General features: G+C 71.4%; 222 protein-coding genes, 6 tRNA genes and 2 pseudogenes (1 of these 230 only partly in view). 125 read left to right on the top strand and 105 right to left on the bottom strand.

Annotation, left to right across the window (positions count from 1 at the left end):
- From DEI85_RS08875 to DEI85_RS08865, 3 genes are all read right to left on the bottom strand, one after another.
- Positions 1–4,880, bottom strand: partial view of a DUF6531 domain-containing protein gene (locus DEI85_RS08875; RefSeq protein WP_146248969.1) — the 5' portion only. It extends 469 nt beyond the left edge of the window; only the first 4,880 of its 5,349 coding nucleotides appear in the window; its start codon is at positions 4,878–4,880; its stop codon lies beyond the left edge, outside the window.
- 147 nt (positions 4,881–5,027) lie between these two features.
- Positions 5,028–5,486 (bottom strand): SufE family protein, encoded by a 459-nt coding sequence (locus DEI85_RS08870; RefSeq protein WP_111090872.1) that lies wholly within the window; start codon positions 5,484–5,486, stop codon positions 5,028–5,030.
- Entirely contained in the window at positions 5,483–6,394 is a 912-nt protein-coding gene (locus tag DEI85_RS08865) for a sulfurtransferase (RefSeq protein WP_111123043.1), read from the bottom strand. Before DEI85_RS08865 ends, DEI85_RS08870 begins: the two co-directional genes overlap by 4 nt.
- Positions 6,395–6,534: 140 nt before the next feature.
- Between DEI85_RS08865 and zapE the strand changes: the two genes are divergently transcribed.
- The 12 genes and pseudogenes from zapE to DEI85_RS08805 form a co-directional block, all read left to right on the top strand.
- A complete protein-coding gene (zapE, locus tag DEI85_RS08860; protein ID WP_111090870.1) occupies positions 6,535–7,557 on the top strand; it encodes a cell division protein ZapE in 1,023 nt (340 codons plus the stop codon).
- Between the two features lie 210 nt (positions 7,558–7,767).
- Positions 7,768–9,042, top strand: a complete 1,275-nt coding sequence (locus tag DEI85_RS08855) for an ammonium transporter (protein ID WP_110859596.1) — start codon at positions 7,768–7,770, stop codon at positions 9,040–9,042.
- 97 nt (positions 9,043–9,139) lie between these two features.
- The gene (locus tag DEI85_RS08850) at positions 9,140–10,201 is read left to right on the top strand and encodes a DUF6177 family protein (RefSeq protein ID WP_111123042.1); all 1,062 of its coding nucleotides are present in this window, start codon (positions 9,140–9,142) and stop codon (positions 10,199–10,201) included.
- Positions 10,198–10,554, top strand: coding sequence for a hypothetical protein (locus DEI85_RS08845; RefSeq protein WP_110859598.1), 357 nt, complete (start codon positions 10,198–10,200; stop codon positions 10,552–10,554). Before DEI85_RS08850 ends, DEI85_RS08845 begins: the two co-directional genes overlap by 4 nt.
- Before the next feature lie 45 nt (positions 10,555–10,599).
- The gene (locus tag DEI85_RS08840; RefSeq protein ID WP_110859599.1) at positions 10,600–10,959 is read left to right on the top strand and encodes a DUF6507 family protein; all 360 of its coding nucleotides are present in this window, start codon (positions 10,600–10,602) and stop codon (positions 10,957–10,959) included.
- A complete protein-coding gene (locus DEI85_RS08835) occupies positions 10,956–12,956 on the top strand; it encodes a hypothetical protein (RefSeq protein WP_111090867.1) in 2,001 nt (666 codons plus the stop codon). Before DEI85_RS08840 ends, DEI85_RS08835 begins: the two co-directional genes overlap by 4 nt.
- 16 nt (positions 12,957–12,972) lie before the next feature.
- A complete protein-coding gene (locus tag DEI85_RS08830; protein WP_111090866.1) occupies positions 12,973–13,722 on the top strand; it encodes a hypothetical protein in 750 nt (249 codons plus the stop codon).
- Between the two features lie 500 nt (positions 13,723–14,222).
- Positions 14,223–15,062 carry a hypothetical protein gene (locus tag DEI85_RS08825; protein WP_146248968.1) on the top strand — a complete coding sequence of 280 codons (840 nt, stop codon included), beginning with the start codon at positions 14,223–14,225 and terminating at the stop codon, positions 15,060–15,062.
- A 333-nt stretch (positions 15,063–15,395) separates the two neighbouring features.
- Complete coding sequence (locus DEI85_RS08820; protein ID WP_146238513.1) at positions 15,396–15,653, top strand: hypothetical protein; 258 nt, start codon at positions 15,396–15,398, stop codon at positions 15,651–15,653.
- Positions 15,654–15,655: 2 nt separating this feature from the next.
- Positions 15,656–16,144, top strand: coding sequence for a hypothetical protein (locus tag DEI85_RS08815; protein WP_146248967.1), 489 nt, complete (start codon positions 15,656–15,658; stop codon positions 16,142–16,144).
- A gap of 221 nt (positions 16,145–16,365) precedes the next feature.
- On the top strand, positions 16,366–16,713 hold the full coding sequence (locus tag DEI85_RS08810; protein ID WP_146248966.1) for a hypothetical protein: 348 nt from the start codon (positions 16,366–16,368) through the stop codon (positions 16,711–16,713).
- Between the two features lie 137 nt (positions 16,714–16,850).
- A pseudogene (locus tag DEI85_RS08805) lies at positions 16,851–16,958 on the top strand (hypothetical protein); the annotation flags it as partial.
- A gap of 119 nt (positions 16,959–17,077) precedes the next feature.
- Here the strand turns inward: DEI85_RS08805 and DEI85_RS08800 are convergent.
- On the bottom strand, positions 17,078–18,049 hold the full coding sequence (locus tag DEI85_RS08800; RefSeq protein WP_111046145.1) for an aldo/keto reductase: 972 nt from the start codon (positions 18,047–18,049) through the stop codon (positions 17,078–17,080).
- 134 nt (positions 18,050–18,183) lie between these two features.
- Between DEI85_RS08800 and DEI85_RS08795 the strand changes: the two genes are divergently transcribed.
- Both DEI85_RS08795 and DEI85_RS08790 read left to right on the top strand, forming a co-directional pair.
- On the top strand, positions 18,184–18,576 hold the full coding sequence (locus tag DEI85_RS08795) for a ChaB family protein (RefSeq protein WP_111090864.1): 393 nt from the start codon (positions 18,184–18,186) through the stop codon (positions 18,574–18,576).
- Positions 18,577–18,645: 69 nt separating this feature from the next.
- Positions 18,646–19,614: a beta-ketoacyl-ACP synthase III gene (locus DEI85_RS08790; protein ID WP_027465501.1), complete on the top strand. Its 969-nt coding sequence runs from the start codon at positions 18,646–18,648 to the stop codon at positions 19,612–19,614.
- A gap of 92 nt (positions 19,615–19,706) precedes the next feature.
- On the opposite strand, the gene DEI85_RS08785 is transcribed toward DEI85_RS08790, so the two are convergent.
- Positions 19,707–20,579, bottom strand: coding sequence for a hypothetical protein (locus DEI85_RS08785; protein WP_181420033.1), 873 nt, complete (start codon positions 20,577–20,579; stop codon positions 19,707–19,709).
- A 38-nt stretch (positions 20,580–20,617) separates the two neighbouring features.
- Between DEI85_RS08785 and DEI85_RS08780 the strand changes: the two genes are divergently transcribed.
- A complete protein-coding gene (locus DEI85_RS08780) occupies positions 20,618–21,265 on the top strand; it encodes a hypothetical protein (protein ID WP_111123038.1) in 648 nt (215 codons plus the stop codon).
- A 17-nt stretch (positions 21,266–21,282) separates the two neighbouring features.
- Here the strand turns inward: DEI85_RS08780 and DEI85_RS08775 are convergent, their stop codons facing one another.
- The 5 genes from DEI85_RS08775 to DEI85_RS08755 all read right to left on the bottom strand — a co-directional run bounded on the left by DEI85_RS08775 (position 21,283) and on the right by DEI85_RS08755 (position 25,688).
- Entirely contained in the window at positions 21,283–22,203 is a 921-nt protein-coding gene (locus tag DEI85_RS08775) for a hypothetical protein (RefSeq protein WP_111123037.1), read from the bottom strand.
- A 324-nt stretch (positions 22,204–22,527) separates the two neighbouring features.
- Positions 22,528–22,896 (bottom strand): flagellar assembly protein FliW, encoded by a 369-nt coding sequence (fliW, locus tag DEI85_RS08770; protein WP_027465503.1) that lies wholly within the window; start codon positions 22,894–22,896, stop codon positions 22,528–22,530.
- Entirely contained in the window at positions 22,893–23,774 is an 882-nt protein-coding gene (locus DEI85_RS08765; protein ID WP_111123036.1) for a flagellin N-terminal helical domain-containing protein, read from the bottom strand. The genes fliW and DEI85_RS08765 overlap by 4 nt, the downstream gene beginning before the upstream one ends.
- Before the next feature lie 2 nt (positions 23,775–23,776).
- Positions 23,777–25,198: a flagellar hook-associated protein FlgK gene (flgK, locus tag DEI85_RS08760; RefSeq protein ID WP_111123035.1), complete on the bottom strand. Its 1,422-nt coding sequence runs from the start codon at positions 25,196–25,198 to the stop codon at positions 23,777–23,779.
- 4 nt (positions 25,199–25,202) lie between these two features.
- The gene (locus tag DEI85_RS08755) at positions 25,203–25,688 is read right to left on the bottom strand and encodes a flagellar protein FlgN (RefSeq protein WP_071403931.1); all 486 of its coding nucleotides are present in this window, start codon (positions 25,686–25,688) and stop codon (positions 25,203–25,205) included.
- A 443-nt stretch (positions 25,689–26,131) separates the two neighbouring features.
- On the opposite strand from DEI85_RS08755, the gene DEI85_RS08750 reads away from it, so the two are divergent.
- The 20 genes from DEI85_RS08750 to DEI85_RS08655 all read left to right on the top strand — a co-directional run bounded on the left by DEI85_RS08750 (position 26,132) and on the right by DEI85_RS08655 (position 41,902).
- Positions 26,132–26,947, top strand: a complete 816-nt coding sequence (locus tag DEI85_RS08750) for a sigma-70 family RNA polymerase sigma factor (protein ID WP_111090861.1) — start codon at positions 26,132–26,134, stop codon at positions 26,945–26,947.
- 118 nt (positions 26,948–27,065) lie between these two features.
- On the top strand, positions 27,066–27,905 hold the full coding sequence (locus tag DEI85_RS08745; RefSeq protein WP_181420034.1) for a flagellin N-terminal helical domain-containing protein: 840 nt from the start codon (positions 27,066–27,068) through the stop codon (positions 27,903–27,905).
- 108 nt (positions 27,906–28,013) lie between these two features.
- Positions 28,014–29,402 (top strand): flagellar filament capping protein FliD, encoded by a 1,389-nt coding sequence (fliD, locus tag DEI85_RS08740; protein WP_258376243.1) that lies wholly within the window; start codon positions 28,014–28,016, stop codon positions 29,400–29,402.
- A gap of 11 nt (positions 29,403–29,413) precedes the next feature.
- Complete coding sequence (fliS, locus tag DEI85_RS08735; RefSeq protein WP_110859827.1) at positions 29,414–29,887, top strand: flagellar export chaperone FliS; 474 nt, start codon at positions 29,414–29,416, stop codon at positions 29,885–29,887.
- Complete coding sequence (locus DEI85_RS08730; protein ID WP_110859829.1) at positions 29,877–30,179, top strand: hypothetical protein; 303 nt, start codon at positions 29,877–29,879, stop codon at positions 30,177–30,179. The genes fliS and DEI85_RS08730 overlap by 11 nt, the downstream gene beginning before the upstream one ends.
- Before the next feature lie 225 nt (positions 30,180–30,404).
- Positions 30,405–30,749, top strand: coding sequence for a flagellar basal body protein (locus DEI85_RS08725; RefSeq protein WP_017886135.1), 345 nt, complete (start codon positions 30,405–30,407; stop codon positions 30,747–30,749).
- The gene (locus tag DEI85_RS08720) at positions 30,746–31,141 is read left to right on the top strand and encodes a flagellar basal body rod protein FlgC (protein ID WP_071244596.1); all 396 of its coding nucleotides are present in this window, start codon (positions 30,746–30,748) and stop codon (positions 31,139–31,141) included. Before DEI85_RS08725 ends, DEI85_RS08720 begins: the two co-directional genes overlap by 4 nt.
- The gene (fliE, locus tag DEI85_RS08715) at positions 31,141–31,482 is read left to right on the top strand and encodes a flagellar hook-basal body complex protein FliE (protein WP_071244597.1); all 342 of its coding nucleotides are present in this window, start codon (positions 31,141–31,143) and stop codon (positions 31,480–31,482) included. The genes DEI85_RS08720 and fliE overlap by 1 nt, the downstream gene beginning before the upstream one ends.
- A complete protein-coding gene (fliF, locus tag DEI85_RS08710; protein ID WP_111123034.1) occupies positions 31,482–33,152 on the top strand; it encodes a flagellar basal-body MS-ring/collar protein FliF in 1,671 nt (556 codons plus the stop codon). Before fliE ends, fliF begins: the two co-directional genes overlap by 1 nt.
- Positions 33,149–34,201, top strand: a complete 1,053-nt coding sequence (fliG, locus tag DEI85_RS08705) for a flagellar motor switch protein FliG (RefSeq protein ID WP_111090858.1) — start codon at positions 33,149–33,151, stop codon at positions 34,199–34,201. Before fliF ends, fliG begins: the two co-directional genes overlap by 4 nt.
- The gene (locus DEI85_RS08700; RefSeq protein WP_111090857.1) at positions 34,194–34,868 is read left to right on the top strand and encodes a FliH/SctL family protein; all 675 of its coding nucleotides are present in this window, start codon (positions 34,194–34,196) and stop codon (positions 34,866–34,868) included. Before fliG ends, DEI85_RS08700 begins: the two co-directional genes overlap by 8 nt.
- Positions 34,865–36,208 carry a FliI/YscN family ATPase gene (locus DEI85_RS08695; RefSeq protein WP_111123032.1) on the top strand — a complete coding sequence of 448 codons (1,344 nt, stop codon included), beginning with the start codon at positions 34,865–34,867 and terminating at the stop codon, positions 36,206–36,208. The genes DEI85_RS08700 and DEI85_RS08695 overlap by 4 nt, the downstream gene beginning before the upstream one ends.
- Positions 36,208–36,639, top strand: coding sequence for a flagellar FliJ family protein (locus tag DEI85_RS08690; protein ID WP_071403924.1), 432 nt, complete (start codon positions 36,208–36,210; stop codon positions 36,637–36,639). Before DEI85_RS08695 ends, DEI85_RS08690 begins: the two co-directional genes overlap by 1 nt.
- Positions 36,636–37,373, top strand: a complete 738-nt coding sequence (locus tag DEI85_RS08685; RefSeq protein ID WP_111123031.1) for a C40 family peptidase — start codon at positions 36,636–36,638, stop codon at positions 37,371–37,373. The genes DEI85_RS08690 and DEI85_RS08685 overlap by 4 nt, the downstream gene beginning before the upstream one ends.
- The gene (locus tag DEI85_RS08680; protein ID WP_111123030.1) at positions 37,370–38,776 is read left to right on the top strand and encodes a flagellar hook-length control protein FliK; all 1,407 of its coding nucleotides are present in this window, start codon (positions 37,370–37,372) and stop codon (positions 38,774–38,776) included. Before DEI85_RS08685 ends, DEI85_RS08680 begins: the two co-directional genes overlap by 4 nt.
- Positions 38,777–38,801: 25 nt before the next feature.
- Positions 38,802–39,245, top strand: coding sequence for a flagellar hook assembly protein FlgD (locus DEI85_RS08675; protein WP_110859844.1), 444 nt, complete (start codon positions 38,802–38,804; stop codon positions 39,243–39,245).
- Positions 39,246–39,335: 90 nt separating this feature from the next.
- Positions 39,336–40,511: a flagellar hook protein FlgE gene (locus tag DEI85_RS08670; RefSeq protein WP_110859846.1), complete on the top strand. Its 1,176-nt coding sequence runs from the start codon at positions 39,336–39,338 to the stop codon at positions 40,509–40,511.
- A 185-nt stretch (positions 40,512–40,696) separates the two neighbouring features.
- On the top strand, positions 40,697–40,870 hold the full coding sequence (locus DEI85_RS08665) for a hypothetical protein (RefSeq protein WP_181420035.1): 174 nt from the start codon (positions 40,697–40,699) through the stop codon (positions 40,868–40,870).
- 19 nt (positions 40,871–40,889) lie between these two features.
- The gene (cmtR, locus tag DEI85_RS08660) at positions 40,890–41,231 is read left to right on the top strand and encodes a Cd(II)/Pb(II)-sensing metalloregulatory transcriptional regulator CmtR (protein WP_110859848.1); all 342 of its coding nucleotides are present in this window, start codon (positions 40,890–40,892) and stop codon (positions 41,229–41,231) included.
- Positions 41,228–41,902 carry a cation diffusion facilitator family transporter gene (locus DEI85_RS08655; protein ID WP_111123029.1) on the top strand — a complete coding sequence of 225 codons (675 nt, stop codon included), beginning with the start codon at positions 41,228–41,230 and terminating at the stop codon, positions 41,900–41,902. The genes cmtR and DEI85_RS08655 overlap by 4 nt, the downstream gene beginning before the upstream one ends.
- Positions 41,903–41,925: 23 nt before the next feature.
- Here DEI85_RS08655 and DEI85_RS08650 read toward each other — a convergent pair whose 3' ends face one another.
- The 3 genes from DEI85_RS08650 to DEI85_RS08640 form a co-directional block, all read right to left on the bottom strand.
- Complete coding sequence (locus DEI85_RS08650; RefSeq protein ID WP_110859852.1) at positions 41,926–42,216, bottom strand: ArsR/SmtB family transcription factor; 291 nt, start codon at positions 42,214–42,216, stop codon at positions 41,926–41,928.
- Positions 42,217–42,315: 99 nt separating this feature from the next.
- The gene (locus tag DEI85_RS08645; protein ID WP_110860088.1) at positions 42,316–42,471 is read right to left on the bottom strand and encodes a zinc transporter permease; all 156 of its coding nucleotides are present in this window, start codon (positions 42,469–42,471) and stop codon (positions 42,316–42,318) included.
- Positions 42,472–42,560: 89 nt separating this feature from the next.
- Positions 42,561–43,196 carry an isochorismatase family protein gene (locus tag DEI85_RS08640; protein ID WP_111123028.1) on the bottom strand — a complete coding sequence of 212 codons (636 nt, stop codon included), beginning with the start codon at positions 43,194–43,196 and terminating at the stop codon, positions 42,561–42,563.
- 115 nt (positions 43,197–43,311) lie between these two features.
- Here DEI85_RS08640 and DEI85_RS08635 point away from each other — a divergent pair, with 115 nt between their 5' ends.
- Complete coding sequence (locus DEI85_RS08635) at positions 43,312–44,259, top strand: GlxA family transcriptional regulator (protein WP_111123027.1); 948 nt, start codon at positions 43,312–43,314, stop codon at positions 44,257–44,259.
- 122 nt (positions 44,260–44,381) lie between these two features.
- Here the strand turns inward: DEI85_RS08635 and DEI85_RS08630 are convergent, their stop codons facing one another.
- From DEI85_RS08630 to DEI85_RS08600, 7 genes are all read right to left on the bottom strand, one after another.
- A complete protein-coding gene (locus DEI85_RS08630) occupies positions 44,382–45,983 on the bottom strand; it encodes a Na+/H+ antiporter (RefSeq protein WP_111123065.1) in 1,602 nt (533 codons plus the stop codon).
- Positions 45,984–46,142: 159 nt separating this feature from the next.
- Complete coding sequence (locus tag DEI85_RS08625; RefSeq protein WP_349815125.1) at positions 46,143–46,916, bottom strand: DUF475 domain-containing protein; 774 nt, start codon at positions 46,914–46,916, stop codon at positions 46,143–46,145.
- Positions 46,917–47,027: 111 nt separating this feature from the next.
- Positions 47,028–48,596 (bottom strand): helix-turn-helix domain-containing protein, encoded by a 1,569-nt coding sequence (locus DEI85_RS08620; protein ID WP_176708770.1) that lies wholly within the window; start codon positions 48,594–48,596, stop codon positions 47,028–47,030.
- Positions 48,597–48,706: 110 nt separating this feature from the next.
- Positions 48,707–49,510 carry an anti-sigma factor gene (locus DEI85_RS08615; RefSeq protein WP_111123025.1) on the bottom strand — a complete coding sequence of 268 codons (804 nt, stop codon included), beginning with the start codon at positions 49,508–49,510 and terminating at the stop codon, positions 48,707–48,709.
- Positions 49,507–50,052, bottom strand: a complete 546-nt coding sequence (locus DEI85_RS08610) for an RNA polymerase sigma factor (protein ID WP_111123024.1) — start codon at positions 50,050–50,052, stop codon at positions 49,507–49,509. The genes DEI85_RS08615 and DEI85_RS08610 overlap by 4 nt, the downstream gene beginning before the upstream one ends.
- A gap of 68 nt (positions 50,053–50,120) precedes the next feature.
- Entirely contained in the window at positions 50,121–50,753 is a 633-nt protein-coding gene (locus tag DEI85_RS08605; RefSeq protein WP_146248965.1) for a class F sortase, read from the bottom strand.
- A gap of 14 nt (positions 50,754–50,767) precedes the next feature.
- Entirely contained in the window at positions 50,768–51,607 is an 840-nt protein-coding gene (locus DEI85_RS08600; RefSeq protein WP_111123022.1) for a DUF4397 domain-containing protein, read from the bottom strand.
- A 241-nt stretch (positions 51,608–51,848) separates the two neighbouring features.
- On the opposite strand from DEI85_RS08600, the gene DEI85_RS08595 reads away from it, so the two are divergent.
- The 13 genes from DEI85_RS08595 (at position 51,849) to csrA (ending at position 62,498) form a co-directional block, all read left to right on the top strand.
- Entirely contained in the window at positions 51,849–52,151 is a 303-nt protein-coding gene (locus DEI85_RS08595; RefSeq protein ID WP_110859868.1) for a flagellar FlbD family protein, read from the top strand.
- A 1-nt stretch (position 52,152) separates the two neighbouring features.
- Entirely contained in the window at positions 52,153–52,977 is an 825-nt protein-coding gene (locus DEI85_RS08590; protein WP_111123021.1) for a motility protein A, read from the top strand.
- A gap of 2 nt (positions 52,978–52,979) precedes the next feature.
- The gene (locus tag DEI85_RS08585) at positions 52,980–53,909 is read left to right on the top strand and encodes an OmpA/MotB family protein (RefSeq protein ID WP_110859872.1); all 930 of its coding nucleotides are present in this window, start codon (positions 52,980–52,982) and stop codon (positions 53,907–53,909) included.
- Positions 53,910–54,017: 108 nt separating this feature from the next.
- Positions 54,018–54,896, top strand: coding sequence for a flagellar motor switch protein FliM (locus tag DEI85_RS08580; RefSeq protein WP_111123020.1), 879 nt, complete (start codon positions 54,018–54,020; stop codon positions 54,894–54,896).
- Positions 54,896–55,600, top strand: a complete 705-nt coding sequence (gene fliN, locus DEI85_RS08575; RefSeq protein ID WP_111123019.1) for a flagellar motor switch protein FliN — start codon at positions 54,896–54,898, stop codon at positions 55,598–55,600. Before DEI85_RS08580 ends, fliN begins: the two co-directional genes overlap by 1 nt.
- 7 nt (positions 55,601–55,607) lie before the next feature.
- Positions 55,608–56,168, top strand: a complete 561-nt coding sequence (locus DEI85_RS08570; protein WP_111123018.1) for a FliO/MopB family protein — start codon at positions 55,608–55,610, stop codon at positions 56,166–56,168.
- Positions 56,165–57,001, top strand: coding sequence for a flagellar type III secretion system pore protein FliP (gene fliP, locus DEI85_RS08565; RefSeq protein WP_027465540.1), 837 nt, complete (start codon positions 56,165–56,167; stop codon positions 56,999–57,001). The genes DEI85_RS08570 and fliP overlap by 4 nt, the downstream gene beginning before the upstream one ends.
- Positions 57,002–57,010: 9 nt before the next feature.
- The gene (locus tag DEI85_RS08560) at positions 57,011–57,286 is read left to right on the top strand and encodes a flagellar biosynthetic protein FliQ (RefSeq protein WP_017887433.1); all 276 of its coding nucleotides are present in this window, start codon (positions 57,011–57,013) and stop codon (positions 57,284–57,286) included.
- Positions 57,286–58,044, top strand: coding sequence for a flagellar biosynthetic protein FliR (locus DEI85_RS08555; protein WP_111123017.1), 759 nt, complete (start codon positions 57,286–57,288; stop codon positions 58,042–58,044). Before DEI85_RS08560 ends, DEI85_RS08555 begins: the two co-directional genes overlap by 1 nt.
- A 4-nt stretch (positions 58,045–58,048) precedes the next feature.
- Complete coding sequence (locus DEI85_RS08550; protein WP_111123016.1) at positions 58,049–59,242, top strand: EscU/YscU/HrcU family type III secretion system export apparatus switch protein; 1,194 nt, start codon at positions 58,049–58,051, stop codon at positions 59,240–59,242.
- Positions 59,239–61,293 carry a flagellar biosynthesis protein FlhA gene (locus tag DEI85_RS08545; RefSeq protein WP_111123015.1) on the top strand — a complete coding sequence of 685 codons (2,055 nt, stop codon included), beginning with the start codon at positions 59,239–59,241 and terminating at the stop codon, positions 61,291–61,293. The genes DEI85_RS08550 and DEI85_RS08545 overlap by 4 nt, the downstream gene beginning before the upstream one ends.
- Positions 61,268–62,233: a hypothetical protein gene (locus tag DEI85_RS08540; RefSeq protein ID WP_111123014.1), complete on the top strand. Its 966-nt coding sequence runs from the start codon at positions 61,268–61,270 to the stop codon at positions 62,231–62,233. The genes DEI85_RS08545 and DEI85_RS08540 overlap by 26 nt, the downstream gene beginning before the upstream one ends.
- A 4-nt stretch (positions 62,234–62,237) precedes the next feature.
- Complete coding sequence (gene csrA, locus DEI85_RS08535) at positions 62,238–62,498, top strand: carbon storage regulator CsrA (protein ID WP_111090852.1); 261 nt, start codon at positions 62,238–62,240, stop codon at positions 62,496–62,498.
- Between the two features lie 67 nt (positions 62,499–62,565).
- On the opposite strand, the gene DEI85_RS08530 is transcribed toward csrA, so the two are convergent.
- On the bottom strand, positions 62,566–64,704 hold the full coding sequence (locus DEI85_RS08530; RefSeq protein WP_111123013.1) for an acyl-CoA dehydrogenase family protein: 2,139 nt from the start codon (positions 64,702–64,704) through the stop codon (positions 62,566–62,568).
- A gap of 198 nt (positions 64,705–64,902) precedes the next feature.
- Between DEI85_RS08530 and DEI85_RS08525 the strand changes: the two genes are divergently transcribed.
- Positions 64,903–66,369, top strand: coding sequence for a peptide MFS transporter (locus DEI85_RS08525; RefSeq protein WP_181436295.1), 1,467 nt, complete (start codon positions 64,903–64,905; stop codon positions 66,367–66,369).
- A 166-nt stretch (positions 66,370–66,535) separates the two neighbouring features.
- Here the strand turns inward: DEI85_RS08525 and DEI85_RS08520 are convergent, their stop codons facing one another.
- The 5 genes from DEI85_RS08520 to DEI85_RS08500 all read right to left on the bottom strand — a co-directional run bounded on the left by DEI85_RS08520 (position 66,536) and on the right by DEI85_RS08500 (position 73,340).
- Positions 66,536–66,850 (bottom strand): hypothetical protein, encoded by a 315-nt coding sequence (locus DEI85_RS08520; protein WP_051596716.1) that lies wholly within the window; start codon positions 66,848–66,850, stop codon positions 66,536–66,538.
- A 598-nt stretch (positions 66,851–67,448) separates the two neighbouring features.
- On the bottom strand, positions 67,449–70,817 hold the full coding sequence (locus DEI85_RS08515; RefSeq protein ID WP_111123012.1) for an ATP-binding protein: 3,369 nt from the start codon (positions 70,815–70,817) through the stop codon (positions 67,449–67,451).
- The gene (locus tag DEI85_RS08510; protein ID WP_110859894.1) at positions 70,814–71,605 is read right to left on the bottom strand and encodes a DUF4194 domain-containing protein; all 792 of its coding nucleotides are present in this window, start codon (positions 71,603–71,605) and stop codon (positions 70,814–70,816) included. The genes DEI85_RS08515 and DEI85_RS08510 overlap by 4 nt, the downstream gene beginning before the upstream one ends.
- Positions 71,602–73,152: a DUF3375 family protein gene (locus DEI85_RS08505; RefSeq protein ID WP_111123011.1), complete on the bottom strand. Its 1,551-nt coding sequence runs from the start codon at positions 73,150–73,152 to the stop codon at positions 71,602–71,604. Before DEI85_RS08505 ends, DEI85_RS08510 begins: the two co-directional genes overlap by 4 nt.
- A gap of 115 nt (positions 73,153–73,267) precedes the next feature.
- A tRNA-Val gene (locus tag DEI85_RS08500) sits at positions 73,268–73,340 on the bottom strand.
- 215 nt (positions 73,341–73,555) lie between these two features.
- Here DEI85_RS08500 and DEI85_RS08495 point away from each other — a divergent pair.
- From DEI85_RS08495 to DEI85_RS08475, 5 genes are all read left to right on the top strand, one after another.
- Positions 73,556–73,627 (top strand) — tRNA-Gly (locus tag DEI85_RS08495).
- A gap of 82 nt (positions 73,628–73,709) precedes the next feature.
- A tRNA-Cys gene (locus DEI85_RS08490) sits at positions 73,710–73,783 on the top strand.
- A gap of 47 nt (positions 73,784–73,830) precedes the next feature.
- A tRNA-Val gene (locus tag DEI85_RS08485) sits at positions 73,831–73,905 on the top strand.
- Positions 73,906–74,032: 127 nt separating this feature from the next.
- The gene (locus DEI85_RS08480; RefSeq protein WP_110859898.1) at positions 74,033–74,947 is read left to right on the top strand and encodes a helix-turn-helix transcriptional regulator; all 915 of its coding nucleotides are present in this window, start codon (positions 74,033–74,035) and stop codon (positions 74,945–74,947) included.
- A gap of 83 nt (positions 74,948–75,030) precedes the next feature.
- Positions 75,031–76,215: an MFS transporter gene (locus DEI85_RS08475; protein ID WP_258376242.1), complete on the top strand. Its 1,185-nt coding sequence runs from the start codon at positions 75,031–75,033 to the stop codon at positions 76,213–76,215.
- Between the two features lie 10 nt (positions 76,216–76,225).
- Here the strand turns inward: DEI85_RS08475 and DEI85_RS08470 are convergent, their stop codons facing one another.
- Positions 76,226–76,408, bottom strand: a complete 183-nt coding sequence (locus DEI85_RS08470; RefSeq protein WP_111123009.1) for a helix-hairpin-helix domain-containing protein — start codon at positions 76,406–76,408, stop codon at positions 76,226–76,228.
- A 73-nt stretch (positions 76,409–76,481) separates the two neighbouring features.
- On the opposite strand from DEI85_RS08470, the gene DEI85_RS08465 reads away from it, so the two are divergent.
- The 3 genes from DEI85_RS08465 (at position 76,482) to DEI85_RS08455 (ending at position 78,496) form a co-directional block, all read left to right on the top strand.
- A complete protein-coding gene (locus DEI85_RS08465) occupies positions 76,482–76,628 on the top strand; it encodes a hypothetical protein (RefSeq protein WP_173033777.1) in 147 nt (48 codons plus the stop codon).
- A 76-nt stretch (positions 76,629–76,704) separates the two neighbouring features.
- Positions 76,705–77,199 carry a hypothetical protein gene (locus tag DEI85_RS08460; protein WP_181436293.1) on the top strand — a complete coding sequence of 165 codons (495 nt, stop codon included), beginning with the start codon at positions 76,705–76,707 and terminating at the stop codon, positions 77,197–77,199.
- 244 nt (positions 77,200–77,443) lie between these two features.
- A complete protein-coding gene (locus DEI85_RS08455) occupies positions 77,444–78,496 on the top strand; it encodes a BLUF domain-containing protein (RefSeq protein ID WP_181436291.1) in 1,053 nt (350 codons plus the stop codon).
- Between the two features lie 204 nt (positions 78,497–78,700).
- On the opposite strand, the gene DEI85_RS08450 is transcribed toward DEI85_RS08455, so the two are convergent.
- Positions 78,701–79,276, bottom strand: coding sequence for a TetR/AcrR family transcriptional regulator (locus DEI85_RS08450; protein ID WP_111123006.1), 576 nt, complete (start codon positions 79,274–79,276; stop codon positions 78,701–78,703).
- A 46-nt stretch (positions 79,277–79,322) separates the two neighbouring features.
- On the opposite strand from DEI85_RS08450, the gene DEI85_RS08445 reads away from it, so the two are divergent.
- Positions 79,323–80,381: an NAD(P)-dependent alcohol dehydrogenase gene (locus DEI85_RS08445; protein WP_111123005.1), complete on the top strand. Its 1,059-nt coding sequence runs from the start codon at positions 79,323–79,325 to the stop codon at positions 80,379–80,381.
- Positions 80,382–80,479: 98 nt separating this feature from the next.
- Here the strand turns inward: DEI85_RS08445 and DEI85_RS08440 are convergent, their stop codons facing one another.
- Both DEI85_RS08440 and DEI85_RS08435 read right to left on the bottom strand, forming a co-directional pair.
- Positions 80,480–82,135, bottom strand: coding sequence for a catalase (locus tag DEI85_RS08440; RefSeq protein WP_111123004.1), 1,656 nt, complete (start codon positions 82,133–82,135; stop codon positions 80,480–80,482).
- Between the two features lie 136 nt (positions 82,136–82,271).
- The gene (locus DEI85_RS08435) at positions 82,272–83,042 is read right to left on the bottom strand and encodes an HpcH/HpaI aldolase family protein (protein WP_111123003.1); all 771 of its coding nucleotides are present in this window, start codon (positions 83,040–83,042) and stop codon (positions 82,272–82,274) included.
- A 272-nt stretch (positions 83,043–83,314) separates the two neighbouring features.
- On the opposite strand from DEI85_RS08435, the gene DEI85_RS08430 reads away from it, so the two are divergent.
- The 3 genes from DEI85_RS08430 (at position 83,315) to DEI85_RS08420 (ending at position 85,649) form a co-directional block, all read left to right on the top strand.
- On the top strand, positions 83,315–83,911 hold the full coding sequence (locus DEI85_RS08430; protein WP_111123002.1) for an HdeD family acid-resistance protein: 597 nt from the start codon (positions 83,315–83,317) through the stop codon (positions 83,909–83,911).
- Positions 83,911–84,201: a hypothetical protein gene (locus DEI85_RS08425; RefSeq protein WP_111090845.1), complete on the top strand. Its 291-nt coding sequence runs from the start codon at positions 83,911–83,913 to the stop codon at positions 84,199–84,201. The genes DEI85_RS08430 and DEI85_RS08425 overlap by 1 nt, the downstream gene beginning before the upstream one ends.
- A gap of 65 nt (positions 84,202–84,266) precedes the next feature.
- The gene (locus DEI85_RS08420; protein WP_111123001.1) at positions 84,267–85,649 is read left to right on the top strand and encodes a hypothetical protein; all 1,383 of its coding nucleotides are present in this window, start codon (positions 84,267–84,269) and stop codon (positions 85,647–85,649) included.
- 54 nt (positions 85,650–85,703) lie between these two features.
- Here the strand turns inward: DEI85_RS08420 and DEI85_RS08415 are convergent, their stop codons facing one another.
- On the bottom strand, positions 85,704–85,910 hold the full coding sequence (locus tag DEI85_RS08415) for a hypothetical protein (protein ID WP_110859934.1): 207 nt from the start codon (positions 85,908–85,910) through the stop codon (positions 85,704–85,706).
- Between the two features lie 133 nt (positions 85,911–86,043).
- On the opposite strand from DEI85_RS08415, the gene DEI85_RS08410 reads away from it, so the two are divergent.
- A tRNA-Gly gene (locus tag DEI85_RS08410) sits at positions 86,044–86,115 on the top strand.
- 319 nt (positions 86,116–86,434) lie between these two features.
- Here DEI85_RS08410 and DEI85_RS08405 read toward each other — a convergent pair.
- The 3 genes from DEI85_RS08405 to DEI85_RS08395 are packed head-to-tail and all read right to left on the bottom strand — an operon-like array spanning position 86,435 to position 88,085.
- Positions 86,435–86,704, bottom strand: coding sequence for a DUF6510 family protein (locus DEI85_RS08405; RefSeq protein WP_110859936.1), 270 nt, complete (start codon positions 86,702–86,704; stop codon positions 86,435–86,437).
- On the bottom strand, positions 86,704–87,495 hold the full coding sequence (locus DEI85_RS08400; protein ID WP_111123000.1) for a ferredoxin reductase: 792 nt from the start codon (positions 87,493–87,495) through the stop codon (positions 86,704–86,706). Before DEI85_RS08400 ends, DEI85_RS08405 begins: the two co-directional genes overlap by 1 nt.
- Positions 87,492–88,085, bottom strand: a complete 594-nt coding sequence (locus DEI85_RS08395) for a molybdopterin-dependent oxidoreductase (protein WP_111122999.1) — start codon at positions 88,083–88,085, stop codon at positions 87,492–87,494. Before DEI85_RS08395 ends, DEI85_RS08400 begins: the two co-directional genes overlap by 4 nt.
- A gap of 235 nt (positions 88,086–88,320) precedes the next feature.
- Here DEI85_RS08395 and DEI85_RS08390 point away from each other — a divergent pair, with 235 nt between their 5' ends.
- The 8 genes from DEI85_RS08390 to DEI85_RS08355 all read left to right on the top strand — a co-directional run bounded on the left by DEI85_RS08390 (position 88,321) and on the right by DEI85_RS08355 (position 97,470).
- A complete protein-coding gene (locus DEI85_RS08390; RefSeq protein WP_111122998.1) occupies positions 88,321–89,922 on the top strand; it encodes an ABC transporter substrate-binding protein in 1,602 nt (533 codons plus the stop codon).
- Positions 89,919–90,947 carry an ABC transporter permease gene (locus DEI85_RS08385; protein WP_111122997.1) on the top strand — a complete coding sequence of 343 codons (1,029 nt, stop codon included), beginning with the start codon at positions 89,919–89,921 and terminating at the stop codon, positions 90,945–90,947. The genes DEI85_RS08390 and DEI85_RS08385 overlap by 4 nt, the downstream gene beginning before the upstream one ends.
- Positions 90,944–91,831 (top strand): ABC transporter permease, encoded by an 888-nt coding sequence (locus DEI85_RS08380; protein ID WP_110859946.1) that lies wholly within the window; start codon positions 90,944–90,946, stop codon positions 91,829–91,831. The genes DEI85_RS08385 and DEI85_RS08380 overlap by 4 nt, the downstream gene beginning before the upstream one ends.
- Positions 91,828–93,615: a dipeptide ABC transporter ATP-binding protein gene (locus DEI85_RS08375; RefSeq protein WP_111122996.1), complete on the top strand. Its 1,788-nt coding sequence runs from the start codon at positions 91,828–91,830 to the stop codon at positions 93,613–93,615. The genes DEI85_RS08380 and DEI85_RS08375 overlap by 4 nt, the downstream gene beginning before the upstream one ends.
- Entirely contained in the window at positions 93,612–95,708 is a 2,097-nt protein-coding gene (locus tag DEI85_RS08370) for a CocE/NonD family hydrolase (RefSeq protein ID WP_111122995.1), read from the top strand. The genes DEI85_RS08375 and DEI85_RS08370 overlap by 4 nt, the downstream gene beginning before the upstream one ends.
- Positions 95,705–96,391, top strand: coding sequence for a TetR/AcrR family transcriptional regulator (locus DEI85_RS08365; protein ID WP_110859952.1), 687 nt, complete (start codon positions 95,705–95,707; stop codon positions 96,389–96,391). The genes DEI85_RS08370 and DEI85_RS08365 overlap by 4 nt, the downstream gene beginning before the upstream one ends.
- Before the next feature lie 29 nt (positions 96,392–96,420).
- Positions 96,421–96,843, top strand: coding sequence for an SIP domain-containing protein (locus DEI85_RS08360; protein WP_111122994.1), 423 nt, complete (start codon positions 96,421–96,423; stop codon positions 96,841–96,843).
- A gap of 123 nt (positions 96,844–96,966) precedes the next feature.
- The gene (locus tag DEI85_RS08355) at positions 96,967–97,470 is read left to right on the top strand and encodes a Dps family protein (protein WP_071244661.1); all 504 of its coding nucleotides are present in this window, start codon (positions 96,967–96,969) and stop codon (positions 97,468–97,470) included.
- A gap of 86 nt (positions 97,471–97,556) precedes the next feature.
- Here the strand turns inward: DEI85_RS08355 and DEI85_RS08350 are convergent, their stop codons facing one another.
- The 6 genes from DEI85_RS08350 to DEI85_RS08325 all read right to left on the bottom strand — a co-directional run bounded on the left by DEI85_RS08350 (position 97,557) and on the right by DEI85_RS08325 (position 104,122).
- Positions 97,557–98,219, bottom strand: coding sequence for a response regulator (locus tag DEI85_RS08350; protein WP_111122993.1), 663 nt, complete (start codon positions 98,217–98,219; stop codon positions 97,557–97,559).
- Positions 98,216–99,454, bottom strand: coding sequence for a sensor histidine kinase (locus tag DEI85_RS08345; RefSeq protein WP_110859956.1), 1,239 nt, complete (start codon positions 99,452–99,454; stop codon positions 98,216–98,218). Before DEI85_RS08345 ends, DEI85_RS08350 begins: the two co-directional genes overlap by 4 nt.
- On the bottom strand, positions 99,451–100,179 hold the full coding sequence (locus DEI85_RS08340) for a DedA family protein (RefSeq protein ID WP_111123063.1): 729 nt from the start codon (positions 100,177–100,179) through the stop codon (positions 99,451–99,453). The genes DEI85_RS08345 and DEI85_RS08340 overlap by 4 nt, the downstream gene beginning before the upstream one ends.
- 93 nt (positions 100,180–100,272) lie before the next feature.
- The gene (locus DEI85_RS08335) at positions 100,273–101,157 is read right to left on the bottom strand and encodes a glycosyltransferase family 2 protein (RefSeq protein ID WP_111122992.1); all 885 of its coding nucleotides are present in this window, start codon (positions 101,155–101,157) and stop codon (positions 100,273–100,275) included.
- Positions 101,154–102,647: a D-glycero-beta-D-manno-heptose 1-phosphate adenylyltransferase gene (rfaE2, locus tag DEI85_RS08330; RefSeq protein WP_111122991.1), complete on the bottom strand. Its 1,494-nt coding sequence runs from the start codon at positions 102,645–102,647 to the stop codon at positions 101,154–101,156. The genes DEI85_RS08335 and rfaE2 overlap by 4 nt, the downstream gene beginning before the upstream one ends.
- A complete protein-coding gene (locus DEI85_RS08325) occupies positions 102,644–104,122 on the bottom strand; it encodes an aldehyde dehydrogenase family protein (protein WP_111122990.1) in 1,479 nt (492 codons plus the stop codon). Before DEI85_RS08325 ends, rfaE2 begins: the two co-directional genes overlap by 4 nt.
- Before the next feature lie 149 nt (positions 104,123–104,271).
- Here DEI85_RS08325 and DEI85_RS08320 point away from each other — a divergent pair, with 149 nt between their 5' ends.
- Positions 104,272–105,381: a glycosyltransferase family 9 protein gene (locus tag DEI85_RS08320; protein ID WP_258369857.1), complete on the top strand. Its 1,110-nt coding sequence runs from the start codon at positions 104,272–104,274 to the stop codon at positions 105,379–105,381.
- Between the two features lie 223 nt (positions 105,382–105,604).
- Here DEI85_RS08320 and DEI85_RS08315 read toward each other — a convergent pair whose 3' ends face one another.
- From DEI85_RS08315 to DEI85_RS08285, 7 genes are all read right to left on the bottom strand, one after another.
- Positions 105,605–106,309, bottom strand: a complete 705-nt coding sequence (locus DEI85_RS08315; protein ID WP_110859967.1) for an SDR family oxidoreductase — start codon at positions 106,307–106,309, stop codon at positions 105,605–105,607.
- Between the two features lie 62 nt (positions 106,310–106,371).
- Complete coding sequence (locus DEI85_RS08310) at positions 106,372–107,805, bottom strand: PfkB family carbohydrate kinase (protein WP_258376241.1); 1,434 nt, start codon at positions 107,803–107,805, stop codon at positions 106,372–106,374.
- A complete protein-coding gene (locus tag DEI85_RS08305) occupies positions 107,802–108,425 on the bottom strand; it encodes a D-sedoheptulose-7-phosphate isomerase (protein ID WP_110859969.1) in 624 nt (207 codons plus the stop codon). Before DEI85_RS08305 ends, DEI85_RS08310 begins: the two co-directional genes overlap by 4 nt.
- On the bottom strand, positions 108,422–109,750 hold the full coding sequence (locus tag DEI85_RS08300) for a glycosyltransferase (RefSeq protein WP_111122989.1): 1,329 nt from the start codon (positions 109,748–109,750) through the stop codon (positions 108,422–108,424). The genes DEI85_RS08305 and DEI85_RS08300 overlap by 4 nt, the downstream gene beginning before the upstream one ends.
- Positions 109,747–110,748 (bottom strand): glycosyltransferase, encoded by a 1,002-nt coding sequence (locus DEI85_RS08295; protein WP_110859974.1) that lies wholly within the window; start codon positions 110,746–110,748, stop codon positions 109,747–109,749. The genes DEI85_RS08300 and DEI85_RS08295 overlap by 4 nt, the downstream gene beginning before the upstream one ends.
- Positions 110,749–110,835: 87 nt before the next feature.
- Entirely contained in the window at positions 110,836–111,915 is a 1,080-nt protein-coding gene (locus tag DEI85_RS08290; RefSeq protein WP_110859976.1) for a glycosyltransferase family 9 protein, read from the bottom strand.
- Positions 111,912–112,469 (bottom strand): D-glycero-alpha-D-manno-heptose-1,7-bisphosphate 7-phosphatase, encoded by a 558-nt coding sequence (locus DEI85_RS08285; RefSeq protein ID WP_111122988.1) that lies wholly within the window; start codon positions 112,467–112,469, stop codon positions 111,912–111,914. Before DEI85_RS08285 ends, DEI85_RS08290 begins: the two co-directional genes overlap by 4 nt.
- A gap of 100 nt (positions 112,470–112,569) precedes the next feature.
- Here DEI85_RS08285 and DEI85_RS08280 point away from each other — a divergent pair, with 100 nt between their 5' ends.
- The 3 genes from DEI85_RS08280 (at position 112,570) to DEI85_RS08270 (ending at position 115,102) form a co-directional block, all read left to right on the top strand.
- Positions 112,570–113,553, top strand: a complete 984-nt coding sequence (locus DEI85_RS08280; protein ID WP_111122987.1) for a glycosyltransferase family 9 protein — start codon at positions 112,570–112,572, stop codon at positions 113,551–113,553.
- 50 nt (positions 113,554–113,603) lie between these two features.
- Positions 113,604–113,960 (top strand): PRC-barrel domain-containing protein, encoded by a 357-nt coding sequence (locus DEI85_RS08275; RefSeq protein WP_110859982.1) that lies wholly within the window; start codon positions 113,604–113,606, stop codon positions 113,958–113,960.
- A 134-nt stretch (positions 113,961–114,094) separates the two neighbouring features.
- On the top strand, positions 114,095–115,102 hold the full coding sequence (locus DEI85_RS08270; RefSeq protein WP_284183503.1) for an SGNH/GDSL hydrolase family protein: 1,008 nt from the start codon (positions 114,095–114,097) through the stop codon (positions 115,100–115,102).
- Here the strand turns inward: DEI85_RS08270 and DEI85_RS08265 are convergent.
- Complete coding sequence (locus DEI85_RS08265; RefSeq protein WP_111122985.1) at positions 115,059–115,928, bottom strand: universal stress protein; 870 nt, start codon at positions 115,926–115,928, stop codon at positions 115,059–115,061. The genes DEI85_RS08270 and DEI85_RS08265 overlap by 44 nt on opposite strands.
- Positions 115,929–116,104: 176 nt before the next feature.
- Here DEI85_RS08265 and DEI85_RS08260 point away from each other — a divergent pair, with 176 nt between their 5' ends.
- A complete protein-coding gene (locus DEI85_RS08260) occupies positions 116,105–116,584 on the top strand; it encodes an NUDIX hydrolase (protein WP_110859988.1) in 480 nt (159 codons plus the stop codon).
- A gap of 208 nt (positions 116,585–116,792) precedes the next feature.
- On the top strand, positions 116,793–118,874 hold the full coding sequence (locus tag DEI85_RS08255; protein ID WP_111122984.1) for an MSCRAMM family protein: 2,082 nt from the start codon (positions 116,793–116,795) through the stop codon (positions 118,872–118,874).
- A 648-nt stretch (positions 118,875–119,522) separates the two neighbouring features.
- Here DEI85_RS08255 and DEI85_RS08250 read toward each other — a convergent pair.
- Complete coding sequence (locus DEI85_RS08250; RefSeq protein WP_146248964.1) at positions 119,523–120,884, bottom strand: MFS transporter; 1,362 nt, start codon at positions 120,882–120,884, stop codon at positions 119,523–119,525.
- A 242-nt stretch (positions 120,885–121,126) separates the two neighbouring features.
- Positions 121,127–122,041, bottom strand: coding sequence for a hypothetical protein (locus tag DEI85_RS08245; RefSeq protein ID WP_111122982.1), 915 nt, complete (start codon positions 122,039–122,041; stop codon positions 121,127–121,129).
- Between the two features lie 93 nt (positions 122,042–122,134).
- On the opposite strand from DEI85_RS08245, the gene DEI85_RS08240 reads away from it, so the two are divergent.
- The gene (locus tag DEI85_RS08240) at positions 122,135–122,350 is read left to right on the top strand and encodes a hypothetical protein (protein ID WP_027465592.1); all 216 of its coding nucleotides are present in this window, start codon (positions 122,135–122,137) and stop codon (positions 122,348–122,350) included.
- Here DEI85_RS08240 and DEI85_RS08235 read toward each other — a convergent pair.
- A complete protein-coding gene (locus DEI85_RS08235; protein WP_111122981.1) occupies positions 122,347–123,084 on the bottom strand; it encodes a YidC/Oxa1 family membrane protein insertase in 738 nt (245 codons plus the stop codon). The two genes, DEI85_RS08240 and DEI85_RS08235, sit on opposite strands and share 4 nt — an antisense overlap.
- 61 nt (positions 123,085–123,145) lie before the next feature.
- Positions 123,146–123,439, bottom strand: a complete 294-nt coding sequence (locus DEI85_RS08230) for a hypothetical protein (protein ID WP_110859998.1) — start codon at positions 123,437–123,439, stop codon at positions 123,146–123,148.
- Between the two features lie 66 nt (positions 123,440–123,505).
- On the opposite strand from DEI85_RS08230, the gene ybaK reads away from it, so the two are divergent.
- From ybaK to DEI85_RS08145, 17 genes are all read left to right on the top strand, one after another.
- Positions 123,506–123,991 (top strand): Cys-tRNA(Pro) deacylase, encoded by a 486-nt coding sequence (gene ybaK / locus DEI85_RS08225; protein ID WP_110860000.1) that lies wholly within the window; start codon positions 123,506–123,508, stop codon positions 123,989–123,991.
- A 96-nt stretch (positions 123,992–124,087) separates the two neighbouring features.
- Complete coding sequence (locus tag DEI85_RS08220; RefSeq protein ID WP_111122980.1) at positions 124,088–126,694, top strand: ATP-dependent Clp protease ATP-binding subunit; 2,607 nt, start codon at positions 124,088–124,090, stop codon at positions 126,692–126,694.
- Positions 126,695–127,309: 615 nt separating this feature from the next.
- Complete coding sequence (locus DEI85_RS08215; RefSeq protein WP_146238520.1) at positions 127,310–127,543, top strand: hypothetical protein; 234 nt, start codon at positions 127,310–127,312, stop codon at positions 127,541–127,543.
- A gap of 176 nt (positions 127,544–127,719) precedes the next feature.
- Positions 127,720–128,262 carry an adenine phosphoribosyltransferase gene (locus DEI85_RS08210; protein WP_110860004.1) on the top strand — a complete coding sequence of 181 codons (543 nt, stop codon included), beginning with the start codon at positions 127,720–127,722 and terminating at the stop codon, positions 128,260–128,262.
- A gap of 94 nt (positions 128,263–128,356) precedes the next feature.
- On the top strand, positions 128,357–130,378 hold the full coding sequence (gene thrS, locus DEI85_RS08205) for a threonine--tRNA ligase (RefSeq protein ID WP_111122979.1): 2,022 nt from the start codon (positions 128,357–128,359) through the stop codon (positions 130,376–130,378).
- Positions 130,378–131,031: an HIT family protein gene (locus tag DEI85_RS08200; RefSeq protein ID WP_258376240.1), complete on the top strand. Its 654-nt coding sequence runs from the start codon at positions 130,378–130,380 to the stop codon at positions 131,029–131,031. The genes thrS and DEI85_RS08200 overlap by 1 nt, the downstream gene beginning before the upstream one ends.
- Positions 131,032–131,044: 13 nt before the next feature.
- Positions 131,045–131,965, top strand: a complete 921-nt coding sequence (gene pdxS, locus DEI85_RS08195; protein WP_027465600.1) for a pyridoxal 5'-phosphate synthase lyase subunit PdxS — start codon at positions 131,045–131,047, stop codon at positions 131,963–131,965.
- Positions 131,955–132,566 carry a pyridoxal 5'-phosphate synthase glutaminase subunit PdxT gene (pdxT, locus tag DEI85_RS08190; RefSeq protein ID WP_111122978.1) on the top strand — a complete coding sequence of 204 codons (612 nt, stop codon included), beginning with the start codon at positions 131,955–131,957 and terminating at the stop codon, positions 132,564–132,566. Before pdxS ends, pdxT begins: the two co-directional genes overlap by 11 nt.
- Before the next feature lie 119 nt (positions 132,567–132,685).
- Positions 132,686–133,453, top strand: a complete 768-nt coding sequence (locus DEI85_RS08185) for a YebC/PmpR family DNA-binding transcriptional regulator (protein ID WP_017887357.1) — start codon at positions 132,686–132,688, stop codon at positions 133,451–133,453.
- A 2-nt stretch (positions 133,454–133,455) separates the two neighbouring features.
- Positions 133,456–134,103, top strand: a complete 648-nt coding sequence (gene ruvC / locus DEI85_RS08180; protein WP_035808297.1) for a crossover junction endodeoxyribonuclease RuvC — start codon at positions 133,456–133,458, stop codon at positions 134,101–134,103.
- Entirely contained in the window at positions 134,100–134,720 is a 621-nt protein-coding gene (gene ruvA / locus DEI85_RS08175; RefSeq protein WP_027465602.1) for a Holliday junction branch migration protein RuvA, read from the top strand. The genes ruvC and ruvA overlap by 4 nt, the downstream gene beginning before the upstream one ends.
- The gene (gene ruvB / locus DEI85_RS08170) at positions 134,717–135,760 is read left to right on the top strand and encodes a Holliday junction branch migration DNA helicase RuvB (protein WP_111122977.1); all 1,044 of its coding nucleotides are present in this window, start codon (positions 134,717–134,719) and stop codon (positions 135,758–135,760) included. Before ruvA ends, ruvB begins: the two co-directional genes overlap by 4 nt.
- Positions 135,761–135,850: 90 nt before the next feature.
- Positions 135,851–136,252: a preprotein translocase subunit YajC gene (locus DEI85_RS08165; RefSeq protein ID WP_051596726.1), complete on the top strand. Its 402-nt coding sequence runs from the start codon at positions 135,851–135,853 to the stop codon at positions 136,250–136,252.
- A gap of 91 nt (positions 136,253–136,343) precedes the next feature.
- Positions 136,344–138,095 carry a protein translocase subunit SecD gene (secD, locus tag DEI85_RS08160; RefSeq protein WP_110860016.1) on the top strand — a complete coding sequence of 584 codons (1,752 nt, stop codon included), beginning with the start codon at positions 136,344–136,346 and terminating at the stop codon, positions 138,093–138,095.
- Positions 138,095–139,099 (top strand): protein translocase subunit SecF, encoded by a 1,005-nt coding sequence (gene secF, locus DEI85_RS08155; protein WP_110860018.1) that lies wholly within the window; start codon positions 138,095–138,097, stop codon positions 139,097–139,099. Before secD ends, secF begins: the two co-directional genes overlap by 1 nt.
- Positions 139,099–139,446, top strand: a complete 348-nt coding sequence (locus DEI85_RS08150) for a rhodanese-like domain-containing protein (RefSeq protein WP_071403840.1) — start codon at positions 139,099–139,101, stop codon at positions 139,444–139,446. The genes secF and DEI85_RS08150 overlap by 1 nt, the downstream gene beginning before the upstream one ends.
- 69 nt (positions 139,447–139,515) lie before the next feature.
- The gene (locus DEI85_RS08145; RefSeq protein WP_231495664.1) at positions 139,516–141,840 is read left to right on the top strand and encodes a RelA/SpoT family protein; all 2,325 of its coding nucleotides are present in this window, start codon (positions 139,516–139,518) and stop codon (positions 141,838–141,840) included.
- Positions 141,841–142,224: 384 nt separating this feature from the next.
- Here DEI85_RS08145 and DEI85_RS08140 read toward each other — a convergent pair whose 3' ends face one another.
- The 3 genes from DEI85_RS08140 to deoC form a co-directional block, all read right to left on the bottom strand.
- Complete coding sequence (locus DEI85_RS08140; protein ID WP_181420042.1) at positions 142,225–142,797, bottom strand: type IV toxin-antitoxin system AbiEi family antitoxin; 573 nt, start codon at positions 142,795–142,797, stop codon at positions 142,225–142,227.
- A 196-nt stretch (positions 142,798–142,993) separates the two neighbouring features.
- On the bottom strand, positions 142,994–143,947 hold the full coding sequence (locus DEI85_RS08135) for an ROK family protein (protein ID WP_110860105.1): 954 nt from the start codon (positions 143,945–143,947) through the stop codon (positions 142,994–142,996).
- A gap of 139 nt (positions 143,948–144,086) precedes the next feature.
- Positions 144,087–144,818, bottom strand: a complete 732-nt coding sequence (gene deoC / locus DEI85_RS08130; protein WP_083404120.1) for a deoxyribose-phosphate aldolase — start codon at positions 144,816–144,818, stop codon at positions 144,087–144,089.
- Between the two features lie 43 nt (positions 144,819–144,861).
- On the opposite strand from deoC, the gene DEI85_RS08125 reads away from it, so the two are divergent.
- The 4 genes from DEI85_RS08125 to DEI85_RS08110 are packed head-to-tail and all read left to right on the top strand — an operon-like array spanning position 144,862 to position 149,009.
- A complete protein-coding gene (locus tag DEI85_RS08125) occupies positions 144,862–146,394 on the top strand; it encodes an SDR family oxidoreductase (protein ID WP_258369860.1) in 1,533 nt (510 codons plus the stop codon).
- Positions 146,391–146,975 carry a GDSL-type esterase/lipase family protein gene (locus DEI85_RS08120; protein WP_071244688.1) on the top strand — a complete coding sequence of 195 codons (585 nt, stop codon included), beginning with the start codon at positions 146,391–146,393 and terminating at the stop codon, positions 146,973–146,975. The genes DEI85_RS08125 and DEI85_RS08120 overlap by 4 nt, the downstream gene beginning before the upstream one ends.
- Positions 146,975–147,406 (top strand): DUF6804 family protein, encoded by a 432-nt coding sequence (locus tag DEI85_RS08115; protein ID WP_110860026.1) that lies wholly within the window; start codon positions 146,975–146,977, stop codon positions 147,404–147,406. The genes DEI85_RS08120 and DEI85_RS08115 overlap by 1 nt, the downstream gene beginning before the upstream one ends.
- 49 nt (positions 147,407–147,455) lie before the next feature.
- On the top strand, positions 147,456–149,009 hold the full coding sequence (locus tag DEI85_RS08110; RefSeq protein ID WP_110860028.1) for a stealth family protein: 1,554 nt from the start codon (positions 147,456–147,458) through the stop codon (positions 149,007–149,009).
- A 709-nt stretch (positions 149,010–149,718) separates the two neighbouring features.
- On the opposite strand, the gene DEI85_RS08105 is transcribed toward DEI85_RS08110, so the two are convergent.
- From DEI85_RS08105 to ctaE, 5 genes are all read right to left on the bottom strand, one after another.
- Positions 149,719–150,678, bottom strand: a complete 960-nt coding sequence (locus tag DEI85_RS08105) for a phosphodiesterase (RefSeq protein ID WP_110860030.1) — start codon at positions 150,676–150,678, stop codon at positions 149,719–149,721.
- Between the two features lie 167 nt (positions 150,679–150,845).
- The gene (qcrB, locus tag DEI85_RS08100) at positions 150,846–152,534 is read right to left on the bottom strand and encodes a cytochrome bc1 complex cytochrome b subunit (RefSeq protein ID WP_110860032.1); all 1,689 of its coding nucleotides are present in this window, start codon (positions 152,532–152,534) and stop codon (positions 150,846–150,848) included.
- On the bottom strand, positions 152,534–153,598 hold the full coding sequence (gene qcrA, locus DEI85_RS08095; RefSeq protein WP_027465615.1) for a cytochrome bc1 complex Rieske iron-sulfur subunit: 1,065 nt from the start codon (positions 153,596–153,598) through the stop codon (positions 152,534–152,536). The genes qcrB and qcrA overlap by 1 nt, the downstream gene beginning before the upstream one ends.
- Before the next feature lie 33 nt (positions 153,599–153,631).
- Positions 153,632–154,441, bottom strand: a complete 810-nt coding sequence (qcrC, locus tag DEI85_RS08090; RefSeq protein ID WP_110860034.1) for a cytochrome bc1 complex diheme cytochrome c subunit — start codon at positions 154,439–154,441, stop codon at positions 153,632–153,634.
- Between the two features lie 21 nt (positions 154,442–154,462).
- A complete protein-coding gene (gene ctaE / locus DEI85_RS08085) occupies positions 154,463–155,101 on the bottom strand; it encodes an aa3-type cytochrome oxidase subunit III (protein ID WP_027465617.1) in 639 nt (212 codons plus the stop codon).
- A 70-nt stretch (positions 155,102–155,171) separates the two neighbouring features.
- Here ctaE and trpD point away from each other — a divergent pair, with 70 nt between their 5' ends.
- Complete coding sequence (gene trpD / locus DEI85_RS08080) at positions 155,172–156,236, top strand: anthranilate phosphoribosyltransferase (RefSeq protein WP_110860036.1); 1,065 nt, start codon at positions 155,172–155,174, stop codon at positions 156,234–156,236.
- A 119-nt stretch (positions 156,237–156,355) separates the two neighbouring features.
- On the opposite strand, the gene glpK is transcribed toward trpD, so the two are convergent.
- Complete coding sequence (gene glpK / locus DEI85_RS08075; RefSeq protein WP_110860038.1) at positions 156,356–157,867, bottom strand: glycerol kinase GlpK; 1,512 nt, start codon at positions 157,865–157,867, stop codon at positions 156,356–156,358.
- Positions 157,868–157,947: 80 nt separating this feature from the next.
- A complete protein-coding gene (locus DEI85_RS08070; protein WP_110860040.1) occupies positions 157,948–158,673 on the bottom strand; it encodes an MIP/aquaporin family protein in 726 nt (241 codons plus the stop codon).
- A gap of 315 nt (positions 158,674–158,988) precedes the next feature.
- On the opposite strand from DEI85_RS08070, the gene dhaK reads away from it, so the two are divergent.
- From dhaK to dhaM, 3 genes are all read left to right on the top strand, one after another.
- Complete coding sequence (gene dhaK, locus DEI85_RS08065) at positions 158,989–159,990, top strand: dihydroxyacetone kinase subunit DhaK (protein ID WP_110860042.1); 1,002 nt, start codon at positions 158,989–158,991, stop codon at positions 159,988–159,990.
- 75 nt (positions 159,991–160,065) lie between these two features.
- Complete coding sequence (dhaL, locus tag DEI85_RS08060; protein WP_110860044.1) at positions 160,066–160,692, top strand: dihydroxyacetone kinase subunit DhaL; 627 nt, start codon at positions 160,066–160,068, stop codon at positions 160,690–160,692.
- Entirely contained in the window at positions 160,689–161,423 is a 735-nt protein-coding gene (gene dhaM / locus DEI85_RS08055) for a dihydroxyacetone kinase phosphoryl donor subunit DhaM (protein ID WP_110860046.1), read from the top strand. Before dhaL ends, dhaM begins: the two co-directional genes overlap by 4 nt.
- A 42-nt stretch (positions 161,424–161,465) precedes the next feature.
- On the opposite strand, the gene DEI85_RS08050 is transcribed toward dhaM, so the two are convergent.
- Complete coding sequence (locus tag DEI85_RS08050; protein WP_111122976.1) at positions 161,466–162,044, bottom strand: TetR/AcrR family transcriptional regulator C-terminal domain-containing protein; 579 nt, start codon at positions 162,042–162,044, stop codon at positions 161,466–161,468.
- A 54-nt stretch (positions 162,045–162,098) separates the two neighbouring features.
- Here DEI85_RS08050 and DEI85_RS08045 point away from each other — a divergent pair, with 54 nt between their 5' ends.
- Complete coding sequence (locus DEI85_RS08045; protein WP_110860050.1) at positions 162,099–163,319, top strand: beta-ketoacyl-[acyl-carrier-protein] synthase family protein; 1,221 nt, start codon at positions 162,099–162,101, stop codon at positions 163,317–163,319.
- Here the strand turns inward: DEI85_RS08045 and DEI85_RS08040 are convergent.
- Positions 163,306–164,139: a helix-turn-helix domain-containing protein gene (locus DEI85_RS08040; protein WP_181420043.1), complete on the bottom strand. Its 834-nt coding sequence runs from the start codon at positions 164,137–164,139 to the stop codon at positions 163,306–163,308. The two genes, DEI85_RS08045 and DEI85_RS08040, sit on opposite strands and share 14 nt — an antisense overlap.
- Positions 164,140–164,241: 102 nt before the next feature.
- Between DEI85_RS08040 and DEI85_RS08035 the strand changes: the two genes are divergently transcribed.
- Positions 164,242–164,922 (top strand): SDR family NAD(P)-dependent oxidoreductase, encoded by a 681-nt coding sequence (locus tag DEI85_RS08035; RefSeq protein ID WP_110860054.1) that lies wholly within the window; start codon positions 164,242–164,244, stop codon positions 164,920–164,922.
- A 15-nt stretch (positions 164,923–164,937) separates the two neighbouring features.
- On the opposite strand, the gene DEI85_RS08030 is transcribed toward DEI85_RS08035, so the two are convergent.
- Positions 164,938–165,378, bottom strand: a complete 441-nt coding sequence (locus DEI85_RS08030; RefSeq protein WP_111122975.1) for a GNAT family N-acetyltransferase — start codon at positions 165,376–165,378, stop codon at positions 164,938–164,940.
- A gap of 210 nt (positions 165,379–165,588) precedes the next feature.
- Between DEI85_RS08030 and DEI85_RS08025 the strand changes: the two genes are divergently transcribed.
- On the top strand, positions 165,589–166,620 hold the full coding sequence (locus tag DEI85_RS08025; RefSeq protein WP_111122974.1) for an alcohol dehydrogenase catalytic domain-containing protein: 1,032 nt from the start codon (positions 165,589–165,591) through the stop codon (positions 166,618–166,620).
- Between the two features lie 16 nt (positions 166,621–166,636).
- Here the strand turns inward: DEI85_RS08025 and DEI85_RS08020 are convergent, their stop codons facing one another.
- From DEI85_RS08020 to DEI85_RS07995, 6 genes are all read right to left on the bottom strand, one after another.
- Positions 166,637–167,290: a copper resistance CopC family protein gene (locus tag DEI85_RS08020; protein ID WP_111122973.1), complete on the bottom strand. Its 654-nt coding sequence runs from the start codon at positions 167,288–167,290 to the stop codon at positions 166,637–166,639.
- Between the two features lie 186 nt (positions 167,291–167,476).
- Positions 167,477–167,632, bottom strand: coding sequence for a hypothetical protein (locus tag DEI85_RS08015; RefSeq protein WP_163343611.1), 156 nt, complete (start codon positions 167,630–167,632; stop codon positions 167,477–167,479).
- Positions 167,633–167,687: 55 nt separating this feature from the next.
- A complete protein-coding gene (locus DEI85_RS08010; protein WP_111122972.1) occupies positions 167,688–167,954 on the bottom strand; it encodes a hypothetical protein in 267 nt (88 codons plus the stop codon).
- Positions 167,955–168,077: 123 nt separating this feature from the next.
- A complete protein-coding gene (locus DEI85_RS08005; RefSeq protein ID WP_111122971.1) occupies positions 168,078–170,471 on the bottom strand; it encodes an ATP-binding cassette domain-containing protein in 2,394 nt (797 codons plus the stop codon).
- A gap of 91 nt (positions 170,472–170,562) precedes the next feature.
- Complete coding sequence (locus DEI85_RS08000; protein ID WP_111090825.1) at positions 170,563–171,015, bottom strand: NUDIX hydrolase; 453 nt, start codon at positions 171,013–171,015, stop codon at positions 170,563–170,565.
- 10 nt (positions 171,016–171,025) lie between these two features.
- Positions 171,026–171,787, bottom strand: coding sequence for an SDR family oxidoreductase (locus DEI85_RS07995; protein WP_110860066.1), 762 nt, complete (start codon positions 171,785–171,787; stop codon positions 171,026–171,028).
- A gap of 154 nt (positions 171,788–171,941) precedes the next feature.
- Between DEI85_RS07995 and DEI85_RS07990 the strand changes: the two genes are divergently transcribed.
- Positions 171,942–172,415 carry an NfeD family protein gene (locus DEI85_RS07990; protein ID WP_110860068.1) on the top strand — a complete coding sequence of 158 codons (474 nt, stop codon included), beginning with the start codon at positions 171,942–171,944 and terminating at the stop codon, positions 172,413–172,415.
- A gap of 20 nt (positions 172,416–172,435) precedes the next feature.
- Positions 172,436–173,317: pseudogene (locus DEI85_RS07985) on the top strand (SPFH domain-containing protein); the annotation flags it as partial.
- 372 nt (positions 173,318–173,689) lie between these two features.
- Here the strand turns inward: DEI85_RS07985 and DEI85_RS07980 are convergent.
- The 9 genes from DEI85_RS07980 to DEI85_RS07940 all read right to left on the bottom strand — a co-directional run bounded on the left by DEI85_RS07980 (position 173,690) and on the right by DEI85_RS07940 (position 184,638).
- Entirely contained in the window at positions 173,690–174,040 is a 351-nt protein-coding gene (locus tag DEI85_RS07980; RefSeq protein WP_027465636.1) for an RNA polymerase-binding protein RbpA, read from the bottom strand.
- 110 nt (positions 174,041–174,150) lie between these two features.
- The gene (gene lnt, locus DEI85_RS07975; protein ID WP_258369861.1) at positions 174,151–175,743 is read right to left on the bottom strand and encodes an apolipoprotein N-acyltransferase; all 1,593 of its coding nucleotides are present in this window, start codon (positions 175,741–175,743) and stop codon (positions 174,151–174,153) included.
- 11 nt (positions 175,744–175,754) lie between these two features.
- A complete protein-coding gene (locus DEI85_RS07970; RefSeq protein WP_110860074.1) occupies positions 175,755–178,193 on the bottom strand; it encodes a DEAD/DEAH box helicase in 2,439 nt (812 codons plus the stop codon).
- Entirely contained in the window at positions 178,190–178,942 is a 753-nt protein-coding gene (gene tatC / locus DEI85_RS07965) for a twin-arginine translocase subunit TatC (RefSeq protein WP_110860107.1), read from the bottom strand. Before tatC ends, DEI85_RS07970 begins: the two co-directional genes overlap by 4 nt.
- A gap of 717 nt (positions 178,943–179,659) precedes the next feature.
- Positions 179,660–180,631: a helix-turn-helix transcriptional regulator gene (locus tag DEI85_RS07960; RefSeq protein ID WP_110862793.1), complete on the bottom strand. Its 972-nt coding sequence runs from the start codon at positions 180,629–180,631 to the stop codon at positions 179,660–179,662.
- Positions 180,624–181,676, bottom strand: coding sequence for a helix-turn-helix transcriptional regulator (locus DEI85_RS07955; RefSeq protein ID WP_111122970.1), 1,053 nt, complete (start codon positions 181,674–181,676; stop codon positions 180,624–180,626). Before DEI85_RS07955 ends, DEI85_RS07960 begins: the two co-directional genes overlap by 8 nt.
- A 71-nt stretch (positions 181,677–181,747) precedes the next feature.
- Positions 181,748–182,668 carry an FKBP-type peptidyl-prolyl cis-trans isomerase gene (locus DEI85_RS07950; RefSeq protein WP_110862785.1) on the bottom strand — a complete coding sequence of 307 codons (921 nt, stop codon included), beginning with the start codon at positions 182,666–182,668 and terminating at the stop codon, positions 181,748–181,750.
- 42 nt (positions 182,669–182,710) lie between these two features.
- Positions 182,711–183,892, bottom strand: coding sequence for a tRNA (adenine-N1)-methyltransferase (locus DEI85_RS07945; protein WP_111122969.1), 1,182 nt, complete (start codon positions 183,890–183,892; stop codon positions 182,711–182,713).
- On the bottom strand, positions 183,889–184,638 hold the full coding sequence (locus DEI85_RS07940; RefSeq protein WP_258376239.1) for an HAD family hydrolase: 750 nt from the start codon (positions 184,636–184,638) through the stop codon (positions 183,889–183,891). Before DEI85_RS07940 ends, DEI85_RS07945 begins: the two co-directional genes overlap by 4 nt.
- Before the next feature lie 147 nt (positions 184,639–184,785).
- Here DEI85_RS07940 and DEI85_RS07935 point away from each other — a divergent pair, with 147 nt between their 5' ends.
- Positions 184,786–185,721, top strand: coding sequence for a proteasome assembly chaperone family protein (locus tag DEI85_RS07935; RefSeq protein WP_110862782.1), 936 nt, complete (start codon positions 184,786–184,788; stop codon positions 185,719–185,721).
- A 997-nt stretch (positions 185,722–186,718) separates the two neighbouring features.
- On the opposite strand, the gene mshC is transcribed toward DEI85_RS07935, so the two are convergent.
- The 3 genes from mshC to DEI85_RS07920 all read right to left on the bottom strand — a co-directional run bounded on the left by mshC (position 186,719) and on the right by DEI85_RS07920 (position 190,182).
- Positions 186,719–187,963, bottom strand: coding sequence for a cysteine--1-D-myo-inosityl 2-amino-2-deoxy-alpha-D-glucopyranoside ligase (gene mshC / locus DEI85_RS07930; RefSeq protein ID WP_111122967.1), 1,245 nt, complete (start codon positions 187,961–187,963; stop codon positions 186,719–186,721).
- Entirely contained in the window at positions 187,960–188,790 is an 831-nt protein-coding gene (locus DEI85_RS07925; protein ID WP_110862780.1) for an undecaprenyl-diphosphate phosphatase, read from the bottom strand. The genes mshC and DEI85_RS07925 overlap by 4 nt, the downstream gene beginning before the upstream one ends.
- Before the next feature lie 63 nt (positions 188,791–188,853).
- The gene (locus DEI85_RS07920; RefSeq protein ID WP_110862779.1) at positions 188,854–190,182 is read right to left on the bottom strand and encodes a M20/M25/M40 family metallo-hydrolase; all 1,329 of its coding nucleotides are present in this window, start codon (positions 190,180–190,182) and stop codon (positions 188,854–188,856) included.
- Between the two features lie 161 nt (positions 190,183–190,343).
- Here DEI85_RS07920 and DEI85_RS07915 point away from each other — a divergent pair.
- Positions 190,344–190,429: transfer RNA gene (locus DEI85_RS07915), tRNA-Leu, on the top strand.
- A 351-nt stretch (positions 190,430–190,780) separates the two neighbouring features.
- On the opposite strand, the gene DEI85_RS07910 is transcribed toward DEI85_RS07915, so the two are convergent.
- The 7 genes from DEI85_RS07910 to DEI85_RS07880 all read right to left on the bottom strand — a co-directional run bounded on the left by DEI85_RS07910 (position 190,781) and on the right by DEI85_RS07880 (position 198,893).
- A complete protein-coding gene (locus tag DEI85_RS07910) occupies positions 190,781–191,380 on the bottom strand; it encodes a hypothetical protein (RefSeq protein ID WP_258376238.1) in 600 nt (199 codons plus the stop codon).
- Positions 191,381–191,391: 11 nt separating this feature from the next.
- A complete protein-coding gene (locus DEI85_RS07905) occupies positions 191,392–192,531 on the bottom strand; it encodes a zinc-dependent alcohol dehydrogenase (protein WP_110862778.1) in 1,140 nt (379 codons plus the stop codon).
- Positions 192,532–192,739: 208 nt separating this feature from the next.
- Positions 192,740–194,068, bottom strand: a complete 1,329-nt coding sequence (locus tag DEI85_RS07900) for an NAD(P)/FAD-dependent oxidoreductase (protein WP_110891624.1) — start codon at positions 194,066–194,068, stop codon at positions 192,740–192,742.
- 32 nt (positions 194,069–194,100) lie between these two features.
- Positions 194,101–194,310, bottom strand: coding sequence for a hypothetical protein (locus tag DEI85_RS07895; RefSeq protein WP_017887301.1), 210 nt, complete (start codon positions 194,308–194,310; stop codon positions 194,101–194,103).
- Between the two features lie 7 nt (positions 194,311–194,317).
- Positions 194,318–196,108: a DEAD/DEAH box helicase gene (locus tag DEI85_RS07890; protein ID WP_110862791.1), complete on the bottom strand. Its 1,791-nt coding sequence runs from the start codon at positions 196,106–196,108 to the stop codon at positions 194,318–194,320.
- Between the two features lie 209 nt (positions 196,109–196,317).
- A complete protein-coding gene (dinB, locus tag DEI85_RS07885; RefSeq protein WP_111091512.1) occupies positions 196,318–197,562 on the bottom strand; it encodes a DNA polymerase IV in 1,245 nt (414 codons plus the stop codon).
- Positions 197,563–197,729: 167 nt separating this feature from the next.
- Entirely contained in the window at positions 197,730–198,893 is a 1,164-nt protein-coding gene (locus tag DEI85_RS07880; RefSeq protein WP_110862775.1) for an acyl-CoA dehydrogenase family protein, read from the bottom strand.
- A gap of 23 nt (positions 198,894–198,916) precedes the next feature.
- Between DEI85_RS07880 and DEI85_RS07875 the strand changes: the two genes are divergently transcribed.
- The gene (locus DEI85_RS07875; protein ID WP_110862774.1) at positions 198,917–199,711 is read left to right on the top strand and encodes an SGNH/GDSL hydrolase family protein; all 795 of its coding nucleotides are present in this window, start codon (positions 198,917–198,919) and stop codon (positions 199,709–199,711) included.
- A gap of 18 nt (positions 199,712–199,729) precedes the next feature.
- Here the strand turns inward: DEI85_RS07875 and DEI85_RS07870 are convergent, their stop codons facing one another.
- Both DEI85_RS07870 and DEI85_RS07865 read right to left on the bottom strand, forming a co-directional pair.
- A complete protein-coding gene (locus tag DEI85_RS07870) occupies positions 199,730–201,064 on the bottom strand; it encodes a serine hydrolase domain-containing protein (protein ID WP_181420192.1) in 1,335 nt (444 codons plus the stop codon).
- A gap of 42 nt (positions 201,065–201,106) precedes the next feature.
- Positions 201,107–202,339: a D-alanyl-D-alanine carboxypeptidase family protein gene (locus DEI85_RS07865; RefSeq protein WP_181420191.1), complete on the bottom strand. Its 1,233-nt coding sequence runs from the start codon at positions 202,337–202,339 to the stop codon at positions 201,107–201,109.
- A gap of 220 nt (positions 202,340–202,559) precedes the next feature.
- Here DEI85_RS07865 and DEI85_RS07860 point away from each other — a divergent pair, with 220 nt between their 5' ends.
- Both DEI85_RS07860 and DEI85_RS07855 read left to right on the top strand, forming a co-directional pair.
- Entirely contained in the window at positions 202,560–202,760 is a 201-nt protein-coding gene (locus DEI85_RS07860) for a hypothetical protein (protein WP_181420193.1), read from the top strand.
- The gene (locus DEI85_RS07855) at positions 202,757–204,361 is read left to right on the top strand and encodes an AtzH-like domain-containing protein (RefSeq protein WP_111122966.1); all 1,605 of its coding nucleotides are present in this window, start codon (positions 202,757–202,759) and stop codon (positions 204,359–204,361) included. The genes DEI85_RS07860 and DEI85_RS07855 overlap by 4 nt, the downstream gene beginning before the upstream one ends.
- On the opposite strand, the gene DEI85_RS07850 is transcribed toward DEI85_RS07855, so the two are convergent.
- Positions 204,358–205,176, bottom strand: coding sequence for a TrmH family RNA methyltransferase (locus tag DEI85_RS07850; RefSeq protein ID WP_111091507.1), 819 nt, complete (start codon positions 205,174–205,176; stop codon positions 204,358–204,360). The two genes, DEI85_RS07855 and DEI85_RS07850, sit on opposite strands and share 4 nt — an antisense overlap.
- A gap of 196 nt (positions 205,177–205,372) precedes the next feature.
- On the opposite strand from DEI85_RS07850, the gene DEI85_RS07845 reads away from it, so the two are divergent.
- The 3 genes from DEI85_RS07845 to DEI85_RS07835 are packed head-to-tail and all read left to right on the top strand — an operon-like array spanning position 205,373 to position 207,677.
- Positions 205,373–206,206 carry a Sir2 family NAD-dependent protein deacetylase gene (locus DEI85_RS07845; RefSeq protein WP_111091541.1) on the top strand — a complete coding sequence of 278 codons (834 nt, stop codon included), beginning with the start codon at positions 205,373–205,375 and terminating at the stop codon, positions 206,204–206,206.
- A gap of 52 nt (positions 206,207–206,258) precedes the next feature.
- Entirely contained in the window at positions 206,259–206,897 is a 639-nt protein-coding gene (locus tag DEI85_RS07840; RefSeq protein ID WP_110862769.1) for a histidine phosphatase family protein, read from the top strand.
- A 48-nt stretch (positions 206,898–206,945) separates the two neighbouring features.
- Entirely contained in the window at positions 206,946–207,677 is a 732-nt protein-coding gene (locus DEI85_RS07835; protein ID WP_110862768.1) for a hypothetical protein, read from the top strand.
- Positions 207,678–207,752: 75 nt separating this feature from the next.
- Here DEI85_RS07835 and DEI85_RS07830 read toward each other — a convergent pair whose 3' ends face one another.
- Together DEI85_RS07830 and DEI85_RS07825 are read right to left on the bottom strand one after the other, a co-directional pair.
- Positions 207,753–208,823, bottom strand: coding sequence for a glycosyltransferase family 4 protein (locus DEI85_RS07830; RefSeq protein WP_110862789.1), 1,071 nt, complete (start codon positions 208,821–208,823; stop codon positions 207,753–207,755).
- Between the two features lie 5 nt (positions 208,824–208,828).
- Entirely contained in the window at positions 208,829–209,821 is a 993-nt protein-coding gene (locus DEI85_RS07825; protein WP_258370027.1) for an alpha/beta fold hydrolase, read from the bottom strand.
- A gap of 114 nt (positions 209,822–209,935) precedes the next feature.
- On the opposite strand from DEI85_RS07825, the gene treS reads away from it, so the two are divergent.
- Both treS and DEI85_RS07815 read left to right on the top strand, forming a co-directional pair.
- Positions 209,936–211,645, top strand: a complete 1,710-nt coding sequence (gene treS, locus DEI85_RS07820) for a maltose alpha-D-glucosyltransferase (protein ID WP_110862788.1) — start codon at positions 209,936–209,938, stop codon at positions 211,643–211,645.
- A gap of 35 nt (positions 211,646–211,680) precedes the next feature.
- Entirely contained in the window at positions 211,681–212,427 is a 747-nt protein-coding gene (locus tag DEI85_RS07815) for a 3'-5' exonuclease (RefSeq protein ID WP_111223637.1), read from the top strand.
- Positions 212,428–212,606: 179 nt separating this feature from the next.
- Here the strand turns inward: DEI85_RS07815 and DEI85_RS07810 are convergent, their stop codons facing one another.
- The 3 genes from DEI85_RS07810 to glgA form a co-directional block, all read right to left on the bottom strand.
- A complete protein-coding gene (locus DEI85_RS07810) occupies positions 212,607–212,855 on the bottom strand; it encodes a type B 50S ribosomal protein L31 (protein WP_017887280.1) in 249 nt (82 codons plus the stop codon).
- Between the two features lie 102 nt (positions 212,856–212,957).
- Positions 212,958–213,740 carry an ABC transporter ATP-binding protein gene (locus tag DEI85_RS07805; RefSeq protein WP_110862767.1) on the bottom strand — a complete coding sequence of 261 codons (783 nt, stop codon included), beginning with the start codon at positions 213,738–213,740 and terminating at the stop codon, positions 212,958–212,960.
- Positions 213,741–213,749: 9 nt separating this feature from the next.
- Complete coding sequence (gene glgA, locus DEI85_RS07800) at positions 213,750–214,949, bottom strand: glycogen synthase (RefSeq protein ID WP_027465670.1); 1,200 nt, start codon at positions 214,947–214,949, stop codon at positions 213,750–213,752.
- A gap of 47 nt (positions 214,950–214,996) precedes the next feature.
- Between glgA and DEI85_RS07795 the strand changes: the two genes are divergently transcribed.
- Complete coding sequence (locus DEI85_RS07795) at positions 214,997–216,238, top strand: glucose-1-phosphate adenylyltransferase (RefSeq protein ID WP_027465671.1); 1,242 nt, start codon at positions 214,997–214,999, stop codon at positions 216,236–216,238.
- A 98-nt stretch (positions 216,239–216,336) separates the two neighbouring features.
- Positions 216,337–216,975, top strand: coding sequence for a phosphoserine phosphatase SerB (serB, locus tag DEI85_RS07790; RefSeq protein WP_111091540.1), 639 nt, complete (start codon positions 216,337–216,339; stop codon positions 216,973–216,975).
- 105 nt (positions 216,976–217,080) lie between these two features.
- Here serB and fabG read toward each other — a convergent pair whose 3' ends face one another.
- The gene (fabG, locus tag DEI85_RS07785; RefSeq protein WP_027465673.1) at positions 217,081–217,794 is read right to left on the bottom strand and encodes a 3-oxoacyl-ACP reductase FabG; all 714 of its coding nucleotides are present in this window, start codon (positions 217,792–217,794) and stop codon (positions 217,081–217,083) included.
- 165 nt (positions 217,795–217,959) lie between these two features.
- On the opposite strand from fabG, the gene DEI85_RS07780 reads away from it, so the two are divergent.
- From DEI85_RS07780 to DEI85_RS07770, 3 genes are read left to right on the top strand one after another with little or no spacing between them, the layout of a single operon-like run.
- Positions 217,960–218,382 (top strand): DUF3099 domain-containing protein, encoded by a 423-nt coding sequence (locus tag DEI85_RS07780; protein ID WP_051596733.1) that lies wholly within the window; start codon positions 217,960–217,962, stop codon positions 218,380–218,382.
- On the top strand, positions 218,382–218,690 hold the full coding sequence (locus DEI85_RS07775) for a hypothetical protein (protein WP_371830589.1): 309 nt from the start codon (positions 218,382–218,384) through the stop codon (positions 218,688–218,690). The genes DEI85_RS07780 and DEI85_RS07775 overlap by 1 nt, the downstream gene beginning before the upstream one ends.
- Positions 218,687–219,652, top strand: coding sequence for an SURF1 family cytochrome oxidase biogenesis protein (locus tag DEI85_RS07770; RefSeq protein WP_110862765.1), 966 nt, complete (start codon positions 218,687–218,689; stop codon positions 219,650–219,652). Before DEI85_RS07775 ends, DEI85_RS07770 begins: the two co-directional genes overlap by 4 nt.
- 400 nt (positions 219,653–220,052) lie before the next feature.
- Here DEI85_RS07770 and DEI85_RS07765 read toward each other — a convergent pair whose 3' ends face one another.
- Positions 220,053–221,651 carry an ABC-F family ATP-binding cassette domain-containing protein gene (locus DEI85_RS07765; RefSeq protein WP_027465675.1) on the bottom strand — a complete coding sequence of 533 codons (1,599 nt, stop codon included), beginning with the start codon at positions 221,649–221,651 and terminating at the stop codon, positions 220,053–220,055.
- Positions 221,652–221,766: 115 nt separating this feature from the next.
- Here DEI85_RS07765 and DEI85_RS07760 point away from each other — a divergent pair, with 115 nt between their 5' ends.
- On the top strand, positions 221,767–222,366 hold the full coding sequence (locus tag DEI85_RS07760) for a biotin transporter BioY (RefSeq protein WP_111123669.1): 600 nt from the start codon (positions 221,767–221,769) through the stop codon (positions 222,364–222,366).
- A 292-nt stretch (positions 222,367–222,658) separates the two neighbouring features.
- On the opposite strand, the gene DEI85_RS07755 is transcribed toward DEI85_RS07760, so the two are convergent.
- From DEI85_RS07755 to sufB, 5 genes are read right to left on the bottom strand one after another with little or no spacing between them, the layout of a single operon-like run.
- Complete coding sequence (locus DEI85_RS07755) at positions 222,659–222,988, bottom strand: metal-sulfur cluster assembly factor (protein ID WP_017887270.1); 330 nt, start codon at positions 222,986–222,988, stop codon at positions 222,659–222,661.
- Positions 222,985–223,761, bottom strand: a complete 777-nt coding sequence (gene sufC, locus DEI85_RS07750) for a Fe-S cluster assembly ATPase SufC (protein ID WP_111123668.1) — start codon at positions 223,759–223,761, stop codon at positions 222,985–222,987. Before sufC ends, DEI85_RS07755 begins: the two co-directional genes overlap by 4 nt.
- Before the next feature lie 58 nt (positions 223,762–223,819).
- Positions 223,820–224,146, bottom strand: coding sequence for a non-heme iron oxygenase ferredoxin subunit (locus tag DEI85_RS07745; RefSeq protein ID WP_017887268.1), 327 nt, complete (start codon positions 224,144–224,146; stop codon positions 223,820–223,822).
- Positions 224,146–225,447 (bottom strand): Fe-S cluster assembly protein SufD, encoded by a 1,302-nt coding sequence (gene sufD / locus DEI85_RS07740; protein WP_258376349.1) that lies wholly within the window; start codon positions 225,445–225,447, stop codon positions 224,146–224,148. Before sufD ends, DEI85_RS07745 begins: the two co-directional genes overlap by 1 nt.
- Entirely contained in the window at positions 225,448–226,866 is a 1,419-nt protein-coding gene (gene sufB / locus DEI85_RS07735; protein ID WP_027465678.1) for a Fe-S cluster assembly protein SufB, read from the bottom strand.
- 251 nt (positions 226,867–227,117) lie between these two features.
- On the opposite strand from sufB, the gene DEI85_RS07730 reads away from it, so the two are divergent.
- Complete coding sequence (locus DEI85_RS07730; RefSeq protein WP_111123667.1) at positions 227,118–228,092, top strand: COX15/CtaA family protein; 975 nt, start codon at positions 227,118–227,120, stop codon at positions 228,090–228,092.
- Positions 228,093–228,238 lie beyond the last annotated feature (146 nt).

Here is a 228,238-nt window from a genome sequence, read left to right as displayed (position 1 = left end):
TCGACCGCGCCCTCTGCGGCGTTGCCCAGCAGGTGCTTCCCGATCAGGGCACCGGCACCACCGCCGACCGCACCGAATGCCCCGCTGACGGCGACCTGGCCCCAGTTCACCTCGCCGGTCGTGGCCTTCTGGATGATGGTGTCGGCACCGGCGCTGATGAGCATCATGCCGACCGGACCGCCGACGCCGGTGGCGACGAGCACCCCGCCCGCGACGACCATGGCACCGCCGGCGACGTACTCCCAGTTGTTCGCGAACCAGTCACCGGTTGCGGCTGCGGCACGTGCGAGCGGCCCCTGCTGCGCCGCCGCGTAGGCCTCGAGCTCGGCGTCGGTGACCGGCGCGAGTCCGAGCGGGTCGATGGCGTGCAGGGGGTCGTTGCCGGCGAACGAGTACGGGTTGCCGGACCAGGCTGCTCCCGCGGGCGCGGTGACCTGGTCGAAGGACAGGAAGCCGCGCGACGACGAGTCGTAGGCGCGGGCTCCCATCCACTCCAGGCCGGCGACCTGCAGCGAACCGTCGGCGCCGAGTGCGATGCCGCCGGGCAGGCCGGAGCCGCCGAGGTCGACGAGCGTCTGCCACGGGTCGGCGTCGTCGGCTGCTCTCGTGGTGCGCCGACCGCTGGCGATCCAGCGGTCGTCTACCCCGATCAGACCGCCGGGAGCGCGGAGCACCGGCTCGTCACCGACGGCCAGGAGCGTCGGTGCGAACGCGGCGGTGTCCCAGTCGATCGGGACGCCGTCGACCTCGGCGAGTTCACCGAGGGCGTCGACGTGCAGGTCGGTTGTGGTGCTGCCTGCCGCGGTGGTCTCCACCACCCCGATGAGGCGACCCTGCGGGGTCCAGCGGTACGTGGTCGCGACGCCGTCCGTTCGGACCGTCTGGACCCGTCGACCTGCGCCGTCGTAGGCGTACTCCGCCTCGGGCGCCCCGTCCGGAGCGTCGACCCTGGTCAGCTGTCCGGCGGCGTCGTACGAGAACCGTCGGGCCCCGGAGTCCGTCCGTTCCTCGGCCAGACGACCAGCGACGTCGTAGACCCAGTCGGTGCGACGGGCTTCCTGGACGGACGACACCAGCTGCGCGGCATCGTCGTGCTCGTAGGTGGTGCTCCCACCGGGTCCGTCGACCCGGGTGATGCGCCCGTCGGCGTCGCGTTCGATCGTGCTGGCGTGCGTGCCGTCCGCGTCGATGCGCGTGTGCCGGACCACGTGTCCGTTCGCGTACTCCCAGGTCTGCAGCTGATCGCCGCCGCGGGCCTGCAGGAGCCGCCCCGCCGCGTCGTGCTCGTACCGGACCTCGCCGAATGCGGAGTGGTCGACGCGGACGACCCGTCCGGTGGCGTCGAGCTCGTACCGGGTCGTGGACCCGTCAGGGGACTGCACCGAGGTGCGGAGTCCGTCAGCATCGTGGGTCCACCGGGTCTCGCGCGCGCCGGTGGCACGGCGGACGAGCTGGCCCAGTCGGCTGAACTCGAGGACGTGGGTGGCGGGGGAGTCGGGACGGGTCTCGTCGGTGATCGTCACCGTGCGAGCACGCGCCTCGCGGTCGATGCGGCCGATCAACCGGTCACCGGCGTACTGCGCGGATTCACGCCCGGCCGCGTCGTACTCCCACCGCAGGACGCTGCCGTCCGGGTCCGTCTGGGTGAGCTGGCGCCCGGCCGCGTCGTAGGTCGCCGTCGTCGTGCGACCGAGCTGATCGGTGGACGAGGCCACCTTGTCGAGCTGCGTGTACGTGCGGAAAGTCACCCCACCCAGCGGATCGACGCTGCGGACGAGGCGCCCACGCTGGTCGTACTCGTACCGGGTGGTGCCGCCGAGCCCGTTCACCGCGGCGATGAGTTGTCCGGCGGCGTCGTAGCGGAAGGTCCGCTGGCCGAAACGGGTGTCGCGCGCCGACACGACCCGGCCCACGCGGTCGTACCGGTACCGGGCGGTGCCGACCCCGGGCACGTCTGCATGGACGACCCGACCCTGTCGGTCGTACTCGGTCCGGGCGACCTCGCCGGTCGGCAGGGTGCGCGCGACGACCCGTGAATCGGCGTCGTAGGTCAGCGTGGTGCGTGCGCCGGCGGGGTCGATCGCGCTGACCGGGCGGCCGCACGCGTCGTACTCGTACCGGGTGGTGCGGCCCGCCGGAGTGGTCACACCGACGACTCGTCCGGCCAGGTCACGCTCGATCCTGGTGAGTCCACCGTCCGCGTCGACGAGTTCGACCGGTCGGCCGCAGGCGTCGTACGTCGTGAGTTCGGCGGAGGCGTCTGTGTGCTCGAGCCGGGTCGGGCGCCCGAACTCGTCGGTCGTGACGGACACGGCATCGAAGGCGTCCCGGACCGTGGAGACGCCGTCAGCGCGCGAGCGCCCCACCTCGGTGCGGACACCGGTGGGGTCGACCGTCGCGCCGAGGGCTCCGACCGCGTCGTGCTCGCGTGTCCAGGTGCCGCCGGCCGGGTCGACCACGGCTTCGAGTCGGGAGAGCGCGTCGTGCACGAACGCCCACTCGGCACCGTCGGGCAGGGTCATCGACGAGACGTTGCCGAACGTGTCGAAGTCCTTCGTGACGACGCGACCGAGCGGGTCCGTGGTCGACACGACCTCACCGTGGGCACCGTGGGTGACCTCGGTGCGTGCGCCGGTGGGGTCGATCATCGCGGTGACCCGACCGCCGTCGCCGTGCTCGAACCGCCACAGTCCGCCGTCCGGGTCCTCGCGTGCGGTGAGCAGGCCGGCGCCGTCGTACCGGTAGCGCGTGCGGTGGCCGAGCGGTGTGACGGCCTCGACGATCCGGCCTCCGGCGTCGCGGATCAGCCGTGCGGTGTCACCGACGGCGTTCTCGACGCCGACGACCTCGCCGGAGGCGTCGTGGTGGAAGACGACGACGACGCCCCTCGGATCGGTGGTCCGGACCAACAGGCCGTCCCGCCACTCGAGCACGGTGCGACCGCCGACGGGGTCGACGATGATCGACGGGTTCCGGTCGTCGCCCGCGTACGAGTACTCGACGACCCCACCGTTCGGGGTGACCACCGTGGTCATGCGGTCCTGCTCGTCGTACCCGAAGGTCAGGTCGGCGCCCTCCGGTGTCACGGTCCGGACGCGCCGTCCCCGCTCGTCGTACCCGTGGACGGTCACCTGGCCGTCGCGCTCGGTCACCGAGACGAGGTTGCCGTGCGGGTCGTACGACATCGACTGACGCCGCCCGTCGGTGTCGATGATCCCGACGACCCGGCCCTTGCGGTCGGCGATCCACGTGTTGGTGTGGTCCCCGTCGACGTCGGAGACCGAGGTGACGCGGCCCGGCAGGTACGCGAACCGCACGCGCCGCCCGAACGGCGTGCGCTGCTCGACGACACGGCCCCGGGCGTCGTAGGTGTTCTCGCACTCGACCACACCCGTGGCAGCGGTCACGCGGTCGATCAGCCCGTCGTCGTTCCAGCGGTACCGACGGCTGCCGACGGCGTCCGTCGCACGGACGAGTCGACGAGCATCGTCGTAGTGGTACTCCACGCGGCGTCCGTCCGAGGCGGTCGTCGACGCCACGCGGTCGCCCGCGTACTCGACGTCGACAAACCGTCCGAACACGTGCGACAGGCGCGTGATCCGGTCCTGCTCGTCACGCCGCACGGCCACGGTGGTGCCGGCTCCGCGACCGCAGTTCGACCACCGTCCGGACCGCGTGAACTCCCAGCGACCGCCGGCGTTGTCCTGGACGACGAGGGCGTTCCCCTCGGCCCGGAGCCAGAGGTCTTCGCCGACCGCGCGGTCCCAGCCGTCGCCCTGCCGCGGGAAGTCGACCTGCCGGCCGTCGTCGAGCACGACCGACGCGGCGTCGTCGGTGATCTCCAGCCGGGTGTCGAGGATCGAGGACCACCCGAGTCCGAACTCCCCGACGCGGCCGTCGAGTGAGTTGTACATCCGGGTGAGCCGGAGCGACGCGGCCTGCCCCGCGAAGGACAGGTCGGTCTCGGGCTCGAGGAAGTTGCCCGTGGCGGTGTTGACCGGGTCGTCGGCGAACCCGTTGGTCGGGGGCGTCCCCATCGCCGAGAACGGTCCGATGGTGAAGTCGTCACGTCCGGCGTCGATCCCCGCCGCGGACAGGGCCGCCGCGATCGCCGCGTCCGACAGCGTCGCGGGCCCGGCACCACCACCGGCGGCTTCGAACTGCGCGGCGACGGTGCCCGCCCAGTCGGCGTCCTGCCCGTTCGCGGTGAGCCAGTCGTTGACGGCGGTCAGCAGCGACTGCGCGTTCAGCGTGCCCCAGCAGGGGTTGCACTCTGCCTCGTAGTCGCTCAGGGCGTTGCGGAACGTGGAGACGGCACCCGACAGGTCGGAGTCGAGCGTGCGGGTGTTCGCCTCGAAGGAGCGGAGGTCTTCGGGGACGGCCGACGACGTCCCACCGCTGGTCCCACCACCCGCGGGGATCTCCCGCCCCTTGACGCTGACCTCGTCCGCCTGCAGACGCGGTTCCGGTTCCGGTTCCGGGGGCTTCGGGTCGTCACCGCCGCCGAACCACGTCGAGATCTCGTGTCCGGCGCCGACGAAGAAGTTCTCTTCGCGTTCTCGCTTGCGGGCGTCCCACGCCTTCGCCTGCTTCCGCCGGTCGTCCTCGTCCTTCGCGGCGTCGCAGAGTTCCTGCACGAAGCCCGACAGGCTCTGCAACGACTCGACGAGCTTGGTCGCGCTGCGTGCGCCGATGTCGGCGTTGTCCGCGAAGACCTCGGAGAAGTACCCCCGGAACTCCGCACTCGCGGTCGTCACCGACGACGACCGCGATCCGGACTGGCCGCCGATCGACGACGCGAGCGCCGTCGACGCCGATCTGAGCGTGTCCGCCGCGCTGTACGAGTAGCCGGTCGGATCGTTCCCGTGGATCTTCGCCATCGTCAATTCCCCCCATGGTGCTGACCGGCCCATCCTGTCACGGCCAGCGACTGAAATGCCAGAGGACCGCATGCATCGGAAACGAGCAACGGACAGGAGGCGCGGTGCCAGCTGGCACCGCGCCTCCTGTCCGTCAACGGGTCGCGTCTACGCGACCGCCGCCTGCACCTGACGCTGGACGCGTCCGAGCATGCCCACCATGCCGCGGATCCGCAGCGGGCTGACCGCCTCGGACAGACCGATGGTCAGCGGGTAGTCCGTCGGGACGGCGAGCACCTGCTCGACGGTCAGGCCGGACAGTCCCTGCGCCAGGATCGAGGCGAAGCCGCGGGTGGTCGGCGCCTCGCGCGGGGCGGTGGCGTGCATCCGGACCACGTCCGGGGCGTCGCCGTCCTCGCCCACCGTCACGGTGATGAAGACGGGGGACTGGCACTCCTCGACGCGTTCGAGCTCGTCCTCGTGCCCCTGCAGGCGTTCGGGCAGCGCGGGCAGCTCGTTCGAGAACTCGAGCAGGAGCTGCAGGCGGTCCTTCTGGCCCAGGGCGAGGAAGTCGTCGCGGATCTCGGCGAGGGTGGCGGGGAGTGGTGCGTCGGTGCTGTCGTTCATCGGTTCGGAACAGTACCCGGCTCGGATCCCTGCACGATGGGGACGCGGACGGCGCTGCCCCACTCGGTCCACGAGCCGTCGTAGTTGCGGACGTTGTCGTAGCCGAGCAGGTGCTGCAGGACGAACCAGGTGTGGCTCGAGCGCTCACCGATGCGGCAGTATGCGATGACCTGGTCGGCGTCACCGATGCCGGCGCCGTCACGGTAGACGGCGTCGAGCTCGTCGCGTGACTTGAAGGTGCCGTCGGGGGCTGCGGCCGTCGCCCAGGGGATGTTCACGGCGGTGGGGACGTGGCCGCCGCGCAGCGCGCCCTCTTCCGGGTAGTCGGGCGCCGTCGTGCGCTCCCCGCTGTACTCCGGGGCGCTGCGGACGTCGATGAGCGGCTTGCCGAGGTGCGCGAGGACGTCGTCCTTGAAGGCGCGGACGGGCTCGTCGTGGCGCTCGACGACGGGGTACTCGACGGGCGTGACCGGGGTCTCGTCGGTGGTCAGGGCGCGGTCCTCGGCGATCCACTTGCCGCGACCGCCGTCGAGCAGGCGGACGTCCTCGTGGCCGAACAGGGTGAACACCCAGAGGGCGTACGCCGCCCACCAGTTGTTCTTGTCGCCGTAGATCACGACGGTGGTGCCGCGGCCGATGCCCTTGCCGCCGAGGAGCTCGGCGAAGGCGGCACCGTCGATGTAGTCGCGCTGCACCGGGTCGTTGAGGTCGGTGTGCCAGTCGATCTTCACGGCGCCCGGGATGTGCCCCGTCTCGTAGAGCAGGACGTCCTCGTCGGACTCGACGACCACCAGGTCGGGGGCGCCGGCCCCGGCGTCGAGTTGCTCCTGCAGCCACTCGGTGGAGACGAGGCGCTCCGGGTGCGCGTAGGCGGCGAACTTCTCGGACGGGTCGACCGGTGCGGTCATCGGGGGTACCTCCAGGGGGTGCGGGGGAGCGTGGTGCTGGGGAGCGTGCTGCTGGCGCCGGACTAGGATCGGGCGTCGGTGCCTGTGGGCAACGGTACGCGGACGTACCGTGCCCCTGACGCAACGTGACACCCCACGACATGCTTCCCGGAAGGGTTCCCCGATTGCCCGCTCACCTCGTCGACCGTGATCCCCAGGTGACCCCGCGGCAGATGGCCGCGGCGCTCGTGCCACCGCCCCAGTTCACGGACGCGTCGTTCGACTCGTACCGGCCGGACCCGGACTACGACTCGCAGGCCTCGGTCCGCGATGCCGTCGCCGCGTTCGTGGCCGCCGGTCCCGCGGAGGCCCCTCGGCGCGGGCTGTTCGGGCGCCGGAAGCAGTCGGCGGAGCCCTCGGCGAAGTCCGGCGTGTACCTGGACGGCGGGTTCGGTGTCGGCAAGACCCACCTGCTCGCAGCCGCCTACCACGCGGCCACCGGGCGGAAGACGTTCGGCACCTTCATCGAGTACACCGCGCTCGTGGGCGCCCTGGGGTTCCAGGGGACGGTCGACCTGCTCCGCGGCACCGCACTGGTGTGCATCGACGAGTTCGAGCTCGACGACCCGGGCGACACGATGGTGATGACGCGGCTCATCAAGGAACTGACCGAGACCGGCACCCGCTTCGCCGCGACGTCGAACACGCCCCCGGGAGCCCTGGGCGAGGGCCGCTTCGCCGCGCAGGACTTCCTGCGCGAGATCCAGGCGATGTCGGACCGGTTCGACACCATGCGCATCGACGGCCTGGACTACCGCCGACGGGCCGTGGACGAGTCGGCGCAGGTGGTGTCCGACGTGCCCGCCGCGCTGCCGTCCGGCACCGTGACGCTCGACGACTTCGGCGCGGTGGTCGCGCACCTGGGTTCCGTGCACCCGTCGAAGTACGTCGCGCTGGTCGAGGACCTCGACGCCGTCGGGCTCACCGACGTCCGGGCGTTCACCGACCAGACCGACGCGCTGCGCTGGGTCGCCCTGGTGGACCGGTTGTACGACGCGCAGGTGCGCATCGTCGCCTCGGGTACCCCGCTCGACCAGGTGTACCCCGACGTGATGCTCGAGGGCGGTTACCGCAAGAAGTACCTGCGCGCGGCGTCCCGCGTGGTGGCGCTCACCCGCGCCTGAGCGTCCCTCGCCGTCAGACCGATCTGTCCACGGCGGTCTCCTGCCCCTCGCGCAGGGGACATCGGGCCGGCGGAAACACGACGTTTACAAACGGCGCGGTCGCGTTACATCCGCGAAACAGTTCGTGCTCCCTCGTGAAACCTCGCCTCGCCAGACTCTGTGACACCCGAGGCGGTCCAAGAGCCGCTCGTGCAATCGAGAGGTGAGCAGATGCTTGATCAGGGCAACACGACGTTCGTGTTGGTGATGGCTGCGCTGGTGTTGTTCATGACACCCGGCCTGGCCTTCTTTTACGGCGGCTTGGTGAAGGCCAAGTCCGTCATCTCCATGATGATGATGTCGTTCGGTGCGATCGCGCTCGTGAGCGTGCTCTGGGTGGTCTACGGCTACGCGATCGCCTTCGCCAACCACGGCGACGGCACGGCGGTCTCCGGCGTGGTCGGGTTCTTCAGCATCGACTGGAACCAGATCGGCCTCGGCCAGGCCTTCGAGGAGGCGCAGTCCTCGAACATCCAGGCGGCGTACCCGTCGATGGCCTTCGTCGGGTTCCAGGCGACGTTCGCGATCATCACCGTCGCGCTCATCTCCGGCGCCATCGCCGACCGTGCCAAGTTCGGCGCGTGGATGGTCTTCGCCGGCGTCTGGGTCACGGTCGTCTACTTCCCGGTCGCCTCGTGGGTCTTCAACCTGACCTCCGGTTGGGCCGCCACGTGGGGCGTCATCGACTTCGCCGGTGGCACCGCGGTGCACATCAACGCCGGTGCCGCGGGGCTCGCCCTGGCGATCGTGCTCGGCAAGCGCGTCGGCTTCGCCAAGGGCGCGCACAAGCCGCACAACCCGCCCTTCGTCCTGCTCGGTGCCGCCATCCTCTGGTTCGGCTGGTTCGGCTTCAACGCCGGCTCCGAGGGTGCTGCTGACGGCATCGCCGCGATCGCCTGGGTGAACACCCTCGCCGCCCCGGCCGCCGCCATCCTCGGCTGGCTGCTCATCGAGAAGCTCAAGGACGGCAAGGCCACGTCCGTCGGTGCCGCTTCGGGAGCCGTAACCGGCCTCGTCGCGATCACCCCGGCATGTGCCGCGCTGACCCCGGGCTGGGGCATCCTGCTCGGGTTCCTCGCCGGCATCGTCTGCTGCTTCGCCATCGACTGGAAGTACCGCCTGGGCTTCGACGACTCGCTCGACGTGGTCGGCGTCCACCTGGTCGGCGGCATCTTCGGCACGCTGTTCCTCGGCTTCTTCGCCAACGACACCGGCCTGATCTACTCCGGCTCGTTCGAGCAGCTCGGCAAGCAGGCCGCAGCAGCCCTCGCCGTCGGCGTCTACTCGTTCGTGCTCGCCCTGGTCATCGGGTTCGCGATCGAGAAGACGATGGGCTTCCGCGTCAAGACCGAGGACGAGGTCGCCGGCATCGACACCGCCGTCCACGGCGAAGAGGGCTACGTCCTCTACGAGCAGACCGACGACAGCCCGGTCAGCGTCCGCTAGACACGCTCCAGCACCGCACGACGACGGGCCCCGCGCACACAGCAGCGCGGGGCCCGTCGTCGTGTGCCGGGCCGCGCCCGACCGGTAGGGTTCCGGCGTGGACGACGTCACCCTCGCGCACCCGCTCGTCGACGCCGTCGGGCCCGGCTTCGTCGTCTCCGAGACCGATGCCGCGGTCGTGTCGCTGTCGTCCGCCCGCATGGGCCTGGTGCTCGAGACACGGGCCGCCGACGTCGCGTGCGTGCTGCTCACGCCGCCCACCAGCCGCGTCACCCCGGCGATGCTCGCGATGCTCCGGCGGACGAGCAGCGCGTGGGTCGTCCGCGAGGGGGACCGCTACCGCGCCGCCGGCTCCGCCGAGGTCGTCGACGACGTCGCGACCGCGATGCTCGCTCCGCAGTCCTCGTCGCGCACCACCCGGCTCGGTGCCGACGAGGTCCCCTGGGTCGAGCTGATCGTGTCCGTCCACCACCCCGCCACCGGGCAGGCCGGCGTCGGCCGCACCGCCGAGCTCCTGCTCGAGGGAATCGCCGGCAGCGTGCCCACCGCCTGGGGCACGGTCGAACCGGCCACGCTCGCGTGGGGCGTCGACGCCGTCACGGACTTCGCCCGTGGGCGCGCGCCCCGTCCGACCCGGCTCGTCGCCGTCGCCCCGGTCGACGGTGGGTTCGCCGCGGTGCAGCTCCGCATCGAGCGGTCCGCGACGGGCGTCACCGAGGAGACACGGTTGGCACTGCCACGGCCGGGAGGCACGGTGCCGGTCCCCGGGAACGACTCGCCTCCGGTGGAGGGTCCGATCGTCGACGTCCTGGCCGACCTCGCGCGTCGACAGCGAGTGCTGCTCGCGACGGCGTGGCGGTCGGGCGGGCACGCAGACGCGACCCTCGCCGCTCGGCAGCGCGGCATGCCCGTCCCCCTCGGAGCGGTCGTCGGTGCCGCCGCCGTGCGGGACCTCGGCGTCGACACCGGTTCGTTGCCGGTGGGTGCCATGCCGGTCGGGACGCCGCGCGTGCCGTCGCTGCTGCTCGACTTCTCGCCGCCGACCGCAGGGCTGACCGGGGGCGCCGAGGTGGAGGCCCGCTGGCGGGGGCTCGCCGAGCTCGGCACCGTGCTCGGCCCCCGTGCCGTCGAACTGCTCGGGTTCGGGGCGGACCGATGAGCGCCGAGTGGACGATCCTCAGCGCCGAGCACGTGGATGCCGCTGCCGTGCTGACCGGGGCTGCTGCGGTCGACCCGACGCTCGGCATCCGCCAGCTCTGGCTGGGCGATGCGCTACAGCTCGTGTCGGACGACGGAGTGGTGCTCCTCACGCTCTTCCAGTCCCGCCGGCTCGACAGCGTCACCGACGCGGAGCGGCTGCTCGCCGGACCCTTGTCGGTGGCGGGTGATCGGCTATGGTGGACCGAGATCCACACGGCCGCGCAACCCCCGTTCCGGGGGACGGCCGAGCGGATCGTGCACAGCATCGCGGACGCCGCCGGGGGAACGGCTGCGTCCCGAGCCGTGCACTGACCACGCGATCGCTCTGACCGAGCGGGACGACGACCAGGGGGAGCCATGGGGAACGGCTGGCAGATCGAGCCCGCGGGCGTGCAGACGACGCTCACCGACACCGAGACCGCGGCGACGAACCTCTCGACCGCGTTCGACGGTCTCGCCGACGCGCACGCGGCGCTCACGACCGCCGTCGGCGACGACCAGGCGGTTGCCGGCGCCGTCGCGGCACTCATCGAGAGCCACTCGGCCCTCCTGACCCGCGTGGGCAACCACATCACCGCCGGTCTGGCCGGCGCTGCCACCGCGACCCTCGCCTACTACCACGGTGACGAGGAGATGGCCGCGACGGCGCAGACAAACGCGATCCGGGCCTCCAGTACCGGTGATTTGTCGGCCTTCGACCTGGGTGGTGACCAGTGAGCGGCCAGTGCCGCGCCGACGGCCTGATCGACCCGGACGCGATCCCCGGCGCGAACATCGACGCGGCGAAGGTCGAGACCGCCGGCACGGCGTTCTCGACGTCGGCCACCGACGTCGAGACGCGCGGCGGCGAGGTGAAGACCGCCTGGGCGAAGCTCGGCAGCAGCTACACCACGCCGGACTCCACCGAACTGCTCGCGGTCATGGACGGCGTCGAGACCGACACCGCCGCACTCGCCGCGACCCTGCAGAAGGCGTCGACGTTCATCGGCGACTACGCGACGGCGGTCGCGCCCATCGCGAAGCGGCTCGTCGAGCTGAAGGCCGAGGCCGAGAAGTTCGTCGAGAAGGCGCTGAAGGGCAAGACCGTCGGCCCGTGGGACCCGGAGCACCCCGCCAACCAGGGCATCGTCGGGCTCGTCCAGAACTTCGGCGAGGTGCTCGACGACGTGCACCTGCCGTGGGACCAGTACACGCCGTACGTCGACGAGAACAACGAGCTGCTCACCAAGGTCGCCGAGCAGGAGACCAAGCTCTCCGCGGCTTCCGCCGAGTGTGTCAACGCGATCAACGGGCTGCGCACCGACATGTGCCTGGCCCCGGTGCAGGCCGTCGACTACACGGCGGCCGTCAAGGCGAACGAACCGATGCCGTGGGGGAGCACCGGGCGCGGTGACCAGTCGTGCCAGGAATCGTTCGACTCCGGCGTGTACGACGCCGCGAAGGGCACGGTCGAGGGACTCGGCGGACTGATCGGGTACAACTCGCAGACCGGCGAGTGGGGCGACGGCGACTGGGCGGCGCAGTCCTGGAAGGGCTTCGCGGAGTCCCTCGGACTGATCGTCCTGTTGGGCAGCCCGCCGCTGCTGATCGCCGCGGCGCTCCCCAAGGGCGTCCTGCCGGATGTCGTCGGCGACACCGCGCGGAACATCATGGACCAGCAGAAGACCCTCGTCGAGGGCTTCGTCGGGTCGCCAGAGGACTGGCGGGACGACCCCGCACACGCCGCCGGTGGTGCCGCGTTCAACATCGGCACGCTGTTCATCCCCGGCGCGGGCGAGATCGGCGCGGGCGCGAAGATCGCGGCGCTCGGGTCGCGGCTCGCGGTGCTCGGGGCCGACGGCAGCAAGCTCGCGCTCATCGGGTCCAAGGTCGCTGCCGCCGGCACCACGATCGTGCGGGTCGGGGATGCGCTGTCGAGCCTGCCGGGCAAGGCGTTGTCGGGGGTCTCGGACCTGCTGGCGCGCGGGCGTGGCGGGTTCGCGGATGCGCTCCGGGGGCTCGGGGACAAGATCCCGACCGTGAAGGTCAGCGTCGAGCACGCCATGGCGACGCCGGACGGGTTCGGGGTGGGGCTCGGACGGCCGCACATCGAGGTGGGAAACCCGGGTTCGGGTGGGCACTGGTTGCACTCGGTGGCGGATCACGTTGAGCCGTCGGGGACACACAGGGGTGGACACGGTGATCAGGTGGTCGAACCAGCCGCGCCGCCTGCTCGTGACCCCCACACGGCGATCGCTCCGGGGGACCAGCCGGTCATCGGACGCGTGGAACTCCAGTCTGATCACGCGACTGCGACGTGGGAGCTGCTGAAGCGCAACAAGCCCGGAATGGCCGAGCAGCAGTACTTCACCGGGATTCACCAACCAGGTGACGGAACTGTGCCGGAACTCGTGATCCGGACCGATGACGGGAGAAAGGTAGCCCTGGACGGCTTCCGAGTGGAGGCCGGTGAACGCGTCTTCATGGACACGAAGGGCGATCACTCGTTCTGGTACACGTTCAAGAAGTGGACGCCCGAGCAGTTGTTCGCGAAGGACGGCGCTGAGATCGACAAGGTGGTGTCGAACATCCGCCGGCAGCTTCAAGCGATCGAGGACGTCGGTGGCGGCCGACTAGAATACATCGTGACGGACAGACGCTTCGGCGAACTCCTCGATGACACGCTCGTCGACCAACGGCTCGACGTCGATGTGATCATTCGGTCGATGCCATGACGACGGACGGAAAGAATTGACCTCGATCTGGACCACGCAGCAGCCTTCGATCCGGGTCCAGTGGGGAACCCGGTCGTTCGACGCAACTGGGGTGATTGCGGCGTTGCGAGAGTCATTGAAGGTGTTGGCGCTCTGCGGACCGCCATTCGCTGGCCCTTGGACCCTCCTCGACCCCTCCTCCCAAGACGCGGACGGCTCGCGTGTCGACGAGCTCGCCGACTCCGATGTCGAGCTCCTCATCGAACGAGGAGTTGCGCGTAACCATGATGGTCAGCCATTTCCTCAAGACGGTTACGGTGTGACGTTGGTGAGCATGCCGAGCGAGGGTGTCGGGGCCTCCTTGCGACTGCATGTCGGCGCGTCGGTGACTCGGCACATCGTGAACGAAGTTGCAGTGTCACTTCGGGCGCTCGAACCAGGAGCGTCAGTAGACCTCCGGGACTCCTTCGGAAAGCATCAGGCCGAAGTCGTCCGGAGACTCGTCGAACTCTGGCACGCCGATCTCGCGCAGGTCTCCGTGCGCGACGCCAACCGGAGTCAGAAACGATTTGCAACCCTCATCGGTCTGACCAACTTCTTCCGCGGAGACCACAGTCCCGTTTTGTCCGCGATCGACCTGCCGACGGCAGCCAAGACGACGGTCGCGGACGGGGGCACGTGGCTCATGATCGATGACGACTCCGACGACTTGGTGACAACAGTGGCGAGCATCGTGGCGACCGCCGATGTCATCGAGGATGCCGGCGGCCTCATCATCTCTTCTTGATCGCAGTCGTGGACTCGCATGACGGCGCGTAGCGGTGGCCAGACCATTCGGCAGATCGTGTTTCGAGGGACAACGGCCGGCGAGCCGCGGGCGATGATCACCCCGGACCCACGTGCCTGGAATGCGGCGACTCTCCGTCGCACATCCTCGTCGCTGGGCGGTCTGCTCACAGCAGCGTTCTACCCGTCGTGGGGATGAACTACGACGATGCGCCTGCCCCTCTGCGGGACGCACTCGAAGGCTTCTCGGAGGCTTCCGCGATCACAATCCGATCCGAAATCCGGAATATCCTCGATTCCGGTAGCAGCGCATGATCATCGGCGGGAAGATCCGAACACCTCGGTGTACCTGAGCCTGGAGATACAGCATGTTGGTCGCGCTGATCGTGGGTCGATATTCTTGATCCACTGGGGACGGGACGGTGTCGAGCACCTGCATCAAGTCCGCGTCACGAACCACGTCTCGCATGAGGCGGCAACAAGGGCCGGAGGCCTCGCCGATTGAGTTCTGTATCTGACGTCATCGACCAACAGAATGCGCTCGCGAGCCTCACGTTCGACCGGCTGGGATCAGGGTGGCAACGTTCGACGAGTGTCTTCGTCAGTCTCGGCGTGACCGCGCGGATCGAGCGGGCCGTCGACACTGGCGTTGCAGTCATTCACACCCCTCCCGCTGACCTCGCGGAATTCGAGGCGTGGAGTCGTCTGCGCGAAGTCATGGCCGAACCAGAACAGGGTGCCTGGTTCACAGGGCGGCTGCGCCTCGATTCAAGTGGTGCTTACCAGTTCGAGTTCTCCTGGGACGACGAGCCCCGATGGCCACTGCTGATCGACATCGATGGACAGCTCGTGGACTCATTGCCGGTGGAGAATTCGGAATTGCGAGAAGACATGGTGATGCATCCGCGGCCTGCGGCTACGACACCACCATGGCTCATCGAGCGTCTCGGCGCATCTCCGCTGCACTTCTCTGACAGGTGGGACGCGCGACTCGAGCCGCTCGGAAGCAGCCCGAACTGGTCGATTGTCCGGGAAATGGTCCGTGACACGATCCAGCTGCTCGGCGATGATCGAGATGCCCTACTGGAACGTGATGTGATCACCGAAGCGGTTTACAGTGAATTGCTGGCATCGACACGGGTGAGTCAGATGATGCGCTTACTCCGAGATGCGGCGGCAGCTGGTGTGGTCGACGAGCCGGCGCAGCTGAATTCGGACGAGGGTGGCCCGTCGCGAGACGCGATCAGCAACGACCAAGCGTTCCATCGCAACGTCGTCGTGCTGCTGTCGCTCATCGACCAGCTCGCGGACCAGGAGATCGCGAACGTCGTGAAGTCTTGAGAAGCGCTCCGGGACCACTCCTCCTGGTACGACTTCAGGAATTGGTCGCTTGAGAAACCTGCTGTCAAGGACCGCGGCGAGATCCTGAGCACTGTCAAGCAAAGACGTCGGCAAATCGAGGCCATCGATCAACTCGGAGGCGGTGAGCCTGACTGCATTGTGACGGACGAGCGCTTTGCCGCACTTCTCGACGATGCCGTCGATCATGCGAACCCCGACCCGGATGTAGGAGATCAAATCGCTGCCCGACGGGCGGATCCGCGAGTACGAGGTGCCGAATCAAGCACATCCGACTCACCCGCTGAAGCTCGATGACTTCAGCAATGTCGATGGGTGCCCGACTGCACCGAGGTGAAGGGCAACTACGGGTGGTTGCAAAGCCTGTCGCCGGCCCGGAAGGCAGAGATGATCGAGGGATGGGCCAAGTCGGCCATGGCCAAACTCACCGCGCTTGAGGACCCAAACGTGCAGTTGGGATGGGTATTCACTCGGGATCCGGATATCGCAGCAGCATTCGCCCACGCGATTCGACGACTGAGGAATGTATCGGTAGAATACATCGAGATGCCTCGCGATTTCAAGGGATGGTGAGCGTGCAGACCAATGTCACCGACTGGTACCTCGTGGCAGACTGGGATGCAAGGCCCGAGTCTGCGGACGTGATCGCCGCGCGTCTGGTTGAGACTTCCGCCGCGATCAAAGTTGCGCTGCGTGTGTTCGATGGAATATGGACGTTCCACGAACGGAACGTCGATAGTGCAGATGAGAGGTCATGGTCGGGACTCGTCGCTTCGTCGCCGTACAAAGTCGACGGCGTTGCGGAACCGGCGCGGGGATTCACGCTTTCATTGGCTTCAGCGATTCCGGGTGGGTCAATGCTGCATGCATCGGTAACGGCTGGTGCGGCGTTCCAGACCATCATCAACAAACCGAACGAGTTCGCCGTAAACTTTCGTGCTCGCCGCTTCGGTGAGGCGGCAGAAATCGATCTGCCGATCCCCGCGGACGAACGGTTCCGAGACCTTGGCTTGAGGATCAAAGACATCTGGGATGCCTCGGATCTCCGCGTCGAGTTCGACTGAAGTAGACGGTGCTGGGACGACTGCTCGTCCGCAGCCGACCACGTCGACGGGTTCAGCGCGGAACAGTTCAACCTGCGACGTTCCGGGATCCGATTGGCGGGTACTACCTTCATGTAGTCGTCGATAGCCACACGGTCACAGTGATCCTCAGACGCGACACCTCTGCACCGCAGGGCTTCTTCATCAAGACCGCATTCCCAACGCCTCCGGAGGTGTGATGCATGCCTGACATCGAAGATCTGGGTGCAGTAGAACTTCGTCGAACCTTTCCTGCGCTTTCGTCTCTTCTCCCTGCGATTTTCTACCCCACCTGGGAGATGGACTATCGTGATGCTTCTGAAGCATTCGATGATGCTCTTGAAGGATTTTCTGTGCAGTCCGCAACTGATGTACGAGCAGAGATCGACTCAGTACTCAGTACCGACATGGACGATGCGGCTGTGTCGGCTCTCATCCTCAAGCTGAACGCCAGCGTCGACCCGATGACCCACACCGGATTGAGTGGGCGGGCGTTCCTCGAGGAATTCGCGAACGCAGTCGTAACTCACGTGTTCCGGCCGTCGGCCTAGCGACATCCGCTTCAGCCGCGGTGACAACAACTGCTTGCGTTCACTCCCGGGGACCAGCCGGTCATCGGACACGTCGAACTGCAGTCTGACCACGCCACAGCTCTTGCCAGTCAAGAACTCCTCGATGCGCAGTCGATGATCTGATCATGACCACGGTCAGCGACCACGTCGAGCGTCGCTGGGGCTCGGTCGACGCGTACCTGCGCGCCTTCGGCCTGCAGGACGACGAGATCGCGCGCCTCTGATGGCGACGCTGGTCACGTTCTGGACGTGCCCACGGACTGGAGGCGCGGTGCGGGTCCGACCCGCACCGCGCCTCCAGGCAGATGGTCGCGTCAGCGACCCGCTGGTTCCGTCGGGGACGTCACCAGGCGTAGTCCTCCGGCGAGGTCTCGTGCCCCGGGAAGATCTCGTCGAGCCGGTCCAGCGCACGCTGGTCGAGGCGGATGTCGACGGCGCGGACCGCGGACTCCCACTGCTCCATCGTGCGCGGGCCCGTGATCGGCGCGGTGACGCCGGGCTGGTGCAGCAGCCAGGCGAGGGCCAGCTCGCCCGGCGTGTGGCCGAGCTCCTTCGCGAACGACTCGTACGACTGCAGCTGGTCGCGGTGCGCTTCGACGTACTCGGCGCTGCGGCCGGACAGCCGACGGGAGCCGTTCTCGGTCTTCTCGATGACGCCGCCGAGCAGGCCGCCCTGCAGCGGCGACCAGGGGATCACGCCGAGCCCGTACGCGCGGGCGGCCGGCAGGACCTCGCGCTCGACGTCGCGGACCACGAGGTTGTAGATCGACTGCTCGCTCACCAGGCCGAAGGTGTTCCGGCGCTTCGCGGCCTCCTGCGCCTGGGCGATGTGCCACCCGGCGAAGTTCGACGAGCCGACGTACAGGACCTTGCCCTGCTGCACGGCGACGTCGATCGCCTGCCAGATCTCGTCCCACGGCGTCGCGCGGTCGACGTGGTGGAACTGGTACAGGTCGATGTGGTCGGTCTGCAGTCGCTGCAGGCTCGCGTCGAGCGACTGCCGGATGTTCAGGGCACTGAGCTTGCCGCCGTTCGGCCAGTCGGTCATCTCGCCGTAGACCTTCGTGGCGAGGACCGTCTTCTCGCGGCGACCGCCACCCTTGGCGAACCACCGTCCGATGATCTCCTCGGTGGCACCCTTGCCCACCGAGCCGCCGTAGCCGTTGGCGGTGTCGAAGAAGTTGACGCCGAGCTCGTGCGCCCGGTCCATGATCGCGTGCGAGTCGTCCTCGCTGGTCTCCGGGCCGAAGTTCATCGTGCCGAGCACGGCGCGGGAGACGGACAGACCGGTGCGACCGAGGTGTGTGTAGTCCATGAGACGGGTCTACTCGTGACGCGCTGTCGGCGCCAGGCCCTGTGAGTACCGGTCGGGGCTCGGAGCTGGTTGGTGCTTGGCGCTCGTTGTGCTGGTCGGAGTAGTCAGGGGGGGACCACTCGAGAGGAGCAGCCATGCCAGCCAAGGACGAGGTCCCGAGCACCCTGCAGCGGTCTCCGGAGCACGCGCAGGAGATCTTCGAGAAGACTCTGGACTCGGCGAACGAGACGTACGGCCCGGGCGAGCGGGCGCACCGCACGGCCTTCGCCGCCGTGAAGCACGAGTACGAGAAGGTCGGCGACCACTGGGAGGAGAAGGAGTCCTCCGGGCCGTCCGACACCGGTGCCGCCGGCTCCCGCGGTTCCGGGAAGACCGAGGGCGGTGTCGACGCGAACGCCTCGAAGGCGCATCTGATGGACGTCGCGAAGCGGCTCGACGTCAGCGGCCGCTCGAAGATGACCAAGGACGAGCTGGTCGAGGCGATCGGCAAGGCGAACGACCGCGCTACTGCAGCGGCGCGGAAGTGACCGTGGGTGCGGTGCTCCCCATTCCCCGGTCGGCATGCGGCGGTGGAGTGAGGGGGTAACGTGCCGACGATGAACATCCCAGCACTCCGCGGCAGCCGGATCCTCGGATTCGGACACCACCAGCCCGAACGCGTCCTGACCAACGATGAGCTCTCGACGATGGTCGACACGAACGACGAGTGGATCCGCACCCGCACCGGGATCCAGACGCGTCGGATCGCCGGGCCCGACGACACCGTGACGTCGATGGCGATCGAGGCCGGACGTCGTGCCCTCGCCGACGCCGGGGTGTCACCCTCGGCCGTCGGACTCGTCATCGTCGCCTCCACCACCCACCAGGACCGCGCGCCGTACACGGCAGGGCGGGTCGCCGCCGCACTCGGCATGACGAACGGCCCGGCACCGATCGACATCAACACCGCGTGCAGCGGGTTCGAGTACGCGCTCGGGCTCGCCGACCAGTCCATCCGCACCGGTTCGGCCGACGTCGCGCTCGTCATCGGGTCCGAGGTGCTGTCCGGCATCGCCGACTGGACCGACCGGTCGACGTGCGTGCTCGTGGGCGACGGGGCCGGTGCCGCAGTGCTCGGGGTAGCCGAGACGCCCGAGATCGGCCCGGTGTCTTGGGGGAGCGTGCCGCACCTGCTCGACGCCGTCCGTGTCGAGGGGTCGCCGGGGCGCTTCAACCAGGAGGGTCGCTCGATCTACCGGTGGGCCATCACCGAGGCCGAGGGGCACGCCCGCAAGGTCGTCGAGGCCGCCGGGCTCTCGATGGACGACATCGAGGTGTTCGCGTTCCACCAGGCGAACCTGCGGATCATCGAGCCGCTCGTGACCGCGCTCGGCGGGGAGTCGAAGTTCGTCATCCGCGACGTCGTGGAGTCCGGGAACACCTCGGCCGCGAGTGTGCCGCTCGGGCTGTCGAAGGCGTGGGAGCGTGGCGACCTGCCGGAGGGGGTGCCGGCGCTGCTGTTCGGCTTCGGTGGTGGGTTCGCCCACGCCGGGCAGGTCGTGACGACGCCGGTGCGGTCCTTCTAGGGCAATTGCACGAACGGCCCGGGCCCGGCTGCTCAGTCTCCGTGCCCGGGCCCCTCTTCGTCGTCGTGCCGGGACCTTCTCGGTCGTCGCGGTCAGCGCTTCGAGCGGGGGTCGTCCTGTCCCGGCTCGGTCCAGAGGTCCTGGTCCTTGCCCGCGCCGCGCTTCCACGGCAGGGCGCGCCGGGTCTTCTCGGCAGGCGGCGTGACCGTCAACACGATCGGGAACTCCGCCGGCGGCATGCCGAACCCCGTCCGCGACGCCTGGATCACCTTGCGCCCCAGGGCGTGGTTCCCCAGACCGCCGACGGCCGCTCCGATGCCGAACGGGAGCGCGCGGCCGAGGACCGAACCACCCTGCCGGATCGCGAAGCGCTTGATGAACTGGTCACGCACCTGTCCGCCGATGCCGTTGACGACCTGCTTCGGCAGCGAGGATGTCACCATCTCGCCCCAGAACGCCGTCCGGGCCTGACCGCCGGCGGCCTGTCCGGCGAGCTGCTTGATGAGCTGCGTGCCCGGCGCGCCGAGGATCATCGCCATCACCAGCGTGCGGGCGCGCTCCGGGTCGTCCAGTGCGATGCCGTGCACCTCGGTCACCGACTGTGCGAACAGCGCGGTGGTCTCGAGGAACCCGACCGTCTCGGCGCCGCTCAGTCCGAGTGCAGCGGCCATCCCGACTCCGGGGATCACCGCACTCGCACCGACCGCGGCGCCACCGGTCGTGACGGCGGCCAGGTACTGCCGCTCGAGGATCTGGATCACCTCAGCGGGGGTCGCGTCGGGCTTGCGGCGACGGATCGCGTTGACGTGCGCGACCACGACGGGACGCTGCACACTGATGACCCGATCGAGCCACTTGGCCCAGCCCGTGGGCTGGACCTGCTGCGTTCGGGGGTCGGAAGAGGTGGGGGAGACCGGTGCGGTCGGCAGGGGCACGATCGACTGGTCCTTCGGGGCACGGGCCATGCGTTCACCGTACGCCGGGCACGTGAGAGGCTCGCTGGGTGGACACCGACCCCGCGCAGCGAGCACTCGACGACGCCCGTCGTGCGGCCGGGTTCCTGACCGTCCGGCAGGTGGCCGCCCTCGCGCCCGAGGTCCGGGTGCTCGATCCCGCGTCCGTCCTGATCGGGGTGGGCGTGTCGGTCCTGCCCGGGGTGGAGCTGTACCCGTCGACGACGCTCGAGACCCGTCACGGTGGGGTGATCACGCTGGCCGCCGGTGCCCGCCTGGGCCCCGGATCCGTGACCGTCGTCGCGTCGGCGGCGACCGTGCACATCGGCGAGGGTGCCGAACTCGGCCCGGGCCCGGTGACCATCGTGGCCGACGGGTCCGACGTCGTGATCGGTGGTCGGGCTCGCCTGATGGCCGGGTGTCTCGTCGAGGGGCCGGCGCGGATCGGCGCGGGCGCGCAGGTGCTCGGGCCGGTGTCCGTGCGCGACGTCGAGCTCGAGGCCGGCGGCGACCACCGCGAACCCGACCCGGACCACCGCGGCGGCGTGGTCAAGGGCACCGGGTCGGTCCGGGGCGTGCGCGTGGGACTCGGCGAGGTCGTTGTCGGTGGGTTGGTGCACGCCGGTGGACCGTCCGGTCGCCCGAGGATCGAGCGTCAGCGCATGTACCACCCGGATGCGCCGCGTCGTCCGCGCTGACTGTCGGCGACCCACGCTCAGCACGGGACACCGGCGCGCCGGAGGGCAGCCCGCACCCGGTCGGGCTGCATCAGGTCGGACCACGAGAGCCGGACGACCACACGGACCTCGGGGAACGACCGGATGAAGTCCTCGCGCCGCTTCTCGCGCCAGTGCGCGTCCGCGGTCGATCGCCCGTCGAGCAACACCGGGTCCTCGTACTTCGCACGGCCGTCGACCTCGACCACGACGCCCTGGTCGGGGAACCAGAAGTCCACGATCGCCGTGGCCGATCCGGCCCGGGCGAACACGTGCTGCTGCACCGGCTCCGGCACCCCGAGTTCGCGGAAGCGCACGCGGCACACCGACTCCGCCGGCGACCCCGACAGCGCCGACCCCATCCCCACGGCGATCCCCGCCTTGGTCCGGGCGAAGGCCAGCGATGCGTGTTCCGCGTCCAACGCTGCACGGTCGGCGAGCCGACGGGAGAGCACGGCATCGACGACGGGGAGTGCTTCGAGCAAGGAGCGTGTCGCAGCGACGTCGATGGCGGTCCTCGCGGCCGTCGTCGTGGGTGTCGCCTGCTGATCGACGAGGACTGCGGGCGGCCGCCCCTGTGCACCGTGCCGGACGAACCACGTCGTGACACGGGTGTGTGTCGTGGTCGGATCGGTGACGTGCACCTTGGGCAGTGCCGCCCCGATCAACGGGAGTCCGAGGACCGCGCACGCAGACTGGTGTGAAACGACATCGGTCGCTCGGAGTCGGTGCGCCGAGGCCCGGACGAGCACGTGGTGCTGCTCACCGGGATGCATCCCGTCGAGTGCGTCCGGGCGGACGAGGACGCCGGGGCGGAGGCGTGCGTACCGTCCGCGGTGGACATCGCGCTCGAGTGCGCGGCGTTCGGCGGAGGTCGTACCCGTCGTGCGGATCAGTTCGACGTCGTTCGCTCTGGACATGGCACCAGGCTCGCCGAACCTCGTGGTCCAGCTCGCGCCATCGCCCGATCTGTGGAGAGCCGGGCGGCGGCGACGACCTGTGCAGGACTGACCAGCTGCAATGCGTGTGCATCTTGCGACGATCCACGCGTCGAACGACTCGCGTCCTGTCGCTACATGCACGCGCAACCTCTGCGTGTACATCTTCCGACGATCCACGCCGGGAACGACTGGTGGAAGGTCGCAGAACCGGTGCGAAGCCGCCGCCGCGAAGCCGTCGCCGCGCCGCCGCGCCGCGCCGCGAAGCCGCGAAGCCGCGCCGCGAAGCCGCGCCGCGAAGCCCGCCTACACCCGCGCGAGCTCCGCCCGCAGCGGCAGGTCCTGCTCCTCGAGGATGACCTGCGCGCCCACGGCCGTCCGGGCGTTCACGACGATCGGCGCGAGCAGGTTGACCGTGGTGCCGGACGCCCCGGGGTTCGCGACCACGAGCAGCATCGCGTCGGCGGGGTCGGTCAGCCCGAGCCCGGCGGCCTGCTCGTCGGTGAGCTCCGGCGCGTACGACGGCAGGTGCACCGCGGCGTCGAGCAGGAACAGTCGTGCGTCGTCGCCGACGAGCGTGAACAGCCCTTCGGCGCCGTCGACCGGCGACAGCTCGAAGGCCGCGGCGGGGGCGAGCCCGAACGGCGGGACGGCGAAGGTCAGGGAGATGCTCATCGGAGGTAGTCCATCAGGGTCGGCTGCAGGACCTTCGCGGTGACGGCGAGGGCTGCCTGGTAGTTGGTCTGCTGCACCTGCAGGTCGAGGACGGCCTTCGCGAGGTCGACGTCCTCGATGCCGGCGCGGCGGCTCTCGAGCGAGACGGTCGCGGACTTCAGCGAGTCCTGCGCCGCGAGTGCGGCGGCGTGCCGGACGCCGACGTCGGCCTGGGTGCCGCGGACGGTCCCGAGCGCCGTGTCGACGTCCCCGATGCGAGCGTTCACGTTCACCCCGTTCTGCAGGTCACTGACGATGGAGTCGATCATGCCGAACACCGAGTCGTCGCCGGATCCGAAGACCGCGGTGCCGGAGGTGTCGACGCGGACGGTGGTGCCGTCGCCGACCCGCCGGGACACGTCGGTGCCCGAGGCCGCCCAGCCCGTGGCCGGGTCGTAGGCGACAGCGGCGGTCGACGATCCCGCGAACACCGAACGGCTGCCGTAGGTGGTGTTGGCCCGCGCCTCGAGGTCGGCCTTGAGCGACCGGAACTGCGTGACGAACGCGTCGCGGTCGGTGTCGCTCATGGTGCCCGAGTTCGCGGCGCGCACCGTGAGGTCGCGGACGTTGTTGAGCACCGAGTACACGCCGGACAGCGCGCTGTCGGTGGTCGCGAGCCACGCCGCGGCGTCGTTCGCGTTCCGCGAGTACTGCGCGGCTGCGGCCTGCTCCTTGCGCACCTGCATCGACGACGCGGTGCCGACCGGGTCGTCCGAGGGCTTCTGGATCGCACGCAGCGTCGTGGCCTGGTCGGTGAGCTCGGCGACCCTGGCGGCACCGGCCTGCAGCCGGGCCGACGCGGCCGCCATCGACATCTGGGTGGTCACACGGGTGATCACGATCAGCCCCTCCCGACGAGTCCGACGCGGTTGATGATGGTGTCGAGCATCTCGTCGACGGCGGTCAGGACGCGCGCCGCGCCCTGGTACGCGTGTTGGTAGCTCAGCAGGTTGACGTTCTCCTCGTCGAGGTCGACGCCGGCGCTCGACTGCTGCTGGTTGCGCGCGTTGGTGAGCGCGAGTCCGGTCATCGTCGATTCCGACGTCGCCGACCTGGAGGCGGTGCCCACCCCCGCCACGAACGTCGCCCAGACCTGGTCGGCACCGTCCGACGACGCCCCGAGTCGCGCGAGCGCGTCGGCGAACGAGTCGTCGAGTTCCCCCGCCGCGTTCCGCGTCGCCAGGCCGCCGGCGTCCGTGGGGACGACGCCGAGCGCCTGGGCGGCGGGGACGCCGGTGGCCAGGGAGAAGAACGGTGCGCCGGTGGTGCCGGCCGGGGTGGTCCCGGCGGCGTGCAGGGCGTTCACGGTGGTGGCGAGCCGCGTGGCCACGGCGTCGTAGGACGCGGAGGCCTCGGCGAGTGCGCCGCCCGTGCCGGTGCCGGACGCGGGTGCGAGGACCGCGAGGGCTCCACCGATCGACCCGCCGCTCAGCCCGACCGCCCCGGCCGTGCCGGTGGTCCAGGTCAGGGTGACCGCGGTTCCGTCGGAGAGACGCTCGCCGCCGCCGAGGGCGACCGCGCGGGCGTCGGTGCCCTGCACGAGCGGGTTGCCGCCGAGGAGCACGTCGACGGTGCCGTCGGCGTTCGTCCGGGTGGTGCCGCCGGCGAGCGTGGCGATCTGCTGCGTGAGCTGGTCGCGCTGGTCGAGCAGCTCGTTGGCGTTGCCGCCCGAGGCGAGCGCGGTGCGGATCCGGCCGTTCAGGTCGGCGACCTGCTCCGCGGCGCCGTTCAGCTGGGCGACCTGCCCGGTCAGGGTGCCACGCACCGAGGACCACTGCGCGTCGACGGCCTTCGAGCCGGCGGCCAGGGCGGCGACGACGGTGCCTGCGGCTCCGAGCACGGCGCTGGCGGCACCCGGGTCGTCGGGGTGGCTGGCGAGCTCGCTCCAGGACGACCAGAACGCGTCGAGCTTGGCGCTCAGGCCGTCCTTGCCGGGCTCGTGCAACCCGGTCTCGAGGGCGGAGAGTGCCGTGGCGCGGGCATCGGCGTAAGCCGACGAACCGGCGGCGACGCGGACACCGGCGTCGAGCGTCAGGGATGCCAGGCGGGCGATGCCGTCGACCGAGACGCCCTGGCCGGCGAGGGCCGCGGTGCCCCGCATGAAGCCCGTCTGGGTCGCGGGGATCGAGTTCTGCGTGACGCGCTGCCGCGTGTAGCCGGCGGTGCCGGCGTTCGCGATGTTCTGGCCGGTGACGTCGATGCCGGCACGGGCGGCTGCGAGGCCGGAGTAGGCGGTCGCGAGGGATCCGAAGGTGCTGACCACGGTGCTACAGCGTCCCCTCGAACAGGCGGGCGCCGTCCTGGCCTGCGCCGGACGTGCCACTGGCGTCGTAGGTGGCGGCACCGGTGACGGTCCCCGCCAGGGTCTCCTCGGTGGCCTGGGCGGCGGCACGCAGGAACCGGTCGTTCTCGTCGCGCAGGGCGCCGATCTGGGTGGTCAGCTCGACCATCGCGGTGAGGTGCGACGACAGGATCTCGCCCCACGGCCCGTTCGGTGCCGCGGCGACGACGTCCCGCAGGGGAGCGTCGGCGGGGACGCCCCACTCCTCGGCGACCTCGGCGCTCTGCGCGGCGCGCTCGAGACCGGTGCTGCGGAGCCGGTCGAGGACCTGCTCGACCTCGCGGCTGGCGTGCGACACCCATCGGGAGCGGCCCGCGGTGAGCAGCAGCTGCTCCTCCTCGAGCTTGAAGGTGAGCAGTTCGAGCAGCTCGCGTTCGCGCCAGAGCACGGCGGACAGGTCGTTCACGCTCATCAGCTCCTCCCAGGTGGTGGTTCGTCGGGGTGGTCCCCGGTCCGTCATCCTGCGGACACCGGGACCTATCGACTCGGTGACCGCGACCGTAAGCCCCGGCGGCCGAGTGCCGTCACCCGTACTCGTCGACGCTGTGACCCGATGACCCCCGTCGGGGGACAAGAACGACCGTTCCCGACCCCGAGTCCCCCCAAATGCCGACCGGAAACGGGGCCTGACACCCCCGCACTGGGGACGGTTGAGCACCTGTTCAGCGCATTGCCAGCCGATACATTCAGAACGCACCCCGGGGGACACCCGGAACCGCTCGGCAACGATGCGGGGTGCACCGCTCGGAGGGACCCGGGCGGGTCTTCGGCGTACGCACCGGCCATCCGAGGCCGGCGTCCGTCGCGCCCACGGACGGGTGAGCCGACACACGTCAGGTCGACCAGGGGAACAGCATGGACCGCACCGAACGCAACGCGATGATCGTGGAGCACCTCCCGCTCGTGGGCTACATCGTGGCCGACGTCCGCTCCCGGGCGACGCACCTGGACCGCGACGACCTCGCCGCCGTCGGATCGCTCGCACTCGTCGCAGCCGCCGAGGCCTTCGACCCCACCCTCGGCGTGCCGTTCGGCGCCTACGCACGCACCCGGGTCGCCGGTGCGCTGGCCGACGACATGCGCTCGGCCGACTGGGCCTCCCGCGGCACCCGGAAGCGGATCCGCGAGACCCTGGCCACGCAGGAGGCCCTGTCCGCACGCCTCGGCCGGAGCGTCGGTGCGCAGGAGATCGCCGATGCCATGGGCGTCGACAAGCAGACCGCCGTCGACGCGATGAGCGACGCCGCCCGAACCGTCGCGCCGCTCGACGAGACCGTGCACGACCTCGTCGCCGCGGACCTGCCGCTCCCCGGGGACGACCTGCTCGAGACCGAGAAGCGCCGGTACCTCCGCGCCGCGGTCGAGGCCCTGCCGGAACGGATGCGCTTCATCGTCGAGGCCGTGTACTTCGGCGACCGCTCGGTCACCGACGTCGCCGCCGAGCTCGGCATCACGCACTCGGCCGTCTCGCAGCAGCGCTCCGAGGCGATGCGCCTGCTCCACGACGGTCTCGCCGCCCACTACGGCGACGGCACGACCGTCGAGCCCGCGAGCCGCACCACCGCGGCCCGCCGCAGCGCCTACCTCGCCCGTGTCGCCACGAACGCCGCCGCCGGTGTCGCCCGTGCCGTGCACGACGCCGCGTCCGGCCCGGCCGTCGCGGCGAGTTGAGACGTCGGCGGAAACTTCTCCGCCGATCCCCTAACGACTCCCGGCAACCGGTCGAGAGTCATCCATGTCAGCCCACGGACGGGCCGACGCACGACCCACATTCACGGAGGAAACCACCATGGGTATGTCCATCAACACCAACCTCTCGGCACTCAACACGTACCGGAACCTCAACGCGACGCAGAACGACCTGTCGAAGTCCCTCGAGAAGCTCTCGTCGGGTCTCCGCATCAACCGTGCTGCCGACGACGCTGCCGGTCTGTCGATCTCCGAGGGGCTGAAGTCCCAGGTCGGTGGCCTCACGGTCGCCGCCCGCAACGCGCAGGACGGCATCTCCGTCGTGCAGACCGCTGAAGGTGGCCTCACCGAGACCCACTCGATCCTCCAGCGCATGCGCGACCTGGCAGTGCAGGCCGGCAACGACTCGAACAACGAGGACTCCCGCAAGGCGATCACCACCGAGGTCGGCGAGCTCACCAAGGAGCTCACCCGCATCTCGGAGTCGACCAACTTCAACGGCATCAACCTGCTCGACGGCTCCGCCGGCACCGCAGGCGTCCTGAAGTTCCAGGTCGGCGCGAACGGCGACGCGGCGAGCCAGATCGACGTGGACCTGTCGAAGTCGAACGTGGAGTCCGTGTCGACCGCGGTCGGCGCGCTCACCTTCGACTCGGCGACGAACGCTCAGGCCGCCATCACCGCGATCGACGAGCAGATCAAGTACGTCTCCTCGGCTCGTTCGAGCATCGGTGCCGTCCAGAACCGCTTCGACCACGCCATCAACGTGACGAACGTGGCCAAGGAGAACCTCACCGCTGCCTCCTCGCGCATCACCGACGTCGACATGGCGGAGGAGATGGTCAAGTACACGCGCGACAACATCCTCAGCCAGGCCGGCACCTCGATGCTCGCACAGGCGAACCAGAGCACCCAGGGCGTGCTCTCGCTCCTGCGCTAGCCATCACACGACGTCCGTCCTCCGGGCCCGATCGGGTGTCCCGGAGGACGGACGTCGCCATCCTGACCACCTCCACGACGCCAGGGAGTGTCGACGATGTCCTCGTCCGTGTCCTCGAGCACCAGCCTCGCGATCGACGGTCTGGTCAGCGGTCTCAAGACGACCGACCTCATCAACTCGCTGATGAGCGTCGAGGGGGTCCCGCAGACCCTGCTCAAGAACAAGCTCACCACCACCAACTCGTTCATCTCGTCACTGCAGACGCTCAACGGGTTGATCCAGGGGCTCGCCACGAAGGCCGCGGACGCCGCGAAGGCCTCGTCGCTCGACCTCTTCGCCGCGACGAGCACCGCGCCGAGTGTCACCGCCGTGACCGGTACCGGCGCGACCGCGGGCTCCATCAGCTTCACCGTCGGTTCGACCGCCTCGGCCCAGGTCGGGGTCACGGCCGCGATGTCGACGTGGGCGACCGGTGCGCAGCCGATCACGATCGTCGGCGCGGACGGCCGGTCCACCACCGTGACGCCGGCGTCCGGTTCGCTCGACGACGCCGTGTCCGCCCTGAACAAGTCCGGTGCGTATGTCACCGCGACGAAGGTCTCCGCCGGCACCGACGCCGACGGCAGCAAGCTCTACCGCCTGCAGCTCACGTCCGCCAAGACCGGGGCGGCCGGCGGCTTCCAGGTGTACCGGGGCGGCGCCGACGACGTGGCAGCGGGCACCGCGACGAACGTCCTCACCGAGACCGGTGCCGCCGTCGTCACCGCGGCGACCGACGCCAGCGTCACCCTCTGGGCCGGCACCGCCGCCGCGCAGACGGTCACGAGCGCCACGAACACCTTCACCGGGCTCGTCCCCGGGCTCGACGTCACCGTGTCGAAGGCCACCACCGAACCCGTCACGGTGACGGTCGCGCAGGACACCACGAAGGCCCAGTCCGTGGCCTCCGGGCTCGTCGACGCGATGAACGCGATCGCCGCCTACTACAAGACGAACACCGCGGTGTCGAGCTCGACCAGTGCGACGTCCGGCACCACGACGACGAAGGCCGGCGTCCTGCTCGGCGACGGTGCGTCCCGCGACGCCGTGCAGCGGCTCACGAGCACGATGTCCGCCCCCGTCGACGGCAGGTCGCCGTCGACGATCGGCATCGTGATCACGAAGGACGGCAGCTTCACCTTCGACCCCGAGGTCTTCCAGAAGGCACTCGCCGCGGACCCGAAGGCCACCCAGGCAATGCTCTCCGGGGTCGCCGCGAACGTCGGCGCCGCGGCCACCGCCGCGTCCGACAAGTACGACGGCTCGGTCACCACGTCCATCACCGGGCAGCAGGCCGTCGCCAAGGACCTCAACACCCAGATCGACAGCTGGACCGACCGTTTGACGATGCGCCGGGCCGCCCTGCAGACCCTCTACTCATCCCTCGAGACCAGCCTCAGCAAGCTCCAGTCGCAGTCGAGCTGGCTCGCCAGCCAGCTGGCCTCGACGTCGAGCTGACGGGAACGACCATGACCTTCGACTTCCAGGCAGCCGCCTTCCGCCAGGCCGCCCAGCCGCGCACCGTCACCGACCAGCGTCGTGCCCAGTACACGAACGAGGCGGTGCTGTCGGCGACGCCGGCCCAGCTCGTGACGATGCTCTACGACCGGCTGCTGCTCGACCTGCACCGTGCCGAGGCAGCGCAGGTCGCCGCCGACTGGGAGGCGGCCCGCGAGCAGCTCCTGCACGCCCAGGCGATCGTCGGCGAGCTCTCGAGCACCCTCCGGATCGACGTCTGGGACGGCGGCGAGGGCCTCCTCGCCGTCTACAACTACGCCTCTACCTCGCTCATCACGGCGAACGTGCACCGCGACGTGCAGGCCACCCGGGACTGCATCCGGATCCTCGAGCCGCTGCGTCAGTCGTGGCACGAGGCGGCCGCGTCGCTGCCCGCGACGCCCGCCGCGCAAGCGCCGACCGGGGGAGCCCTCGGTGTCGCCTGAGCAGACGGCGGAGCGGCTCGCCTGGGAGGCCCTGCTCACGTCCCTGGAGCACGACGCCGCCGGGCAGGCGGCCGACGCCACGGCCGTGGCGGGGTGGTCGGAGCCGACCGGGCTGGGACCGCTGCCGCGTGACCTGGTGGGACGGGCCTCCCGGCTGCTCGCCGCGCAGCGGGACCGCATGACGGTGCTCGAGGCGGACCGCCGCTCGACGCTGGAGCACCTCGGTGCCCTGCGCGCCGTCGACGCCACGCGCGAGCCCCGCGGCTCCGTGTACCTCGACGCTTCCGCCTGACCCACGCCCCAGCACCAGTTCTGCGACAGAGCACCCGTCGATCGACGGGTGCTCTGTCGCATCTCGGGCGCCCCGCCCCGCCCCCCGTTCGGGGCGACGCCTAACGTGCCGCACGACGGGCACCGATAGCGCCACTCGAGCACGGATCGCTCACCAGTTCGGCCAGGGATCGGCCACCACCGCACGGCGACGTCGCACCGACGACGCCTGACGAGGGGACCCTTCGTGTTCGATTCCGTGACGAGCGTCGCGCTGCAGAGCGCACTCGACGGTCTGTCGATGCGCCAGAAGGTGATCGCGAACAACATCGCGAACATCAACACGACGAACTACCACGCCGAGAAGGTCCAGTTCGAGGACGCCCTGGCGAAGTCGATCGTGGACGGCGACGGTGCCACCACCCCGACGATGGCGCGCAGCCTCGAGCCGACGAACACGAACGGCAACAACGTCAACCTCGACGAGGAGACGCTGTCGAACATCGACACCGTGCTGCGGTACCAGTTCGCCACGCAGGCGATGAACTCCGAGCTCACCAGTGTCCGTGCGGCGATGCGGACGAACTCGTGACGACCTTCGACGCGATCGGCATCGCGAGCACCGGCCTGACCGTGCACCGGAAGTGGCTCGACGCCGTCTCGGACAACATCGCCAACGCGAACACCGTGAAGTCGATGGACGACACCGCGTTCCAGGCGCGCTACGTCGAGGTGCAGGAGGGCAACGGCGTCTCCGGCGCCTACGTCAAGGGCGCAGCGTTCGGCAGCGCCGCCGGCCGTGTGACCTACGACCCGGACAACCCGCTCGCGAACGAGGAGGGCTACGTCCGCATGCCCGACATCGACCTCGGCACGCAGATGGCGGACCTCATCATGGCCCAGCGCGGCTACCAGGCGAACGCCGCCGTGGTCGACCGTGCCAAGACCGCCTACGAGGCGGCACTGCAGATCGGGAAGAACTGATGCCCATCGACGCCGTCAACGGTGTGACCACCAACGCGATGACGAACGCCCTGACGAGTGTGTCGGGGACGTCCAGCGACAGCACGAACGCGACCGCAGCCGCCGGCGCGACCACCGACGGCAGCGGGTTCGCCGCGAGCCTCGGCAACGCCGTCGACGGGCTGCAGTCGCTGCAGAGCGACTCGAAGACCCTCGCGCTCAAGGCCGTGACCGGCAACCTCGACGACATCCACGACGCCACGATCGCCGCCACCCGCGCGCAGGTCACGCTCGAGCTCGTCTCCGCCGTCCGCAACAAGGGCGTCGACGCCTTCAACGAGATCATGAGGATGCAGGCCTGATGCCCGTCGCCGTCAAGAACGTCTTCGCGCGCCTCAGCGCCTACGTGAAGGGCTTCTCCGCCGCTCAGCGCACCATCGCGATCCTGGCGATCGCGGCGCTCGTGCTCGGTGGGATCGCCCTCGCGTCCTGGCTCGGCAAGGCGTCCTACGCCCCGCTCTTCACCGGCCTCGCCGCGGCCGACGCGAGCTCCATCACGGACCAGCTGCAGACCGACGGCGTGCCGTTCCAGCTCACCGACGGCGGCGCGACCATCCTCGTGCCGCAGGCGCAGGTGTACTCGGAGCGGCTCAAGGCGGCGTCGAACGGCCTGCCGTCGTCGAACGAGGGCGGCTACTCGCTGCTCGACGAGATGGGCGTGACGAGCTCGGAGTTCCAGCAGGACGTCACCTACAAGCGCGCGATGGAGGGCGAGCTCGCCAAGACCATCGGCGCGATGGACGGCGTGCAGACCGCCACCGTGCAGCTCGCGATCCCGGAGAAGTCGGTGTTCGTCTCCGAGGAGAAGGACCCGACCGCGTCGGTGTTCATCGCGACCGACAACGGCACGCAGCTGAGCACCGACCAGGTGCAGGCCATCGTGCACCTGACGAGCGCCTCGGTCGAGGGCATGCAGCCCACCGACGTCTCGGTCGTCGACGCGAAGGGCCAGACCCTGTCCGCTGTCGGCACCGGTGCGACCGGGAGCGGCGCGGACCAGGCCGCCGACTACGACGCGGCGACGAGCAAGAAGATCCAGGACCTGCTCGACACCACGCTCGGTGTCGGCAACGCGACCGTCGTGGTCTCCGGGACGATGAACCAGGAGTCCGGCACCCGGACGTCCGAGAGCTACACGTCTCCCACGTCGGGCCCGGTCGCGCTGAACGAGTCGAGCACCACCGAGGAGTACGGCGCCGGCGCCGGTGCGGGGACCGGCGCGACCGGGGTCCTCGGTCCGGACAACATCGCCGTCCCCAACGGCACCACGACGAGCGGCACCGGCGACGACGGGTACAAGAACGAATCGGCGACGAAGAACAACGCCGTCGACCACACCACCGAGACCACGCAGATCCCCTCGGGCGGACTCGACCGGCAGACCATCTCGGTCGCGCTGAACTCCAAGGCCGACGCCGTCCAGAACGCGAACCTGCAGAGCATCAACGACCTGGTGTCCGCCGCCGCGGGTGTGGATCAGAACCGCGGCGACCAGGTCAAGGTCGCGATGATGGACTTCGACACGAGCGCTTCCGACCAGGCCGCCAAGGCCCTCGAAGCCCAGCAGAAGGCCGACCAGCAGGAAGCACTGTGGTCGTCGATCCGCACCGCCGGCATCGTGATCGGCATCGTCCTCGCCGTCATCGCGATCATGATCTTCGTCGCCCGTCGCAACCGGAAGCAGGAGCGCGAGGCCGTCGACCTCGGCGAGCTCGACGCCTTCGCCGGTGAGACGTTCCAGCTGCCGCTCGCGATGGACGGCGTCGACGACCGGGCGACGCTCGGTGCCGGTGACGCCCCGACCGCCGTCCTGTCGGCGATGCCCGGCGGCGACGCCCCCACCGAGGTGCTGACGACCGAGGAGATCACCGCCGAGCGCCGCCGTCAGGACATCTCCGCCCTGGCCGAGCGCGACCCGAAGCGCACCGCCGAGCTCCTGCGCGGGCTCCTCGACGACCGGGCACCGGTGTGAGCGCCCTGGTGCCGAGCCCCGGCGGTGGGACCGGTCCGAGCGACCGTGCGCTGACCGGCGCGCAGAAGGTCGCGCTCATCCTCATGCAGATGGAGACCGACCGCGCCGCCGAGGTGATGAAGCAGTTCACCGAGATGGAGGCCGAGGAGATCTCCGCCGAGATCGTCCGGATGCGCCGCGTCGAGGACACCGTCGTCGACCAGACGCTGTCGGAGTTCCACCGGATCACGATGAGCGGCCGGCTGCAGAAGCGCGGCGGCAAGGAGACCGCCCTCGGGCTGCTCGAGGCGTCGTTCGGCGCCGAGCGCGCCGCCGGCGTGATGGACCGTCTGGCCTCGAACCTCGCCGGCCAGTCGTTCGACTTCCTCGACGACGCCGAACCCGGCCAGGTCATCTCCCTGCTCGAGGGCGAGCTGCCGCAGACGATCGCCCTCGTGCTCGCCCACCTGGGCCCCGGGCAGGCCAGCGCCGTGCTCGCCGGGATCGACGAGCGGGTCCGCACCGACGTCGCCCAGGCCTTCGCCACCATGGGCAGCGCGACCCCCGAGGCCGTCGGCATCGTCGCCGGTGTGCTGCGCCAGCGCGCCGGGGCCGTCGTGTCGCCGCGCGAGAGCGTCGAGGTCGTCGGTGGCATCGCGCCCCTGGTCGACATCATCAACCGCTCGGACGTCGCGACCGAGAAGGCCGTGCTCGAGGGACTCGAGGCCCGCGACCCGGAGCTCGCCGAGGACATCCGCTCCCGCATGCTCACCTTCGAGGACATCGTGAAGCTCGAGTCCCGCGACATCCAGCAGGTGCTGCGCGGCATCGACTCGAAGATCCTCGCGACCGCCATGAAGGGCGCAGCCGGGCCGGTCGTCGAGACCATCCGCGCGAACGTGTCCGAGCGCAACCGTGAACTGCTCGACGACGAACTGCAGGCCATGGGCCCGGTCCGCGTCTCGCAGGTCGAGGAAGCCCGTGCCGAGGTCGTCCGCTCCGTTCGCGAGCTCGAGGCCCAGGGCGTCGTCACCGTGCACCGCGCCGAGGAGGACGAGCTCGTTGACTGACACCGTCGTGCACCGCGTCGCCTTCCCGGTGCTCGCCGACCCCGCCGGACGCGAGCGTGCGTCGAGCGCGGACGTCCGCGGGCACGCGGCCGGGTACACCGCCGGCCTGCGGGCCGCGCAGGCCGAGACCGACGCCCTGCGCGCCCGGCTGGAGACCGAGCACGCCGCGCGGATCGCCGCGCTGCAGGCCGACACGGCACGCCGGATCGCGGTCCTCGACGCCGCCACGAACGCCATGCTGTCCACGGTCGCACCCGTCCTGGCGGACGCCGAGGCGTCGGTCGCGAGCGCGGCGGTCGACCTGGCCGAGGCGATCGTCGGGAACGTGGTCCGCGCCTCCAGGCCCGCACACGACGCGACCGTCGTCGACGGTCCGGACGGACAGGGCAGCCGGGAGGCCCGGATCGCGTCCGGCGCCGAGGCCACCGTCCGGCGGGCGCTCGCGTCCGCCGACCGCACGGTCCCGGTGGCCGTCCGGCTGAGCCCGGCGGACGCCGCTCGCGTCGCCGGCCTCGACCTGCCGGTGCCGGTCGTCGCCGACGGCGCCCTGCGCGACGGCGACGCCGTCGTCGACCTGCCGGACGGCATGCTCGACGCGCGCATCGCCACGGCGCTCGACCGCGCCCGCACCGCTCTGGGTGTCGACGCGACGGGAGCCGACCGGTGACCGCCACGCTGCTCCGTCCCCGCGGTCTCGACGAGGCGCTGCTGCGCGCCGCACCCCAGCGGGTCGGTGTCGTCACGAGCGCCGTCGGCCTGGGGCTGACGGTCGCCGGGCTCGACGCCCGCGTCGGCGAGGTCGTCACGGTCGGCGCCGAGGACGGCGAACAGACCGCGGTCGAGGTCGTCGCCACCGATGCCTCTGGCGTCCGCTGCATGCCGCTCGGCCGCCTGACCGGCGTGACCGCGGGCACCCCGGCGCGCCCGACCGGCCGCCCGGTGCTCGTGCCGACCGGATCCGGTCTGTTCGGCCGCGTGCTCGACGGGCTCGGCCGACCGATCGACGACCGCGGTCCGCTCGAGGGCCCCGGCGGCGAACCGGTCACCTGGGTCCCGCTCGACCACGACACCCCGAGCGCGATGGCCCGGACCCGCATCGACACCCCGATGCAGCTCGGCGTCCGCGTGCTCGACACCCTGACCACCGTCGGCCGCGGGCAGCGCATGGGCCTGTTCGCCGGGTCCGGCGTGGGCAAGTCGTCACTCCTGTCGATGATCGCGCGCGGCAGCGACGCGGCCGTCAATGTCATCGCCCTGGTGGGGGAGCGCGGCCGTGAGGTGCGCGAGTTCCTGGAGGACGACCTCGGACCCGAGGGGCTCGCCCGCTCGATCGTCGTCGTGTCGACCTCCGACGAGCCCGCGCTCATGCGCCTGCGCGCCGCGTTCGTGGCCACCCGCATCGCCGAGTCGTTCCGCGACGCCGGCCAGGACGTCGTGCTCATGATGGACTCGCTCACCCGCGTCGCGATGGCGCAGCGTGAGATCGGTCTGTCGGTGGGGGAACCGCCGGCCACCCGGGGCTACCCGCCGTCGACGTTCTCGGTGCTCGCGGGACTGCTCGAGCGCGCCGGGACCGACCGGGTCGGCAGCATCACCGGCATGTACACCGTGCTGGTCGACGGGGACGACCACAACGAGCCGATCGCCGACGCGGCCCGCAGCATCCTCGACGGCCACGTCGTGCTCGACCGCAAGCTCGCGATCACCGGGCACTTCCCGTCGGTCGATGCCCTCGGCTCGGTGTCCCGCGTCGCTTCGAAGGTCACCCGACCCGAGCAGCGTGCCGCCGCCACCGTGCTGCGGAAGGTGATGGCCGCCCGTGCCGGTGCCCAGGACCTGCTCGACGTCGGCGCGTACCAGCGCGGGTCGAACCCGCTGGTCGACGCTGCCGTCGACCACCAGGGATCGATCGACGCGTTCCTGCGCCAGGGCATGGACGAGCGAGCGACCGCCGACGCGTCCTGGCAGCGCCTCGGTGGCCTCGTGCAGCAGCTGGGGGTGTCGTGATGGCCCGCCGTTTCCCGCTCGCCGGACTCCTGCGCCTGCGCCACACCGAACAGGACCGTGCCGCCGCCACGCTGGCCACCGCGAACGAGCGCGTCCGTGACGCCGCCGACGCCCGGATCGCGGCACGCCGGAGCCTCGCCGACAGCGAGGACGCCCAGCCGATCCAGGACGCCGCCACCCTGAGCGCCGTCGCCGCAGCACGTGCCGCGACCCGCGGGATGCTCGAGGAGCTCGACGCCGTGGTGCAGAACCGCCGTGCCGACGCCGACCGGGCACAGCAGGACTACACCGCGGCCCGTCGCGCCGCCGTCGGCCTCGAGAAGCTCGAGGGCAAGCACACCGAGCAGCAGGCGGCCGAGGAACTCCGGACCGAACAGAACGCCCTCGACGAGATCGCGGCACGACGCCGCACGGAAGGTGGTGCCCGATGAGCGTCGAAGCGGTGCTCTCCCGGATCTCGGAGATCCGGTCCCAGATCGACACGCTGCGCGGCGGGACGGCCACGGCTGCCCCGAGCGCGTCCACCACCAGCGGTGCCGCGGGGTCGGCGGCCTTCGCCGACGCCCTCGCCACCGCCGACGGCACGACCGGCGCGGCGACCGCTGCCGGTGCGACCGCCGCAGCGGCCCCGACGGCCACCCGTGCGCCCGGGACCTCGGTCGACGCCGGGGCCGGCACCCTCGCCACCGGCAGCGGTGCCACCGGGGCCGACGTCGTGGCCGACGCGAAGAAGTACCTCGGCGTGCCGTACGTGTTCGGCGGGGAGACGACCGCGGGCATGGACTGCTCGGGCCTGGTGCAGACGGTGTTCAAGGACCTCGGGGTCACCATGCCCCGGGTCGTGCCGGACCAGGCGAAGATGGGCGTCGAGGTCGGTTCCCTGAAGGACGCGCAGCCCGGCGACCTGATCATCCCGAAGGGCGAGGGCCACGTCGTCATCTACGTCGGCGACGGCAAGGTGCTGCACGCGCCACGCCCCGGCAAGGACGTCCGGATCGTCGACAACTGGTACTCCGACGCCGACATCGCGACCATCCGCCGGATCGTTCCCGCACACGCGGCACCGGCGGCCATCACCGCGCCGACCGCCTCGGCAGCGCATTCCGCGACCGACCTGCAGACCGCCGCGCTGCTGTCCATGATGCAGTCCGGGAGCGCCGCATGAGCCTGACCATCGCCACCCAGCCGTCCGTGCCCGCCGCACCGGGCCCCAGCCGGAGTGCGGCGTCCGACCCCGAGGCCGCCGGGTCCTTCGGCGCCGCACTGACCGCCGCCGTCGCGACCGAGCGACGCCCCGGAGACGGTGCCGCCGGGCGGGACGACGCCGACGGCCGCACGGCGGACGGCTCGGCCGCGACGCCGAGCACCGCCACGCCGGCTGCGTCCGTGTCCACGTCGGACCAGTCGGTGCCCGCGAACGATTCCCCGTCGGTCGACGCGCAGGCGCTGCTCGCCGGCGGACTCGTGGCCGTGGCCGCACCCGTCGCGCCGGCGGGCCTCGCGAGCAACACGGGGGACCAGTCGGCCAGCAGCGCTGCCGAGACACCCGCCGGCGACCCACACGTCGTCGTGGCCGCCGCAGGGGCGACCGTCGGAACGACCACGACTCCGCCGTCGGTGGAGGGGGACGCCTCCACGCCGGTCCCGTCGACCCCGGCGCCGACCACCGCCCCCGCCACGGCGACCCCGCAGCAGGCACCCGCGGCGAACGCGGCACGGGAGACCGCTGCCGCAGCGACGACGGGCCCGGCGACCACCGCCACGGCGACCCCCGCCGTGGCGCCCGTCGGCACCGCGTCTCCGGCCGCTGCCGCGACGACCGTCGCAGGCGCCACCCCCGCGACGACCGCTGCCGCGACCGACCCGGCGACGACCGCCGCGACGGCCGCTGCCGCGATCGCGGCCCCCGCCACCGGCCGCACCGCCGACGGTGACACCGCCACCGTGACCCCGGCCCAGGCGCCGGTCGTCGCGACCGTCGCTGCCCCGGCAGCCGGCACCGGCTCCCGAGCCGGCCAGGGGACGGAGCAGCAGGCGTCGACGCCGGGTGATCCGGGCCTCCCGGCCGTCGCCCCCAGCCGCGGTGGCGAGACGCCGTTCGTCATGTCGACGACGCCGACCACCGCGCCCGCCGCGGCGACCGCGCCGGCCCCGGCACCGCTCGCCCAGCAGCTGGCGCGACCGGTGTTCTCGCTCGCCCAGGCCGGGCCAGGCGAGCACGTCGTCACCGTGCAGGTCGTGCCGGACAGCCTCGGCCCGGTCACGGTCCGCGCGCACGTCACCGCGCACGGCATGCACGTCGAGCTGTTCGCCGCGTCGGACGCCGGCCGCGAGGCCGTCCGCCAGGTCCTGCCGGACCTGCGACGCGACGCGGCCGGCACCGGTGTGAGCACCACGCTCGACCTGTCCTCCCAGAACCAGCCGCACGACGCGCCGGGTCGCGACGAGCGTCCGGCCGCGCGTGCGCTGCCTGGCGACCCCGGCCTGGAGGCGCGGGTCACCCCGCGTACGCAGCTCCCCGCCCACACGTCCTCCATCCGCACCGCGGGACTCGACGTCCTCGCCTGATCCGGCTCACGAACAGGAACTCACCATGCCCATCGACGGCATCACCGGCAGCGTGGACCCGACCGCGCAGGCAGCGGCCCTGGCCGCCAACTCGACCGCCCAGAAGTCCCAGACGATGGACTCCGAGGTCTTCATGAAGCTGCTCGTCACGCAGTTGCGCAACCAGGACCCGTCCTCGCCGATGGACACCAACCAGATGATCAGCCAGCAGACGCAGCTCGCGATGATGGAGCAGATCACCAACCAGACCACGACGGGGAACGAGAACTTCTCGCTCCAGATGCGCATCGCCGCAGCGAACCTCGTCGGCAAGCAGGTCAGCTACACCGACGCCGACTCGGGCAAGTCCGTCACCGGGACCGCCTCGGCCGTGTCGTACGCGAACAGCGTCCCCACGGTCACCGTGAACGGGAAGGAGGTCGCTCTCGACGTGATCTCCGGCATCACCACCACCGCTCCGGCTCCCTGACGCCCAGGCCTGCCTTCCCCGTTCTTCCTCGCTCTTCCTCGTTCTTCCTCGTTCTTCCTCGCTCTTCCTGCCTCTCCGAAAGGACGCACCATGCTCCGCTCGCTCTACTCCGGGATCTCCGGCCTCCGCTCCCACCAGCAGATGCTCGACGTCACCGGCAACAACATCGCCAACGTCAACACCGTCGGCTTCAAGTCGTCGACCACCGTGTTCCAGGACACCCTGTCGCAGATGACCCAGGGTGCCGGCGGACCGCAGACCGGCATCGGCGGCACGAACCCGGCCCAGATCGGCCTCGGCGTGCAGGTCGCCGGGGTCTCCACGAACTTCTCCCAGGGCTCGGCGCAGGCCACCGGCAAGGCGACCGACCTGATGATCTCGGGCGACGGCTTCTTCGTCACCCGCCTGGGCAACGACACCGTCTACACCCGCGCCGGTGCGTTCGACTTCGACGCGGACGGCCGCCTGGTCACCGCCGACGGCAAGATCGTGCAGGGCTACCCGGCCACGAACGGCGTCGTCAACGAGAACGGCCAGCTGTCCGACATCACGCTGCCGCTCGACGCCGCGGCCCCGGCGGTCCGCACCACCGCCGCCACGGTCGCCGGAAACCTGCCGTCCGAGACCGCGGTCGGCCAGACCATCACGCGCGAGGCCACCGTGTACGACGCCTCGGGTGCCAAGCACACGATGTCGCTCGCCTACACGCGCACCGCCGACGGCTGGGACGTCACCGGGCGCAACGGCCAGGGCACCACGGCGACGACCTCGCTGACCTTCGGCACCGACGGCAAGCTGACCGCCGGCGGGACCCTCGCCGTCGGTGGGATCCGGGTCGACATGGGCGACCTGACCGGGTTCGCCTCGCTCAACACCGCGGCGATCGGTTCACAGAACGGCCGCGAGGCCGGCGCACTGCAGGGCTACTCGATCTCGAAGGACGGCACCGTCACCGGCACGTTCTCGAACGGCGCGTCGCTCGCGCTCGGCCGCATCGCCCTCGCCACGTTCGCCAACCCGGCCGGCCTCGAGAAGACCGGGGCGTCGGGCTACCGTGCCACCGCGAACTCGGGCGGTGCGACGGTCGGCGGTCCCGGCTCGGCGGGCGTCGGGTCGCTCGCGGCGGGGACGCTCGAGATGTCGAACGTCGACCTGTCGCAGGAGTTCACGAACCTGATCGTGGCGCAGCGCGGGTTCCAGGCGAACGCCCGCATCATCACCACCTCGGACGAGGTGCTGCAGGAGCTCACGAACCTGAAGCGCTAGCGGCGGGTTGCGCTCGCGTCGCGGGCGCTCGCATCGCTGGCGCTCGCGTCGTCGGGCGGTTGGTGAGCAGGATCGGTCGGGTGCTGAAGGGGGACTCGACCGTTCCTGCTCACCATCGTTCGTGGTGGAGGGAGTTCGGCGCCGGGTCGTGACGGAACGACGCGTCGTGACGTCTCATCGGTGCGATGTGCGAGAACCACGACACCGACCACCAGTCCGACCACCGCTGCCGCAGCGTCTTCGACCGCTGGTGGTGCGATCGACCACGCGGCCACGACGGCGTGCACGAGTCGCGTGGTCCCGGCGGCCGCACGAGCTGGAACGACGCGCTGACCGGGCGGCGGCTCGGGGACGTCTGAGCTCGGGTATGGTCAGTACATGCTGACCATTGCCTCGCGGCACGACGTGTTGAACCGCCTCGGGCGGGCGCTCTCCGACCCCACGCGTGCGCGGATCCTGCTCCGGCTGCTCGACGAACCCGGCTACCCGGCGCGGCTCGCCGAGGAACTCGAGCTGACGCGGACGAACGTGTCGAACCACCTGGCGTGCCTGCGCGGCTGCGGGATCGTCGTCGCCGTGCCCGAGGGGCGTCGGACCCGGTACGAGATCGCGGACCGCAACCTCACTCGCGCGCTCGAGTCCCTCGTCGACGTGGTGCTGGCGGTGGACGTCGCCGATGACGGCTGGGTCGCGGACGCCGGCTGTGAGGTCGAGCGGTGAGCACGGTATCGGTGTCGCTCGCACCGGTCCGTGTCGGCGTGCTCCGGCGACGGATCAGGTGGATCGTCGCGGCCACCATCGCCTACAACGTGATCGAGGCCGTCGTGGCGATCGCCGCCGGCTCGGTTGCTTCCTCCACCGCGCTGATCGGCTTCGGGCTCGACTCGATCGTCGAGGTCCTGTCGGCAGCGGCCGTCGCGTGGCAGTTCGCCGGGCGTGACCCGGAGGCCCGGGAGCGAACGGCACTGCGGGTGATCGCGGTCTCGTTCTTCGGGCTCGCCGTCGTGGTCAGTGTCGATGCCGTCCTGACCTTCACGGGTGTCCGGTCGCCGGAGCACAGTCCGGTCGGCATCGTCCTGGCCGCGGTGAGCCTGGCGGTCATGCCGTTCCTGAGCCTCGTCGAACGGCGGACCGGACGCGAACTCGGTTCGGCGTCGGCCATCGCCGACTCGAAGCAGACGCTGATCTGCAGCTACCTGTCGGCGGCGGTGCTGCTCGGCCTGCTGGCGAACAGCCTGTTCGGCTGGTGGTGGGCCGATCCGCTCGCCGGACTCGTCGTGGTGGTGTTCGCCGTACGCGAGGGACTCGAGGCCTGGCGCGGTGACGCGTGCAAGCAGCCGGTGTCGGCGCTGACGGGGGAGCGGGAAGGCGACGGCTGTGACTGCTGCTGACGTGTGTCAGGCGCAGTCGGTGATCAGCCGGCTTCGGCCTCGCGCACGTGGCTGACAGCATCGCCGACGATGTGCGCGATGTGCTCGTCGTGCAGCGAGTACACGGCGTTCCGCCCGATGCGTTCGACCTGCACGATGCCCGCGAGCCGCAGCGTGCGAAGGTGCTGGGACACCAGGGGCTGCGACAGTTCGGTCGCTTCGGCGAGGGAGCCGACGTCGGACGACCGGGAGATCAGCGCGGACAGGATCCGCAGTCGGGCGGGCGAGGACAGCGCCTTGAAGAGGTCCGCCGCTGCTTCGATCCCGTCTGACATGGACTCATGTAAGCGCACGCGCATACGTGCATGCAACACGACGGCCCCGACGCGGTGCGTCGGGGCCGTCGTGTCGGTGCTGGTGATCAGCGCTGTCGATCAGTGCTCGTCGTAGTGGTCGCCGTGCTGGGCGTGCTTGTGTCCGTCGTGGACGAAGTCGACGTGGTCGTCGTGCTGGACCGTCTCGTGGCCGCAGCCGTCCTGGTGTGCGTGCTCGGCGACGGTGTGCTCGGCGCTGTTCTCGTGCTCAGCCATGGTGACCTCCTGCTGATCGTCGGTTGGGATGCCCTCAGCGTAGGTCACACATGCAGAAGTTGCAATACATTTATAGATGAGAACCGATGTCAGCCCGGGAACCGCTGGGTCCCCGCGAGAGCCGACGTCGGCAGCGCGTCCCTGGGGATCGCGACTCCGGCGGTGAGTGCCGACGTCCACTCCGAGGTCGGTGCGACGGCGGCGAGGTTCGACTGCAACAACGCCATCAGCGTCCGGTGCACCGTCTCGGCGGACACGGCCCCGCCGGCGTTGACGATGTTGATCGCGCCCGTCGCGTCGGACAGCACCTCGACCGAGACGCCGAGCGCCTCCGCCTCGGCCGCCGAGGCGATGATGCAGTTGTTCGTCATGAAGCCGACCAGGGTGACCGTGTCGATCGACCGCTCCTGCAGCCAGGCGAGCAGGTCCGTGTGGGCGAAGACGGAGCTGAACTGCTTCGTGACCTGATGCCACTCGGGCGTCCGTCGCCGCTCGATCTCGGGGTGCAGGGCGAACGCCTCCGTCGTCGGGTTGAACACGGGAGCAGCATCGCCGGCGGTGTGCTGGACGACGACGATCGGCGTGTCGGCAGCCGTCGCGGCGTCGATCGCGGTCGTGATCTGCGCGAGCGCGTCGCGGACGGGCGGGAACCGGACCTCGAGTGGACCGCTGAAGTACTCCAGCTGGATGTCGACGAGGACGAGGGCGCGCTGGGGATCGGACACGGGAGCTCCTTGGGTCGGTGGGCGTACTCGACGATCCTCGTCCGTCGATGCCCCCGGGGCGATTGGCACGCGTGCATCGGTACGATGGATCCAGGCCAAACCGGAGGAGTCCCGCGTGCGGATCGCCATCTACGCCTTCGACGGCATCACGATGTTCCACCTGTCGGTCCCGCAGATGGTGTTCGACGAGGTCACTCGACTCGGGCTCGCCGACTGGGAGACCGTCGTCTTCTCCGACCGGCCCGGTTCGGTCCGGACCGCCGAGGGGCTGACGCTCGGTCCGGTTCAGGGGCTCGCCGCCGCGGCGGACGCCGACCTGGTCGTGGTGCCGTCCTGGACCGACGACGGCACCCGCCTGCCGACACCGACCGAGCGGGCGGTCGTCGAAGCGCACGCGCGTGGATCGGTCGTGGTCGGTCTGTGCCTCGGGTCGATCGCGGTCGCCGGTGCCGGGCTCCTCGCCGGACGCAGCGCTGTGACGCACTGGCGCGAGGTCGACCGGCTCGCCGCCGCGCACCCCGACGTCACCGTGGACCCCGACGTGCTCTACGTCGACCACGGTGACGTGCTGACGTCGGCGGGCACGGCGTCCGGGCTGGACGCGTGCCTGCACGTCGTGCGGACGCGGCTGGGCGCCGAGGCTGCGAACCGGGTCGCGCGGAGCCTGGTCGTCGCGCCGCACCGCGAAGGCGGCCAGGCCCAGTACATCGAGCGGCCGGTCGTGCAGCGTCGCGACGACGACCCGGTGGCGACGGCATCGGCCTGGGCGGTGGAGCACCTGGACGAGGAGCTCGGCGTCGACCGACTCGCTGCGGCGGCCCACATGAGCCGCCGCAGCTTCGTCCGGGCCTTCAGGGTGTCGACCGGCACCACCCCCGCGGCCTGGGTACGGAGTCGCCGTCTGGACGAGGCCCGTCGACTGCTCGAGACCACCGACCTGCCCGTCGACCGGATCGCCGCAGCGTGCGGGTTCGGCAACCCGGTCACGCTGCGGCAGAACTTCGCCGTGGCGTTCGGCAGCACACCCTCGAGCTACCGCCGACGGTTCGACGCGCGGCCCTGACCAGCCGGCCGGGCGAGTGCGTTCCTTCCCATGACGGCTGTGATGGGAACTGGAAACGGGCGTACCTGGTCAGAACGACAGACCGGGTACGCCCGATTCGACCAGGTGCGCCCGGAGCCGCCCTACGACGACGTGGGCGGTGACGCCACCGACTCCATGCCGTCCAGCCGCGCCTCTTCCGCGTCGTACCCGGCGCGGACCTGACGCAGCACCAGGTCGTCGATCTCGTCGGCGTCGCGCAGGCGCAACAGCGTGTTCGCCTTGTGCTGGACGAGCGCCAGCTCGAGGGCGACCGCGTTGTCGTGCCGCTGCAGCGCGGGATGGTCGTCGTCGTCCCCTTCCCGAGCATCGATCACGTCGAGGTGTGCCTCGTAGTCCTTCCGCAGGCGATCGACGGTGGCACGATCGGCTCCGGTCGACCGTGCGAGACGGGGGAGCGCATCGAGCGCCTCCTCGATCGCGGTGCGTTCGGCGTAGCGACGTTCCTCGCTGACGGACTCGTCCTCGGGCAGCGCGGCGCGACGCAGGACGGCCGGCAGTACGAGGGCCTGCCCGACGATCGTGACGATGACCACCCCGGCGGTGACGAAGACGATGAGGTCGCGCTCGGGGAAGTCGCCGCCGGACTCGAGGGTGCGCGGCACGGCGACGGCCATGGCGAGCGACACCGCGCCCCGGAACCCGGCGAACCCGCTGACGAGCCGGTCGCGGTGCCCCTCGCGCGGTTCCCCGCCGGTGCGTCGGGTGACGAGCCAGATGGTTCCGCCCGCGGCGTTCAGGAACGCGAACCGCACGATGACGAGCAGCACCGCGACCGCGAAGACGATCCCGGTCCCGCGCAGCAGGTCGGCGGGGTCGAGTGCGCGTGCGGCGACCATCGCCTCGATGCCGACCAGCACGAACAGTGCGCCGTTGAGCAGGAAGGTCAGGAACGACCAGAACGCACGCACCTGCTGGCGGGTCTCGGCGCGGTCGAGCTTGGGGCCGACCTGGCTGACGACGATGCCGGCCGCCACGACGGCGAGCACGCCGGAGGCGCCGATGGCCTCGGCGGCCAGGAAGGCCGCGAAGGGCACGAGCAGGGTGACGAGGTTCTCGAGCACGACGGTGTCCACGCGCCGCAGCACCATCGTCCCGATCCAGGCGGCGACGAGACCGGCGGCGACGCCGCCGATGTACGACAGGACGAGCATGCCCGACACACCCCAGAAGGTGAGCTCCTGCGTACCGACGGTGACGGCCACCGCGATGCCGTAGACCACCAGGGTGGTGCCGTCGTTCACCAGGCTCTCGGCGCGGAGCACCGTGACGTTCCGCCGCGGCAGCATCTTCGTGAGCACACCGACCGCGGTCGCGTCGGTCGGGGCGACCGCGGCGCCGAGCACCCAGGCCGGCCCCCACGGGATCCCGAGCAGGTGCAGCAGCACGGCGACGGCACCGGCGGTCACCACGACGAGCAAGGTCCCCATCAGGACGATGCCGCGCAGGTTCTTCCGGATCTCGCGGAGCGACGTCGTCAGACTCTCCCAGTAGAGCAGCGCCGGCAGGAACAGCAGCAGCACGGCCTCGGCGGGGAGCTCGACGTCCGCGAACTGGGGCACGAACGCCAGCAGCGCGCCGAAGACCAGGAGCAGCACGGGTGGAGCGATCCGGATCCGATCGGCCACGGCCGCCGTCAGTGCGATGGCGAGGCCGAGCACGACCACCAGTTCCGGTCCCAGCACGTGCACTCCGATCGTCGTCCGACCCGCCAGTCAACGCCGATCCACGGTGGATCCTTCCAGAACAGCCGAACGACGCGCCGCACCACGGCCGAACGACGCGCCGCACCACGGCCGAACGACGCGCCGCACCACACCGCACGACGCCTCACGAACCGCCGCTCACACCGCCCGCGGCCGCCGCACCACCCGCCGCCACCACGCACGCCACGGCAGGGAACCCATCAGCGCCGACCCGATCACGACGGTCCCGAAGCACCCCACGACGACGCCCGGGATCGGCACGAGCAGACTCGCCCACAGCAGCACCGACAGGCTGTACACGCCGTCGAGGATCTCGAAGAGCATGAACACCACGAGCCCCCGCTCGACCACGACGGTCGACGCGGAGAGGTGGATCCGCCAGGCACCGCGGCCGACCCCGATCGACGCCGTGTCCGAGGCGCCGCCTCCGGCACCCGGACCAAGTGCCCACGACGCGGTCCGCTTCGACACGAGGTACGCGGCGATGCCGGCCGCCCCGCCGAGCGCGACCGGCAGCAAGGCACCGGCGGCCCACCCGGAACGCGACCCGACGAGCACGGAGGACACCACGACCCCCGTCGCAGCGGTGACCAGCGACCAGACGCGGGGTCGCGCGACGGAGGCGAGCCGCGCCTCCAGGCTGCCCAGCCACGACCTGCGGGACGCGCGGTCGGTGTGGAACAGGTACTCGGCGAAGACCTGCCGGATGAACGCGGCGCCGAAGGCGGCGAGGGCGGGACGCACCTCGGCCAGGTGCGCGGAGAACGAGCCGGGTGCGAAACCGGCTTCCTCGATCGAGCTCGCCGGGTCGGTCGCGTCACCGACCGCGACGGCGGCCGGCGGCAGGAGCATCGCGAGCACGCCCGCGACGATCCCGAGCGACAGGAACAGCCGCCGGGCGGGGGAGTGCAGCCGCCGTCAGGGAGGGAGCGCACAACACCGGTGTTCGCGTGCTGAACCGCGGTCTGCACGTGTTCAACCGGCGAACACCGGTGTCTTGCGGGGGCCTTGCTCGCCGGAGCGTCAGTCGTGGAACGTCTCGATGGACGCGCCGAGCGAGTTGAGGCGCTCCTGGAGCTGCTCGTAGCCACGGGCGATGATGCCGACGTTGCGCAGGACGCTCTCGCCCTTCGCCGCGAGCATCGCCAGCAGGATCACCACGGCGGGCCGCAGCGCCGGCGGGCAGCTGATCTCGGCACCGGAGAAGTGCGTCGGGCCGGTGACGTCGAGGCGGTGCGGGTCACGCAGGGTGACGCTCGCGCCCAGGCGGGTGAGGTCGAGCAGGTGGATCGCCCGGCCCTCGTAGACCCAGTCGTGCACGAGCGTGGTGCCCTCGGCCATGGCTGCGATGACGACGAAGAACGGCAGGTTGTCGATGTTCAGGCCGGGGAACGGCATCGCGTGGATCTTGTCGATCGGCGCGTGCAGCTCGGACGGGTGCACCGTGATGTCGACGAGGCGGGTGCGGCCGTTGGCCGCGGCGTACTCCTCGCTGACGTCGAAGCGCAGGCCCATCTCGGCCAGGGTCGCGAGCTCGATCTCGAGGAACTCGATCGGTGCACGGGTCACGGTGAGGGTCGACGCTGTGACGATGCCGGCGGTCAGCAGGCTCATCGCCTCGACCGGGTCCTCGCTCGGCCAGTAGTCCACGACCTCGTCGATGCGGCTCTTGCCGGTGATGCGGAGCGTGGTGGTGCCGATGCCCTCGATCTGCACCCCGAGCAGCTCGAGGAAGAAGCAGAGGTCCTGCACCATGTAGTTGGGGCTGGCGTTCCGGATGACGGTCTCGCCGTCGCGGGCCGCGGCGGCCAGGATCGCGTTCTCGGTCACGGTGTCACCGCGCTCGGTGAGCACGACCGACTTGGTGGGGACGGCCTGGTTCGCGACGTCGACCTCGTACCAGCCGGAGGTCGCCTCGACGTCCACGCCGAACGGACGGAGCGCGATGAGGTGCGGCTCGACCGTGCGGGTGCCGAGGTCGCAGCCGCCGGCGTAGGGCAGGCGGAAGGACTCGTACCGGCCGCTGAGCGGGCCGAGGAACATGAGCACGCTGCGGGTGCGGCGGGCGGCGTCGGCGTCGATCGCGTCGAGGTGCAGGTCGTCCGGGGCGACGATCTCGAGGGTCTCGCCGTCCTCCGACCACGTGACGCTCGCGCCGAGGCTGCGGAGCACGTCGATGATGCGGTCGACCTCGACGATCCGGGCGACCTTGTGCAGACGGGTCACGCCGCGGTTGAGCAGCGAGGCGCAGAGCAGCGCCACGGCGGCGTTCTTGCTCGAGTTCACCGCGATGGAGCCGCTGAGCTTCCGGCCGCCCTGCACGCGCAGGTGGGCGCGCTGCGGCGCACCGCCGATCGAGACGATCTGCTGGTCGAGGGCGTCGCTGATGCGGGTGAGCATCTCGAGGGACAGGTTCTGCCCGCCCTGCTCGATGCGGTTGATCGCGCTCTGGCTGGTGCCGACGCGTTCGGCGAGCTGGGCCTGCGTCATGCTGCGGCCCTTGCGGGCGCCCCGGATCAGGGCGCCGACCTCACGGAGGGGTGCTGCGGTCGCCGGAGATGCCGGCGAGACGACGGTGGTGGTGTCGGTCATGCGCGCCACGCTAACACGCTCATGAGATAAACCGGTGGAAGATGGACACCCATTGCGCGTCCTGAGGTCTCGAATACGTCACAGTTGGGAATTTCGGGGGACGAAACTGCTCAGGGATCGGTCAGGGTGCCCCGGACGATCGAGTCGCCGGAGTGCGCCGGATCGCCGTCGTCGGCCTCGGCCGAGACGTCGACGACCGGGAACTCCGCGGTGTCGACGCCGTCGGGCACCGTGAAGCGGCCCTGGTCGCCGTCGAGGTAGCCGACGCTCACCAGTCCGCCGAGGTCCGACCGCATCATCCAGACCTCGCGCAGCGGACCGGTGCCGGAGCGGCCGCGCTCACCGTGCAGGTCGACGACGAGGGTCACCCGGCCGTCCTGGTCACGTTCGAGTTCGGCACGGCCGGTCGTCCCCGACCAACCGGGCAGTGCTGCGAGCTCGGTGTTCGCCAGGACGGTCTCGGTGTCGCTGCGGGGGAGTCCGGGGACGACCCCCGACGCCACACCGATGCCGAGGACGACGGCGAGGACACCGACGCCGGTGATCGCAACGGCGAGGGCTCGGCGACGACGGGGACGGGATCGGCGGGCCACGGCGTGGTGCTGCGCGTCGGACCGGGTGCCGGCGGGCGCCCCTTCGGATGCGCGTTCGACCGATCGTTCGGGTTCGGTCGCCGGCGCCGCAGCCTGCTGTGGCGTCCGGGCGATCTCGGCCGCGATCCGCTCCCACACGTGCTCCGGGGGCGCGGCCAACGTCACGTCCTCGGACGCGCGGGTCACCGCGGCGACCCGCTGCAGTGCGGCCACCTCGTCGCGGCACCGGTCGCAGGACACCAGGTGTTCGGCGACGTCGTCCGTCGCGACCTGGTCGGAGACCGCGAGCATCGCCAGCGTCTCGTCGTCGACGTGCTTCATTCGATCACCTCCAGACGTGTTCGGAGCCGAGCCAGACTTCGGTGGATGTGGCTCTTGACGGTGCCCAGCGGCAGTTCGAGCCGTTCGGCGATCTCACGATGGCTGAGGTCGTCGTAGAACGCCAGTCGCATCACGCGTCGCGGGACCTCGTCGAGCCGCTCGAGCTCGTCGGCGACGAGTGCGCGCTCGGCCAGGTCGAAGGCCGGTTCCGGCGCCGGGGTGGTCTCCTCGACCACGTTCGGGTCAGCGGCGCTGGCGTGCCGTCGACGCTCGTTCTGCGCGTCGGCGATGCAGTTCCGGGTGATGCCGACCAGCCACGCGCCGAGCGGGGCGCGGCCGGGGTCGTAGCTCGTGCTGCGCTGCCAGGCCTTCACGAACACCTGCTGCGTAACGTCCTCGGCGGCGGCCGGGTCGGCCAGGGCGCGCAGGGCCAGCGAGTACACGAGCGACGACCACCGTTCGTAGACGGCTCGCAGGGCGTGCTCGCCCCCGGCGCGGAACGCGTCCGAGAGCTCGCTGTCGTCCGGGAGGATGGTCGTCACGTCTTCCTGTCGCTGGCGCGGTCGTCGTCGACCACGATCCGATCGTAGGGGGCGGATCGTCGCCACGGTCAGGCCGGGACCGCGGTGACGACGAGGTTGCTCTCGTAGTGTCCGGTGGCTGCGTCGAACGTCCCGCCACAGGTCACCAGGACGAGCCGTCGTGGTCCGTCGTCACGGAACACTTCGCCCCAGGGGAGTCCCCGCTTCTCGAGCATGCTGACGGAGTCGATCCGCCACGCGGTCTCGGCACCGTCCGCGTCGGTCAGGGCGATCCGGGTGCCGGAGGGGGCGTCGCCGAGGCGTGAGAACGGGCCGGTGCCGTAGCCGACCGCGTCGACGTGGGCCGCGATGACGACGGTGCCCCCGGTGGACGACGGGGCGGCACCGAACCGGTACCAGCCCGCGGTCGCCGGGTCGGGCGGGAGCGCCATCGCGCCGTCCTCGTCGACCCCCTCGGGACGGACCGGCGCGCTGATGCCGGCGTGGTCGACGGTGATGGTGGTCGGGGCGGGGGCGTTCCGGACCGGGGGGATCGTGGCGGCCTGCTGCGGCACCTCGGTCGAGAACGCCGACGGGACCGGTGTGGGGGTGGTGGTCGGCAGGACGGACGGCTGCCCGCCGGGGGTGGTCCCGGCCGACGAGCACCCGGTCAGGGCGGCGGCCGCCACGGCGACGACGAGCGTCACCGTGGCGGACCGCACGGGGCGTGGCACGTTCAGCGGCGGGTCGCTGCGTGCCGGCGGCGGAGCACCACGGCCCCGATCGCGGCAGCGGCGGCCAGAGCGGCCGCCGCTGCGCCGACCAGGGGCAGGGGGCCCTGGTCGTTCGTGGCCACCAGACCGGCGTTCCCGGCGGGGACGCCGTTCGGCGTGCCACCGAGGTCAGCGATGGTCTGCGTGGCGAGGGCGAGGTCGTCGTCGTCCAGGCTGCCCCAGGCGTGGACGATGGTCGACGAACCCGCGGTGACCGCGACGTCCGCCGGGCCGATCACGGGGTCGGTGGTACCGGTCGCTGCAACGCTCGCCGAGACGGTGCCGGCCGGCAGCTCGAGTGCCTGCTCGTCGGGGTTCGACAGGTTCGACACGACTGCCTGCCCACCGGCGAGGACGTCGACGGCCGGTGCGGCGGCGACGTGGCGGACGACCAGGCGTCCCTGGCCTGCCGCGACGGCCGAGGTGTCGTTGGTGAACACCGTGGCGGTCGGCGACCCGTCCGTGGCGTCGTGGGCGACGGCGGTGTAGTTGCCCCCCGCGTCGAACGAGACGTCCGCCGGACCGATGATCGGCTTCGACGCGTCGGTGGCGTCCGAGGCGGTGATCGCGAGCTGGTGCGCACCTGCCGGCACCATCATCGGGCCGGCGAGGGTGCCCGGGGTGAAGTCGTCGATGGCACGCTCGCCGTCGAGGTAGACGTCGACGGTGACGTCCGGGACGGCGTGGAGGACCGAGAGCGTCGCCTCGCCGGTGGCGGCGGTCGCAGCGGTCGCGGGCAGTACGGCCGCGGCGGCGGCGAACAGGACACCGGCGCTGAGGCCGGTGGCGAGTGTCTTGCGCATGACGTGTCTCCTTCGGGCCTGTCCGGGCCGGTGCGGACGACGTCGTCCTCGACCTCGTACCCCCACTACCGTCGGAGCACCCCGATCGGATGCAGTGACTTCCTGGGGATCAGCTGAGACGGCCCGAACGCGTCGCTAACGCACCCGCCGCGTCCGCCGATAGTCCTCCGTGCAGGCCCACGGACGGGCCCGCATCCTGCCCCACGGACGGCGGCGGGACGATCGAGAACCAGGACGGGCCATGATCGTCGTCACACGACTGAACGGCAGCGGATTCGCTGTGAACCCCGATCTCGTGGAGCGCATCCAGGAGACGCCGGACACGACGCTCATCATGGTCGACGGCGCGAAGTACATCGTGCGGGAGTCGATGGCCGACGTCATCGACCTGATCGCCGCGTACCGCGCACGGATCGTCGGCATGGCCTACGGCACCGACCAGGCCTCCCGCTCGAGCACGAACACCGGCCCGCAGCCCACGCTCGCCCCGGTCGCCGCACTCCGCTCCACGCAGCACGGCCGCGCGCTGGACGGGGGTCGCTGACGTGGACATCGCAACGATCGTCGGCATCCTGCTCGCCTTCGGCGCCCTGTTCGGCATGGTCCAGATGGAGCACGTCGAGCTCGGTGGACTCTTCCTGCCCGCCCCGATGCTGCTCGTGTTCGGCGCCACCATCGGCTGCGGCATCGCCAGCACCACCCTCAAGGACGCGATCGCCAGCTTCAAGGCGGTCCCGAAGGCGTTCACCGGCAAGGTCACCCCGCCGGCGTCGGTCATCGACGACGTCGTCGGGCTCGCCGAGACCGCCCGCGCCAACGGCCTGCTCGCCCTCGAGCAGGAGGCCGACAAGCACGACGACCCGTTCATGAAGAAGGCGCTGCAGAACATCGCGGACGGCACCGACGGCGACGAGCTGCGGATCCTGCTCGAGGACGAGATCGAGTCGAACGCGGCCCCGACCCGGAGCGCGAGCGCGTTCTTCATGGGCCTCGGCGGGTTCGCCCCGACCGTCGGCATCATCGGCACCGTGGTCTCGCTCACCCACGTGCTCGCGAACCTCGGCAAGCCCGACGAGCTCGGACCGCTGATCGCCAGCGCGTTCGTCGCCACCCTGTGGGGCCTGCTGACCGCGAACTTCATGTGGCTGCCGATCGGCGGCAAGCTCCGCAAGCTCGCCCAGCTCGAGTCGGACCGCCAGACGCTCCTGATGGAGGGGCTGCTCGCGGTGCAGGCCGGCAGCCAGCCCCGTCTGCTCGGTGAGCGGCTGAAGGCCATGGTCCCGCCCGCTGCCCGCGCCGACACGGGCGGCAAGGGTGGCAAGAGCGGCAAGAAGGCCGACGCGGCCGACGACCAGCAGCTGGCGGCCTGACCGTGAGCGCCAACCCCCGAGGCCGCGGCCGCGGTCGCGCGAAGAAGTCCCACGACGAGGCCGAGCACCCCGACGAGCGCTGGATGGCGTCGTACATGGACATGATCACGGTGCTGATGTGCATGTTCCTCGTGCTCTTCGCGATGTCCACCGTCGACCAGGAGAAGTACATCCAGCTGAAGCAGTCGCTCGCCACCGGCTTCGGCGAGGTCGACTCGCAGAAGATCGACACCGCGAGCGGCACCGTCGTGACGAAGGACCAGGTCGAGGACGGCTCCGGCTACTCGACGGACAAGTCCCAGGCCGACCACTCGACCGCCTCGTCGGGCACGAAGGACACCAACGTCGACCCCGCGTCGACGGTGGTGCCGACGACGGCGACGAAGCAGGACCTCGCCGAGGCGAAGCGCGAGCTCGACGACCTGACGAAGCTCGAGCGTGCGATCCAGCGCAACCTGGCGAAGGCGGGCCAGACCGAGAACGTCCAGTTCACGGTGGACGCCCGCGGCCTGATCGTCCGGTTGATCGGCAGCGAGACGTACTTCGGCACGAACAGCGCGGACCTGTCCGACCAGGCGCGGTCGATCATGGACGCCATCGCGCCGGTGCTGAAGACCTCCGACCACGACGTCAGCGTCGAGGGGCACGCCGACCAGCGGAACTCGACCGCGCCGTACGCCACCAACTGGGAGCTCAGCGCCGCGCGGGCGACCGGGGTCCTGCGCGACCTGGTCGAGCGGGGCGGGATGCCCGGCGACCACGTGCAGAGCGTCGGGTTCGGGTCGAGCCGGCCACTGGCGAAGGGCGGCACGGACCGGGACCTCGCCCTGAACCGGCGGGTCGACATCGTGGTCCTGTCGAACGCCGACCAGGACGTCAGCGCCCTCATGCCGGCGCTGGCGAAGGCACAGGACGGAGCGCAGCAGGGCTGACACACACACAGGACGGAGCCCGGACGGCCTGACGCACGGACGACGCCACCGCCCCACTACGGGGTACAGCACTGACGGGTGCCCCACAGGTGACCGATAGACGCACCCGTGACCGAGACCCTGCCAGCACCCGAGGTGTACGACTTCGCGCGCCCGTCGACGCTGGCCCGTGAGCACGCCCGGGTCCTCGAGCTCGCCTTCGAGACGTTCGCGCGCCAGTGGGGCACGCAGCTGACGGCGAAGGTCCGCGCGGTCAGCCAGGTCACCTGCGAGCAGGTGCAGATGACGACGTACGACGAGTACGCCGCGTCGCTGCCCGCGCTCACCGGCATGGTGCTGCTGCCGATCACCGGCCTGACCCCGAAGGGCGTGCTGCAGGTCCCGCTCGACGCCGCGCTGACGTGGGTGTCGCACGCGCTGGGCGCCTCGAAGCCGCTGCCGACGCCGGACCGCACCTTCACGCCCATCGAGCAGGCCCTGGTCCGCAAGATCGTCGAGGACGCCCTCGACGACCTCCGTTACTCGTTCGGCGGGCTGCTCGCGCAGGACGTCACGGTCGGCGGGTTCCAGTTCAACAGCCAGTTCGCCCAGGCCGCGCAGAAGGGCGACCTGATGATCGTCGCCTCGTTCTCGATCCGGGTCGGCGACCGCATCGCCCCCGGCACGCTGGCCCTGCCGGCCGAGGCCGTCCTGCCGCAGCTCGGCGAGGCCGCCGCGCACGTGACGCCCGCCGACGCCCGAGCCCTGCTCGACGCGCAGCTCGAGAGCGTGCCCGTGGGCGTCAGCCTTCGCTTCGCCCCGGCCGCGGTCCTGCCGACGCAGGTCCTGCGGCTCGCCGTCGGCGATGTCCTGCCGCTGCCGCACCCGCAGCACCGGCCCCTCACCATCGCGGTCGACGGGGAACCCGTCGGCACCGCCGCGGTCGGCGCGAACGGCTCGCGCCTCGCCGGCATCGTCGTCACCACCACGAGCACGGAGCAGCACTGATGACCGAAACGACCACCCTCCACACCGCAGCGGCCGAGTCGCTCGCGGCGCAGCTCCCGACGGCCGCCCCCTTGACCGCAGTGCTCCTGCCTGGAGGCGCGACACCGGTCGTGCTCGACGCGGCGACGGACGCCGTGGTCGCCTCGTTCGTCGGCGGCCTGTCGGCCGACCTGGCGCTCGTGCTCACCGACCTCGAGGCGATCACGGCCGCCGGAGGCACCGACCACGGCATCGTGGCCGTCACGGACGTGCTGCGTCCGTCGCTCGAGGCCGCGGCCGGGGTCCTCGGCGTCGGGGTGCTCGGCGAGGCGAACCGCGAGTCGGCCGCGTCACTGCTGGCCGACCCGGACACGGTCGTGTTCGAACTGACCGCCGGTGGCCTGCCCGCCGGGTGGTTCGGCATCCGGATCCGCGAGAACGGCACGGTGTCCGCGCCCGTCGTGGCGAATCTGCCGGCCGGCAACCTCGGCCGGATCAACAACGTCGAGATGACCCTGACGGTCGAGATCGGCCGCACCCGGATGTCGGTCCGCGACGTGCTCGGCATGGAGCCCGGGGCCGTCGTCGAGCTCGACCGCAGTGCCGGTGCCCCCGCAGACGTCCTGCTGAACGGCCGGCTCATCGCGCACGGCGAGGTCGTCGTCGTCGACCAGGACTACGCGGTCCGGATCACCCGCATCCTCGACGTCGCCGAAACGGTCTGACCCGCACGTGGACACCCTCGTCGTCACCCTCCGCGTCGCGCTCTCGCTCGGCGTCGTGCTCGCCCTCATGTGGGTGCTGCACCGCGCGAGCCGCAAGCGCTTCTCGGGCAAGCCGTCGGGCCGTCGTGCGGCGACCGTCGAGGTCGTCGGCCGGCAGGGCATCGGCGGCAAGGCGAGCGTCGTCGTGGTCGACGTCGAGGGGGAGCGGCTCGTGCTCGGCGTGTCCGAGCACGGGGTCAACCTGCTCACCAGCGGGCAGGCACCCGCGCCGGAACTCACCATCGTCACCGGCCCGGTGGCGCTGCCGGTGCGTCCCGCCCCGTCGGCCGACGCGTTCGGTCGGGAACTCGCGCAGCAGTCGGACGCCACCCCGGGCCTCCCGGCAGGCACGGACGACGTGGCCCGGGCGACCGACGCGACCAGCGCCGTCGCGCCGCTGCCGATGCGCCCGCGCAACCGTCGTCCGCAGCGCGCGGTGCCGAGCGCGCAGCAGCTGCAGGGCTCGATCCTGTCGGTCGACACCTGGCGCCAGGCCGCGGCCGCGCTGCGGAACCGGCGGGCCGGGTGACCGCGGCAGGGCCGCACCGGCTGGCACGGTCGGGTCGACTCGTCGCCCTCGTCCTGCTCGGCCTGGCGGTCGTGGCCGGGTTCCTGATGCTCACGACGACCGGTGCGCACGCCGCCGGTGTCGTCGAACCCACCGCCCCGGCGACCCCGACCGCCCCCGCGACCGGTGACTTCAGCGTCAGCGTGAACGGCCCGGACGGCACGCCGTCGTCGGCCGTGGTGACGCTCATCGGCATCACGTTGCTGAGCGTCGCACCCGCGCTGATGCTCATGATGACGTCGTTCACGAAGATCTTCGTCGTGCTCGCGATGACCCGGAACGCGCTCGGGCTGCAGTCGATCCCGCCGAACCAGGTGATCGCCGGACTGGCACTGTTCCTGTCGCTGTTCGTGATGGCACCGGTGCTCGGGCACATCAACGACGACGCCCTGCAGCCCTACCTGGCCGGGCACCTGGACTTCAACCAGGCCGTCGAGATCGGCACGAAACCCCTGCGGACCTTCATGCTCCACCAGACCCGCGACGAGGACGTCGCCCTGATCACCCGCGCCGCCGGGCTCGACAACCCGAAGTCGATGGCGGACGTGCCGATGACGACCGTGATCCCGGCGTTCATCATCTCGGAGCTCCGCAGCGCGTTCATCATCGGGTTCGTCATCTTCATCCCGTTCCTGGTGATCGACCTCGTCGTCTCCGCGGCCCTGATGTCGATGGGCATGATGATGCTCCCGCCGGTCATGATCTCGCTGCCGTTCAAGATCCTGCTCTTCGTGCTGGTCGACGGCTGGGGCCTCATCATCACGTCGCTCATCGAGAGCTACCACGTTGTCTAGGGGGCACGCATGAACCAGCAGGCCGTCATCGACCTCGTGCTCCAGGCGCTCCTGGTGTCCGGCAAGCTCGCCGCCCCGGTCCTCGTCACCTCGCTCGTCGTCGGCTTCGCGATCTCGCTGTTCCAGTCGGTGACGCAGATCCAGGAGGTCACGCTCTCGTTCGTGCCGAAGGCCGTCGCCGTCGCGATCGCCCTGGTGGTCTGCGGCAACTGGATGATCTCGGAGATGATCGCGTTCACGCACGTCGCCTTCGACATGATCCCGAAGCTGCTCGGGGCCGGTTGATGGAGCTCAGCATCGACGCCGACCGTCTGGAGGCGACCATGCTCGCCGGCGTCCGGCTCGTCGCGTTCTTCGTCATCGCGCCGCCGTTCTCGTACCGGGCGTTCCCCGGCACGGTCAAGGTGATCCTCGGGCTGGGGCTCGCCATCGGCGTCGCCCCGCGGGTCGCCGCCGGCTACGAGCAGCTCGACACGGGTCCGTTCCTGCTCGCCCTGCTCACCCAGCTCGTGGTCGGGCTGTCCCTCGGGTTCCTGGTGTTCCTGGTGTTCGCCGCCGTGCAGTCGGCGGGCGCGCTCATCGACCTGTTCGGCGGCTTCACGCTCGCGCAGGCGTTCGACCCGCAGTCCCAGGTCAACGGCGCCCAGTTCACCCGCCTGTTCCAGATGACCGCGCTCGCACTGCTCTTCACGTCGGGCGGCTACCAGCTCATCGTCGGCGGTCTGGTGCGGTCCTTCGACGCCGTGCCGCTCACCGGTACCTTCGCCGTGGACGGGCTCGCGGCGATGCTCGTGACCGCGATGTCGCAGATGTTCCTCGCCACCCTGCAGATCGCCGGTCCGCTCGTCGTCGTGCTGTTCCTGGCCGACGTCGGCCTCGGGCTGCTGACCCGCGTGGCACCGGCGCTCAACGCGTTCCAGATGGGCTTCCCGATCAAGATCGGCCTGACCGTCCTGTTCGCCGGCGCGCTCTTCATGGCCCTGCCCTCGGTGGTGTCGTCACTGACGGGCGACGCCGTCGAGGCGATCACGGGACGGGGGTGACGACGTGTCCGACAGCGGAGAACGTTCCGAACAGGCAACCCAGCAGCGGATGCGCGAGGTCCACGAGAAGGGTCAGATCGGCCGCTCGCAGGACCTCGGCGCGTGGATCGGGATCGCCGTCGCGGCGCTCATGATCCCGGCGGCGATCGGCAACGCCGCGGCCGCCGGGCAGGACCAGCTGCTCGCCGTGCAGCGGGTCATCGAGGACCCCGAGCTCGGTGCCGTGCAGGCCCTGCTCGCCGACGCCCTCGGATCGATGGGTGCGACCCTCGGCCCGATGCTCGCGGTCGTCGCGGTCGCGGTGCTCGCCGCCGCCGTCACCCAGGGCGGGGTGCACTTCCGCAAGATGACGCCGCAGCCCGACCACTTCGATCCCGTAGCCGGACTGAAGCGCGTGTTCGGCACCCAGGCGCTCTGGAACGGCGCGAAGGCGCTGCTCAAGACCGCCGTCGTCGGGCTCGTCCTCTGGTTCGCGGTGCAGGGGCTTATGCCGGTCCTGATGACGAGCGGCTCGCTGCCGCTGTCGGCCGTGCTCGAGGCCGCCGCCGCCGGGTCGGGCACCCTGCTGCGCGCCGCGATCGTCGCCGGACTCGTCCTCGCAGCCCTCGACGTGTTCGTGGTGATCCGCCGCAACCGGAAGCGCACGATGATGACCAAGCGCGAGGTCAAGGACGAGAACAAGCGGAGCGACGGCGACCCGCTGGTGAAGTCGCAGCGCCGCTCCCGTCAGCTCGCGATGAGCCGCAACCGGATGATCCAGGCCATCGGCACCGCGGACGTCGTGATGACGAACCCGACCCACTACGCCGTCGCGATCAAGTACGAGCCGGGAAAGTCCGCGCCCCGGGTGGTGGCGAAGGGGGCCGGACCGGTCGCCGACGTCATCCGTGCGCGTGCCGAAGAAGAGCGGGTGCCGATCGTCCGTGACGTCCCGCTCACCCGGGCGCTGCACGCCGCGTGCGAGCTCGGGCACGAGATCCCGGTCGACCTGTACACCCCGGTGGCCCGCGTCCTGTCCTTCGTGATGGCGCTCAAGGCCCGCGGCACCGCGGCCGGCACGCACGCGCCGCCGCGGCCGACCACCCCGGACGAGGTCGCGAGCGTCATCGACCCCGCCACCCTGACCGGGGACCTCCGCCCCCGCAAGCTCCGCACACCGCGCATCGCAGAGAACCAGACCGAAGGACTCCCCGCATGAACCGCAAGGACCTGCCGAAGCTCGTCGTCCCGGTGTTCATCGTCGGCATCATCCTGCTGCTGATCCTGCCGGTGCCGTCGTTCCTGCTCGACTTCCTGATCATCATCAACATCCTGCTGGCGCTGGTGATCCTGCTCACGACGCTGTTCGTGAAGAAGCCGCTCGACTTCTCGGTGTTCCCGTCCCTGCTGCTCGTCGCGACGCTGTTCCGGCTCGGCCTGAACGTCGCGTCCACCCGGCTGGTGCTCGGCGAGGGCTTCGCCGGTGACGTCATCCAGGCGTTCGGCCACGTCGCCGTCTCCGGGTCGATCATCATCGGCGCGGTCATCTTCCTGATCCTCATCGTCATCCAGTTCGTCGTGGTGACGAAGGGTGCCGAGCGCGTCGCCGAGGTCGGGGCACGCTTCACCCTCGACGCGATGCCGGGCAAGCAGATGGCGATCGACGCCGACCTGAACGCCGGGCTGATCACCGACCAGGAAGCCAAGGAGCGCCGCGCCGCGGTGTCCGCCGAGGCCGACTTCTACGGCGCGATGGACGGTGCGTCGAAGTTCGTCAAGGGCGACGCGATCGCCGGCATCCTGATCATCATCATCAACCTGATCGGTGGCATCGCCATCGGCATGCTGCAGAACGGACTGTCCGCCACCGACGCCCTGTCGAAGTACGGCATCCTGACGATCGGTGACGGCCTGGTCACGCAGATCCCGGCGCTGTTGATGGCGGTGTCGACGGGCATGATCGTCACCCGGTCCGGTGCCGAGTCCGAGATGGGTTCCTCGGCCGCGACCCAGCTGTCGCAGTCGCGCAACGCCCTGATGATCGCCGGTGTCGCCGCGATCGCGATGGGGTTCATCCCCGGCATGCCGATCCTGCCCTTCCTGCTCGTCGGCGCGACCCTGCTCTTCACGGGCTGGCGCATCGGCCGGAACGCCGCCCGCGCCGAGGCCGACGCCGCCCAGCAACAGGCACTCGCGGCGTCGGCACCGACCGGCGACACCCCGGAGGACCTGCTCGAGCAGATGCGCGTGCACGCCCTCGAGATCCTGCTCGCCCCCGACCTGGTCGACATGGTGTCCGGCGCCTCCGACGACCTGCTCGGCCGGGTGCGTGCCCTCCGCCGCAAGATCGCGATCGACATGGGGATCGTCGTCCCGCCGGTGCGCACCCGCGACTCGATCGACCTGCCGCCGTCGACCTACGCCATCCGGATCGCCGGCGTCGAGGCCGGTCGGGGCACCGCGCCCGCCCGCAGCGTCCTGGCGCTCGGCGACCACCTGGACGGCCTGCCCGGCACCTCGACCGTCGAGCCGGTGTTCGGCCTGACCGGCAAGTGGGTGCCCGCCGAGCTCCGGCACGCCGCCGAGATGACCGGCGCGACCGTGATCGACCGGGTCTCCGTGCTCGTCACCCACCTGCAGGCGGTCATCGGCGACAACGCGGCACGCCTGCTCACCCGCGAGGACGTCAAGGTCCTGACCGAGGGCGTCAAGCAGGTCAACCCCGCGGCGGTCGAGGAACTCGTCCCCGGCATGCTCTCGATGGCCGAACTGCAGCGGGTGCTGCAGGGCCTGCTCGCCGAGCGCGTGCCGATCAACGACCTCGGCCGGATCTGCGAGGCCCTCACGCTCCGCGCCAAGGTGTCGACCGACCCCGAGGGGCTCGTCGAGTCCGCCCGTGCGGCCCTCGGCCCGGCCCTCGCCGCCCGGCACACCGACGCCGGCACCCTGCGCGTCATCATGATCGACCCGATGCTCGAGCAGTCGATGCTCGAGGGGCTCCGGCCGTCGGAGCAGGGCAGCCAGATCGTGCTCGACGCACACCGCATCGAACAGGTCCTGGGCTCCGTCCGCGACGCCGTGCGCGCCGTGGAGGACCAGGGGCTCTCCGCCGTCCTGGTCTGCGCCCCGCAGCTCCGCCCGGCCGTGCACCGCATGGTCGCCGCCCAGTCGAACGGGCTCCCGGTGCTGTCGTACCAGGAGGCCACCGCCGCGGGCTCCACCATCGAGACCGTGGGAGTGGTCCGTGCCGCCGACCCGATTGCAGCGTAGCGGCGCCACGCTCGAGTCGGTCCGCGACGCGGTCCGGACCGAGTTCGGCGCGGGGGCGCGGATCGTCGTGGCCGAACGCGTGACCACTCCGGGCTTCGGCGGGCTGTTCCGCAAGGCGCACGTCGAGGCCACCGTCGAGGTGCCGGAACCGGGGGACCAGCCCACCGCCCGGGTGGTCATCGCCGACTCGCCCGTGCAGCGCGTCGGCATCGCCGCGCTGCTCGCCGACGCCGAGGCGGCCGAGGCCCGCATCGCCGGCACCGACGGCACCGCGACGACGCGGGCCGACGCCTTCGCGTCGGTGCTCGACGGATTCCAAGCGGACGGGATCACGCCGAGCGCCCCGCGCCCGACGCGCGCCCCGGGTGAGCCGGACGTGCCCACGGGGGTCGACCCGCGCCTCCAGGCAGCCGTCGACGCGCAGACGGTGGCCGACGCGCAGGCGGTGGCCGTCGCGCAGCCGGTCGTCGAGACCGGGTCGGGAGGCCCGTCCCGCGTCCTCGGCTCGCCCTCGGCGGCAGCGGTGGCCCGGTCCACCGCCCCGGCCGTGCGGTCCGCGGACGGTGACCTGGTGCTCCTGGTCGGGCGGCCGAACGACGTCGACGCGGCCGCCGGGCTCTTCGCGGTGCGGCACGCGCTCCGGCCGACGGACGCCGCCGACCGCCGTGCGGCGATCCTGGCGCGGGCCGACGGTGTCCGCGACCGTCACGCCGTGCTCGCCGTCGCCGCGTGGGACGACCGGGCGACCGGCGACGCGCTGCAGGCCGACCAGGTGTGGGTCGTGGTCGACGTCGGGCGGAAGCCCGCGGACTCGGCCGCCATGGTGTCCTCGGTGGCCTCGAGGCTGCCCGTGGTCGGCATCGTGGCGATCGGTGCGGGCGAGACCGCCACGCCCGAGTCGGTGGACCTGCTGGGGCTCCCCGTCGTGTCGCTAGGCTGAACGCGTGCTGGTACTCACGCGGAAGGTCGGCGAGCGGATCCTCGTCGGCGACGACATCGTCATCACGGTGCTCGACTCCCGGGGCGACGGCGTCCGGATCGGCATCGACGCCCCGCGCGGCGTGAAGATCCAGCGCGAAGAGGTCGTGCGTGCGGTCGCCGAGGCGAACGCCGAGGCCGCCGCTGCCGGTGACGACGCCGAGGCGCAGCTGCGCGCGGCGCTCGGGGCCCGCGGCGGGGCTGCGCCGGAACCGACCGACTCCTAGCTCCCGACACGGCCACGCCCGTCACGGGCGCGGCCGCGTGTGCGTCACGGACGGGGCTGCACGTCCGTCACGGACGGGGCTTCTTCTCCTGCTCGGGTAGGCGGCCGGCAGCGGCCTCGGCGGCGAACCAGGCACGTGCCTCGTCCTGTCGGGCCTGCTCGGCACCGAGCGCGATCGGCGCCCGGACGTGACCGGGCTCGTAGCCGAAGGTCTCGATCAACTGCGGCACGATGGGCCGGACCCGGGCGACGAGCCGGTCGATGTACGCCGACACCGCGCGGGCACGCTGCGCCGACAGCCGGCCGTGCAGCAGGTACCAGTCCAGGTGCTGCTCGAGCAGGCCGAGCGCGAACAGGTCGCGCAGCCAGACGAGCACACGGCGGGTGTCGCCCTCGGTCACCTCGTCGAGCGCCTCGGTGAAGGCGTCCCACTGCATGAGCTCGGCGTGCGCCTTCGACGCCTCGATGAGCTCGTGCTGCGAGCGGTTCAGCAGTCGGGCGGCGCGTGCTCGGTCCTTGCCGGCCGACGCCAGGCGCATGCCGATCTCGGCGACCATGGTGTCGACCCGGCCGGCGAGCAGTTCGCGCTGCGTGCGGGGGTCCTGCAGGTCGGCGACGCTGGCGGCCAGGGAGCCGCGGTCGGCCACGGTCTGGCCGAGGCGACGGATGCCGGACGCGTCGACCAGCTTCGACGCCGCGACGGCCGCCACGAACTTCGCGGTGGACGCCGGGTCTTTCGGGGCCTTGGCACGGAACTCGGTGAGCAGGCGCTTGCCGACGAGCTGCAGCAGCACGGTGTTGTCGCCCTCGAACGTCACGTAGACGTCGAGGTCGGCGCGGAGCCCGGTCAGACGGTTCTCGGCGAGGAACCCGGCACCGCCGCACGCCTCGCGGGCCTCCTGCAGGGTGTCGAGCGCCGACCAGGTCGACATCGACTTGAACGCCGCGGCCTGGGTCTCCAGGTCCTCCCGGCGCTCCGGGGTGTCCTCGCGCCCGCTGAAGACGTCGTCGAAGGTGCGCAGGAGCTTCTCGTGCGCGAACGACTGCGCGAACACCGTCGCCAGGCGCGGGATGAGACGGCGCTGGTGCCGGCCGTAGTCGAGCAGCACGCCCTCGGTGCCGTCACCGGTGGGGAACTGACGGCGCTGCATCGCGTAGGTCAGTGCGATCTGCAGCGCGATCTTCTGTGCGACGACCGCGGCGCCGTCGAGCGACACCCGGCCCTGCACCAGGGTGCCGAGCATCGTGAAGAACCGACGGCCGGGCGACGCGATCGGCGACGAGTAGGTGCCGTCCGCGGCGACGTCGCCGTAGCGGTTCAACAGGTTCGTGCGGGGGACCCGGACGTGGTCGAAGGCGAGCCGGCCGTTGTCGATGCCGTTCAGGCCGCCCTTGGGGCCGTCGTCCTCACCGCTCACGCCGGGCAGGAACGCCCCCTCGGCGTCGCGGAGCGGGACGTAGAACGCGTGCACGCCGTGGTCGACACCCGCGGTCACGAGCTTCGCGAACACGACGGCGGCGTGACCGTGCAGGGCCGCGTTGCCGATGTAGTCCTTCCACGCACCGCGGAACGGCGTGTGGATCTCGAACTCCTCGGTCGCGGGGTCGTACGTGGCCGTCGTGGCGATGCTCTGCACGTCCGAGCCGTGGCCGGTCTCGGTCATCGCGAAGCAGCCGGGGACCTCGAACGAGACGATGCCCGGCAGGAACTCGCGGTGGTTCGCCTCGGTGCCCAGGTGGTGCACGGCGGACCCGAACAGTCCCCACTGCACCCCGGCCTTGATCTGCATCGACGGGTCGGCGGTGACGAGCTCCTCGAACGCCGCCAGGTTGCCACCGTGGTTGCTCTGGCCGCCGAACTCGGCGGGGTAGGGGCGCTGGATGGCCCCGGCGTCGACCAGGGTCCGGAGCTGCTCGAGCACGCGTGCCCGGTGCTCGGGGATCGGCTGGCCCTCGATCTTCTGCATCGCGGGGTCGAGCGCGAGCCGTCGGGAGATCCGGCGGTCCTCGGCCCAGCGTCCGAGCAGGAGCTCCTGCACCAGCTCGACGTCGATGCGGACGTCGGTGTCCGTGCCGGCGGTCGGGGTGCCCGCTGCCGGGTCGCCGGCGGCGTCGGCGTTCGGCGCGGCGTCCTGCGCGTCGACGTCCGGCGCGGTGTCGCTGCCGCTGGCGGGGGTGGTGCGCTGGGCGGGTGCGGTGTCGACCATGGGCGGAGTCCTCCTGAACTGCGGTGTCCGTGTTGCACCGTCCACGCTAGACACCCGTGCCGACAGTGGCGGGAACGCCGTGCGCGCCGCACAACACCGTGTCGTCGATGCCGTCACGAGGTCGTGGGAACCCTCCAAAGACATGAGCGGTGTTCGACGATTGGGCGTGCCCACCCGGCCAGGGGCAGACTGGCCGCCATGTCACGTACCACCCCCGCGGACCGCGAAGGCCGTCCCGGACGCACCTTCTTCGGGCAACCGTTCGAGCTCTCGACACCGTTCGCCGTGGAGCTCTGGGAGCGGTTCTCGTTCTACGGCATGCAGGGCATCGTCCTCATCTACATGTACTACACGGCCACACAGGGCGGCCTGGGGATCGACAAGGGCATCGCCGCCGGCATCATGGGTGCCTACGGCGGCGCGGTCTACCTGTTCACGATCATCGGGGCGTGGATCGCCGACCGGCTGATCGGTGCGGACCGGACCCTGTTCGGCAGCGCGATCGTCGTGATGCTCGGGCACATCGCACTCGCGCTCATCCCCGGGGTGGCCGGGGTCGGGGTCGGCCTCGTGCTCATCGCGCTCGGCTCCGGCGGGCTCAAGGCCACGGCCACCACGATCGTCGGCGGCCTCTACAGCCGCGAGGACCCGCGCCGCGACGCCGGATTCTCGCTGTACTACCTCGGCGTGAACCTCGGGGCGTTCTTCGGACCGCTGCTCACCGGGCTGCTGCAGAGCTCGCTCGGCTTCCACTGGGGCTTCGGCCTCGCCGCCGTCGGGATGGCCGCTGGCCTGGTGCAGTACGCGATCCGTCGGAAGAAGCTGCCCGAGGTCGTCCGCCACGTGGCGAACCCGGTCGACCGCCGCCGCCTGCCGCTCATCGGTGCCGGCGTCGTCGTCGCGCTGGTCGTCATCGTCGTCGCCGTGCTGACCGGCCTGCTCAACGTCGGCAACCTGCCCACCGTCGTGGTGGCGGTCGTCGTGCTCGCCACCATCGGCTACTTCGTCGTGATCCTGTCGAGCGGCATCACCCGTGACGAGCGGTCGCGGGTCTTCGCGTTCATCCCGCTGTTCATCGGCAGCGCCGTGTTCTGGTCCCTGTACCAGCAGCAGTTCACCGTCGTGACGGTCTACTCCGACGAACGACTCGACCGTTCGCTGTTCGGCTGGGAGATGCCGGTGTCGTGGGTGCAGTCGATCAACCCGGTCTTCATCATCGTGCTGTCCGGCGTCTTCGCGGCGCTGTGGACCAAGCTCGGCGACCGCCAGCCGTCCACCCCGACGAAGTTCGCACTCGGCACCGGGATCATGGGGCTCGCGTTCCTGCTCTTCCTGCCGTTCACCGGCTCGGGCGAGAACGGCACGCCGCTGCTCGCGCTCGTCGGCATCCTGCTGGTGTTCACGCTCGCCGAGCTGCTGCTCTCGCCCGTCGGCCAGTCCGTCGCCACGAAGCTCGCGCCGCCGAAGTTCCAGACGCAGATGGTCGCGCTGTTCTTCCTGTCGGTGTCGCTCGGCACCGCCGTCACCGGGGTGCTGTCCCGCTACTACGACCCGGCGAACGAGGCTCCGTACTTCACGATCCTCGGCCTGGTCGCCGTCGTGGTGGGTGTGGTCCTGCTGCTCCTGGCCAAGCCGGTGCTGCGGCTCATGCGCGGCATCCGGTAACCTGAGCGGAGCCACACGCCGACGCAACCAAGGAGTCACCACCCATGCTCGAACTCATCGCAGGGATCATCATCGGCGTCGGCGTCCTCGGTGGCGTCGGGTGCTGCATGGCCGTCGCGGCCATGATGAAGAGCGGCTCCGAGGAGTACTGAGTCCCTGACCCGGACTACTCGCCGCTGTCGGTCGTGACCGGCACCAGCTGACGACTCAGGACGGTCGCGCGCTCGAAGGGGCCGCGGCCGTCCTTCGTGTACACGGGCTCCTCGAACGCAACGGTCCACGTGCGCTGTGTCCCGCCGATCTGACTCCCGCCGGGAGCCACGATCACCCCGATCGGCTCGTCGGCCCACTGCTCGCCACCCCGGTCGGTGTCGATGACCTGCACGAGGGCACCGATGCCGAGACCGGGAGCGTCGTCGGGGCGGGGACTGGGGGAGCGGCGGCGTCCGAACACGCCATCACCGTAGCGGCGCGTGGTCATGGAACGTCTGTGCGGCACCTGTCGACACGCTGACGGCCCGGCCGCCGGGTGGTCAGGACACCCCGCCGGGTGCGCGCCGAGCGGTCGCAGACCGTCGGCGGCGGCGCCGCCAGGCGACGGTTCGTGACCAGCGCGCGGAGGTGAGCGGGGTGTTGCGACCGGCGGGACGACGGCCGGGAGGCCCGTATCGGACCCGCACCGCGCCTCCAGGCCGCTGTCGGTCACCTCCTGGGCGCGGGCCGGGTGGTCAGGACACCCCGCCTGCAGCGCGCCGAGCGGTCGCAGACCGTCGTCGGCGCGGCCGCCATCCGACGGTTCGTGACCGTTCGGCGAACCTGAGCGGGGGGGTTGCGACCGGCGGGACGACGGCCGGGAGGCCCGTATCGGGCCCGCACCGCGCCTCCAGGCCGCTGTCGGTCGCGTCCAGAGCGCGGGCCGGGTGGTCAGGACACCCCGCCTGCGGCGCGCCGAACGGTCACGAACTGTCGGCTGCGCCGCCGCCATCCGACGGTTCGTGACCCCTCGGCGAACCTGAGCGGGGTGCCTTGACCAGCCGACACGCGCGACCAGACCCAACACGCGCGACCACCCCGGCCCGTCAGACGGCGGCCGGCTCCACGCGGGCGATCTCGGTGATGGACGAGTGGCCCGACTCGGAGTGCTTGCGCATCGAGAGGAGCCGCTCCATCGACGGTTCGAGCGCCGTGACCTTGTCGAGCGGCGCGCTCACGACGAGCTGGAACCCGAGCCGGAGCCACGCGGTGACCGCACGGCCGGCGAACTCCGAGTCCGCCTTGATGAACGCCTCGTCGAGGAACACCGGCGCGAAGCGGGGACGGGGACGGGTCTCGTCACCGAGCTGGTAGCGCAGCGCGGCGCCGACGATGAACGCCACGAGCTCCTGCGTCTCACCACCGGACTTGTCGCCGAGCGACGAGTACACGCCGAGGTCGTTGCCGTCGGTGTCGTACCGGACGGCCGTGATCTCCATGTGCCGCCGGACGTCGAGCACGGCGTCGCGCTGGGTGGTGCGGCCCCGGGCGGCGTCCGGGTCGGGCCGGATGACCGCCATGAAGCGCCGGAGCCGTCGGAACCGGGTCTCGAGCACGTCGTCGGTCAGCTCGGTGTCCACCGAGGCCGACAGGGCGCGGAGCTCGCGGCGGAAGGCGGTGACGTCCTCGCGGGTGACCCGGCGGATCTGGATCTTCAGGCGGTCCCGGTTCGCGCCGAACGGCAGCTCCCGCAGGATCTCGTTCACCGGCTCGAGGCGCTCCTCGATCTCGACGACGGCGCGGTCGAAGGCGCCGGCGAGCGGGACGAGGTCCTCACCGCTCCACTGCGACAGGCGTCGACGCCACTCGCTCCGACGCGCGTGCAGGCCGGTCGCCACGATCTGGTCGAGGATCGCGTGGTAGTCCGGGTACGACGCGACGCCGGTGCCGAGGTTCGGGTCGGGCCAGGCGTCCTGGTACCGCTGGAACGTCAGCGTCAACGAGGTCGACGCCGCCGCGGCACCGTCGAGGGCCTGCGAGAGCCGCTCCTCGAGCCGCCGCTTGAGACGTCGTGTGGCGTCGTCGAACCCGTCGACGCCGTCCGGGGCACCGATCTCCTCGAAGGTCTCCTCGAGCAGGCGGGCCTGCTGGTCGTCGGGCAGTGAGCCGGGCGACGACTCGAAGCGCTCGAGGATCTCGGCGGCGGCGTCCTGGCCGTCGACGAGCACCGCGTGGCGCTCCTCGAGCCGCTGGACGGACAGCCGTGCGGCCGAGCGACGGTCGGCCGCCTCGTCCAGGGACTTCCGCAGTCGCGCGACCGAGGCCCGGAGCGTCCGGAGCCCGTCGTCGGCGGCGAGCAGCGCCTGCCGTTCCTCGTCGAGCCGGGCGAGGGACGTCCCCAGCCCGTCGACGTCGATCGCGGTCCACGTGGCGTCGACCACGTGCTGGTGTGCGGCGCGGAGCACGTCGAGCGCGGTGAGGTCCTGCGCGACGTCGGTGCGGCGGGCCTCGAGCGTCGCGAGGTCCTGCGCGATCGAGGCGAGCTCCTGCTCGACCGCGGCGACGCGGGCCTCGTTCGTGAAGCCGATGACGTTCGACTGGCGGCGGTCACCGTGTGCGCCACGACGGCCGTCGCGCAGCTGCCCGGACTCGGTGACCCGACGGCCACCCCCGCCGAGGTCCGATGCCGAGGCGACGCAGCGGGCGTCGGTGCGGTCGGACTCGATCCGCTCGCGCACCCAGGTGCTGAACGGCGACGGCTTGATGGCGAGCTTGCCGGACACCATCGCCGGGTCGCCGTCGAGGTCCAGGTGCGGGCCGGTCGGCACACCCTCGAACTGCACGCGGACGGGCAGGCGCAGTGCGTCGATCGCCTCGCTGAAGTCGCCGAGGCGGTCCTGGTCGACGAGCAGCGTGCGGGCGACGGGCGCCAGGACCGACTCGATGGCCGTGCGCCAGCGCTCCTCGCCGGGCAGCACGTCGAGCAGTTCCGCCACGAAGGGCAGTTCGGCCGGATCGATGCCGGCGGCGCGGGCCATCGCGAGCCGGGCCTCGTGCATCGGCAGCGGCATGGCCCCCTGCCGGTGCTCGAGCGACTGGCGCTCCTGCCGCAGGGACCGTTCGCGGTCGAGGAGCGGGTACTCCTCGCGGGTCAGGGCGTCGCGCCGCTCGTCGAGGGCGGTGCGCGCGTCGGTGTACGACCCGAGGAACTCGTGCGAGCTGCGCTGCGCGGCGGTGAAGTCGGCCTCGGTCGCGACGGACGTTCCGAGCACCGCGGTGCGGTCGTCGAACGTGGCGCGGGCGCGGACCACGGCGTCGCGCTCACGGGTGAGTCGTTCGATGCGGTCCTCGAGCTGGGCGAGCGCGTTGCCGCCCTGGTCGCGGAGCCGGGCCTCGGCGTCGCGCAGCTCGATCTCGACGGCGGCGTGCCGGGCCTCGGCCGCGGCGACCTCGGCGCGCGATGCCGTGCGCTCGCGGGCGTTGCGCGACACCTCGGCGTCGAGCAGATCACGCTTCCGCGAGGCCGTCCAGTGCGCGAACGGCGACACCTCGGCGCCGGTCGCGATGCCGTCCAGGGCCGCTGCGGCTTCGGTCGCGCGCGAGATCTCGTCGTGCAGGTCGGTGATGGGGGAGAGGATGCGGACCTTGCGCTCTTCGGTGTCCATCGCCTCGTACGCCTCGTCGAGGGCGGAGAAGTGCGCGAGGGCCCGGTCGGCCGCCTCGTACGTGCCGGGGGTCTCGAGCACGAGCGACTTGTACAGCGCGTCGACGGTCGGCAGGTGCTGGCCGGCCTGGATCCGGGCGAGCAGGCGCATCGCGCGGTTGCCGCCGCCGGAGTCGCCGATGCCCAGCCGGGTCTGCAGCGTGTACGCGAGCTCCTGGTAGGTGTCGCGGATGACGAGCCCCGGCACGCGGCCGGTCAGCTCGAGGTGGTGGAACCGCGAGGGCACGAACTCCTCGAGCCGGCGCAGGTCGAAGGTGTCGTCGACCGACGCCATGGTCATCTGGATGTCGCCGACCCCGCGGGCACGCTTCGGCACGATGTACGCACGCAGCACCGTGAAGCGCCGCTCGTCGTCGTTGCGGAACGTGACCGCCGCAGCGCCCCACGTGGTCTGGTCGTCGCCGCGCAGGTTCACGTCGCGCAGGCTGCCGGTCTCCGGGTCGCGGCGGGTGTCGACCTTGCCGCGCAGGTACGTGAGCAGGTTGCGCTGGTCGGCGCTGCGGGCGCGGCCGGTGGTGGCGTCGTTCGAGGCGCCGTTGAACGGCACGTCGGACGGCATCATCACGGCCAGGTAGGCGTCCATCAGCGTGGACTTGCCGGTTCCCGAGGCACCGGAGATGAGCGTCGCCGTGCCGGACAGCTCGACCTGCCGGTGGCCGTGGAACCCACCCCAGTTGACGACCTGCATCGACTCGGCGCGCCACTGTGCGACCGTGTCGAAGAGCGCCGGGATCTCGAACGTGTCGGTCATTCGCTCGCCTCGTCCAGGTCGGTGTCGGTCACGGAGTCCGTCTCGTCGTCGTCCGGGAGGCCCGTGGCGGCTCCGTCGGTCGCCTCACCGCCCGGGGCGGTCGCCTCGTCCTGCGCGGTGGTGGTCCGCAACCACGCGTCCAGTTCGAGCAGCCGTTCCAGGGGGAGCAGCACCTCGACGACGCTCGCCACCCGGAAGCGGTCCGGGTCGGAGGTGCGGATCAGGATGCGCGCGGTCACGAGGCGCTCGATCGCCTTCGCCACCCGGCCCTCGTCGCGGGTGCGGTCGGTCGCGGTCGCCGGACGGAAGCCCGCCACGTGCCCGAGGATCTCGGACCGGTCGACGACGACCTGGTCCGGACCCGGTCGGGCGTCGGCGCGCAGGCGCATCCGCAGGTAGACGAGGACGATCGTCTCCTCGCGGGTGTAGGGCAGGTCGCGGAGCAGGGTCGGGAAGGTGCGGCGCTGGCTCTCCGACCGGGCCTGGCGCTTCCAGGCGACCTCGCGGTCACGGTCGACGTGCAGCTCGAGGAACAGGTCGTTCAGGCGGGACCGCAGCTGGTACTCGGCGTCGAGCACGGCACGCCACTCGTCGGGGTGCGTGCGGGAGCTGACGTACGAGTGCCGCAGCAGTGCCACCAGGGCGCGTCGCTGGTGCTCGTCGAGCCGGCCCTCGTCGCCCTCGAAGAGGGCGAAGCTGGACTCGTCACGCTCGTCGTCCTGCATCACCGATGCGGGGTCGTCGTAGGGGACCGTCTCGTCGACCGGTGTCGGCGTCGTGTCGCTCACCGTGCCTCCTGTGCGTTCTCGTGGTGTGCGTCGCCGACCGGAGTGCGCTCGTCGTCGAGCGCAGCGGTGGGCATGTGGAAGGTGATCGCGGTGCCGTCGGGCCGGACCGTGCGGTGCTCGGCGACGTGGGCGGCCGACTCGAAGTCGTCGCGCCCCGTCAGCAGGTGCGCGAGGCCGAAGAGCTCGACCGGTCGGCGCTGCTCGGGCGGCAACCCGTGGAACGCGTCGACGCTGGAGTCGGCCTCGGCGAAGCGGAGTGCCGCGCGCAGCTCGGTCAGGAGCGGCCCACCGTGCTTGCGGAGCATCTCGACGTCGAGGTCCTCGAAGACGTCGTCGTCGGGTTCCTCGATGGGCGGCGGCACCGACTCGGCGTCCGGGTCGTAGAAGCGCTCGCGCAGCGTGCCGACCTCGGCGGCCGCCGGCAGGAGCGGCAGCGGGATCCGATCGCGTGCACCGCCCTGGTCCATCAGGGTGGCGAGGCCGCGGTTGATCGAGCGGAGCACCGCGTCGAGCTCGCGGTCGCGCACCACGTCGTGGGCGACGATCTGGTCGCGGAGCGTGGCGGTGAGCTGACGGCGCTGGGCCAGGACGTCCTCGATGCCCTGGCGCAGGATCGTCACCGTGTTGCGGAAGGCCCGACGCTCGCCGGCTCCGAGGCCCTGCGCGAACGGGTGCGCCAGGATCGTGGCGATGTCGTCACGGAGCCGCAGGAGGAGGGCGTCGTCGCGGAGGAGCTCGAAGGCGCCCTCGAAGGCGCGGCCCTCGGGCGTCGCTTCCATCAGGTTGTCCGTGCGCGCCAGGTAGTCGTCGAGGATCTCGCCGATGGGGCGGACCTCCTGCCGGAAGTCCTCGACGATCGAGCGGTGCATCGTCGCGACCGCTTCTTCCACCCGCTTGAAGTCGCTCGGCAGCTGCCGGATCAGGTCGGAGATGTTCGTGTACCCGTCCCGCATCCGGTCGTCGTCGACGGCAACGACGTCGTCGCCGTGCTCCAGGCGCTCGCGTTCGGCCTGCAGCTCGGCGATCTGGGCGTCGATCCGGCGGATCTGCACGTCGGGGTCGGGTTCGGCGCGGGCCGCCCACCGGTGCACCGCGTCCACGATCATCGCCAGCCGGCTCTCGCTGATCAGGGCGCGGTCGGCCGACAGGGCATCGACGAGCGAGAGCGCCTCGAGCGCGTGGCTGGTCAGGGAGTACTGCTCGTCGCCGTCGGGGGAGTTCGAGCGGACGAGCCACTGGGCGCCGACCCACTCGCGGCACAGCGCGCGGCCGTTCGGTCGGGCTTCCTGCTCACCCTCGGCCTGCTCGCCGGCCGCCGGCACTGCCTGGTCGCTGGCGGGCACGCGGGCACCCGCCGCCTGCAGGCGCGCGACGTGCTCCTCGACCTGCAGGTGCATGCGGTCGGCGGGCACGTACTGCACGTCGCGGTCGAAGACCGTGCGGAACACGGCGAGGACCGTGGCGCTGGTCGGCCGGGACATGAGCCGCAGGGTCGGACGGTCGAGGACCGCTCGGACCCGGGCGAACTCGAGGTCGACGTCGGTCATGCGCCCCTTCGTCCGATCGTGCTGGTGGTGAGGCCCGCGTGCTGGGGCCTGATGAGATGACAAGAGCCCGACGCTGCTGCGTCGGGCTCTTGTCGGTGGTGTTCGTGTTGCTACGTGGGCGATACCAGACTCGAACTGATGACCTCTTCGGTGTGAACGAAGCGCGCTACCAACTGCGCCAATCGCCCCCTGCACTGTTCGTGCGGATCGATACTAGCGGAAGTCCGGCGGTGCATCGAACACATCGCGCGGCCCGGGTGTGGCGCGCTCGCCCCAGGGGGCGTCGAACCGCCCCGATCCGCATGAACTCGGGGGACACGCCCGGTGAACGGGGAGGATTTTGGTGGAACTGCCCCGGTGCGTATAGAGTTTACGTCGTCGCCGCGACAGCGGAACGACAAGTGCGGATGTGGCGCAGTGGTAGCGCATCACCTTGCCAAGGTGAGGGTCGCGAGTTCGAATCTCGTCATCCGCTCGAGTGTGGGTCTTCTCGAAGGCCCGCGACTCACCAGAGGGTATCCCACCGTTCGGGTACTCACGGAGACGTGAACCTCGATGGTGGGGTGGCCGAGAGGCTAGGCAGCGGCCTGCAAAGCCGTCCACGCGGGTTCGAATCCCGTCCCCACCTCCAGATCCACCCTCCAAGACCTTGATGGACTCCGGTCCACGCAGGGACTTGGGCGATTGGCGCAGCGGTAGCGCGCTTCCCTGACACGGAAGAGGTCACTGGTTCGATCCCAGTATCGCCCACCACCACGAAGCCCCCGGCAGGACCACCAAGTCCGGTCGGGGGTTTCGTCGTTCGTGGATCGTGCCAGCGGCTGTGGGCTAGCGTGGGGATGCTCGGAGCCGAGCAGGCTGTTGGGAGAACGACCACCGCATGACCGTGATGATGCTGCAGCAGGACACCGTCGACTTCGACGCGGTGAGTGAAGTACTCGGAGCGATGTACCCGAAGGTGCGCCTCGAGCCGCCGCGTGGCCGGGTGCGGTTCCGCGCGGACATCCGCGGCGACGACCGACTGAGCATCGCGCGCCTCTCGATGGGCTTCCACGCGCAGGTGACCGTCGAGCCGGCGGGGGTCTTCACCTCGGCCACCCGACTCGGCGGCGGACTCCGGACCGAGCACGGTGACGGCGGAGAGGTCGGCGGCGTGCTCTTCGGTCAGGAGGAGACCGTCGCCGAGTACGACGGTTCGGAGCTGCTCGTCGTCAACATGCCGGAGTCCTCGCTCGTACAGCACGCCGTCCGTGCCGAGGGAGCCGACACCGGCGTCCTCCGGCTCCACGGCCACCGGCCGATCCCGGAACGTGCCTACGTCTGGGCACAGGCGGTCTCCCACGTCCACCAGAACGTCGTCCGGGTGGAATCCGCGTTCCGGAACGAGCTGGTCCGCACCGCCGCGTTCGACTACCTGCTGAGCGTCGCGACCTGGGCACTGCCGTTCGAGACCGTCACGCGGGTCTTGGCCGGCACCGGGGCGGGGGCGGCGACGGTCCGGCGGGCCGCCGCGTACATGGACTCGCACCTGAGCGACCCGATCACCCTCGAGGACGTGGCGGCGGCGGCACGGGTGTCTTCCCGCGGACTCCAGTCGACCTTCCGTCGGCAACTCGACATGACGCCGATGACCTACCTGCGCCGCGCCCGGCTCGCCGAGGCGCACCGGGAACTCCTCGACGATGAGTCGAAGCTGATCAAGGACGTCGCGGCGAAGTGGGGGTTCAGCAACCAGGGACGGTTCAGCCGCCTTCGACGTGAGATGTACGGCACGGACGGTCACCGGACGCACTGACCAGGTCGGTCGTCGGCGGCGCACGCAGCGACACGCACCGACCGTCGCTGGCGGTCTGGCCCGCCGTCCGCCAGGGTGGTCACGTGACCGCCCCGTCGACGACCACGCCCCCTCGGCTCGCTCCGCTGTACGCCGCGGGGTTCGTCACCGCCTTCGGGGCGAACGGCATCGCGGCGGCGGTCGGCGGCGAGCACCTCGAACTCGGTCTGACGCTCGCGTGGCTGGGGCTCTTCCTGGCGCTGTACGACGTCGCCGAACTCGTCCTCAAGCCGGTCTTCGGCGCACTGTCCGACCGCATCGGCCCGCGACCGGTGATCGTCGGCGGACTCGTCGTGTTCGCGGCGGCCTCGCTCGTCGGCGTGTTCGGAACCGGACCGTTCTGGCTCGGGCTCGCCCGCCTGCTGCAGGGTGCCGGCGCCTCAGCGTTCTCGCCGGCGTCGTCCGCCGCGGTCGCCCGCCTCGTGCCGGCGCACCGTCGCGGGACGTACTTCGGTCGGTACGGCTCGTGGAAGGGTCTCGGCTACGCCGGGGGACCGGTCATCGGTGCACTCGTGGTGCAGTTCGGCAGCACGCAGTGGCTCTTCGGGATCCTGGTCGTGATGGCTCTCGTGACGGCGGTCGCGGTGCTCGTCGCCGTCGAGCCGATCGTGCCCCTGCCCCGGCAGCGGGCCACGCTCGCCGTCATGGTCCGCGCGGCCACCGACCGCCAGTTCCTGATCCCGGTCGTCGTGCTGGCCGTGGGCAGTGCGGCGATCGGCGCACTCACCGGCATGCTCCCGGCGCTCGGCACCCAGGTCGGTACCCCGCTCCTGGTGTCGACGCTCGCGGTCGCCGTCCTCGCGGTGACCTCGTCGCTCGTGCAGCCGGTCGCCGGTCGACTGCACGACGCCGGGCGCCTCGGTACCGGAGTGGCAGGTGTGGCCGGGACAGCCGCGGTCGCTGCTGCCTTCCTGGTCGTCGCCGTCGCGCCGTCCGCGGTGGCGGTCTTCATCGCGGCGCTGCTCGCCGGGGCCGGTGTCGCGACGTTGACGCCGGTCGCGTTCGCGCACCTCGCCGGGACGACTCCGCCGGACCGGCTCGGGCGGACCATGGGCTCTGCGGAGCTCGGGCGCGAGACCGGGGACGCCGTCGGCCCGCTCGTCGTCGGCGGTGTCGGCAGCGCGATCGGGCTGCCCTTCGGGTTCGCAGCGTTCGCGGTCGTGGCGCTGGTCGGGACGCTCGTGGCATCGCGGTTGCCGTCGACGGCCGCTGCTCGGCAGGACACGTAGCCCACCGGAATCAGTGGCCCGTTTCGGCCTCGAGCGCTTCCTCGAGTCGTCGGAGTGCCGTCGGTCCGACTCCGTGCAGGCGCGAGAGTTCGTCGACACCCACCCGGCGGACGTCGGCGAGCGTGTGCACCCCGGCGCCGTGGAGCGCCCCCGTCGCCGGTGCTCCGATGCGCGGGAGATCGGTGGCGTCCATACGCCAACCGTACGTGTCGGCGGTAGCGTGGCAAACGGGCGACCACGCAGGTCGGGACCGACGAGGGGGCACCATGAGGATCCTGAGCACGGTGGCACGAGGACTGGGCTGGTTGCTCACGACGGTCGCGAAGACGATGGGCGGGATGCGCGGCGCGAAGCCGTTCACCGATTCGCATGCGGCGCAGGTCCCACCACGTCGTGAGGACTACCGCCCCTAGGCGACGAGACCGCGGTTCCGCGCCGTCACCGTAGGATCGTCGAGCCGCATCCGGCGGAACGACGGGGGAGCACCTGATGGAACAGCAGACCGCACAGCGCACACGACCGCGGGTCGTCACGATCGCCGTGGCGCTCTGGTGGGCGTCCGTCATCATCCGCCTCGTGGCCGCAGCGCCCGGCATCGTCGTCTCCCTGCGCGAAGCCGGTGGCGCGATCATCGGGGCTTCGATCGGACTGCTCTTCGTCCTCGCCTGGTCGGCGCTGTTCGTGTGGCTGGCGACGCGGATGGGACGAGGCTCCGGGAACGCGCGACTCTGGCTCGCGATCATCGCCGGGCTGACTGCCTGCAGCGCAGTGTTCACCATCGCCACGGACGGCGCGGACTGGGGCCTCGTGGATGCCGTGTGCATCGTCGTCGCAGCGGTGCTCAGCTACCTGCCCAGCGCTCGACCGTTCTTCCCGCTCGAGGAACGACGCCCGCGAGCAGTGGAACTCCGCACCATCGGCTGGGACCCGACGACGGGCGAGCGCATCGTCGAGACGCCCCCGTCGGGCGACCGCGCGCACTGAAGCGAACCCCGGAACAGCCGGAGAACGCGCGTTCCCCATTGTGGGGGTACCGCCGGACACAGCCGAATGGTTGCATTCAGGAGTCGGCATCCTCCGGGTGCCGAGCAGCCACGGACCGTCTTGTGTCGCAGTGAAGGTGGTCGCCGCTGGTTACGGTGACCACGAGGTGCCGTCGAGTCGATTCGGGTTCGACACGGCGGCGCCTCCCACGCACCGGGGGACCGTCCGACCAGGAAGCAGCACCATGCGATCGCTCGTCTACACCAGCACCCAGACCCGTCCGATCACGGATTCGGAACTCGCTCAGATCCTGGCGGTCGGTCGCGAGAAGAACACCCGGCTCGGCGTCACGGGCATGCTCGCGCACGGCGACGACAACTGCATCGGGATCATCGAGGGCGAGGACGACGTCGTCCGGGAGCGCTTCGACCAGGTCCGGGCCGACCCGCGGCACACGAACGTCCGGGTGCTGCTCGACGAGCCGATCACCCGACGCTCGTTCCCGGACTGGTCGATGGCGTTCCAGTCCCTCGACCCCCTGATGCACGACGTTCCGGGGTTCAGCGACCTGTTCAGCCCGGGTGGCCCGACTGATCCGGCGTTCGCGGCCTCCCGCGCTCGCGCACTCCTGGACTGGTTCCGGAAGCACCCGCTGGCACCGCTGACGAACCAGAACGCCGCCGACGAAGCGGTGCCGCGTACGCGGGCGATCAACGGTGCGATCGCGGTCATCCACGACGGGGGACTGTCACGCTTCTCACTCGAGGGCGTCGCGTCCCGGGCGGGGATGCGGCAGGCCGAGATCCTCGAGCTCTTCCCCTCGGAACACGCACTGCTGGCCGCCGCGGTGATGCGGTGGACCCGTGCGGTGTCGGCACCGCTGCTGCCCCTCGCCGGCGAGAAGGGCACGGTGGCGTTCCTGCACGCGCTGCTCTCCGCCCACGCCGAGGACCCGTCCCTCATGCGGCTCATCGCCGCGACGCTCGCCATCTCGACCGACCCGTCGACGGACGGCGCCGACTACTACCGGTCCGCGTACCTGCAGTTCCGCGAGACCGTCCGCACCGCGCTGCAGGAGGACGTCCGCGCCGGTCGCGAACCGGCGACGATGGACCCGATCCGCGGGGCGCAGCAGCTGCTCGCCCTCTACGACGGCATCCGCCTGCAGGCGCTCCTGACGCCGGACACCGACGTCGTCGACGCGTTCGACCGCGCCGCTGCACGGATGCGCCGCGGCTGGTCGGAGCAGTACGAGGAGACCACCGTGTGGGACATCTCCGCGCCGGCCGTGGGCTGACGCTTCAGGCAACCAGGCGGACGATCCGCGGGACGGGTCCGAACGCCGACCCGGCACCGTCGGGTGCGAACCCGTGGCCGGGGCAGCGTCGAGACGTCATCATCGTTCCCCGCACGGTCAGGGTAGCGATCGACGGCCGGTGCTCAGAGTCGAGGTCGAGGTCGAGGGACGCCGAGGATGTCTCCGCGCTCCAGTGATCGAGGCTCACGCCGGTGGCCGCACCGCCCCGTGGACGTAGCGGACGAGGGCACTCCGCCGCCGATCGTGTTCGGCGGGCGGGTCCTCGGCAGTCGCGACCACGGTGATGGAGCCCTGGGCCCAGGTCGCCGCACTGGCGATGAGCAGTGCCCAGAGGTCAACCGGCGCGAGGTCGTCGCGCACCCGTCCGGCGCGCTGTTCGGCCGCGATCTCGCGCAGGTGCTGCTCGTCGTGCTCCTCGAACCCCGGGTACAGGTACCCGGCGCCGTCCTGCTCGAGGCGCTTCCACATGAGCAGTCGCACGAGCGCCGGGTCGGCCAGGTAGTCGTCGTACAACCGTGCCGCGTACCCGGGCAGGTCGGCGGCGTCGAACGGCACGCGGTCGCCGTTGCCGAGGACGTGGGCGCGGAAGACGGCGTCGAAGAGCGTGCTCTTGCCGCCGAAGTACGTGTAGATCATCGGCTTGCTCATGCCGGAACGCTCGGCGATGCGGTCTACCCGGGCGCCCGCGATGCCGTGCGCCGCGAACTCCGCGGTCGCCGCGTCGAGGATGCGGGCGCGGGTGTTGTCTGCGGTGCTCACGCCACCGATCCTACGTGGCTACCAACTAGTAGGTAGTATCGGGCCCATGCTCACCACCGCACTCATGTCCGACGCGCTCCACGATCCCCTCCACCCGGTCCCGCTCCTCCGCCGCGACCTCCGTCCCGATGACGTCGACGTCCGCATGACGTTCTGCGGGGTCTGCCACAGCGACCTGCACGCCCTCGCCACGCCGCCGGAGCAGGGCGGGACGTTCCCGATCGTGCCGGGCCACGAGTTCGTCGGAGAGGTCGTGGCCGTCGGCACGGCGGTCACCGACTTCCGCGCCGGGGACCCGGTCGCGGGCGGCAACATCGTCGACTCGTGCGGCACCTGCGCGATGTGCCGCCGCGGGCAGGAGAACTTCTGCTTCGAGTTCCCGACGCTGACGTACGCAGGGCGGGACCGCGTCGACGGCTCCGTCACGGCCGGTGCCTGGGCCGGCCGGTACGTCGTGCGGGACCGGTTCGTGTACCACCGTCCGGCCGCGCTGGACCCGGCGTCCGTGGCGCCCCTGATGTGCGCCGGCATCACGGTCTGGGAACCGATGCGTTCCGTCGGAGTCGGCCCGGGGACCCGCCTCGGCGTGGTCGGGATCGGCGGTCTGGGGCACCTCGCGGTCCGGCTCGCGCGAGCGCTCGGTGCCGAGGTCACCGCGTTCACCACGACGCCGGCCAAGGCCGCGGACGCCGAGCGGCTCGGGGCCGACCACGTCGTGGTCTCGACCGACGCGGCGGCGATGCAGGCCGCACGCGGCTCCCTCGACGTCGTCCTCGACACCGTCGCCGTCGAGCACGACCTGGGCCCGTACCTCGGGGTGCTCGACCTCGACGGCACGCTCTTCAACCTCGGACACCTCGGCCCCGTGACGATCGCGACGACCGACCTGCTGATCGGCCGTAAGCGGCTGGCGTCGGCGGGCAGCGGTGGCCATCGCTGGACCCAGGACCTGCTCGACTTCTGCGGCGAGCACGGCATCGTCGCGGACGTCGAGGTCCTGCCCGCCGCCGCCGTCGCCACGGCCGTCGAGCGCCTGGCGCGCGGAGACGTGCGATACCGCTTCGTGCTCGACCTGCGTGACCTCGACGTGCCGGAACCGGCCTGACCCCGGGTGGCGAGCGGACGCTTCGGTCTCCGCCACGGACGGACGGGAGGCCCGGTGCCAGCTGGCACCGGGCCTCCCGTCCGACCTGGGGTCGCGTCTCAGACGCGCACGGCGCGTTCGTCCGGGACGCAGTGCGTCATCATCAGGCCCTCGACGTCGCGAGAGCCGTTGTGGCCGAGGTTCGCCAGGCGGGCGATCTCGTCGTCGCTGAGCGTCTGGGACTGCAGCGGGGGCAGGTCCCGCACCTCGTCGAGGGTGATGCCGAGCCCCTCGCCCACGCGACGACCCAGGTCGTCCTCGACCATGTAGAAGTGCCAGAGCATGCGCTCCTGCACCGGACGGGCGGCCTGCGAGATGAGGTCGACGAAGTTCGCGACGAGGTCGTCGCGCTCCCAGTCCTGCAGGAGCAGGTACCGCTGGCCGGCCTGGGTGTAGTCGTTCGTCCGGGGGATCCGCTTGCGCGTGAGGCGCCCGACGATCTCCGGCCCCTGGTCGTCGTGGGTCGGGTACTCCGCCTCGCGCAGGCCACCGGTGATCGACGGCTCGTAGTTGACGTGCGGGTTCTCGCCACCGTGGTCCTGGTGGTACGCCATCTGCCCGTCGCGCTGGTTGGTCGCGACGTTGCCGTTCTTCGGTGCGTTCACCGGCAGCTGCAGGTAGTTCGGGCCGACGCGGTAGCGCTGCGTGTCCGAGTACGAGAACGTGCGGCCGACGAGCATCTTGTCGTCGGAGAAGTCCAGGCCGTCGACGAGCACGCCGGTGCCGAAGGACAGCTGCTCGTTCTCGGCGAAGTGGTTCGTGACGTTGCGGTTCAGGACCATCTTGCCGACGGGCTTGGGCGGGAACTCGTTCTCCGGCCACACCTTCGTGTCGTCGAGCGGGTCGAAGTCGAGCTCCGGGTGCTCGTGGTCGTCCATGAGCTGCACGCGGAGCTCCCACTCGGGGTACTCACCGCGCTCGATCGCCTCGTACAGGTCCTTCGACGCGTGCCCGAGGTCGCCGGCCTGCACGGCGGCGGCGTCGGCCTCGGTCATCGAGGACACGCCCACCGACGGGATCCAGTGGTACTTGACGAGCTTGGTGTCGCCGTCCGCGTTCACCCACTTGTAGGTGTTGACGCCGAAGCCCTGCTGGGTTCGGTAGTTCGCCGGGATGCCGCGTGGGCTGAACAGGTTGACGAGCATGTGCATCGACTCGGGAGTCTGCGACATGAAGTCGAAGATGCGCGCCGGCTCCTGCCGGAAGGTCACCGGGTCGGGCTTGAGGGAGTGGATGACGTCGGGGAACTTGATGGCGTCGCGGATGAAGAAGACGCCGAGGTTGTTGCCCACGAGGTCCCAGTTGCCGTCCTCGGTGTAGAACTTCACGGCGAAGCCGCGCGGGTCGCGGGCGGCCTCGGAGGAGTCACGGCCCCCGATCACGGTGGAGAACCGGATCGCCAGGTCGGTGCGCTTGCCCGGCTCCTGGAACAGTTTCGCGCGGGTGTACTGCGCGATGGGTTCATCACCCCACGTGCCGGTGGCCTCGAAGTACCCGAACGCGACGGCACCGCGGGCGTGCACGACCCGCTCCGGGATCCGTTCGCGGTCGAAGTGGCTGATCTTCTCGAGGAACTGGTAGTTCTCGAGCGTCGCCGGGCCACGGGCCCCGACGGTGCGCTGGTTCTGGTTGTCGTAGACGGGGTGGCCCTGGCGGTTCGTCAGGATCCGGCGGTCGTCGCCCTCGGCGGGCGGTTGGCTGGAGACGTCGGTCACGGGTCTCGTCCTCTCTGCGGTCGCGGTCGGCTCGGGTTCCCGACCGAGTGTGGACCGGGGCGCGGGCACGCCCTCTCAGCGGCGCCGAGGACGCGGACGAGGACCGCTCGCTGGCGCGGTCGCCGCTGACGACCCGTCAGTACGAGGTGCGACCGGTGGCTGCGGAGCCGAGCACCGCGGCCGCACCGTGGGCGAGCAGGGTCCCGTCGGTGACGACGGCGACGCGGTCGAACCCGAGTGCGCGGAGCCGTTCGGCGCGCGCCAGGTCGCCGGCGAAGGCGCCGGTGTGCTTGCCGGCGCGGCGGGCAGCGGCGACGATCGCGGGGAGTGCGGCCGGGCGGTGGTGGCCGTCGGCGTGGTCGTCGGCTGCGAGCAGTGCGTCCAGCTTGATGCGCAGTCCGATCGACAGGTCGAAGGGGCCGACGAACACCGCCGTGACGCCCGGCACCGCCAGGATCTGCTCAGCGGCACGGAGGCCCTCGGGTGTCTCGAGCATCACCCACACCTCGGGGTCGGCAGCGGCGGCGGACGGTGCCTCGCCGTCCCAGAGGCCCGCCATCGGCCCCCAGCTCCGTCGGCCCCGCGGTGGGTAGTGCGCGGCACGGACGGCGTGCTCGGCCTGCTCGACGGTCTCGATCATCGGGACGATCACGATGTCGGCGCCGAGGTCGAGCGCACGGCCGATCGCTGCGTCCGAGCCCTCGGCGACCCGGACGGCGACGGGGACCTGCGGTGCGACCGCGGCGAGCGCCGGCATCGTCGCCAGGAGCGTGGCGTCGTCGAAGGCGCCGTGCTGGGCGTCGAGGCCGAGCCAGGCGAACCCGTTCTGCGCGATCTGCGCGGTGGTCCGGGGTTCGCCGAGCGTGCACCACACGCCGTCGGCGCGGCCGTCTCCGAGTGCTGGCACCGTGGTCCTCCGTCTGGTCTACCGTCGCGATCGCCGGTAATTCGTCGTCCGGCGCGTCAGGCTACCGTCCACGGAGCGCTCGTCGCCCGTCCGCCGGTCCGGCCAGGCCCGGTCCGGGGAGGCATGGCCTCATGCGCACGCATGGGACATGGACAACTGCTCACCTTCGGGTGTAGTCCTGTGCGCAGGACGCACTGCACGGGCGGTCACAGGTCGCCAGCACCAACCAGCACCACAGCACCAGTCGGGACCTGCAGGGAGGTCGGACGGACATGCGTGACGAAGGTGGCGTCGGTCGGCGGACGGGCTCGCGCCCGCCGGGCGGCGACCGAATCCGGTTGGCGTTCGGGATCGTCGGCGCGGTGGGCGTGTTCGCCGGACTGGCTGCGATCGTCCTGCCCCACGCGACGCTGTTCGCTGTGTCGTGGGTCTTCGGGGTCTACCTCGTCGTGTCGGGAGCGGCGTCGATCGTCCGGGGACTCCAGGTGCACCCTCGGGTCTGGTGGCGTCAGGTCGGGCTGGTGGTCCTCGGGGCGCTGGTGCTCGCCGGCGGCGTCGTCGCGATCGTGTTCCCGCCGATCGGGGCGCGGTGGGTGGCGCTGCTGCTCGGGTTCGCCTGGATCCTCGAGGGCATCGCACTCGTCTACGCACCGTGGGTGGGCGGCCGTCCGTTGACCGTGGTGCTCGCCGTGCTCAGTGTGCTGAGTGTGCTGAGTGGCATCCTGGTGATGAACCTGCCAGGTCTCGGCGCGCTGGTGACGGTGGCCGCGGTGGGGAGCGTGCTCATCGTGTTCGGTGTCGTGCAGCTCGTCGTCGCGTTCAGCTGGCCGCGTCCGCAGCGGGCCGGCCTTCCGGTCCCTGGCCCCTGATGCTCGCCGTCCGCTGGGAGCAACAGGGACCGAAGTCGTGGGTGGCGCGCGACCACGGGACCAGCCTGGGGCTCGTGCTGCACGTCCGTGAGCGGTTCCTGGCGTTCGACCAGGACGACCGGCCGCTCGGGAGCGCAGCGTCCCTGGCCGCGGCTCAGCAGCTCGTCACCGGTGCCGTCCGCTCGAGTGCCCCGGCCCGGCGGGACACCGTCGCGGTGGTGCTGTCGGTGCTCGCGGCGCTGACCGTCGGGGGAACGGCCGTCGTGCTCGCCGCCCGCGCCCTGATCTGAGCGGCGACCGTCGCGGCGAGGCACACCGGCGCGCTCATGCCGGGCGCACCGGTACCGTTGCGTCCGTGAACGACGACCCCGATGCCGCCATCGCCCAGCACGTCCACGACGCCTGGGACGGTTCCCTGCGCCTGGTGCACATCACGATCTCGGACGAGGACGGTGACGCCTACCCCGGGCAGGACGTCGACCGGTGGGTGATCGACGTCCGCGTCCCGATCACCGACGACGACGAGACCGAGGCGGTCTCCGTCGCCGGGGTCACCGCGTTCACGAGCCGTGCTCCGGAGTCGCTCGAGGCGCTGGTGCTCGGCTACCAGGTCTCCGACGTCGCCGGGTCCTTCGCGTCCGCCGTCGCCGCGCAGGACGCGACGGGGGAGACGTTCTTCTCGCTGCAGACCCACGCCGCCGAGATGCTCGGCAAGCCCGACCTGCTCGCCGTCGACCGGCTCACGGTCCGTCCCGCGTTCCAGGGGCTGCCCGGGCTGGTGCCGGCGATCGTCGACGCCGTCCGCCACGGACCGGCCGGTCGCACCGCATCGTGGGTGCTCACGGACCCGACGGTGTGGGACGTGCCGTTCGGCGAGGACGACCGGTCAGTCGGCGCGTTCGTGCAGTGGGCCGACACCGCGGTGCTCACGTCGATGAACGCTGCGCCGGACGACCTGGAACGCCTGTCGCTCGTGCCGCCGGCCGGTGGCATCGTGATGGGGTCCCGGTCGGACGAGGTGCACCTCGGCGATGCGATCGACCACGCGATGACGCAGCCGGCGATCGCGGTGCCGTTCGACCTGCCGCCGAAGCTCCCCGCCAGCATCTGGGCCGCCGCGCCCGAGGACGTCCACGGCGTGCACCCGGACGAGACCACCGGGTCGATCACGGTCGAGACGCACGACGAACAGCTCGAGGTCGTCGGGTCACCGGGGACCGCACCGCAGCTCGTGGGGATCTCGGCCTCGGCCGACGCCGCGACCCAGGAGTGGCTCCGCACCGTGCACCAGCGCTGGTGGCAGTACGAGCCGGACCTGCACGCCCGCATCCACGACGTCGTCGACGAGTACCTGTCCACCGGGCACATCGAGTCGGCGTCGGACGAGCTCGCCGGTCACCTGCACGCACCCGACCTGCCGCCGTACCGGACGGAGTGGCCGGGCACCGGCACCGTCCTGCTCGAGGAGCTCGGTGAGGACACCGAGCCCATCGTCTTCGACGCCGTGCTCGAGGACGGCACCCGGCACGAGCACATCGGCGTGGTCGTCGTGCACGAGTCCGGACACGTCCGCGCGTTCCTGCACGACGAGTGGGAGCCCGGGTTCCCGGCCGCGCAGGCCGCGGTCGCGCACCTCATCAGCCTGGGTGCCGGCGAGTTCTTCGCGGACGCCCTGCACGACGAGCTGTCAGCGGGTGTCGAGCACGCGATCCTGACGGGTGACGTCCGCGGCCACTGACGGACCGGCGCACCCGGCACACCCGGATCGGTCAGCCCAGTCGGACCCGCCGGTTCAGACCGGGCGGTAGATCGCGATCGGCGGGGTGTCGTCGTCGCCCGCGTCGTGGGCGTCGCCCGTCGCGAGCCAGGTGCGGCCCTCGTGCTCGATCGTGGTCGGCAGGTCGCCGTGCACCAGGATCCGGATCGCGGGGGCGTCGCCGTCGACCAGGTCGACGCCGTGGGCCTCGGCCCCGCCGGGATTGTCGTGCACGTAGCTCATGGTCCGATCGAACTCCGTCGACCTGACGGACGGCCCGCGCCGCGCCGGACACGCCCGGAACCGGACCGGAACCGGTGATGCCGCCCGTCATCGGGTAGAGTCGTCTCCGCACGGCCGGCACGGCGTGTGGAATGCGGATGTGGCGCAGTGGTAGCGCATCACCTTGCCAAGGTGAGGGTCGCGAGTTCGAATCTCGTCATCCGCTCGGGTCTGACACGACCAAGAACACGAGAACGAAGCAACGAAGCACCACCGGAACCCCCGATCGCTCACCAGAGCGGCGGGGGTTCCGTCGTTCCCGGGCGGCCTGACGACGAAGGGGTGGGGCCCCGGCGGGCGCAGGCTTCGGGTACCCGCGCCCACCGGGCGCGGAGGCGACCCTGCCCCCACTGGTACGCGCCGGGTGGGTGGCCCGGTGCAGTTCCGAGGATGTATCCGGAGCCGTCCCCCGTTCGGGTGGGAACCGGATCCAGGGTTGCGGGAACCCGCAAGGAACCCGCACGACCCGCCGCTCGAGCCTTGTGTTACTCGATGCCGTCCGGTACTGCCGCCGACATCGTGCGTGCGCCGGGCAACCCCACCCACCGCCGGGCTCCGGACTCGACGACCGTGACGAGCACCGTGTCGCACCCGCGACAGCGTGCCACCGACCCCATCGCGGTGCGGTAGACGGTGGTCTGCCCGAGCACCCCGAGCGAACCGCACCCGGCGCAGCGCAGAGTGACGCCGGTCGGCTCCGGACCGAGGCTGTCGGCCAGCGTCCCGGCCAGCGCGTTGCCGTCCACGACGACCATCAGTTGCCCCCGAACCGTTCTGCGCGGACGTCACTCGTGTCGTGTCCGAGCTCGGTGAGCCAGCGCAGCACCTGCTCGACGAACGGCGTCGACCCGCACACGTAGACCAGGGCACCCGCGTCCGGCGGGAACACCGCGGCAGCCAGCGCGTCCCGCGTCAGCCGGCCGGCCGGCACGGACGAGCCTGGAGGCGCGGTGCGGCTGTACACGTGGGTCACCTCGAGCGGTGCCCGGCTCGCGAGCGCCTGGTCGAGTTCCGCACGGAAGAACACGTCGTCCGGTGTGCGGACGGCCGCGAGGAGCCGGAAGGGTGCTGGGTCGTCCGCCTCGGCGTGGGCGGTCACCATCGCGACGAGCGGCACGATGCCGGAGCCGCCGGCGATGAGCTGGACCGGACGGCTGGACTCGCCCGGCCGCCAGACGAACCAGCCGCCCAGGGGGCCGTGGACCTCGAGCGCGTCGCCGACCTCGACGGCGTCGACGAGGAACGGCGAGACCTCGCCACCGTCCACCCGGTCGACCGCGAGCACGACGTCGGTCGCGGGGCCGGCCGATGCGATGGAGTACGAGCGCTGTGCCTGGTAGCCGTCCTCGGCGGTCAGCCGCAGGTCCAGGTGCTGCCCGGGGTCGTTGCCCGGCCAGGTGGGGACGTCGAGGACGATCCGGCGCGCGTTCGTCGTCTCGCGGCCGACGGACGCGACGGTGGCGGCGTGCCAGGCCGGTCGCCTGCGCGTGGCGGGACGAGCGACGGGGGTGATCCGTGCCTCCAGGCCGGTGTCGGGGAGCGTCACCAGTACCGCTCTTCCTTCCACGGGTCGCCGTGCAGGTTGTAGCCCGCGTTCTCCCAGAAGCCGGGCTCGTCGTCGGACTGCATGACGATGCCGCGCACCCACTTGGCGCTCTTCCAGAAGTACAGGTGGGGCACCAGCAGGCGGGCGGGCCCGCCGTGCTCGGGCGTCAGGGGCTCGCCGTCGGCCTCGAACGCGATCCAGGACTTGCCGTCGAGCAGCTCGTCGAGCGGGACGTTGGTCGTGTAGCCGCCGTAGCTGTGCACCATGCAGTAGTCGAGTTCGGTCTCGACGTCCTCGAACAGGCGGTCGAGCGGGACACCCCGCCAGGGCATGTCGAGCTTGGTCCAGTGCGTGACGCAGTGGATGTCGACGGTGACGTCCTCGACGCCGAGCGCGCGCACCTCGTCCCAGGTCCACTGGTGCAGGCCGGACTCGGTGCGGATCGAGAAGGCCCAGTCGGTCGGCTCGATGTCGGGCGTCGCTCCGGCGGACAGGACGGGCCAGTCGCGGACCAGGGTCTGACCGGGCGGGATGCGGGCGTCGTCGCGGTCGTCGCGTCGACCGCCGAACCCGCGGGTGAACGTGGCCATGGTCCTCCTCGGGGACGTCGGTGCGTTCCCGATCATGCCGCGAACCGGGCGCGCCCGTGTAACGGGTTGGTAAACGTTCGACGCGTGGACGGAACGGTCGTGCGCGGCGGCGGATCCGCGCGGGCTCGCGGATCGGGTCGGACGCGGTGGTGGCCCGTGCGTCGGGAGCGGGCTTGGGGGATCGGCTCGGGACCTCTATCGTTCACCGGAACGATTACAGGAGGGGTCACCCCGAATGCAGCCCATCGTCCCCGAACCCCGCAATGCCCACGGTCCGAGCCGTCGGGCGCTCATCACCGGCGCCGCCGGTCTGGCCGGCCTCGGCCTGCTCACCCTCGCCGGATGCAGCTCCGGTGCGTCCGCCGGCACCCCCACGATCCCCGAGGCCGCGGCCACCGGTGTCGCCCGTCGCGGCGGACGCCTGCGCATCGCACGGCCCGCCGCGTCCGCCGCCGAGACCCTCGACTCCGCGAGCTCGCTGTCGGCCTACGAGTACCTCGGCGCGCTGTACAACCGGCTCGTCAAGCTCGACCAGCAGGGCACCCCGGTGCCGGACCTGGCCGAGGAGTGGTCCGCGAACGCCGACGGCACCGAGTGGACCTTCGCGCTCCGCCGGGGCGTGGTCTTCCACGACGGGTCCCGGTTCACCGCCGACGACGCCATCGCGAGCATCCGGCACATCCTCGACGAGAAGACCGGCAGCCCGCAGGCCGGGGTGCTCGGCGAGGTCATGGACGCCGACTCGATGCGCGCCGTCGACCCGTACACGCTGCGCTTCTCGCTGACGAAGCCGAACGCCGAGTTCCCGTCGCTGCTCACCGCCTACCAGTGCTACATCGTGCCGGCCGACGCCATCGCCGACATCGGCCGCACCGGGATCGGGACGGGGCCGTTCCGGCTGTCGTCGTTCACCCCCGCCGGTGCCGGCAGCGTCGAGGCGTTCCCGGACCACTTCGCTGGCCGCCCGGCACTCGACGGCATCGACTTCTACTCGATCCAGGACACCACCGCGCGGGTGAACGCCCTGCTCGCCGGGCAGATCGACCTCATCTCGCAGACGAACCTGGACTTCGCGACCGCTCGGGTGGTGTCGGCGTCCGACCGCGCCACCGTCGCCCGGTCGAAGAACGCCCAGTGGTACACGATCCCGATGCTCGCCACGAGTGACGAGTTCAGCGACCCGCGGGTGCGCCAGGCGATGAAGCTCGCCTACGACCCCCGGAAGATCGTCGACACCGCGCTGCAGGGCACCGGTTCGGCAGGCTGGGACAACCCCGTGCCGCCGCAGCTCGCCGCGTTCGTCGACGACCACCGCGAGTACGACCCGGACAAGGCCCGGGCGCTGCTCAAGCAGGCCGGGCGTGAGGACTTCCGCGCCGCGATCTACACGTCGAGCTACGAGTCGGTGTTCACCCCGATGGCCGTCGCCTACCGCGACGCCGTCGCCGACGCGGGGATCCGTCTGACCGTCCGCAACGCGAGCTCGGACTCGTACTACACGCAGATCTGGATGCAGAAGCCGCTCATGGTGAGCTACTGGTTCACGGGGCGGCCGATCGACCAGCTGCTCAACCAGATCTTCCGCTCGGGGTCGTCGTACAACGAGAGCGCCTGGTCGAACGAGACCTTCGACGGGCTGCTCGACGACGCCCGCGCCGAGATGGACGACGCCAAGCGGCTCACCCTGTACCAGGACGCCCAGCGGCTCGTCGTCGAGGACGGCGCCGACATGACGCCGATGTTCGGCGACCGGCTCGTGGGGTTGTCCCGCGACGTCGTGAACTACTCGGAGTACGGCTTCGAGTTCGACTACCTGCGGATCGGACTGCGCCGATGACGACCACGAACACGCCGTCGGACGTCCTCGTCCCCGTCCTCCGCCGGGTCGGCATCGCCGTGCTGACGGTGGTGCTCGCCTCGCTCTTCGTGTTCCTCGCGGTGCAGGCGCTCCCCGGCGACGTCGCCCAGCAGCTGCTCGGGCAGAACGCCACCCCCGACGCCGTCGAGCAGCTGCGCGAGACCCTCGGCCTCGACCAGAACGTGTGGCTCCGCTACCTGCAGTGGCTCGGCGGCGCGGTGCACGGCGACTTCGGCACCTCGCTCGTCAGCGGCGAACCGGTCGCCCCGACGCTGTTCACGGCCTTCCGGAACAGCATGCTCGTCGCCGTGCCCGCGATGCTCGTCGGCGTCACGGTGTCCCTGACGCTCGGGGTCGTCGCCGGTGTCCGCCGCGCCCGTCCGAGCGACAGGGTCATCTCGATCGTCAGCCTGGTCGTGATGAGCGTGCCGGAGTTCATGGTCGCCACCGTCCTGGTGCTGCTGTTCGCGATCGGCCTGCCGGTCTTCCCCGCCGTCGTGCTGCGGGGGAGCGACGCCCCCGTCGCCGAGCTGCTGCCCACCATCTGGCTGCCGATCATCGTGCTGACCCTCGCGATGGCCGCCTACATCGTGCGGACGGCCCGCTCGTCGACCATCGACGTGATGGCGTCGGAGTTCGTCACGACGGCCGAGCTCAAGGGCCTGACGATGCGCCGGGTGGTCTGGAAGCACGCGGTCCCGAGCGCCCTGCTCCCGACGCTGAACGTCGTCGCGCTCAACGTCGCGTGGCTGCTCGGCGGTGTCGTGGTGGTCGAGAACGTCTTCAACTACCCGGGGATGGGCAAGCTCATGCTCGAGTCGGTGTTCAACCGCGACCTGCCCACCATCGAGGCGATCGCCCTGCTGAGCGCCCTGATCTACGTCGTGTGCAACCTGGCCGCCGACCTCGTCGCGCTCGCACTCGACCCGAAGCTGCGGACCCGCCAGCGACGACCGCGCACGCGCACCCGCGGCGCCCGCAGCACCAGGAAGGCCGCCGCATGACCGCCACCGCACCCCGCCGCAGCGCCCGACGCGACGTGCTCGCCGGCGCGCTCGCACCCCTGCGCGGGTCGACGGCGCTGAGCATCGGCCTCGGCCTCATCGCCCTGCACGTCGTCCTCGCCCTGCTCGCGCCGGTCATCGCCGGTCACGACCCGGTCGCCACGAACGCCGGCGACGTGCTCGCCGGTCCGACGTGGACGCACTGGCTCGGCACCGACCAGTACGGCCGTGACGTGCTCTCCCGCACCCTGAACGGCGGTCGCTACGCGCTGTCCGTGACCTTCCTCGCCACCACGATCGCCGTCGCGGTCGGCACCGTGCTCGGCTGCGTCACGGCCTACGCCGACAACTGGTTCGACGAGGTCGTCATGCGCGTCGTCGACGCCCTGCTCAGCGTGCCGTCGATCCTGGCGCTCCTGGTCGTCGTGACGGTCTTCGACGCCGGCCTCTGGGTCATCGTCCTCGCCGTCACGGTCGTCTACGCCCCCGCGGTGACCCGGGTCGTCCGCGGCGCCGCCCGCACCGTGATCACCCAGGACTACGTCACCGCGGCCCGCGCCCGGGGGGAGCGGCCGCTGTCGATCGTGTTCCGCGAGATCCTGCCGAACGTGCTGGACGTCGTGCTCGTCGAGTACGCGATGCGGGCCTCGTGGATCGTGCTGCTCGTCGCGTCGCTGTCCTTCCTGGGCTTCGGCGCGAATCCACCGACCCCGGACTGGGGCCTGATGGTGCAGGAGAACCGCACCGCGCTCACCGTGGTGCCGCTCGGCACGCTCGCCCCGATCGTGGCACTCGCCACGCTGGTGATCGGACTGAACCTCGCGGCCGACGGGCTGAGCAAGTCGCTCGGCGTCGACCGTGCGAAGCAGGGAGTCAGCGCATGACCCGCACCGACACCGGCACGACGTCCGCCGCGACGACGACCGTGCCCGACGCGACCGTCCGCGTCGACGACCTGTCCATCTCGTACGCCGCCGGCAAGCGACGCGTCCCCGTCGTCCGGGGTGTCTCGTTCACGATCGAGGCCGGTCGCACCCTCGGCCTGGTCGGCGAGTCCGGCAGCGGCAAGTCCACCGTCGCGCGGACGCTCCTGGCACACCTGCGCGCCGGGTCGGCGATCGACGCCGGGACGGTCCGTGTCGACGGGGCCGACGTCTTCGCCCTGTCGCCGGCCGGCCGCCGGGCGCTCCGCGGCGGCACCGCCTCGGTCGTCGCCCAGAACGCCGGGCAGGCACTCACCCCGTCGATGCGCGTCGGTGAGCAGATCCGCGAGGCTCTCCGCGCCCACGGCGAGCCCGACGGCCCCGAACGGGTCGCCGAGCTGGTCCGGCTGGTCCGGCTGCCGGACCCCGACGCGATCGTCCGCCGGTACCCGCACCAGTTGTCCGGCGGGCAGCAGCAGCGCATCGCCATCGCGATGGCCGTCGCCGCCCGGCCGCGCGTGCTCGTCCTCGACGAACCGACCACCGCCCTGGACGTCGTCACGCAGGCCGCGGTCCTCGACCTGGTCGCCGACCTCGGTCGGCAGCTCGGCATGGCCGTCCTGCTCGTCAGCCACGACCTCGGGGTGGTGTCCGCCATGGCGGACGAGATCGCCGTGATGCGCGACGGCGAGGTCGTCGAGCACGCCGCCACGGCGGCGCTCTTCGCCGCTCCGCAGCACGAGTACACGCGTGCCCTGCTGGCCGCGGTGCCGGACGGACGACGGCCTGGAGGGAGGGATCGCGACGCCCTGGACCCGTCCGTCCCCGGGACGGTCGGCTCCACGGCCACCCGCACCGCACCTCCCGAGCGCGCCGCCCGCCCCGTGGTGACCGCGGACGACCTGGTGATCCGTTACGGCCGCGGTCTGCCGGCCGCCGTCGACGGCGTCTCGTTCACGATCGCCGCGCACGAGACGCTCGCCGTCGTGGGCGAGTCCGGCAGCGGCAAGTCGACGCTCGCGACGGCGCTGGCCGGACTGGTGCCGGCCGAGTCGGGGACGTTCACGTACGACGACGGCACGACCCGCGGCGACCTGCGCGAGCCGATCGCCGGACGGGCGCCCGACCTGCGGCGCGCCGTGCAGCTCGTCTTCCAGAACGCGGACACGTCGCTCAACCCGCGGCGCACCGTGGGCGCGGCCGTCGCGCGGCCGCTGCGGTTGTTCAGCGGCTCGTCCTCGCGGGAGCGCGTGGGTGCCCTGCTCAGCCAGGTCGGGCTCGGGCCGGAGTTCGCCGACCGACTGCCCGCGCAGCTGTCCGGTGGGCAGCGCCAGCGCGTCGGGATCGCCCGCGCACTGGCCGCGGAGCCGTCGCTCGTGATCGCCGACGAGATCACCACCGCGCTCGACGTGCAGGTGCAGGCGGGGATCCTCGCGCTGCTCGCCGACCTGCAGCGCGAGCGGGGCCTCGCCTGCCTGTTCATCAGCCACGACCTCGCCGTGGTCCGGGGCGTGGCCGACCGGGTCGCGGTGATGACCGGTGGCCGCATCGTCGAGATCGGACCGACCGAGCGGGTGTTCACCGGCCCGAACCACCCGTACACGTCGACGCTGCTCGCGGCGACGCTCGAACCCGGCAGCACGACCCTGCCCGACGTCGGTGACGGGGTGCCGCGCTGGCGGCACACCGACGGCTGGACCGACCACGGCGACGGACACCGCACCCGCAACTGGGAGGACGCATGACGACCGACGACGGCACCGACCACGGCACCGCCGCCGCCACCTTCACCGCCATCGGCGACCTCGGCTCGCTGCCCGCGGGCGTGACGGTCCGCGACGAGTGGATCCCGATGCCCGACGGCGTGCGGCTGCACGCCCGGATCTGGGCACCGTCGCAGTCGCCGACGCAGCCGGGTGGGCCGGGCGGTCCGACGCCGGTGCTGCTCGAGTACCTGCCGTACCGGCTCGACGACTGGACCGCACCGCGCGACTCGGAGCGGCACCCCTGGTACGCCCAGCACGGGTACGCCTCGGTGCGGGTCGACATCCGCGGCACCGGGTCGTCCGACGGGTTCTTCGACGACGAGTACAGCGAGCAGGAGCTGCTCGACGGCGAGGCCGTGATCGCCTGGCTCGCCGAGCAACCGTGGTCGACGGGCGCCGTCGGCATGTTCGGCATCTCGTGGGGCGGCTTCAACGCGCTGCAGCTCGCGGCCCGGGCACCCGTCGCGCTCAAGGCCATCGTGACGGTGTGCTCGACGGACGACCGGTACGACAACGACGTGCACTACGTCGGCGGCGCCGTGCTCGGCATCGACATGGCGGCCTGGGGCGCGACCATGTTCGCCTTCAACTCCCGGCCGCCCCGGCCCGAGGTCGTCGGCGCCGGGTGGATCGACCGCTGGCGGGAACGCCTCGAGGCGAACCGCCCGCTGACGCCGGTGTGGCTGGCGCACCAGGAACGCGACGACTACTGGCGGCACGGCAGCGCCGCCGAGGACTACGACGGCATCCGCGCCGCGGTGCTCGCCGTCGGCGGCTGGGCGGACCCCTACCGGGACGCCGTGCTCCGGCTCGTCGACCACGTCGGCGCCCCCGTGAAGGGCATCATCGGCCCGTGGTCGCACCAGTACCCGGACCGCGGGCTCGCGCCGGGGCCGTCGATCGGGTTCCTGCAGGAGACCCTGCGGTGGTGGGACCGCTGGCTGCGCGGGGTCGACACCGGCGTCGACGACGACCCCGCACTGCGGGCCTGGATCAACGAGGGCGAAGCCCCCGCGCCGTACTACGCCGATCGTCGCGGTCGCTGGATCGGTGCCGAGGCGTGGCCCTCCGCCGCGACCCACGAGCGCGTCCTGCCCCTCGCCGCACTGCGGGGCGGTGACCTCGGACCGGTCGTCGTGCGGTCGCCGCAGCACACCGGGGTGGACGCCGGGCGTTTCTTCCCGTTCGGCAACGCCACCGACCTGCCGCCGGACCAGCGCGCCGAGGACGGCCGTTCGGTCACCTTCGACCTGCCCGTCGGCAAGGCGTTCGACCTGCTCGGCAACGTGCTCGTGCGGTTGTCCGTCACGAGCGACCAACCCCGGGCCACCCTGACCGTCCGGCTCTGCGACGTCGCACCGGACGGCTCGTCGACGCTCGTCACGCGCGGGGTGCTGAACGCCGCCAAGCGCGACGGGATGGACCGCGACGACGTGCTCGTGCCCGGGACGCCTGCCGACCTGCCCGTGCGCCTGGTCTCGACCGGACACCGGTTCGCCGCCGGACACCGGCTGCGCATCGCGGTCTCGTCGTCCTACTGGCCGTGGGTGTGGCCGCACGGTGTCGAGGCCACCGTGACGATCGACCCGACCGCCTCGAGCGTCACCCTGCCCACCTGGACCCGGTCGACCGACGACGGGGTGGCCTTCGCCGGGCCCGAACGGTCCGAGCCCCTCGTGATCGAACCCGTGGCGCCGGCCGACCCGCTGCCGCAGCGCACGGTGACGCACGACGTCGAGACGGGGGAGTGGACGCTCGACGTCGACCCCGGGTACGGCGGCGGGCGCGTCTACCCGGACGGCCTCGTGTTCACCGAGGACGCCCGCGAGACGTACCGGATCCGCTCCGACGACCCGACCAGCGCACGGGCGAGTTCCCGCTGGGCGATCGGGCTGACGAAGCCGGAGTGGGCCGCGCGCCTCGAGACGACGTCCGAGGTCAGCGCCGACGCCGACACCTTCCACGTCGTCAACACGGTGCGCGCCTGGGCCCGCGATGGCGGACCCGACGAACCCGAGGTGCTCGTCACCGAGAGGACCTTCGTCGAGGACGTCCCGCGGACCTCGGCATGACCGCGGCCGCACGCGTCCGGCAGCGCCCGGAGGTCCGACGCGCGATGATCGTCGAGGCCGCCCGCGCGGTGATCGTCCGGAACGGCGTCGGTGCCACCGGACTGCGCGACATCGCGGCCGAGGCCGGCGTCTCCGTCGGCACCGTGACCTACCACTTCGGCAGCGTCGCGGAGATCCTCAACGAGGTCGTGGTGCTCGAGACCGAGCGCTTCTACGGCGCCATCGTCGCGGCCGTCGACGCCGAACCCGACGTGCTGGTGGGGCTGCGGATGCTCGTGGCCCCGCTGTTCGGCGACACCGAGCAGGTCCGGCAGCACTGGCGGATCTGGTCCGACTACTGGACCGCGGTGGTCCGGCGGCCCGAGGTCGCCGCCGAGTACGCCGAACGCATCCGCGTCTGGGAGGCGTGCCTGGTGCGGGTGATCCGGCGGGGAGTGGACGCCGGGGTGTTCGGGGCCACCGCGGACGGGGCCGGCGAACGGGACGGGCACGGGGACACGGTGGACGCCGACACCGTCGCGCTGCAGCTCGCCGCGTACAGCGACGGCGTCGCGACCCAGATCGCCCAGGGCGTCCCGGGGCTGACGAACACGGTCGCCCTGTCGTGGATGTGGCGGTTCCTGTCGCACGAACTCAGTGTGCCCGCTGTGGACATCGCCGGAACCGGTCGTTCCCCCTTGTGATGAGGTAAGGCTTCCCTTACCGTTGCCACATGGCACGGACCCGGCGACAGCCCAGCGAACGCATCCTCATCGCGGGCGGTGCCGAGGACCTCGTCGAGATCCACCGCCAGCTCGAGGAACTCCCCGAGAACGCGTACGGGCAGGTCTTCGTCGAGGTCGCCCTCGACGAGCAGATCCGCATCCTGCCGGCCCCGCCGCGCGTCACCGTGACCTGGCTGGTCCGGAGCGCCCGCAGCTCGGCCGTCGCCCCGCTGGTCTTCGCGGACCACGGCGAAGCCCTCGCCCACGCCCTGACCGGGTGGGCCGCCGAGTGGTGCGTGACGGGCTGCGAGCCCCGCACCTCGGTGTGGATCGGGTGTGCGGACAGCCCGTGGATCGAGCGCGCACGGTCCATGGTGCAGCTCGGACTCACCGACGCCGGCCAGCAGGTCCAGGTCGAGTACGGCGGGTAAGGGCAGCCTGCTCTTCCTTGCGGCATGCAAAAGAGGCGGGCATGGTTGTGACCATCGGCAGCACCGCGCCGGTCCGGACAGGGCCAGGCACGCGGGTGTAGCCACGACGGAGGAGGAAACGACATGACCACGCAGAGCAGCACCACCACCCCCAGCACCACGTCCCCGTTCTCGACCACGCCGGAGCTCGCAGCCGGGGTCGCCCAGTTCCTCGCCCCCGTCGTCATCGACCTCGAGGCGCTCGTCGTCAACGGCAAGCAGGCGCACTGGCACGTCCGTGGCCGCAACTTCGTCGGCGTGCACGAACTCCTCGACGAGATCGTCGAGCACGCGCAGGACTACGCGGACAAGGCTGCGGAGCGCATCGTCGCCCTCGGCCTGCCGGTCGACTCGCGCATCGCGACCGTCGCCGCGAACACCACCCTGCCGCCGCTGTCGCAGGGCTTCCAGAACTCGGACGTCACCATCACCGAGGTGATCGCCCAGATCGACGCCGCGCTGCTGCAGGTCCGCCGTGCGGTCGACGGCCTCGACGAGGTCGACCTCAACAGCCAGGACGTCGCGATCGAGATCGAGCGTGCGCTGACCAAGGACCGCTGGTTCCTGCAGGCGCACCTCGCCGCCTGAGTCGCGACCACACCTCTGGCGGGAGGCCCGGTGCCAGCTGGCACCGGGCCTCCCGTCCGTCTGTGGTCGCGTCTCGGGCCCGCACCTCACGCGGACGGCATGACCAGCCCGCTCTCGTAGGCCAGCACGACGGCGTGCACCCGGTCCCGCAGCTGCAGTTTCGCCAGGACGCGGCCGACGTGGGTCTTCACGGTCTGCTCCGCGATGAACAGCTCCACCGCGATCTCCCCGTTCGACCGCCCCCGCGCCATCAGCAGGAACACGTCCCGCTCCCGGTCGGTCAGCACGTCGAGCACCTCGGTCCGCGCGGCCGCCGGCTGCGGGCCGGCGACGAAGGCCTCGACGAGGTGCCGGGTCACCCTCGGTGCGAGCAGGGAGTCGCCGGCTGCGACGGTCCGGACGGCCTGCACGAGCTCCTCGGCGCTCGCGTCCTTGAGCAGGAACCCGCTCGCCCCGGCACGGAGCGCGTCGAACACGTAATCGTCGATGTCGAACGTCGTGAGCATCACCACGCGGACGGGCGACTCCGCGGGTGCCGCGGTGATCCGCCGGGTCGCCTCGATCCCGTCGAGCTCCGGCATCCGGACGTCCATCAGGATCACGTCCGGCCGGAGTCGGATCGCCATCACGACCGCTTCGGTGCCGTTCGCGGCCTCGCCGACGACCTCGACGTCGTCCTGGGCCTGGAGGATCGCCCGCAGTCCGACACGGAACATCTGCTGGTCGTCCACCACCATCACCCGCGTCATCGGCTTCCTCCGTCGGCCGTCGGCTGCGACGTGGTCGCGGCGGGCTGGGTGGGCAGACGCACGGCGACACGGAAGCCGCCGGCCGGGTCCGGCCCGTGATCGATCGTGCCGCGGAGCGCGGCGACGCGCTCGCGCATCCCCGCCAGGCCGAAGCCACCGTCGTCCGGCGGCGCACCGGGCACGCTGCCGACCGGTGGCGCGGTGTTGGCGACCTCGACCGTGAGGGCCGACCCGTGCCTCCCGACCGTCACGACGGTGGTCGCGCCGGGCGCGTGCCGGGCCACGTTGCCGAGCGCCTCCTGCACGACCCGGTACACGGTGAGCTGTGCGAGCCGGTCGACGTCGTCGACGATCCCCTGGTCGAGTCGGAGGTCGACGGGGATGCCGGCCGCGCGGGTGGCGTTCGCCAGCGCGGGCAGGTCGGCGAGCCGCGGCTGCGGTGCGCGCTCGGCGTCGGCGTCGCCACGCAGGGTGCCGAGGAGCTGCCGCATCTCCCGCAGTGCCGTGCGCGAGGTCTCGGCGATGGCCGCGAACTCGGTGCGGGCCTCCGGCGGCAGGTCCGCGACGCGGTACGGGGCGGACTCGGCCTGCATGTGCACGACGGACATGCTGTGGGCGACCACGTCGTGGAGCTCACGGGCGATCCGGGAGCGCTCCTCGACGCTCCGCCGTCGGGCCTGCTCGAGCTCGGTGTCGCGGCGGGCGGCGGCGAGCTCCTCGCGCACGGTCCGGCGCTGCCCGATGACGACCGCCGCGGCAGCCACGACGAGGGTGTCGCCGGCACTCACCACGAAGCTCGTCGCCCAGACGTCGACCTGCCCCCACCGGTCGGGCGTCACGCCGATGAGCAGCAGGGTGAGCAGCGTCGCCGCGACCCAGACCACCGCGGTGAGCCGCCAGGTGGTGCGGACGCCCAAGACCACGAGCAGCACGCTCAGCCCGATGATGCTCGTGACCGAGACCGGCCAGGGGCCGACGGTGCCGGGTGCCGTCAGGATCCCGAGGCCGGCGAGGGCGGCGAGGTGCGCGACCGACGCCGTGCGGGGGACGAGCGGTGCGAGGCCGACGCTCGCTGACAACACGGCGGTCACGAGCATCGCGAGCGGCACGGGGACGCCGTAGAACACCGCGGTCACGGGTGCCGCGACGGCGAACAGGGACACCACGACGAGGACGAAGCCGATCTGCACGGCAGGCCGGACCCAGCTGGGGCGGGGCTTCGGGACGACGGTCACGGGCGGGCGATCTCTCCGGTTCGGGCGAGGCAGGGTGCGGGGGCGGTGGCGGGCGCGGCATCGGTGAGTCCGGGCGCGGCGTCGGCTCGTGCGGTGTCGGGTGTGGCTGCGGCGCGGGCCTCGCGGGCGTCACGCCTGCGGCTGATGGTACCGAGCACCCGGTCGACCGCGATCCCGAGCGCGGCGGCGACCACCATCGACACCAGGGCCGCGACGATCGGTTCGTGCAGCACGCTCGACGCGGCGAGGGCGATGCCGATCGACACCGCCGACCACGCCAGCCCCGCGATCGCGCTGATCGCGAGGAACCGGCGGTAGGGCAGGCCGGTCGCGCCGGCCGTGGTGTTGACGGCGACACGACCGACCGGGATGAAGCGCCCGGTCAGGATGAGGCTGGCGGACCGGCGCTGCATCTGCCGCTCCGCGAACGCGAAGGCCGCCGCGATCCGTGGTCGCTTCGACCGGGTCAGCCGGGCGAACCCGATCCGGCGCCCGATCCAGTACGCGATCGAGTCGCCGGCGATCGCTCCGAGGGCGGCGACGACGAGCACCACGGCGAGGACGGGCTGTCCGGACGTCGCGGCGATGGCGGCGATCGCGACCAGGGCGGCCTCGCTCGGCACCGGCGGGAAGAAGCCGTCCACCAGGCACAGGGCGAAGAGGACGACGTAGACGAGCGGACTCGCGGCCAGCTCGACGACGAGCGGGGTGATCTGGTCGAACACGGGGTGCTCCCTCCCGCCGACGGAACTCGTCGACGGGGACGACGCTACGGAGCCGGCGCGCGGCTGCCATCCCGCGGCGGTCTCGACCACCCCCTACCGCGGTATGACGTTCCCGTCCGCGAACACCACGTCAGGTGCGTCCACCCGGCGGTCGACGACGGTGGTCGGGGCCTCCAGGTGCACGGCTCCCGAGGGCATGATGCCCGCACCGCCGAAGCGTTCCATCACCCGCCACTGCGCGACGACGTCCTCGCCGGCGTGCTCGGGTGGCAGGGTGTCCCAGAACCGGAAGCCCCCGACCTCCTCGAGCGCACGACGGTCGTACAGCGCGCAGGCACCGACCCACGCGACGCGGTAGGGCACCCACTCGCCGGGGTGCAGGTCGAGGTCGGCGGCGACGTGCGTCGGGTTCGCGGCGTTGTGCAGCGACCAGCGGTCGAAGCCGGGGGTCCCGCGGCGCACCACCTCGGGCACGACGGGGCCGTCCCACCGCTCGAACACCGAGGTCTCGTGCGGACGGCGGTCCTGCAGGTAGGACAACCCCTGCACGGCGCTGCCGACGAACCCGCAGCCCAGGGTGCGCAGCGCGTCGAGCATCCGCGCGATCGACCCCGGCTCGAGCCAGACGTCGTCGTCGAGGAACAGCGCCGCGGCTGCCTCGGCGTGGTCGAGCAGGAACTGCCGGTGCTCTGCAAGGCCACGCCGTTCCGGGTGGGTGAGGAGCGTGACGGGCCGGCCCTGCGCCTCCAGGACGCGCAGCATCGCGGCGACCGCCGGGGCGCTGGCGGCGTCCCCGTCCGCGGACTGGTCGCTCAGCACGACGCGCAGGTCGACGTCGGTCTGGGCGGCGAGCCCGGCCAGCGTCGTGGCGAGCTCGGCCGGCCTGCCGACGGTCGGGATGAGCACGTCGACGTCGACCGTGCCCGTGTCCGCTGGATCGGGGGCCTTCGCCCAGGACCCGGACCAGCGGGCGGTCACGGTGCCGGGTCCGGTTCGGACCGCGCAGCGGCTTCGCGGATCCGGCGCACGACGGCGCTGGTGGAGTGCTCGGGCACGTAGTCGACCATGACGACCTCGCCGCCGTAGCCGCGTACGACCTCGGTCTCGGTCAGCATCTCGGGGGAGTAGTCGCCGCCCTTGACGTAGACCTCGGGGCGCAGCCGTTCGATGAGCGGGATGGGGGTGTCCGTCGCGAACACCGTGACCAGGTCGACGCAGGCCAACGCGGCGAGCACGCCGGCGCGGTCCTCGGCCGGGTTGATCGGCCGCTCCGGGCCCTTCAGCCGGCGCACCGAGTCGTCGTCGTTCAGGGCGACGACGAGCAGGTCGCCCAGGTCACGGGCCTGCCGCAGGTAGGTGGTGTGTCCGCGGTGCACGACGTCGAAGCAGCCGTTCGTGAAGACGACGCGGCGGCCGGCCTGCCGTGCGGCCTCGACCGCGGTGGCGAGCTCGTCGTGGTCGACGACGGTCGCCGCCGGAGCGGTCACCGAGTCGAGCAGGGCCGCGGCGGTGCAGACGGACGTGCCGGCCTCGCGGACGACGACGTCGGCAGCGGCCTGGGCGACGGCGACGGCGTCGCGCAGGGGGGCCTGCACGGCGAGGGCGACGGTCGCGGCGGCGCAGAAGGTGTCACCGGCGCCGGAGGCCTGCTGCTCCGAGGCGGGCGTCGCACGCGTGCGGAACCCCTGGTCGAACCCCGGCTCGAGCAGCACGGTGCCGTCACGGTCGAGCGTGACCACCGCGGCACGGGCACCGCTGCGGGCGAGGACGTCGGCACGGGCCGCGACGACGGTGCCGACGCGGTCGGCACCGGTGCCGAGCTCCGTGCCGAGCAGGGCCGCGGTCTCACCGGCGTTCGGCGTGACGAGGTCGGGGTGCAGCGCGGCCCAGCGGGTCAGGTCGTGTGCGTCGACCACGACGGCGCCGGGACGGTCACGGTCGAGCATCGGCACGACGTCCTCTGCCTGGACACCCAGGCCGTAGTCGCACACGACGGCGGCGTCGGCGCACCGGATGGCGCGGGCCACCGAGCGGGCGAGGCGTTCGCCGTGCTCGGCGGTCGGGGTCGCGGCCAGCTCGTCGACCCGGACCACGACGCGGTCACCGCCGACCACGCGCGACTTCGTCGTGGTGCGGGCCCCGGGGATCTCGACCAGGAACGACGTGTCGACGCCGGCTGCCTCGAGCCGCTGGCGCAGGACGTCACCGGCCTCGTCGTCACCGATGAGCCCCACCATGCGGACCCGGGCGCCGAGGGCGCGGGCGTTCACGGCCGTGTTCGCCGCGCCGCCCGGCACCGCGATGGTCTCGGTGACGCGGACGACGGGGGCCGGGGCCTCGCGGGAGACCCGCTCGGCCTCGCCGACGGTCCAGCGGTCGAGGATGCAGTCGCCGATGACGACGACGAGGGGTTCGCGGTCGTCGACCGTGGCGACGAGGTCACGGACCAGCCGGACGTCGGCGGTCATCGAGAGCCTCCCACGGTGTCGGCGCTGCCGGCGGTGGCGCCGGCGGCGGCTGCGGGCCCGGTGCCATCGCGTTCCGGCTCCACGGTGCGCCGCGGCGGGGCTGCCTCGAGGTGCACCACCGTCGTCGTCGTCATCTCGTCGAGCAGGTGCGGGCCGTACCCGAACCCGGCACCCGAGGCACCGCGGGGCTGGGCACTGCCGCCAGGAGCGCCACCGAACACGGCGTTCACCTTGACGGTGCCGACGGGCAGCTCGGCCGCGGCACGGAGCGCGTGCGCGGTGTCGTTCGTCAGCACGGTGGCGGCGAGGCCGTAGCGGTCGGCCGCGGCGAGCCGGAGGCCCTCCGCGAAGTCCGACACGACGCGCACCGGGGCGATCGGGCCGAAGGTCTCCTCGGTCAGCACGAGCATCTCGTCTGTGCAGTCGGTCAGGACGGTCGCCGGGTAGAACGAGCCGAGACCGCCGGGCGTGACGCCACCGGTCCGGGCGGAGGCACCGCGGGCGATCGCGTCGTCCACGTGGCTCTGCACGAGCTCGCGCAGCCGGTCGTCCACAAGAGGCCCGAACTCGGCCGCGGGTGCGGCCGTGCGGCGCTCCGCCTCGGCGACGAGCGCGGCGACGAAGGGCTCGGCGACGTCCTGGTGGACGTACACCCGCTCGACACTGGTGCAGATCTGGCCGGTGTTCGCGAAGGCACCGAGGGCGACCTGTGCGGCGGCCCACTCCGGGTCGACGTCCGCGTCGACGACGACCGGGTCGTTGCCGCCGTTCTCGCGGATGACGTGGGCGCGGGTGGTCGCGGCCACCTCGCTCAGGCGGTCGCCGGTCGCGGTCGAGCCGACGTGCGCGTAGACGTCGATGCCCTCCTGCGCCAGGAGCTGCTCGCCGGTGGTCGCGTCGCCGTCGACGCCGATGAGCACGCCGTCCGGCAGGACCTCGGCGAGGAGCGCGTTGAGTCGGGAGAACGTCGCCGGGCACCGTTCGCTGCCCTTGTGCACGACGGTGTTGCCCGTGACGATCGCTGCGCCGAGGATCCCGCAGGCCACGGCGACCGGTTCGTTCCACGGCGTCAGGGCGAGCACCACGCCACGCGGGTGCGGCACCGACCAGTCGGCGGCACCGAACTGCCCGCGCAGGGCCTCACCCCGGTGCACCGGCCCGAGCTCGGCGTACTGCACGAGCGTGCCGATGCCGGCCTCGACCCCACCGAGTGCGTCGCCGGGCACCTTGCCGGTCTCGCGGGTGTTCAGGTCCGCCAGCTCCTGCGCGTGCGCACGGAGGTGCTCGGCCGCGGCGTGCAGCAGTGCACCGCGCTCGGCCGGTGCGGTCCGGGCCCAGGCGCCGGCAGCGGCACGGGCGCGGGCGACGGCGTTGCGGACGTCGTCCTCGGTCGAGCGGCGCACGGTGGACGCGATCGATCCGTTCACGGGGTCGGTCACCACGAGGTCGTCGGCGGCGGGGGGTGCGATCGTCATGGGGTCCTTCCGGAGGCGGGCGGGGCCTCACACGGTGCTCGTGCTCCGCTGTGTGCGGTCACGGCATCGCGCTTCTCGTCCATCCGGGGGCGCTGCTGGGCGTCCGGACGGGTCCGACCGGTAGACGTGGAGCTGTGCAACAAATCGGTGTGGGCGGAGAACGGTTCGACGGTGTCAGCGAGATCGCGGTGCTCCGCGGCGGGGGACTGGGCGACCTGATGTTCGCCCTCCCGGCGGTCGAGGCCCTGGCCGCCGCGTACCCCGGAGCGAGGATCACGCTGCTCGGGGCACCGTCGGCGCGGCCGGTGCTCGAGGGTCGCACCGAGGCCGTCCACGCCTTCGAGGAGCTCCCCGTCGTGCCCGGCGTCCGGGACTCCGGCGACGGCGCACCGACCGAGCAGGACTTCTTCGACCGGCTGCACGGGCGCTTCGACCTCGCGGTGCAGGTGCACGGCGGCGGTCGCAACTCGAACCCGTTCCTGCTCCGGCTCGGCGCCCGCCACACCGTGGGCACCGCCACCGAGGACGCCGAGGTCCTGGAGCGCTGGGTCCGTTACGTCTACTACCAGCACGAGGTCGTCCGGGCGCTCGAGGTGGCCTCGCTGGCCGGCGCCGAACCGGTCACCCTCGACCCCCGACTGCACGTCTCCGAGGCCGCGCGTGCCGCGGTCCGGCAGCGCCTCGGGGTCCGGGGACGACTCGTCGCGATCCACCCCGGCGCCACCGACCCGCGTCGCCGCTGGAGCCCCTCGCGCTTCGCCGAGGTCGCCCGCGCCCGACTCGCCGCCGGTGACGACGTGGTGCTCGTGGGTGACGACTCCGACGTCCCGGCGTCGTCCGCCATCGTCGCGTCGCTGCCGCAGGAGCTGCAGGAGCGCGTCCACGACCTCACCGCGTCACTGCCGCTGCGTGAACTCCCCGACGTCCTCGCCGCGGCCGACGTCATGGTCGGCGACGACTCCGGTCCACGGCACCTCGCCGTCGCCGTCGGCACCCCGACGGTCGGGGTGTTCTGGTTCGGCAACGTGATCAACGCCGGGCCCTTCGACCGCGGTCGGCACCGGGTGCACCTGTCCTTCGTGACCCAGTGCCCGGTCTGCGGCGCGGACGTCACCCAGGTCGGCTGGACCGCCGAACGGTGTGAGCACGACCCGTCCTACGTCGACCAGGTCGAGCCGGAGGCCGTCCTCGCCGACGTCGAGGACCTGCTCCGCACGGTCCGACGCGACGCGCGCCGCGCCGTGGACGCGACCGGCTGACGGACGGGAGGCGCGGTGCCGGCCCGGCACGCGCCTCCAGGCCGCCCCGTGCCGCGCCACGAGCGCCCGATGCGAGGTTCGACACTCCGTGCGACGCGTCGGCCCCGCACGGCGTGCGGAAGCTCGCACCAGAGCACAGCGTGCGCCGCGCACGGCACACGCTGACGGACGGGAGGCGCGGTGCCAGCCGGCACCGCGCCTCCCGTCCGTCAGCGGCGAGCGGCTACGGCCAGCTCGGCTCCGTCGCCGGCATGATCGACAGCTCGCGGATCTCGCAGCCGGCCGGCTGCGAGAGCGCGAAGATGATCGAGTTCGCGACGTACTCCGGCTCGATGAGCTGCGCGTCCGGGCCGGGCTTGTACTGCTCGGTCCGGTCGGCGAAGAAGTTCGTCCGCATCCCGGCGGGGATGATGTTGGTCACGCCGATGCGACCGGCGGTCTCGGCGGCCAGCGCCTGCGAGAACCCGCGGACGCCGAACTTCGACGCCGAGTACGCGGTGCCGTCGCCGACGCCGCGCAGGGCGAGCGACGAGGAGATCGTGACGACGCGGCCGTGCGTGGCCTCGAGGGCGGGCAGGGCGGCGCGCACGGTCGAGGCGGTGCCGATCAGGTTGACGCCGACGATCTGCTCCCACTTGCCGGACGAGATCGCGTCGATCGGGGCGGGGGTGTCGATGCCCGCGGCGGTGACGACGGCGTCGAGGCCACCGTGACGCTCGGCGGCGTCACGGACCGCCTGCTCGACGGCGTCGGTGTCCGAGACGTCCACGGCGACGGCGTCGACGCCCTCGGGGACGGCGTCGATCCGCAGGTCGAGGACGATCGGGGTGCCGCCGGCCTCGGCGACGGCGGCCACGACGGCGGCGCCGAGTCCGGAGGCGCCGCCGGTGACGAGGACGCGGCCGATGGGGGTGGTGGGGACGGGCATGGATGTCCTTTGCGTAGTGGTGCGGGAAGTGGTCGAGCCGGTGTGGAACGGCGAGCGGACGCTCAGCCGACGCGTTCGATCGCGGCGGCGAGCCGGGTGGTCGAGCGGCCCGGGTGGAACGGCACGGTGACGACGCGGCCACCCCACTCGGCGAGGGTCGCCGTCTCGGGCAGTTCGCTCGCGGTGTAGTCGCCGCCCTTCGCCCAGACGTCCGGGCGGAAGCGGCGAAGGGCCTCGTCGGGGGTGGACTCGTCGAACACCACGACGGCGTCGACGCAGTCGAGCGCCAGGAGCAGCTCGACCCGGTCGTCCTGGGTCATGATGGGCCGGTCGGGGCCCTTCAGTGCGCGGACCGACGAGTCCGAGTTGAGGCACACGACCAGGCAGTCGCCGAGTGCACGGGCGGCCGACAGGGTGCGGGCGTGTCCGGCGTGCAGCAGGTCGAAGCAGCCTCCGGTCGCGACGACGGTGCCGCCGGCGCTGCGGACGTCGTGCACCAGGCGCATGGCGTCCCGGTCGGCCCCGGGGACGGCGAGCGGCGCGGGGCCGTCGTCGGCGAAGAGCGCGGTGACGCCACCGGCGGCCAGGTACTCGGACGCCGCGACCACGCCGGCGGAGACGGCATCGGGGACGTCCGCCCCGGATGCCAGGGCGACGGCGACGCCCGCGGCGAGCCGGTCGCCGGCACCGCAGGGGTCCCCGGCGCTGACGGACGGAGCGGGCACGAAGCGGCTGTCGCCCTGCGCGTCGGCGAGCAGCGCGCCGCGGTCACCCATCGTCACGGCGACGGCACCGGCCTGCCACTGTTCGACGAGCCGGGCGGCGGCGACGGTGGCGAAGGGCACACCGTGTCCCTCGACGTCGGTGAAGCGTCGTGCTTCGGCCGCGTTCGGGGTGGCGACGGTGGTGCCGGGGACGGGGGCGGCGCCCTTGGGGTGCGGGTCCCACACCACCGGCAGGTGCTCGGCCGCACGGGTGAGGGCGTCACGGAGTGCCGGGGCAGCGGCGACCCCGCGGCCGTAGTCGGCGACGACGATCGCGTCGACGCCGTCCAGTGCGGCGGTCATCGCGTCGGTGGCTCCGGGCACGGGCGGGGTCGCGCAGCCCTCGTCGATCCGGACGAGGGCGTGGTCGACGACGCGCACGCGGGTCTTCACGGGGGTGGGGACTCCGGACGGCCCGGCGACGATCGTGACGTCGGGGAGCAGGTCGCGGACCTCCTGGGCACGGCCGTCGTCGCTCAGGACGGTGACCAGGGTGACGTCGTGGCCGTCGCGGGCGAGCATCGTCGCGACGAGTCCGGCACCACCGGCTCGGCGGTCGTCGGTGGCGACGTCCACCACGGGGACGGGGGCGTCCGGGCTCAGGCGCTCGCTCGTGCCGGACACGTCGACGTCGAGCAGGGTGTCCCCGACGACGACGATGCGGAAGCGCGGGGCGGCGGCGCGGCCGCCGGCAGCGCCGGAACGCTGAGCGGCGTCAGCAGCCCCGCTCATCGACGGCCCCCGCGACGCAGCGTCGGCTCCATCGCCTTGCACAGCGCGTGCACCAGGACGAGCTGCGCCTCCTGCACGTTGGCGGACGGCCCCTCGATGCAGATCGCGTCGTCGACCAGGTCGGCGAGCGGGTTCGGCCGGGACCCGGTCAGGGCGAGGGAACGGGCACCCACGGCACGAGCGGCCTCGGCGGCCCGCAGCAGGTTCGGGCTCTTGCCGCTCGTCGACAGCAGGACGAGGACGTCGCCGGCCCGGGCGTGGGCCGACACCTGCCGTGCGAACACCTGGTCGTAGCCGTAGTCGTTCCCGATCGCGGTGACGGCCGAGGTCTCGGCGTGCAGCGAGATGGCCGAGTACGCCGGTCGGTCACCCTCGAAGCGGCCGGTGAGCTCGGACGTCAGGTGCTGCGCCTCGGCGGCCGAGCCGCCGTTGCCCGCGGCGAGCAGCCGACGCCCGGCGACGAGCCGGCCGGCGATGTCGTCCGCCCACTCGGCGATGTGGTCCCTGTGGTCGACGAGGGAGGCGATCACGGGGACCGACGCCGCGACGTGGTCGACGACGACGCGGGCACTGTCGGTGACGGCGCGGTCCTCGAGCCCGGTCTGCTGGTCGATGGTCATCGTGCGGTCCTCTCCGTCGACTGCGCGGCGCGGGTGACCCGGCCGGCGTGGGTGGTGCGCGAGCGGCCGACGGCGGGCCCGGTGGTGCTGGCGGACGACGTCGCGCCGGCGAGCAGGCGCTCGTAGACGCGCTCGCTGTCGGCCGCGACCTTCTGCCACGTGTAGCGGGACTCGGCGCGGTGTCGACCGGCACGGCCGTACGCCTCGCGGCGCTCCGGGTCGTCGAGCAGTGCGCCGACGGCCTCGGCGACCGCGGTCTCGTCGCGCGGCGGCACGTGCAGGCCGGTGGCGTCCTCGACGACGGTGTCGATGAGCCCGCCGACGCTCGACGCGACCACCGGGCGACCGCAGGCCATCGCCTCGAGCGGCACGATGCCGAACGGCTCGTACCAGGGGGCGCAGACGACGACGTCGGCGCTGCGGTAGACGGCGGGCATGTCCTGCTGCCCGAGCTGCCCGCGGAACGTCACGTGGTCGCGCACGCCGAGTGACCGGGCGAGGGTGTCGAGGCGCTGGTACTCGGGGTCGTCCACCAGGTCGGCACCGGCGACACCGGCACCGCCCACGACGACGAGCTCGACGTCACGGCCCTGTTCGACGAGCGCGGCGAGTGCGGCGATCGTCGTCCCGACGCCCTTCCGCTGCACGAGTCGTGAGGCGGTGAGCACCCGGAGCGGACGGTCGCGCTGTTCGACGGGGCCGTCCGGACGGAAGAGCGACACGTCGACCCCGCACGGCACCACGGAGATGCGGTGCAGCGGGACGCCGAGGGCCTTGAGCTCGAACGCCTCGTCCGAGCACGTCGCGACGACCTGGTCGACGCTCCGGCCGACGGCGGGTTCGACCCACTCGCGCTCGGCCGGGCTGGTGTCCGCGGCACCCTGGTGCCGACGCTTCACGACACCCAGGGCGTGGAAGGTCTGCACCACCGGGATCCGCATCCCACCGGTCCGGGCCTGCACCTGCGTCACCGCGTCGAGGGCGGCGTGACCCGACATCCAGAAGTGCGCGTGCACCACGTCGGGACGGTCGAGGAACCACTCGGCGGCGAGCACCGACGCGAACGTCCCCATGAACGGGAACAGCTCGTCCTTCGGCACCGTACGCGCGGGACCGGCGTCGACGTGCACGACGTCGACGCCGGGACGCAGGGGCACACGGACCGGCTGCGACGCGTCGTCGCGCCGCGTGTAGACGGTCACGTGGTGGCCGCGGTCGGCCAGCGCACCGGACAGTTCGGCGACGTGGACGTTCTGCCCACCGGCGTCGACCCCGCCGAGCACGGCGAGCGGGCTCGCGTGCTCGGACACCATGGCGATCTTCATCGCAGGCTCCCTTCGAGCGCGGCTCCCGCCGCACGGTTCCGTCGCGCACCGCGCGCGACGGCGTCGCCGAGCAGGTCGTCCCAGTCGGCCAGGAACCGACCGAGCGCGTGCCGTGCGAGCACGGCCTCCCGCGCCACGAGCCCCCGTCGACGCGCCTCGTCCGGGTCCTCCAGCAGCAGCCTGGAGGCCCGCACCAGCTCCTCGACGTCCGTCGCGATGGCCCCGGCCTCATCCGGCACCGTGCGGGCCGCGTCCGTCGTCGCGAGCACCAGGACCGGCATGGCCATGTGCATCGACTCAATGAGCGACAGGCCGAGCGAGGTCCAGCGGTTCGGGTGCACGTAGGCCCGCCGTTCGGCGAGCGCAGCGTGCATGGGATCGGCCTTGACGTCGCCCAGCGCGACCACGCGGTCGCCGAAGCCGAGCTCCGGCAGTCGTTCGGAGCCGATGCCCCAGACGTCGACCGGGGCGACCTCGGCGAAGCGGGGGAGCAGGTCGGTGCCGACGACACGGTTGCGCCGGACGGGTTCGTTGATGACGACGCCGAGACGTTCGAGCGCACCGGTGTACAGCGGGCCGGGGTCGACGACGCCGTGCTCGACGACGGTGGTCCGGGTGGTGCCGCAGTCCCACATCAGGGCGTTCCAGTGCGTCACGTGCGCGATCGTCAGGTCGTCGCGGTCGCGCATCGGGTGCAGGCTGTTCGGCACGTCGACCCGGGGGGCGTTGTGCTCCACGAAGACGATCGGTACGTCTCGGCCACCGAGCAGACGGCGGGCTTCCTCGAGCTCCTCGGTGCGCTGCAGGACCACCACGTCGACCTCGGCCTCGGCGACGTCGGCCGGGTCGATCTCGATCGCGGAGTCCGGCCAGTCGCGCCCGCCGCGGCCGAGTCCCCAGGCGTCACGGGCCGGGGTGGTCGGGATGAGGTACTCGTGGGGGCCGCGGACGAAGGCGTCCATCCAGCCGCCGTGCACGTGCCACACGAGGATCCGCATGCAGGGCCTTCCGGTCGGTGTCGATGGGGTCGCTCCCCGCCGCTGCCGGAGCAGCAGGAGAAGGAGCAGGAGAAGCAGTGGCGCACGCTACGCAGCGCCTTCTGAGCCGCCCCGCAGACTTCTCCGATCAGTCCGCGAAACGCGGTGGACGAGCCGTTCGTGGGCCTCCAGGACGTCCGCGATGCGCACTCCGGACAGGCACGGGTGGCCGGGGACCGGGCACTCGCGAGCGCGGCTGAGACGGCACGGTGCGGTTTGGTCGCCGAGCAGTTCGACGAGCGGGGCGTACGGCGCCCACTTCACGGCGGGGACGACGGGCGAGAACAGACTCACGATGGGCGCTCCGACGGCGGCGGCGAGGTGGGCCGGACCGGTGTTCCCGACGACGACGACCTCGGCGCCGGCGAGGACGGCCGCGAGTTCGGCGGGGCTGGTGCGGCCGCCGAGGTCGATGCCGGTGTCGCCCGCCACGGCGGCGGTCAGAGCGCGTTCGCCGGGGGAGCCGGTGACGACGACGGGGACGCCGCGCTCGGCGTAGGCGGCGACCAGCGCACGGTGGTGGGACTCCGGCCACGACCGCGCCGGGACGCTGGCTCCGGGGTGGACGACGACGTAGCGGTCGAGGCCGGCCACGGGCGGGGGCAGGACGGCGTCGTGACGCACCGCGAGCTTCCCGTCGTCGTCCGGCGGCAGCCGGAACCCGGCCGCCTCGGCGATCCGCAGCGCGCGCTCGGGCTCGGGGAGGTCCTCGGGCAGGTCCTCGCCGGGGCGCAGCCGCACGTCGAGCAGGGACCCGGGGTGGTCGACCGAGGCCCCGGAGACCCGGGGGACCCCGGCCAGGCGCAGGAGCAGCGCGAGGGGCAGGGGCGACTGGTGGAAGGACGTCAGGACGACGGCCTCGTCGGGCTGTTCCTCGGCGACCAGCGCGCGGAACTCGGCGAGCAGGGCGTCGTCGATCGGACGCGCGGTCTCGGTGACCCACGGTGCCGCCCACACCCGCACCCGGTCGATGCCGGGGAGCAGGTCGGCGGCCGGCGCTCCCTGCGGTCCGCACAGCATCGTCACGTGCGCGGCCCCGGCGGCCACCGCGCGCACCGCGGGGCCGGCGACCAGGACGTCGCCGAAGGAGTCGAGCCGGGCGACGAGGACGCGCGGACCGGCGCTCACGCCCGGTCCGCCACGCTGCCGACGTGCTCGAGCACCAGGGTGACGGCCTCGTCCAGGTCCGCGGCGACGGTGTCGGCCTCGTCGACCTCCTCGCGGCGGGTGCGCGGGGTGGGCACGAGGATCCCCTGCGCGCCAGCGTTCCGGGCGGCCTGCACGTCGGCGCCGATGTCACCGACGACGACGATCGACTCCGGCGGGATGCCGAGCCGCTCGGCGGCGTCGAGGACCATCCCGGGCCGGGGCTTCCGGCAGGCGCAGTCGTCACCGGCGTCGTGCGGGCAGACGCACCACACGTCGAACGGGCCGACGAGCTCGTCGACCCGGGCGTTGGTGGCGTCGACCTGTTCGCGCGTGGCCATGCCCTTCGCGATCACCGACTGGTTCGTGACGACGCCGAGCTGCAACCCCGCGGCACGTGCCCGTTCGACGGCGCGGCGGGCACCGGGGACGGGGACGACCAGGTGCGGATCGGCGTTGTACGGGACGTCCACCACGAGGGTGTCGTCGCGGTCGAGGAGCAGGCCGCGGATGACGCGGTCCGGTGCGAGGGCCATGCTCCGTGACTACCGGTCGACGGCCGGGGACCACCCCAGGAAGAGCCGCGGAGCGCGGTCCCGGCAGGACCGTCAGCGTGTCGGGTCTACCGTCGCGGCGGTGACCGCCCTCGAGAACCTGCCCGACTCCGACGGACGCCCGGAACTGCTCGTCCTCCGGGCCATCAAGCTCGGCGACCTGCTCGTCGCCGTACCCGCACTGCACGCGCTCCGCCGTGCGTTCCCCGACCACCGCATCACCCTGGCCACCACGGCGTGGCTGGCGCCGGTCGTCGAACTCGTGCCGGCGGTGGACGTCCACCTGGCCCAGCACGGTCTCGACCACCCGATCGCGGTGCCGCACGGTGCCGTGGACGTCGCCGTCAACCTGCACGGAGCCGGCCCGGAGTCATCGGACCTCGTCGCCGCGCTCGCCCCGCGTCGGGTCATCGGCCACGCCGACCCGACCCACGACTACGAGGGCCCGGAGTGGCCGGACGACGTGCACGAGCGCGACCGCTGGGCGGACCTGCTCACGTGGCACGGCATCCCCGCGGACGCGACCGAGGTCCACATCGACCGCCCCGCCGATCCGCCGGTGGTCGCCGACGCGGCCGTCGTGCACGTGGGTGCCTTCCACGGTGCGCGGCACTGGCCGACGGACCGCTTCGCCGACGTGGTGCGCGGGCTCCGGGCGCGCGGTGCCGACGTGGTCCTGACAGGAGGCTCGGACGACGTCGTGCGCGCCCGTGCCGTCGCCGAAGCAGCCGGCCTGGCGCCGGAGGCGGTCCTGGCCGGCACCCTGGACCTGCAGGCCTTCGCCGCGGTGATCGCCGCGGCGCGGCTGGTCGTCACGGTCGACACCGGCGCCGCGCACCTGGCGACCGCCTACGGGGTGCCGTCGGTCGTGCTGTTCGGCCCGGCGCCGCCCGAGGCGTGGGGGCCGCCGTCGACCGGCCCGCACATCGTGCTCACCGACGCCTCGGTCCGTCGCGGCGACGTCTTCGCCGAGGACCCGGACCCGGCGATCCTGGCCGTGACCGCGGACGACGTGCTCGGCGCGGTGGACCGGCTCCGGGTGACCGCTCAGGCGGCCGGGCGGTAGCGTCGAGCGAGAGCCACCCGGACCTGCCGGACGCTCGGAGGGAGTCCTTCGTGTTCGAAGCCGCGAACATCCGTGACTGGATCGGTCTGCCGGTCGTCGACGAGGCCGACGACAAGGTCGGCACGCTCGAGAGCATCTACTACGACACCGCCACGTCCGAGCCGGCGTTCGGCGCCCTGACCACCGGCGTGGTCGGGTTCCAGAAGCTCGTCTTCGTCCCGCTGTTCGGCGCCACCGTCGCTCCGAAGCACCTGCGTGTGACGTTCCCGAAGAAGCTCGTCAAGGACGCTCCGTCGATCTCGACCGACGGCGAGCTCGACGCCGCGACCGAGCCGGAGCTGTTCCAGCACTACGGGCTGGAGTACCGCACCGGCAGCGGTGGCGAACGCCGACTCGGACGCCGCTGAGCCCGTCCCGCCCCACCGACCGACCCGATCCGACCGACCGATCCGCCGCACCCGCCCGGAGGCCGCAACTGCTCCGCACCGCCCGTACGACGCTGCTCGCCGCCCTGGCGGCGGTCGCCGTCGTCGGGCTGGTGGTGGCCGGTGTCGCGGCGCCGGGGCCGGTGGACTCCGCGTCGGCCGCGCCGATGTGGCCCGCCCCGCAGCCCTACCCGGTGCCGGACGCCCCGACCGAGCCGCTCGCCGACCTCCCGCCGGGCAGCGAGTACGTCGCCCTCGGTGACTCGTACTCCGCCGGCTACGGCCTGGGCGACCGGACCCGGCTGCCCACGAGCGCGTGCGTGCAGTCGGCCCGCGACTACCCGCACCGGCTCGCGGCACGGTTCGGCCTCGACCTGACCGACGTCACATGTGCGGGCGCCACCAGCGAGGACGTCACGACCGGACACCAGTTCAAGGGCGTCCCCCCGCAGATCGAGTCGCTGTCGTCGCGCACCCGGCTCGTGACCTTGACGATCGGCGGCAACGACGCGGACCTGTTCGGCACGGCCGCGTCGTGCCTGGCGATCTCGGCCGACGGCCCGGTGTTCTCCGGACGTGACGCGCCGTCGTGCGAGAGCACGCTCGTGCAGGACGGTGAGGACCAACTCAGCGTGAAGATCCAGTCGCGGGTCGCGCTCGGGATCGCCGACACCCTCGCAGCGGTGCAACGGGCCGCGCCGAACGCCGTCGTCGTGTTCCTCGGGTACCCGGCGATCTTCCCGGACACCGAGCACACCCCGGCGAAGGGCTGCTTCCGCTCGGCGCTCGACCTCGGCACGCTCGCGGGGTCGTTCCCCTCGGACACCTTCCCCTTCACCGACGACGACGTGGCGTACCTGCACGGCGTGCAGGAGGAGCTCGACGCCGTGTCCGCATCCGCCGCAGGCGCCGCCGGGGTCCGGTTCGTCGACGTCCTCGAACGCACCGAGGCCCACTCGGCCTGCGCCCCGCGGGACGAGCGCTACGTCGCCGGCGTCAGCCTGACCGGCTCGAGCGACCTGCGACGCATCGACCTGAAGGCCGGCGCCCTCCACCCGAACGGCCGCGGTGTCGCGTACCTCACCGACCAGATGGCCGACGCGATCCGGGAACTCGCCGGCTGACCCGTCCGGACCCCGCGCTGTCCGTGTGGGCCGCCGGTGGGACGACGCAGACCGGTGCCGCCGTCTCACGGACGACGTCGTGGAGCAGTGCGCCGGACAGCACCCGCACGTGCCCCCGTCCGAGCACCACGAGCGACGCCCGCCGGGTGCGCGATGCGATGGCGTGCCCCGGGTGTCCCTCCACGAGCAGCGGACGGATCCGCACCGCCGGGAACCGCGCGGTCAGGTCCTCGGTGACGCGCTGCAGCAGTTCGGCGTTCCGGGTGCGCCACCGCAGGGGGTCCTCGGCGAAGTCGGTGAGCCCGGTCCGGGTCAGCACCGGCATCTCCCACGCCCGGAGCAGCGTCAGTCGTCGGTGCAGCCGGACCGCCTCGGCGACGGCGATCGAGACGGCCCGTTCGTCGATCGGTTCCTCGACGGCCAGCACCACGTCGCCGTCGATCGGGTGCGGGCCCTCGGGGACGATCACGGTCGGCACGGCCGCGCGGACCGCGACGCGCGCCGGGTCGCCGCCGGCGGTCGAACCCCGTCGGCTCCGGAAGGTCCCGATCACCAGGAGGTCACCGCCGTCGGACTCCTCGACCAGGGCACTGGCGAACGGCCCGGCGTGCCGGTGCACCTCGACGGTGGCTCCGGGCAGGGCGGCGCGAGCGGCATCGGCCAGGCGGTCGGCGACCGGTCCGGGTCCCTCGATCGCCGGGTCGGCTCCGATGATCCGGATCCGCTCGATCCCGCTGTCCGCGCGGGCGGCGATCCACCGCAGCGCCTCGTCGTGCGGCATCGCGGCGTCCGCGGCCAGCGTCACCGTCGTCCATCGTTCGTCCATCCCGATCGGCCTCCTCCATCGCAGGTCCTCCGGGGGCGTCACACGGCGCTCCGTGCGCCAAACGGTACTCCCGGCGCGGGCGAGGGGAACCGGCGGTGGAACCGGGCACGTCGGGTGGTGCGCGGCGCGTGTGCGGTGATCCGGGCCTCCCGGCCGGGTCTGCGTAGTCTCGGGGCGTGGTCGTGAGCGCCGGACTGTTGCTGCACCGGACCGGTCCGTCCGGGCCCGAGGTCTTCCTCGCGCACATGGGCGGGCCGTTCTGGCGGAACCGGCCGCGTGCCTGGTCGATCCCGAAGGGGCTGGTCGAGGCGGGCGAGGAGCCGCTCGGCACCGCGCTGCGCGAGTTCGCCGAGGAGATCGGCGTGCCCGCCCCGGTGACCGCCGCTGACCTGACCGACCTGGGGGAGTTCCGCCAGGCGTCGGGCAAGCGGGTGCGGGTCTTCGCGGCACGGGCGTCGGAGTTCTCGGTCGACACCGTGCGGAGCAACACCGTGCGGCTCGAGCTGCCGCGCGGGTCGGGGCGGTTCGTCGAGGTGCCCGAGGTGGACGACGCGCGGTGGGTCGGGCTCGACGAGGCGCGGGAGCTGGTGGTGGCCGGGCAGGTCGCGGCGCTCGACGCCCTGGTCGCGCTGGGTCGCGCTGCTGGCGGTTCCTGACGCGCCGCTCGTGGTCGTCGAGGGGTCACGAACTGTCGTCCGGAGGGCCTCCAGGCGACACTTCTCGGCCACCCGGCGATCGGCACGCGGTATGTCGTGACCACTCGGCGGGGCCCTCTTGCTCGTGTCGGACACCGGACACGAGCCGCGTCCTCCGGATAGCCTGAGCGGGTGTCGGGTTCTCCGGCCCGACAGCAGGGGAGTACGCATGCGGCGCTGGAGCGCGGTCACAGGTGGGCTGACGGCCCTCGCACTCGGCGCAGGATTCGCGATCGGCGGCGTGACCAGCGCATCGGCCGAGCCGGTCGGCAACTGGGGGACCTTCACCCTCAGCGGAGCGAGCCGGGCGTACACCGGCACGATGACCCTGGCCGGGTTCCCCGAGACGACCTTCACGTCCGACTCCCGGCAGTCGACCGTCGTCAGCGGGGCATCGACGTGGCAGTCCGCCGCGACACCGGCCGGCGAGGTCTACGGGACGAGCCGCGGCCAGACGTACATGAACCAGCGGCCGAACGTCGACTCACCCACGTCCGGCGCCTCGACGACGACCTACACGTTCGCGGAGCCGACGCCAGGCGCGCAGAGCTGGTCGTTCGTGCTCGGCGACGTCGACGCCGACCGGGCGACCATCTCGGCCACCCTCTCCGGGGGCGGCGCCGCGACCGCCGAGCAGCTCGGCTACGAGAGCTCCTACAACTCGTGCTCGGCCGCCGTCGCCGGAGGGCCATCGTGCACCGCGGACCCCGACGGCACCACCGGGCAGGACCTGCCCTCGTGGGACCCCGCCACCCGGACCCTGACGGGGAACACCGGCGCCGTCGACACCGCCGGCGCCACGGCGTGGTTCACGCCGACCGTCTCGCTCGCCAGCCTGACGATCACGTACCAGCAGCGCAGCGGGTTCCCGGTGTACCAGACCTGGTTCGCCAACCGCACCGCCGCGATCACCGGCACGGCGACCCTCGACGGAGCGCCGATCCCCGGCGCGATCGTCCGCGTCACCGCTCCGCGCGGCACCGTGTACACGACGACGACCAACGCCGACGGCACCTACGCGCTCCCGCAGCTGCCGGTCATCGCGAACTACCGCGTCGAGATCACCCCGCCGGACGGCGCCGAGGGTCCTGACCAGCCCACGAGGGTCTCCCTCGCGCAGGCAGGCTCGCCGGGCGGCGTGGACCAGCAGGCCGACTTCGCGTTCACGTCGCCGGAGGACACCGCGTCGGTCATCGGCACCGTGGTCGACGAAGGCGGCCGACCGGTCTCGAACCTCGAGGTCGTCATCACCGACCCGGTCACCGGGGGCGTCCTCTTCGACACCACGACGAACAGCGACGGCGCCTACACCGGCTCGGACCTGCCGGCGGACATCGAGCTCGACGTGTCGGTCGCCGACGAGCCGCCCGTGACCATCACGACCGGCGACGACGACGCGGCACCGGCGGTCCCCGACGAGATCGACGCCCCGGCCGCGGTCGTCGCGACGGTCGCCGGCGTGGTCTCGCTCGACGGTTCACCCGTGCGCGCAGGAGTCGTCGTCGAGCTCGTCGACGACGAGGGCACCCTGGTCGCGGCGACGCAGACCGATGCCGACGGTCGCTACGTCTTCGCCACCGCAGCGGGCACGTACACCGTCCGGACCGAACGGCCCGAACCGGGGGCGACCGGGGCGACGTCGAACACCGGTGTGACGGCCGTCGCCGGCGAGCGTTCTTCGTCCGACCTGCCGTTCGTCTCCGCAGCACCCGCCGCCGAGGTCACGACCGATCAGCCCGGCACCGTCGTCGACACGAACGGCGAACCCGTTCCCGACGTGGAGGTCGTCGCGGCTCCGACGGACCCGCAGTCCGGCGATCCCGTGTCGGTCGTCACGGACGACGACGGTGCGTTCGACCTGACCGGACTGGAGCCCACGACCGAGTACGCCGTCTCGGTCGACGTCGAGGGGGCCCCGACGGCGACCGTCGTCACCCCGGAGTCGGGGGCTGCGACGCCGCTGGCGTTCGTCGTGCGGGCTGCGGCGAGTCCGGCTCCGGTTCCGGCTCCCGCGCCGTCGCCGTCGCCGAGCGGCGCGCCTTCGGCGACTCCGACCGACCCCGCCGCCGGGTCGGGCTCCGCACCGGTGTCCGGCCAGGGCGAGGCGGGGGACGGTGGACCTCTCGCCTCCACGGGCGCGGACCTCGGCCCGGGGCTCATCGCCGCCGGGGTGCTCGTGCTGCTCGGTGCGGCGCTGCTGACCTACCGCGCGGTGCGCAACCGCCGCCGTACGGACCACCTGCAGGACTGACCGCTCGGCGGGCGCGGCGGGCGCAGCGGCGGCGTTCGCGGGCGGGTTCGCCGAGGTCGCACGACACGCCGCCCGGGTCCGCCGAGGGGTCACGAACCGTCGCCCGCCGAGCCCGCAGACGACAGTTCAAGCGCCCCCGACGCTCCGCCAACGGCAAGTCCTGACCACTCGACGCGCCGACCTCCCGCGCCGCCGCAGTCGCACAACACGCCGCCCGGGTACGCCGAGGAGTCACGAACCGTCGCCCGCCGAGCCCGCAGACGACAGTTCAAGCGCCCCCGATGCGCCACCAACGGCAAGTCCTGACCACTCGACGCGCCGACCTCCCGCGCCGCCGCAGTCGCACAACACGCCGCCCGGGTACGCCGAGGAGCCACGAACCGTCGCCCGCCGAGCCCGCAGACGACAGTTCAAGCGCCCCCGATGCGCCACCAACGGCAAGTCCTGACCACTCGACGCGCCGACCTCCCGCGCCCGCCGCAGTCGCACAACACGCCGCCCGGGTACGCCGAGGGGTCACGAACCGTCGCCCGCCGAGCCCGCAGACGACAGTTCAAGCGCCCCCGATGCCCCACCAACGGCAAGTCCTGACCACTCGACGCGCCGACCGACCACTCGACGCGCCGACCTCGCCGCCCGCGTCGGCCCTCAGCGCGTCCGCGGCCGCCGCACCGAACCCGTGACGACGCCGATCGACCCCGTGACCGTCTGGATCGCCCGCCCGACGACCGGCACCGACGTGGTGACGACCGCGAGCGACGACGTGATGGCCTCGATGGACGAGGTCGACAGGTGCTCCTGCGTGTGCGTGTGCACCGGGAACCCGCGGCGCGCCAGCACGACGACCCCGAGCGCCCCGACCAGCACCGCGCCGCCGGCGAACGGCAGGTACTGCAGCCCGACGATCCCGAGTGCCTGCCCGCCGAACGCCGCGCCACCGGCGATGCCGATGTTCGACGCCCCGTTGACCAGCGCGCCGGCGATGTCGGGGGAGACGCCTCCGGCACGGATCGCCGCGGCCATGAAGAGCGTGCCGGTCGTGCCGTTGGCGGCCATCCACACCCCCGCGACGACCATCGTCCCGATCAGGGAGCCGTGCACGAACGGCATCGTCGCGAAGGCCACGGCCATCACGGCGACCGAGGCGATCAGCGTCTGCCGGGGCGCACGGTCCACGAACATGCCGGCGAGCCAGAGCCCGACGACACCGGTGCCGCCGAGTACGAGCAGCGCCCCGCTCACCATCCCGGCGTCGAGCCCGGCGTCGATCGCGTACGGCCCGATGTAGGTGTAGACGACGTAGTGCCCACCGAACAGGAGCATGTCGGCGATCACGACGGACAGCAGGCCGGTGCGCGCCCAGGCCTTCGGCGACCCGATGTGCGGCGACGAGGCACCGCGGACGGCGGGCAGGAACAGCAGGGCGACGACCGCGAGTGCCGCTGCGGCCACACCGACGGAGAACACGGCCTGGCGCCAGCCGATGTGCTGCGCGACCCAGGTCGCGATGGGCACGCCGAGCACGAACCCGAGCGAGCTGCCCGAGTACACGAAGGCGATCGCCCGCCCGGCGAGCCGCGGCGGCACGATCCGGGTGGCGTACGCCGAGGCGACCGAGAAGAACAGTGCGTGCGCGATGCCGCCGACGACACGTCCTGCGCAGACGACCGCGAAGGACGGTGCGAGCGCGACCATCAGGTTCGACACGGTGTAGCCGACGAGCGTGGCGACGAGCACGGTCTTGCGGGGCAGCTTCGCGGTGAACGCGGTGAGCGGCAGCGCGAGGAGTGCGACGGCCGCGGCGTACACGGTGATGACGATGCCCATGGTGGCCTCGGTCACGCCGAGGTCGGCGCTCATCGTGCCGAGCAGCCCGACGGGCATGAGCTCGGTGGTGATGGCGAAGAACGTGGCCAGTCCGAGCACGGCGATGCCGACGATCGACTGGGTGGTGACGGTGATCGGCCGCGTGTGGGTCGACACGGCCGAGGTGGTGGTGTTGGTGGACACGCTGCTGACCTCCTTGCGAGGCACGGTGGAGCGCGCGACGATGCCGATCGTTCTGACGGCGGTGACCGGGAGGGTCTGCTGGGCGCGCTCGCTGGCGGATGTGGATGATGTGGGTACGACTCCACGACGAGTGCGCTGCTCCAGTGTTGCACGACGGAATGGCGCTCGCGAGGGCCTCCAGCAAATACATCGGAGCGCTCCAACGAAACTCTCAGCTCCGGTCACAGGGACAGCACCGCCACTCAGTACGCGTTCGTCACCCGACCCTGGACTCCACCGCCGCGCAGCTCGATCGTCAGCGTGCCGCTCCTGGACTGCGCGGACATCGACACCGATCCGTGCAGTGCCGCCTGCCGCGGGAAGCACGCCGTCGACGACTCGATGCGGTCCGCCGTCGCCACCAGGCAGATCGTCGACCGGTCCGTCCCGATGCCGGCCCAGACGTTCCAGGGCGTCTCGGCGGTCCCGCCGTCGAGCGCCCGGTTCGTGAAGACCAGTCGCGTCGTGTGCAGACTCACCGGCGCCGCGACCGGCCCCGGCAGCTGGTCGGCGTACGTCTGCGGGACGTCGAGCAGCTGCTCGAGCGTCACCGTCCCCGCCGTCGGCGTGACGCTCGGCGCCGCGGCGACGTCCGGGCGCGCGGTCCCGACGAGTGTCCCGGCCGCGAACGCCACGCCCACCGCGGCAGCCGCACCGCCCGCGATCCACGCGCGTGGACGCTCCGTCCACAGCCAGCGACGCCACCGGGACCGCGCGGTGGGCACGGCCTGGAGGCGCGGCTCACCCCCGCCCTCGACGGTCCCGTCATCGGAGTGGTCACCCGCACCGCCGTCGGTCGCCTTCGACACGTCGGCTGCAGCAGGCAGGGCAGCCCCGCTGGCGGGCAAGGACACGGGACCGGCCGCGGGCACCTGCTCGGGCGCGGACGCGGGCTCTGGACCCGACCGTGTCGCGGACGGGAGGGACGTGCGGGCCGGATCCGGGCCTCCCGGCAGTGGATCCCGCGCCGTCGCGACCGCACGCGCGCGGGGTCGCCGTCCGCGTTCCAGGTCCTGCAGGGCGATCCGGGCGCGCGCAGCGTCCGCCGGGCTCGATCCTGCTCCCCAGGCGACGGCCTCGAGCCGTGCCCGTTCCGCTGCCACGTCGTCGTGGGCCATGCGCACTCCCGCTCTGCCGGTCGCGTGGACAGGTCCATCGTGGCACCGCGCAGCCGTGCGCGCGCACCCAGAACGAGGGAGTAGGCGTGGTGCATGAGCACCGACCCCATGCCGCAGCACGACGCCGACGCCGAGACCCTCGAGCCGCTGAGCCACGACACCCAGTCCGGCGAGGCCGACTACGTCGCGACCAGCCCCGGCGGTGCCGGCACGGAACGCCACGTGCCGACCGCCGACGAGGAGCAGGGCCGCGGCACCGAGTACGACCCGGTCGACCAGGGACCGCAGCAGGAGGGCCAGGGCGGCTAGCGGACCACCCGTCGCAGCACGGCGCGTTCGCCGTAGGTCCAGGCCGCACTCGTCACGACGTAGAGCGCGGCGGCGAGCGGTGCGATCGCCGCGAACACGACCGTGATGAACGGCACGTACCGACCCACGGCGGCGGTCGCGGCGGACCCGGGGGCACCCGGTTCCGGTGCCGGTACCGGGTTCCAGTGGGCGTTCGACCGGCGGCTGAGCTCGACGACGACCGCCAGCACCGCCAGCAGGACCAGCACCACCCAGGCGTGCACCCACAGCGGCGACGTGAGCGTGACGACGAGCGAGTGGCCGAGCGGGACCCCGACGAGCGTCGCCTCCAGCAGGGCGTTCGCGGTGCCGTCGATCGAGGCGTGCGTGAACAGGGCGTAGACGAGCGACACCACGGGCGCCTGCGCCAGGACGGGCAGGCAGCCGGCCAGCGGCGAGACCTTCTCGTCGGTGTACAGCTGCTGCACCGCTCGCTGCAGCCGCTGGCTGTCGCGGCCGTGGCGCTTCCGCAGCGCCGCGAGCTGTGGTGCGAGGCGCCGGCGGTCCCGTTCGGCCCGCACCTGCAGCACGGACAGCGGGACGAGCACGAGGCGGACGGCCAGGGTGAGGAGCACGACGGCGATCGCCGCGGCGAACGAGCCGGCGACGGGGGAGAGCGCCGCGGTGAGGGCGGCGACGAGCTCTGCGCCGCCGTGCAGCAGCGGGCCGACGAGGGGCAGGGTGGACAGGTCCATGACGGTTCCGATCGGTGGTGGGTCAGCGGGGTGCGTGAGTGGCCCGACCACCGGTCGGCGGTCAGGCCGGGGTCGCGACCCCCGGTGCCCGTGAGCGGACGTGTCCGTCGGCGTCGGGGTGGCTCCACCCGATCCGGGTGACCAGGTCGGGGACCGCCGACCGACCCGACACGGCTGCCGATCCGACCCCGAGGACGGCCGCGAGCACCGCGACGAGCAGCCGGGCGAAGACGACGGTCACGGCGACCGCGGTCAGCCCGAGTGCCGCCACGGCCAGCAGGGGCAGCACCCCGGCGGCCGGGTCGCCGAGCACCAGCGCGGCGGTGGCGCGGAGCAGCAGCAGGACGGCGGTCATGGTCCGTTCAGCGTAACGCCCGCGTGCCGTCGAGGACCGGAAGGTGCGGCGGGGGAGGATCACGGCATGACCGCAGGTTCGCCGAGCACCCCAGCGACCGTCGCGCTCGAGACGGCCGGGGTCCCGTACACGCCGCACGTGTACGAGCACCACGAGAGCGCCACCAACTTCGGAGAAGAGGCGGCCGCCGCCCTCGGGCTGCGCGAGGAGCAGGTCTTCAAGACCCTGGTCGTCTCCGTCGACGGCACCCTCGCCGTCGCGATCGTGCCGGTGGCGAACCGGCTCGACCTCAAGGCGATCGCCGCCGCGGTCGGGGGCAAGAAGGCGACGCTGGCCGATCCGGCCCTCGCCGAGAAGCGCACGGGCTACGTCGTCGGCGGCATCAGCCCGGTCGGCCAGAAGACCCGGCTCCGCACCGTGCTCGACGAGTCGGCGCTGTCGTACGCGAGCATCTTCGTGTCCGGCGGACGTCGCGGATTCGACATCGAGGTGGCGCCGACGGACCTCGCGCGGATCACCGAGGCGGTCTCCGCAGCCATCGCGCGGACCTGAGTCGAGTCGCCGCAAGTTTCTTCCGGACCCGGGAATGACCCGAGCCCTCCTGCGTTGCATTGAGTCGAAGGCACTCAAGTTCCCCAGGAGGTCCCTTTGCCAGAGACGTTCGGCCCGACCGGTAGCAACGACTCGTTCGACGAGTTCCTCGCCCGCCTGCTCGCGGCACAGCGCACCGGTGACCAACAGCGCGTCCGCGCGTTCGGTCGACCGGTCGACATCACCCGGCTGCTCAGCCGCCGGACCCACGAGCTGCTCCAGCACACCGCCGAGTACGCGGTCGCGCAGGGGCAGCGCGAGATCGACGCACTGCACATCCTGCACGTGCTCGTCCGCACCGAACCGTTCGACGCCGTCGTGCGTTCCGCCGGGGTCGACCCCCAGCGACTCGCCGAGGAGATCGAGCAGCGCCTGCCGATGGCGCACGAGCCGCTGGCCGAGCAGACCGGCCGCCCGGCACTGACCGGCACCGCCCAGCGCATCCTCGTCGAGGCGACGCAGGCCGCGCGGGGCTTCGGCAGCACCTACACCGACCCCGAGCACGTCTTCTTCGCGCTCGTGATGGACCAGGAGACCGTGACCGGTCAGCTGCTCGCCAGCGCCGGGATCACCCCGCAGGTCATGCAGGACTACGCCCAGCAGGCCGCGGCAGCAGCACGAGAGGGGCGCCCCATGCCCGGAACACCCGACGCCGTCGGCGCCGATCAGGCCACCGACAGCGACACCCCGACGCTCGACCAGTTCGGCACCGACCTCACCCAGCGCGCCCGTGACGGGCACGTCGACCCGGTGATCGGCCGCGCCGACGAGATCGAGCAGACCGTCGAGATCCTGCTCCGTCGCACCAAGAACAACCCGGTGCTGATCGGTGAGCCCGGCGTCGGCAAGACCGCGATCGTCGAGGGCCTCGCCCAGCGCATCGTCGACGGTGACGTCCCCGCCCTGCTGCAGGGCAAGCGGGTCGTCGCGCTCGACCTGCCCGGCATGCTCTCCGGCACCCGCTACCGCGGCGACTTCGAGGAGCGCCTCACCAAGGCGATGGACGAGATCGCGGCGCACGCCGACGAGCTCATCGTCTTCGTCGACGAGCTCCACACCGTCGTCGGCGCCGGTGGCGGCGGCGAGGGCGGCTCGATGGACGCCGGCAACATCCTCAAGCCCCGGCTCGCCCGTGGCGACCTGCACCTGGTCGGCGCGACCACGCTCAACGAGTACCGCCGGATCGAGAAGGACGCCGCGCTCGAGCGCCGGTTCCAGCCCGTCACGGTGGGGGAGCCGAACGTCGAGGACGCCGTCGCGATCCTGACCGGCCTCGCCCCGCGCTACGAGGAGCACCACGGCGTCGTCTACACGCCCGAGGCACTCCGCGCGGCGGTCGAACTCTCGCACCGCTACGTGACCGACCGGCACCTGCCGGACAAGGCCATCGACCTCATCGACCAGGCCGGTGCACGCCGCCGCCTCGCCCTCTCGGGCGACGTCGACGTCGAGGCACTGCGTGCGCAGGTCGCCGACCTGACGGCCCGCAAGGACCGCGCGGTCGCCGAGGAGCACTACGAGGAAGCGTCCGACCTGCGTGACGAGATCGTCGGACTGGAGGCCCGGATCACCGCCGCCTCGTCGGCGGACGCGAGCCGCGCCTCCCGTCCGGAGTCCGCGGACACCTCGATCACGGAAGGTGACATCGCCGCCGTGGTCTCACGTGCCACCGGGATCCCGGTGACCCGCCTCGGCTCGGCCGACAAGACGCGGCTCGCCGCACTCGAGTCCGAGCTGCACGACCGCGTCGTCGGCCAGGACGACGCCGTGCGGGCGATCGCGAAGGCGGTGCGGCGCAGCCGGACCGGCATGGGTGACCCGCGCCGTCCGGTCGGCAGCTTCCTGTTCCTCGGCCCGACGGGCGTCGGCAAGACCGAACTCGCGAAGGCCCTGGCGTCGTCGCTGTTCGGTGACGAGTCCGCCATGCTCCGCTTCGACATGAGCGAGTTCGGCGAACGCCACACCGTCTCCCGTCTGGTCGGTGCCCCTCCCGGGTACGTCGGCTACGACGAGGCCGGCCAGCTCACGGAGCGTGTCCGCCGCAACCCGTACTCGGTGATCCTGCTCGACGAGGTCGAGAAGGCCCACCCGGACGTCTTCAACCTGCTGCTGCAGGTCCTCGACGACGGCCGGCTCACCGACGGGCAGGGGCGGACGGTCGACTTCCGGAACACCGTCGTCATCATGACGTCGAACATCGGCTCGGAGTTCCTGGCCTCCCGCTCGGGAGCGCTCGGATTCTCCCCGGTCGGTGCGACGGACGGATACGCCGAGGACGACCTGCGGGCCCGCGTGATGGGCAAGCTGCGCGAGGCGATGCGTCCCGAGTTCATCAACCGCATCGACGAGATCGTGCTGTTCCGCAAGCTCGACCGGTCGCAGATCACGTCGATCGTGTCCCTGCTGCTGCAGGACACGGCGCTCCGGCTGGTCGCACAGGACATGCTCCTGTCGGTGTCCGACGCGGCGGTCGACTGGCTCGCCGAGCACGGGTACGAGCCGGAGTACGGCGCCCGCCCGCTCCGTCGGCTCATCCAGCGCGAGGTCGACGACCGCATCGCGACCCTCGTGGTCGAGGGCGGGGTCACCGCGGGTGACACCGTGCGGATCGACGTCGAGGGCGACTCCCTGACGGCGAGCGTCGCGGAGCACGCGGCGGTCTAGTCCGGTCGCACGCGCACACGAAGGCCCGGTACCGATTCGGTACCGGGCCTTCGGCGTGCACGGACCGCCACGGTGTTCGGGAATGCAATTCCGGACGTTTTCCGGAAAAGGGGTTGCGCTCCGAATTGCGGTGCCGATAGTGTTCACTCGTCGCGAACGGTCGAATATTCGACCCGGACGACTCCGCCAGCTCGAGACCGAAAGGGGGCCGACCCATGATGATCACAACGACCACTCCGTTCCGTGGAATCCGTGGACGCGTCGGTACCCCGTTCCGCGTCCGCTGACCCGGGGCGTCCCACTCTCCTGACACCTGTGCCTCCGGGCACCGTGCGCTGAGCCGATCAGGCTCGCGCAGCACCGGTTCGTTCGTCTGCTGAACGGCTCGACGGCCCGTTGATGCGTGCCGTCCGATCTGCGCGGACGACGCCGGAAGAATGTCGGTGGACAGTGCGACGCTCTCGGGGTCGACGAGCATTCCGCGATCGTTGTCCGAACATTTCCGGACCATCCCGGAGTGCATTCTCACGCATTCAATTCCTGCTGCCCGCAACCCGGGCGGATTCGTCATGCCCGACACCCGGGCAGCTCTGCCGTGCCCTGAAGGGGAACACCGTGTCCACGAAGACCACCACCCGTCCACCCGATACCCGCGCGGTGCGCCGCCGGGTCTCACTCGCCGACCGCATCGCACTCCGAGTCGGGATGTCGCTGATCATCTGGAGCCGACGCACCCGCAAGGAGCGGCCCGAGGTCGACCTCGCCACGCTGGCCCGCCTCGAGCGCGAACGCCAGCAGCGCGAAGCCGACTGGATCACCCAGGGCGCCGCCATGCGGATGTGGCGCTGACCGGCGGCGCGCCGGTGCCTGCGCCGGCCGCGCCGCACGCACGCTCGGTGCGAGGTTCCGTCCACCGTGACCGCCCCTCGGGGTGGCACCACGTCCGGAACCTCGCACCATGCCGGGCACCCCTCGCACCGTGCGGGGCGTCCGGACGCACTCCGGGCCTCCCGTACCGTTGGCGGGTGACCGAAACCGCAGCTGCACTCGTCGAACGCCTCACCGCCCTCGTGCCGGACTTCCCGAAGCCGGGGGTGCTCTTCCGTGACGTGACGCCGGTGTTCTCCGACGCCGTCGCGTTCGGGCGCGTGTGCGAAGCACTCGCGGCACCGTTCGCGGTCGGAGCCGGGTTCGACGCCGTCGCCGGCATCGAGGCCCGCGGCTTCGCGCTGGCCGGGGGCATCGCCGCCCAGCACCAGGTCGGTGTGCTCACCGTGCGCAAGGCGGGCAAGCTCCCCGGCGAGGTCCTCAGCGAGCAGTACGCGCTGGAGTACGGCGAGGCCGAACTCGAACTTCGCCCGGGCCAGCTGCCCGCGGGCACGCGGGTGCTCGTCGTCGACGACGTCCTGGCCACCGGGGGCACCGGAGCCGCCACCATCACGCTGCTCGAACGGGCCGGGTACCAGGCGATCGGCTTCGCCGCCCTGCTCGAGCTCGACGGCCTGGACGGGCGCGAGCGTCTCGAGCCGCGGCTGCCCGTCGCGACGCTCGGCGCCGTGCCGGCCTGAGCGCGGGCGACCGCACGGTCCCCGCGGGCGTCCGCACGCGAGCACGTCTCGCACTAGTCTTGACGCACCATTTCGATCGAGGAGTCCCATCATCGTGACCGAGTCAGTCGCACCCGCGCCCGCCGAGCTTCCCCAGGCACCCGAGCCCCGGACCGCGACGACGACCACGACCGGCACCGAGCTCTTCGACGGTGAGCGCGGCGTCGTCGCGATCCGCGTCGACGGTGTCCTGAAGGACCTCGCAGCGGACGTGCAGGCCGGCGAGACCGCCGAGGCCGTCACCCTGCAGGAGCAGGACGGGCTCGACATCCTCCGGCACTCGGCCGCCCACGTGCTCGCGCAGGCCGTGCAGCAGATCAACCCGGACGCCAAGCTCGGCATCGGGCCGCCCGTCACCGACGGCTTCTACTACGACTTCGACGTCGCCGAGCCCTTCACCCCCGAAGACCTCAAGGCGATCGAGAAGGGCATGGACCGCATCGTCAAGCAGGCCCAGCGCTTCCGTCGCGTGGTCGTCACCGACGAGCAGGCACGCGAGCTGATGGCGGGGGAGCCCTACAAGCAGGAGCTCATCGGCCTCAAGGGTGCGGCGTCCGACGGTGACTCCGGCGAGAGCGTCGAGGTCGGTGCCGGCGAGCTCACCGTGTACGAGAACGTCGACCCGAAGTCGGGCGAGGTGCTCTGGCAGGACCTCTGCCGCGGCCCGCACGTCCCGCACACCCGGTGGATCGGCAACGCCGCCAAGCTCATGCGCGTCGCCGCTGCGTACTGGCGCGGCTCCGAGAAGAACCCGCAGCTGCAGCGCATCTACGGCACCGCCTGGCCCGACAAGGACCAGCTCAAGGCGTACCTGGTGCGCCTCGAGGAAGCCGCCAAGCGCGACCACCGCAAGCTCGGCGCCGAACTCGACCTGTTCTCGTTCCCCGACGAGATCGGTTCCGGCCTGGCGATCTTCCACCCGAAGGGCGGCATCATCCGCCGCGAGATGGAGGACTACTCGCGCCGTCGGCACGAGGAGAACGGCTACTCCTTCGTCTACACGCCCCACATCACCAAGGGCGACCTGTTCGAGACCTCCGGGCACCTCGGCTGGTACAAGGACGGCATGTTCCCGGCCATGCACATGGACGAGGCGAAGGACGAGGACGGCAACGTCACGCGTCAGGGTGCCGACTACTACCTCAAGCCGATGAACTGCCCGATGCACATCCTGGCGTACCGGTCGCAGCCCCGTTCCTACCGTGACCTGCCGCTCCGGATGTTCGAGTTCGGCACGGTCTACCGCAACGAGAAGTCGGGCGTCATCCACGGCCTCACCCGCGTGCGCGGGATGACCCAGGACGACGCACACATCTTCACCACGCAGGAGAAGATGAAGGAGGAGCTGACCACGACCCTCGAGTTCGTGCTCTCGCTCCTGCGCGACTACGGCCTCGACGACTTCTACCTCGAGCTCTCCACCAAGGACCCGGAGAAGTACGTCGGCGACGACGAGGTCTGGGACGTCGCGACGAACACTCTGCGCGAGGTCGCCGAGGAGTCCGGTCTCGAACTCGTGCCCGACCCCGCCGGCGCCGCGTTCTACGGCCCGAAGATCTCGGTGCAGGCCCGCGACGCCATCGGTCGCACCTGGCAGATGTCGACAGTGCAGCTCGACTTCAACCTGCCGGAGCGCTTCGGCATCGACTACACCGCGGCCGACGGCTCCCGCCAGCGTCCGGTGATGATCCACCGCGCGCTGTTCGGCTCGATCGAGCGCTTCTTCGGGGTGCTCACCGAGCACTACGCGGGTGCGTTCCCGGCGTGGCTGTCGCCCGTCCAGGTCGTCGGCATCCCGGTCGCGGCCGAGTACGGCGACTACCTCGACGAGGTCATCGCGAAGCTCCGAGCGAACGGCGTGCGCGCCGAGGTCGACCACTCGGACGACCGCATGCAGAAGAAGATCCGCACGCACACCAAGGCGAAGGTGCCGTTCCAGCTCATCGCCGGTGGCGACGACCGCGACGCCGGTGCCGTCAGCTTCCGCTTCCGCGACGGCCGCCAGGACAACGCGGTGCCCGTCGACGAGGCCGTGGACCGCATCCTCACCGCGATCCGCGAGCGCGCGCAGGTCTGATGGCACAGTCGGGAGGCCCGGAGCAGGCCGCGGGGACCGGTCACGTCGACGACGTGGCCGGTCCCACCACCGCCGTGCGCTCCGGGGGAGCGGACACCGATCCGCTGGTGATCCGCGACGCGGCCACCGGTGCAGCCGTCCCGGACGCGTTCCAGCGGCTCTGGAACCCGCACCGGATGGCCTACATCGACGCGGGCCGCGAAGGCCGGGGTCGCGGGCACGACGACGACTGCCCGTTCTGCGAAGCCCCGCGGATGTCCGACGAGGACGCCCTGATCGTGGCCCGGGGCGAGCACGCCTACGTGCTGCTCAACCTGTTCCCGTACAACAACGGGCACCTGCTCGTCTGCCCGTACCGGCACGTCCCGCTCTACGACGAGGCGACGCCGGACGAACTGCGCGAGATCGGCGAGCTGACGCAGACCGCCATGCGGGTGCTGCGCGAGGTCTCGCACTGCGACGGCTTCAACATCGGCATGAACCAGGGCGAGGTCGCCGGTGCCGGAGTGGCCGCACACCTGCACCAGCACATCGTTCCGCGGTGGCAGTCGGACGCGAACTTCTTCCCGATCATCGCCCGGACGAAGTCGATGTCGCAGTTGCTCGGCGAGACGCGTCGACTCGTCGCCGACGGGTGGCCCCGGGCGCACTAGACTGGTCGGCATCATGAGCGACAGCACCAGCACCTCCGGCACCCCTGGCACCTCGATCACCGGCTCCGACCGCGTCAAGCGCGGCCTCGCCGAGATGCTCAAGGGCGGCGTGATCATGGACGTGGTCGACGCCGAGCAGGCCCGCATCGCGGAAGAAGCCGGCGCGACCGCCGTCATGGCCCTCGAGCGCGTCCCCGCCGACATCCGTGCGCAGGGTGGTGTCGCGCGCATGTCCGACCCCTCGATGATCGAGGAGATCATCGCCGCGGTGTCGATCCCCGTCATGGCGAAGGCCCGCATCGGTCACTTCGTCGAGGCGCAGGTGCTGCAGGAGCTCGGTGTCGACTACATCGACGAGTCCGAGGTGCTGTCGCCGGCCGACTACGTGAACCACATCGACAAGTGGAAGTTCACCACCCCCTTCGTCTGCGGTGCCACCAACCTGGGCGAGGCGCTCCGTCGCATCACCGAGGGCGCGGCCATGATCCGTTCCAAGGGCGAGGCCGGCACGGGTGACGTGTCCGAGGCCACCAAGCACATCCGCACCATCACCAAGGAGATCGCGGCGCTCCGCAACCTGCGTGACGACGAGCTCTACGTCGCCGCCAAGGAGCTCCAGGCCCCGATCGACGTCGTGCAGGAAGTCGCCCGCACCGGCAAGCTCCCCGTCGTCCTCTTCACCGCCGGTGGTGTCGCCACCCCGGCCGACGCCGCGATGATGATGCAGCTCGGCGCCGACGGTGTCTTCGTCGGGTCCGGCATCTTCAAGTCCGGCGACCCGGCGGCCCGTGCCGCCGCGATCGTCAAGGCGACGACGTTCCACGACGACCCCAGGGTCATCGCCGAGGTCTCCCGTGGTCTGGGCGAGGCGATGGTCGGCATCAACGTCGCCGACGTCCCCGCACCGCACCGCCTCGCCGAGCGTGGCTGGTAGTCCGACGAGCGGCGCTCGGCCCCGCATCGGGGTCCTGGCGCTGCAGGGTGACTTCCGCGAGCACATCGCCTCGCTGACCGAGCTCGGCGCCGACGTGGTGCCGCTCCGTCGGGCAGAGGAGATCGAGACGCTCGACGGTGTCGTGATCCCGGGGGGCGAGTCGAGCGTGATGGACAAGCTGTCCCGCGCGTTCGGCGTCGCCGAGCCCCTCGCCGACGCGATCCGCGGTGGCCTGCCCACCTACGGCACCTGCGCCGGCATGATCATGCTGTCGTCGCGGATCACCGACGGGATCAGCGGTCAGCGGACCCTCGACGTGCTCGACACCACCGTGCGCCGCAACGCGTTCGGTGCGCAGAACGACTCGTTCGAGGTCGACATCCCGATGCCCGACCTCGGTGAGGCACCGGTGCACGCGGTGTTCATCCGGGCCCCCGTGGTGGAGCAGCGCGGCGACGACGTCCACGTCCTCGGCGCGCTGCCCGACGGGCAGGTCGTGGCGGTGCAGCAGGGCAACGTCATCGCCAGCGCGTTCCATCCCGAGGTCGCCGGCGAGGACCGCTTCCACCGCCGCTTCCTCGACCTGGTGCGCAGCGCCTGAGGCGTGACCGCCCACCCGCCGCACCGGCGGGACGGAAGCCGCGCCGCGCCTCCAGGCCGGTGTTCGGCCCACAGGGCCGCTAAACTGAGCGGGACTTTCCGCAATACGCAAGGAGAACCGTGTCCGGGCATTCCAAGTGGGCAACGACCAAGCACAAGAAGGCGGTCATCGACCAGCGCCGTGCCAAGTCGTTCGCCAAGCTGATCAAGAACATCGAGGTCGCCGCGAAGATGGGCGGTGCCGACATGTCCGGCAACCCGACCCTGGTCGACGCCGTGCAGAAGGCGAAGAAGACCTCGGTCCCCAACGACAACATCGACCGCGCCGTCAAGCGCGGTGCGGGTCTCACGGGCGAGACCATCGAGTACACGACGATCATGTACGAGGGCTACGGCCCCAACGGCGTCGCGATGCTCATCGAGTGCCTCACGGACAACAAGAACCGTGCTGCGGCCGAGGTCCGGACCGCGATGTCGCGCAACGGCGGCACCATGGCCGACCCGGGCAGCGTCGCCTACAACTTCTCGCGCAAGGGCGTCATCTCGGTCACGAAGACGGACGGCCTCGACGAGGACACCGTGATGACCGCGGTGCTGGACGCCGGGGTCGAGGACGTCATCGACCAGGGCGGCGGCTTCGAGATCATCACCGAGGCGAGCGACCTGGTCGCCGCCCGCACCGCCCTGCAGGACGCCGGCATCGACTACGACTCCGCCGACGCCGAGTTCGTCCCGGGCCTCAAGGTGCCGGTCGACGCCGAGACCGCCCGCAAGGTGTTCCGCCTGATCGACGCGCTCGAGGACTCGGACGACGTGCAGAACGTCTACTCGAACTTCGACATCCCCGCGGACGTCCAGGCCGAGCTCGACGAGGACGAGGGCGAGTAACCGTGCTCCGTGTGCTCGGGGTGGACCCCGGGCTCACCCGGTGCGGCGTCGGCGTCGTCGAGGTCGCACCGAACCGGCGCGCACGACTCGTCCACGTGACGGTCGTGCGCACCCCGCCGGACATGCCGCTCGAGCAGCGGCTGCTCCGCATCGCGGACGGCATCGCCGCCGAGATCGACGAGCACCACCCCGATGCGGTCGCCGTCGAGCGGGTGTTCGCGCAGGCGAACGTCCGCACCGTGATGGGCACCGCGCAGGCGGCCGGCCTGGCGCTGCACGCCGCGGCCGCCCGCGGCCTGCCCGTCGGGCTGCACACGCCGTCCGAGGTCAAGGCCGCCGTCACCGGCTACGGCAACGCCGACAAGCGTCAGGTGCAGACCATGATCGCGCGCGTGCTCGGGCTCGACGAGGCCCCGAAGCCGGCCGACGCCGCCGACGCGCTCGCGTTGGCCGTGTGCCATGCCTGGAGGCTCGGATCACCCGACGCCGCCGGCTCGCGTGCCACGAACCTCACCCCCGCACAGCGCGCCTGGCGGGACGCCCAGGGCGGCACCGTCGACTCGCCGCTGGCCCGCGCGGCCGCCGCCGCGGCCCGCCCGCAGCGTGGCAGGTCGGCGTCGTCGGTGGGCGGCCCTAGGCTCGGAGCATGATCGCGAGTCTCCGGGGCACCTGCATCGACATCGCCGGCTCGGCCGTGGTGATCGAGGTCGGGGGAGTCGGGTACGCCGTCACCGTGACCCCCGCACACGCGCTCACGATGCGCCACGGGTCCGAGGTGTTCGTGCGGACCGCCATGATCGTGCGCGAGGACGAGCACCTGCTCTTCGGCTTCGAGTCGACCGACGCGCTGCAGGTGTTCGACCTGCTCCGTGGGGTATCCGGTGTCGGTCCGAAGTCCGCGATGGGCGTCCTGGCCCACATGGACCCGGCGCAGATCGCGAACGCCGTCGCGAACGAGGACGACGGCGCGTTCCGCAAGGTCTCCGGCATCGGCCCGAAGACCGCCAAGCTCATCATCGTCGCGCTCTCCGGCAAGCTCGTGGCCTTCGAGCAGGCTGCCGTGGTCGCCGCCGCACGGGGGACCGCAGTCCACCCCGCCGCGGTCGACGTCGTCTCGGCGCTCATCGGCCTCGGCTGGCGCGAAGACGCGGCACAGACCGCGGTCGACGACGCCGTCGCCAACGAGCCCGGTGCCGCCGCGATGGGTACCCAGGCCCTGCTCCGCGCCGCCCTCGGTGCGCTCCGACCCGCGGCAGCCGGCCGGTGAGCGGCATCACGTCCGCCGGCGCCGAGTCGCAGGAAGAACTCGCGTTCGAAGGCGCGCTCCGTCCCCGCTCGCTCGACGAGTTCGTCGGGCAGCGCAAGGTCCGTGGGCAGCTCGACCTGCTCCTCAAGGCCGCGGGCATGCAGGAGCGCACGCCCGACCACATCCTGATGGCGGGTCCTCCCGGCCTCGGCAAGACCACGCTCGCGATGATCGTCGCGCACGAGACCGGGCGACCGCTGCGCATGTCGAGCGGCCCGGCGATCCAGCACGCCGGAGACCTCGCCGCCGTGCTGTCGTCGCTGGTGCCGGGCGAAGTGCTGTTCATCGACGAGATCCACCGCATGGCCCGCTCGGCGGAAGAGATGCTCTACCTGGCGATGGAGGACTTCCGCATCGACGTGATGGTGGGCAAGGGTGCCGGTGCGACGAGCATTCCCCTCGACCTCGCACCGTTCACGCTCGTCGGCGCCACCACCCGGGCCGGCCTGCTGCCGAACCCGCTGCGCGACCGCTTCGGGTTCACCGCCCACCTCGAGTTCTACGAGAAGGACGAGCTCGAGCAGGTCCTGATCCGAGCGGCCCACCTGCTCGAACTCGACATCGACCGGACCGCCCTGCGCGAGATCGCCGGACGCTCCCGTGGCACCCCGCGCATCGCGAACCGCCTGCTCCGCCGGGTGCGCGACTACGCCCTCGTGCACCGCACCACCGACGGCATGGCCGCGGTCCAGGGTGCGCTCGACCTGTACGACGTCGACGAACTCGGCCTCGACCGCCTCGACCGTGCCGTCGTCGAGACCATGCTGACGCGGTTCGACGGGGGTCCGGTCGGCCTGAACACCCTGGCCGTCTCCGTCGGCGAGGAATCCGAGACGATCGAGTCGGTCGTCGAACCGTTCCTCGTCCGCGTCGGACTCGTGACCCGCACCCCCCGCGGGCGCATCGCGACACCGCGGGCCTGGCGACACCTCGGCCTCACCCCGGGGCAGGACGACGGCGGGCAGCCCGGGCTCTTCGACGACCCGGAATCCACCGTCTGACCGCCGATCAGTCGGGTGACATGCCACGGACACCGGCGTGCCCTAGACTGCTACGGCCCGAAACCGAGCAACCAGAGAAGGCAACGCATCATGGGTCAAGAAGTCATCCTCATCGTCATCGTCGTGGCGTTCGCGGCCTTCATGTTCTACAACAGCCGCAAGCGCAAGAAGCAGCAGGCCGAACTCGTGGACAAGATGGTCCCGGGCGCGAAGGTCATGCTGTCCTTCGGCCTCTACGGCACGCTCCTCTCCGTGAACGAGGAGAAGGTCACCGCTGACGTCGAGATCGCACCGGGGACCATCGTCACCGTGCACCGTCAGACCCTGTCGCGCGTCGTCGACGACAACGCGTCGGACGTCGAGACCACCACGACCACCGAGGACGAGCCGAAGCCGGTGGCCGAGCTCAACGGTGAGCCGGTCTACGGCGAGCGGGTCGACACCGACCGTGTCGACGAGACCGACGCCACGAAGCGCAAGTCCGACGACTGACGCCCTCGGCCGCCGGGTCGTCTGACCCGGCGGCCTCCCTCTGCCGTCGCACGGTGTGCCGACGGTCCTGAACAGAAAGACGAGACGACCGGTGGCACGATCGACACCCGTCAAGAAGGCGCTGCGCTCGCTCACCTGGTTGGTGATCCTGATGGCGATCCTCGCCGGCGTGAACACCGCCGCGTCGATCCTCGCCGGCTCTTCGAAGGACGACACCGACAAGTGGTACCAGGGCGCGAGCTGGGTCCCCGAGCTGGCTCTGGACCTGCAGGGCGGCACGCAGCTGACCCTGGCGGCGCAGAACACCGAGGGTGACTCCGTCACCTCGCAGCAGCTGCAGCAGGCGGTGAACATCATCCGCCAGCGCATCGACGCCACCGGTGTCTCCGAGTCGGAGATCAACACCCAGGGCGCGAACAACATCGTCGTCTCGATCCCGGGTCGCCCCGACAAGGCCACGATCGACCGCATCGAGGCAGCGGCCAAGCTGACCTTCCGTCCGGTGCTCTTCACCGAGGCCGCGACGAACTCCGCCGTCGGTGACGACGGCAAGGGCACCGCATCGGCCACGCCGTACTCGCCGCCGGCCTCGCTCGCCGCGACGCCGAGCGCGAAGCCGACCAACGCGAGCGACCTGAACTGGGTCACGCCGAAGCTGCAGGACCTGTACACCAACTACAACTGTGCGGCTCCGGACGACGTCACCACGGCGCCCGACGACGAGCCCCTGGTCACCTGTGACCAGGACGGCGCGGGGAAGTACATCCTCGGACCGGTCGAGGTCTCCGGTGCCGACATCAGCAACGCCACCTCCGGTCTCGCCACGGACTCGCAGGGCACGTCGACGGGGCAGTGGGCCGTCAACCTGACGTTCAACGGCGAGGGCTCGAAGGACTTCCGCACCGTCACGAACCGTCTCGTCTCGCTCCAGCAGCCGCAGAACCAGTTCGCGATCGTGCTCGACGGTTCGGTCATCACCGCGCCGACGACGAACTCCGCGATCACGAACGGCAAGGCACAGATCACCGGGTCGTTCACGGCCGAGTCGTCGAAGACCCTGGCCGACCAGCTGAAGTACGGTGCGCTGCCGATCAACTTCCAGGTGCAGTCGAACGAGAACATCTCGGCGACGCTCGGCACCGCGCAGCTCATCGGTGGCCTCGTCGCCGGTCTGATCGGTCTGATCCTGGTGATCATCTACTCGGTCATCCAGTACCGGGCCCTGGCGTTCGTCACCGTGCTGTCGCTCGGGATCGCCGCGGTGCTCACCTACCTGGTGATCGCGATCATGTCGTGGCGTGTCGACTACCGCCTCTCGTTGGCGGGTGTGGCGGGTCTGATCGTCGCGATCGGCATCACGGCGGACTCGTTCATCGTCTACTTCGAGCGCATCCGTGACGAACTCCGCGACGGCCGTGCCCTCGAGAGCGCGGTCGAGTCCGGCTGGAAGCGTGCACTCCGCACGATCCTGGCGTCCGACGCGGTGAACTTCCTCGCCGCCGTCACGCTCTACGTGCTCGCGGTCGCCGACGTGAAGGGCTTCGCGTTCACGCTGCTCCTCACGACCCTCATCGACATCGTGGTGGTCGCGCTCTTCACCCACCCGATGATGCAGCTCATCGCCCGCAGCCGGTTCTTCGGCGAGGGCCACCGGTTCAGTGGTCTCGACCCGGCAGCTCTCGGTGCCGTCTACCGGGGGCGCGCACAGTTCCGCGCACCCGTCGTGGACGGCAAGCGCCAGCGCAGTGCCGGTGAGGCACAGCGCCGACAGACGATCGCGGAGCGGAAGGCCCAGCAGGCCTCCGGCGACAACGGCTCGACGCCGGACGGGAAGGACGACTGATGGCCAGCTTCAGCCAGTTCGGCAGCGACCTGTACACGGGGAAGCGGTCGTACGACATCATCGGGCGCCGGAAGACCTGGTACCTCATCGCCCTCGCGATGATCGTGATCTCGCTCGTCACCCCGTGGCTCCGTGGCGGGTACCAGCTCGGCATCGAGTTCACCGGCGGCTCGGAGTTCACGATCTCCGACGTCAAGACGCTCGACCAGAACCTCGCCACCGAGACCGTCGAGGACGTCGTCCCGGAGTCGATCCCGCGCGTCTCGCAACTCGGCACGCACGGCATCCGCGTGCAGACCGGGCAGCTCACCGACCGGCAGACGACCGAGGTGCAGGACGCCCTGGCGAAGGCCTACGACGTCCCGGAGAGCCAGGTCGCCGCGACCTTCATCGGCGCGACGTGGGGTGCCGACGTGCTCGCGCAGGCCATCCGTGGTCTCGTGATCTTCCTCGCCCTCGCCGCGGTCTTCATGACGCTGTACTTCCGCACCTGGAAGATGTCGCTGTCCGCGATGGCGGCGCTGCTGCACGACCTGCTCATCACCGCCGGCGTGTACGGCATCGTCGGGCTCGAGGTCACGCCCGCGGCGGTGATCGGGTTCCTGACCATCCTCGGGTACTCGCTCTACGACACCGTGGTGGTCTTCGACAAGGTGCGCGAGAACACCGCGCAGGAATCGATCCGGACGTTCAAGCAGTCGGTCAACCTCGCGGTGAACCAGACCCTCGTCCGATCGATCAACACCTCGGTCGTGGCGCTGCTGCCGGTCGCGGCGATCCTCTTCATCGGGTCGTACGTGCTCGGCGCCGGCACCCTGCGCGACATCTCGCTCGCGCTGTTCATCGGCATCATCGTCGGCACCTACTCGACGATCTTCATCGCATCGCCGATGTACGCGCAGCTGCGCGAGAACGAACCGAAGATCAAGGAGTCGGACGCCAAGAAGACCCAGGCGGCCGAGAAGCGCCGGCGTGAGGTCGACGCGGCAGAGGCGAACGTCTGATGCCCATCGAGATCCAGGAGATCGACGTCGCCGAGGCCCAGCGCCGCATCGACGCCGGAGCCCGGCTGTTCGACGTCCGCGAGCAGGGGGAGTGGGACGAGGTCCACGCTCCCCAGGCCACGCTCGTGCCGATGTCGGAGTTCGTGGACCGCTGGCAGGAGATCGACGGCGGCGACCAGCCGGCCATCATCGTCTGCCACTCCGGCGGTCGGTCGTCGCGCATCGTCGCGGCGCTCGAGCAGTCGGGCGTGCCGGCCGTCAACCTCTCCGGCGGCATGCTCGCCTGGGAGCAGGCGGGGGCGCCGGTGGAGCGCGACGCCCAGGGCGAACCGCGTCACGGGCACTGACCGGGGACGCGTAGTCTTGTCGGATCGAGCTCGGATCGAGCTCTCGGACCGAGTCCTGGGAGGCGCATCATGACGGACACCCGCGAAGAGCCGTCCGCGCCGAGCCGCCCGGGTTCCGCCCCGCGGCCCTCGAGCCCGATCGGTCCGAACACCACCGGCAACCTCGGTTCCCTCCGCTCGCTGCTGCCGCGCCTGTTCTCGCGCGCCCAGCCGGCCGGCGCGGTGGACACGCTGATCCGCACGGTCCGCTCGCACCACCCCAAGGCCGATGTGACACTCATCGAGCGTGCGTACTCGGTCGCCGAACGCGCGCACGACGGTCAGAAGCGCAAGTCCGGTGAGCCGTACATCACGCACCCCGTCGCGGTCGCGCAGATCCTGGCCGACCTCGGCATCGGCACGATCACCATCGCGGCCGCGCTCCTGCACGACACGGTGGAGGACACCGACTACCAGCTCGACCAGCTGCGGGCCGACTTCGGCGACGAGATCGCGATGCTCGTCGACGGCGTCACCAAGCTCGACAAGGTCAAGTACGGCGACAGCGCGCAGGCCGAGACCGTCCGCAAGATGGTCATCGCCATGTCGAAGGACATCCGCGTCCTCGTCATCAAGCTCGCCGACCGCCTGCACAACGCCCGCACGTGGGGCTTCGTCGAGTCGGCCTCCGCCACGCGCAAGGCGAAGGAGACGCTCGAGATCTACGCGCCGCTCGCGCACCGGCTCGGCATCCAGATGATCAAGCTCGAGCTCGAGGACCTGTCGTTCGCGGTCCTGCACCCGAAGCTCTACGTCGAGATTGACAGCCTGGTCAAGGAACGCCAGCCGAAGCGCGAGCAGTTCGTCCAGAACGTCATCGGCACCCTGAAGAAGGACCTGAAGGCCGCCAAGGTCCGCGGCGACGTCATGGGCCGGCCGAAGCAGTACTACTCGATCTACCAGAAGATGATCGTGCGGGGTCGTGAGTTCGACGAGATCTACGACCTCGTCGGCATCCGCGTGCTCGTGCCGACCGTGCGCGACTGCTACGCCATGCTCGGCTCGGTGCACGCCCGCTGGACCCCGCTGCCCGGTCGCTTCAAGGACTACATCGCGACCCCCAAGTTCAACCTGTACCAGTCGTTGCACACCACGGTGCTCGGACCGCAGGGTCGTGCGGTCGAGATCCAGATCCGTACGCACGAGATGCACCAGCGCGCCGAGTTCGGTGTCGCCGCCCACTGGAAGTACAAGCAGCGCGCTGCCGGCCGTGACGCCGGTACCTCGTCGACCACGGACGACCAGGACATGGCGTGGCTCGCCCACATCACCGACTGGCAGGCCGAGACCAGCGACCCGGGCGAGTTCCTCGACTCCCTTCGCTACGAGATCGGTGCCAAGGAGACCTACGTCTTCACGCCGCAGGGCAAGGTCATCGGCCTCCCCGCCGGAGCCACCCCGGTCGACTTCGCCTACGCGGTGCACACCGAGATCGGCCACCGCACGATGGGTGCGAAGGTCAACGGCCGCCTCGTCCCGCTCGAGAGCCAGCTGTCCAGCGGCGACGTCGTCGAGATCTTCACGTCGAAGAACCCCGACTCCGGCCCCTCGCAGGACTGGCTGCAGTTCGTCCGCAGCCCCCGCGCACGCAACAAGATCAAGCAGTGGTTCACCAAGGAGCGCCGCGAAGAGGCGATCGAGCAGGGTCGCGACGCCATCGCCCGAGCGATGCGCAAGCAGAACCTGCCGCTCCAGCGCATCATGAGCCAGGACAGCATCGCCGAGGTCGCCTCGTCGATGCGGTACGAGGACGTCTCCGCCCTGTACGCCGCCATCGGCGAAGGCCACGTCTCGACGCAGTCGGTGATCGAGAAGGTCCTCGGCAACGTCCAGACCGAGACCGAGACGGACGAGCCCGAACTCGCGTTCCCGCGCCAGGTCACCAGTCGTCAGCTGCGCACGAGCGACAGCGGCGTCTTGGTCCGCGGTGCGCCCGACATCCTCGTGAAGCTCGCGAAGTGCTGCACACCGGTGCCGGGCGACCAGATCGTGGGCTTCATCACCCGTGGCCAGGGCGTCTCGGTGCACCAGTCGTCGTGCACCAACGTGAAGTCGCTCATGAACGAACCCGACCGGATGATCGAGGTCGAGTGGGCTCCGTCGTCGAAGTCGGTGTTCCTGGTGCAGATCCAGATCGAGGCGCTCGATCGGTCGGGCCTGCTCAGCGACGTCACCCGGGTGCTGACCGACCACCACGTGAACATCCTGTCCGCGACGGTGTCGACCTCGTCCGACCGTCTCGCACTGAGCCGGTTCGTGTTCGAGATGGGCGACACCATCCACCTCGACCGCGTGCTGAACGCGGTGCGACGCATCGACGCCGTCTACGACGTCTACCGCGTCAGCGCCGGCTAGCGGCAGGGCCCCGCGCGGCCCGTCCGTCGACCGTCGACCGTCGACCGGTCACGACTCGTCGCACGGGCACCGTCGACCGGTCACGAACCGTCGACTGCGACCCTGCCAACCGACGGTCCGTGACCACTCGGCGAACGTGAGCGGGGTGCCCTGACCGCTCGCACACCGCCGACCGGAGGCCCGTGGCAGCCCCACCCGGCGCCTCCCGGCCCTTCCTGCCCGTCGACCGTCGCCCGTCGCCCGTCGACCGGTCACGACTCGTCGCACGGGCAGCGTCGACCGGTCACGAACCGTCGACTGCGACCCTGCCAACCGACAGTCCGCGACCACTCGGCGAACGCGAGCGGGGTGTCGTGACCACTCGGCGAACGCACCCGCGACGCACTAGCGGCCAGCGCCCCCAGCCGCATCCGGCAGCCCCCGCAACCGACGCTCGGCCTGCCGCACCATGGGGATCGTCCCGAGGGACCTCAGGCGCGCCTGCAGCTCGGCAGCGGTGACCGCCCCGATCGCGAGCAGCCCGTGCACGGCCGTCGCCTCGGCCACCCCGAACGCACCGGCCGTCGGCCCCGGCGTCCGGAGCAGGTCGACCGCGGTCCGCGCCGGCAGCGTGACCCGCAGCCGCGACAGCTCGACGGTGTCGTCGACGTCGATGCGGACCTCCCGCAGGCGGACGTCCGGACCGACGTGCACGCGGACCTGCGGCGGGATGCAGGCCTCGAGCGGCGCCGGCGGCCGGGACACCGCACCCCAGATCCACGCGGCGGTCAGGGTGCAGGCGATCAGGCGCGCGTCCCGCAGGACCCATGCGGCAGCGGCGGCGCGCAACGACGGCGTCTGCGGTTCGGCAGGGGAGGCCCAGCACGGACCGACGGCGACCAGCTCGCCGGCCAGGACCGCCGCACGCAGCTCGGGATCCGGCCAGTCGTCACTGGTCAGCAGTCGCAGGCGGGGCACCCGCACATCCTGCCCGACCTGCGCGCGCGACCGACAGGCCTGTGGACAAGCGACGGACCGGCCGGGAGGCTCGTGGCGGGCCCGCACCGCGCCTCCAGGCGGTCGCCGGTCACGTCCACGGCGTGGGTCGCGTCCACGACGCACCCAGCCGACGGCCGCGCGCCGGATCGGACGCGGCCGGACGCGACGCGCGCGCTCAGCGCAGGACGTCGGCGCGGTGCACGAGCGCCGCGGCACCGATGAGCGGACCGTCCTGGGACAACCCGGTCGGCACGATCTGCACCTTCGTGACGAACCCGAACTCCACGCGCTCCGCCACGGCCTGCCGGGCGTACTCGAACAGGTCCGGCGTGACGTGCGAGAACCCGCCGCCGATGGCGACGATCTCGAGGTCGACCAGGCTCGTGGCGGCGGCGATGGCCTGCCCGAGGGCACGGCCGCTCCGCTGGACCGCGGCGACGGCGATCTCGTCGCCGGCGGCGTACGCGGCCGAGAGCTCCTCGCCGGTCGTGCCCGCGAAGCCCTGACGACGTGCCCAGGCCACGGTCTTCGGGCCGCTGGCGATCGCCTCGAGGCACCCGGTGCCCCCGCAGGCGCAGGGGTCGTCGTAGCCGCCGCACTCGACGTGGCCGATGTGGCCGGCGTTGCCCGTCGGTCCGCTGACGGTGCGACCGTGCAGGATGAGCCCGCCGCCGACGCCGGTGGAGACGATCATCCCCATGACGTGCTCGTAGCCCTGGGCCGCGCCGACCCAGTGCTCGGCGAGGGTGATCGCCAGGCCGTCCATGCGGAGCGTCACCGGGACGTCGTCCGGCACGAGCGCCGCGATCCGGTCGCGCAGCGGGTGGCCACGCCAGACCGGCATGTTGAGCGGGGAGACGAGGCCGTGCTCCTCGTCGACGGGCCCGGCGGAACCGACGCCGACGCCCACGAGCGTCGCGTCGGCGGGCAGCGCGCCGAGCGCGGCCGTGACGACCTCGTCGACGGCGGCCTGCAGCTCGTCCGAGGTGCGCTGCGGCCCGGTGGGGCTCCGGAACCGGGTCGCCGGCAGGACGACGCCCTGGTCGGTGACGAGCGCGGCCTCGACCTTCGTGCCGCCGAGGTCGACGGCCAGGGCGAGGGCGGGGGACTGGGGTGCGGTGCTGGACATGCGCGCTCCGATGCGGCGGTCTGGAGGCACGGTGCGGGTCGCCGACGCGTCGCCGCGTCCGGTGGGCACCGGCCTGGTCGTGGTGTGGTCGTGCTGGGTGGGACAGGTGGGCTGGACGCGCCGGCTCAGCCCGGTCGGTTCAGTAGGACGTCGTGTCGTCGCCGAGCGCCGACGCGGCGCCCGTCTCGGCGCGGTGCGCGACCTCGTCGAGGATGCGGGCCGAAGCGCTCGTGCCGATGCGGTTCGCGCCCGCCTCGACCATCTCGAGCAGGGTGTCGAGCCCGCGGACGCCGCCGGAGGCCTTCACGCCGGTGTCGGCACCGACCGTGCGGCGCATGAGGGCGATGTGCTCGGCCGTCGCGCCGCCGCCCGCGAACCCGGTCGAGGTCTTCACGAAGGCGGCGCCGGCGGTCTGTGCCGCACGCGACGCCGCGACGATCTCGTCGTCGGTCAGGAACGCGGTCTCGAGGATCACCTTGACGACGGTGTCGCCGGCGGCGTCGACGACCGCGCGCACGTCCTGCTCGACGCGCTGCCAGTCGCCCGACTTCGCGGCGCCGATGTTCTGCACCATGTCGAGCTCGAACGCGCCGTCGGCCAGGGCCTGCAGCGACTCGGCGACCTTCGCCGCGGTGGACGTGGTGCCGTGCGGGAAGCCGATCACGGTGCCGACGCCGACGCCGGTGCCCGTGAGGCGCTCGACGGCGTGGGCGACGTCGCTCGGACGGACGCAGACGCTGAAGACGCGGTGGGCGGCGGCTTCGTCGAGCTGGGCGTCGACGTCCGCGCGGGTGAGTTCGGGCTTCAGGATCGCGTGGTCGATGAGGCCGCGGACGGCATCGACGGTGACGGGGAAGGCTGCGTTGTCCACCCGGCAAGCCTACCCGTCAGGCGTGCCGCGTAGCGTGCAGGGCATGCAGGTCCTCGTCACCGGCGCCACCGGGTACATCGGTGGTCGTCTCGTCCCTCGTCTCCTCGAAGCCGGCCACTCCGTCCGGGTGTTCGTGCGCAATCCCCGGAAGCTCCAGGACGTCCCGTGGAGCAGTGAGGTCGACGTCGCGCAGGGCGACCTCCAGGACGCCGAGGCGGTGCGCGCCGCCGTCGACGGGATCGAGGCGGTCTACTACCTGGCCCACGCGATGGGGGCCGACGGCGACTTCGAGTCGGCCGAGCGCGAGGCCGCCGAGACCATGGCGCGCGAGGCGAAGGCGGCCGGCGTCAGCCGGTTCGTCTACCTGGGCGGGCTGCACCCGGACGGCGAGCTGTCGAAGCACCTCCGCAGCCGCAAGGAGGTGGGGGAGATCCTCCTCGGCTCGGGCGTGCCGACGGTGGCGTACCAGGCAGGGGTCGTAATCGGCTCGGGCAGCACCTCGTTCGAGATGATCCGGCACCTGACCGACGTCCTGCCGTGGATGCCCGCGCCGCGCTGGGTCCGCAACCACATCCAGCCGATCGCGGTCCGCGACGTCCTGTACTACCTGGTGGCCGCGCTCGACGTCCCCGCCGACGTCAACCGCACCTTCGACATCGGCGGCCCCGACGTCCTGCGGTACGGCCAGATGCTGAACGGCTACGCGGTCGAGGCGAAGCTGCCCCAGCGCCCGATCACGGTCCTGCCGGTGCTCACCCCGCGCCTCGCCGCACACTGGTTCAACGCCGTCACCCCGATCCCGCGCAAGCTCGCGACGCCGATCATCGAGTCGCTGCAGTTCGAGTGCGTGCAGCGCGAGCACGACATCGACGACGTCGTGCCGCAGCCCGAGGGCGGGCTCACCTCGTACCGTCGGGCCGTCCGCCTCGCGCTCAACAAGATGCGCGCCGGTCAGGTCCAGACGAGCTGGCGCAGCGCGACGCTCTCGAGCGCCTCGGCCGACCCGATGCCGAACGACCCCGACTGGGCCGGGCACACCGTCTACGTCGACGACCGGAAGCGGCACTCCAGTGCCTCCGCCGAGGACGTCTGGCGCGTCGTCGAGTCGATCGGCGGCGAGAACGGCTGGTACTCGTTCCCGCTCGCCTGGGTCGCCCGCGGCTGGATGGACAAGATCGCCGGCGGTGTCGGCCTGAACCGCGGGCGTCGTGACCAGCAGCGCCTGGAGCAGGGCGACGCGCTCGACTGGTGGCGCGTCGAACGGCTGGAGCGCGGCCGGTACCTGCGGCTCCGTGCCGAGTTCAAGTCGCCCGGCCGTGCGTGGCTCGAGATGACCGTCACACCGAACCCCGACGGCGGCAGCGACTACCACCAGCGGGCGATCTACTTCCCGCAGGGACTCGCCGGCCGGCTGTACTGGTACGGCATCCTGCCGTTCCACGGCATCATCTTCCCCGGTATGGTCGAGCGCATCACCGCCGCCGCCGAGCGGGAGTCCGACCACACCGAGTCGACGCAGCGCAACCGGACGCAGCAGACCGAGACCCCCGAGCCGGCGCACGAGGAGGCAGCATGACCGACGACCGCAGCCCCGTCCTCTTCCTGGGGGACAGCATCACCGAACAGGGTGACTGGGACACGTGGCTCCCCGACGAGCACACGCTGAACCAGGGCATCGGCGGCGACACGACCGACGGCGTCCTGACGCGCCTCGACGCCGTCGTCGCCGAACAGCCCGAGGTGATCGTGCTGCTCATCGGCACGAACGACTTCGGCAACCACCGCGCCAGCGCCGAGCACGTGGTCCGCAACGTCGAGACCATCCTGGTCACGCTCCGCCGCGAGCTGCCGGGCGTGCGTCTGCTGCTCGTGTCGATCCTGCCCCGGCAGGCCGAGTACGCCACGAAGATCGAGCAGGCCAACCGGCACCTCCGTCAGTTCGTCGCCACCTGCCACGCGCAGTACCTCGATGCCTGGCCCGCCCTGGCCGACGGCGACCACCTGGACGCCCGCTTCACCGAGGACGGCCTCCACCTGACCGAAGAGGGCTACCGCGCGCTGGTCGGGGAGCTGGTGCCGGCGCTCGAGCGCGTCCGCGACCTGCCACCGATGTCGCGGTCGATCCAGGCGATCGACCTCGACGGTTCCTCGGACTGATGGCCGCACGCAAGGGGCGACCCCCGGTGGGGTCGTCCCAGCACGGCGTGCCCGCAGGGTCCCCTCGACCCGCACCCGTCGCACCGGCCAACGGTGCCCGTGCCACGCCGCCCTTCACCCGCCCGGCACTGGCGCCGTCGATGATCGCGGCGGTCGTGCTGCTGGCCTGCGTCGCCATCGTCGACTCGTCGGGCTTCGTCTTCGCCCGCTGGGGCGTCACCGTGCTCGCGTTGATCGTGCTCGTCTTCAGCGTGCGCGGGAAGGTCTGGTGGGCCGCCCTGCTCATGGCCGCCGTCGCCGTCTGCTGGAACCCGCTCGTCACGGTGCCGATCCCCGGACAGGTGTGGGCGGCGCTTCAGCTGGTGGCCGCCGCGCTGTTCATCGTGGTGGGCATCGTCGTCAAGGTGCCCCGCGAGTCGGACGGACGGTAGGATCGGCAGGTCGGGTACAGGACCCGACCGCACGACCCGAAGGGCATGGATGAACGACGAGACCGAGCCGGTGACCGAGAGTCCTCTGCTGAACCCTCGACCGTCCTCCGGCGGTCTCGACCGATCCGACGTCGTCGTCCGCAAGGGGCGACTGACCCTGATCAACGGACACCTCACGCCGCAGCAGTCGATGATCGAGGACCTGCTGTTCCTCGACGACGCGCTCACCGAGGCTGACGTCGACCACCTGCTCATCCGGGGCAACGACCAGCGCCCGGTGATCGCCCTCGACGAGCGTGACCGCCAGCGCGCCGAGAGCGCCGTGATGTCCGCGGCCGTCAACGAGCCCTTCTACGCGAAGCCCCCGGGAAAGCCGGCCGTACTCGTGCAGGACGACGGACTCGGCTCCGTCGAAGAACCGGTGCTCCGCGTGTTCCGCCCACGGCTCGAACCTCTCGGACGCCTCCGCTACGGCGCCGAGACGAGTGTCCAGCTCGAGTTCTGGCGCGTCACCGACACCGAGGTCCTCGCTCCCGTCGAGAACGCCCTGATGCGTCGGAGCCTCCCGATCGACGAGTTCGTCCTCGTCGACATCGAACGCTACGGCCGCACCTGGCGCACCGTCGAGCACATGTTCGACGACCACGTCTCGGACATCCGCTTCCCGATCGACATCGTCTTCTCGTGGGTCGACGGCAACGCCATCGAGTACCAGCGCGCCCGCCAGGCCGCACAGTCGAACGCCGTCCTGGGCGAGGGCGACGACGCCCCGGCCCGGTTCCGCCAGATCGACGAGCTGAAGTACGCGCTCCGCTCGGTGCACACCTTCGCGCCGTGGATCCGCCAGATCTACATCGCGACGGACTCCCCGGCGCCGCACTGGCTCGCCGAGCACCCGAAGGTCCGCATCGTCCGCAGCGAGGAGTTCTTCGCCGACCCGTCCGTGCTGCCGACCCACAACTCGCAGGCCGTCGAGTCGCAGCTGCACCACATCCCGGGCATCAGCGAGCACTTCATCTACTCGAACGACGACATGTTCTTCGGTCGCCTGACCGACCCGTCGATGTTCTTCAGCCCCGGGTCGGTGACGAAGTTCATCCTCGCCACCACCCGCATCGGGCTCGGGTCGAACAACCCCGCACGCAGCGGTTTCGAGAACTCCGCCCGCGTGAACCGTCGCCTGCTGCAGCAGCGCTTCGGCGCGGTGACCACCCGGCACCTCGAGCACGCCCCGACGCCCCTGCGCGCCTCGATCATGACCGAGATGGAGCACGAGTTCGCCGACGAGTTCGCGTCGACGGCAGCCTCGCGCTTCCGTGCCGCGGACAACATCTCGGTGACGAACTCGCTGTACCACTACTACTCGCTGCTCACCGGTCGAGCCATCGTGCAGGAGACCGCCGACGTCCGCTACATCGACACCACGATGCAGTCGGGGCTCCGGTCGCTCGACGAGCTGCTGAAGAAGCGGAACGCCGACTTCTTCTGCCTCAACGACGGCAGCTTCCCGGAGGTCAGCGACGAGGAGCGCACGCAGCGCGTGACGGACTTCCTGGAGCGCTACTTCCCGTTCCCCGCGCCGTGGGAGCGCCCCAGCGCTTAGGACGCGCCAGCGTCCTGCTGGGGCGCTCCGGGCGAGCCTGCGAGCCCGGTCCCACGGGGCGCTTAGGACGCGCCAGCGTCCTGCTGGGGCGCTCCGGGCGAGCCTGCGAGCCCGGCCCCACGGGGCGCGCAGGACGCGCCAGCGTCCTGCTGGGGCGCTCCGGGCGAGCCTGCGAGCCCGGTCCCACGGGGCGCTCAGGGCGCTCAGGGCGCGCCAGCGTCCTGCTGGGGCGCTCCGGGCGAGCCTGCGAGCCCGGCGCCGGACCCCAGCCACCGGGTTCGGACCCTCCGCCGGCCTCCGCCGGCCCCCAACCAGCCTCGACCGGTCACGACTCCCCGCCACCCACACGCCGAGCGGTCACAGACCGTCGCCTGCGCCGCCCGCAAACGACGAAACGTGACCACGCGACGCAGCACCGGCGGTGTGTCGCGACCACTCCGCGGGCCGGGAGGCGCGAGTCGGCCCCGCCGCGGGCCTCCCGGCCGTCCGGCGTGCCATCGGGACGCACCCCGGCGCGCGGTCAGGACACCCCGTTGGCTGCCCGCCGAGCGGTCACAAACTGTTGCTTGCAGCGCCGTCGGGCGACGGAACGTGACCACTCGCCTCGGAGTGACGGGGAGTCGTGACCGCACGCACCCGCGCTTGCTGAGCAGAAGAGGTCGGGTCCGCATGACGGACCCGACCTCTCCTGCACTCGAAGTGCGCGGCGCTACCGGTGGACGGGGGAGACGGGCACCGAGTCGAGCGTGAACACCGGGATGCTCGAGGTGACCGGTGCAGGCTCGACGGCCGCGGGGATCGTCACGCCGTGCGCGGCGAGCTTCGCCTCGGTCTCGAGCGCGGAGACGGGCTGTCCGACGGTGGCGTAGTGCCCGATCGGCACCACCGAGTGGACGACGTTGCGCCCGTAGACGTGCACGAGGTTGAACGACTGCGCACCGTCACGGCCGCGAGTGCCGCCCTGGTACTCGGTGAGGTCCTGGGTGTAGCAGGTGGCGCTGGCGACGGACACCGGGATGCCGGCGAACACGGCACTGGTCGAGTAGTGCAGGTGACCGGCGATGATGGCGAGGACGTCGCTGCCCTCGACGACCTCGGCCAGGGCCTGCTGGTCGCGCAACTCGACGAGGACGGTGAGGTCTTGGACGCTCGGCACGGGCGGGTGGTGCATCGCCAGGATGGTGCCGTGCGGCGCAGCCTCGGACAGGACCTCGGCGAGCCAGTCGAGCTGCTCGGGGGAGACCTCGCCGTGGTGGTGACCCGGGACGCTCGTGTCGAGGGTGATCACGCGGAGACCGTTGACGTCGTAGACGAAGTCGACCGGGCGATCGGTGGGCTGCAGGCCGAAGAGCTCCTGACGGAACGCGCCGCGCTCGTCGTGGTTGCCCATCGCCCAGATGACCTGTGCACCGATGCGCTGCGCGGCCGGCTCGAGGATCTCGCGGACACGGGCGTACGCGCCCGGCTCGCCCTTGTCGGCCACGTCGCCGGTGACGACGATCGCTTCGGGACGCGTGCCCGACGCTTCGATGTCGGCGACGATCTGCGTGAGTCGAGCGGCGGAGTCGACATCGCCGTACAGGTCGCGGTCCCCGGAGACGAGGTGCGTGTCGCTGAGGTGGAGGAGGAAGTGGTTCGGCCTGGGGTGTTCGGCCGTCCGGCTGTCCATCGGGGTCTCATTCCGTTGGCGGATGCGTGGTGCAACACGTTGCCACACCGTCCTGGACGAGTCCAGCACGCGAGAGTGAACCAGCCGTGAACTGGGGGCGGCGTTTCGCGTTGTGGACGAAGAAACCCCCGCCACTCCGTGACGGGGGTTGCTTCGTGCGCTACCGATCAGTGATCGCCGGGGCCGACCTGGGGAGCCTGGTGGCCACCCTCGAGGTTCGGGCCGTGGTGCGCGGCGTGCGCTGCCTCGAGCTCTGCCTTCGAGACCGGCTCGATGCGGTCCTCGAAGAAGAAGCGGGAGACGCCGGCGCGTACCTTCTGCAGACCCGTGATCTTGCCCTTGGCGTTCGGGCGGATCATCAGCGGCTTGTACTCGTTGAACTGCAGGAGCTTCCAACGCTCGTACTCGTCGAGCTGCTCGTGCACCTCGATGTACTCGCCGTGGGGGAGCCGCACGATGCGGCCCGACTCGTAGCCGTGCAGGACGATCTCGCGGTCCTTCTTCTGCAGTGCGAGGCAAACACGCTTCGTGATCCAGAAGGCGACGAACGGACCGAGGACCGTCGTTGCCTGGATCACGTGGATCACGTGTTCGATCGACACCAGGAAGTGCGTCGCGATGATGTCCGACGAGGCTGCTGCCCAGAGGCTGGCGTAGAGCGTGATGCCAGCAGCACCGAACGCCGTGCGCGTCGGGGCGTTGCGCGGGCGGTCGAGGATGTGGTGCTCACGCTTGTCGCCCGTGACCCACGCCTCGATGAAGGGGTACAGCAGGATCGCCAGAATGAGCAGCACCAGGACCGCGATCGGCGCCAGGATGTTGAACGACACCGTGTAGCCGAACCACACGACCTCCCAGTGCGGCGGGACCAGTCGGAGCGCGCCGTCGGCGAAGCCGATGTACCAGTCGGGCTGGGTACCGGCGGACACCGGGGAGGGGTCGTACGGGCCGTAGTTCCAGATCGGGTTGATCGTGAACAGCGACGCGATGAGGGCCAGGATGCCCGCGACGATGAAGAAGAACCCACCGGCCTTCGCGGCGAACGCCGGGAGGATCGGGACACCGACGACGTTCTCGTTGGTCTTGCCCGGACCGGCGAACTGCGTGTGCTTGTTGATCACGACGAGCACGAGGTGGACACCGAGCACCGCGACGAGGATCGCCGGCAGCAGCAGGATGTGCAGCGTGTACAGGCGGCCGACGATGTCGGTCCCCGGGAACTCGCCACCGAACAGCAGGTAGGCGATCCAGACGCCGATGACCGGGACACCCTCGATCATGCCGACGATGATCCGCAGACCGTTTCCGGAGAGCAGGTCGTCGGGGAGCGAGTAGCCGGTGAAGCCCTCGGCCATGGCGAGGACCCAGAGCAGGAAGCCGAAGACCCAGTTGAGTTCACGCGGCTTGCGGAAGGCACCGGTGAAGAACACGCGGGCCATGTGCAGCATGATCGACGCCACGAACAGCAGGGCCGCCCAGTGGTGGACCTGACGGACGAAGAGCCCGCCGCGGATGTCGAACGAGATGTCGAGCGTGGACTGCAGGGCCGTCGACATCGCCACGCCCTTGAGCGGGACGTACGAGCCGTTGTAGACGACCTCGGTCATGGACGCCTGGAAGAAGAACGTCAGGAAGGTCCCGGAGAGCAGCACGACGACGAAGCTGTACAGCGCCACCTCGCCGAGCATGAAGCTCCAGTGGTCCGGGAAGATCTTGCGGCCGACTTCCTTGACGAGGCCCGAGATGCTGGTGCGCTCGTCGATGTAGTTGGCGACCCCGCCGATGATGCGGGATCCGCGCTCCGGCGCCGGCTTGTTCGTCGACGTGTTCGGTGCGGTGGTGGTGGTGCTGGTCATCAGCGTTCACGCTCCCAGAAGGACGGTCCGACCGGCTCGTGGAAGTCGCTCTGGGCAACCAGGTAGCCGTCGTCGTCGATCGCGATCGGAAGTTGGGGGAGGGGGCGTGCTGCCGGACCGAAGATGACCTCGCAGTTGTTCGAGACATCGAAGGTGGACTGGTGGCACGGGCACAGCAGGTGGTGCGTCTGCTGTTCGTAGAGCGCGACGGGGCAACCGACGTGGGTGCAGATCTTGGAGTACGCGACGATGCCGTCGTAGCCCCAGTTCTCGTGGCCCTTGGACGGGTTGAGGTCCTTCGGGTCGAGACGCATCAGGAGGACGGAGGCCTTCGCCTTCTCTTCCAGCATGTGCTCGGACTCGAGCATGCCCTCGGGGATGACGTGGAACACCGAACCGATGGTGACGTCCGAGGCCTTGATCGGCAGACCCGTCGGGTCCTTCGTCAGGCGCAGGCCCTGCTTCCAGAAGGTGTGGCGGAGCAGCTCGTTGGGGTCCTCGGCCGGAGCGAGGTCACGGACCAGGACGATGCCGGGGAGCGGGAACGCGGCCAGGGCACCGATCATCGAGTTGCGGATCAGCTTGCGACGGCTGAAGCCGGACTCCTTGTCGGCGAGCTGGAACGCCTCCACCGCCTTGGCGCGGGTGGCGTCGGTGCCGCGGGTGCCGTGACGGAGCTCGGTGATCTCACGGTCGACGACGAGGGACTTCGACCAGTAGACGGCGCCGAGGCCGAGGGCGAGGAGCGCGAGGGCGATCGACAGGCCCAAGAAGAGGTTCGCGGTGCGGACCGTCCCGAAGTCGCTCGGGTCGATCGGGAAGGCGACGTACGCCGCGATCGACAGGACGCTGCCGACGATCGACAGGTAGAAGTAGGCGGCGACCTGGCGCTCGGCCAGACGCTGCTTCTTCGGGTCGACGTCGGTGCGACGCGGGCGGTGCGGCGGCTCGCCCGGGTTCTCGAACGGGTCGACGGGGAGGACCGCGATCCCGGGGGAGGTGGTCGTGCCGTGCTTCTCGACAGCCGAGGACGAGTTCAGCGTCTCGTCGTCGTGCTCTGCCATGGTGTTCCCTTCAGTGTCGTTCGACACGGACGATCAGTTGGACTTCGCGGTCAGCCAGACGGTCATCGCGACGACCGCGCCGAGTCCGAAGATCCAGATGAACAGACCCTCGGCGACCGGCCCCAGGGAGCCGAGTGCGAAGCCACCGGGGGACTTGTTGTCCTGCACGTACTTGAGGTACGTGATGATGTCGGCCTTCTGCTCCGGCGTCAGGTTCAGGTCGTTGAAGACCGGCATGTTCTGCGGGCCTGTGAGCATGGCCTCGTAGATGTGCTTGCCGGAGACCGTCTCGAGGCTCGGGGCGTACTTGCCCTCGGTCAGTGCACCACCGGCGCCGGCCACGTTGTGGCACATGGCGCAGTTGATGCGGAACAGCTCGGCGCCTTCGGCAGCGTCGCCCTCCTCGCCGTTGGTGAGCTCGGTGGACGGGACCGACGGGCCGGGGCCGAGGGAGGCGACGTACTGCGCGAGCGCGTCGACCTGCTCGTCCGTGAACTGCGCGGGCTTCTCTTCAGCCTGCGGACCCTGAGCGGCCATCGGCATGCGGCCGGTGCCGACCTGGAAGTCGACCGACGCGGACCCGACACCGATGAGGGACGGGCCTTCACTCGTGCCCTGGGCGGAGAGACCGTGGCAGGTGGCGCAGTTCGAGGCGAAGAGCTTCTCGCCCTCGTTCACCTGCGACTGGCTCGAGGCGGCGACGGTGCTCGTGCTGTCGTCGGCGTTCGCCGTGGAGCTGAACAGTGCGTACGCGCCACCGGTGGTCATGAGACCCACGACGATGAGCGACACGGTCGCCATCGGTGAACGGCGGCCCTTCTTGGACTTGGTTCTGTTGAACATGTGCTGGGGGGTGTCCAGTTCCTACTTGAGAAGGTAGATGACGGCGAAGAGGAAGATCCACACGACGTCGACGAAGTGCCAGTAGTACGACACGACGATGGCGGTGGTCGCTTCCTTGTGGCCGAAGTTCTTGGCAGCGAAACCGCGGCCGAGCGTCAGCAGGAAGGCGATGAGGCCACCGGTCACGTGGAGCCCGTGGAACCCGGTGGTCATGTAGAACGCCGAGCCGTAGGCGCTGGAGGAGAGCGTCACGCCCTCGTGCCAGAGGTTGGCGTACTCGAAGATCTGGCCGCAGACGAAGATCGCACCCATCGCGTAGGTGACGAAGAACCACTCCGTCATGCCCCAGTGGCGCGGGTTCCAGCTCGTCCGGTGCACCTGGAAGCGCTCCGCAGCGAACACGGCGAACTGGCAGGCGAAGCTGGACAGCACCAGGATGATCGTGTTCACGGAGGCGAAGGGCACCTCGAGCTTCGCGGTCTCGGTCGCCCAGAGCTCAGGGGACGTGCTGCGGAGCGTGAAGTAGATCGCGAACAGGCCGGCGAAGAACATGACCTCGCTGCCCAGCCACACGATCGTCCCCACGGCCACGGCGTTCGGCCTGTTGAGGGCCGGACCGCTGGCTGATCTGGAGAGAGAGGTGCTAGTCACGTCCTCCATTATGACCGAAACCACTGACAGTGTTTTCGCAGGCGACTGGCGGGTCTCTCGAATTCACTACGATCGACCCATGCCTGACGCACTTTCTTGGCCAGCGGTGATCAGCGCGCTCATGGCGCGCGAGGACCTGACGATCAGGCAGTCCACATGGGCCATGGAGGAGATCGTGCACGGGCGCGCCACCCAGGCACAGATCGCGGCCTTCGCCGTGACGCTCCGCGCGAAGGGCGAGACCGTCGACGAGGTCGTCGGGTTCCGCGACGCGATCCTGGACGCCGCGGTTCCGCTCGACGTCGACCCGATGGCGCTCGACATCGTGGGGACCGGTGGCGACGTCGTCGGCACCGTGAACATCTCGACCATGGCGGCGATCGTGATCGCGGCCGCCGGGGTCCCCGTCGTCAAGCACGGCAACAAGGCCAGCTCGTCGAAGTCCGGGTCGAGCGACGTGCTCGCCGCCCTCGGACTCGATCTCACGATGGACGCCGCGCGTGTCGCGGACACCTTCCGGCGTGTCGGCCTGACCTTCGCCTTCGCCAACGCGTTCCACCCCGGTTTCGCCCACGCGGGCCCGGTCCGGCGCGAGATCGGCGTGCCGACGGTGTTCAACTTCCTCGGCCCGCTCGTCAACCCCGCGCGGTGCGAGGCCAATGCCGTGGGTGTCGCCCAGCTCGACCTCGTGTCGATCATCACGGGCGTGTTCCAGACGCGCGGGGCGACGGCGCTCGTGTTCCGCGGCGACGACGGACTCGACGAGCTGACCACCACCGGGCACAGCCACATCTGGGAGGTCACCGGCGGCCGCGTGACCGAGCACGACCTCGACCCACGCGACCTCGGCATCGCCCGAGCCCGGACGGAAGACCTGCTCGGCGGCGACCCCGAGCACAACGCCGCTGTCGTCCACCGGGTGCTCGCGGGGGAGACCGGACCCGTCCGCGACATCGTCCTGCTGAACGCCGCGGCCGGCCTCGTCTCGTTCCGGCTGGCGCAGGACCCGAACGAGTCTGACCGGCCGGTCCTGCAGCGCTTCCGTGAGCAGCTGGTCGTCGCCGCCGAGGCGATCGACTCGGGCGCCGGTGCGCGCAAACTGGCTGATTGGGTCGCGGTCCCGACCGCGACCGACGCGCAGTAGACGCTACGGACGGCACGCAGGAGACGCGATGCACGGGAGGCCCGGTGCCGGTTCCAGGAACCGGCACCGGGCCTCCCGTCGGTGCGTTCAGTGCACGCGGTGAGCGTGCGCCCGCTTCGTTACTGCACGTCCTCGTCGACCCAGTCGAAGGTCTTCGTGACGGCCTTCTTCCACAGGCGGAGCGTGCGCTCGCGCTCGGCGGCGTCGAGCTGGGGCTCCCAGCGCTTGTCCTCCTGCCAGTTGGCACGGAGCTCGTCGAGGTTGGCCCAGAAGCCGACCGCGAGGCCGGCGGCGTAGGCCGCACCGAGCGCCGTCGTCTCCGCGACGACGGGACGGACCACCGGCACGTTGAGGATGTCGGCCTGGAACTGCATGAGCTCGCTGTTCGCGGTCATGCCACCGTCGACCTTGAGCTCGGTCAGGTCCACACCGGAGTCGGCGTTGACCGCGTCGAGCACCTCGCGGGTCTGCAGCGCCGTCGCCTCGAGCGCGGCACGCGCGATGTGCCCCTTGTTGACGTAGCGGGTCAGACCGACGATCGCGCCGCGGGCATCGGGACGCCAGTACGGCGCGAAGAGCCCGGAGAACGCCGGCACGAAGTACACGCCACCGTTGTCCTCGACGGTCTTGGCCAGGGCCTCGACCTCCGGGGCGCTGCCGATCAGACCGAGGTTGTCGCGGAGCCACTGGATGAGCGAGCCCGTGACGGCGATCGAACCCTCGAGGGCGTAGTGCGTCTCCTGGTCGCCGAGCTTGTAGCCGACGGTGGTGAGCAGGCCGTTCTCGGAGCGGACGATCTCGGTACCGGTGTTGAAGATCAGGAAGTTGCCGGTGCCGTAGGTGTTCTTCGACTCGCCCTGGTCGAACGCGGCCTGACCGAAGGTCGCGGCCTGCTGGTCGCCGAGGATGCCGGCGATCGGGACCTCGCGCAGCAGGCTCGAGGACTCGACGTGGCCGTAGACCTCGGAGGAGCTGACGATCTCGGGGAGCATCGACTTCGGCACGCCGAAGTCGGCGAGGATGTCGTCCCGCCACTGCAGCGTCTCGAGGTCCATGAACAGCGTGCGGGACGCGTTCGTGACGTCGGTCTTGTGGACGCCGCCGTCGACGCCACCGGTCAGGTTCCAGAGGACCCAGGTGTCGGTGGTGCCGAAGAGCAGGTCGCCCGCCTCGGCCTTCTCACGAGCACCCTCGACGTTCTCGAGGATCCACATGATCTTGGTGCCGGCGAAGTAGGTCGCGAGCGGCAGGCCGACGATGGCCTTGTACTTGTCGGTGTCGCCGTCGGCGAGCTTGTCGACGAGCGCCTGCGTGCGGGTGTCCTGCCAGACGATCGCGTTGTAGATCGGCTTGCCGGTGGTCTTGTCCCAGACGACCGCGGTCTCGCGCTGGTTGGTGATGCCGACGGCTGCGACGTCGTGGCGCGTGATGTCGGCACGCGACAGTGCCTGACCGATCACCTCGCGGGTGTTGTCCCAGATCTCGGCGGGGTCGTGCTCGACCCACCCGGCACGCGGGAAGATCTGCTCGTGTTCCTTCTGCCCGGTCGAGATGATCGAACCGGAGTGGTCGAACACGATTGCTCGGGTCGAGGTCGTGCCCTGGTCGATGGCGACGATGTAGTCGGCCATTGGTGCTCCTTACGGGTGTTCGGTGCGGTGCGCGGTCGGTCGTGCGGAACGGCCGGTCACGCCTTCGGGGTGGGGGTGGGTCAGCTGACGACGGGCAGCAGGGCGACGGACAGGCCGGCGGCGATGGCGCCACCGATCAGCGGTCCGACGACCGGCACCCAGGCGTAGGCCCAGTCGCTCGAGCCCTTGCCCTTGATGGGCAGGAGGGCGTGGGCGATGCGCGGACCGAGGTCACGAGCCGGGTTGATGGCGTAGCCGGTGGGGCCACCGAGGCTGACACCGATCGCGATCACGAGGAACGCGACGGGGATCGCGCCGAGCTCCGACGGGGTCTGACCGTTCGTGAACGCGATGACGACGAAGACCAGCACGAAGGTGCCGATGATCTCCGTCACGAGGTTCCAGCCGTAGGAACGGATCGCGGGGCCGGTCGAGAAGACGCCGAGCTTGGCGGCCGCGTCGGGCTCCTCGTCGAAGTGCTGCTTGTAGGCGAGCCAGACGATGACCGCACCGATGACGGCGCCGATCAGCTGGGCGAGCCAGAACAGGAACATCTCACCGACGGTGATGTTGCCGAGGATCGCCTGCGCGAGGCTGACCGCGGGGTTGAGCTGTCCGCCGGACTTGTAGGACACGGTGACACCGGCGAAGACCGCGAAGCCCCAACCGATCGTGACCATCAGGAACCCGGCTCCGAAGCCCTTCGACTTCGCCAGCGAGACGGCGGCGACGACGCCGCCACCCAGGATGATGAGCATCGCCGTACCGACGAGCTCGGACAGGAACTTGACGCCGATGTCGTCCATCGGTGACCTCCAGTGCGTGAGGTGGGGGTCCGGCCGTGCTGCGCCGCACTCCCCGTTGAGTGATTGAGGCCAACCATAGTGATGCGGTTCCCGGCCCGGCGATGAATTCGTGGGCGAAGTGCGACATCGTGCACGAACGTGCAGGACGAGTGTCCCCTGCACGATCCCGAGCCGGTGACGCGTCCTCGGGGCGCTGCACGAACGTGCACGGGGAGCGGACGGCTGCCCGTGTCGTCGATGTAGATTGGGCGCACTCCGGTCGACGACGCGCGGTGTGACCGCCACGGTTCGACCTCGTACCCGTGGAGGCACCGCATGAAGAAGCTCATCAACGACCCGCAGGCCGTGGTCGAGGAGACCGTCCGGGGATTCGCCCGGGCACACGCCGGACACGTCGTCCTGGTCGAGGACCCGATCCACCTGCACCGCGCCGACGCGCCCGTCTCCGGCAAGGTCGGGATCGTCAGCGGCGGTGGCAGTGGTCACGAGCCGCTGCACGCCGGCTTCGTCGGGTACGGCATGCTCGACGCCGCGGTGCCCGGCCCGGTGTTCACGAGCCCGACGCCCGATCCGATCGTCGCCGCGACGAAGGCCGTGGACGGCGGTGCGGGCGTGCTGCACATCGTCAAGAACTACACCGGCGACGTGCTCAACTTCGAGACGGCCGCCGAGCTCGCGGCGATGGACGACGTCCGCGTCGAGTCCGTCGTGGTGGACGACGACGTCGCGGTGCAGGACTCCCTGTTCACCGCCGGCCGCCGCGGTGTCGCCGGGACCGTCGTGGTGGAGAAGTGCGCCGGCGCCGCCGCCGAGCGCGGGGACGACCTGGACGCGGTCGCCGCCGTGGCCCGGCACGTCAACGACGTCACACGGTCGATGGGGCTCGCGCTGGCGTCGGGCACCGTCCCGCACGCGGGGGAGCCGTCGTTCGTGCTGGCCGACGACGAGGTCGAGCTCGGCATCGGCATCCACGGCGAGCCGGGCCGCGAGCGGATCGCGATGGCACCGGCGGACGAGCTGGTCGACCGCGTGCTCGAACCGATCCTGACCGACCTCGACGCCCCGGCCGGGTCGTCGGTGCTGCTCCTGGTGAACGGCATGGGCGGCACCCCGCTGTCCGAGCTCTACATCGCGTACCGACGCGCCGCCGAGGTCCTCTCCGACCGCGGCTACCGGGTCACGCGTAGTTTGGTCGGCGACTACGTCACGTCCCTCGAGATGCAGGGGTTCTCGCTCACCGTCACGGTGCTCGACGACGAACTCACGGCCCTCTGGGACGCCCCGGTGGAGACCCCGGCAATGCGCTGGGGACGCTGAGCGATCGAGGACGGCCGCTCGACCACCGGACCACGAAACCTGGCCTCCCGGGCCGGACACACGAAGGGAACCGCATTGGCGCTCGACACCGCATGGGCCATCGAATGGGTCCGTCGCACCGCCGCGACGATCGACGAACACCGCGCCGAGCTCGTCACGCTCGACCGTGAGATCGGGGACGGCGACCACGGCGAGAACCTCGACCGCGGGTTCCGGGCCGTGCTCGAGGCCGTCGACTCCGGGTCCTTCGACACCCCGGGTGCCGTGCTCAAGACCATCGCGACGAAGCTCATCTCGACCGTGGGCGGGGCGGCCGGCCCGCTCTTCGGCACCGCCTACCTGAAGGCGGCGCAGGCCGCCGGTGACGCGGCCGAGCTCGACGCGGACACCCTCGTCGCCGTCCTCACCGCCGCCCGCGACGGGGTCGTGTCCCGCGGCAAGGCCGCGGTCGGCGACAAGACGATGGTCGACGCGTGGAGCCCCGCGGTCGACGCCGCAGCTGCGGCGGCCGGTGCCGGCGACGACCCGAAGGCCGTGCTCGCCGCAGCAGCCGACGCCGCCGCGCAGGGTGCGGCGGACACCGAGCCGCTCGTCGCCCACAAGGGCCGTGCGAGCTACCTCGGCGACCGCGCGATCGGGTACCGCGACCCCGGTGCGCAGTCGACCGCGTACATCCTGCGCGCAGCGGTGGACGCAGCGTGACCGTCGGCATCCTGGTCGTCTCGCACAGCGCGGCGATCGCGACCGGCACCGTCGAGCTGGCCCGGCAGATGGCTGCGGACGTGCCGCTCGTCGCCGCGGGCGGCACGGACGACGGCGGGATCGGCACCTCGTTCGAGGCGATCACCGCCGGCATCGAGGAGCTCGCCGAGGCGGACGCCGTCGTGGTGCTGTGCGACCTCGGCTCCGCCTACCTGACGACCGACACCGCGCTCGACTTCCTGGACGACGACGTCCGTGCTCGCGTCCACGTGTCGCAGGCCCCGTTGGTCGAGGGGACGGTGGCCGCCGCGGTCGCCGCCCAGACCGGCGGTGACGCCGACGCGGTCCTGGCCGCCGCGGCATCGGCCGCGGCTTCCGAGGCGGACGCGAGCAGCGCCTCCGATCCGTCTGGCGACCAGCCTGGAGGCACGGGGCCGGCCGACGGGGCTGCCCCCGTCGACGACGCGGCCGGCTCCGACCGCGTCAGCGCGTCGGTCGAGCTGGTGAACGAGACCGGGCTCCACGCCCGGCCCGCCGCGGAGTTCGTGAAGACGGCGGCGAAGTACGACGCGAGCGTGCACGTCAACGGCGTGGACGCGAAGAGCCTGCTGGCGATCATGGCCCTGGCGCTGCCGAAGGGGGCGACGGTGTCGATCGACGCGACCGGGCAGGACGCCCGGGCCGCGGTCGACGCCCTGGTGGAACTGGTCCGGTCCGGCTTCGGCGAGTGACACCGCCGCCGGGGGAGACCCCGGCGGCGGTGTCCGCTCCGGTCAACGGATCGAAATCGTCCCCGCCAGGTCGAGGTCCGAGGGGCCGCCGGTGACCCCGGCGTCCGCGAGCAGGGTGGCACCGAACACGGCGCTCCAGAACGTGCGGGCGTCACGGGCGACGCCGCTCGGGCTCGTCCAGCCCTGGTCGGCGACGACGCGTTCCAGGTAGCGCTCGGACTGCCGGAACAGCACGGCGAGCAGCAGACGCACGCGCTCACGCTGCGCCGGGTCGTCCCCGGCGGCCCCGAGCGCGCGCACCACGAGCGGGGTCGACGGCATCGCGAGGGCGGTGCGGGCGAGGACCTGGCGGAACGACCCCGGCGAGCGGGCACGACGGCCGGCCGCCTGCAGTCGCGTGGTGTCGCGGAGGAACAGCGCGAACGCGGCGTCGAGCACCAGGCGGTCCTTCGAGCCGTAGTGGTGCGTGATCTGGTTCGGGTAGACGCCAGCGGCCCGGGCGATCTCGCTGACGGTGATGCTCCGAGCACCCGCGCTCAGCAGTCCGGCCGTCGCGGCGAGGATCTTCGCCCGGGTCGCCGCGCCGCGTGCCGTGCCGGAGCCGTCCACCATGGTTGCCATGTCCGAATTGTACGTGGTACAACTCAACTTGTTCAACGTACAAGAGGAGTTCCCGTGGACATCGTCATCACCGGCTACGGCGCGGTCTCACCCTTCGGCCACGGCGTCGCGCCGCTCTGGGACGCCCTGGTGGCCGGTCGCTCCGGCGTCCGAGCCCTGCACCGTGACGGAGCGCTCTGGGAACAGGTGCCGATCCGGGTCGGGGCCGATGCCGCACTCGACGCCGAGGGGTCGCTCGGGCGCGTCCGCGCGAACCGCCTCGACCGCAGTCAGCAGCTGGCGCTCGTCGCCGCGGACGAAGCCTGGTCCGACGCCGGTGCCCCCGCGGTGGAGGGCGACCGCCTCGCCGTGGTGATCGGCACCGGGATCGGGGGAGTGGAGACGCTCCTCGACGCCCACGACGTGCTCGGTGCGTCCGGTGCCCGGCGGGTCTCACCGCGCACGGTGCCGATGCTCATGGCGAACGGTGCCGCCGCGCAGATCAGCATCGCGTACGGGGCGCGGGGCGGCGCTTACACGACGGTGTCGGCCTGCGCCTCGGGTGCCGAGGCCATCGCCACCGCCGCGCGACTCATCGCCACCGGTGAGGCCGACGTCGTCATCACCGGCGGCACCGAAGCCGCGGTCACCCCGGTGACGATGGCGTCGTTCGCCCAGTCGCAGGCACTCGCGAAGCCCGACGGCGACGACCCGACGACCCTGTCACGGCCGTTCGACGCCGACCGCCGCGGCTTCGTGCTCGGCGAGGGCGCCGGCATCGTCGTGCTCGAGCGTGCCGACCACGCCGCCGCCCGAGGCCAGCGGTCGCACGGCACGCTCGCCGGGTGGGGGATCACCTCGGACGCGCACCACATCACCGCACCGCTGACGGACGGCAGCGAGCAGGAGCGGGCCATGCGCGCCGCGATCCGGATGGCGGGACTCACCGGCGGCGACGTCGACCACGTGAACGCGCACGCCACGGGCACCCCCGTCGGCGACGTCGGCGAGGCGGCCGCCGTCAGTCGTGCGGTGGGGACCGGCGCGCTGGTCACCGCACCGAAGAGCGCGATCGGGCACATGTTCGGCGCCGCCGGCGCGGTCGAGGCGATCCTGACCCTGCGGGCGCTCGAGACCGGGACCGTGCCACCGACCCTGAACCTCGACCGGCTCGACCCCGCGGTGGACCTCGACGTCGTCTCCGGCACCGCCCGGACGGCGCCGCTCCGTGCGGCGTTGAACAACTCGTTCGGGTTCGGCGGTCAGAACGCGTCGCTGGTGTTCACCGCGGCGTGAGCTCCTGCAGGCCGGTGACCCGGAGCAGGTCGAGCTTCGCGGCGTCCTCGGAGCCCGGCACGACCGTGTAGACGACGATCCGCAGGTCACCGCCCGGCACGCTCAGCACGTCGCAGTCGATCTCCACCGGCCCGACCGGCGTGTGCACGACCTTGCGGCTCGCACGGTGCTCGGCGATCCGGCCGGTCTCCCAGCGGCGGGCGAACTCCGGAGACTCCCGCAGCAGCCGTTCGACCAGGTCCGCCAGGTCACGGTCCGCCGGGTAGCGGCCGTAGGCCTGCCGCAGATCGGCGGCGAGGTCGCTCGAGAACTCCTCCTGGTGCTCGTCGTCCCAGTCCACCCCGTCGTGCTCCTGCATGAAGTGCCGCCACACCAGGTTGCGCTCGAGTCCGACGTACCGAGAGGGGTCGCCGTTCACCGCGGCCCACAGCTCGTTCCAGAGCACGATGTCGTGGGTCGCCGTGAACACCGCGAGCGGGACGTCGCCGAGCCGGTCCACCAGCCGCTGCACGCCGGGCGTGATGTGCCGCGGCACCACCTGACGCGACGGCGGGGCGACGCCGGCCACCCGGCACAGGTGGTCCCGCTCCTCGGACGACAGCCGGAGCGCCGTCGCGAGGGCGGCGAGCAGCTGCGGTGACGGGTTCGTCGCCCGGCCCTGCTCGAGGCGGACGACGTAGTCGACACTCACGCCCGCCAGCGCGGCGAGCTCCTCACGGCGGAGGCCCGGGGTCCGTCTGCCGGGGCCGGCCGGCAGGCCGACCGCCTCGGGGCGCACCCGGTCACGCCAGGAACGCAACACGTTCGCGAACTCGCTCATGTCCACCATCATCGCCCCGCGCCTCCTGTCCGTCCTGGTACTGCCGGTCCCACCGTCGCACCGTGCCTGGGGGACCCTGGCCGGCGGGGGCAGGCTGGACGCATGACAACGACACTGATCACCGGGGCCAACCGCAGCCTCGGACTCGAGACCGCACGCCGACTGCTCGAAGCCGGCCACACCGTCTACGCCGGCATGCGCGACCCGGCGAGCGGCGACGACGCTCGCGCACTCGGCGCCCACGTCGTGCAGCTGGACGTCACCGACCAGGCCAGCATCGACGCGGCGATCGCGACGATCCCCGCGCTCGACGTCCTCGTCAACAACGCCGGGATCCTCGGCACCTCGTTCGGGGTCGACGACCTCGACGCGAGCGCGATGGCGACCGTGCTCGACACCAACGTCACCGGCATCGTCCGGGTGACCCAGGCCGCGCTGCCCCTGCTGCGACGCTCGGCAGCACCCGTCATCGTGAACGTCTCGTCGGGGGTGGGGTTCCCGCGCTGGCTGACGACGCCGGGGCACGACGAGTACGGGGTCCCGGCGGTGCCGTACGCGGCGTCGAAGGCGGCCGTGATCGCGTTGACCGTGCAGTACGCGAAGAACCTGCCCGGGTTCCGGGTGAACGCGAGCGACCCGGGCTACACCGCGACGGAGTTCAACGGGTTCGGCGGACACCAGACGATCACCGAGGGCACCGACGCCACCGTCATGCTCGCGACGATCGGCACCGACGGGCCGACGGGGGAGTTCCACAACCGCGAGGGCCGCATCGAGTACTGAGTGGCAGCGCTGGCGTCAGTCGTGCACGTCGGCGCCGAACCCCGGCCCGGGCCGCATCATCCAGCCGTCCGGGTCGGGCAGCGGGCGGAACCCGAACCGCTCGTACAGCCCGTGGGCATCCGCGGTGAACAGGGCGAAGCGCTTCAAGCCGAGCGGCTCGACCGCCTCGGTCACGCCGCGCACGAGTGCGACCCCGACGCCGCGGCCCCGGGCGTCGGGGTCCACGAACACGTCGGCGAGCCACCCGAACGTCACGCCGTCGGTGATCACCCGCGCGTAGCCGAGCTGCTCGCCGGTCGTCGCGTCGTACACGCCGAAGTTCCGGGAGCCGGCGACGATCGCCTCCTGCGTCACCCGGTCACGCCCACGGGCCCAGTACGACTCCTCGCTCAGCCAGCGGTGCACGCGGTCGACGTCCAGGTCGTCGGGGTCGGCGGAGAAGCGCAGATCGGTCACGCGACGAGTCAACCGGCGGACGCGCCCCCGGCGCAACGGCCGATCGGGTCGGGGTGGACCGCTCGCGTGGTCGGTTGGACGGGTGGCTGTCGACCTGGAGGCCCGTGGGGACCCCGACGCACGGGTCGCGTCGGGCGGTTGGTCGCGCTGGTCCGCCGCCCCTCGTCCGCCGTCCGGCGTCCGTCGTCCGTCTTCTGTCAGGATGGCCGCATGCGCGCCGTCCAGTACGCCCAGTTCGGTTCCGTCCCCTCGATCGTCGACCTGCCGGAACCGGTCGCGCCCGACCACGGCATCGTCGTCCGGGTGGCTGCCACCGGTGTGTGCCGCAGCGACTGGCACGCGTGGAAGGGGCACGACGACTCGGTCCGGCTGCCGCACGTGCCCGGCCACGAGTTCGCCGGCGTCGTCGCGGCGATCGGTGCGGGCGTCCAGCGCTTCACCGTCGGCGACCGCGTCACGGCCCCGTTCGTGTTCGCCTGCGGGACCTGCGCCGAATGCCTCGACGGCGCCACGCAGGTGTGCACCGCCCAGCAGCAGCCCGGGTTCGACCTGCAGGGCTCGTACGCGGACTCCCTGGTCGTCCCGCACGCCGACCTCAACCTCGTCGCACTGCCCGACGCCGTGGACTTCGCGGTGGCGGCGGCACTGGGCTGCCGGTTCGGCACCGCGTTCCACGCGCTGCACGCCCGAGGGCGCGTGGCCGCAGGGGAGTGGGTCGTGGTCTACGGGTGCGGGGGAGTCGGGCTCTCGGCGGTCATGGTCGCCGTGGCCGCCGGCGCGCACGTGGTCGCCGTCGACGTCTCCGTGGCCGCACTCGAACGTGCCGCCGCCCTGGGCGCCGACACCGTGCTGATGGACACCGATGCCGTCACCGCGGTCCGATCCAGCACCGGCGGTGGAGCGCACGTCTCGCTCGACGCCTTCGGCAGCCGTGCCACCTCCGTCGCCGCCGTGGCGTCCCTGCGTCCGCGCGGCCGACACGTGCAGGTCGGGCTGCTGCTCGACGACGAAGCCGCTCCGGCGATCCCGATGGGCCGGGTCATCGCGGACGAACTCGAACTGCTCGGCAGCCACGGCGCACCGGTCGGGGAGTACGGCGCGATGCTCGACGCCGTCGTGGCCGGGCGACTGCGTCCGGAGCAGACGATCGGCCGCACGATCGGCTTCGACGACCTGCCCGAGGCGCTCGTCGCGATGGACCGACCCGCAACGTCGTCGGGCATGACCGTCGCGGTGTTCTGAGGCTCGGGCGTTTCCGTCAGCCCTCGGTCCGCGCGTCTGCGCCGCGGCGGATGCGGAGCACGACCGCGCCGACGACCAGCACCGCCAGGATCGCGACGACCCCGAACAGGAGCGCCTGACCGCCGTGCCCGTGCGCGTGCGTGCCGGTGCCGGTGCCGGTGCCGGTGTTCGATGCTGCTGCCGCTGCCGTGGGACCCGAGGACGGCGTGGGCGTGGGCGCGGCCGTCGGGCTGGTCGTGGGCGGGAGAACGGACTGCGATGCGGCCGGTTCCACCGTGAACGCGAGCTGCCCCTCGATCGGGTGGCCGTCGGGGGAGACGTACCGCCAGACGACGGTGTGCGGCCCGGGGGAGAGCGACACCGCCTTCGACATCGAGGTGCCTTCGACGGTCACTGCTCCGGAGGACTCGTCGGCACCGCCGTCGTCGCGAACCTCGATGCGCAGACCGGCTTCGAGCCCGGCCAACGGCGCCTCGTTGAAGGTGAGTGTCACTCGCTCGAGGTTGGCGGCCACCGTGGCGCCGTCCGCCGGATCACTCGAGGTCAGTGCTGCGTGCGCAGAGGCAGGTGTCGCGCCGACCAGCACGAGGAACGCGGACAGGGCGACGGCGAACAGGACCCGGGGCGTCGCGGTTGGTGAGTGGCGTTGGTCATCTCGGTGATCGTGCACGCGTCCACGCTAGGGAAGCGATGTCGAGCGTCCCGTCAGCCGAGCGGTCCCGGTAGTGATGTCTGAGTTGACATAATATGCATTATCGGCGCGCGGGTGGATGCCTCGGATGAGCCCTGCGTGAGCAGAAGAGGTCGAGTCCGACGAACGGACTCGACCTCTTCTGCTCACTGGGAGACGACGGCGTCAGTCGGCGGGCTTCGTCGGGACGTCGTCGGCGTCGATCTCGAGCGCCGCCGGCTCGCCGCCCTGTTCCTCCAGGGTGTCCTGGTCGGTGTCGGGCTGTTCCGGCGACTCGCTCTGCGTGGTCTCTTCGGCTGGGTCAGGCTGGCTGTAGCTCATGCGCCGGACGGTACGCCCGGGTTCCTGAACGGCTGCAAGCTCGGCGCGCTCTGGCTCACGCCTGGGTCAGGAAGACCGCGGTGACGATGTAGCCGATGATCCCGACGATGATCGCGACGACCGACAGGATGATGCCCGCGAGGATCATACCCCGGCTGCCACCGCGCTTCCGCGCGAGGATGCCGAGCACCAGACCGACGATGCCCGCGACCACGCCGATGATGGCGAGGAAGATGCCACCGACGGTACCGACGATGCCGAGCACCAGGGAGACGATGGCGAAGGTGTTCGACTGCGCGGGCGCGTTGCCGGGGTTGGACATGGTGGAGCTCCTTCTGGTCAGGACGCCGATCCAGGCCGGGCAGCCGATCGTGAGCGTCGGTCAGAACGCTAGTCCTCGCACACGGCTGGTGCCCAGATTCGCCCGCGGAGCCTGTCCCCCGGCTCAGGCTCCGACGTACGCCGCCAGGTGCTGCCCGGTCAGCGTCGACCGTGCCGCCACGAGCTCGGCGGGCGTCCCCTCGAACACGATGCGCCCGCCGTCGTGCCCGGCACCCGGCCCGAGGTCGATGATCCAGTCGGCGTGCGCCATCACGGCCTGGTGGTGTTCGATCACGACGACCGTCCGACCGGCCTCGACGAGCCGGTCGAGCAGACCGAGCAACTGGTCGACGTCGGCCAGGTGCAGGCCGGTGGTCGGCTCGTCGAGCACCACGACGCCGCTGCGGTCACCGAGGTGCGTCGCGAGTTTCAGCCGCTGCCGCTCTCCCCCGGACAACGTGGTGAGCGGTTGTCCGATCGTCAGGTACCCGAGACCCACGTCGGCGAGCCGGGCGAGGATCGTGTGGGCCGCCGGCAGTGCGGACTCCCCCGCCGCGAAGAACGCCAGCGCGTCGGCGACGGACATGCCGAGCACCTCGCTGATGTCCTTCCCGCCCAGGTGGTAGCCGAGCACGGACTGGTCGAACCGCTTGCCGTCGCACTCGACGCAGGGGCTCGCGACGCCCGCCATCATGCCGAGGTCGGTGTACACGACACCGGCACCGTTGCACGCCGGGCAAGCACCCTCCGAGTTGGCGCTGAACAGTGCGGGCTTGACACCGTTGGCCTTCGCGAAGGCCTTGCGGATCGGCTCGAGCAGGCCGGTGTACGTCGCCGGGTTGCTCCGCCGCGAGCCACGGATCCCGCTCTGGTCGATGGCGACCACGTCGTCGCGGCGGGCCAGCGACCCGTGGATGAGGGTGCTCTTGCCCGAGCCGGCGACCCCCGTGACGACGGTCAGCACCCCGGTGGGCACGTCCACGTCGACGTCGTGCAGGTTGTGGGCCGAGGCGCCGCGGATCGCGATCGCCCCGCCCGGACGACGCACCTCGGACTTCACGGTGACGCGGTCGTCCAGGTGCCGACCGGTCACGGTCCCGCTGGCACGCAGCCCGTCGACGGGCCCCTGGTAGCAGAGCGTCCCACCGCCGGACCCGGCACCGGGGCCGAGGTCGACGACGTGGTCGGCGATCGCGATGACCTCGGGCTTGTGCTCGACGACCAGGACGGTGTTGCCCTTGTCGCGCAACCGGACGAGCAGTTCGTTCATCCGCTCGATGTCGTGCGGGTGCAGCCCCGTGCTCGGCTCGTCGAACACGTAGGTGACGTCACTGAGCGAGGAGCCGAGGTGCTTCACCATCTTCACGCGCTGCCCCTCTCCCCCGGACAGCGTGCCGGTCGGGCGGTCGAGCGACAGGTAGCCGAGTCCGATCTCGACGAAGGACTCGAGCAGGTCGCGGAGCCCCTCGAGCAACGGCCCGACCCCGGGGTCGTCGAGACCCCGCAGCCAGGTGACGGCATCGGTGATCTGCATCGCGCAGACGTCCGCGATGCTGCGGCCCGCGATCTTCGACGAGCGGGCGGTGTCGTTCAACCGGGTGCCGTCGCAGGCCGGACACGTCGTGAAGGTCACCGCACGGTCGACGAATGCCCGGATGTGCGGCTGCATCGCCTCCCGGTCCTTCTGCAGGAACGACCGACGGACCCGGTGCACGAGCCCCTCGTAGGTCATGTTGATGCCGGCGATCTTCTGCTTCGTCGGCTCGCGGTACAGGAAGTCCTGCCGCTCCTGCTCGGTGAAGTCGCGGATCGGGGTGTCCCGGTCGAAGTAGCCCGACTCGGCGTACAGCCGCACGTTCCACCCGTCGGTCCCGTACCCGGGGATCGTGAGCGCACCGTCCCCGAGCGACTTCGTGTCGTCGAACAGCTGCGTCAGGTCGATGTCGTTCACCAGCCCCCGACCCTCACATTCGGCGCACATGCCGCCGAGCCGTGTGAACGAGACCTTCTGGGCCTTCGCGTCCGCACCCTTCTGCACCGTGATCGCTCCCCCGGCCGTCACGGTGGCGAGGTTGAACGAGAACGCGTTCGGCCCCCCGATGTGCGGTTGACCGAGTCGGCTGAACAGCACGCGCAGCATCGCGTTCGCGTCCGTGGCGGTGCCGACGGTGGAGCGCGGGTCGGCGCCGATGCGCTCCTGGTCGACGACGATCGCGGTGGTCAGGCCGTCGAGCAGGTCGACGTCCGGCCGCGCGAGCGAGGGCATGAACCCCTGCACGAACGCACTGTAGGTCTCGTTGATCATCCGCTGTGACTCGGCGGCGACGGTGCCGAACACGAGCGAGCTCTTGCCCGAGCCGGAGACCCCGGTGAACACCGTGAGCCGCCGCTTCGGCAGGTCCACGTCGACGTCGCGCAGGTTGTTCGCGCGGGCACCGCGCACCCGGATCCGGTCGTGCCGGTCGGCAGGGTGCGCGTCGGCGCCGGTGGGCTCGTCGTCGACCGGATCGGTGTGCATGCGGGTCAGCGTACCGACGGGAGGCCCGTGGCGGAGCCGCCACGGGCCTCCCGTCCGGTCCGGGGCCGGCCGTCAGGCCGTGGTGCGGTGCTCAGGCGCCGTGTCGGCGCACCAGGTCCGGCAGCTCGGCGGGCTCGAACTCCTCGTCGGTCGCGTCGAGTTCGTCGGCGGTCCACCACCGCGAGGCGAGGATGTCGACGCGCTCGTCGTCGGTCCACTCGGCGTCGGACAGTTCGAAGCCCGGCGTGCGGACGACGTAGAACTCGGCGTGCCCGCGGTCGTGGTCGGCGAGGTCCCACTCGACCGTGAAGTCCCAGGACCACACCGGTTCGCCGGGTTCGTCGATGACGATCCCGGTCTCCTCGCGCAGCTCGCGGATCGCGGCGTCGCGGTGGGACTCCCCCGGGTCGACTCCACCGCCAGGCGTGATCCAGCGGTGGGCTCCGTCGGACGACGGCGACTTCGTGTCCATCAGGAACACGCGGCCCTCTGGGTCGAGCAGCAGGATGCGGGAGGTGCGGCGCAGGCCGGGTTTGGCGGTCACCTGCCCGACGTTAGCCGACGAATCCGCTGACGTCGCCGACCAGCTTGGTGTGGTCGGCGGGGATCGGCTCGACGGCGGCCAGGGCGATCTCGGCCGCGAACTCGGACACGCTGTAGAGCTTGCCGACCTCCTGCCGACGACCCTCGATCGCGCCGGGGTTCAGGCGGTTCAGCAGCGTCGCGGTGATCGTGCCCTCGATCATGTCGCCGGAGACGACGACGAACTCGATGCCTGCGGCCTCGAGCTGCGGGATGAGTTCACGGAGGGCGAGTTCTCCGGCGCGCTTGCTCTTCGCGACCGGGACGTACTCGTCCATCGTCTCGGCGGTCTCGACGAAGTGGGCCTGGTGGCTCGTGACGAACACCACGCGGGAGCCGGCGGGCATGTGCGGCACGGCGGTCTGCAACATGTCGACCTGCGCGTCGCGGTTCAGGCGGAGCGCGTAGTCCTCGCCGACGCCGGACTCCATGCCGCCGGAGGCGTTGAGCACGAGCAGGTCGATGCCGCCCCACTCCTGGACGACGGTGTCGACGAGCGCCTGCACGGAGGCGTGATCGGTCAGGTCGGCGCCGACGGCCAGGGCGGACCCGCCCGCCTCGACGATCTTCTCGGCGATCTGCTCCGCGCGCTTGGCCTTGTTGCGGTAGTTCACGACGACCTTCGCGCCGGCCTCGGCGAGGTACCCGACGGTGTCGGCGCCGATGCCACGGGACGAACCGGTGACGACGGCGCGCTTGTCGGTGAGGGATCCGGGGGCGAGGGGGTTGCTCACAGTCGTGTTCTCCAGGTCTGGTTCCGGCCGGTCGGGCGCACCGAGCCTACCAATCGCCTGCACGAGGGTCGGACGGCCCTGATATGTTGAACGGAGTTGTACCGGCTGTCGCGACGCAGCGAGCCGCCGCGCGCGACCGAGGGAGGGAGATCGCGTGAACGGAATCGATTGGATCCAGAGCACCGTCTGGATCGGCCTGGTGTTGCTCCTGGGCGTGGTCGAGATCTTCACCCTCGACTTCATCTTCATCATGCTCGCGGCGGGTGCCGCCGGCGGGTTGATCGCCGCGCTGCTCGGCGCCCCGTGGTGGCTGTCCGCCATCGTCGCCGCGGTCGCCGCCCTCGTGCTGCTGTCGCTCGTCCGACCGCGCCTGCTCGTGGCGCTCGGCCGCGGTGCCGACCCGCACCGCACCAACGTCGACGGGCTCATCGGGCTCCCCGGCACGGTCGCGGTCGCCTTCACCTCCTCCAGTCCTGGTCAGGTGCGCCTGGCCAACGGCGAGACCTGGAGTGCCCGGTTCGCCGCGGACTCCGTCGACCGCACACCGCCACTCGGGACCCCTGTGGTCGTCGAGTCGATCGAGGGGTCGACCGCGGTCGTGCGCCTCGCAGAAAGGGCCACCTCGTGACCAGCATCTCCCCGGGGACGATCGCACTGCTCGTGCTCATCCTCGTCGTCGTCATCTTCGTGATCGTCGTCCTGGCGAAGGCGATCCGGATCGTCCCCCAGGCCACCGCGGGGATCGTCGAGCGACTCGGCAAGTACCACAAGACCCTCAACCCGGGCTTGAACCTCCTGGTGCCGTTCATCGACCGCCTGCGGCCGTTGCTCGACATGCGCGAGCAGGTCGTCTCGTTCCCGCCGCAGCCCGTGATCACCGAGGACAACCTGGTGGTCTCCATCGACACGGTCGTCTACTTCCAGGTGACCGACGCCCGTGCCGCGACGTACGAGATCGCGAACTACCTCGGCGCCGTCGAGCAGCTCACCACGACCACGCTCCGCAACGTCGTCGGTGGCCTGAACCTCGAAGAGGCACTGACCAGCCGCGACAACATCAACGGCCAGCTCCGCGTCGTCCTCGACGAAGCCACGGGCAAGTGGGGCATCCGTGTCGGCCGAGTCGAGCTCAAGGCGATCGAGCCGCCCGTGTCCATCCAGGACGCCATGGAACAGCAGCTCCGTGCCGAGCGCAGCCGTCGTGCCGCGATCCTGCAGGCCGAGGGCACCAAGCAGTCCCAGATCCTCGAGGCCGAGGGGCAGCGACAGGCGGCGATCCTGGCCGCCGAGGGTGACGCGAAGGCGCAGGTCCTGCGTGCCGAGGGTGAAGCCCAGGCCATCGCGACCGTGTTCGAGGCCATCCACACCGGTGACCCGGACGAGAAGCTGCTGTCCTACCAGTACCTGCAGACCCTGCCGAAGATCGCCGAGGGCACCTCGAACAAGCTCTGGATGATCCCGAGCGAGTTCACCGAGGCCCTGTCCGGCATCGCGAAGGGCTTCAGTGCCAGCCGCGGTGGCGGTGGTGCCGGTCCGATCGGCGGCGCTGCCGGCGGGACGGACTTCCTGTCCCGGATCTCGAAGCTCGCGAACGAGAGCCTGGCGAACACCGCAGCCGCGGACACCACGATGCCGCGTGCGGATGCCAACGCCGCAGACATCGTCCCCGAGTCCGACCTCGACGCGCGCCTGGCCGAGTCGAACCGCAGTGTCGACGCACACCTCGCGGCCGCCGACGACGCGACCGCCGAGCAGGTCGAGGACACTCCGCCCACGCCGGGCGACGACGCCTCCGGTCACCGGACCAGCGACGGCTCCGGTCGGCGCTGACGCTCCGGCACGGACGAACGACGACGCCCGCCCCGGGGAACCGGGGCGGGCGTCGTCGTGTGTTCGGTGGTGTCAGGCGCCGCGTCGTGCGCGGAGGACCTGCAGGCGCTCTTCGAGGAGCTCCTCGAGTTCCTCGCGCGAGCGGCGCTCGAGCAGCATGTCCCAGTGGGTGCGGGGCGCCTTCACGTCCTCTTCGGCGACCTCGACGGGGATCCCGTCGTCACCGAGCAGCCGGCCCTCGCGACCGGAGCGGGGCTCGGACCACGTCTGGGGGACGTCCGCATCAGCGGAGAAGACGATGTCGAACGTCTCACCCGAATCCGTCTGGTAGACCGCACGCTTGCGATCCGAGAGCTCGACGCCCTCTTCGCTCTGGAGACTCTGACTCCCGAGCCGCATGCCGCGGAGACTCCGATCAGCCATGTGTGTGCTCCTCTCGCTCGTCTGCCCTCCACAACACTGTCCCACGCCCCATCAATCCCGTACCGGCGCATTCACAGTCCGTTCCCAGTGGCTGGGCGCGGCGAGTCCGATCAGGAGCGGGTGCGACGACCCCAGGGTGCGCAGGCGAGGAGCACGAGGAGCCCGCCGAGGGAGAGCAGGAGCGTGATCGAGCCGGACAGGATCGACGCGGGGGTGGTGGACGTGCCGAGCGGCACGTCGGTCACCATCGACGTCGCGGTGTACTCCGGCACCCGGTCGATCGTGCGGCCGCTCGGGTCGATGACCTGCGACGCTCCGACGGTCGAGATGTTCACGAGCGACCGACCGGTCTCGATGGCCCGCATCCGTGCGATCTCGAGCTGCTGCAGGTTCTCGTCGGTGCCCGAGAAGTCGGCGTTGTTCGTCTGCGCGAGGATCACCTGCGCTCCCCCGCGCACCATGTCGGCGGTCAGCCCGTCGTCGACGATGTCGAAGCAGATCGAGATGCCGGCACGGATCCCCGCGACCGACAGGACGTTCGGCTTCGTCCCCGGCGTGTAGTCGCGCTGCAGCAGTCCGATCAGCGACGGCGCGAGCTTGGAGAAGAACCAGCGGTCGGGCACGTACTCGCCGAACGGCACCGGGCGCTTCTTGTCGTAGGACGACTGCCAGCCGTCGGCGGTCCACACGAACGACGTGTTGTGCAGCACCCCCGACGGGGTCTGCGTGATGGCACCCGCCACGATCGGGGCGTCGAGCGACCCCACCACCGAGTCGAGGGCAGAGGCGATGACCGGCTGCTGGCGCGGGTCGTACTCCGCCCCGGCCTCGGGCCAGACGACGAGGTCGACACCCTTCGCGTCCACGTCCGTCGCCGCGACCTGCGCGGCCAGGACGTCGCCGGGCTCCGCACGGTCGAAGTAGCCCGCTGGACCGTTGCCCTGCACCGACTCGACCCGGATCGTGCCGCTCGTCGCGGTCGGCCACGCCGGCACCGCCAGGACCGCCGCGACGAGCAGACCCGCCGTGGCCACCCGCACGGGCAGTCGGAGCGTGATGCCCGGAACACGGGGTGCCACGAGCGCGAGCGACACCACGACCGCGACGCAGTACACGACGACGAACGTCAGCCCGAGGACGCCGACGTACGCCGCCAGGTGCGTGAACGGCCCCTGCGACTGCGACAGGCCGACGCGCCCCCAGGCGAAACCGCCGTACGGCCAGCTTCCCGAGAACCACTCGCGTCCGGTCCAGAGTGCGGCGACGACGGCCGGGAGGCCCCACACGCGTCCGGCGGTCGACCGCACCACGCGCGCGACCCAGCGGTACGCCAGGGCGATGGCGACGCTGCCGAGTGCGAAGAACGCGGCTTCGAGCAGGGCGAGTGCGAACCACGGGACCGGGCCCAGGTAGCGGCCGGCCCACGAGATGGCCGGGATCCAGAACGCCGCGCCGGCGAGGTAGCCGATCCACGCCGCGCGCCGCGCTCGCTGCCCCATCACCGCGAGCAGCATGCAGGCGAGTGCCGGGTAGGCGAGGAACCACCATCCGGGCGACGGGAACGCGAGGGCGAAGAGGATCCCACCGATGACGGCCAACGGCACCGCGGTGCCCAGCGGCAACGCGGCGAACGGGCCGGTCGCGACCGCCCCGCGGCCGACGCGCGCGGGCAGCCCGCGCACACTGGTCTCCGGAACCCGCACCGTGCCTCCTGTCAGACCGCCGCGTAGGCGACGATGCCGCGGCGGACCGCGTCCGTCGCACGTCGGGCGGTCTGGGCGAGCTCGTCGTCGCCGGCGTTCCGGATCTGGTCGAGCAGGTCGATGACCTGCTTCGACCACCGCACGAAGTCGCCGGCCGGCAGGTCGAGGGTGCGGAGGACGTCGTCGAGGGCCGAGCCCGAGGCCCAGCGGAACATGCCGACGGCCATCGCCGGGGTCGGCGGCTGCGAACCGGCCAGGCGCGCCGCGCGCTCGATGTCGTCGAGGCGCGACCAGATGGTCAGCGTCTCGTCGAGCGCGGGGCGGAACGCGCCACGGGGCAGGGCATGCTCCGTGCCGGGCGCGTCCTCGCGGCGGGGCTGGTAGATGATCGTCGCGGCCATGGCGGCGAGCTGTGCCGGGGTGAGGTCCTTCCATACCCCCGCCTCGAGGCACTCGGCGACGAGCAGGTCGCGGTCGCCGTAGATGCGCTGCAGGCGACGGCCGCCCGCTGCCACCGTGGCTTCACCGTTGCCGGCGTCCACCAGGTAGCCGAGCTCGAGCAGGACCTCGGTGACGCGGTCGAACGTCGTCGCGACGGCGCCCGTGCGGGACCGGATCTGCTGGACGAGCTTGTCGTTGGCGCGCTTGAGCTTCCACCAGCGCTCGGACCAGCGGGCATGGGCCTCGCGTTCCGGGCAGGCGTGGCAGGGGTGGCGCTGCAGCTGGCGGCGGACCGCCGTGATCGCGGCTTGGCGTTCCTGTCGGGCCCCGTGCGACGCCTCGCGACCGCCGGGCACGTTCGTGCGCTCGAGGTCGGAGAGTTCACGGCGGAGCGCCGAGTACTCGGTGAAGTCGCCGAGGTGGCACTGCATCGCTTCGCGGTAGCCGTCGAGCGACTCCTGCTGCGAGCGGACCTTGCGGGCGAGGTCCACCACCGACCGGTCGGCCTGGAACTGGGCGAACGACGTCTCGAGTACTTCGCGCGTGCGCTGCCGGCCGAACTGGTCGATCAGGTTGACGGCCATGTTGTACGTCGGCTTGAACGACGAGTTGAGCGGGTAGGTGCGACGGCTGGCCAACGACGCGACGGCCTGCGGGTCGAGCCCGTCGGTCCACTGGATGACCGAGTGCCCCTCGACGTCGATGCCACGACGACCGGCACGACCGGTGAGCTGCGTGTACTCCCCCGGGGTGATCGGCACACGGGCTTCGCCGTTGAACTTCTCGAGCTTCTCGAGCACGACGGTGCGCGCCGGCATGTTCACTCCGAGCGCCAGCGTCTCGGTGGCGAACACGACCTTCAGGAGCTTGCGCTGGAAGAGGTTCTCGACGACCTCCTTGAAGGCGGGGAGCAGGCCGGCGTGGTGCGCCGCGACCCCGCGCTCGAGCCCTTCGAGCCACTCCCAGTAGCCGAGGACGGCCAGGTCTTCGTCGAGCAGGGTGCGGCAGTGGTACTCCGCCGTCTCGCGGATCTCGTTGCGCTCCTGCACCGTCGTCAGGGACAGGCCCGAGCGCAGGACGTTGCGGACACCCTGGTCGCAGCCGTTGCGGCTGAACACGAAGAAGATCGCGGGCAGGAGCATCCGCTCGTCGAGCATGTGCGCGATCTGCTCGCGGTGCACCTTCTCGGTGCGGGGCCCGCGACGCTCAGGGTAGCCACCACGACCGCGCCGGCCACGGTGGCCGCCGCCGTTCCGCTCGCTCCGGGCGCCGCCGCCGACCATCCGGAGCAGTTCCGGGTTCACGCGGTTCGTCGCCGCGGCACCGCTCGAGTCGAACAGGTCGACCATCTTCGAACCGACCAGGACGTGCTGCTCGAGCGGGACCGGACGGTCTTCGGAGACGATGACGTCGGTGTCGCCGCGGACGGTCTGCAGCCAGTCGCCGAACTCCTCGGCGTTGGACACCGTTGCGCTGAGCGAGACGAGGCGGACCTCGGTCGGGAGGTGCAGGATGACCTCTTCCCACACGGCGCCGCGGAACCGGTCGGCGAGGTAGTGCACCTCGTCGAGGACCACCCAGGCGAGGTCGTCGAGCAGGTCCGAGTCCGCGTAGATCATGTTCCGGAGCACCTCGGTCGTCATCACGACGACGCGGGCGCGGGGGTTCACGTTCGTGTCGCCGGTGAGCAGCCCGACCTCGGACTCACCGTAGACGTCGACGAGCTCGGCGTACTTCTGGTTGCTGAGCGCCTTCATCGGCGTCGTGTAGAAGACCTTCGCCGTCGGCTGGCGCATGGCGAGCCAGATGGCGAACTCGGCGACGATGGTCTTGCCGGCTCCGGTCGGGGCGGCGACCAGGACGCTGCGGCCCTGGTCGAGCGAGTCGCATGCGGCGAACTGGAACGGGTCGAGGTCGAACCGCAGGTCCGTCCGGAAGAGCTCGAGGTTGCGCGACCGGTTGCGCACCTTGGCCGCGGCGAACCGCTCGGCCGCACTCGTGCCGCTCACAGGCCGTACTCCTCGTCGAGCTTCGCCTGGCGCTTGGCCAGACGGCGGTCGTGGATCCACGCGATGAAGCAGGCCGCGATGTAGAGCACCACCATCGGGACGGCGAGCAGGAACATCGAGATGACGTCCGCGCTCGGGGTGACGATGGCGCAGAAGACCAGGATGCAGAGGATCGCGACGCGCCAGCTCTTGATGATCGCGGAGGCCGACAGGACCCCGACGAAGTTCAGCAGGACGATGAAGACCGGCAGCACGAAGGCGATGCCCACCGCGACGATGAGCTTGATGACGAAGTCGTAGTACGCCTTCGCGTCGACGATCGAGGTGTCCTGGCTCGACACGAAACTGCCGAGGATGCCGACCACGTGCGGCAGGATGTACCACCCGAAGTAGCACCCGGCGAAGAACAGCGGGATCGCGGTGCCGAGGAAGCCCCAGACGTACTGCCGCTCGCGCCGGACGAGCGCTGGCACGATGAACGCCCAGATCTGGTAGAGCCAGACCGGGCTCGCGATGACGACGCCGATGGTGATCGCGATCTGCAGCTTGAGGTCGAACGCCCCGGTGATCATCGGGAAGTTCAGCTCGGCCGTGTGTCCGCCGACCTTGGCGAGCTCGGTCACCGGTGCTCGCAGCGAGTCGAGCACCCACGGGGTGAGGAACCAGCCGCCGATCGCACCGACGACGATCGCCACGACTGCGCGGAAGAGCCGGTTGCGCAGCTCGATGAGGTGCTGCCCGAGCGACATGCGGCCTTCGGCGTCGGTCTTCTGGCGCCCCTGCCGCTTCGCTCGCCCGCGCGCGGTCGTCGAAGCCATGTGGTCGATCTTACGGGGTCGGGACCGACAGTCCGCCTGGGGTCGGCGCGGCCGCGTGGTGGGCGGGCGGCGGGGTCGGGCGGCCGGGCCTACCGGGCGTACCGCGAAATCGGGCGTACCTAGCGAGATCGGGCGTACCTAGCGAGATCGGGCATACCTAGCGAGATCGGGCGTACTTGGTCGGATCAACACACCAGGTACGCCCGGAACGACCAGGTACCCGAGGTCCACCGTGCGGGATCGGGCGTACCTGGCACGATCGGGCGTACTTGGCGAGATCGGGCACACCTGGTCCGATCAACACACCAGGTACGCCCGGAACGACCAGGCACCCGAAGTCCACCGTGCGGGATCGGGCGTACCTGGCACGATCGGGCACACCTGGCGAGATCGGGTGTACTTGGTCGGATCAACACACCAGGTACGCCCGGAACGACCAGGTACCCGAAGTCCACCGTGCGCGAGCGGGCGTACCTGGCACGATCGGGCGTACCTGGCGAGGTCGGGCATACCGTGCGCGAGCGGGCGTACCTGGTCGGATCAACACACCGGGTACGCCCGGAACGACCAGGTACCCGAGGTCCACCGTGCGCGAACGGGCGTACCGGTCGGAACGTGCAGCGCTCGAACGGGCCGCAGCGGCAGACCTCAGCCCGCGGCGAGGGCCGCGGCCGCGAAGTCGCGCACGGCGTCACGGGCCGCGGGCGGGTCGAGCACCACGGCACGACCCGGCAACCCGGCGACGAGCCGGACCACGCCGTCGAACCCGTGCGACGCCGCGAGCCGGATGCGCACACGCCCGTCATCGTCGGGCGCGTCGGCGGTGTCGGACAGGAAGTCGGCGACCAGGGGCAGCGACGTCGAGTCGAGTTCCACCGTGACGATGACGTCGTCGGCGGCCTGCTGGAACAGCGTGTCCGGGATCACGACCTGGTCGATCGTCTTCTCGGCCGGGCGGTCGTCGACGCGCGCCTCCGACATCCGGTCGAGCCGGAACGTCCGGAGCGCCTGCCGGTCGAGGTCCCACGCGCGGAGGTACCAGTCGGTGTCGATGGACTCGACCCGGAGCGGGTCGACTCGTCGGGTGCCGCCCTGGGTGCGCGGTCCGGCGTACTCGAAGACCAGGCCCCGGCCGTCGGACATCGCCCGGCGGATGGTGGCGAGGGCGACGTCGTGCAGGTCCTGCCCGACGGCGACGGTCGACGCCGCTCCCCCGGCACCGCGGGACAGCTTGGCCATAAGCGCACGGATGGCGTCACGGTCGGCGGCTTCGGGCAGCGCGGACAGGTACTGCAGGCCGGCGATGAGCGCCGAGGCTTCACGAGCCGACAGACGCGGTGAGTCGTCGATCGCCACCAGGTTGGTCAGCACGATCATGTCGTTCTGGTCGAAGTCGTCCCACGCGATGTCGAACAGGTCGCCGTGCTGGTACTGCATCGTCTCGCCGGGCACCCCGGACACCGCGATGAGTTCGACGGCACGCCGGATGCGGGCCTCGGGCACACCGAAGTGCCGAGCGGCCTCGGCCACCGAGACCCGCTCGCGGTCGATCAGGTACGGCACCAGGGCGAGCAGGAACGCGAGCTTGTCCTGCGCCTGCAGGGGTTGGGCGTCAGCCACGAACGGGGTCCTCTCCGGGGGCTGCGGCACCGTCGTCGTCGGTGTGGTCGCGCACGAGTGCACGGAGGCGCTCGTCGACCCGTGCCCGCAGGTCGTCGGGCTCGAGCACCCGGACCTCGGGCCCGAAGGCGGCGAGTTCCTCGGCGAGGATCTGCGGGTCGACGTGGTGCAGCACGAGCGCGCCGTCGGCGTCGGTCTCGGTGTCGCGGCGACGGGTCAGTCGGCGTTCGGCGTCGGAACCCGGCGTCACGGCGATGCGCGCGGTGCGCTCGGCCCAGATCCGCTCGAGTTCGGCGAGGGTGCGCTCCCCCGCGCCGACGGGAGCGGTGTGCTGCCCGACCTCGTACTGGGTGACCGGCCCGACGATGCGGGACAGCAGGTAGTTCTTGTCCGAGTCCGTCGCGAACTCGTGGGCGGCGAGCATCCACCGGCCGCCGTGCTGCACCAGGGCGAGTGGAGCCACTTCGCGCCGACGCGCGTCGTGCTGCCCCGGCGTGATGTAGTCGAAGCGCACGGCTGCACCGCGGTCGAGCGCGGAACGGAGCGGCTCGAAGGAGGCATCCCGGGCGCGGAGCCGCGGAGCGTACGCGTCGACCCCGAGCTGCAGGGCACCGTCGTCGTCCTCGGCACCGGCCGAGCGGACCTTCAGCAGGCCACGGCGCGAGTCGGCGGACAGGGCGCCTTCGCGCCAGGCCATCGCGGCCAGGGAGAGCAACGCGGATTCGTCCGGGGTGAAGCGGACGTCGACCGGCAGGTCGTACTCGCCCTTCGGGATCCGGTATCGGAGCGTCTGGTTGTTGCCCGCGGCACCCGGGGTCTCGATGGTCTCGAGGGGGATGCCGAGCTCGCGGACGTCGTCCTTGTCGCGTTCGAACTGGCGCTCGAGCGAGGCGTTGTCGCCGCCGGGCGAGAACCGCTGCCGGTACCCCTGCACGTTGGCCAGGATCTCGGCCTTGGTCAGCCCGGACTCCGTCGAGAGCAGCGCGAGCACGAGGCTGAACAGCCGCTCCTCGGCGGGCACACGGGGCACACGGGTCGCTGGCACGAGCCGATCCTACGGCAGCGCGGGTGCACCGCAGTGCACCCGCGCCGTGGTCCGTGGACGGTCGGACCGGGTCAGTTCGAGATCGCCCCGAGGACGTCGATCACGTACGCGTACGCGGTCCCCTGCTGGTTGACGATGGCCAGGACCTGGTCGCCGACGTGGTGCCCGACGATCGCGGTCCGGACGCCCTCGTCGACCTGGCCCTTGGTGAGCGGGATGGCCTGCGCGCCGGAACCGTCGGTCCAGCTGGAGCCGGCGACGGACGGGTCGGCACCCCAGGTGACGGCGGTGTACTTGATGACCGCGGTGTCCTTGGCGGTGAGCTCGCGACCGTCGCCCTTGCGGAGCAGGTGGGTCTCGTTCGACTTCGGGGCGCTCCACGACGGGATCGTGATGCCGGGGGCTCCGGACGGCGCGAGCACGACGGCCGGCATCTTGTCGCCGGCGAGCTGCGGGGTACCGGTGGCGCGGGCGTCGAACGCGCGCTTGACGTCGATGACGGCGATCACGGCGTCCTCGGTCTTCTTCGACGAGGAGCTGCCACCGGTGCCGTCGGTGCCGCTCAGGGCGCTCTTCGGCAGGGCCACCGCCAGTCGATCGCCGACGTGGGCGCACTGCAGCGAAGCACCGAGGGCCCCGTAGTTGCTCGCACCGGCGGTGATCGGTGCCGTCTGGCCCGAGTAGCCGCTCGTCTGGGCGACCTCGCCCGTGGAGCCGTCGACCAGGGTGTACTCGACCAGGACGGGGGTGCCGTCGTCGATCGTGCGACCGCTGCCCTGCTTCAGCACGGACACCTGGGTGCCCTTGGTGGTCAGGCCCTTCGGCACGCTGACCTTCGGCTCCGAGCCGAACTTGCCGGTGGCGGTCACCGCTTCGGACGCGGCGCCGGGAGCGGCACAGCTCGAGGGCGTGGTGCCGGCACCGTTCGAGGCACAGGCGGTGAGGGACACCGCGAGACCGATGGTGACCAGGAGTGCGGGGATGGTGCGCACGGACCCTCTTTCCGTTCGATGCAGGACGGGCACGCCGTTAGCCTACCGTTCGTCCTCGACGGCCCCGGACGGAGCCGCAGCGGCATCCGACGGAGCCGCAGCGGCCCCGGACGGTGCCGCAGCACCATCCACCGCCGCCGACGACGCCTCGGCCGCCGCGACCTTCCGCGCCTGCGCCGCCGACTGCCGAGCCACCTTGCGGAGCTTCTTGTCGCTCGTCGCCCGCTCGCCCACGGCGCCGGGGGTCCAGGCCTCGATGTCCTCGTCCGAGAACTCCGCCTTGCCCGCGCGGCGCTTCAGGTTCGGCAGCACCGTCCCGTCGGCCAGGCGTCGTGCCGTGATGAGGAACCCGGTGTGCCCGACCATGCGGTGGTCCGGGCGGACGGCGAGGCCCTCGACGTGCCAGGTGCGCACCAGGGTCTCGCTCGGCATCGGGTCGGTGAAGCGTCCGGTGTCGCGCAGGGCCTCGGCCGTGCGGGACAGCTGCGTGACGGTCGCGACGTAGCAGACGATGAGTCCGCCGGGCACGAGGGCGTCGGCTGCGGCGTCCACGCACTCCCACGGCGCGAGCATGTCGAGCACGACGCGGTCGACGCTCTGCGGCTCGGTCGCGTCGGGCAGCGACTCGACCAGGTCACCGACGGTGACGGACCAGTTGTCCGGGACGGCTCCGAGGAACGTGCCGACGTTGCCCTTCGCGATGGCCGCGAACTCCTCGCGGCGCTCGAACGACTGCAGCTGCCCGGTCGGGCCGATCGCGCGGAGCAGGAACAGCGACAGCGCCCCCGAGCCGACGCCGGCCTCGACCACGCGGGCCCCGGGGAAGACGTCCGCGAAGGCCACGATCTGCGCCGCGTCCTTCGGGTAGACGATCGCGGCGCCGCGCGGCATCGACATCACGTAGTCGTTGAGCAGCGGGCGGAGTGCGAGGTACTCGTCACCGGTGCTCGCCCGGATGACCGAGCCGTCGGGCTGCCCGATGACGTCGTCGTGCCGGAGCACCCCGCGGTGCGTGTGGTACTCACCCGCGGTCTCGAGCGACAGCGTCGTGAGCTTGCCCTTCGGACCGGTCAGCTGCACGCGGTCGCCGGCCCGGAACGGGCCGCGCGGCGGCGTGTGCGGTGCGCCGCCCGCGGTGTGCGGGAGCGCTGCGGTCGGGTCCGTGGTCGGACTGGAGGCGCGGCTCGCGTCCGCCTCGTCGCGTGCGTCGTCGGTGTGGCTCATCGGGTGACCCCTTCGGTGTCCGCAGCGTGCGCCGGGTCCGGCACCGCGCCTCCAGTCCGTGCGGCCAGTGCCGGCGTCGTCAACTCGACCAGCCGGTCGACGTCGACCCCCGCCAGGGTGGTCAGGTGCACGTCGCCGCCGGCGATCTCGGACAGCGGGACGATGTGCTCGACGGCGACCGTGACGGCGCCGGAGGCGACGGCCGACGCGACGCCGGTCGCGGAGTCCTCGATCGCGACGCACGCGGTGGGCTCGACGCCGAGCTGCGCTGCGGCGGACAGGTACGCGTCCGGGAACGGCTTCGGGCGGTCGACGTCGTCGCCGGCCACGACGACGCGGAAGCCACGCTCGCCCAGGGCCTCGGCGGCGACGAGCGCCATCTTTCGACGGGACATCGTGACCAGGGCGGTCGGGATGCCGCGGGCGTGGAGCTCCTCGACGAGCTCACGGGCACCCGGCCGCCAGGGCAGTTCACCGGCGCGCAGGTGCTCCATCACGTAGTCGGTCATCCACTGGATGATCTCCTCGACGTCCATGTCGACGCCCCTGGCACGCAGGAGCTCACCGGAGCGCTCGAGACCGCTGCCCACCAGGGACAGGCCGTCCGCTTCCGTCCACTCGGCGCCGTACCGGGTCGTCAGGTCGACCTGGGACCGCTGCCAGATCGGCTCGGTGTCGATGATCGTGCCGTCCATGTCCCACAGCACGGCTGCGGGCGGGACGAGGGCAGGAGGATGCGCGGTCACGGGCGACGAGTCTACCGGGGCCGTTCCGCTGGGCGCGGACGCGCGCGTGCGCCGACACCCCCTGGGCCTACAGTGGATGCCTGAATCGTGTCCGGCCGGGGGCATCGCTCCCGCCCCGCTCCGCTCCACCACCAGGAGGTCCGCTCCGTGCCACAGCACTCCCCCTTCAGCGACGGTCGCTTGCTCGTCGTCGCCTTCGAGGGCTGGAACGACGCCGGCGAGGCCGCGAGCGGTCTGGCGCGTCGCATCGTCGAGTCGCTCGGGCTCGACGAGCTGCGCGAGCTCGACGGCGAGCGGTACGTCGACTACCAGTTCAACCGGCCCACCGTCGGCACCGACGACAACGGCGACCGCGGCGTGCAGTGGCCCCGGATCGTGCTGTACGGCCCCGGTGCCGAGGGTCGTCCCGTCATCGGCGCCACCGGCTCCCCCACCGACCGTGACGTCTTCGTGCTCGTCGGCCCGGAACCCTCGCGCACCTGGCGGGGCTTCTGCTCGGAGATCATCGACCTGGCGGACGTCTACTCGATCGACGCCGTCGTCTTCGTCGGGGCCATGCTCGCCGACGTCCCGCACACCCGACCGATCTCGGTCTTCGTGTCGAGCGAGAACGCCGGGGTCCGCGCCGCCTTCGACGTCGACCGCTCGTCGTACGAGGGCCCGACCGGCATCCTCGGGGTCCTCGCCGACGCGATGGACAAGGCCGGGCTGACCACGCTGTCCCTGTGGGCGTCGGTGCCGCACTACGTGCACAACTCGCCCTCGCCGAAGGCCACGCTCTCGCTGCTCGACAAGATCGAGGAGCTCACGGACGTCACGGTGCCGCGCGGGTCGCTGCTCGACGACGCCACCGAGTGGGAAGAGGGGATCGACGCCCTCGCCGCCGATGACGAGGACATGGCGTCCTACATCGGGCAGCTCGAGCAGGCGCGCGACACGGTCGACTCCCCCGAGGCGTCGGGCGACGCCATCGCGCAGGAGTTCGAGCAGTACCTCCGTCGCCGTGAGCGCAAGGACGGCAAGGACGGCGGCACCGCCGGTGGCGAGGGGCCGTGGCGGCCTCAGCAGCCGCCGCAGCAGTAGCCGTCACCCCCTGACGGTCGGGAGGCACGGTGCCAGCTGGCACCGTGCCTCCCGCCCGGCGGACGCGTGCGGTCACGACACCCCGCTCACCTCCGCCGGGTGGTCACGAATCGTCGGTTGCGGCCCGCCCGGACGACAGTTCCTGACCGGTCGGCGGCGCCCACGCGACGTGTCGCGACCACTCGGCGTACGGGAGGCACGGGAGGCACGGTGCCAGCTGGCACCGTGCCTCCCGCCCGGCGGACGCGTGCGGTCACGACACCCCGCTCACCTCCGCCGGGTGGTCACGAACTGTCGGTTGCGGCCCGCCCGGGCGACAGTTCCTGACCCCTCGGCAGCGCACACGCGACGTGTCGCGACCACTCGGCGGACGGGAGGCACGGGGCTGGCCCGCCACAGCCTCTCGCCCGGCGAACGCGTGCGGTCACGACAGCCCGCTCACCTCCGCCGGGTGGTCACGAACTGTCGGTTGCGGCCCGCCCGGGCGACAGTTCCTGACCGGTCGACAGCGCACACGCGACCCGTCGCGACCACTCGGCGGACGGGAGGCACGGGGCTGGCCCGCCACGGGCCTCCCGCCGGCGAACGCGTGCGGTCACGACACCCCGCTCACCTCCGGCGAGCGGTCACGAATCGTCGGTTGCGGCCCGCCCGGACGACAGTTCCTGACCCCTCGGCAACGCACACGCGACGTGTCGCGACCACTCGTCGGACGGGAGGCACGGGAGGCACGGGACGGCCCCGCCACGGCCCTCCCGTCCGCCGCCACGCAAGGTCACAACAGCCCGCTCACCTCCGCCGGGTGGTCACGAACTGTCGGCTGCGGCCCTCCCGGACGACAGTTCCTGACCCCTCGGCAGCGCACACGCGACGTGTCGCGACCACTCGGCGGCGGGAGGCACGGGACGGCCCCGCCACGGCCCTCCCGTCCGCCGCCACGCAAGGTCACGACACCCCGATCACCTCCGGCACCGACGCGACGGCCGGTGCGCCGAGGTCAGGCCAGGCGGATGCCGAGCAGCGCGTCGATCAGGTCGAGGAGCTCCGGCGTGCACGCCGTGCCACCCGCGATCGCCGTGTCGACCGCCGCGACGGCGCCCGGGGTGTCCAGGTCGTCGGAGACCCGCGCGCGGATGCGCGCCGCGACGTCCGCTGCGTCGTCGGCGTGCCCGGCTGTGGCTCCGGAGGCCCAGGCGTCCCAGCCGGCGAGCCGGGTCTGGGCGCTGGTCAGCTCGGTGTCGAACCACTCCCAGTCGTCGGAGTACTTGTGCGACAGCAGCGCGAGCCGGATGGCGCGGGGGTCGGCGCCGTCGTCGAGCAGCCCGCGCACGGTGACGAGGTTGCCGAGCGACTTCGAGATCTTCGTCCCCTGGTAGGCGATCATCCCGGTGTGCACGAACGCGTTGGCGAGGGGCTGGTGCGCGAGGGCCGCAGCGTGCCCGGCGCTCATCTCGTGGTGCGGGAAGACGAGGTCGCTCCCGCCGCCCTGCACGCTGATCGGCAGCCCGAGGCGGTCACCGGCGATGACGCTGCACTCGATGTGCCAGCCGGGGCGACCGGGGCCGATCTCGGTGTCCCAGGCCGGCTCACCGTCACGCGCGGCGCGCCACAGCAGCGGGTCGAGCGGATCACGCTTGCCCGGACGTTCCGGGTCGCCGCCGCGTTCGGCAGCGAGGGCGAGCATCGTCTCGCGGTCCAGGCCGCTCTCGTCACCGAGGGTCCACGCGTCGGTGGGGCGGTTCACGTCGAAGTACAGGTCGTCGCCCTCGGCGCCGTCGGTCGGGACCTCGTACGCGTAGCCGGACTCCTGCAGGAACGAGACCGCCTCGGCGACGCGCTCGACCTCGTCGGTGACGGCCACGAAGTCGTCCGGCGGCAGGATCCGCAGCGACTCCATGTCGCGGCGGAACAGGTCGACCTGCTCGGCCGCCAGGGCGCGCCAGTCGACGCCGTCGCGGGCGGCACGCTCGAGCAACGGGTCGTCCACGTCGGTGACGTTCTGCGCGTACTCGACGTCGAGGCCCGCGTCACGCCAGGCCCGGCCGAGCGTGTCGAACGCCAGGTAGGTCGCCGCATGGCCGAGGTGCGTGGCGTCGTACGGCGTGATGCCGCAGACGTACAGCGCAGCGCGGTCCTCGTCGCGGGCGGGGTCCACCGGCTTGCCCGTTGCGGTGTCGTGGACGACCGGTCGGGGCGCGGCGCCGGGGACGTCGGGGACGGATGGGGCCTGCCAGGCCCTCACGGCTGGATCACTCCGAGCGACAACAACACGATGAGCACGATACCGAGTGCGATCCGGTAGACGACGAAGGGCATGAAGCTGCGCTTGCTGATGTAGTTCATGAACGCCGCGATCACGACGAACCCGACCACGAACGCGACGACGGTGGCGATGAGCGTGTCGGCGAGTCCGAACGGTGAGCCGTGGTCGCCGAGGCTCGTCGCGGCCTCGTAGAAGCCGGACAGGAACACCGCCGGGATCGCCAGCAGGAACGCGAAGCGCGCGGCCGCCGGCCGGGTGTACCCGAGGGCGAGACCCATCGACACGGTCGCGCCGGAACGGGACACACCGGGCACCAGGGCGAGCATCTGCGCCAGGCCGATGAGCAGCCCACCGCGGAACGTCATCTGCTCGATGCGTCGCTCCTTGCGGCCGACACGGTCGAGCACCCCGAGCACGACACCGAACACGATGAGGACGACCGCGACGATCCAGAGGGACCGGAACGTGGTCTCGATCGAGTCCTTGAGCAGGAGCCCGGCCACCCCGATCGGGATCGTGCCGAGGATCACCAGCCAGCCGAGGCGGACGTCGGGGTCGCCCTTCGGCACGTCACGCTTGACCACCGACCGGAACCACCGCCCGACGATCCGGGTGATGTCCTTCCAGAAGTAGATGAGCACCGCGGTCTCGGTGCCGAGCTGCGTCACCGCGGTGAAGGCCGCACCGGGGTCCTTCGCGTCGGGCAGGAAGAGCCCCACGATGCGCAGGTGCGCGCTGGAGGACACCGGCAGGAACTCGGTGAGCCCCTGGACGAAGCCGAGGAAGATCGCCTCGAGGATGTGCATCGCACGGGCCTTTCAGGGGGGAGGTCGGTCAGGGCACCGCCACGACGGCTCCCATGAACAATATCAGTACGTGGCGAGCAGGTCGCCCAGCACCCGCCGACCGAACGCCAGCGAGTCGAGCGGCACCCGCTCGTCCACGCCGTGGAACATCGCGGGGAAGTCGACACCGGCCGGCAGCTGGAGCGGCACGAACCCGTACCCCGCGATGCCGAGCGTCGAGAGCGCCTTGTTGTCGGTGCCGCCGGACAGCAGGTACGGCAGGACAGGTGCGCCCGGGTCGTGCCGGCCGAGGACGTCGCGGACGGCGTCGACCAGCGGGCCGCCGAAGTCCTGCTCGAGGCCGATGTCGCGGAACGACATGACCACCTCGACGTCGGGTCCGGCGAGCTCCCGCACCCGCTCGAGCACGGTCTCCTCGTCACCCGGCAGGCAGCGGATGTCGACCAGGGCCTCGGCGGTGTCCGGGATCACGTTGTGCTTGTAGCCGGCGGTCAGCACCGTCGGGTTCGACGTGGTGTGCAGCGCGGCGTGGATGAACCGCGACGCCGAGCCGGTGGCCAGCGCGACCTCGTCCGGGCCGGTGACCGTCGGGTCGACCCCGAGGAACCGCGCCACCTCGGCGACCATCGCGTCCGTCGTGGCCGAGAGCCGGACGGGCCACTCCTCGCTGCCGATCCGGGCGACCGCCGCCGCGAGCTTCGTGACGGCGTTGTCGCGGATCACGTGCGAGCCGTGGGCGGCGGTGCCGCGCGCGATCAGCTTCACCCACATGAGCGCCTTCTCGCCGGTCTGCAGCAGGTAGGCGCGACGGTCACCGAGCGTGATCGAGTACCCGCCGACCTCGCTGATCGCCGCCGACGCCCCCGCGAAGACCTCGGGGTGCTGGTCGACCACGTGGTGGGACCCCAGGACTCCCCCGGCCTCTTCGTCGGCGAAGTACGCGATCACCAGGTCACGCTCCGGCGCACCGTGCTGCTCGATGACGTCGGCCAGCGACGTGAGCATCATCGCGTCCATGTTCTTCATGTCGACGGCGCCGCGACCCCACAGCGATCCGTCCTTGACCACACCACCGAACGGGTCGACCGACCAGTTCGCCGGGTCGGCCGGCACGACGTCGAGGTGCCCGTGCACCACGAGCGCCGGCTTGTCACGGTTCCGGCCGGGTACCCGTGCCACGACGCTCACCCGGTCCGGCTCGGACTCGAACAACTGCGGCTCGAGACCCAGGGCGCGGAGCTTGTCCTCGACGTAGTGGGCCGCCTCGGTCTCCCCACGGGACTTCCCCTCGCCCCAGTTCGTCGTGTCGATGCGGATGAGGTCGCGGGCGATCGCCGCGGTGGCCTCGAGCTCGGGCACGGACTGCGGCTCGGAGGGCTCCGGGTTCGTCATGGCTCCACGGTATCGGTCGGCACCGACCCCGTCGCCGAGTCCCGACACGCAGGACTCGCCCGGGATGCGCGACCGTGTTCATCGCGCGTTCAGACCCGTGCTAGTGTCTTCTCTCGGCAGGAACGCCGGGTTCAACCCGGGAATCAGACACCAGACACCCTGTCCGGGTGGCGGAATTGGTAGACGCGCTAGCTTGAGGTGCTAGTGCCCGTATTAGGGCGTAGGGGTTCAAGTCCCCTCTCGGACACAGAATGCATGCCCCCCGACCTTTCGGTCGGGGGGCATTTTCTGTTGTGTCTTCTCGGCGAGTGCCGCCATCGCTGCGCTCAGGGCGTCACCGCCTCGGGCACCACTTCGCTGCGCTCAGGGCGAACCGCGCGCCACTTCGCTGCGCTCAGGGCGATCGAGGCAGGGGCAGGAGTGGCTCTGCACGCAGGCCCGTCCGGACGGGAGGCGCGGGGCGGGGCCGCCACGCGCCTCCAGTCCGGAGCGTGCACACGTCGCAGGCCGGTGCGAGGTTGTGCACTCCGTGTGACGGAACAAGGTCGCACCGAGTGGGCAACGCCGCACCAGGCTGCAAGCCCGGCGGCCTGCGCGGTCACCGCGAGCGGCGCACCCGCCGCACCACCAGCACGACGGCACCGAGCGCCGCCAGCCAACCCCAGTTCGCGACCACCGGGTCGAGCACCTGGTGCCGCCAGTCCCGCCGACTCGACCCCAGGCGCGACGCAACAGGGCGGTTCCCACGTTCCGCCGCGACGCCGGTCTCGCTGATCACCCGGTCCGGCCGACCCCTGAATGCATCGGTCACCCGGTGCGTCGCGACGTCCAGGCGGTCCCCGACGACGATCAGCATCCAGTGCGCCAGACGCCCCTCGCTGAACCGCCGGTAGGCGTACCGCCGGACGATCCCGGCGACCCCGTGCAGGGGCTGCGCGGTGCCGAACACCGGCGTCACGTGGGCGTGCTCGATCGAGCGCTCCCGGCCGTGCGCACCGTCCTGCTGCGGCGGGAGGTCCCAGTGGGCACCGGTGGCCGAACCGGCCTCGCGCGAGAGCTTCGGCACCGAGGGACGGTCCGCGAGGTCGAGGTCGCTCCCCCACCCCGGGATGCGGGCGCGGAGTTCCTCGGCCGAGGGCACCCGACGGGGCGGATCGGCGATGTACGGGGTGTGATCGGGCGCGGCGTTGTCGGGCACGGTGTGCTCCTTCACGGGACGATGACGGTCTTGATGCAGTCGTCGAGCTTCGACGAGAACAGGTGGTACCCCTCGGCGATGTGCTCGAGCGGGATGCGGTGCGTGATGATGTCGCTCGGCTTCAGGTGTCCGGCCTGGATGTGCTCGAGCAGACGGGGCCACTGCCGCTTCACGGGCGCCTGGTTCATGTGGATCGTGACGCCCTTGTTCATGGCGTCGCCGAACTTCACCAGGTTCGGGATCGGGCCGTAGGCGCCCATCGCGGACACCGTGCCGCCCTTGCGCACGCCGTCGATCGCCCAGTTCAGCGCGACCGGCGATCCGCCCTGCAGCTTGAACTTGGTGGCGGTGACCTGCTGCACGAAGCTGCCGTCGGCTTCGGCACCGACGGCATCGATCACGCTGTCCGCGCCGAGGAAGTCGGTCTGCTTCTTCATCTCGAGCACGACGTCGTCGACCTCGGCGAAGTTGATCGTCTCGGCGTGCGCGAACGTCCGAGCCTTCTCGAGGCGGTACTCGAACTGGTCGACGACGATGACCCGCCCGGCACCCATCAGCCAGGCGGACTTGGCGGCGTAGAGCCCGATCGGTCCGGCGCCGAGCACGACGACGGTGTCGCCCTCGCGGATCGACGCCAGCTGGGCGCCGAAGTACCCGGTGCCCAGGGCGTCGGTCATCATCAGGGCGTCGTCGTCGTCGAGCCATTCCGGGATCACCTGCGGACCGACGTCGGCGAACGGCACCCGGACACGCTCCGCCTGCCCGCCGTCGTAGCCGCCGGTGGTGTGCGAGTACCCGAAGATCCCGCCGACCGCCGTGGCGTTCGGGTTCACGTTGTGGCAGTTCGTGAACAGGCCGCGGGCGCAGAACCAGCAGGTCCCGCACGAGATGTGGAACGGGACCATCACGCGGTCCCCCACGCTCAGTGTCTCCACCGACGACCCGACCTGCTCGACGACGCCGATGAACTCGTGGCCGAACGTGTGTCCGACGCGGGTGTCGGGCATCATGCCGTGGTACAGGTGCAGGTCGGATCCGCAGATCGCCGCCCGCTCGACGCGGATCACCGCGTCGTTCGGATGCTCGATCCGGGGGTCCGGCTTCTCCTCGACACGGACCCGGTAGGGCCCGCGGTAGGTCATGGCGCGCATGGGCGCTCCTCTCGTTCGGCACGTCCACGCTGGCGCGGCGCACGTTGGAACGGACCCAGGTCTGCAGATGGCGGACAGGCGGTGGTCGTCCGCACAGACGGACGGGAGGCGCGGTGCCAGCTGGCACCGCGCCTCCCGTCCGATCCGTGGGGGCGTCTCGCTCTTCGACGCCTCGACGACGTTGCGGCCTGTTGCCGCGTTCGGTCTCCTAGCTCTTCGACGCCTCGACGAAGTTGCGTCGCGGGTCGGTTTCCTTGATGAGCGAGGTCGCGTCGCGACCCGACACGGCACCGGTGATCCAGCCGATGATGATGCGGGCCTTCCGGTTCAGGGTCGGCATCGCGTACACGTGGTACGCGCGGTGCGCGAGCCACGCGAACAGGTTGGTCATCTTGATGCCCTTGATGTTCGCGGCACCCTTGCCGACACCGTACGACGCGACGGTGCCGATGGAGGGGTGGCGGTACTCCTCGAGGGGCTTGCCGGTGATGGTCGCGACGATGTTGTCGGCGGCGACCACGGCCTGGCGCACGGCGTTCTGCGCGTTCGGCGGGTAGAACGCCGGCTGCTTGTCGGCGGTCAGGTCGGGCACCTGCGCGACGTCACCGAGGCCCCAGACGCCCTCGACGACCTGGTGGGTGTCCTCGGCCTCGACCTGGAGCTTCGCGTTCGCGGCGAGGTGGCCCTTCGGCCCGCGCGGCAGGTCGGAGGCGTCGAGGAGCGGGTTCGGCTTGACGCCCGCGGTCCAGACGAGCAGACCGGTGGCGAACTCGTCGCCGTCGGAGAACTTGACGACGCCGCCCTCGGCGCTCGGCATGGTGGTCTTCAGGCGGACGTCGATGCCACGGGCACGGAGCGACTCGAGCGTCCACTTGGACAGCTCCGGGCCGACCTCGGGCGCGACGCGGTCGAGGGCATCGATGAGCACCCAGCGGGGCTGCTCGCCGGCGAGCGACGGGTAGGTCTTGATGGCGGCCTGCGACACGTCGAACAGCTCACCGATCGCCTCGACGCCGGTGTAGCCACCGCCGACGAAGACGCTGGTCAGCAGACGTCGACGCTCGTCCTCGTCGCGGGTGGCAGCGGCCTTCGCGATGTTGTCGAGGAGCTTGGCGCGCACGTAGGCGGCCTCTTCGACGCTCTTGAAGCCGACGCCGTACTCCTCGAGCCCGGGGGTCGGGAAGGTGCGGGTGACGGAACCGAGGGCGACGACGAGGTGGTCGTAGCCGAGGGTGCGGTCGTCGCCGCCGGCGGTCGCGATCGAGACGGTCTTGTCGGCCGAGGAGATCGCGGTGACCTTGCCCTGGATCACCCGGGTCTTGCGCAGTGCACGGCGCAGCTCGACGGTGACGTCCTTCGGCGCGATGTGGCCACCGGCGACCTCGGGCAGGAACGGCAGGTACGTGTAGTACGTGTTCTGGTCCACCAGCGTGATGCGCATGGGCACCGTGGCCGCGTGCTTCTGGAGCTGCTTGACCGTGGTGTAGCCAGCGGAGCCGCCGCCGAGGACGAGGACGTGAGGGATCGAGTCTGCCATTCCTCCGGTCTACCGGACTTTGGCTTGGCGCGTCATGAGTTCCGCGGCCTGTCGCGGAGCCGCCACCACGCGGTCTCGGCCAGTTCGGGCCCCGTGAACACCCCGTGCGGGGTGCGGCGGGACTCGGTGAGCGAGAAGCGGCGGAGTCGGTAGCCGCCGCCGAAGCGGTCGATGATCGCCTCGGGTGACGCCTCGGGGTCGCGCTTGACGTACCAGGTGCGGTCGTCGACCGGCTCGATCACGCCGCGGTCACCGTCGTCCGCCGATGCGGGAGCGCAGGACGTCGATGCGCTTCTGGATCTGCTCGATGCTCGCCTGCGCCACGGCCGGGCCACCGCTGATCCGCCGGAGTTCGGCGTGGATCGCACCGTGCGGCTCGTTCGAGTGCCGGGACCAGATCGACACGAGCCGGGCGAGCTCGGTGCGCTGCTCCTTGATCGTCATGTACATCGGGCGATCGGGCTCGGGCGCCTTCGGCAGGCCGTCCTTGGCCGTGCGGCCCTTGGAGCGCTTGGCCTGGGTCGCCTGCCGGGCGCGGAGGAGGTCGCGCACCTGGTCGGGTTCGAGCAGCCCGGGGATGCCGATGAAGTCGAGCTCCTCGAGGGAACCGACCTCGCCGCCGGTGCCGAACTCACCGCCGTCGTAGAGGACGCGGTCGAAGGACGCCTGCGAGTCGAGCGCCTCGAACGGCTGGACCTCGAGCAGGCTCTCGGACGCGCGGTCTTCCTTGTTGGCCTCGGCGACCATCGCGTCTTCGGGGTTGTACATGCCGTCGTCGGCGTCCTTCGGGCGGTCGAGGGCGTGGTCGCGCTCGAGCTCGAGGGTGGCGGCGAGGGCCATCAGCCCGGGAACGCTCGGCAGGAAGACGCTCGCGGTCTCACCACGGCGACGGGCACGCACGAAGCGGCCGATCACCTGGGCGAAGAACAGCGGCGTGCTCGCACTCGTGGCGTACACGCCGACGCAGAGCCGTGGGACGTCGACGCCCTCGGAGACCATGCGGACGGCCACCATCCAGCGGGAGGTGTCGTCGGCGAACGCGCTGATGCGGCTTGACCCGGCGGCTTCGTCGGACAGCACCACGGTGGGACGCTCCCCCGTGATCTGCTGCAGGATCCGGGCGTAGGCGCGCGCCGTGGTGGTGTCCGTGGCGATGACCAGACCGCCGGCGTCGGGCACACCACGACGGACCTCGGTCAGGCGCTTGTCGGCAGCCGAGAGCACGGCCGGCATCCACTCGCCCTCGGGTGACAGCGCGGTGCGCCAGGCCTGGGCCGTGATGTCCTTCGTGACCTGTTCACCCAGGGAGGCCGACATCTCGTCGCCCATCCGGGTCTTCCAGCGCATCTGTCCGGCGTAGGCCATGAACAGCACCGGGCGGACGACGCCGTCCTTCAGCGCCCGGCCGTAGCCGTAGTTGTAGTCGGAGATCGAGGTACGGATGCCCTGCTCGTCGGGGGCGTACTGCACGAACGGGATCGGTGCGGTGTCGGACCGGAAGGGGGTCCCCGACAGCGAGAGCCGACGCGTGGCGCCGGAGAACGCCTCCCTGATGCCGTCGCCCCACGTCAGGGCGTCGCCACCGTGGTGGACCTCGTCGAGGACGACCAGGGTGCGGCCGCCCTCGGTGATGCGCTTGTGCACCTCGGGGTTCATGCCGACCTGGGCGTACGTGATCGCGACGCCCTGGTAGTGCCGGCCGAACATGCCGTCGCCGTTCTTGAACATCGGGTCGATCCGGATGCCCACACGGTCGGCGGAGTCGGCCCACTGGCGCTTCAGGTGCTCGGTCGGGGCCACGACGACGATGCGGTCGACGGTGCCGCGGGCGAGGAGCTCGGTCGCCAGCCGCAGCGCGAAGGTGGTCTTGCCGGCGCCGGGGGTCGCCGCCGTGAGGAAGTCGCGAGGTTCCTTCTCGAAGTACTTCGTGAGCGCTTCGATCTGCCAGGCGCGGAGCTTCGATGCCGTGCCCCAGGCGGCCCGGTCCGGGAACGCCGGCGACAGGTGCTGGACGGCCGAGTTGCCGGCCGCTTCGGCCAGGGCCGCGGCGTCGGCTTCGTCACGGGCGGCGTCACCGTGCGCCTGCGCCGTCTGGTGCGCCTGCGCCGTTTCGTGCGCCTGGGTGCCGTCGTGCGTCGACGACGATCCGCCTGCGCCGGACTGGTCGTCACCCGACTCCGCCCACAGCGTGGCGGGCTGCTGGTCTTCGTACTCCGCTGCGCTCACTGAACCCGATTCTACCGCCACCGTCAGTCCTGCCGAGCGTGCGGGACGCCGCCGTCAGGGGTCCGGCGGACCAGGGATGCCGGTCGCAGCACGCCGGCGCCGAAGCGTGCGGCGACCGCGTCGACCGTGGTCTCGGTGTCACGCCACGGCGCGTCGTCGTCCCACAGGGCGTTGCTCGCGGCCGCGGGCACGAGGTTCTCGCCACGGACCCCGATCAACCGGATCTGGTTGCCCGGTCGGTGCAGGACGTCGTACAGCTCGACGGCTTCGCGGTGCAGGCGCTTCGCGACGTCGGTGGGCTCCGCCAGGGTGCGCGACCGGGTCAGGGTGCTGAAGTCGGTGTAGCGGACCTTGAGAGCCACGGTCCGGGCCTGCACGTCGGCCTGGCGCAGGCGGACGGCGACCTTGTCGGCCAGGCGCAGGAGCTCTCGTGCGACGTCGTCGCGCTCGGTCAGGTCGCGGCCGAACGTGACCTCGTGCCCGATCGACTTCTCGCCGACGCCGGTGTCGACCACGCGGGGGTCGCGACCCCACGACAGGTCGTGCAGCCGCTGCCCACCGGCCGGGCCGAGTGCCGACACCAGCGACCCGAGCGGGGTGTTCGCCAGGTCGCCGACCGTGCGGATTCCCCGGCGTTCGAGCGTCTCCTGCGTCTTGCCGCCGACGCCCCAGAGCGCGGACACCGGCTGCGGGTGCAGGAACGCGACGGTGTCGGCGGCGGGCACCACGAGCAGACCGTCGGGCTTCGACCGGCTGGAGGCGAGCTTCGCGACGAACTTGGTCGACGCTGCACCCACAGAGCAGTGCAGGCCGGTCTCGGCGAAGACCGTGCGGCGGATCGCCTGGCCGATCTGCCACGGCGTGCCGTACAGCCGGAGGGCGCCGGCGACGTCGAGGAACGCTTCGTCGATGCCGAGGCGCTCGACCCTCGGGGTGAACCGGTCGAAGATCGCCATCACCGCGGCGGACTGCGCCCGGTACTTCTCGAAGTGCGGTTCGACGATGACGGCGTTCGGGCAGCGGCGCTTGGCGACGGCCATCGGCATCGCCGAGTTCACGCCGTAGCGACGGGCTTCGTAGGTGGCGGCGGTGACGACGGAGCGGTCGGAGTCGTGCCCGACGATGACCGGCAGGCCCACGAGGTCGGGGCGGTCGAGCAGTTCGACGGAGGCGAAGAAGGCGTCCATGTCGACGTGCAGCACGGTCGCCGAGACGTCGTCCACCGGTGCGTCGGAGACGAGGCGGTTCCGTCCGTCCTGCTTGCTCACACCGAGATGATGCCAGGCGCCGCCGACATCGCCGCGCCCGTGGCCGGTCGCGATCGGACGGTGCGAGGGTCCGGACGTGGTGCGAGGGGGCGCGGGTGCCACCACGTGCGGAACCTCGCACCGGAGTGCCCCGGAGCGCAGTGCCTCGCACCGTGCGAGCGCCGCGCTCAGCTGAGCGGGCCGAGCACCGACGCGGCGATCGTCCGCGCCGCGGAGTCCCGCGACGACGGGTGGTACTGCCCCGCCCGGACGTCACGCGCCAGCCGCGCCAGCTCGCTCGACGACCGGAACGCCGAGCCGCCGACCACGCGCATGGCCTCGTCCACAACGTGCTGCGCGGTGTCCACCGCGCGCGCCTTCGTGCCGACGAGCAGCGGGAACCAGCGGGCTCCGAGGTCGTCGAGCTCGTCGACCGACCGCGCCAGCGAGTCGACCTGCAGCGTGATCGCGTCGACCGCACCGCGCAGGTCGGCGATCGCCCGGCGCACGTCGGGGTCCTGCGACCGCGGGGTGCCGTCGGCCGCGGTGCGACCCGCCACGGCGGCCGTCGCGAGCGCGATCGCCCGCTCCGCGACCCCGGCGTACACCGAGGCGATGAGGAGCTCGAACGACGCGAAGATCCCGAACACGAGCGGGTCCTGGTTCGGCCCGACCGGCAGCGACCGGACCATGCGGTCGGCGGGGACGTGCACGCCGTGCAGCTTCGTGGTGCGGCTCTGCGTCGCACGCATCCCGAGCGTGTCCCAGTCGTCCAGGTGCTCGACGTCGCCGTCCGACCGCAGGACGAACCCGTGCACGAGCCGTGGCTCCGGCCCCGAAGTGTCCTTGCCGAAGACGCTCATGACGTCCCACGCCGGTGCGAGGGACGTGAACACCTTCGTGCCGGTGAACCGGTACCCGCCGTCGCCGTCCGGCTCGGCCGCCGTCGACGAGTCGAACAGCACGGCGTCGTTGCCGGGTTCGCTCACCCCGAAGGCGAGCAGGTGGTCGTCCGCAGCGTGGTCGGTGACGGCCTGGAGGAACGACTCGCCTCGCGCACGCACGGCGCGGGCCGCCTGCACCCACACCTGGTGCATGCCGAGGCCGAGTGCCGTCGCCGGCGCGGCCTGGGCGAGGGCGCGCTGCACCCGCGCGGTGCCACGGAGGCCGAGGCCCGCCCCGCCCTGCTCGACGGGGACGCCGATCCGCAGGTAACCGGCGGCGCGGAGCTCGTCGAGGTCCTCGGTGCAGAACGCGTTCGCGGCGTCGTAGCCGGGGGCGCGCTCGGCGATGCGGTCGAGCAGCTCGTCCGGCACCGGCCAGCCGACGGCGTCCGTGTTGGCCTTCGTCATGCCACGAGACTAGGGTCCGGAACGTGTCAGATCGTCATCCTTGGACCAGGTACGTCGCAATCGGTGACTCGTTCACCGAGGGGATCGGGGACCCCGACCCCACCGTCCCGGGCGGCAACCGTGGCTGGGCGGACCGCGTCGCCGAGGTGCTCGCACACCAGACCGACGACTTCGCCTACGCGAACCTCGCGATCCGCGGGCGGCTGCTGCAGCAGATCATCGACGAGCAGGCCGAGGCCGCCCTCGCCCTGCACCCGGACCTCATCACGGTGTCCGCCGGCGGCAACGACATCATCCGCCCCGGCTCGGACCCGGACGAGCTCGCCGAGCGCGTGGACCGGCTCGTCGCCGACCTGCGCCGCGACGGAGCCACCGTCGTGCTGTTCACCGGCCCGGACGTCGGGATGACCCCGGTGCTCGGCATGGTCCGCGGCAAGACGGCGATCTACAACGAGAACCTGCACGCCATCGCCCTGAAGCACGGCGCCCTGGTGGCGAACACGTGGGCACTCCGGGTGCTCCGGGACCCGCGGATGTGGGCTCCGGACCGCCTGCACCACTCCCCGATGGGCCACTCGACGATCGCCGCGGCGGTGCTCGACACCCTCGGCGTGCCGCACGGGCTCGAACCGTTCAACCCGGACCCCCTCGAAGCTCGGCCGTGGCGTGAGGCCCGCGCCGAGGACCTCGGCTGGGCCAGGGAGTACCTGGTGCCGTGGGTGGTCCGGCGCATCAAGCACACCTCGTCCGGCGACGGGGTGTCGGCGAAGCGACCCGAACTGCGGATCGTCACCGAGCACCCCTCCGACACCCCGTAGGCGCGGAGCCGCGGGCCCTCAGCCGGCGGGGCGCCGCAGCGTGAGCGGTCCGTCGTGCAGCGGCTCGGTCTGCCAGCTCGTCGTCGTCGATCCCGTGGTGGGGTCGACCCGGACGTGCGCGAGGTGCGGGGTCTCGACGAACCGCACGTCGACACGGACCGTCCCGTCGTCCGCGACGGCACCGCTCGCGGCGAGTGGGCCCTCGACGGCCCACTCCCCCTGCCCGACCGGCACCGACAGCGAACCGCCGTCGACGTCGAGCGTGAGTCGCCACCCGTCGCCGTCGCGGGCCAGCGGACCGACGTCGGCGAGGCCCTGCAGCGCACCACCGTCCACGGCGGGCAGTCCCAGGGCGGCGAGCCGGGCCTCCAGGGCGGATGCCGATGCCGCGTCGGACGCGCGGTCGACGGCGGGCAGCAGGTGCTGCCAGACCGCGTCGAGGACGGCCTGCATGTCGAGGCTCTGGCCGGTCATCGCGAGCACGACGTCCTGCTCCGGCAGGACGACGCAGAACTGACCGTAGGCGCCGTCGCCGCGGAATCCGTGGCGGGCCATCCAGAACTGGAAGCCGTAGCCCTGCGACCAGTCGGGGTTGGCTTCGTCCGGGTTGGCGACCTGCGTGCTGGTCGCCTGCTCGACCCAGTCGGCGTCGAGGATCCGCTCGCCGTCCCAGACGCCGCCCTGCAGGTACAGCTGGCCGAGCTTGGCGACCGCGTCCGTCGGGGCGTAGCACCCGCTGTACCCGAGCTCCGCCCCGGTGTCGTCGCGGCGCCAGGCGAGGTCGCCGATGCCGAGCGGGTCGAGCAGGTGCGGGCGGAGCCAGGCGACGAGGGAACCACCGGTCACCCGCCGGACGATCTCGGCGAGGGTGTACGTGCACGGCTGGTTGTAGGCGAAGACCGTGCCGGGCTCCTCGTCCGGCGGGAGCAGCAGGAACCCGCGCACCGTGTTCGTCGGGTCGAGGGCCTCGGCACGGTCGATCGTCTCCTCGCGGTGACCGCTCGCCATCGCGAGCAGGTGCCGGACGCGGATGCGGCGGCTGCGTTCGTCGGTGACGTCGGCGTCGAGCTCCGGGAAGTACGACAGCACCGTGGCGTCGAGGTCGATCAGGCCCGCCCTCACGGCGATGCCGACCCCGGCCGCGGTGAAGCTCTTGCTCAACGAGTAGAGCAGGTGCACGCGATCGGCGGCGTAGGGCTGCCACCAGCCCTCGGCCGCCACCTGGCCGTGCCGGAGCAACATGATGCTGTGCGGCTCGACGTCGGGCGTGGACTCGAGGGCGTCGAGCAGGGCGGTCACGCCGCCGGGATCGATGCCGAGGGCGGCGGGGGTGGTCCGGGGGAACGTCGTCATCGTCGTCACCCGACCGACTCTACGGTCGGTGGCCGACGGGCGTCACGCCCCCTGGAACGGGTTCGTCCAGCGCCACCAGACGCCGGGGTCGTCGATCGTGCGCTCGAGCACGAGCGGCACCGTGACCGGGTCGTGGTCGGAGATCCGGAACCGGACCTGCCCGACCCGCTCGCCCTTCGTGCCGAAGGTCACCTGCTGCAGCTTCGCCTTCGCGGTGACGGTCGTCTTGCCCCACACGAGCACCTCGGCCGCCTTCGTCGTGACCGCGTCGGCCTCGTCGTGCCACGGGGTCGAGAAGGTGCCGAACGTCTGCCCCTGGTGGGTGAGCGTCACCACCTGGAAGTTGTCCGCCACGGACCGCAGCAACCGCTGAACGTCGACGTCGAGCGAGTCGTGGTCGACACCGCCGAGCATCACGCCGACGACGGTGACGTCCTTGCCGCCGCGCTCGTACGTCGCCGCGAACAGCAGACAGGCGCCGGCTTCGTCGAGGGTGCCGGTCTTGATCCCCTCGATGCCGTCGAGGCCGAGGAGCTTGTTCGAGTTCTCGATCTGCCCCGCACCGGGCACGGTCACCTGCTTCGTCCCGACGACCTGCTGCACGACCGGATTCGCGAGCGCGAGCTGACCGAGCGCCACCAGGTCGGTCGCGGTGGACCGGTTGTCCGCGTCGAGCCCGGTCGGCTCCTCGATCGTGGTGTCGTCGAGGCCCTGCCGGTCGAGCCACGCGTCCGCGGCACGGTCGTACGCCTCCAGCGACCCGAACGCCCAGATGGCGAGGGCCCCGGCGTAGTTGTTCGCCGACTTCATCAGCATGACCTGCAGGGTCTGGTACTCGGACAGCTTCAGTCCGGGTGGCATCGGCGCGACCTCGCCGTTCACCGCCGCGTACTTGGCGTACAGCCCCTGCATCTCCGGGTTGAAGGCGATCGAGGGCCCCGGCTCGCCCCGCTCGAGGGGCTTCGCGTCGAGGACCACGAGAGCGGTGACGATCTTCGAGATGCTCGCGATCGGCCGGGGCTTCGTGTCGCCGCTGGTCCGCAGGCTCTCCGGGAAGTCGGTCGCCTCGACCGCCGTGGCACCGTAGCCGGGGAACCGCAGGTCCGGCACGCTCGTCGTGGGTGCCGAGTAGGTGGTCGTGCGCGCGCTCGCCGGGGCGAACGGCACGACCGCCGCAGCGACGAGGTAGCCGGCCACGAGGAGCAGGACGGCGACCACCGAGATCGTGACCGGCCTCCGGACGGCGGAGCGGGGGCGACGGACGACTGGTGACACGGGACCCGAGCGTACCGGTCCGCTCCGAGGCCGAGGCTGCGACGGGCTGGTCGGGCTGCCGTTCCGGAGCCGGGGTCGCTGCGCCGTCGGAGTCGGCCGCGACGACAGCGCTCCATCGTTCGCCCGCCGTGTTCCGGGTCCCGACGATGCGTGTGACGGCCGTGTAAACGATGGTCCTACCGATGGACCGAGCAGACCAACCGGCCCTACGGTCGAGGGCATGCACCGTGGACGGACACTGAGCCCGCTCGCACAGCACCAGCGAGGGGCGCCGGTCGTCGTTCGAGTGGGCATGGAACGCCACCCGGCGTCCGTGCACCTGTCCGCAGCGACCGACTTCGACATCTCGCAGGTGGTGGACCTGGTCACCGGTGTCCACGCCCGCATCCGCAAGGCCGACTTCGAGGAGCCCGCCCGATGACCACGCGGCACACGTCGACGGCACCCGACGGACTGCTCGAGGCGCTCGACGCCTACGAGACCGCCCTGCTGGCGAACGACCTCGACGCGCTCGACACCGCCTTCGTCGACTCCCCCGACACGATGCGCGGCGACGACCGTGGCCTGCTCGTCGGGCACGACGCGATCAGCGCGTTCCGCGGGGCGCGGGGTGGGGTCGCGACCCGGTCGCTGACGCACGTCGAGGTCCGCCCCCTGACCGAGGACCGCGCCCTCGTCGTGTCGGTGTCCCGGTTCGCCGCGGGTGGGCATGGCCTCCAGACCCAGCTCTGGCGCCGCGACGGCGGCGCCGGCGACGCCGGCCCGCGCTGGCGCATCGAGGCGGCCCACGTCACCGGCCGACCCAAGGCCGTCGACACCTCCGTCTGGCGGGCCGTCGGCGACCCGCTCGTCGCCCCCACCGCCTCCGGATCGCTCGACGGCCTGACCGTCGCCGTCAAGGACCTCTACGCCGTCCCCGGCCAGCCGGTCGGCGCGGGCAACCCGACGTACCTGCGCGAGGCACCGGTCGGGACGGCACCCGCCGCAGCGGTCGCCGCGTTCCTCGCCGCCGGCGCCTCGATCCGCGGGATCGCGCGCACCGACGAGTTCGCGTACAACCTGACGGGGCGGAACGCGCACCACGGCACGCCGTCGAACAGCGCGGCTCCCACCCGACTGCCCGGAGGCTCGTCCAGCGGATCCGCATCGGCCGTCGGCCTCGGCATGGCCGACATCGGGATCGGCACGGACACCGCGGGATCGCTTCGGGTCCCCGCCTCGTACCAGGGACTCTGGGGCCTCCGGACGACGCACGGCACGGTGTCCCGCGACGGGCTGCTCCCGCTCGCGCCGTCGTTCGACACCGTCGGGTGGCTCACGCGGAGCCCCGGGGTGCTGCTCGCCGCCCTCGACGCCACCGTCCCGCCACGGTCCGCGCCGGGCGGGGCGCCCGACCCGACCGTGCTCGTCGTCCCCGAGGAACTGCTCACACTCGTCGAACCGGCCGTCGCCCGGGCCTTCGCCGCCTTCCTCGAGGCGCTCGACGAACCCGTCGCGACCGGTCGGCTGCGCGACCTCGGCATCCCGGACCCAGCAGCGCTGCAGGAGCAGATGCGGCTCGTCCAGGCCGCCGAGGCGCTCGCCGCCCACGGCCCCTGGATCGACGCGCACCCCGGCGCCCTGAGCACCGTCGTCGGTGACCGGTTCCGGGCGGCACGGGCGAACGACCCCGACGCGACCGCGGACGCCGTGGCACGCCTCGACGAGGTCCGTGCGACGATCCGCCGTGCCCTGGACGGTCGGACCCTGCTGTTCCCGACCGTGCCCGGACCCGCACCACTGCTCCACGCGGACACCGCGACGCTCGAGCGAACCCGGACCGCCACGACGGCGATGACCGCGCTCGCGAGCGTCGGCGGGCTGCCCGCGGTGAGCGCGCCGGCGCTGACCGTGGACGGCGCGCCGGTCGGCGTCTGCCTGGTCGGTGGGCCGGCCACCGACCGTGCCCTGGTGATCCGCGCCGGGCGCATGCTGCCCGACCAGGCCGCCCCGGGCCTCCCGACCGTCTCGGTGGTGTGCTAGGAGGCGAGCCGCCGGGCGTGGGTGACCGCCCACAGACCCACGGCGCTCGCCGCGGCGACGTTGAGCGAGTCGACGCCGTGGGCCATCGGGATCCGGACGGTCGTGTCGGCCGACGCGATCGCGGCCGGCGTCAGCCCCTGACCCTCGGTGCCCATCACGAGCGCGACCTTGTCGGGCAGGTCCGCCACGAAGGCGTCGAGGTCGACCGACTCGTCGGTCAGCGCCATCGCGGCCAGGTGGAAGCCCTGCGCGCGGAGTTCCTCGCCCGCGGCGGGCCAGTCGCCGATGCGGGTCCACGGCACCTGCAGGACCGTGCCCATGCTCACGCGGACGCTCCGGCGGTACAGCGGGTCGGCGCACCGCGGACTGACGAGCACCGCGTCGGCGCCGAGGCCGGCGACGCTGCGGAACACCGCGCCGACGTTCGTGTGGTCGACGATGTCCTCGAGCACGACGACGACCTTCGCGTCCCGCACCACGTCGGCGACGCTCGGCAGGTCGGGGCGCTGCATCGCGGCGATCGCACCGCGGTGCATGCGGAAGCCGGTGAGCTCCTCGAGCAGGGCGTCGGCACCGACGAACACGGGACCGTCGTGCTCCGCGACCAGGGGCAGGACGCTGTCGAGCCACTTCTCCTGCACCAGGATGCTCCGCGGCACGTGCCCGGCGCGGACCGCGCGCTCGATGACCGTGTTCGACTCGGCGATGTACAGGCCGCCCTCGGGCTCCGAGACCCGGCGGAGCGCCACGTCGGTGAGCCGGGCGAAGTCGTCGAGACGGGGATCGTCGAGGGAGTCGATGCGGACGGGGTGCACTGGGCTCGTTTCGGTGTGGTGCGGGGGTGTGGGGTGGGGCCGGCGGGCCGGCGGGCCGGCGCTGGCGCGGGTCCGCCGATGTTCCGCTCCGCCTGGGAAGCGACCGGGACGGTCGGGTGTTGAGGGTACCGTGAACAGGGTGCTGGATGATGCTGCGTCGACGACCGGACCGACCACCGGGGCGGCCGCCGGGTCGGTGACCGCCGACGACCTGGACCGCGTCGTCGAGGTGCTCGCGGGCAAGCGCATCGCCGTGCTCTCCGGTGCCGGTCTGAGCACCGACTCCGGCATCCCCGACTACCGCGGCGCCGGGCGGGTGGTGCGCAAGCCGATGACGTTCCAGGAGTTCCTGGCCGACCCCGCGAAACGCCAGCGCTACTGGGCCGGATCGCACCTGGGCTGGCGGAGCTTCGCGTCCGCCGTGCCGAACGACGGGCACCGGGCGCTCGCCGCACTCGAGGACGCCGGGATCGTCGCCGGGGTCATCACGCAGAACGTCGACGGCCTGCACCTGCGCGCCGGGTCCCGCCGCGTCGTCGAGATCCACGGCTCGATGGACCGCGCCGTGTGCCTGCGGTGCGGCCAGGTGTTCTCCCGCTCCGACCTCGCCGCCACCATCGACCGGGCGAACCCCTGGATCGACGAGCCCGGGTCCGTGCAGCTGCAACCGGACGGCGACGTCGAGATCACCGACGTCGAGCGGTTCGTCGTTCCCGCGTGCTCCGTGTGCGGCGGCGACCTGAAGCCCGACGTCGTGTTCTTCGGCGAGTTCGTGCCGGCCGAGAAGTTCCGCGAGGCCGTGTCGATCGTCGCCGACGCCGACGCGCTGCTCGTCGTCGGTTCGTCCCTCACCGTGAACTCGGGCGTGCGGCTGGTCGACCACGCCGCGCGTCGCAAGAACCCGGTGGTCATCGTGAACCGCGGCGAGACCCGCAGTGACCGCCGGGCCGCCGTGAAGCTCGACGCCGGCACCACCGAGACGCTCGTGCACCTGGCGGAGCGGCTCAGCGCGGCGGCATCGACCGACTAGCCGGTCGCGGTCGACGGACGCGCCTGCCGGGCGCGTCTGCGAAGATCGTCGGGTGACGACCCTCCTGTACCTCGTCCGGCACGGCGAGACCGACTGGAACGCGCAGCGCCGCATCCAGGGCTCGACGGACATCCCGCTCAACGACACCGGTCGACGGCAGGCCGCCGAGGCCGCCGAGCTCCTGACCCGCCGGCCGTTCGACGCCGTGGTCGCGTCCCCGCTCTCGCGTGCGGCCGAGACGGGCGCGATCATCGCCGACCGCCTGGGCCTCGACGCGCCGACGACGTACCCGGGCCTGGCGGAGCGCTCCTACGGCGAGGCCGAGGGGCTGACCGACGACGAGGTGTCGGCACGGTACCCGCACGACGACATCCCCGGTCGGGAGTCCCGCTCCGCGCTGCTCGCCCGCGTCACCGAGACCCTCGGCGAGATCGCGGTCCGGTTCGATGCCGGCGTCGTCGTGGTCGCGACCCACGGGGCGGTGATCCGCACCGTCGTGAACGCCGCTGCCCCCGGCACCGCCGACCGCCGCCACACCCCGATCCGGAACGGGTCCATCCACTCGTTCCGGTGGGACCCCGAACGCTTCCACGCGGAACTCGTCCGGTTCGACGACCCGATCGACGACGTGTCCGACGCCACCGGTGGGTCGGCGTTCGAGTACCAGAACCCCTTGGAACGCCGGGGCTGACCGGGGGCTAGGCTCCGACGCACCCGCACACCGGGTGAGGGGAGCCACATGTCCGACGACGGAACCAGCCGACACGGCCAGCATGCCCTCGACCAGCAGGACGACGACCTCGACCGGGTGTTCGGTCCCGAGACGGCGAGCGTCCCGAACCGCACCCGGGCGCGCACCTGGTTCATCATCGGCGGGAGTGTCCTGGCGGTCGCCGCGGTCATCGCGGTGGTGCTCGGCTCGATCATCGGGAGCGTCCAGAACGGCATCGGCGGGGTCTTCCCGCGGCCGGACGTCGCGCTCGACCGGTTCGACACGCGGGTGAGTGCCCTGCCCGGCGTCACCGACGTGCGGCACCACACACCGTCGAAGACCGCGTTCGCGAGCTACGACGCCGTCGCCACCGTCCGCGCCGACCCCACGCTCGACACCGCTGCGCGGGGCGAGCTGGTCGCAGCCATCAGTCGGGCTGCCGACGAGTCGGGCGGCAACGGGGTCCGGGTCGTCGTGATCGCCGACCTCGGCAACCTCGAGATCGGCGTCACCGGTGCCGGCGAGGTCGCGGCGAAGCGCCTGGCACTGGCGGACACGCTCGACCACATCGGCGGTGTCACCGAGGTCCGCTGCTCGTGGGAGCGCGGCGGGGACGCCTCCGACGCCGAGGGCGACCAGTCCATCGTCGTGCGGACCCCGGGACGGGGTGCCGCGGTGCCGCCGATCGTGTCGCGGGTGACCCAGGAGACGCACAGGGTGTTCCCCGGGGCGGACGTGCAGGTCATCGCGCCGGAGTGATCGTACGGTGGTCCTGCGGTGGCCCCGGGGTGGTCGCCCGTGGTTCCGCGGGCGACGTGGAACCAGCGCCAGCCCTCAGCCCCGCCGGTCCCCCACGGCCCGCTCGACGGCCCGGACGACCTGCTCCGCCGAGTCCCGCCACCGGAACCGGCCGGCACGCTCGATCGACTGCCGCGAGGCCTCGTCCCACCGTTCCTCGACCCGCCGGACGGCAGCGGCGACCGCGGACGGCGACGCCGGGTCGAAGTACTCCGCAGCGGAGCCGCCGATCTCCCGGAAGATCGGGATGTCGCTGACGACGACGGGGGTCCCGACGCCCATCGCCTCGACGAGCGGGATGCCGAACCCCTCGTCGTACGACGCGGTCGCCAGCGCCGTGGCCGAACGGAGCACGGACAGGTACTCCTCGTCGGTGGCACCGTCGTGGAACACGATCGCCCCCGCGGGAGCGAGCCCCTCCAGCCGTGTCCGGTCGGCGTCGGACACCCGCGACATGCAGTGCAGCGTCCAGTCCGCCCCGAGGAGCGGGAGCGCCGCCGCGAGCGTCTCGACGTTCTTGTAGGGCATGAACGAGCCCATGTAGACGAGCGAGCGTTCGCGTGGCGCTCCGGTCGCCCGCGGTGTCGCCGGGTCGGCCGCGTTGTAGGCGACCGTCACGGGCCGCTTCGTCAGCCGGTGCTCGGCGATCAGCCCGGCGGTCGTCTCCGACACCGTCACCACCCCGTCGGCGCCGTTCAGCAGGAACCGCTGCGGCGCCCAGGACAGGTGGAACGCCCGCCAGCCGAGCCGCAGCGGCCACGAGAACTCCCGCGGGGGTGTGCGGTTGCGGTAGTAGATCAGGTCGTGCAGCGTCAGGACGAGCGCGTACCGACGACCCCGCGAACCCATCGTCTGCATCGGCGAGAACACCGCGTCGAGCCCGAGCCGGTTGACGCGCCGGGCGACCAGCGGCTCCCCCGCGTCCGTCGGTGCGGGCAGCAGCTCCCACGGCAGGTCGCTCGGCAGCGACTCGAGCTGGCGCTCGTCGCTGACGAGCAGCACGTACTCGTGCCGCTCCGGCAGGTGCGCGACGACCCCGGCGGTGAACCGGCTGATGCCGTCGTGCCGGCCGATCCGCACGTACCGGCAGTCGATGCCGATGCGCAGGCGCGTCACGACGCGTCCGCCGTCCGGGAGGCCCGCCCCGCCCCCGACGGTCGGCGGTCCGTGGCGGCCGCGCCGCGTCCAGTTCGTCCCTGCCGTCCGGCACGTCCGGTCGTGTCCGCCATCCGGCGGAGCACCGCCGCCGCGGCCGGAGCCGGCGTCTCGTAGTGCACCAGGTGGCCGACACCCGGGATCACGACGAGCTCGGCGTCACGGAGACGCTCGGCGAGTGCGCGCTGTTCGGGGACGGCGGTGATGTCGTCGTGCTCGGCCGCGACGAGCAGCACGGGCACGTGGATCCGGTCGGCGTACTCGGACACGTCGTGGGTGACCGAGGTGCGGAACGCCTCGAGCACGCTCGTGCGGTTCGCGAAGGCCGAGAAGTAGCGGTCGTGCTGGTCGTGCACCCATCGGCGGACGGCGGGGTCGTGGGACTTCAGCATCGCGATGCTCATCGCCCGGACGATCGCGCCGTTCCGCAGGATCCCGAGCCCGATCGGCTTCGGCAGCACCGCGCCGGCGCGGTAGTACCCGATCGCGATCGCGGTCCCGACGGCACGCGGTCCCTGCAGGGCCGGGGCCGCGATGGGGTTGACGAGGACGAGCAGTCGGGTGTCGAGCCCGGCGGCGACGGTGGCCGACACCACGATCGACCCGAACGAGTGCCCGAGCACCACGGTGTCGCGGCCGAGCCCGAGCGCGGCGTGGAACCCGTTCAGCCAGACCACGTACGCGTCGATGTCCGACACCGGCAGCGGATCGGACACGCCGAAGCCGGGCAGGTCCGGCACGATCACGCGCGCACCCTGCAGGTGCGCGGCGATGGTCTCGAGACCGTGGTGGTCCCCGCGGAACCCGTGCACGGCGAGCACGGTGCGATCCGAGTCCTCGGGCCCGTAGACCCAGTAGTGCGTGGTCCGGCCGTCGACCTGGACGGCCCGGTGCACGACCGGGGTGGCGGCCATCAACGACTGGTACGGGGAGAGCACGGGCGGTTGCATCCGCGCCAGTCTAGGGAGCGAACCGCACGAAACCCCGGACACCCGCAGCATCTCGCGCCTATCGTGTCCGGGGCGGGCCGCAAGACCGGTCCGTCGACGACGACGAGGAGCACGGTGACCTTCACAGCCCCGATCCAGCTGCCCGGCCTGACGCTCGACCCGCAGTGGTACAAGCGCTCGGTCTTCTACGAGTGCATGATCCGGTCGTTCGTCGACTCCAACGGGGACGGTATCGGCGACATCCAGGGCGTGATCGGCAAGCTCGACTACCTGCAGTGGCTCGGCGTGGACGCCCTGTGGCTGCCGCCGTTCTTCCAGTCGCCGATGCGCGACGGCGGCTACGACATCGCCGACTACAAGGCGATCCTGCCGGAGTTCGGCACGCTCGACGACTTCCGCGAGCTCGTCACGAAGTCGCACGAGCGGAACATGCGCATCGTGATCGACATGGTGATCAACCACACCAGCGACCAGCACGAGTGGTTCCAGCAGTCCCGCGAGGACCCGGACGGCCCCTACGGCGACTTCTACGTCTGGCGGGACACCGACGAGGACTACTCGAACATCCGCATCATCTTCGTCGACACCGAGGAGTCCAACTGGACCTTCGACCCGGTCCGACGACAGTTCTTCTTCCACCGCTTCTTCTCGCACCAGCCCGACCTGAACTTCGAGAACCCGGCGGTCATCGAGGCGATCTACGACGTCGTCCGGCACTGGCTCGACATGGGCGTCGACGGGCTCCGGCTCGACGCGATCCCGTACCTGTTCGAGTCGGAAGAGGGCAACGGCGAGGGCGAGCCGGAGACCCACGAGTTCATCAAGAAGCTCCGCGCGATGGTCGACGACGAGTACCCCGGTCGTGTGCTCCTGGCCGAGGCGAACCAGTGGCCGCGCGAGACGGCGGCGTTCTTCGGCACCGACGAGGAGCCCGAGTGCCACATGGCGTTCGACTTCCCGGTGATGCCGCGCATCTTCTACTCGCTCCGTGCCCAGCACGCCGCCGAGCTCAAGGCGATCCTGTCCGAGACCCTCGACGTGCCGGCCAGCGCGGCGTGGGGCGTCTTCCTCCGCAACCACGACGAGCTCACGCTCGAGATGGTGAGCGAGGAGTACCGGCAGGCGATGTACGGCTGGTACGGCTACGACCCGCGGATGCGCTCGAACATCGGTATCCGCCGTCGTCTCGCGCCCCTGCTCGACAACTCCCGCGCCGAGCTCGAGCTCATCCACGCGCTGCTGTTCTCGCTGCCCGGATCACCGTTCCTGTACTACGGCGACGAGATCGGGATGGGCGACAACATCTGGCTGCCGGACCGCGACTCGTCGCGCACGCCGATGCAGTGGACGCCGGACCGCAACGCCGGCTTCTCGACCGCCGACCCGGGCAAGCTCTACCTGCCCGTCGTCCAGTCGCTCGTGTACAACTACGCGCAGGTCAACGTCGAGGCGCAGCTCGCCCAGTCCCGCTCACTGCTGCACTGGGTCCGGAACGTCATCCACACGCGGAAGGCCCACCCGGTGTTCGGCCTCGGGTCCCTGCACGTGCAGGAGACCTCGAACGACTCGGTGCTCGCCTTCGTCCGCTCGTGGGAGGGCTCCGGCCAGCAGTTCGGCCCGTCCGCCGAGGACGTCCTGTGCGTGTTCTCGTTCGCGACGAACCCGACCTCGGTCACGGTGTCCGCTCCGCAGTTCGCGGGGCGTCCGCTCTACGACCTGTTCGGCGGCGGCTCGTTCCCGTCCTTCGACGAGGACGGCAACGTGACGCTGACCATGGGCACGCAGTCGTTCTACTGGCTGCACGTCGGCGCGCCGACCCGGTAGTCGGGGGTGTCGGTGCGTCCCGTTAGCCTGACCGCGTGACGTTCCCCACAGCACAGCTCGACGCGCCCGCTCCGTCCCAGGACCTCACGGGTCGCCCCTGGTGGCACGCGCTGGGCGTCTTCGACCTCGAGACCACCGGGGTCGACGTCGAGACGGCCCGCATCGTCACAGCCCACGTCGGCCTCATCGACATGACCGGGGCCTCCATCGTCGAGGGTGCCTGGATAGCCGACCCCGGCGTGCCGATCCCCGAGGGCGCCGCCGCCGTGCACGGCTACACGACCGAGCGCGCCCAGGCCGAGGGGCGTCCCGCGGCCGAGGTCGTGGCCGAGATCATCGCCGCGATCGAGGCCGTGTTCGCACGGGGCATCCCGCTGGTGATCTACAACGCCCCGTACGACCTCACCGTCCTCGACCGCGAAGCGAAGCGGCACGGGTTCGCCTCCCCCGTCATCGGCAACGTCGTCGACCCGCTGGTGATCGACAAGGCACTCGACACCTTCCGCAAGGGCAAGCGCACGCTCGAAGCCGCGTCCGAGCTCTACGGCGTCACGCTCGACGACGCGCACGACGCCGGAGCCGACGCGATCGCTGCCGGGCGTGTCGCCCAGGCCATCGCGGGCAAGTACCCGGACGAGCTCGGCATCTCCGCCGAAGAACTCCACCGCAAGCAGGTCGGCTGGTGTGCCGAGCAGGCCACCTCGTTCCAGGACTACATGCGCAAGAAGCGCGACCCGACGTTCACCGCCGACGGCCGCTGGCCCCACCGCAACGGCGCCTGACCCCGCACGGCCCCCGCAAGACACCGGTGTTCGCGCGCCGAACACCCGCAGAACGCGGCGTGACGCGCCAACACCGGTGTTCCGCATTCCGGGGCACACCGCACCCGCCCGCGGCCGCACAACGCGAACGGGCGGCCCTCCCGGAGGAGGACCGCCCGTGGGCGCTGCGTGGGGGCTTCTTACTTGCTGAAGCCCTTGAAGCGCTGGTTGAACTTCTCGACGCGACCGGCCGAGTCGAGGATGCGCTGCTTGCCCGTGTAGAACGGGTGCGAAGCGGACGAGATCTCGACGTCGATGACCGGGTAGGTCGCACCGTCGAGCTCGATGGTCTTGTCGCTGTTCGCGGTCGAACGCGTCAGGAACGTCTCACCGGAGGCCAGGTCACGGAAGACGATGGCGCGGTACTCGGGGTGGGTGTCGGTCTTCATGGAGATTCCTCGATAGCGGTGATGGGATTGCGCGAACTGCGCGGGAAGTCGTCGGCTTGCGCCAGCCGTCCACGATACCAGAGAGACGGCGGGATCGCAGCGCTACGCGGCGCGTGCCGTGTAGCGACCGGCGTCCTTGGTGACCGAGAGGTCGATGCCGAACGCCTCGGTCAGGGTCTGGTCCGTCAGGACCTCGTCGATCGGGCCTGCGGCCTGCACGTGGCCGTCGGCGAGGACGAGCGCGTGGGTGAACCCGGCCGGGATCTCCTCGACGTGGTGGGTCACGATGACGATGGCCGGCGAGTCCGTGCTCTGGGCGTAGCCGCCGAGGGTGCGGACGAGGCTCTCGCGGGCGCCGAGGTCGAGCGACGCGGCCGGTTCGTCGAGGAACAGGATCTCCGGGTCGGTCATCACGGCACGGGCGATCTGCACGCGCTTCTGCTCGCCGTCGCTGAGGTCGCCGAACGTGCGGTCGGAGAAGGACCCCAGGCCCCACTCCTCGAGCACGCGCTGCGCACGGCGGACGTCGAGCTCCTCGTACTCCTCGTTCCAGCGACCCGTCACCGAGTACGCCGCGGTGAGCACGACGTCGATGACCTTCTCGGTCACCGGGATGCGGCGTGCCAGCGCGGTCGACGCGAAACCGATGCGCGGGCGGAGCTCGAACAGGTCGGCGCCGCCGAGTTCGGTACCGAGCACCTCGACGTCGCCCGAGGTCGGGAACGTCTGGGCGCCGGCAATCTGCAGCAGCGTGGTCTTGCCGGCACCGTTCGCGCCGAGCACGACCCAGCGTTCGTCGTCCTGCACCTCCCACGAGATCGCGTCGAGGATGGTGGCCCCGTTGCGGACCACGGAGACGTCTGACAAGCGCACGACCGAGGGCATGCGACCAGCCTACGGGTTCTGGCCGAGCACCTGGTCGTAGACCTGCCGTGTCCTGGTGGCGATCGCGTCCCAGGTGAACTCCGTCTCGACACGGAGCCGTCCGGCGCGCCCCATGAGCTTCGCCAGCCCCTCGTCGGCGAGCACCTCGGTGAGGGTCGCGGCGAGGTCGGCCACGAAGCGGTCGGGATCGGTCGGGGTGCCGGTGCCGTCCTGCACCTGGTCGATCGGGACGATGCGGCCGGTGAGCCCGTCGGCGACGACCTCGGGGATGCCCCCGGTGCCCGTGCCGACGACCGGGATGCCGCACGCCATCGCCTCGAGGTTCACGATGCCGAGCGGCTCGTAGACCGACGGGCACACGAACACGGTGCCCGAGGACAGCACGTTCACGATCTCCTGGTGCGCGAGCATCCGGTCGATCCAGACGACGCCCTCACGGTCGGCCCGGAGCCCGTCGACGAGCTCGGTGACCTCGGCCAGGATCTCGGGGGTGTCCGGCGCGCCGGCGCACAGCACGATCTGCACGTCCGACGGCAGCGACGCCACGGCGCGGAGCAGGTACGGCAGGCCCTTCTGCCGGGTGATGCGTCCGACGAACACGACGCTCGGGCGCGTCGGGTCGATGCCGAGGGCGCGCACGGCGTCCTCGTCGACGGTCGGCTTCCACGCGTCGATGTCGATGCCGTTGTAGACGACGTGGACCTTCGCCGGGTCGATCGACGGGTACGAGCGCAGGATGTCCGCGCGCATGGCCTTCGAGACCGCGATGACGCCGTCGGCGTGCTCGAACGCCTCGCGCTCCATCCAGCTGGACAGGCGGTAGCCGCCGCCGAGCTGCTCGGCCTTCCACGGGCGGAGCGGCTCGAGGCTGTGGGCGGTGACGATGTGGGGGATGCCGTAGGTCAGCTGCGCGATCCGGCCCGCGGAGTTCGCGTACCAGGTGTGCGAGTGCACGAGGTCGGCGCCCTCGACGTCGGCCGCGATGGCCACGTCGGTGCCGAGGGCCTGCAGCGCGCCGTTCGCCTGGCCGAGGCCGTCCGGGGTCCGGTAGCCCCACACGTCGGGTTCGTCACGGAAGGCCCCGAAGGCCCGGACACGGACTTCCGTGTCCGTCCCCGACCGCAACGCGGCGGTGAGTTCGGACACGTGGACACCCGCTCCGCCGTAGACCTCCGGCGGATACTCCCTGGTCAGCAGATCGACTCGCACTGGTTCAACGTAACCGGTTCCCAGTGCTGACGCCTACTGTGAGCGGCATGGCACCAAAGAAGGTCTTCGGCATCGTGCTCGCCGGCGGCGAGGGCAAACGACTCATGCCGCTCACGGCCGATCGCGCGAAGCCCGCCGTCCCGTTCGGCGGCAACTTCCGTCTCATCGACTTCGCACTGTCGAACCTGGTCAACTCCGGTCTGCAGAAGATCGTCGTCCTGACCCAGTACAAGTCGCACAGTCTCGACCGGCACGTCGCGGAGACCTGGCGCATGGAGGGGCTTCTCGGCTCCTACGTCGCGTCCGTCCCCGCGCAGCAGCGGCTCGGCAAGCGCTGGTTCGCCGGCTCGGCCGACGCGATCCTGCAGTCGCTCAACCTGCTGCGCGACGAACGCCCCGACATCGTCGTCGTCGTCGGTGCGGACCACGTGTACCGGATGGACTTCCACCAGATGGTCGAGGCGCACATCGCCTCCGGCCGCAGTGCCACGGTGGCGGCGATCCGTCAGCCGATCGGGCTCGCCGACCAGTTCGGCGTGATCCAGGTGGCCGACGACGACCCCACGAAGATCGAGGCGTTCCTCGAGAAGCCGAAGGACGCCGTCGGTCTGGCCGACTCCCCCGGCGAGATCCTGGCCTCGATGGGCAACTACGTGTTCAACGCGGACGCCCTCGTCGACGCGGTCCTGCGGGACGGCCAGCTCGAGACCTCGGCCCACGACATGGGCGGCGACATCGTCCCCGACTTCGTGGACCGCGGCGACGCCGGCGTGTACGACCTGCAGCGCAACGAGGTCCCCGGTTCCACCGACCGCGACAAGTACTACTGGCGTGACGTGGGCACCATCGACTCGTTCTTCGATGCCCACATGGACCTCATCGCCCCGGTCCCGGTCTTCAACCTGTACAACCAGGACTGGCCGATCTTCAACCAGCAGACGAACCTGCCGCCGGCGAAGTTCGTCCGCGACGCGAACGGCAACACCGGGTCCACGGTGGACTCGCTCGTGTCGCTCGGCTGCCTGGTGTCGGGTGCGCAGGTCGAGCGCAGCATGATCGGGCCCTGGTGCTCGATCGACTCCGGCGCGAAGGTCCTCGACTCGATCGTGTTCGAGCGCGCCACCATCGGCGCCGGGGCGGTCGTCAACCGCGCCATCCTCGACAAGGACGTCGTCCTCGCACCGGGTGCGCAGGTCGGCGTCGACCGGGAGGCCGACGAGGCGCGCGGCTTCACCGTCACCGAGTCCGGCATCACCGTGGTCGGCAAGGGCGTCCGCGTCGACGCGTAGGGCAAAGCATCCGGGGCGCAGCCCCGGACGGACGGCCTGGAGGCACGGCTCGCGTCACGGACGCGGCCGTGCCTTTGGTCTGTCGGTACCGTTGGTGCGTGCCCCGCTTCCTCGTCGTCCTCGATGCCGATTCCACCCTCCTCGAGGACGAGGTGATCGAACTGCTCGCCGACAGCGCCGGGACCCGGCCACAGGTGGCGGCGATCACGGAGCGCGCCATGCGCGGGGAACTCGACTTCGCCGAGAGCCTCCGGGAGCGTGTCGCGACCCTGGCGGGCCTCCAGGCAGACGTCTTCGCCCGGGCACAGCAGGCGGTCCGTGTGACGCGGGGCGCTTACCAGCTCGTCCGTGGGGTGCACGCCGCCGGCGGCACCGTCGGCGTGGTGTCCGGCGGGTTCCACGAGGTGCTCGACCCGTTCGCCGAGCAGCTGGGCCTCGATCACTGCCGGGCGAACCGCCTCGAGGTCACCGACGGCGTGCTCACCGGCCGCGTGCTCGGTGACGTGGTCGACGCGCACGCCAAGGCCGTCGCGCTCCGCGAGTGGGCGGATGCGGACGGGGTGGACCCGGCACGGACGATCGCGATCGGCGACGGCGCGAACGACCTCGAGATGATGCGCGTCGCGGCGCTGTCGGTGGCGTTCGACGCGAAGCCGCGCGTGCGGGAGCAGGCGGACGTCGCGGTCGTCGAACGTGACCTGTCCGCCGTGCTCGCGACGCTCGGCCTGCGCGGCTGAGCCGTCCGGGGGCTCGACGCGTCCGGTTCTTCGCGCTCAGCGACAGTTCACGCTCACGACGGCCCGTGAGCTGTCGCTGCGCGCGAAACGACGTCCCGCGTCGGGCTAGTGCCCCATCCCGAGGCCGCCGTCGACGGGGATGATCGCTCCGGAGACGTACCCGGCGCCGTCGCTCGCCAGGAACAGCGTGGCGTCCGCGACGTCGTCGACCGTGCCGTAGCGGGCGGCCGGGATCGCCTTCTTGAACTCGGCCTGCAGCTCGTCGGAGAGCGCGGCGGTCATGTCCGTCTGGATGAAGCCGGGCGCGACGACGTTGGCGGTGATGCCGCGCGAGCCGAGCTCACGCGTGATGGACCGGGCCATGCCGACCAGAGCGGCCTTCGAGGACGCGTAGTTGACCTGGCCGATCTGGCCGTAGGCGCCCACGACGCTCGACATCAGCACGATGCGGCCGAACTTGGCCTTCATCATGCCCTTCGTGGCGCGCTTGACGACGCGGAAGGTGCCCGTGAGGTTCGTGTCGACCACGCTGGTGAAGTCGTCCTCGGACATGCGGAGGAGCAGCTGGTCGTTCGTGATGCCGGCGTTCGCGACGAGGACCTCGATCGGACCGAGCTCGGCCTCGACCTGCGTGAACGCGGCGTCGACGGAGGCCGTGTCGGTGATGTCGGCCTGCACCGTCAGCGCGCCCTCGGGACCACCCTGACCGCTGCGTGACGTCACGGCGACCCGGTGGCCGGCTGCGACGAACCGCTCGGCCAGCGCGTGTCCGATACCGCGGTTGCCGCCGGTGATGAGGACGGTACGGGGGGTGCTCATGGTCGCTCCGTTCGGTGGGATCTGCTCGGCACGCGGTGCCGGGGACCCGGCGGACACGCCCGGACGAGCGTACCGGAGCGGACGACCCCGCCGGTTCGCGCGCGGCGCACCCACGATCGGTCCGGCGGGATTAGGCTTGACCCCGGGTAGACGGAGACCATCTGTATGAAGAGCACGCACACGAGCATCACGTCGCTGCCGGACACACCGGAGCAGGACCGGGCGCACCGCCTGTCCCGCTACGTCTGGCAGATGGCCATCCGAGTGGTCCTCTTCATCTCCGCAGTGCTCGTGTACTCGATCTGGCACTCGTGGTTGGCGGTCATCCCGATCGTCCTGGCCGCGGTGATCCCCTGGGTCGCCGTCGTCATCGCGAACGCCGGCAGCCGGACCGAGAGCGACATGATCTCCCCCGCCGGGTCCATCGAGCTCTACGACGCCGTCGACCCGCGTCTCCGCGAACAGCAGGAGGACGCCCGGGCGCAGGCCTACCGTGACGAGCAGGACCGCCTCCGCCAGCAGGCGCAGCACGCGCAGGACGAGTGGCAGCGCAACGGCGACCGATCGAAGATGTGGGGACCCCGCTGATGGGTGCGACGTTCGACCTGCAGACGGAACCCGGATCCACCCCGGTCTGCTCACGCGCCGGTTGCGTGTCGACGGCCGGGTGGCGTGTGAACTGGCGCAACCCCCGGATCCACGCGATCGACCGCGTGAAGATCTGGGCCGCGTGTGAAGAACACCGCGACTTCCTCGCCGACTACCTGCGGTCCCGCTCGTTCCCGGTGCGGGTCACCGGCATGCACGAGGACGTCGACCACCTCGACGACGAGCGCGAGTCGACCGCGGCGCCGAAGAACGACGTCGGGGTGCGCTCCACCGGCACCTCGCGATGACCGACGGCTTCGACCCGCAGTCCCGGTACGGCCGTAAGCACGCCGCCAAGCTGCAGCGCGCGTCCGCCCAGTCGGGTGCCCCGGCGCAGCAGCACGACCCCCGCGAACCGTTCGTCGGCTGGCGCTTCGTCCGGAGCCGCCGCTGGCTCGGCTACTTCGCGATCGCCGTCGCCTTCGCCGTCGTGTGCGCACTGTTCGGCATGTGGCAGTGGGACCGCCGCAACGAGGCCGTCCGGCAGAACGAGCAGGTCGCGCAGAACTACGACCACACCCCCGTCCCCCTCGACCGGGCGCTGCCGGAGGCCTCGAGCTGGCAGGACGAGCAGGAGTGGCTCCGGGTCGCCGTGACCGGCCGCTACGACGTCGACTCGCAGCTGCTCGTGCGCAACCGCGTGCACAACGGGCAGCCCGGGTTCGAGGTCCTGACGCCCCTGGTCACGGCCGAGGGTCGCGCCTTCATCGTCGACCGTGGGTGGGTGCCGACCGGCAACGCCCAGGACGCCCCCGACCACGTGCCCGCTCCCCCGTCCGGCGAGGTCACCGCGATCGTCCGCCTGCAGCAGAGCGAACCGCGCATTCCCGGCCGGTCCGACCCGAAGGACACCGACCAGGTGCAGTCGGTCACCCTGGCCGACGTGGCGGACAAGGTCGACGACCCGATCTGGACCGGTGCGTACGGGCAGCTCGCCTCCGAATCCCCCGCTCCGGCCGAGGCCCGCCCGCTCGGCTGGGAGCGTCCGAACGCCGACACCGGGCTGCACCTGAGCTACTTCATCCAGTGGTTCATGTTCGCCGCCGGGGGCTTCGGGTTCCTGGCGTACGTGATGGTGCAGGAGTACCGGAACCTCAACCAGGACGACCCGGAGGAGCGCGAGCGCGCCCTCGAGCGCGAACGCCGCAAGAACGCGAAGCCGAAGACCGACGCCGAGATCGAGGACGAGCTCATCGCATCACGTCGCTGACGCGGCGGCTGCGGCTGCGGCTGCGGCTGCGGCAGCGCTACCGGGTACGGACGACGCCGTCGTCTCCCCAGGACGCCGCCGGATTCGGCGGTGTCTCGCCGACAGCGAGGCGTCCCGCCTGCGCGACGGCGTCTCCACGGCCCGACACGGGGCCACGCGGCGAACGGGAGGCCCGGGGCAGCGCCGCCGCGGGCCTCCCGTCCGTCAGCAGCGCACGTCGACGGCCGCTCGCCGCTCCCGACGACCGGTCACGACCTGCCGCAGGTGCGCCCGCGGGCGGTCGCATCTCGTCGAGCGCCAGGTCGCCTGGCGACGGTTGGTGACCACTGCGCGCAACTGAGCGGGGTGTCCTGACCGGGCGGACGCGACGAAGGTCCGCCCGCCCGCCCAGCCGCCCCGGCTACGCGAGCTCGATGAGCTCCGCGTAGTCCTTGTTCCAGTGGTCCTCGGTGCCGTCCGGCAGCAGCAGCACGCGCTCGGGGTTGAGCGCCTCGACCGCGCCGGCGTCGTGGGACACCAGGACGACCGCGCCCTCGAAGCCGGCGAGGGCGTTGAGGATCTCCTCGCGCGAAGCCGGGTCCAGGTTGTTCGTCGGCTCGTCGAGCAGCAGGACGTTCGCGCCGGAGACCACGATCATCGCGAGCGACAGACGCGTCTTCTCACCACCGGACAGGACTCCGGCCTTCTTGTAGCCGTCGTCGCCGGTGAACAGGAACGACCCGAGCACCCGACGGGCCTCGGTCTCGTTGAGGTCGGTCGACGCCGACACCATGTTCTCGATCACCGTGCGGTTGATGTCGATGTTCTCGTGTTCCTGCGCGTAGTAGCCGATGCGCAGACCGTGGCCGGGCTGGATCTCGCCCGTGTCGGGCTGGTCGGCTCCCGCCAGGATGCGCAGCAGCGTCGTCTTGCCCGCACCGTTGAAGCCGAGGATGACCACGCGCGAACCACGGTCGATCGCCAAGTCGACACCCGCGAAGATCTCGAGCGACCCGTAGGACTTCGACAGCCCCTCGGCCATCAACGGGGTGCGGCCGCACGGGGCCGGGGTGGGGAAGCGGATCTTCGCGACCCGGTCGGCGACGCGCTCGTCCTCGAGGCCGGCGAGCAGCTTGTCGGCACGCGCGACCATCTGGTGGGCGGCTGCTGCCTTCGAGGCCTTCGCGCCGAAGCGGGCGGCCTGGTCCTTGAGCGTGGCGGCCTTCTTCTCGGCGCCCGCGCGCTCCTTGCGGCGGCGCTCCTCGTCGGCGACGCGCTGCCGCTGGTACAGCTTCCAACCCATGTTGTAGATGTCGATGGTCTGGCGGTTGGCGTCGAGGTAGAAGACGCGGTTCACGACCTCGTCGACGAGCTCGACGTCGTGGGAGATGATGATGACGCCACCGGGGTAGGTCTTCAGGTGCTCGCGGAGCCACACGACCGAGTCGGCGTCGAGGTGGTTGGTCGGCTCGTCGAGGATCATCGTCTCGGCGTCCGAGAACAGGATCCGGGCGAGCTCGATGCGCCGGCGCTGACCACCGGAGAGCGTCTTGAGCTGCTGGTCGAGGATGCGGTCCGGCAGCTTCAGGTTCGACGCGATCGAGGCAGCCTCGGCCTCGGCCGCGTAGCCACCGAGCGCGTTGAACTGGTCGTCGAGGCGGCTGTAGCGGCGCATCGCCTTCTCGGCCACCGCCGCGTCGTCGCTCGCCATGTCGAGGGTCGCGAGCCGGATGCCCTCCACGAGCTCGCCGAGCCCACGGGCATCGAGGATGCGCTTCCGCGCGGTCTCCTCCGGGTCGCCCGAGCGGGGGTCCTGCGGCAGGTAGCCGATCTCGCCACCGCGCTCGATCTTGCCGCCGGTGGGCTGCGTCTCGCCCGCGAGGGCCTTGGTCATCGTCGTCTTCCCCGCGCCGTTGCGGCCGACGAGTCCGATCTTGTCGCCCTTCTCGACACGGAAGGACACGTCCTCCATGAGGAGACGAGCTCCGACGCGGATCTCGAGTTCGTGCACGGCAAGCACAGTGGACGTCCAATCAGTTGGTGGGTTTGCACAACGGTGTGTGCGTGAGGTGCACCGCTACGCTGACGGGACCGATGGTTCCGAACGGAACCAGCAGTCCATTCTAGGAGAATCCATGACGAACGCCACCGGGTTCGCTCCCCGCGCAGTCCTCGCCGACCGTCTGCGCATGCACGGTCTGGCCACCGACGCCGCCCTCGTCGCCGGCGGAGCCCTGTTCACCGCCGCGATGGCGCAGCTCCAGGTCCCGATGTGGCCGGTCCCGATCACCGGGCAGACACTCGCCGTCGTGCTCGTCGGCGCGACGCTCGGCGCACGTCGCGGCATGCTCTCGCTGCTCGTCTACGCCGTCGCCGGACTCGCGGGTGCGCCGTTCTTCGCCGACATGCAGGGCGGCCTGCAGGCCCTCGCCCTGCCGAGCTTCGGGTACGTCATCGGCTTCATCCCCGCCGCCGGGCTCGTCGGGTGGCTCGCGCGCCGCAACTGGGACCGCCACGTCGGGCGCGCCGCGGTCGCGATGCTGCTCGCCAGTGCCATCCCGTTCGTGACCGGCCTGCCGTACCTGGCCGTCGCGCTCGGCCAGCTCGGTGCGCCGAACGACGTCCAGTCGGTGCTCGCCGCCGGCCTGTACCCGTTCGTCGTCGGTGGCATCGCCAAGGCCCTCATCGCCGCCGGCATCCTGCCGCTCGCGTGGAAGGCCGTCGGCCGCCGCTGACGCCTGGCACGAGAACGGCCCCGCACCGATCGGTGCGGGGCCGTTCTGCGTCCGGTGCGGGGACGGTCGGTCGGTCGGTCGGTCGGTCGGTCACGACTCCCCGCCAACTGGACGCCGAGTGGTCGCGTTCTGTCGCTTGGCGCGCCGTCAGCCGACAGGACGCGACCGTTCGGCCAACGTGAGCGGGTGGTCTCGACCGCTCGGCGGCGCGCCCCGCGCGTGGCGCGCGCACAGACGGACGGGAGGCGCGGTGCCAGCTGGCACCGCGCCTCCCGTCCGTGGTGGGTCGCGGCTAGATCGCGAACCCGAGGGCGCGCATCATCTCGCGTCCGTCGTCGGTGATCCGTTCCGGACCCCACGGCGGCATCCAGACCCAGTTGATCCGGAAGGCGTCCACGATGCCGTCGAGGGCATTCGCGGTGTCACCCTCGATGACGTCGGTCAGGGGGCAACCGGCGCTGGTGAGCGTCATGCTGATGACGAGCGCGTTGGCGTCGTCGTCCCAGGCGAGGTCGTAGATCAGACCGAGGTCGACGATGTTCACGCCGAGCTCCGGGTCCTGGACCTCCTTCAGTCCCTCGACGACCTCGTCGAACTTGTCGGGAGCGAGTGCGGCGATCATCGGGCCTGCGCCTCGGCGGCAGCGGCCTGCACGTAGCGGTCGTAGCCCTCGTTCTCGAGGCGGTCGGCGAGCTCGGGGCCGCCCTGCTCCGCGACCTTGCCGGCGACGAACACGTGCACGAAGTCCGGCTTGATGTAGCGGAGGATGCGCGTGTAGTGCGTGATGAGCAGCACACCGAGGCCGGTCGCGGCCTTGGCACGGTTGACGCCCTCGGAGACGATCTTCAGCGCGTCGACGTCGAGGCCGGAGTCGGTCTCGTCGAGGACGGCGAACTTCGGCTTGAGGAGCTCGAGCTGCATGATCTCGTGGCGCTTCTTCTCGCCGCCGGAGAAGCCCTCGTTGACGTTGCGCTCGGCGAACGACGAGTCCATCTTCAGGTCGGCCATCGACTGGCGGAGTTCCTTGATCCAGCCACGCAGCGCCGGAGCCTCACCGTCGATCGCCGTCTTGGCGGTGCGGAGGAAGTTCGACACCGTGACGCCGGGGATCTCGACCGGGTACTGCATCGCCAGGAACATGCCGGCACGGGCGCGCTCGTCGACGCTCATCGCGAGGACGTCCTGACCGTCGAGAGTGATCGTGCCACCGACGACGTTGTACCGGGGGTGCCCGGCGATCGTGTACGCCAGGGTGGACTTGCCGGAGCCGTTCGGCCCCATGATCGCGTGGATCTCGCCCTCGTTGATGGTGAGGTCGACACCCTTCAGGATCTCCTTGGTGCCCTGATCGGTGTCGATCGAGACCTTGAGGTCACGGATTTCCAGAGTGGACATTGCGTTCCTTCGGTTGCAGCTGTGGTGCGGCGTCAGCCGCGGGAAGTGGTGGGGGTGCTCAGTCGACCGGGACGACGTCCTGCACGTCGACGTAGACGTCGCCGTCGCGGACCTCGACCCGGAAGACCGGGACGGGCTCGTAGGCCGGGAAGTTCTGCGGCTTGCCGGTGGTCAGCGAGAAGCGAGACCCGTGGGCCCAGCACTCCAGCGAGTCTCCCTCGACGAAGCCCTCGGCCAGCGAGATGTCGCCGTGCGTGCAGGTGTCGCCGATGGCGTGGACCGTGCCGGACGAGTCCTTCACGATCGCGACCGCCGTGCCGCCGACGACCACGCGCATCGGGCTGTCCACCGCGATGTCGGCTTCGGCGCAGACCTTCTCGGCCATCAGGCGTTGGCCTCCGTGGCGCCGGCCTCGGCCGGTGCGGCGATGGCTTCGGCCGGTGCGGCGATGACCGAACGGCCCTCGGCCAGCTCCTGCTCGACCGCCGCGATGAGGCGTTCCTCGAGCTCGGGGGCGCCGATCTTCTGGATGACCTCGACCAGGAAACCGAGCACGACGAGGCGCCGGGCCTCTTCTTCCGGGACTCCGCGGGACTGCAGGTAGAACAGCTGCTCGTCGTCGAAGCGACCGGTCGCACTCGCGTGCCCGGCGCCCTCGATGTTGCCCGTCTCGATCTCGAGGTTCGGGATGCTGTCGGCACGGGTGCCGTCGGTCAGCACGAGGTTGCGGTTCTGCTCGTACGAGTCGGTGCCGTCGCCGGCGCGGCCGATCAGGACGTCACCGATCCAGACGGTGTGCGCGCCCTGGCCCTGCAGCGCCCCCTTGTAGTTGACCCGACCGCGCGTGTTGGGCGCGTCGTGGTTCACGTAGACCTGCTGCTCGATGTACTGGCCGGCGTCGGCGAAGTACACGCCGTACATCTCCGTGTCGGCGCCCTGCGCACCGAGGTGCGTCGACGGGTTGACCCGGATGACGTCGCCGCCGAGCGAGACCACGACGTGCTTGAGGAACGCGTCGCGACCGACCTCGGCGAAGTGCGTCGCGACGTGCACGGCGTCGTCGTCCCAGTCCTGCAGGCTGACGACGGTCAGTCGCGCGTTCTGCTGCGCGACGATCTCGACGTTCTCGCTGAGCAGGGCGCTGCCGCGGTTGTCGAGCACGACGATGCCCTGCGCGTTCGGCTCGGCCGTGATGACCGTGTGTGCGGCGCGGGGCTGCGACCCGAAGTCGGAGCGGGTCACCGTGATGAACTCGTGTGCCTCGGTGGCCTTGATCGTGATCGCCAGCACGGCGTCACGCGCGGTCCAGGCGGCGGCCGAGGCGCGGTCCTCGGGCAGCCCGGCGGAACCGACCCGCGGGTCGTCGCTCCGACCCCACTCGACGTCGGCACCCTCGGACTGGCGGGCGAGGTACGGGTAGGCGGATCCGTCGAGTCCGCCGTCCAGCAGCGGCTGGAGCTTGGCGAGCGGCGCGAACTTCCAGTTGACCTCTCGGCCGGTGACCTTCGGGAACGCCTCGACGTCGCCGGACTGGAACCGCTCGGAGCGGGTCTGGACCGGCACCTTCTTGTCGGGGGCGTCCCAGCCGCCGTCGGAGTGGGCTCCGGCGCCGTGCTGGGTGCCGCCCTGCGCTGCGGCAGCGGGCTCGATCGGCTGGTCGATGTGGGGAGGGGTGGTGCTGGACATCTAGCCGACGGATCCTTCCATGCTCATCTCGATGAGCTTGTTGAGTTCGAGTGCGTACTCCATCGGGAGCTCGCGGGCGATCGGCTCGATGAAGCCACGGACGATCATCGCCATCGCCTCGTCCTCGGCCATGCCGCGGGACATGAGGTAGAAGAGCTGCTCCTCGCTGACACGCGAGACCGTGGCCTCGTGTCCCAGCTGCACGTCGTCGACACGGATGTCGATCGCCGGGTAGGTGTCGCTCCGGCTGATCGTGTCGACCAGCAGGGCGTCGCAGCGCACGGTGTTGGCGGCGTGGTGCGCGGCCGGGTCGACCCGGACCTCACCGCGGTAGCCCGCACGACCGCCACCACGGGCGATCGACTTCGAGACGATCGACGACGTCGTGTACGGCGCCATGTGGATCATCTTCGCGCCGGCGTCCTGGTGCTGACCGGGGCCCGCGAAGGCGACGGAGAGCGTCTCGCCCTTGGCGTGCTCGCCGGCGAGGTAGATCGACGGGTACTTCATCGTGACCTTGGACCCGATGTTGCCGTCGATCCACTCCATCGTCGCGCCCTCGTGTGCGATCGCACGCTTGGTGACGAGGTTGTAGACGTTGTTCGACCAGTTCTGGATCGTCGTGTACCGAACGCGGGCGTTCTTCTTCACGATGATCTCGACGACGGCCGAGTGCAGCGAGTCGGACTTGTAGATCGGGGCGGTGCAGCCCTCGATGTAGTGGACGTACGAGTCCTCGTCCGCGATGATCAGCGTCCGCTCGAACTGACCCATGTTCTCGGTGTTGATCCGGAAGTAGGCCTGCAGCGGGATCTCGACGTGGACGCCCTTGGGGACGTAGACGAACGAGCCACCGGACCAGACGGCCGTGTTCAGCGCGGCGAACTTGTTGTCGCCGGCCGGGATCACGGTGCCGAAGTACTCCTCGAACAGCTCGGGGTGCTCACGGAGCGCCGTGTCGGTGTCCATGAAGATGACGCCCTGCTGCTCCAGGTCCTCGCGGATCTGGTGGTAGACGACCTCGGACTCGTACTGCGCGGCGACGCCGGCGACGAGGCGCTGGCGCTCGGCCTCGGGGATGCCGAGCTTCTCGTAGGTCGCACGGATGTCCTCGGGGAGGTCTTCCCACGACTGCGCCTGCTTCTCCGTGGAACGCACGAAGTACTTGATGTTGTCGAAGTCGATGCCCGTCAGGTCGGCACCCCACGTCGGCATCGGCTTGCGGCCGAAGAGCGACAGCCCCTTGAGGCGGTTCTTCAGCATCCACTCGGGCTCGTTCTTGAGGTTCGAGATGTCGGTGACGACCTCTTCCGAGATCCCACGACGGGCGGAGGACCCTGCCGAGTCGGAGTCGGACCAGCCGAACTCGTATTGGCCGAGCCCTTCGAGCTCGGGACGGTCGATGAGCACGTCGGACATGGTCTCCTCGTTTCCTTCTCGCGGGACAGCGTTACAGGTGTGAACCCGTGGCGTCTGGACGCCATTCCACCGCGGACCGCTGACATGCGGACCCGGTGCTGCTCCCTCGCAACGACAATGGTTCCACGCAGTCCGTGGAGTGATCGGCGATCTCGGCCCATTCGGAGCCGGCGCCTGCCTAGACTTGACTGCTGCTGAACCCTCGAATCCTACAGGTTCACTGCACGGAACAACAGGAAGGCACCACCCTCGTGACACGCGTCGGATCCCCCGTCGAGCAGGATCTCCGGACCGGACGGTGGTGGTCGCTCCCCCGCGTGGTGGACCGTCGCGTCGTCGCACTGGCCTGGGCGTCCTTCGTGGTCGAGGTCGTGCTGATCGGCACCGGGGGCCTGGTACGCCTCACCGCCTCGGGCCTCGGATGCCCCACCTGGCCCAAGTGCACGGCGGATTCGCTGGTCTCCACGCCGGAGATGGGCATCCACGGCATCATCGAGTTCGGCAACCGCCTGCTCACCTTCGTGCTCGTGATCGTGGCCGTCGCGATGTTCCTCGCGGTCGTCCGGATGCTCCGCACGCGCCCCGAACTGTTCTGGCTGGCGTTCGCTCAGGGCGTCGCGATCCCGGTGCAGGCCGTCATCGGCGGCATGAGCGTGTGGACGAACCTGAACCCCTTCGTGGTGGGGTTGCACTTCGTCGTCTCCGCCGCCCTCACCTCGGTGACCGCTGCGCTGGTCTACCGGACGACGCACGGCCCGCGGACCGCCCAGTGCCTCGTCCCCGGCTGGTACACGGGTGTCGTCCGCGGCACCGTCGCCGCCGTCGTCGTGACCGTGCTCGTCGGCATCCTGACCACCGGCAGCGGTCCGCACGCCGGAGCCGACGCCGCGGTCGACGGTGGGCGTCTGCATCGCACCGGGTTCGACCCCGCGGTCATGGAGCACGTGCACGCCTGGCCCGCGTACGCCCTCTTCGCGCTGACCCTGGTGCTCGTCATCGGAGCCGTCCGCCTGGGTCGTCCGAGCAAGTGGCCGCTGCTGCTGCTCGTCGTCGAGTTCCTGCAGATCGCCGTCGGCCTCACGCAGGCGCGCACGGGTCTGCCCGTCGGGCTCGTCGGCACGCACATGGTGCTCGCCGGGCTGCTCGTCGGTGCGGTGACCGCCGTGGTGCTGTCGACGCGGGCCTCGGCCGGTCGAGACGCCGTCCGGGAAACCATCGACGCCTGACGCCCGGGCGCGTCGCGCGCTCGGCACCCGTTCTCCGACACCCCACGAGTCGTTCGACTCGTGGGGTGTCGCGTTGACGGTGGGCATGACCAACGGGCGCACCACGCGCGGTCCGCAGCTGCGCGCGTCCGCCCCGCGGCCGACGC

It is taken from the genome of Curtobacterium sp. MCBD17_026, from assembly GCF_003234895.2.
Lineage (GTDB): Bacteria > Actinomycetota > Actinomycetes > Actinomycetales > Microbacteriaceae > Curtobacterium > Curtobacterium flaccumfaciens.
This window is presented reverse-complemented; position numbering and strand designations above follow the sequence as displayed.

Coding starts and splice junctions, on each gene's coding strand:
- DEI85_RS08870 (WP_111090872.1), bottom strand. CDS start 5,486: ATGAACGACAGCACCGACGCACCACTCCCCGCCACCCTCGCCGAGATC.
- DEI85_RS08865 (WP_111123043.1), bottom strand. CDS start 6,394: ATGACCGCACCGGTCGACCCGTCCGAGAAGTTCGCCGCCTACGCGCAC.
- zapE (WP_111090870.1), top strand. CDS start 6,535: ATGCTTCCCGGAAGGGTTCCCCGATTGCCCGCTCACCTCGTCGACCGT.
- DEI85_RS08855 (WP_110859596.1), top strand. CDS start 7,768: ATGCTTGATCAGGGCAACACGACGTTCGTGTTGGTGATGGCTGCGCTG.
- DEI85_RS08845 (WP_110859598.1), top strand. CDS start 10,198: ATGAGCGCCGAGTGGACGATCCTCAGCGCCGAGCACGTGGATGCCGCT.
- DEI85_RS08840 (WP_110859599.1), top strand. CDS start 10,600: ATGGGGAACGGCTGGCAGATCGAGCCCGCGGGCGTGCAGACGACGCTC.
- DEI85_RS08810 (WP_146248966.1), top strand. CDS start 16,366: ATGCCTGACATCGAAGATCTGGGTGCAGTAGAACTTCGTCGAACCTTT.
- DEI85_RS08800 (WP_111046145.1), bottom strand. CDS start 18,049: ATGGACTACACACACCTCGGTCGCACCGGTCTGTCCGTCTCCCGCGCC.
- DEI85_RS08795 (WP_111090864.1), top strand. CDS start 18,184: ATGCCAGCCAAGGACGAGGTCCCGAGCACCCTGCAGCGGTCTCCGGAG.
- DEI85_RS08790 (WP_027465501.1), top strand. CDS start 18,646: ATGAACATCCCAGCACTCCGCGGCAGCCGGATCCTCGGATTCGGACAC.
- DEI85_RS08785 (WP_181420033.1), bottom strand. CDS start 20,579: ATGGCCCGTGCCCCGAAGGACCAGTCGATCGTGCCCCTGCCGACCGCA.
- DEI85_RS08775 (WP_111123037.1), bottom strand. CDS start 22,203: ATGTCCAGAGCGAACGACGTCGAACTGATCCGCACGACGGGTACGACC.
- fliW (WP_027465503.1), bottom strand. CDS start 22,896: ATGAGCATCTCCCTGACCTTCGCCGTCCCGCCGTTCGGGCTCGCCCCC.
- DEI85_RS08755 (WP_071403931.1), bottom strand. CDS start 25,688: ATGAGCGTGAACGACCTGTCCGCCGTGCTCTGGCGCGAACGCGAGCTG.
- DEI85_RS08750 (WP_111090861.1), top strand. CDS start 26,132: ATGGACCGCACCGAACGCAACGCGATGATCGTGGAGCACCTCCCGCTC.
- DEI85_RS08745 (WP_181420034.1), top strand. CDS start 27,066: ATGGGTATGTCCATCAACACCAACCTCTCGGCACTCAACACGTACCGG.
- fliS (WP_110859827.1), top strand. CDS start 29,414: ATGACCTTCGACTTCCAGGCAGCCGCCTTCCGCCAGGCCGCCCAGCCG.
- fliE (WP_071244597.1), top strand. CDS start 31,141: ATGCCCATCGACGCCGTCAACGGTGTGACCACCAACGCGATGACGAAC.
- fliF (WP_111123034.1), top strand. CDS start 31,482: ATGCCCGTCGCCGTCAAGAACGTCTTCGCGCGCCTCAGCGCCTACGTG.
- DEI85_RS08690 (WP_071403924.1), top strand. CDS start 36,208: ATGGCCCGCCGTTTCCCGCTCGCCGGACTCCTGCGCCTGCGCCACACC.
- DEI85_RS08685 (WP_111123031.1), top strand. CDS start 36,636: ATGAGCGTCGAAGCGGTGCTCTCCCGGATCTCGGAGATCCGGTCCCAG.
- DEI85_RS08680 (WP_111123030.1), top strand. CDS start 37,370: ATGAGCCTGACCATCGCCACCCAGCCGTCCGTGCCCGCCGCACCGGGC.
- DEI85_RS08675 (WP_110859844.1), top strand. CDS start 38,802: ATGCCCATCGACGGCATCACCGGCAGCGTGGACCCGACCGCGCAGGCA.
- DEI85_RS08670 (WP_110859846.1), top strand. CDS start 39,336: ATGCTCCGCTCGCTCTACTCCGGGATCTCCGGCCTCCGCTCCCACCAG.
- DEI85_RS08665 (WP_181420035.1), top strand. CDS start 40,697: ATGTGCGAGAACCACGACACCGACCACCAGTCCGACCACCGCTGCCGC.
- cmtR (WP_110859848.1), top strand. CDS start 40,890: ATGCTGACCATTGCCTCGCGGCACGACGTGTTGAACCGCCTCGGGCGG.
- DEI85_RS08650 (WP_110859852.1), bottom strand. CDS start 42,216: ATGTCAGACGGGATCGAAGCAGCGGCGGACCTCTTCAAGGCGCTGTCC.
- DEI85_RS08645 (WP_110860088.1), bottom strand. CDS start 42,471: ATGGCTGAGCACGAGAACAGCGCCGAGCACACCGTCGCCGAGCACGCA.
- DEI85_RS08620 (WP_176708770.1), bottom strand. CDS start 48,596: ATGACCGACACCACCACCGTCGTCTCGCCGGCATCTCCGGCGACCGCA.
- DEI85_RS08615 (WP_111123025.1), bottom strand. CDS start 49,510: ATGAAGCACGTCGACGACGAGACGCTGGCGATGCTCGCGGTCTCCGAC.
- DEI85_RS08600 (WP_111123022.1), bottom strand. CDS start 51,607: ATGCGCAAGACACTCGCCACCGGCCTCAGCGCCGGTGTCCTGTTCGCC.
- DEI85_RS08595 (WP_110859868.1), top strand. CDS start 51,849: ATGATCGTCGTCACACGACTGAACGGCAGCGGATTCGCTGTGAACCCC.
- fliN (WP_111123019.1), top strand. CDS start 54,896: ATGACCGAAACGACCACCCTCCACACCGCAGCGGCCGAGTCGCTCGCG.
- DEI85_RS08560 (WP_017887433.1), top strand. CDS start 57,011: ATGAACCAGCAGGCCGTCATCGACCTCGTGCTCCAGGCGCTCCTGGTG.
- DEI85_RS08555 (WP_111123017.1), top strand. CDS start 57,286: ATGGAGCTCAGCATCGACGCCGACCGTCTGGAGGCGACCATGCTCGCC.
- DEI85_RS08545 (WP_111123015.1), top strand. CDS start 59,239: ATGAACCGCAAGGACCTGCCGAAGCTCGTCGTCCCGGTGTTCATCGTC.
- DEI85_RS08530 (WP_111123013.1), bottom strand. CDS start 64,704: ATGGTCGACACCGCACCCGCCCAGCGCACCACCCCCGCCAGCGGCAGC.
- DEI85_RS08525 (WP_181436295.1), top strand. CDS start 64,903: ATGTCACGTACCACCCCCGCGGACCGCGAAGGCCGTCCCGGACGCACC.
- DEI85_RS08520 (WP_051596716.1), bottom strand. CDS start 66,850: ATGACCACGCGCCGCTACGGTGATGGCGTGTTCGGACGCCGCCGCTCC.
- DEI85_RS08515 (WP_111123012.1), bottom strand. CDS start 70,817: ATGACCGACACGTTCGAGATCCCGGCGCTCTTCGACACGGTCGCACAG.
- DEI85_RS08505 (WP_111123011.1), bottom strand. CDS start 73,152: ATGACCGACGTCGACCTCGAGTTCGCCCGGGTCCGAGCGGTCCTCGAC.
- DEI85_RS08480 (WP_110859898.1), top strand. CDS start 74,033: ATGACCGTGATGATGCTGCAGCAGGACACCGTCGACTTCGACGCGGTG.
- DEI85_RS08470 (WP_111123009.1), bottom strand. CDS start 76,408: ATGGACGCCACCGATCTCCCGCGCATCGGAGCACCGGCGACGGGGGCG.
- DEI85_RS08465 (WP_173033777.1), top strand. CDS start 76,482: ATGAGGATCCTGAGCACGGTGGCACGAGGACTGGGCTGGTTGCTCACG.
- DEI85_RS08460 (WP_181436293.1), top strand. CDS start 76,705: ATGGAACAGCAGACCGCACAGCGCACACGACCGCGGGTCGTCACGATC.
- DEI85_RS08455 (WP_181436291.1), top strand. CDS start 77,444: ATGCGATCGCTCGTCTACACCAGCACCCAGACCCGTCCGATCACGGAT.
- DEI85_RS08445 (WP_111123005.1), top strand. CDS start 79,323: ATGCTCACCACCGCACTCATGTCCGACGCGCTCCACGATCCCCTCCAC.
- DEI85_RS08430 (WP_111123002.1), top strand. CDS start 83,315: ATGCGTGACGAAGGTGGCGTCGGTCGGCGGACGGGCTCGCGCCCGCCG.
- DEI85_RS08425 (WP_111090845.1), top strand. CDS start 83,911: ATGCTCGCCGTCCGCTGGGAGCAACAGGGACCGAAGTCGTGGGTGGCG.
- DEI85_RS08415 (WP_110859934.1), bottom strand. CDS start 85,910: ATGAGCTACGTGCACGACAATCCCGGCGGGGCCGAGGCCCACGGCGTC.
- DEI85_RS08405 (WP_110859936.1), bottom strand. CDS start 86,704: ATGGTCGTCGTGGACGGCAACGCGCTGGCCGGGACGCTGGCCGACAGC.
- DEI85_RS08395 (WP_111122999.1), bottom strand. CDS start 88,085: ATGGCCACGTTCACCCGCGGGTTCGGCGGTCGACGCGACGACCGCGAC.
- DEI85_RS08390 (WP_111122998.1), top strand. CDS start 88,321: ATGCAGCCCATCGTCCCCGAACCCCGCAATGCCCACGGTCCGAGCCGT.
- DEI85_RS08385 (WP_111122997.1), top strand. CDS start 89,919: ATGACGACCACGAACACGCCGTCGGACGTCCTCGTCCCCGTCCTCCGC.
- DEI85_RS08380 (WP_110859946.1), top strand. CDS start 90,944: ATGACCGCCACCGCACCCCGCCGCAGCGCCCGACGCGACGTGCTCGCC.
- DEI85_RS08375 (WP_111122996.1), top strand. CDS start 91,828: ATGACCCGCACCGACACCGGCACGACGTCCGCCGCGACGACGACCGTG.
- DEI85_RS08370 (WP_111122995.1), top strand. CDS start 93,612: ATGACGACCGACGACGGCACCGACCACGGCACCGCCGCCGCCACCTTC.
- DEI85_RS08365 (WP_110859952.1), top strand. CDS start 95,705: ATGACCGCGGCCGCACGCGTCCGGCAGCGCCCGGAGGTCCGACGCGCG.
- DEI85_RS08360 (WP_111122994.1), top strand. CDS start 96,421: ATGGCACGGACCCGGCGACAGCCCAGCGAACGCATCCTCATCGCGGGC.
- DEI85_RS08355 (WP_071244661.1), top strand. CDS start 96,967: ATGACCACGCAGAGCAGCACCACCACCCCCAGCACCACGTCCCCGTTC.
- DEI85_RS08350 (WP_111122993.1), bottom strand. CDS start 98,219: ATGACGCGGGTGATGGTGGTGGACGACCAGCAGATGTTCCGTGTCGGA.
- rfaE2 (WP_111122991.1), bottom strand. CDS start 102,647: ATGACCGCCGACGTCCGGCTGGTCCGTGACCTCGTCGCCACGGTCGAC.
- DEI85_RS08325 (WP_111122990.1), bottom strand. CDS start 104,122: ATGACGATCGCACCCCCCGCCGCCGACGACCTCGTGGTGACCGACCCC.
- DEI85_RS08315 (WP_110859967.1), bottom strand. CDS start 106,309: ATGCCCGTCCCCACCACCCCCATCGGCCGCGTCCTCGTCACCGGCGGC.
- DEI85_RS08310 (WP_258376241.1), bottom strand. CDS start 107,805: ATGAGCGGGGCTGCTGACGCCGCTCAGCGTTCCGGCGCTGCCGGCGGC.
- DEI85_RS08305 (WP_110859969.1), bottom strand. CDS start 108,425: ATGACCATCGACCAGCAGACCGGGCTCGAGGACCGCGCCGTCACCGAC.
- DEI85_RS08300 (WP_111122989.1), bottom strand. CDS start 109,750: ATGAAGATCGCCATGGTGTCCGAGCACGCGAGCCCGCTCGCCGTGCTC.
- DEI85_RS08295 (WP_110859974.1), bottom strand. CDS start 110,748: ATGCGGATCCTCGTGTGGCACGTGCACGGCGGCTGGATGGACGCCTTC.
- DEI85_RS08285 (WP_111122988.1), bottom strand. CDS start 112,469: ATGGCCCTCGCACCGGACCGCGTCATCCGCGGCCTGCTCCTCGACCGC.
- DEI85_RS08265 (WP_111122985.1), bottom strand. CDS start 115,928: ATGGACGAACGATGGACGACGGTGACGCTGGCCGCGGACGCCGCGATG.
- DEI85_RS08255 (WP_111122984.1), top strand. CDS start 116,793: ATGCGGCGCTGGAGCGCGGTCACAGGTGGGCTGACGGCCCTCGCACTC.
- DEI85_RS08245 (WP_111122982.1), bottom strand. CDS start 122,041: ATGGCCCACGACGACGTGGCAGCGGAACGGGCACGGCTCGAGGCCGTC.
- DEI85_RS08240 (WP_027465592.1), top strand. CDS start 122,135: ATGAGCACCGACCCCATGCCGCAGCACGACGCCGACGCCGAGACCCTC.
- DEI85_RS08235 (WP_111122981.1), bottom strand. CDS start 123,084: ATGGACCTGTCCACCCTGCCCCTCGTCGGCCCGCTGCTGCACGGCGGC.
- DEI85_RS08230 (WP_110859998.1), bottom strand. CDS start 123,439: ATGACCGCCGTCCTGCTGCTGCTCCGCGCCACCGCCGCGCTGGTGCTC.
- ybaK (WP_110860000.1), top strand. CDS start 123,506: ATGACCGCAGGTTCGCCGAGCACCCCAGCGACCGTCGCGCTCGAGACG.
- DEI85_RS08200 (WP_258376240.1), top strand. CDS start 130,378: ATGGCACAGTCGGGAGGCCCGGAGCAGGCCGCGGGGACCGGTCACGTC.
- pdxS (WP_027465600.1), top strand. CDS start 131,045: ATGAGCGACAGCACCAGCACCTCCGGCACCCCTGGCACCTCGATCACC.
- ruvA (WP_027465602.1), top strand. CDS start 134,100: ATGATCGCGAGTCTCCGGGGCACCTGCATCGACATCGCCGGCTCGGCC.
- DEI85_RS08165 (WP_051596726.1), top strand. CDS start 135,851: ATGGGTCAAGAAGTCATCCTCATCGTCATCGTCGTGGCGTTCGCGGCC.
- secF (WP_110860018.1), top strand. CDS start 138,095: ATGGCCAGCTTCAGCCAGTTCGGCAGCGACCTGTACACGGGGAAGCGG.
- DEI85_RS08150 (WP_071403840.1), top strand. CDS start 139,099: ATGCCCATCGAGATCCAGGAGATCGACGTCGCCGAGGCCCAGCGCCGC.
- DEI85_RS08145 (WP_231495664.1), top strand. CDS start 139,516: ATGACGGACACCCGCGAAGAGCCGTCCGCGCCGAGCCGCCCGGGTTCC.
- DEI85_RS08135 (WP_110860105.1), bottom strand. CDS start 143,947: ATGTCCAGCACCGCACCCCAGTCCCCCGCCCTCGCCCTGGCCGTCGAC.
- DEI85_RS08125 (WP_258369860.1), top strand. CDS start 144,862: ATGCAGGTCCTCGTCACCGGCGCCACCGGGTACATCGGTGGTCGTCTC.
- DEI85_RS08120 (WP_071244688.1), top strand. CDS start 146,391: ATGACCGACGACCGCAGCCCCGTCCTCTTCCTGGGGGACAGCATCACC.
- DEI85_RS08115 (WP_110860026.1), top strand. CDS start 146,975: ATGGCCGCACGCAAGGGGCGACCCCCGGTGGGGTCGTCCCAGCACGGC.
- DEI85_RS08110 (WP_110860028.1), top strand. CDS start 147,456: ATGAACGACGAGACCGAGCCGGTGACCGAGAGTCCTCTGCTGAACCCT.
- DEI85_RS08105 (WP_110860030.1), bottom strand. CDS start 150,678: ATGGACAGCCGGACGGCCGAACACCCCAGGCCGAACCACTTCCTCCTC.
- qcrB (WP_110860032.1), bottom strand. CDS start 152,534: ATGACCAGCACCACCACCACCGCACCGAACACGTCGACGAACAAGCCG.
- qcrA (WP_027465615.1), bottom strand. CDS start 153,598: ATGGCAGAGCACGACGACGAGACGCTGAACTCGTCCTCGGCTGTCGAG.
- qcrC (WP_110860034.1), bottom strand. CDS start 154,441: ATGTTCAACAGAACCAAGTCCAAGAAGGGCCGCCGTTCACCGATGGCG.
- ctaE (WP_027465617.1), bottom strand. CDS start 155,101: ATGGAGGACGTGACTAGCACCTCTCTCTCCAGATCAGCCAGCGGTCCG.
- trpD (WP_110860036.1), top strand. CDS start 155,172: ATGCCTGACGCACTTTCTTGGCCAGCGGTGATCAGCGCGCTCATGGCG.
- glpK (WP_110860038.1), bottom strand. CDS start 157,867: ATGGCCGACTACATCGTCGCCATCGACCAGGGCACGACCTCGACCCGA.
- DEI85_RS08070 (WP_110860040.1), bottom strand. CDS start 158,673: ATGGACGACATCGGCGTCAAGTTCCTGTCCGAGCTCGTCGGTACGGCG.
- dhaK (WP_110860042.1), top strand. CDS start 158,989: ATGAAGAAGCTCATCAACGACCCGCAGGCCGTGGTCGAGGAGACCGTC.
- DEI85_RS08050 (WP_111122976.1), bottom strand. CDS start 162,044: ATGGCAACCATGGTGGACGGCTCCGGCACGGCACGCGGCGCGGCGACC.
- DEI85_RS08040 (WP_181420043.1), bottom strand. CDS start 164,139: ATGAGCGAGTTCGCGAACGTGTTGCGTTCCTGGCGTGACCGGGTGCGC.
- DEI85_RS08035 (WP_110860054.1), top strand. CDS start 164,242: ATGACAACGACACTGATCACCGGGGCCAACCGCAGCCTCGGACTCGAG.
- DEI85_RS08025 (WP_111122974.1), top strand. CDS start 165,589: ATGCGCGCCGTCCAGTACGCCCAGTTCGGTTCCGTCCCCTCGATCGTC.
- DEI85_RS08015 (WP_163343611.1), bottom strand. CDS start 167,632: ATGAGCTACAGCCAGCCTGACCCAGCCGAAGAGACCACGCAGAGCGAG.
- DEI85_RS08010 (WP_111122972.1), bottom strand. CDS start 167,954: ATGTCCAACCCCGGCAACGCGCCCGCGCAGTCGAACACCTTCGCCATC.
- DEI85_RS08005 (WP_111122971.1), bottom strand. CDS start 170,471: ATGCACACCGATCCGGTCGACGACGAGCCCACCGGCGCCGACGCGCAC.
- DEI85_RS07980 (WP_027465636.1), bottom strand. CDS start 174,040: ATGGCTGATCGGAGTCTCCGCGGCATGCGGCTCGGGAGTCAGAGTCTC.
- tatC (WP_110860107.1), bottom strand. CDS start 178,942: ATGTCGCTCGGGCAGCACCTCATCGAGCTGCGCAACCGGCTCTTCCGC.
- DEI85_RS07945 (WP_111122969.1), bottom strand. CDS start 183,892: ATGAGCCACACCGACGACGCACGCGACGAGGCGGACGCGAGCCGCGCC.
- DEI85_RS07925 (WP_110862780.1), bottom strand. CDS start 188,790: ATGCACATCCTCGAGGCGATCTTCCTCGGCTTCGTCCAGGGGCTCACC.
- DEI85_RS07920 (WP_110862779.1), bottom strand. CDS start 190,182: ATGACGAACCCGGAGCCCTCCGAGCCGCAGTCCGTGCCCGAGCTCGAG.
- DEI85_RS07905 (WP_110862778.1), bottom strand. CDS start 192,531: ATGCGCGCCATGACCTACCGCGGGCCCTACCGGGTCCGTGTCGAGGAG.
- DEI85_RS07900 (WP_110891624.1), bottom strand. CDS start 194,068: ATGGCAGACTCGATCCCTCACGTCCTCGTCCTCGGCGGCGGCTCCGCT.
- DEI85_RS07880 (WP_110862775.1), bottom strand. CDS start 198,893: ATGACGAAGGCCAACACGGACGCCGTCGGCTGGCCGGTGCCGGACGAG.
- DEI85_RS07870 (WP_181420192.1), bottom strand. CDS start 201,064: ATGACGACGTTCCCCCGGACCACCCCCGCCGCCCTCGGCATCGATCCC.
- DEI85_RS07860 (WP_181420193.1), top strand. CDS start 202,560: ATGCACCGTGGACGGACACTGAGCCCGCTCGCACAGCACCAGCGAGGG.
- DEI85_RS07855 (WP_111122966.1), top strand. CDS start 202,757: ATGACCACGCGGCACACGTCGACGGCACCCGACGGACTGCTCGAGGCG.
- DEI85_RS07835 (WP_110862768.1), top strand. CDS start 206,946: ATGTCCGACGACGGAACCAGCCGACACGGCCAGCATGCCCTCGACCAG.
- DEI85_RS07825 (WP_258370027.1), bottom strand. CDS start 209,821: ATGCAACCGCCCGTGCTCTCCCCGTACCAGTCGTTGATGGCCGCCACC.
- DEI85_RS07810 (WP_017887280.1), bottom strand. CDS start 212,855: ATGAAGACCGACACCCACCCCGAGTACCGCGCCATCGTCTTCCGTGAC.
- DEI85_RS07805 (WP_110862767.1), bottom strand. CDS start 213,740: ATGCCCTCGGTCGTGCGCTTGTCAGACGTCTCCGTGGTCCGCAACGGG.
- DEI85_RS07795 (WP_027465671.1), top strand. CDS start 214,997: ATGGCACCAAAGAAGGTCTTCGGCATCGTGCTCGCCGGCGGCGAGGGC.
- fabG (WP_027465673.1), bottom strand. CDS start 217,794: ATGAGCACCCCCCGTACCGTCCTCATCACCGGCGGCAACCGCGGTATC.
- DEI85_RS07780 (WP_051596733.1), top strand. CDS start 217,960: ATGAAGAGCACGCACACGAGCATCACGTCGCTGCCGGACACACCGGAG.
- DEI85_RS07775 (WP_371830589.1), top strand. CDS start 218,382: ATGGGTGCGACGTTCGACCTGCAGACGGAACCCGGATCCACCCCGGTC.
- DEI85_RS07770 (WP_110862765.1), top strand. CDS start 218,687: ATGACCGACGGCTTCGACCCGCAGTCCCGGTACGGCCGTAAGCACGCC.
- DEI85_RS07760 (WP_111123669.1), top strand. CDS start 221,767: ATGACGAACGCCACCGGGTTCGCTCCCCGCGCAGTCCTCGCCGACCGT.
- DEI85_RS07755 (WP_017887270.1), bottom strand. CDS start 222,988: ATGATCGCCGCACTCGCTCCCGACAAGTTCGACGAGGTCGTCGAGGGA.
- sufC (WP_111123668.1), bottom strand. CDS start 223,761: ATGTCCACTCTGGAAATCCGTGACCTCAAGGTCTCGATCGACACCGAT.
- DEI85_RS07745 (WP_017887268.1), bottom strand. CDS start 224,146: ATGGCCGAGAAGGTCTGCGCCGAAGCCGACATCGCGGTGGACAGCCCG.
- sufD (WP_258376349.1), bottom strand. CDS start 225,447: ATGTCCAGCACCACCCCTCCCCACATCGACCAGCCGATCGAGCCCGCT.
- sufB (WP_027465678.1), bottom strand. CDS start 226,866: ATGTCCGACGTGCTCATCGACCGTCCCGAGCTCGAAGGGCTCGGCCAA.